The organism is Gaetbulibacter saemankumensis DSM 17032 (assembly GCF_000425645.1).
GTDB classification, from domain to species: domain Bacteria; phylum Bacteroidota; class Bacteroidia; order Flavobacteriales; family Flavobacteriaceae; genus Gaetbulibacter; species Gaetbulibacter saemankumensis.
Genome location: NZ_KE384430.1, coordinates 1038085 through 1268770, shown reverse-complemented (window position 1 = coordinate 1268770; position 230686 = coordinate 1038085). Strand labels below are relative to the sequence as shown.

Annotated in this window: 207 protein-coding genes, 1 tRNA gene and 1 other RNA gene (2 of these 209 running past the window's edge); 84 read left to right on the top strand and 125 right to left on the bottom strand. The window is 34.6% G+C overall.

All coding sequences use genetic code 11. The features are described 5' to 3' along the window. The 4 genes from H611_RS0112375 to typA form a co-directional block, all read right to left on the bottom strand. A protein-coding gene (locus H611_RS0112375; protein WP_027138675.1) for a sulfatase-like hydrolase/transferase crosses the window boundary here: on the bottom strand, nucleotides 1–1211 show its 5' portion. The gene continues 265 nt to the left of window position 1, outside the view; 1211 of the gene's 1476 nt are visible here — the first part of the coding sequence; the start codon lies at nucleotides 1209–1211; its stop codon lies off the left edge, out of view. A gap of 62 nt (nucleotides 1212–1273) precedes the next feature. Then, complete coding sequence (locus tag H611_RS0112370) at nucleotides 1274–2557, bottom strand: O-antigen translocase (protein WP_027138674.1); 1284 nt, start codon at nucleotides 2555–2557, stop codon at nucleotides 1274–1276. A 3-nt stretch (nucleotides 2558–2560) separates the two neighbouring features. Beyond that, nucleotides 2561–3862, bottom strand: coding sequence for an O-antigen translocase (locus H611_RS0112365; protein ID WP_027138673.1), 1302 nt, complete (start codon nucleotides 3860–3862; stop codon nucleotides 2561–2563). Nucleotides 3863–4259: 397 nt separating this feature from the next. Next, nucleotides 4260–6059, bottom strand: a complete 1800-nt coding sequence (typA, locus tag H611_RS0112360; RefSeq protein ID WP_027138672.1) for a translational GTPase TypA — start codon at nucleotides 6057–6059, stop codon at nucleotides 4260–4262. Nucleotides 6060–6242: 183 nt separating this feature from the next. On the opposite strand from typA, the gene H611_RS0112355 reads away from it, so the two are divergent. Beyond that, nucleotides 6243–6593, top strand: a complete 351-nt coding sequence (locus H611_RS0112355; protein WP_027138671.1) for a hypothetical protein — start codon at nucleotides 6243–6245, stop codon at nucleotides 6591–6593. Between the two features lie 38 nt (nucleotides 6594–6631). Beyond that, nucleotides 6632–7450: a 3-deoxy-8-phosphooctulonate synthase gene (kdsA, locus tag H611_RS0112350; RefSeq protein ID WP_027138670.1), complete on the top strand. Its 819-nt coding sequence runs from the start codon at nucleotides 6632–6634 to the stop codon at nucleotides 7448–7450. A gap of 163 nt (nucleotides 7451–7613) precedes the next feature. On the opposite strand, the gene H611_RS0112345 is transcribed toward kdsA, so the two are convergent. After that, nucleotides 7614–8822, bottom strand: coding sequence for an NAD(P)-dependent oxidoreductase (locus H611_RS0112345; RefSeq protein ID WP_027138669.1), 1209 nt, complete (start codon nucleotides 8820–8822; stop codon nucleotides 7614–7616). Between the two features lie 252 nt (nucleotides 8823–9074). Here H611_RS0112345 and ssrA point away from each other — a divergent pair. Then, nucleotides 9075–9467: a transfer-messenger RNA gene (ssrA, locus tag H611_RS14695) on the top strand. Nucleotides 9468–9556: 89 nt separating this feature from the next. Here ssrA and H611_RS0112340 read toward each other — a convergent pair. Next, complete coding sequence (locus H611_RS0112340; RefSeq protein WP_027138668.1) at nucleotides 9557–9934, bottom strand: hypothetical protein; 378 nt, start codon at nucleotides 9932–9934, stop codon at nucleotides 9557–9559. A 278-nt stretch (nucleotides 9935–10212) separates the two neighbouring features. Continuing rightward, nucleotides 10213–10602, bottom strand: a complete 390-nt coding sequence (locus H611_RS0112335; RefSeq protein WP_027138667.1) for a DUF7670 domain-containing protein — start codon at nucleotides 10600–10602, stop codon at nucleotides 10213–10215. A gap of 334 nt (nucleotides 10603–10936) precedes the next feature. Between H611_RS0112335 and H611_RS0112330 the strand changes: the two genes are divergently transcribed. From H611_RS0112330 to H611_RS0112295, 8 genes are all read left to right on the top strand, one after another. Next, nucleotides 10937–12823: a right-handed parallel beta-helix repeat-containing protein gene (locus H611_RS0112330; protein ID WP_027138666.1), complete on the top strand. Its 1887-nt coding sequence runs from the start codon at nucleotides 10937–10939 to the stop codon at nucleotides 12821–12823. A 33-nt stretch (nucleotides 12824–12856) separates the two neighbouring features. After that, a complete protein-coding gene (locus tag H611_RS0112325; protein WP_035483830.1) occupies nucleotides 12857–15973 on the top strand; it encodes a SusC/RagA family TonB-linked outer membrane protein in 3117 nt (1038 codons plus the stop codon). Nucleotides 15974–15984: 11 nt separating this feature from the next. Further along, on the top strand, nucleotides 15985–17628 hold the full coding sequence (locus tag H611_RS0112320; protein WP_027138664.1) for a RagB/SusD family nutrient uptake outer membrane protein: 1644 nt from the start codon (nucleotides 15985–15987) through the stop codon (nucleotides 17626–17628). A 90-nt stretch (nucleotides 17629–17718) separates the two neighbouring features. Beyond that, nucleotides 17719–19050, top strand: a complete 1332-nt coding sequence (locus H611_RS0112315) for a sulfatase (RefSeq protein WP_027138663.1) — start codon at nucleotides 17719–17721, stop codon at nucleotides 19048–19050. A 326-nt stretch (nucleotides 19051–19376) separates the two neighbouring features. Further along, entirely contained in the window at nucleotides 19377–21131 is a 1755-nt protein-coding gene (locus tag H611_RS0112310) for a hypothetical protein (protein ID WP_157515084.1), read from the top strand. Between the two features lie 64 nt (nucleotides 21132–21195). Then, entirely contained in the window at nucleotides 21196–22647 is a 1452-nt protein-coding gene (locus H611_RS0112305) for a sulfatase-like hydrolase/transferase (protein WP_027138661.1), read from the top strand. Between the two features lie 421 nt (nucleotides 22648–23068). Next, nucleotides 23069–24358, top strand: coding sequence for a sialate O-acetylesterase (locus H611_RS0112300; protein ID WP_169516000.1), 1290 nt, complete (start codon nucleotides 23069–23071; stop codon nucleotides 24356–24358). A gap of 238 nt (nucleotides 24359–24596) precedes the next feature. Continuing rightward, nucleotides 24597–26414, top strand: coding sequence for an alpha-1,3-galactosidase-related protein (locus tag H611_RS0112295; protein ID WP_035483827.1), 1818 nt, complete (start codon nucleotides 24597–24599; stop codon nucleotides 26412–26414). A gap of 15 nt (nucleotides 26415–26429) precedes the next feature. On the opposite strand, the gene H611_RS0112290 is transcribed toward H611_RS0112295, so the two are convergent. Continuing rightward, on the bottom strand, nucleotides 26430–30398 hold the full coding sequence (locus tag H611_RS0112290; protein ID WP_027138658.1) for a hybrid sensor histidine kinase/response regulator transcription factor: 3969 nt from the start codon (nucleotides 30396–30398) through the stop codon (nucleotides 26430–26432). 142 nt (nucleotides 30399–30540) lie between these two features. Beyond that, nucleotides 30541–32094 (bottom strand): sulfatase family protein, encoded by a 1554-nt coding sequence (locus H611_RS0112285; RefSeq protein ID WP_027138657.1) that lies wholly within the window; start codon nucleotides 32092–32094, stop codon nucleotides 30541–30543. Nucleotides 32095–32397: 303 nt separating this feature from the next. Between H611_RS0112285 and H611_RS0112280 the strand changes: the two genes are divergently transcribed. The 4 genes from H611_RS0112280 to H611_RS0112265 are packed head-to-tail and all read left to right on the top strand — an operon-like array spanning nucleotide 32398 to nucleotide 39775. After that, complete coding sequence (locus H611_RS0112280; RefSeq protein ID WP_027138656.1) at nucleotides 32398–33711, top strand: T9SS type A sorting domain-containing protein; 1314 nt, start codon at nucleotides 32398–32400, stop codon at nucleotides 33709–33711. A gap of 15 nt (nucleotides 33712–33726) precedes the next feature. Next, nucleotides 33727–36402 carry a LamG-like jellyroll fold domain-containing protein gene (locus tag H611_RS0112275; protein ID WP_027138655.1) on the top strand — a complete coding sequence of 892 codons (2676 nt, stop codon included), beginning with the start codon at nucleotides 33727–33729 and terminating at the stop codon, nucleotides 36400–36402. Then, on the top strand, nucleotides 36399–38159 hold the full coding sequence (locus H611_RS0112270) for a right-handed parallel beta-helix repeat-containing protein (RefSeq protein ID WP_027138654.1): 1761 nt from the start codon (nucleotides 36399–36401) through the stop codon (nucleotides 38157–38159). The genes H611_RS0112275 and H611_RS0112270 overlap by 4 nt, the downstream gene beginning before the upstream one ends. Nucleotides 38160–38191: 32 nt before the next feature. Then, the gene (locus tag H611_RS0112265; protein ID WP_027138653.1) at nucleotides 38192–39775 is read left to right on the top strand and encodes a sulfatase family protein; all 1584 of its coding nucleotides are present in this window, start codon (nucleotides 38192–38194) and stop codon (nucleotides 39773–39775) included. 276 nt (nucleotides 39776–40051) lie between these two features. Here the strand turns inward: H611_RS0112265 and H611_RS0112260 are convergent, their stop codons facing one another. The 7 genes from H611_RS0112260 to H611_RS0112230 form a co-directional block, all read right to left on the bottom strand. Beyond that, nucleotides 40052–40423, bottom strand: a complete 372-nt coding sequence (locus H611_RS0112260) for a hypothetical protein (RefSeq protein WP_027138652.1) — start codon at nucleotides 40421–40423, stop codon at nucleotides 40052–40054. Between the two features lie 105 nt (nucleotides 40424–40528). Continuing rightward, nucleotides 40529–48001, bottom strand: a complete 7473-nt coding sequence (locus tag H611_RS14315) for a S8 family serine peptidase (RefSeq protein WP_035483819.1) — start codon at nucleotides 47999–48001, stop codon at nucleotides 40529–40531. Between the two features lie 35 nt (nucleotides 48002–48036). Continuing rightward, a complete protein-coding gene (locus H611_RS0112250; protein WP_084158186.1) occupies nucleotides 48037–49515 on the bottom strand; it encodes an FISUMP domain-containing protein in 1479 nt (492 codons plus the stop codon). A gap of 11 nt (nucleotides 49516–49526) precedes the next feature. Then, the gene (locus H611_RS0112245; RefSeq protein ID WP_027138650.1) at nucleotides 49527–50942 is read right to left on the bottom strand and encodes a RagB/SusD family nutrient uptake outer membrane protein; all 1416 of its coding nucleotides are present in this window, start codon (nucleotides 50940–50942) and stop codon (nucleotides 49527–49529) included. A 19-nt stretch (nucleotides 50943–50961) separates the two neighbouring features. After that, complete coding sequence (locus tag H611_RS0112240) at nucleotides 50962–54000, bottom strand: SusC/RagA family TonB-linked outer membrane protein (protein WP_027138649.1); 3039 nt, start codon at nucleotides 53998–54000, stop codon at nucleotides 50962–50964. Nucleotides 54001–54194: 194 nt separating this feature from the next. After that, the gene (locus H611_RS0112235) at nucleotides 54195–55856 is read right to left on the bottom strand and encodes a coiled-coil domain-containing protein (RefSeq protein ID WP_027138648.1); all 1662 of its coding nucleotides are present in this window, start codon (nucleotides 55854–55856) and stop codon (nucleotides 54195–54197) included. Between the two features lie 427 nt (nucleotides 55857–56283). Next, the gene (locus tag H611_RS0112230; RefSeq protein WP_027138647.1) at nucleotides 56284–57429 is read right to left on the bottom strand and encodes a helix-turn-helix domain-containing protein; all 1146 of its coding nucleotides are present in this window, start codon (nucleotides 57427–57429) and stop codon (nucleotides 56284–56286) included. 705 nt (nucleotides 57430–58134) lie between these two features. On the opposite strand from H611_RS0112230, the gene H611_RS0112225 reads away from it, so the two are divergent. After that, the gene (locus H611_RS0112225) at nucleotides 58135–58602 is read left to right on the top strand and encodes a hypothetical protein (protein ID WP_027138646.1); all 468 of its coding nucleotides are present in this window, start codon (nucleotides 58135–58137) and stop codon (nucleotides 58600–58602) included. Between the two features lie 77 nt (nucleotides 58603–58679). On the opposite strand, the gene hemL is transcribed toward H611_RS0112225, so the two are convergent. The 3 genes from hemL to H611_RS0112210 are packed head-to-tail and all read right to left on the bottom strand — an operon-like array spanning nucleotide 58680 to nucleotide 61898. After that, nucleotides 58680–59966 (bottom strand): glutamate-1-semialdehyde 2,1-aminomutase, encoded by a 1287-nt coding sequence (gene hemL, locus H611_RS0112220; protein WP_027138645.1) that lies wholly within the window; start codon nucleotides 59964–59966, stop codon nucleotides 58680–58682. Nucleotides 59967–59989: 23 nt separating this feature from the next. Then, complete coding sequence (locus tag H611_RS14310) at nucleotides 59990–60988, bottom strand: glycoside hydrolase family 73 protein (protein WP_316928855.1); 999 nt, start codon at nucleotides 60986–60988, stop codon at nucleotides 59990–59992. Between the two features lie 4 nt (nucleotides 60989–60992). Further along, complete coding sequence (locus H611_RS0112210) at nucleotides 60993–61898, bottom strand: 1-aminocyclopropane-1-carboxylate deaminase/D-cysteine desulfhydrase (RefSeq protein ID WP_027138644.1); 906 nt, start codon at nucleotides 61896–61898, stop codon at nucleotides 60993–60995. A gap of 117 nt (nucleotides 61899–62015) precedes the next feature. Here H611_RS0112210 and H611_RS14825 point away from each other — a divergent pair, with 117 nt between their 5' ends. From H611_RS14825 to H611_RS0112195, 3 genes are all read left to right on the top strand, one after another. Then, complete coding sequence (locus H611_RS14825; RefSeq protein WP_169515999.1) at nucleotides 62016–62174, top strand: DUF5522 domain-containing protein; 159 nt, start codon at nucleotides 62016–62018, stop codon at nucleotides 62172–62174. 108 nt (nucleotides 62175–62282) lie between these two features. Further along, nucleotides 62283–62843 carry a DUF4136 domain-containing protein gene (locus H611_RS0112200; protein WP_027138643.1) on the top strand — a complete coding sequence of 187 codons (561 nt, stop codon included), beginning with the start codon at nucleotides 62283–62285 and terminating at the stop codon, nucleotides 62841–62843. A gap of 111 nt (nucleotides 62844–62954) precedes the next feature. Next, nucleotides 62955–64712, top strand: a complete 1758-nt coding sequence (locus H611_RS0112195) for an aromatic amino acid hydroxylase (RefSeq protein ID WP_027138642.1) — start codon at nucleotides 62955–62957, stop codon at nucleotides 64710–64712. Here H611_RS0112195 and H611_RS0112190 read toward each other — a convergent pair. The 3 genes from H611_RS0112190 to alaS all read right to left on the bottom strand — a co-directional run bounded on the left by H611_RS0112190 (nucleotide 64705) and on the right by alaS (nucleotide 69664). After that, on the bottom strand, nucleotides 64705–65457 hold the full coding sequence (locus H611_RS0112190) for an enoyl-CoA hydratase/isomerase family protein (protein WP_027138641.1): 753 nt from the start codon (nucleotides 65455–65457) through the stop codon (nucleotides 64705–64707). The genes H611_RS0112195 and H611_RS0112190 overlap by 8 nt on opposite strands. Before the next feature lie 599 nt (nucleotides 65458–66056). Beyond that, on the bottom strand, nucleotides 66057–67016 hold the full coding sequence (locus H611_RS0112185) for a GSCFA domain-containing protein (RefSeq protein WP_027138640.1): 960 nt from the start codon (nucleotides 67014–67016) through the stop codon (nucleotides 66057–66059). Nucleotides 67017–67051: 35 nt separating this feature from the next. Continuing rightward, on the bottom strand, nucleotides 67052–69664 hold the full coding sequence (alaS, locus tag H611_RS0112180) for an alanine--tRNA ligase (protein ID WP_027138639.1): 2613 nt from the start codon (nucleotides 69662–69664) through the stop codon (nucleotides 67052–67054). A 306-nt stretch (nucleotides 69665–69970) separates the two neighbouring features. Here alaS and H611_RS0112175 point away from each other — a divergent pair, with 306 nt between their 5' ends. The 5 genes from H611_RS0112175 to H611_RS0112155 all read left to right on the top strand — a co-directional run bounded on the left by H611_RS0112175 (nucleotide 69971) and on the right by H611_RS0112155 (nucleotide 73232). Next, nucleotides 69971–70942, top strand: coding sequence for a M23 family metallopeptidase (locus H611_RS0112175; protein WP_027138638.1), 972 nt, complete (start codon nucleotides 69971–69973; stop codon nucleotides 70940–70942). Next, nucleotides 70942–71271, top strand: coding sequence for a MerR family transcriptional regulator (locus tag H611_RS0112170; RefSeq protein WP_027138637.1), 330 nt, complete (start codon nucleotides 70942–70944; stop codon nucleotides 71269–71271). The genes H611_RS0112175 and H611_RS0112170 overlap by 1 nt, the downstream gene beginning before the upstream one ends. A gap of 94 nt (nucleotides 71272–71365) precedes the next feature. Beyond that, the gene (locus tag H611_RS0112165) at nucleotides 71366–71962 is read left to right on the top strand and encodes a LemA family protein (protein WP_027138636.1); all 597 of its coding nucleotides are present in this window, start codon (nucleotides 71366–71368) and stop codon (nucleotides 71960–71962) included. Nucleotides 71963–71968: 6 nt separating this feature from the next. Further along, nucleotides 71969–72412 (top strand): TPM domain-containing protein, encoded by a 444-nt coding sequence (locus tag H611_RS0112160; protein ID WP_027138635.1) that lies wholly within the window; start codon nucleotides 71969–71971, stop codon nucleotides 72410–72412. Between the two features lies 1 nt (nucleotide 72413). Further along, nucleotides 72414–73232, top strand: coding sequence for a TPM domain-containing protein (locus tag H611_RS0112155; RefSeq protein WP_035483814.1), 819 nt, complete (start codon nucleotides 72414–72416; stop codon nucleotides 73230–73232). A gap of 56 nt (nucleotides 73233–73288) precedes the next feature. On the opposite strand, the gene der is transcribed toward H611_RS0112155, so the two are convergent. Further along, nucleotides 73289–74593: a ribosome biogenesis GTPase Der gene (gene der / locus H611_RS0112150; protein ID WP_027138633.1), complete on the bottom strand. Its 1305-nt coding sequence runs from the start codon at nucleotides 74591–74593 to the stop codon at nucleotides 73289–73291. A gap of 169 nt (nucleotides 74594–74762) precedes the next feature. On the opposite strand from der, the gene H611_RS0112145 reads away from it, so the two are divergent. Continuing rightward, nucleotides 74763–75275, top strand: coding sequence for a hypothetical protein (locus H611_RS0112145; RefSeq protein ID WP_027138632.1), 513 nt, complete (start codon nucleotides 74763–74765; stop codon nucleotides 75273–75275). A 43-nt stretch (nucleotides 75276–75318) separates the two neighbouring features. Here the strand turns inward: H611_RS0112145 and era are convergent, their stop codons facing one another. Further along, the gene (era, locus tag H611_RS0112140) at nucleotides 75319–76203 is read right to left on the bottom strand and encodes a GTPase Era (protein WP_027138631.1); all 885 of its coding nucleotides are present in this window, start codon (nucleotides 76201–76203) and stop codon (nucleotides 75319–75321) included. A gap of 130 nt (nucleotides 76204–76333) precedes the next feature. Beyond that, a complete protein-coding gene (locus tag H611_RS0112135) occupies nucleotides 76334–77062 on the bottom strand; it encodes an FKBP-type peptidyl-prolyl cis-trans isomerase (RefSeq protein ID WP_027138630.1) in 729 nt (242 codons plus the stop codon). A 201-nt stretch (nucleotides 77063–77263) separates the two neighbouring features. On the opposite strand from H611_RS0112135, the gene H611_RS14305 reads away from it, so the two are divergent. Together H611_RS14305 and H611_RS0112120 are read left to right on the top strand one after the other, a co-directional pair. Beyond that, nucleotides 77264–78799 carry an aldehyde dehydrogenase (NADP(+)) gene (locus H611_RS14305; protein ID WP_035483810.1) on the top strand — a complete coding sequence of 512 codons (1536 nt, stop codon included), beginning with the start codon at nucleotides 77264–77266 and terminating at the stop codon, nucleotides 78797–78799. A 12-nt stretch (nucleotides 78800–78811) separates the two neighbouring features. Then, nucleotides 78812–79108: a hypothetical protein gene (locus tag H611_RS0112120; protein ID WP_157515083.1), complete on the top strand. Its 297-nt coding sequence runs from the start codon at nucleotides 78812–78814 to the stop codon at nucleotides 79106–79108. Between the two features lie 20 nt (nucleotides 79109–79128). Here the strand turns inward: H611_RS0112120 and H611_RS0112115 are convergent, their stop codons facing one another. The 4 genes from H611_RS0112115 to H611_RS0112100 all read right to left on the bottom strand — a co-directional run bounded on the left by H611_RS0112115 (nucleotide 79129) and on the right by H611_RS0112100 (nucleotide 84056). Beyond that, nucleotides 79129–80136 carry a DUF6588 family protein gene (locus H611_RS0112115; protein WP_157515082.1) on the bottom strand — a complete coding sequence of 336 codons (1008 nt, stop codon included), beginning with the start codon at nucleotides 80134–80136 and terminating at the stop codon, nucleotides 79129–79131. Between the two features lie 106 nt (nucleotides 80137–80242). Then, nucleotides 80243–81298: a hypothetical protein gene (locus H611_RS0112110; RefSeq protein WP_027138626.1), complete on the bottom strand. Its 1056-nt coding sequence runs from the start codon at nucleotides 81296–81298 to the stop codon at nucleotides 80243–80245. Next, on the bottom strand, nucleotides 81291–83237 hold the full coding sequence (locus H611_RS0112105; protein WP_027138625.1) for a hypothetical protein: 1947 nt from the start codon (nucleotides 83235–83237) through the stop codon (nucleotides 81291–81293). The genes H611_RS0112110 and H611_RS0112105 overlap by 8 nt, the downstream gene beginning before the upstream one ends. Before the next feature lie 183 nt (nucleotides 83238–83420). Then, nucleotides 83421–84056, bottom strand: coding sequence for a hypothetical protein (locus H611_RS0112100; protein WP_157515081.1), 636 nt, complete (start codon nucleotides 84054–84056; stop codon nucleotides 83421–83423). Between the two features lie 384 nt (nucleotides 84057–84440). Between H611_RS0112100 and H611_RS0112095 the strand changes: the two genes are divergently transcribed. From H611_RS0112095 to H611_RS14565, 3 genes are all read left to right on the top strand, one after another. Beyond that, nucleotides 84441–85253 carry a hypothetical protein gene (locus tag H611_RS0112095; RefSeq protein WP_157515080.1) on the top strand — a complete coding sequence of 271 codons (813 nt, stop codon included), beginning with the start codon at nucleotides 84441–84443 and terminating at the stop codon, nucleotides 85251–85253. A gap of 187 nt (nucleotides 85254–85440) precedes the next feature. After that, a complete protein-coding gene (locus tag H611_RS0112090; RefSeq protein ID WP_035483808.1) occupies nucleotides 85441–85899 on the top strand; it encodes a TspO/MBR family protein in 459 nt (152 codons plus the stop codon). A gap of 127 nt (nucleotides 85900–86026) precedes the next feature. Further along, nucleotides 86027–86716 carry a T9SS type A sorting domain-containing protein gene (locus H611_RS14565; RefSeq protein WP_051238800.1) on the top strand — a complete coding sequence of 230 codons (690 nt, stop codon included), beginning with the start codon at nucleotides 86027–86029 and terminating at the stop codon, nucleotides 86714–86716. A gap of 13 nt (nucleotides 86717–86729) precedes the next feature. On the opposite strand, the gene H611_RS0112075 is transcribed toward H611_RS14565, so the two are convergent. From H611_RS0112075 to H611_RS0112055, 5 genes are all read right to left on the bottom strand, one after another. Beyond that, entirely contained in the window at nucleotides 86730–87131 is a 402-nt protein-coding gene (locus tag H611_RS0112075; protein ID WP_027138621.1) for a heavy-metal-associated domain-containing protein, read from the bottom strand. Between the two features lie 11 nt (nucleotides 87132–87142). Next, nucleotides 87143–88831, bottom strand: coding sequence for an efflux RND transporter periplasmic adaptor subunit (locus H611_RS0112070; protein ID WP_027138620.1), 1689 nt, complete (start codon nucleotides 88829–88831; stop codon nucleotides 87143–87145). Nucleotides 88832–88867: 36 nt separating this feature from the next. Further along, entirely contained in the window at nucleotides 88868–90103 is a 1236-nt protein-coding gene (locus H611_RS0112065; RefSeq protein WP_027138619.1) for a TolC family protein, read from the bottom strand. Next, complete coding sequence (locus tag H611_RS0112060; protein ID WP_027138618.1) at nucleotides 90090–93815, bottom strand: efflux RND transporter permease subunit; 3726 nt, start codon at nucleotides 93813–93815, stop codon at nucleotides 90090–90092. Before H611_RS0112060 ends, H611_RS0112065 begins: the two co-directional genes overlap by 14 nt. A gap of 106 nt (nucleotides 93816–93921) precedes the next feature. Then, on the bottom strand, nucleotides 93922–94335 hold the full coding sequence (locus H611_RS0112055) for an HYC_CC_PP family protein (protein WP_027138617.1): 414 nt from the start codon (nucleotides 94333–94335) through the stop codon (nucleotides 93922–93924). Nucleotides 94336–94589: 254 nt separating this feature from the next. Here H611_RS0112055 and H611_RS0112050 point away from each other — a divergent pair, with 254 nt between their 5' ends. The 6 genes from H611_RS0112050 to H611_RS14280 all read left to right on the top strand — a co-directional run bounded on the left by H611_RS0112050 (nucleotide 94590) and on the right by H611_RS14280 (nucleotide 101017). After that, nucleotides 94590–95684, top strand: a complete 1095-nt coding sequence (locus tag H611_RS0112050; protein ID WP_027138616.1) for an FUSC family protein — start codon at nucleotides 94590–94592, stop codon at nucleotides 95682–95684. Nucleotides 95685–96058: 374 nt separating this feature from the next. Further along, the gene (locus tag H611_RS14560) at nucleotides 96059–96496 is read left to right on the top strand and encodes a potassium channel family protein (RefSeq protein ID WP_051238799.1); all 438 of its coding nucleotides are present in this window, start codon (nucleotides 96059–96061) and stop codon (nucleotides 96494–96496) included. Continuing rightward, entirely contained in the window at nucleotides 96493–97578 is a 1086-nt protein-coding gene (locus tag H611_RS14285) for an HlyD family secretion protein (RefSeq protein WP_051238798.1), read from the top strand. Before H611_RS14560 ends, H611_RS14285 begins: the two co-directional genes overlap by 4 nt. Then, a complete protein-coding gene (locus H611_RS0112035) occupies nucleotides 97568–98596 on the top strand; it encodes a DUF2955 domain-containing protein (RefSeq protein WP_027138615.1) in 1029 nt (342 codons plus the stop codon). The genes H611_RS14285 and H611_RS0112035 overlap by 11 nt, the downstream gene beginning before the upstream one ends. After that, a complete protein-coding gene (locus H611_RS0112030; RefSeq protein WP_027138614.1) occupies nucleotides 98589–99959 on the top strand; it encodes an efflux transporter outer membrane subunit in 1371 nt (456 codons plus the stop codon). Before H611_RS0112035 ends, H611_RS0112030 begins: the two co-directional genes overlap by 8 nt. 11 nt (nucleotides 99960–99970) lie before the next feature. Next, nucleotides 99971–101017, top strand: coding sequence for an AI-2E family transporter (locus H611_RS14280; protein WP_051238797.1), 1047 nt, complete (start codon nucleotides 99971–99973; stop codon nucleotides 101015–101017). A gap of 77 nt (nucleotides 101018–101094) precedes the next feature. Here the strand turns inward: H611_RS14280 and H611_RS14275 are convergent, their stop codons facing one another. From H611_RS14275 to H611_RS0111995, 6 genes are all read right to left on the bottom strand, one after another. Beyond that, nucleotides 101095–101418, bottom strand: a complete 324-nt coding sequence (locus tag H611_RS14275; protein ID WP_169515998.1) for an EF-hand domain-containing protein — start codon at nucleotides 101416–101418, stop codon at nucleotides 101095–101097. A 127-nt stretch (nucleotides 101419–101545) separates the two neighbouring features. Continuing rightward, the gene (gene gtfA / locus H611_RS0112015) at nucleotides 101546–103111 is read right to left on the bottom strand and encodes a sucrose phosphorylase (protein ID WP_035483804.1); all 1566 of its coding nucleotides are present in this window, start codon (nucleotides 103109–103111) and stop codon (nucleotides 101546–101548) included. A 14-nt stretch (nucleotides 103112–103125) separates the two neighbouring features. Next, nucleotides 103126–104064, bottom strand: a complete 939-nt coding sequence (locus H611_RS0112010; protein WP_027138612.1) for a carbohydrate kinase family protein — start codon at nucleotides 104062–104064, stop codon at nucleotides 103126–103128. Nucleotides 104065–104084: 20 nt separating this feature from the next. Continuing rightward, nucleotides 104085–105437: an MFS transporter gene (locus H611_RS0112005; protein ID WP_027138611.1), complete on the bottom strand. Its 1353-nt coding sequence runs from the start codon at nucleotides 105435–105437 to the stop codon at nucleotides 104085–104087. A gap of 4 nt (nucleotides 105438–105441) precedes the next feature. Continuing rightward, nucleotides 105442–105813 (bottom strand): glutaredoxin family protein, encoded by a 372-nt coding sequence (locus H611_RS14270; protein ID WP_035483800.1) that lies wholly within the window; start codon nucleotides 105811–105813, stop codon nucleotides 105442–105444. 86 nt (nucleotides 105814–105899) lie between these two features. Then, nucleotides 105900–108524 (bottom strand): TonB-dependent receptor, encoded by a 2625-nt coding sequence (locus H611_RS0111995; protein ID WP_027138610.1) that lies wholly within the window; start codon nucleotides 108522–108524, stop codon nucleotides 105900–105902. A gap of 168 nt (nucleotides 108525–108692) precedes the next feature. Between H611_RS0111995 and H611_RS0111990 the strand changes: the two genes are divergently transcribed. Next, nucleotides 108693–109724 carry a LacI family DNA-binding transcriptional regulator gene (locus tag H611_RS0111990; protein ID WP_027138609.1) on the top strand — a complete coding sequence of 344 codons (1032 nt, stop codon included), beginning with the start codon at nucleotides 108693–108695 and terminating at the stop codon, nucleotides 109722–109724. A 172-nt stretch (nucleotides 109725–109896) separates the two neighbouring features. On the opposite strand, the gene H611_RS0111985 is transcribed toward H611_RS0111990, so the two are convergent. The 4 genes from H611_RS0111985 to H611_RS0111970 all read right to left on the bottom strand — a co-directional run bounded on the left by H611_RS0111985 (nucleotide 109897) and on the right by H611_RS0111970 (nucleotide 113121). Further along, nucleotides 109897–109969, bottom strand: a tRNA-Met gene (locus H611_RS0111985). Nucleotides 109970–110030: 61 nt separating this feature from the next. Further along, the gene (locus tag H611_RS14690) at nucleotides 110031–110213 is read right to left on the bottom strand and encodes a CPXCG motif-containing cysteine-rich protein (protein ID WP_027138608.1); all 183 of its coding nucleotides are present in this window, start codon (nucleotides 110211–110213) and stop codon (nucleotides 110031–110033) included. Nucleotides 110214–110283: 70 nt separating this feature from the next. Beyond that, a complete protein-coding gene (locus H611_RS0111975) occupies nucleotides 110284–111114 on the bottom strand; it encodes a hypothetical protein (protein ID WP_027138607.1) in 831 nt (276 codons plus the stop codon). Nucleotides 111115–111210: 96 nt separating this feature from the next. Then, nucleotides 111211–113121, bottom strand: a complete 1911-nt coding sequence (locus H611_RS0111970) for an ABC-F family ATP-binding cassette domain-containing protein (RefSeq protein WP_027138606.1) — start codon at nucleotides 113119–113121, stop codon at nucleotides 111211–111213. Between the two features lie 131 nt (nucleotides 113122–113252). On the opposite strand from H611_RS0111970, the gene H611_RS0111965 reads away from it, so the two are divergent. Further along, complete coding sequence (locus H611_RS0111965) at nucleotides 113253–113636, top strand: DUF983 domain-containing protein (RefSeq protein ID WP_027138605.1); 384 nt, start codon at nucleotides 113253–113255, stop codon at nucleotides 113634–113636. Here H611_RS0111965 and H611_RS0111960 read toward each other — a convergent pair whose 3' ends face one another. The 9 genes from H611_RS0111960 to H611_RS0111915 form a co-directional block, all read right to left on the bottom strand. Beyond that, nucleotides 113637–114680: an NAD(P)/FAD-dependent oxidoreductase gene (locus tag H611_RS0111960; RefSeq protein ID WP_027138604.1), complete on the bottom strand. Its 1044-nt coding sequence runs from the start codon at nucleotides 114678–114680 to the stop codon at nucleotides 113637–113639. Between the two features lie 105 nt (nucleotides 114681–114785). Further along, nucleotides 114786–115676, bottom strand: a complete 891-nt coding sequence (gene porN / locus H611_RS0111955) for a type IX secretion system ring subunit PorN/GldN (protein ID WP_027138603.1) — start codon at nucleotides 115674–115676, stop codon at nucleotides 114786–114788. A 116-nt stretch (nucleotides 115677–115792) separates the two neighbouring features. After that, nucleotides 115793–117355 (bottom strand): type IX secretion system motor protein PorM/GldM, encoded by a 1563-nt coding sequence (gene porM / locus H611_RS0111950; protein ID WP_027138602.1) that lies wholly within the window; start codon nucleotides 117353–117355, stop codon nucleotides 115793–115795. Between the two features lie 47 nt (nucleotides 117356–117402). Continuing rightward, the gene (gene porL / locus H611_RS0111945) at nucleotides 117403–118044 is read right to left on the bottom strand and encodes a type IX secretion system motor protein PorL/GldL (protein ID WP_027138601.1); all 642 of its coding nucleotides are present in this window, start codon (nucleotides 118042–118044) and stop codon (nucleotides 117403–117405) included. 81 nt (nucleotides 118045–118125) lie between these two features. Next, nucleotides 118126–119490: a T9SS ring complex lipoprotein PorK/GldK gene (porK, locus tag H611_RS0111940; RefSeq protein WP_051238831.1), complete on the bottom strand. Its 1365-nt coding sequence runs from the start codon at nucleotides 119488–119490 to the stop codon at nucleotides 118126–118128. A gap of 160 nt (nucleotides 119491–119650) precedes the next feature. Beyond that, nucleotides 119651–120817, bottom strand: a complete 1167-nt coding sequence (locus H611_RS0111935; RefSeq protein WP_027138599.1) for a formimidoylglutamase — start codon at nucleotides 120815–120817, stop codon at nucleotides 119651–119653. A 168-nt stretch (nucleotides 120818–120985) separates the two neighbouring features. Further along, on the bottom strand, nucleotides 120986–123490 hold the full coding sequence (gene topA / locus H611_RS0111930; protein ID WP_027138598.1) for a type I DNA topoisomerase: 2505 nt from the start codon (nucleotides 123488–123490) through the stop codon (nucleotides 120986–120988). 139 nt (nucleotides 123491–123629) lie between these two features. Further along, entirely contained in the window at nucleotides 123630–123770 is a 141-nt protein-coding gene (locus H611_RS14770; protein ID WP_157515079.1) for a hypothetical protein, read from the bottom strand. A 123-nt stretch (nucleotides 123771–123893) separates the two neighbouring features. After that, nucleotides 123894–124664, bottom strand: coding sequence for a hypothetical protein (locus H611_RS0111915; protein ID WP_035483795.1), 771 nt, complete (start codon nucleotides 124662–124664; stop codon nucleotides 123894–123896). Between the two features lie 153 nt (nucleotides 124665–124817). Between H611_RS0111915 and miaB the strand changes: the two genes are divergently transcribed. The 7 genes from miaB (at nucleotide 124818) to groL (ending at nucleotide 131648) form a co-directional block, all read left to right on the top strand. After that, complete coding sequence (gene miaB / locus H611_RS0111910) at nucleotides 124818–126266, top strand: tRNA (N6-isopentenyl adenosine(37)-C2)-methylthiotransferase MiaB (RefSeq protein WP_027138596.1); 1449 nt, start codon at nucleotides 124818–124820, stop codon at nucleotides 126264–126266. Nucleotides 126267–126274: 8 nt separating this feature from the next. Continuing rightward, on the top strand, nucleotides 126275–127543 hold the full coding sequence (locus H611_RS0111905) for a sigma-54 interaction domain-containing protein (RefSeq protein WP_027138595.1): 1269 nt from the start codon (nucleotides 126275–126277) through the stop codon (nucleotides 127541–127543). A 49-nt stretch (nucleotides 127544–127592) separates the two neighbouring features. Continuing rightward, nucleotides 127593–128099 (top strand): LptE family protein, encoded by a 507-nt coding sequence (locus tag H611_RS0111900; protein ID WP_027138594.1) that lies wholly within the window; start codon nucleotides 127593–127595, stop codon nucleotides 128097–128099. A gap of 56 nt (nucleotides 128100–128155) precedes the next feature. After that, a complete protein-coding gene (locus H611_RS0111895; protein ID WP_027138593.1) occupies nucleotides 128156–129136 on the top strand; it encodes a hypothetical protein in 981 nt (326 codons plus the stop codon). After that, nucleotides 129136–129489 (top strand): preprotein translocase subunit SecG, encoded by a 354-nt coding sequence (gene secG / locus H611_RS0111890; protein WP_027138592.1) that lies wholly within the window; start codon nucleotides 129136–129138, stop codon nucleotides 129487–129489. Before H611_RS0111895 ends, secG begins: the two co-directional genes overlap by 1 nt. A gap of 148 nt (nucleotides 129490–129637) precedes the next feature. Beyond that, nucleotides 129638–129913 (top strand): co-chaperone GroES, encoded by a 276-nt coding sequence (locus tag H611_RS0111885; RefSeq protein ID WP_027138591.1) that lies wholly within the window; start codon nucleotides 129638–129640, stop codon nucleotides 129911–129913. Nucleotides 129914–130019: 106 nt separating this feature from the next. Further along, complete coding sequence (groL, locus tag H611_RS0111880; RefSeq protein WP_027138590.1) at nucleotides 130020–131648, top strand: chaperonin GroEL; 1629 nt, start codon at nucleotides 130020–130022, stop codon at nucleotides 131646–131648. Between the two features lie 141 nt (nucleotides 131649–131789). Here the strand turns inward: groL and H611_RS14265 are convergent, their stop codons facing one another. The 4 genes from H611_RS14265 to xrtF form a co-directional block, all read right to left on the bottom strand. Then, the gene (locus tag H611_RS14265) at nucleotides 131790–132677 is read right to left on the bottom strand and encodes a hypothetical protein (protein ID WP_035483793.1); all 888 of its coding nucleotides are present in this window, start codon (nucleotides 132675–132677) and stop codon (nucleotides 131790–131792) included. Between the two features lie 123 nt (nucleotides 132678–132800). After that, a complete protein-coding gene (locus H611_RS0111870) occupies nucleotides 132801–135290 on the bottom strand; it encodes a heavy metal translocating P-type ATPase (RefSeq protein WP_027138589.1) in 2490 nt (829 codons plus the stop codon). Nucleotides 135291–135382: 92 nt separating this feature from the next. Further along, a complete protein-coding gene (locus H611_RS0111865; RefSeq protein WP_027138588.1) occupies nucleotides 135383–135811 on the bottom strand; it encodes an exosortase F system-associated membrane protein in 429 nt (142 codons plus the stop codon). Beyond that, a complete protein-coding gene (xrtF, locus tag H611_RS0111860) occupies nucleotides 135804–136355 on the bottom strand; it encodes an exosortase family protein XrtF (RefSeq protein WP_051238795.1) in 552 nt (183 codons plus the stop codon). Before xrtF ends, H611_RS0111865 begins: the two co-directional genes overlap by 8 nt. Before the next feature lie 85 nt (nucleotides 136356–136440). Here xrtF and H611_RS0111855 point away from each other — a divergent pair, with 85 nt between their 5' ends. From H611_RS0111855 to rodA, 7 genes are all read left to right on the top strand, one after another. Continuing rightward, on the top strand, nucleotides 136441–136899 hold the full coding sequence (locus tag H611_RS0111855) for a GAF domain-containing protein (RefSeq protein WP_027138586.1): 459 nt from the start codon (nucleotides 136441–136443) through the stop codon (nucleotides 136897–136899). 130 nt (nucleotides 136900–137029) lie between these two features. After that, on the top strand, nucleotides 137030–138562 hold the full coding sequence (gene purH / locus H611_RS0111850; RefSeq protein WP_027138585.1) for a bifunctional phosphoribosylaminoimidazolecarboxamide formyltransferase/IMP cyclohydrolase: 1533 nt from the start codon (nucleotides 137030–137032) through the stop codon (nucleotides 138560–138562). Between the two features lie 76 nt (nucleotides 138563–138638). Continuing rightward, nucleotides 138639–139667: a rod shape-determining protein gene (locus tag H611_RS0111845; RefSeq protein WP_027138584.1), complete on the top strand. Its 1029-nt coding sequence runs from the start codon at nucleotides 138639–138641 to the stop codon at nucleotides 139665–139667. Between the two features lie 11 nt (nucleotides 139668–139678). After that, complete coding sequence (gene mreC, locus H611_RS0111840) at nucleotides 139679–140491, top strand: rod shape-determining protein MreC (RefSeq protein WP_027138583.1); 813 nt, start codon at nucleotides 139679–139681, stop codon at nucleotides 140489–140491. A gap of 48 nt (nucleotides 140492–140539) precedes the next feature. Then, nucleotides 140540–140998 (top strand): rod shape-determining protein MreD, encoded by a 459-nt coding sequence (locus H611_RS0111835; RefSeq protein ID WP_245574793.1) that lies wholly within the window; start codon nucleotides 140540–140542, stop codon nucleotides 140996–140998. Next, nucleotides 140995–142878, top strand: coding sequence for a penicillin-binding protein 2 (gene mrdA / locus H611_RS0111830; RefSeq protein ID WP_027138581.1), 1884 nt, complete (start codon nucleotides 140995–140997; stop codon nucleotides 142876–142878). The genes H611_RS0111835 and mrdA overlap by 4 nt, the downstream gene beginning before the upstream one ends. Beyond that, a complete protein-coding gene (gene rodA / locus H611_RS0111825) occupies nucleotides 142878–144155 on the top strand; it encodes a rod shape-determining protein RodA (RefSeq protein WP_027138580.1) in 1278 nt (425 codons plus the stop codon). Before mrdA ends, rodA begins: the two co-directional genes overlap by 1 nt. A gap of 69 nt (nucleotides 144156–144224) precedes the next feature. Here the strand turns inward: rodA and gldC are convergent, their stop codons facing one another. Further along, complete coding sequence (gene gldC / locus H611_RS0111820; protein WP_027138579.1) at nucleotides 144225–144560, bottom strand: gliding motility protein GldC; 336 nt, start codon at nucleotides 144558–144560, stop codon at nucleotides 144225–144227. After that, complete coding sequence (gldB, locus tag H611_RS0111815; protein WP_027138578.1) at nucleotides 144560–145519, bottom strand: gliding motility lipoprotein GldB; 960 nt, start codon at nucleotides 145517–145519, stop codon at nucleotides 144560–144562. The genes gldC and gldB overlap by 1 nt, the downstream gene beginning before the upstream one ends. Before the next feature lie 91 nt (nucleotides 145520–145610). On the opposite strand from gldB, the gene nadE reads away from it, so the two are divergent. Together nadE and H611_RS0111805 are read left to right on the top strand one after the other, a co-directional pair. Then, on the top strand, nucleotides 145611–146396 hold the full coding sequence (gene nadE, locus H611_RS0111810; RefSeq protein ID WP_027138577.1) for an NAD(+) synthase: 786 nt from the start codon (nucleotides 145611–145613) through the stop codon (nucleotides 146394–146396). A gap of 96 nt (nucleotides 146397–146492) precedes the next feature. Then, the gene (locus H611_RS0111805) at nucleotides 146493–147125 is read left to right on the top strand and encodes a response regulator transcription factor (RefSeq protein ID WP_027138576.1); all 633 of its coding nucleotides are present in this window, start codon (nucleotides 146493–146495) and stop codon (nucleotides 147123–147125) included. On the opposite strand, the gene dnaG is transcribed toward H611_RS0111805, so the two are convergent. Further along, the gene (dnaG, locus tag H611_RS0111800) at nucleotides 147120–149078 is read right to left on the bottom strand and encodes a DNA primase (protein ID WP_027138575.1); all 1959 of its coding nucleotides are present in this window, start codon (nucleotides 149076–149078) and stop codon (nucleotides 147120–147122) included. The two genes, H611_RS0111805 and dnaG, sit on opposite strands and share 6 nt — an antisense overlap. 201 nt (nucleotides 149079–149279) lie before the next feature. Here dnaG and H611_RS0111795 point away from each other — a divergent pair, with 201 nt between their 5' ends. Genes H611_RS0111795 through arsB form a run of 4 tightly spaced genes read left to right on the top strand, consistent with a single transcriptional unit; the run spans nucleotide 149280 to nucleotide 151838 of the window. Next, the gene (locus H611_RS0111795) at nucleotides 149280–149612 is read left to right on the top strand and encodes an ArsR/SmtB family transcription factor (RefSeq protein ID WP_027138574.1); all 333 of its coding nucleotides are present in this window, start codon (nucleotides 149280–149282) and stop codon (nucleotides 149610–149612) included. Between the two features lie 43 nt (nucleotides 149613–149655). Continuing rightward, nucleotides 149656–150123: a DUF6428 family protein gene (locus tag H611_RS0111790; RefSeq protein ID WP_027138573.1), complete on the top strand. Its 468-nt coding sequence runs from the start codon at nucleotides 149656–149658 to the stop codon at nucleotides 150121–150123. A 25-nt stretch (nucleotides 150124–150148) separates the two neighbouring features. Next, the gene (locus tag H611_RS0111785; RefSeq protein ID WP_035483974.1) at nucleotides 150149–150766 is read left to right on the top strand and encodes a low molecular weight phosphatase family protein; all 618 of its coding nucleotides are present in this window, start codon (nucleotides 150149–150151) and stop codon (nucleotides 150764–150766) included. 7 nt (nucleotides 150767–150773) lie between these two features. Continuing rightward, nucleotides 150774–151838 carry an ACR3 family arsenite efflux transporter gene (gene arsB, locus H611_RS0111780; protein ID WP_027138571.1) on the top strand — a complete coding sequence of 355 codons (1065 nt, stop codon included), beginning with the start codon at nucleotides 150774–150776 and terminating at the stop codon, nucleotides 151836–151838. Nucleotides 151839–151883: 45 nt separating this feature from the next. On the opposite strand, the gene H611_RS0111775 is transcribed toward arsB, so the two are convergent. From H611_RS0111775 to H611_RS0111725, 11 genes are all read right to left on the bottom strand, one after another. Beyond that, nucleotides 151884–152942, bottom strand: coding sequence for a hypothetical protein (locus tag H611_RS0111775; protein ID WP_027138570.1), 1059 nt, complete (start codon nucleotides 152940–152942; stop codon nucleotides 151884–151886). A gap of 66 nt (nucleotides 152943–153008) precedes the next feature. Then, the gene (locus H611_RS0111770; protein WP_027138569.1) at nucleotides 153009–153746 is read right to left on the bottom strand and encodes a hypothetical protein; all 738 of its coding nucleotides are present in this window, start codon (nucleotides 153744–153746) and stop codon (nucleotides 153009–153011) included. Beyond that, the gene (locus H611_RS0111765; RefSeq protein ID WP_027138568.1) at nucleotides 153733–154308 is read right to left on the bottom strand and encodes an RNA polymerase sigma factor; all 576 of its coding nucleotides are present in this window, start codon (nucleotides 154306–154308) and stop codon (nucleotides 153733–153735) included. Before H611_RS0111765 ends, H611_RS0111770 begins: the two co-directional genes overlap by 14 nt. Nucleotides 154309–154575: 267 nt before the next feature. Next, nucleotides 154576–155553 carry a polyprenyl synthetase family protein gene (locus H611_RS0111760; RefSeq protein WP_027138567.1) on the bottom strand — a complete coding sequence of 326 codons (978 nt, stop codon included), beginning with the start codon at nucleotides 155551–155553 and terminating at the stop codon, nucleotides 154576–154578. 111 nt (nucleotides 155554–155664) lie between these two features. Then, nucleotides 155665–156705, bottom strand: a complete 1041-nt coding sequence (rlmN, locus tag H611_RS0111755) for a 23S rRNA (adenine(2503)-C(2))-methyltransferase RlmN (protein ID WP_027138566.1) — start codon at nucleotides 156703–156705, stop codon at nucleotides 155665–155667. A gap of 185 nt (nucleotides 156706–156890) precedes the next feature. After that, on the bottom strand, nucleotides 156891–157940 hold the full coding sequence (gene queA, locus H611_RS0111750) for a tRNA preQ1(34) S-adenosylmethionine ribosyltransferase-isomerase QueA (protein WP_027138565.1): 1050 nt from the start codon (nucleotides 157938–157940) through the stop codon (nucleotides 156891–156893). 76 nt (nucleotides 157941–158016) lie between these two features. Next, nucleotides 158017–159240: a 3-phosphoshikimate 1-carboxyvinyltransferase gene (locus H611_RS0111745; RefSeq protein ID WP_027138564.1), complete on the bottom strand. Its 1224-nt coding sequence runs from the start codon at nucleotides 159238–159240 to the stop codon at nucleotides 158017–158019. Between the two features lie 35 nt (nucleotides 159241–159275). Next, nucleotides 159276–159602: a nucleotide pyrophosphohydrolase gene (locus H611_RS0111740; RefSeq protein ID WP_027138563.1), complete on the bottom strand. Its 327-nt coding sequence runs from the start codon at nucleotides 159600–159602 to the stop codon at nucleotides 159276–159278. Beyond that, nucleotides 159603–161612 (bottom strand): DUF3857 domain-containing protein, encoded by a 2010-nt coding sequence (locus H611_RS0111735; RefSeq protein WP_027138562.1) that lies wholly within the window; start codon nucleotides 161610–161612, stop codon nucleotides 159603–159605. Between the two features lie 52 nt (nucleotides 161613–161664). Continuing rightward, nucleotides 161665–163713 carry a transglutaminase domain-containing protein gene (locus tag H611_RS0111730; protein WP_157515078.1) on the bottom strand — a complete coding sequence of 683 codons (2049 nt, stop codon included), beginning with the start codon at nucleotides 163711–163713 and terminating at the stop codon, nucleotides 161665–161667. Next, entirely contained in the window at nucleotides 163710–165641 is a 1932-nt protein-coding gene (locus H611_RS0111725) for a DUF3857 domain-containing protein (protein WP_084158181.1), read from the bottom strand. Before H611_RS0111725 ends, H611_RS0111730 begins: the two co-directional genes overlap by 4 nt. A 466-nt stretch (nucleotides 165642–166107) precedes the next feature. On the opposite strand from H611_RS0111725, the gene H611_RS0111720 reads away from it, so the two are divergent. Beyond that, nucleotides 166108–166992: a carbohydrate kinase family protein gene (locus H611_RS0111720; protein WP_027138559.1), complete on the top strand. Its 885-nt coding sequence runs from the start codon at nucleotides 166108–166110 to the stop codon at nucleotides 166990–166992. 78 nt (nucleotides 166993–167070) lie between these two features. On the opposite strand, the gene H611_RS0111715 is transcribed toward H611_RS0111720, so the two are convergent. From H611_RS0111715 to H611_RS0111690, 5 genes are all read right to left on the bottom strand, one after another. Further along, complete coding sequence (locus H611_RS0111715) at nucleotides 167071–167340, bottom strand: hypothetical protein (RefSeq protein WP_027138558.1); 270 nt, start codon at nucleotides 167338–167340, stop codon at nucleotides 167071–167073. 180 nt (nucleotides 167341–167520) lie between these two features. Next, nucleotides 167521–167919, bottom strand: coding sequence for a rhodanese-like domain-containing protein (locus tag H611_RS0111705; RefSeq protein ID WP_027138557.1), 399 nt, complete (start codon nucleotides 167917–167919; stop codon nucleotides 167521–167523). A 14-nt stretch (nucleotides 167920–167933) separates the two neighbouring features. Beyond that, on the bottom strand, nucleotides 167934–168248 hold the full coding sequence (locus H611_RS0111700; protein WP_027138556.1) for a rhodanese-like domain-containing protein: 315 nt from the start codon (nucleotides 168246–168248) through the stop codon (nucleotides 167934–167936). Between the two features lie 107 nt (nucleotides 168249–168355). Further along, a complete protein-coding gene (locus tag H611_RS0111695) occupies nucleotides 168356–168976 on the bottom strand; it encodes a thioredoxin family protein (protein WP_027138555.1) in 621 nt (206 codons plus the stop codon). A gap of 5 nt (nucleotides 168977–168981) precedes the next feature. Further along, nucleotides 168982–169521 carry a TlpA family protein disulfide reductase gene (locus tag H611_RS0111690; RefSeq protein ID WP_027138554.1) on the bottom strand — a complete coding sequence of 180 codons (540 nt, stop codon included), beginning with the start codon at nucleotides 169519–169521 and terminating at the stop codon, nucleotides 168982–168984. A gap of 324 nt (nucleotides 169522–169845) precedes the next feature. On the opposite strand from H611_RS0111690, the gene H611_RS0111685 reads away from it, so the two are divergent. From H611_RS0111685 to H611_RS0111645, 9 genes are all read left to right on the top strand, one after another. After that, nucleotides 169846–171252 (top strand): anthranilate synthase component I family protein, encoded by a 1407-nt coding sequence (locus H611_RS0111685; protein WP_027138553.1) that lies wholly within the window; start codon nucleotides 169846–169848, stop codon nucleotides 171250–171252. A 2-nt stretch (nucleotides 171253–171254) separates the two neighbouring features. Further along, a complete protein-coding gene (locus H611_RS0111680) occupies nucleotides 171255–171821 on the top strand; it encodes an anthranilate synthase component II (protein ID WP_027138552.1) in 567 nt (188 codons plus the stop codon). A 3-nt stretch (nucleotides 171822–171824) separates the two neighbouring features. Further along, nucleotides 171825–172817, top strand: coding sequence for an anthranilate phosphoribosyltransferase (trpD, locus tag H611_RS0111675; protein WP_027138551.1), 993 nt, complete (start codon nucleotides 171825–171827; stop codon nucleotides 172815–172817). A gap of 7 nt (nucleotides 172818–172824) precedes the next feature. Continuing rightward, nucleotides 172825–173610 carry an indole-3-glycerol phosphate synthase TrpC gene (gene trpC / locus H611_RS0111670; protein ID WP_027138550.1) on the top strand — a complete coding sequence of 262 codons (786 nt, stop codon included), beginning with the start codon at nucleotides 172825–172827 and terminating at the stop codon, nucleotides 173608–173610. After that, complete coding sequence (locus H611_RS0111665; RefSeq protein WP_027138549.1) at nucleotides 173607–174254, top strand: phosphoribosylanthranilate isomerase; 648 nt, start codon at nucleotides 173607–173609, stop codon at nucleotides 174252–174254. Before trpC ends, H611_RS0111665 begins: the two co-directional genes overlap by 4 nt. Next, a complete protein-coding gene (trpB, locus tag H611_RS0111660) occupies nucleotides 174251–175432 on the top strand; it encodes a tryptophan synthase subunit beta (RefSeq protein WP_027138548.1) in 1182 nt (393 codons plus the stop codon). Before H611_RS0111665 ends, trpB begins: the two co-directional genes overlap by 4 nt. Before the next feature lie 58 nt (nucleotides 175433–175490). Next, the gene (gene trpA, locus H611_RS0111655) at nucleotides 175491–176252 is read left to right on the top strand and encodes a tryptophan synthase subunit alpha (protein ID WP_027138547.1); all 762 of its coding nucleotides are present in this window, start codon (nucleotides 175491–175493) and stop codon (nucleotides 176250–176252) included. A gap of 26 nt (nucleotides 176253–176278) precedes the next feature. Further along, the gene (locus H611_RS0111650; protein ID WP_027138546.1) at nucleotides 176279–177010 is read left to right on the top strand and encodes an SIMPL domain-containing protein; all 732 of its coding nucleotides are present in this window, start codon (nucleotides 176279–176281) and stop codon (nucleotides 177008–177010) included. 81 nt (nucleotides 177011–177091) lie between these two features. After that, nucleotides 177092–178612, top strand: a complete 1521-nt coding sequence (locus tag H611_RS0111645; RefSeq protein ID WP_027138545.1) for a carbon-nitrogen hydrolase family protein — start codon at nucleotides 177092–177094, stop codon at nucleotides 178610–178612. A 35-nt stretch (nucleotides 178613–178647) separates the two neighbouring features. Here the strand turns inward: H611_RS0111645 and H611_RS0111640 are convergent, their stop codons facing one another. Then, the gene (locus tag H611_RS0111640) at nucleotides 178648–179301 is read right to left on the bottom strand and encodes a uracil-DNA glycosylase family protein (protein WP_027138544.1); all 654 of its coding nucleotides are present in this window, start codon (nucleotides 179299–179301) and stop codon (nucleotides 178648–178650) included. A gap of 60 nt (nucleotides 179302–179361) precedes the next feature. On the opposite strand from H611_RS0111640, the gene H611_RS14685 reads away from it, so the two are divergent. Further along, nucleotides 179362–179496 (top strand): 30S ribosomal protein THX, encoded by a 135-nt coding sequence (locus tag H611_RS14685; RefSeq protein ID WP_084158180.1) that lies wholly within the window; start codon nucleotides 179362–179364, stop codon nucleotides 179494–179496. A gap of 4 nt (nucleotides 179497–179500) precedes the next feature. On the opposite strand, the gene H611_RS0111630 is transcribed toward H611_RS14685, so the two are convergent. The 5 genes from H611_RS0111630 to H611_RS0111610 form a co-directional block, all read right to left on the bottom strand. Next, on the bottom strand, nucleotides 179501–180229 hold the full coding sequence (locus H611_RS0111630; RefSeq protein WP_027138543.1) for a hypothetical protein: 729 nt from the start codon (nucleotides 180227–180229) through the stop codon (nucleotides 179501–179503). Between the two features lie 3 nt (nucleotides 180230–180232). Then, on the bottom strand, nucleotides 180233–180991 hold the full coding sequence (gene yaaA / locus H611_RS0111625) for a peroxide stress protein YaaA (protein WP_027138542.1): 759 nt from the start codon (nucleotides 180989–180991) through the stop codon (nucleotides 180233–180235). 99 nt (nucleotides 180992–181090) lie between these two features. After that, nucleotides 181091–181744 (bottom strand): VOC family protein, encoded by a 654-nt coding sequence (locus H611_RS0111620; RefSeq protein WP_027138541.1) that lies wholly within the window; start codon nucleotides 181742–181744, stop codon nucleotides 181091–181093. Nucleotides 181745–181841: 97 nt separating this feature from the next. Beyond that, nucleotides 181842–182882, bottom strand: coding sequence for an RluA family pseudouridine synthase (locus H611_RS0111615; protein WP_027138540.1), 1041 nt, complete (start codon nucleotides 182880–182882; stop codon nucleotides 181842–181844). Between the two features lie 50 nt (nucleotides 182883–182932). After that, nucleotides 182933–183487: a PASTA domain-containing protein gene (locus H611_RS0111610; RefSeq protein ID WP_027138539.1), complete on the bottom strand. Its 555-nt coding sequence runs from the start codon at nucleotides 183485–183487 to the stop codon at nucleotides 182933–182935. A gap of 138 nt (nucleotides 183488–183625) precedes the next feature. On the opposite strand from H611_RS0111610, the gene H611_RS0111605 reads away from it, so the two are divergent. Beyond that, nucleotides 183626–184600 (top strand): D-alanine--D-alanine ligase, encoded by a 975-nt coding sequence (locus tag H611_RS0111605; protein ID WP_027138538.1) that lies wholly within the window; start codon nucleotides 183626–183628, stop codon nucleotides 184598–184600. A gap of 53 nt (nucleotides 184601–184653) precedes the next feature. Beyond that, nucleotides 184654–185109 carry a pantetheine-phosphate adenylyltransferase gene (gene coaD / locus H611_RS0111600; RefSeq protein WP_027138537.1) on the top strand — a complete coding sequence of 152 codons (456 nt, stop codon included), beginning with the start codon at nucleotides 184654–184656 and terminating at the stop codon, nucleotides 185107–185109. A 10-nt stretch (nucleotides 185110–185119) separates the two neighbouring features. Here the strand turns inward: coaD and H611_RS0111595 are convergent, their stop codons facing one another. From H611_RS0111595 to H611_RS0111580, 3 genes are all read right to left on the bottom strand, one after another. Continuing rightward, a complete protein-coding gene (locus H611_RS0111595; RefSeq protein ID WP_027138536.1) occupies nucleotides 185120–186733 on the bottom strand; it encodes a SulP family inorganic anion transporter in 1614 nt (537 codons plus the stop codon). Nucleotides 186734–186814: 81 nt separating this feature from the next. Then, nucleotides 186815–187216 (bottom strand): hypothetical protein, encoded by a 402-nt coding sequence (locus H611_RS0111590; protein ID WP_027138535.1) that lies wholly within the window; start codon nucleotides 187214–187216, stop codon nucleotides 186815–186817. A 155-nt stretch (nucleotides 187217–187371) separates the two neighbouring features. Then, nucleotides 187372–187953 carry an NUDIX hydrolase gene (locus H611_RS0111580; RefSeq protein WP_027138534.1) on the bottom strand — a complete coding sequence of 194 codons (582 nt, stop codon included), beginning with the start codon at nucleotides 187951–187953 and terminating at the stop codon, nucleotides 187372–187374. Nucleotides 187954–188081: 128 nt separating this feature from the next. On the opposite strand from H611_RS0111580, the gene pyrE reads away from it, so the two are divergent. Together pyrE and H611_RS0111570 are read left to right on the top strand one after the other, a co-directional pair. Further along, a complete protein-coding gene (gene pyrE, locus H611_RS0111575; protein WP_027138533.1) occupies nucleotides 188082–188726 on the top strand; it encodes an orotate phosphoribosyltransferase in 645 nt (214 codons plus the stop codon). Nucleotides 188727–188750: 24 nt separating this feature from the next. Then, a complete protein-coding gene (locus tag H611_RS0111570; protein ID WP_027138532.1) occupies nucleotides 188751–189146 on the top strand; it encodes a hypothetical protein in 396 nt (131 codons plus the stop codon). Here H611_RS0111570 and H611_RS0111565 read toward each other — a convergent pair. Beyond that, nucleotides 189143–189874, bottom strand: coding sequence for a biotin--[acetyl-CoA-carboxylase] ligase (locus tag H611_RS0111565; RefSeq protein WP_027138531.1), 732 nt, complete (start codon nucleotides 189872–189874; stop codon nucleotides 189143–189145). The genes H611_RS0111570 and H611_RS0111565 overlap by 4 nt on opposite strands. Before the next feature lie 93 nt (nucleotides 189875–189967). Between H611_RS0111565 and rsfS the strand changes: the two genes are divergently transcribed. The 6 genes from rsfS (at nucleotide 189968) to H611_RS0111535 (ending at nucleotide 194754) form a co-directional block, all read left to right on the top strand. Then, entirely contained in the window at nucleotides 189968–190339 is a 372-nt protein-coding gene (rsfS, locus tag H611_RS0111560; protein ID WP_027138530.1) for a ribosome silencing factor, read from the top strand. Between the two features lie 7 nt (nucleotides 190340–190346). Continuing rightward, nucleotides 190347–192299, top strand: a complete 1953-nt coding sequence (ftsH, locus tag H611_RS0111555; protein ID WP_035483786.1) for an ATP-dependent zinc metalloprotease FtsH — start codon at nucleotides 190347–190349, stop codon at nucleotides 192297–192299. A 115-nt stretch (nucleotides 192300–192414) separates the two neighbouring features. Continuing rightward, nucleotides 192415–193023 carry an LUD domain-containing protein gene (locus H611_RS0111550; protein ID WP_027138528.1) on the top strand — a complete coding sequence of 203 codons (609 nt, stop codon included), beginning with the start codon at nucleotides 192415–192417 and terminating at the stop codon, nucleotides 193021–193023. Nucleotide 193024: 1 nt separating this feature from the next. Beyond that, nucleotides 193025–193846 carry a phosphatidate cytidylyltransferase gene (locus H611_RS0111545; protein ID WP_027138527.1) on the top strand — a complete coding sequence of 274 codons (822 nt, stop codon included), beginning with the start codon at nucleotides 193025–193027 and terminating at the stop codon, nucleotides 193844–193846. Next, nucleotides 193836–194489 carry a phosphatidylserine decarboxylase family protein gene (locus H611_RS0111540; protein WP_027138526.1) on the top strand — a complete coding sequence of 218 codons (654 nt, stop codon included), beginning with the start codon at nucleotides 193836–193838 and terminating at the stop codon, nucleotides 194487–194489. Before H611_RS0111545 ends, H611_RS0111540 begins: the two co-directional genes overlap by 11 nt. After that, nucleotides 194482–194754: an acyl-CoA-binding protein gene (locus H611_RS0111535; RefSeq protein WP_027138525.1), complete on the top strand. Its 273-nt coding sequence runs from the start codon at nucleotides 194482–194484 to the stop codon at nucleotides 194752–194754. Before H611_RS0111540 ends, H611_RS0111535 begins: the two co-directional genes overlap by 8 nt. A gap of 73 nt (nucleotides 194755–194827) precedes the next feature. Here H611_RS0111535 and argS read toward each other — a convergent pair whose 3' ends face one another. Continuing rightward, nucleotides 194828–196603: an arginine--tRNA ligase gene (argS, locus tag H611_RS0111530; protein WP_027138524.1), complete on the bottom strand. Its 1776-nt coding sequence runs from the start codon at nucleotides 196601–196603 to the stop codon at nucleotides 194828–194830. Between the two features lie 448 nt (nucleotides 196604–197051). Here argS and H611_RS0111525 point away from each other — a divergent pair, with 448 nt between their 5' ends. Beyond that, complete coding sequence (locus H611_RS0111525; protein ID WP_035483783.1) at nucleotides 197052–199130, top strand: tetratricopeptide repeat-containing sensor histidine kinase; 2079 nt, start codon at nucleotides 197052–197054, stop codon at nucleotides 199128–199130. A 9-nt stretch (nucleotides 199131–199139) separates the two neighbouring features. Here H611_RS0111525 and ctlX read toward each other — a convergent pair whose 3' ends face one another. From ctlX to rpsL, 37 genes are all read right to left on the bottom strand, one after another. Continuing rightward, a complete protein-coding gene (gene ctlX / locus H611_RS0111520) occupies nucleotides 199140–200075 on the bottom strand; it encodes a citrulline utilization hydrolase CtlX (protein WP_027138522.1) in 936 nt (311 codons plus the stop codon). A 57-nt stretch (nucleotides 200076–200132) separates the two neighbouring features. Beyond that, nucleotides 200133–201047, bottom strand: coding sequence for a dimethylarginine dimethylaminohydrolase family protein (locus H611_RS0111515; RefSeq protein WP_027138521.1), 915 nt, complete (start codon nucleotides 201045–201047; stop codon nucleotides 200133–200135). Nucleotides 201048–201119: 72 nt separating this feature from the next. Continuing rightward, nucleotides 201120–202406 (bottom strand): citrate synthase, encoded by a 1287-nt coding sequence (locus tag H611_RS0111510; protein WP_027138520.1) that lies wholly within the window; start codon nucleotides 202404–202406, stop codon nucleotides 201120–201122. Nucleotides 202407–202583: 177 nt separating this feature from the next. After that, nucleotides 202584–203873 carry a phosphopyruvate hydratase gene (eno, locus tag H611_RS0111505; protein WP_027138519.1) on the bottom strand — a complete coding sequence of 430 codons (1290 nt, stop codon included), beginning with the start codon at nucleotides 203871–203873 and terminating at the stop codon, nucleotides 202584–202586. Nucleotides 203874–204026: 153 nt separating this feature from the next. Continuing rightward, nucleotides 204027–205133 (bottom strand): glutamine-hydrolyzing carbamoyl-phosphate synthase small subunit, encoded by a 1107-nt coding sequence (carA, locus tag H611_RS0111495; protein ID WP_027138518.1) that lies wholly within the window; start codon nucleotides 205131–205133, stop codon nucleotides 204027–204029. Nucleotides 205134–205222: 89 nt separating this feature from the next. Next, nucleotides 205223–205696 (bottom strand): 50S ribosomal protein L17, encoded by a 474-nt coding sequence (gene rplQ, locus H611_RS0111490; RefSeq protein WP_027138517.1) that lies wholly within the window; start codon nucleotides 205694–205696, stop codon nucleotides 205223–205225. 61 nt (nucleotides 205697–205757) lie between these two features. Further along, entirely contained in the window at nucleotides 205758–206750 is a 993-nt protein-coding gene (locus H611_RS0111485) for a DNA-directed RNA polymerase subunit alpha (protein ID WP_027138516.1), read from the bottom strand. Between the two features lie 99 nt (nucleotides 206751–206849). After that, nucleotides 206850–207455, bottom strand: coding sequence for a 30S ribosomal protein S4 (gene rpsD, locus H611_RS0111480; protein WP_027138515.1), 606 nt, complete (start codon nucleotides 207453–207455; stop codon nucleotides 206850–206852). Nucleotides 207456–207629: 174 nt separating this feature from the next. Next, nucleotides 207630–208022 carry a 30S ribosomal protein S11 gene (gene rpsK, locus H611_RS0111475; RefSeq protein ID WP_027138514.1) on the bottom strand — a complete coding sequence of 131 codons (393 nt, stop codon included), beginning with the start codon at nucleotides 208020–208022 and terminating at the stop codon, nucleotides 207630–207632. 105 nt (nucleotides 208023–208127) lie between these two features. After that, a complete protein-coding gene (gene rpsM, locus H611_RS0111470) occupies nucleotides 208128–208502 on the bottom strand; it encodes a 30S ribosomal protein S13 (protein ID WP_027138513.1) in 375 nt (124 codons plus the stop codon). Nucleotides 208503–208504: 2 nt separating this feature from the next. Then, a complete protein-coding gene (gene ykgO / locus H611_RS14680) occupies nucleotides 208505–208621 on the bottom strand; it encodes a type B 50S ribosomal protein L36 (RefSeq protein WP_013305171.1) in 117 nt (38 codons plus the stop codon). Between the two features lie 10 nt (nucleotides 208622–208631). Then, nucleotides 208632–208847, bottom strand: coding sequence for a translation initiation factor IF-1 (gene infA / locus H611_RS0111465; RefSeq protein WP_007094967.1), 216 nt, complete (start codon nucleotides 208845–208847; stop codon nucleotides 208632–208634). A gap of 10 nt (nucleotides 208848–208857) precedes the next feature. Next, entirely contained in the window at nucleotides 208858–210204 is a 1347-nt protein-coding gene (secY, locus tag H611_RS0111460) for a preprotein translocase subunit SecY (protein WP_027138512.1), read from the bottom strand. Between the two features lie 15 nt (nucleotides 210205–210219). Further along, on the bottom strand, nucleotides 210220–210672 hold the full coding sequence (gene rplO, locus H611_RS0111455) for a 50S ribosomal protein L15 (protein ID WP_027138511.1): 453 nt from the start codon (nucleotides 210670–210672) through the stop codon (nucleotides 210220–210222). Between the two features lie 13 nt (nucleotides 210673–210685). Beyond that, nucleotides 210686–210868 (bottom strand): 50S ribosomal protein L30, encoded by a 183-nt coding sequence (gene rpmD, locus H611_RS0111450; RefSeq protein ID WP_027138510.1) that lies wholly within the window; start codon nucleotides 210866–210868, stop codon nucleotides 210686–210688. Between the two features lie 11 nt (nucleotides 210869–210879). Then, a complete protein-coding gene (rpsE, locus tag H611_RS0111445) occupies nucleotides 210880–211404 on the bottom strand; it encodes a 30S ribosomal protein S5 (RefSeq protein WP_027138509.1) in 525 nt (174 codons plus the stop codon). A 6-nt stretch (nucleotides 211405–211410) separates the two neighbouring features. Beyond that, nucleotides 211411–211767 (bottom strand): 50S ribosomal protein L18, encoded by a 357-nt coding sequence (gene rplR, locus H611_RS0111440; protein ID WP_027138508.1) that lies wholly within the window; start codon nucleotides 211765–211767, stop codon nucleotides 211411–211413. Between the two features lie 10 nt (nucleotides 211768–211777). After that, nucleotides 211778–212320 (bottom strand): 50S ribosomal protein L6, encoded by a 543-nt coding sequence (gene rplF / locus H611_RS0111435; RefSeq protein ID WP_027138507.1) that lies wholly within the window; start codon nucleotides 212318–212320, stop codon nucleotides 211778–211780. 11 nt (nucleotides 212321–212331) lie between these two features. Then, nucleotides 212332–212730, bottom strand: coding sequence for a 30S ribosomal protein S8 (rpsH, locus tag H611_RS0111430; protein WP_027138506.1), 399 nt, complete (start codon nucleotides 212728–212730; stop codon nucleotides 212332–212334). A 68-nt stretch (nucleotides 212731–212798) separates the two neighbouring features. Next, nucleotides 212799–213068, bottom strand: coding sequence for a 30S ribosomal protein S14 (gene rpsN / locus H611_RS0111425; protein ID WP_027138505.1), 270 nt, complete (start codon nucleotides 213066–213068; stop codon nucleotides 212799–212801). A gap of 3 nt (nucleotides 213069–213071) precedes the next feature. Next, entirely contained in the window at nucleotides 213072–213623 is a 552-nt protein-coding gene (gene rplE / locus H611_RS0111420) for a 50S ribosomal protein L5 (RefSeq protein ID WP_027138504.1), read from the bottom strand. Between the two features lie 2 nt (nucleotides 213624–213625). Next, nucleotides 213626–213937: a 50S ribosomal protein L24 gene (rplX, locus tag H611_RS0111415; protein WP_027138503.1), complete on the bottom strand. Its 312-nt coding sequence runs from the start codon at nucleotides 213935–213937 to the stop codon at nucleotides 213626–213628. A gap of 14 nt (nucleotides 213938–213951) precedes the next feature. Beyond that, the gene (rplN, locus tag H611_RS0111410) at nucleotides 213952–214320 is read right to left on the bottom strand and encodes a 50S ribosomal protein L14 (RefSeq protein WP_027138502.1); all 369 of its coding nucleotides are present in this window, start codon (nucleotides 214318–214320) and stop codon (nucleotides 213952–213954) included. A 2-nt stretch (nucleotides 214321–214322) separates the two neighbouring features. Further along, nucleotides 214323–214580 (bottom strand): 30S ribosomal protein S17, encoded by a 258-nt coding sequence (gene rpsQ / locus H611_RS0111405; protein ID WP_027138501.1) that lies wholly within the window; start codon nucleotides 214578–214580, stop codon nucleotides 214323–214325. 12 nt (nucleotides 214581–214592) lie between these two features. Next, nucleotides 214593–214784, bottom strand: coding sequence for a 50S ribosomal protein L29 (gene rpmC, locus H611_RS0111400; RefSeq protein ID WP_027138500.1), 192 nt, complete (start codon nucleotides 214782–214784; stop codon nucleotides 214593–214595). 13 nt (nucleotides 214785–214797) lie between these two features. Beyond that, a complete protein-coding gene (gene rplP, locus H611_RS0111395) occupies nucleotides 214798–215217 on the bottom strand; it encodes a 50S ribosomal protein L16 (protein WP_027138499.1) in 420 nt (139 codons plus the stop codon). Nucleotides 215218–215238: 21 nt separating this feature from the next. Then, nucleotides 215239–215958 carry a 30S ribosomal protein S3 gene (rpsC, locus tag H611_RS0111390; protein WP_027138498.1) on the bottom strand — a complete coding sequence of 240 codons (720 nt, stop codon included), beginning with the start codon at nucleotides 215956–215958 and terminating at the stop codon, nucleotides 215239–215241. Nucleotides 215959–215968: 10 nt separating this feature from the next. Continuing rightward, on the bottom strand, nucleotides 215969–216376 hold the full coding sequence (rplV, locus tag H611_RS0111385) for a 50S ribosomal protein L22 (protein ID WP_027138497.1): 408 nt from the start codon (nucleotides 216374–216376) through the stop codon (nucleotides 215969–215971). A gap of 6 nt (nucleotides 216377–216382) precedes the next feature. Beyond that, nucleotides 216383–216661, bottom strand: coding sequence for a 30S ribosomal protein S19 (gene rpsS / locus H611_RS0111380; protein ID WP_027138496.1), 279 nt, complete (start codon nucleotides 216659–216661; stop codon nucleotides 216383–216385). 3 nt (nucleotides 216662–216664) lie between these two features. Continuing rightward, nucleotides 216665–217489 carry a 50S ribosomal protein L2 gene (rplB, locus tag H611_RS0111375; RefSeq protein WP_027138495.1) on the bottom strand — a complete coding sequence of 275 codons (825 nt, stop codon included), beginning with the start codon at nucleotides 217487–217489 and terminating at the stop codon, nucleotides 216665–216667. 10 nt (nucleotides 217490–217499) lie between these two features. Continuing rightward, entirely contained in the window at nucleotides 217500–217790 is a 291-nt protein-coding gene (rplW, locus tag H611_RS0111370) for a 50S ribosomal protein L23 (RefSeq protein WP_027138494.1), read from the bottom strand. Nucleotides 217791–217795: 5 nt separating this feature from the next. Beyond that, nucleotides 217796–218425, bottom strand: coding sequence for a 50S ribosomal protein L4 (gene rplD, locus H611_RS0111365; RefSeq protein WP_027138493.1), 630 nt, complete (start codon nucleotides 218423–218425; stop codon nucleotides 217796–217798). Further along, a complete protein-coding gene (gene rplC / locus H611_RS0111360; protein WP_027138492.1) occupies nucleotides 218425–219042 on the bottom strand; it encodes a 50S ribosomal protein L3 in 618 nt (205 codons plus the stop codon). Before rplC ends, rplD begins: the two co-directional genes overlap by 1 nt. 126 nt (nucleotides 219043–219168) lie before the next feature. Continuing rightward, on the bottom strand, nucleotides 219169–219474 hold the full coding sequence (gene rpsJ, locus H611_RS0111355) for a 30S ribosomal protein S10 (RefSeq protein WP_027138491.1): 306 nt from the start codon (nucleotides 219472–219474) through the stop codon (nucleotides 219169–219171). Nucleotides 219475–219485: 11 nt separating this feature from the next. Next, nucleotides 219486–221612 (bottom strand): elongation factor G, encoded by a 2127-nt coding sequence (gene fusA, locus H611_RS0111350; RefSeq protein ID WP_027138490.1) that lies wholly within the window; start codon nucleotides 221610–221612, stop codon nucleotides 219486–219488. A 6-nt stretch (nucleotides 221613–221618) separates the two neighbouring features. Further along, the gene (gene rpsG, locus H611_RS0111345) at nucleotides 221619–222095 is read right to left on the bottom strand and encodes a 30S ribosomal protein S7 (protein ID WP_027138489.1); all 477 of its coding nucleotides are present in this window, start codon (nucleotides 222093–222095) and stop codon (nucleotides 221619–221621) included. Nucleotides 222096–222116: 21 nt separating this feature from the next. Continuing rightward, nucleotides 222117–222491 (bottom strand): 30S ribosomal protein S12, encoded by a 375-nt coding sequence (rpsL, locus tag H611_RS0111340; RefSeq protein ID WP_027138488.1) that lies wholly within the window; start codon nucleotides 222489–222491, stop codon nucleotides 222117–222119. Between the two features lie 181 nt (nucleotides 222492–222672). On the opposite strand from rpsL, the gene H611_RS0111335 reads away from it, so the two are divergent. From H611_RS0111335 to H611_RS0111320, 4 genes are all read left to right on the top strand, one after another. Next, nucleotides 222673–224364 carry a POTRA domain-containing protein gene (locus tag H611_RS0111335; protein ID WP_051238794.1) on the top strand — a complete coding sequence of 564 codons (1692 nt, stop codon included), beginning with the start codon at nucleotides 222673–222675 and terminating at the stop codon, nucleotides 224362–224364. A gap of 141 nt (nucleotides 224365–224505) precedes the next feature. After that, the gene (locus tag H611_RS0111330) at nucleotides 224506–227820 is read left to right on the top strand and encodes a SusC/RagA family TonB-linked outer membrane protein (RefSeq protein ID WP_027138486.1); all 3315 of its coding nucleotides are present in this window, start codon (nucleotides 224506–224508) and stop codon (nucleotides 227818–227820) included. Nucleotides 227821–227829: 9 nt separating this feature from the next. Next, the gene (locus tag H611_RS0111325; protein ID WP_027138485.1) at nucleotides 227830–229275 is read left to right on the top strand and encodes a SusD/RagB family nutrient-binding outer membrane lipoprotein; all 1446 of its coding nucleotides are present in this window, start codon (nucleotides 227830–227832) and stop codon (nucleotides 229273–229275) included. 103 nt (nucleotides 229276–229378) lie between these two features. Then, the gene (locus H611_RS0111320; protein ID WP_027138484.1) at nucleotides 229379–230203 is read left to right on the top strand and encodes a carboxylesterase family protein; all 825 of its coding nucleotides are present in this window, start codon (nucleotides 229379–229381) and stop codon (nucleotides 230201–230203) included. Here H611_RS0111320 and H611_RS14555 read toward each other — a convergent pair. After that, a protein-coding gene (locus H611_RS14555) for a T9SS type B sorting domain-containing protein (protein ID WP_051238793.1) crosses the window boundary here: on the bottom strand, nucleotides 230200–230686 show its final stretch. Its footprint extends 2264 nt past the window's final position; 487 of the gene's 2751 nt are visible here — the last part of the coding sequence; its start codon lies beyond the right edge, outside the window; it ends in the stop codon at nucleotides 230200–230202. The two genes, H611_RS0111320 and H611_RS14555, sit on opposite strands and share 4 nt — an antisense overlap.

The following is a 230686-nucleotide window of genomic DNA, read 5'->3' as shown; positions in this document are numbered from 1 at the left end:
AAATCCGTACCCTCGTGATAAACATTTTCGCCATGATCGGATAAATATAACAAGGTACTCTTTGTATTTGTATTTTCAAGTTCTTTAATTAATGTATAGACAATAAAATCGTTATATAGAACGGCATTATCATATTGGTTTGTTAATTTATCTTCCTTATTGGACTTTTCATCACTTAAGAACTTGGCAAATGATTTTGGATATCTTTTTGAATAATTAAAATGTGTGCCCAACAATTTAATAAAAATAACCTTCTTACCTGGTTCTTTTAAAATTTCACTGTAATCTGATAATACGACCTCATCTAAAATATTAGTATACACATCATCTTTATAGTTATAAAATTTATGGTCATAACAATATGATGCTATTTTATTTATTGCATTATCGTGATAACTAATTGGTCTTTGGTTAGCAAGCCAAAATGTTTTAAAGCCAGCATTATTAAAAACCTGTACCAAACTTGTAACCGTAGTTCTTGTATTAGTTTCATCTAAAGACGTAATCATTTTAGGTACTACTTTCAGTGTAAATACATCTGTTGAAATTACATTATCATAAACAAATAGTCGATCTTCAATACTATTTAATAACGGTGTGGTTTCTCTGGAATAACCATACAACTGCATATGTCGTCTTGTGGTCGATTCGCCCAAAACAAAAACCAAAACTTCGTTATTTGAGCTTACTTTTATATCTTCTTTGGATAGCTTAGAATTGAAATTGACGCTGTTTTGCAAATCAAAATATCCATAAACTCCTCGAACTGTATTATAATATGCGTTTTTTTCTATTAACCCCGTAAATTTCAATGCAGCAATAATTCCCAAAAAAATGAATATACCCAAGCCTTGTTTTACGAAATTTTTGTTTTCAAATTTTATTTTTTTGATTATTAAAAATGAAATCCCCATTAATATTAAAAACAAAATTATTTTGAAATTAATATATGAAGACACAAATTCACTAAGCTCACGTTGATTGGACTCTATTAACAAGAACATGTAAGATGATGTGAAGTTTGTAGAAATTGCTATGTACGATGTCGTCTCTAAAGCAATATAAAAAACATATAAAAAACACAAGGCATTTGTAAAAAAACGGCTTTTTAATATATTGCTGATCTGCAACAATACCAATGACATAAAAAACAAAAAATCTTCACAAAGATCACCTATTTCTACCACACTCCAATCAACAAAAAGTGCCAAGAACAAATACTTTAATAATAGCGGAAGAAGTAAAAATACAAGACTTTTATACAGCTGGGATTTCAATGCTTTAAATATTTTTTTTGGTTAGTAAAAACAAATGTACATACGGCTGCCAAATACAAAAACACACTGGTTAAATATGCATAAAAGATTCCGTTTAAGTTGTAGTTCGTTAAAAAATAGATGCTTAAAAAATAAAACGAACCATACAATACAGTATCTGTAACGAAATATGGTAAAACCATTTTTTTTGCATGAAACTGATACGCAAAAGAAAAAGCTATAATCTTTATAGAATCACCCAATAACTGCAAATAAAAATACTGACTTACTTCAAGAAATTCATCTGTTAAAAATACTTTAATAATTACAAATCTTAAAAAATATAGCGCTACAAACGAAACTATTATCAGAGGAATAAGTGATTTAAAATAACTTTTCATTAGACCATTATAACCTCGAATAGTTTTATTCTCTGCTAGTTTTGGCAATAAATACAAAGTAAACAGCGAAGAAAAAAACATCATATAAAACATTGATATTTTATTCAAAGCCTCCCAAAAGCCCGCTCGCTTGACGTCAATGGTATCAATTATAGCATTTCTTATTAACAAATAGCATAAACTAATTAAAATTGAAGAATACGTTGCCATTAAAAGATATGTAGAAATACTTTTGAAAAACTTAAACGAAATTTCATGTAGGTGTTTTAGTGCTTCAAAAAGCAATTTTCTAACATCTCTAAATACCAAGGCCGTGATAAAACTAAAAGCCGGAATTAACAAACTTGCCAACAATGCGCCTTTTAAATCATAAATGTATATGAATATAAAAGTCAAGAGAGCATTTATTATATGGGAAATGCTTACCAGAATGGCATACAATTTATATTTCTGCATACCATTAAAGACATATACCACCAAAAAACTAAAAGAAATTAACGGTGATAAAATCGCTAAATACTTAAAAACATATGCGAAATTCGAATCTTTAAGAATATAAACTGCCAAGTTTTCTGATAAGAAAAATAAAGGAATGGCAAAAAAAGAACAAATAATAAAGTTTAATGAAAATACATTTGTGACAATAGCATTTAACTTTTTTTTATCTTCCTTACTCTCTGCTATGTATTTAATCACACCGCTTTGAAATCCCGTTGATGTTATACCCAAAAAACCTTGCAATACATTTTTGAAGTTTCCTACTAAAGCATAACCAGATGGTCCTAAATAAATTGCTGTTACTTTTGAAACTATAAACGAAGAAATTACCTTAAACCCAATAACAATACCATTATAAGATATAGTTCTATAGAGTTCATTATTTAAAATTCTTTTTAACAACGCTTAATTTTTATCATTCTCTACCCCAAACAACGAACTTCCAAACATAAGCAAAATAATGCCATAGTACATCACATAACTAACAAAATGTGCCACTACAGCCCCAATTACACCATCAAATAAATTTATAAAATAAATACTTGTTGAATATAGGGTGATAAGTAAAAATGCTTCAGTTAAGATATAATGCCAAAACATTTTCTTTGCTAGAAACTGATAAGCAATTACTGTAGATAAGACTTTAACAAAATCACCAAGTAACTGCCAAATAAATAAATCTTCTACTGGCTTAAATTCTTCGGTAAAGATTATAGTCACAATGAGTCCACGTAAAAAGTAAATTGTCAACAACCCTATAACCAAAAATGGGATGATCGTTTTATAAAACCCAAAAACCTCTTTTCTAAACTCCTTAACATCCTCGATTTCCGAAAACCTTGGTAAAATATACAATGCCATAAGAGAAGTTACGAGCATTAAATAATATTTAGAAACACGCGTTATGGCCTCCCAAAAACCTGCATCTTTATAACCTATATTTTCAATGATATACATTCTTATAACAATTGCAATTAACGGCATTAAAACGGCTGTAAAAAGAGACATTAACGAATACAAGCTCATTTTATTAAATACCTCCAAACTTATACTACCTACTTTTATTAATGAAGCTAATGAGCGTCGGTTAAGAATACCAACAAGGGTTATTAAAAATATTAAAGATTCGGCAATAACTACCGATATTAATGCGCCGTTAATCTTACTTTGATAAATCAATATCAATGCTATAGACATGCTTAATATCTGTCCAATAATATTTATTATAATTAAAATTTTATACTTGGAGAATCCATTCATTATTGAAAAAATGAACATATTCAATGCATAAAAAGGCAACACAATAGCGAATACCTTAATTACAAATGCAAAATTATTATAAGTAGGAAATATTAAATCGTTTATTAATTCGGCATTAAAATAGCATAGTAGCGAAACCAATATAGTTGAAACAAAACCCGCATAAAATGCTGTTGAAATAACCTTACTTAAATTATCTACATCCTCCTTAAAATCTGAGATATATTTTACAAGTCCGTTATAGAGCCCTAAAATAGAAATACTTTGAAAGGCACTTACGAAATTTTTTAAATTTCCGATTAAAGCCAAACCTACAGGACCAATAAAAACGGCAATAGCTTTAGAAGTAAGTATACCTGCAATAATCCTCGTTACAACTGCCGCAGTTTGTAAGGAAGTAATTTTTACTAAAACGTGATTATTTATGTAATTTATTAATCTTTTCAAGCAAGATTGAAATTAACAGGTATTAGATTTGGTTGTTTGTTAGAAACTGAAAATGATAAAATCATTCTTATTTTTTAACGTTCAAAATCATATCGCAACCAAATATACGAAATCATTCCACGAATGATAATAATTTCAATTTTAAAAGATAACTTTTTAAAATCTACTACTTTTTAAGTAGGTAGTATAAATTCACGAAGAAAATCGCGCCATTTGTAATAATTATTGGCTTCGCAATGGGCTCTAGCATAAAGCCATAAAGCACGAATAGTAAACACCCTAGGGAGTTTACTATTCGTAATTTTGTAACAGACTTAAATGTAAAAGACAATAATAAAGTTGCCATGGCAGCATAACCTACCCATTCCACTAATAGAATCCCGAAATACTCCATTTTTTATATAGATTTATTACGTTTTCTTTCAACCTCCGTTAAAAATATTTTTCTAATACGTAAGTGGTTAGGTGTCACTTCAACATATTCATCTTTTTGAATATATTCTAAGGCTTCTTCTAAAGAGAATTTTATTGCCGGAACAATCTTAGCCTTATCATCGGCACCTGAAGAACGTACGTTACTTAATTTCTTAGTTTTTGTTACGTTTACCGTCATATCATCGCCACGAGAGTTTTCTCCAATTACCTGACCTTCGTAAATATCTTCACCCGGATCAATAAAGAACTTACCACGTTCCTGTAATTTATCGATAGAATAAGGAATGGCCTGCCCTTTTTCCATGGACACTAAACTTCCGTTCTGACGTTCAGGAATACCTCCTTTTAATGGTTGATATTCTTTAAATCTATGAGCCATAATCGCTTCACCTGCTGTAGCTGTTAACAGTTGATTTCTCAAACCGATAATACCACGGGAAGGGATAATGAATTCACAAACCATACGATCACCTTTAGCTTCCATGCTTAGCATTTCACCTTTACGCAGTGTTACCATTTCGATAGCTTTACCTGATACTTCTTCTGGTAAATCGATGGTCATCTCTTCAACTGGCTCACATTTTACGCCATCAATTTCTTTTATGATAACTTGAGGTTGACCAATTTGAAGTTCATAACCTTCTCGACGCATCGTTTCAATTAATACCGACAAGTGAAGTACACCACGACCAAAAACCATAAATTTATCGGCACTGTCTGTTTCTTCAACTCTTAATGCTAAATTCTTCTCTAATTCCTTGGTTAGGCGTTCTTTAATATGTCGTGATGTTACAAATTTACCATCTTTACCAAAAAATGGTGAATCGTTAATTGTAAACAACATACTCATGGTAGGCTCATCAATAGCAATGGTTTTTAATCCTTCCGGGTTTTCAAAATCGGCAACGGTATCCCCAATTTCAAAACCTTCTAAACCTACAATGGCACAAATATCTCCTGTCTGAACTTCTTCAACTTTTTTACGTCCTAAACCTTCAAAAGTGTGTAGTTCCTTAATTCTAGACTTAACTATAGAACCATCTCTTTTCACTAAAGAAATGTTCTGACCAACTTTTAAACTACCACGAGTTAAACGTCCAATCGCAATTCTTCCTGTAAATGATGAGAAATCTAAAGAGGTGATTAGCATTTGAGTGCTTCCTTCTTCAATTTTTGGCTCAGGAATATGCTCAATAACCATATCTAATAAAGGCTCAATATTTTCTGTTTGGTTTTTCCAATCATCACTCATCCAATTATTTTTCGCCGAACCATAAACTGTTGGAAAATCTAACTGCCATTCCTGCGCTCCCAATTCGAACATTAAATCGAATACTTTTTCATGCACTTCATCTGGTGTACAGTTTTCTTTATCAACTTTATTAATTACTACACAAGGTTTTAATCCCAAATCAATTGCTTTCTGAAGAACAAAGCGCGTTTGAGGCATGGGGCCTTCAAAAGCATCAACAAGTAAAAGCACACCATCGGCCATATTAAGAACACGCTCTACTTCACCACCAAAATCGGCGTGACCAGGAGTATCGATAATATTAATTTTAGTGTCTTTATATACCACAGAAACATTCTTAGAAGTAATAGTAATACCTCTTTCTCGTTCTAAATCGTTATTATCTAAAATTAAATCTCCAGTATTTTCATTTTCTCTGAATAACTGGCAGTGATACATAATTTTATCAACCAAGGTAGTTTTACCGTGATCTACGTGTGCAATAATTGCGATATTTTTAATTGTAGCCATAATTGTGCCTTATTTTAAGCGTGCAAATGTACGGCATATTTTCATATATAGTTAATTAATTGTTATAAATATTTCTTACTGAAAATTAATCTTTAATTTTGATAACGCATTGATTAACAATTAAAAAGACAACACTTTTTACTAACTTTTTCAATTATTGCTATTATAATACCCTCAAGTAAAATGAAACTATTAAACAAATATTCTAAATACATTCCTTATTTATATTTTATTGCAGCTACGGCTTATGTGTTCACAGCTGTTAACAAAACTCGAGGAATTACCGCTTACCCGATTTTATTATTTGGTATTCCTTTTTTATGGCAAATTATAAAACCTACTAAAAAACTTAACTTCACGCTGGGAATAACTTTTGTTTGTCTTTCGTCATACTTACTATTAGCCTATTTACTCGATTTATTTCGATTAGTTCCAATCACTTCTAACTCTACATTTGTTGGAGGACTTATTGTTATTATTAATTTATTAATGGCTTTATGGATTATAAGAAATAGTCTGAAACGAAGCTTTTAATATGTATATTTGCAGCTTGAAATTGAAATTTTAAGCGAATGAATCTTCAAGATATACCTAAAATAAAACATTCTAAATCTAATAATTTTTTCCTTTTATGTGGCCCATGTGCTATTGAAGGTGAAGATATGGCATTGCGAATTGCCGAAAAAGTAGTTACTATTACTAATAAGCTTGAAATCCCTTATGTATTTAAAGGAAGCTTTAAGAAAGCAAACCGCAGTCGTGTTGATAGCTTTACAGGCATTGGAGATGAAAAAGCATTAGAAATATTAAAAAAAGTTTCTGAGACATTTGATGTGCCAACGGTTACAGATATCCATGAAGTTTCCGATGCTGCTTTTACCGCACAATACGTAGATGTATTACAAATACCTGCTTTTTTAGTACGTCAAACCGATTTAGTAGTGGCCGCAGCCCAAACGGGTAAAGTAGTAAACCTGAAAAAAGGACAATTTATGAGTCCGGAAGCCATGAAACATGCCGTACAAAAGGTTAAGGATTCAGGTAACGAAAAGGCGTGGATAACCGACCGCGGTACCATGTTCGGTTATCAAGATATGATTGTTGATTTCAGAGGTATTCCAACCATGAGACAATATGCTCCAACGGTTTTAGACGTTACACACTCACTACAACAACCAAATCAAAGTCACGGTGTAACAGGAGGAAGACCCGATATGATAGAAACTATTGCCAGAGCTGGCGTAGTAAATAATGTAGATGGTTTATTTATTGAAACACATTTCGATCCTGCCAATGCTAAAAGTGATGGTGCTAACATGCTGCATTTAGACAACTTAGAAAAACTTCTTACCAATTTAGTTGCTATAAGAAAAACGGTGAATAGTCTATAAAATTCAATAGAATAAAAAATCACCAAATCGAAATTAAAAAGATAAGGTACAAATAAGATATAAAATCAAAAACTTAAACCACCCTAACATAGTCCTTTAGATGCTATGTTAGAGTGGTTTTTAATATAGAATAAAATTTACCTCTTATTAAACAACAACAAAATTAGTTAACACCATCAACATAATCTTGAAGATAAGCAAAACGACCTGTTAGCTTCCCGTTTTCTGTGATTTTGGCTCGTTCTAAAATACCATCTTTATCGTTATTAAAAAAAGCGGGGATAACATATTTTAAAAACATCTCGCCAAAGCCTTCACTCGCATCCTGAGGAAGTTCACATGGTAAATTATCGACTGCCATAACCGCAATAGCCCCTTCTGTTTTATAATCGACTTCGGATTCTGTTTCTGGATTATAACCATAAATAGGCTCGGCAATGGTTGAAGCTCGTAACGTAGTGGCTACCGGTCCATCGATATCACAACTGATGTCGGCTACAACCTTAATTTTAAAATCCGTTGATTTCACATCTTCTCTAGTGTAAAGGTAAGGTGCACCATCACCGTAAAAATGTCCTGCAATATAAAAATCGGTTACCTTAGCGAAACGCATAAAATTAGATTCATACTTCTCGGGATGATTAAAAAAGTCAAACACATCATCTATTTCCGTACCGTCTATTCGTTTATTATAATCTAATACATCTATCTTACAATACACGGGTTCTCTAAAGGATTCATCCAAATACTGGTGTACAGACACTTGTCTAATTTTCATCGCATCAAGCATTTCCTGAGCGCCATTTGAAACTTTACCACTGCCTGTTAAAAGTATTTTTATATTGGGTACAGATATTTTTTTTAGATGATTTATTAAAGCTACCTGATTTTTTAAATTACCTGCCTTGGGAAGTTCCCATGAGTTATTTTTTAATCCCCAAGCACGAAATCCATTATAAGTTCCAACAATACCCGCATATCGTCCAAACCCTATTAATCGAAATCCTTTATCATCAACAATGGTTTCATGGTCGTATAATTCAATATTTTTATCTAAAACAGCCTGAAGTAATTTTCTATTGTAAGGTTGTTTTTTAATAGTATGTGAAAAGAAAAAATATTTTTTATTTGGCACCAATGCCTCAACAGGCACTTCCTTTACTCCAATAAAAACATCTGCATCTAATACATCGTTAGTTACCTTAAATCCTAAACTGATATATTCCCCATCTGAAAACACCCTGATATCTGACGATTCTACCACAAAAGAGGCTTCAGGAAACTGATTGCTCGCCATTTTTAAACGTTCTGGCGAGAATACAACACGACGGTCTGGTGGATTTTTTCGTTCTTTTATAATGGCAAATTTCATAAAATTGACTTATTAAATACTGACAACAAATAACTTGGTATAAATTTTGAACTAATGTAATAGGAATTGCATGGTTATACAAACTTTTTATAACTTTGCTGCTCGCGTTAAGGATTACTCATTGATTTCTACTGTGCATATAAGAAATCATGAATATTTCATAATTGAGGCAATTGTTGAAGCTCCTTGCAAAGAGTGATTGCGAAAGCCTGGCCCGATAGGGTAACGCCATACTTTATTACATTAATCATTGGGGTCGACTGGTTTTGACAGCGAGATTAATTGAACGGTAAGCACGTCGTGTAATGATTTTGAAACACGTAAAAGGCTAAATCAAACTTTAAACGGCGAGAATAACTACGCTTTAGCTGCTTAATCTGAATTATAGTAAGATTGCCTAGGTACACAAGGTGTACAAGCTAAATGTCTCCAGAAAGCCTTGGTTAGTGGCGTTCTTTTTAGAGGCATCGTAAATATTAACTAAGATAGTGTAGCGCTTTGATGCACTTTCGAGATTTAAAAGCTAAGTTATAAGTAGGCTGTCTTTAACCAGCTTATAATCGAAAAAACAAGAAAAGAATAAACGTGTAGAAAGCCCTTTGGTTACTTGTTTGGACGAGAGTTCGATTCTCTCCGACTCCACTAAAAAACCCTGTAAACTATATGTTTTACAGGGTTTTTAATTTTATCTAGCCAACATATAGACAATAATTCTTAAAATCGACAAAGAATTATTAATCATCACAAGGCGAGTAAGGATGCCATTGAATTGCTTCTGATTTATTTGTGCCGTTCATGTACCCTTCAACATAAACATCTTCAGGATATTTTTTGACTTCAACCTTAAGACATTGTTCTGGATTTATTAAAGTATCATTATTTTCCCATGTTAATAGTAAAATTTTAAATTGAAGATATTCTATTCTAATAGTGTCTTTTGTTCCTGAACAATTTTCATCCTCAAATAAATAGACGTAGAATTTTTCACAGAATTTTGGTTCTTCTTGAACTGGAGTCGAATTGTTAGGCAAACCTATCCAATCACAACAAAAAAAACTTAAGCTTGTTATAATAAACAATAATTGCACTGATGTTTTATGTAAAATTTTCATAATCAAAAGTATTTAGCATTATAGTACAATTTACATCACGTCCTAAGCTTAAATATCCAAGAAAATGCAGGATATACTAATTAGGACAAGAAAATTAAAACCCCTTACTAAAATCTTCAGAATATTTATCCAAACGCTTCCCTGTTTTAAAACTCCTTAGTTTAGTAATTTTATTAGATTTAGGACAATAATAAACCTCAACAAAAAACCTATCTCTTTCATAACCCTATATAACTCCATTTTGATTTCTAGATTAAACCATAAAACATGATTTATATTTATTGATTGTCTATTGTTTTTTTTCGCTTAAAATGACTGATAATGAAAAGGACGCCAACTATAACAAAAGGAATTGTAATTGTTAGAATAATACCAAGACTCATAAAAATAGAATGGTTCATTCTATAATTATGCGAAAAAACAATAGGGCTTAAGCCTAAACCAATTATCATAAATAGTATACCGCCAATAAATTCCTTTTTCCAAGCCAAAATGAGTATGGCTAATAAAATAAAAGAAGGAATGAGATGCATTAAAAATCCACTTATTTGTGCCCAAAATGAAAGTTCAAGTGAAAATGCATCCAAAGCAAACAAGCTTATAAATAAAATGGCTATAATACAAATAATACGAGGCGTCCAATAAAATATTTTTACAGAATTTTTCATGATTATATGTTTTTAACCAATGAACTTAATTATATCACTACATATAAACAATGATAAATATCAGTTGCCCTACACATTGACTAATTAGAGCGTTTTATAGTTCTGTGGTGGTATTTCGTTAAACACTCTTGCCCTATTCACATTCCTTTTAACCTTCAATAATTAGACGGGAAAATTCTACCTGGGAAAATTAAAAAACTCCCATTATTGAACTTTGTAACACTTAGATGATATTTTGTAACATTTCACAATTTATGTTACGACTGCCTCACATTTAAGCCGAATTTTAATTTAAATTAGATGATAACAACTACTTAATTTAAGTTAACATCCAATGACTAAAAAAATATTTTTTCTCATCATCGTGTCAATCGCTTTTGCAAGTGCTATAATATTATTCGACTTAACATCTATTTTTAAAGATTCAGAAATCAACACCCCTACCTATTATGTTTTAGATGAGGCTCAAATTTCACAAATAAAAGACCTTACCCCCATAATTGCGCAAGCTCTAGAGGAATGCAAATCCAAGGGACATGCAGGCATTAAGTTTCCAAAAGGAACTTACCACTTTTATCCTACCTACGCTCCAGATTTTTATACAGCTATAACAAATAACGACAATGGCTTAAAAAGAACTCCTTTCCCTCTTTTTAACTTTAACAATTTTCATATTGATGGAGGTGGCTCAGATTTCATATTTCATGGTAAAATGTTGCCTTTTATAATTGAAGACAGTAATAACATAACCGTTTCAGATCTAAGTATAGATTGGGATATGCCATTTTTTACTCAAGGTACAATTCTCGAAAACAACCCTGTAAACAAGACTTTTGATGTTAAAATAGAAACTCCTTTTTTAGTAGAAGATAATCGTATTTATTTAACCTTAGAAAGAGAGAACTCTCCATATGAAGAAGAATTTGGTCATAGATATGCCAAACAGGAAAAATATCACCAGAGACTTGGGCAAAATATTATTTGGGATAGATCAACAAGAGCCCCAATTTACAAACATGGCTTATATAGTGGATTTGATAACAGTTTTTTCTTTCCGGCAAAAGCATTAAATGATAGCGTAGTACGCCTCACTTCTAAATATAAAATGGTACCTCCAATAGGATCGGTTTTCATTTCAAAAGGAGAATATCTTAACAATCGAGAATGTCCAGGTTTTAGAGTATTCAAATCAAAAGACCTGCTATTCAAGAATATTAATGTGCATCACTCAGGGGCTATGGGTCTAATAGCAGAAAGATCTAGTGACATTACTCTTGATAGCTTCAACGTTGTTTTAAGAGAAGACAGTAATCGTTTGATAACCACCATTGCCGATGCCACTCATTTTTGCAACTGTAAAGGTCTAATTACAATTAAGAATTGCACATTCGAAAATATGTTGGATGATGCCACCAATATACATGGAACATATGCAAGAGTAAAAAAAATTATAAATGATAACCAAATTGCTTATGAAACGTATCACCCTCATCAAAAAGATTATTTTTTTGGTGCCAAAGGAGACAGTATACGAATTGTAGATAAGAATTCCCTGCTTCCTAAATCCGAAATTTTAATCATAGAAGACGTAAAACGGATTAACGAAAAAGTTTCGGTTCTAAGTTTTAATAAATCTATTAGGGAAATTGCTGAAGAGTATGATGGTATTGACAACATTTCATGGCATGCTTCCGCAATAATTGAAAACAACACAGTTAGAAATAATAGAGCGAGAGGGTTCCTTATTTCAACCTCTAGAAAAGTTGAAGTTCGTAATAATTATATCTCATCCCAGATGGCAGCTATGCGAATGTCAGGTGATTTAAAATTATGGAATGAATCCGGCCCATGTGACAGTCTTATAATTGAAAACAACCAATTTGTAAATAATTTACATGGAGGAAATAAACAAGCTATCATACTAATAGATCCTGAACAACACTTAAATAAAAGTCAAGTTGAAGGTTATTATCATAAAGATATTATAATCAGCAACAATGATTTTTACACTTTTGATTCGCCTATTTTAAAAGCGGAATCAGTAGATGGTTTAATATTCAAATCAAATAGAGTAATTCAAACAGATGCCTACAGTCCCATCTTTCCTGATGAACCCAATATAAAAATTAACCATTGTAAAAACGTAACCCTTAAAGACAATACATATAAATTATTAACCGGAGAGTATTTAAATCTTTCAGTAGAAACTAATCTAAACTAAAATTAACTATCTAAACTAATTAAAACTTAAATTATGAGAATAAAACTATTATTATTTTTTATGCTTTTTGCGTTAACTGCAGCCAATGATGCCATAGCGCAAATGGAAGTAAGAGGTATTGTAAAAGATATTGAAACAGACACTCCTCTTTTAGGCGCAACAGTGCTGGTTAAAGGAACTTCCAATGGAACCATAACCGATATAAATGGATTATTTAAACTATCCGTAGAGAGTCAGGATGTTCTTTTAAGAATATCTTATACAGGTTATCAAACAGTGGAGGTTAAAGCTCAACCAAATTTACAAATCAATTTAAAAGTAGATATTGGGAGGCTAGACGAAGTTGTTATTATTGGGTATGGAACACAAAAGAGGAGTGATTTAACCGGCTCTCTAACTGGTGTAAAATCTGAAACTCTTATGGAATCACAAACTACAGATGTTTTTTCAGCAATGCAAGGCCGAATGGCTGGTGTACAGATTTCTTCAGATTCAGGGCAACCCGGCGGTGGAACTGACATAACCGTTAGAGGACAGACATCGATAAATGGTAGTTCATCCCCACTTTTTGTAATAGACGGTGTTCAAATTGATGTAAACTACGATGAGGTGGCAACTACCGGCTCTTCGCAGGCACGTATAAACCCCTTAACGGGTATCAATCCTGCAGATATAGAATCTATTGAAGTATTGAAAGATGCTTCTGCAACGGCTATATATGGTTCAAGAGGGGCAAACGGCGTGGTTATTATTACAACAAAAACAGGATCAGACGGGCGTACCAATGTAGATTACACCTATAACATAGGTATTTCAAATGCTATTAAAAGAATGCCTGTATTATCAGCACAGCGCTACTTATTATATCAGCAACAAATAGGTAACACCCAATTCCTAAATCAAGATACGGATAACGATGGGGTATTCGAAACCCCTAGAAATTTTGACGAATTAAATTCATACGATTGGCAGAAAGAGGGTTTAAGAACAGCTTTAACCCAACAACATCAGTTGTCTCTTAGAGGAGGAAATAAAAAAACAAATTTTTCCGCAGGATTGGGTTACCTAAGTCAGGAAGGTATTGTTGTAAACAATGATTATGATCAATTTAATATAAGATTAAGGCTTAATAGTGAGGTGAGTAAAAGGCTAAAACTTGGTTTTAATTCCAATATATCTAATTCCATTCTTAGTGGAATAGCTAATAATGGGGGACCAACCAGTTTTACTGGTGTCACTCAGCAATTGGTAATGGGAAATCCCTGGGAAATTAGAACATCGGATGTAGACTTAGCCGATGACGCTTATCTTAGTCCTCTAACATTAATTGAAGAATCAGACAAAGAAACCAACATATTAAGAGGAATAACCAATTTTAATCTAGATTTCAAAATCACAAATCATTTAAGATATACAGCCTTTATTGGAGCAAATATTAGCCATTCCAAAGTTAAGGAATTTTACAGCTCTGAAACTTCATGGGGGCGTCTTCAGAATGGCCGGGCTAGAGTAAAAGAAGTAAACACTTACTCATATAACCACTCTTCTCAGTTGCACTATAACAATTCTTTTAATAAGATCCATAAAATTGATGCTATGGGAGCTTTTGAGAATTTTCATTATAATTTCGAAGATTTTGAAAACGAAGTTATTGGTTTTGAAAATCAAACGACAGGTGTTAATAATATAAGTACGGGAACCTCCGTAAGTACTTATTCTACTCAAAGATGGAGCACCAACAGACTCTCGTTTCTTGCAAGAGTGAATTATACACTATTTGATAGATACATTATTACAGGAAGTGTAAGAGCAGATGGCTCTGATAAGTTTGGAGATGGAAAAAGATGGGGGTACTTTCCTTCTGCCGCAATTGGATGGAAAATATCTGATGAGGCATTTATGGAAGAAGTCAAACCAATTTCTAATTTAAAACTTAGATTAAGTTATGGAGCAACAGGTAATGAGCGTATACCACCATATACCTATCTTGCTCAATTAGACCCTGCTTTCTACGCTAGCAATAACAACCTAATATTTGGTCTTGCTCCCTCTCTACTACCCAATCCGGATTTAAAATGGGAGGTTACTAAGCAATTTAATGCAGGAATTGATGTAGGATTTTTAGAAGGGCGTTTAACCTTAAATGCAGATGTTTACCAAAAAATAACTACAGATCTTTTACTTAATGCTCCTATTCCATCTCAGAGTGGATTCAACTCACAATGGCAAAACATAGGGCGCATTGATAATAATGGCGTTGAGTTACAACTTACTTCATATAATATCAACCGAAATGATTTTTCATGGAGAACAGATTTTAATATCTCCTTCAATCGAAATGAGGTGAAATCTTTAGGAGATGCTGAATTTATCCCCGTAACTACATTTGGAGGGTGGCAAACTAATGTTGGTAGAGTCATCGTCGGTCAGCCAATAGGAACTATGTACGGGTATTCATTTGACGGGATTTATCAAATAGACGATTTTACATGGGATAACAATAGCGATCCTAACATTCCACATGAAGACAGAAATTATGTTTTAAAAGAAGAGTTACCAATTTACTCAGGAACAGCACTTCCTGGTAGAATGAAGTATGAAGATATTAATGGTGATGGTTTTGTTAATGATGATGACAGAAAAGTTATTGGTAATAGTAACCCTTTACATTTTGGAGGTATAAACAATACGTTCTCCTATAAAAATTGGGATCTTTCAGTGTTTTTCCAATGGTCCTATGGGAATGACCTTTATAACGCTTCTAAAGTTAGGATTAACGGGGTTAGCCCTTGGATGAATGTTACAAACGACTATTTCGATAATGCATGGACTCCTGAGAACCCAAGCAATAAATATCCAGCTTATAGTTCAATCGACCAACAAATTGCTTCTTCTTATTATGTAGAAGATGGCTCTTATCTTAGACTAAGAACTCTTTCTATTGGTTATAGCCTTCCTAGCGATATCATTAAAAAAATAGGGATTAATTCTCTAAAATTTAATCTTATTGGAAATAATTTAGGTACTTGGACTAAATATACCGGATGGGATCCTGAGGTCAACTTTAATAATCCATTGCTTTCTGGACTAGACCGAATAGCTTACCCAAGAGCCAGAAATTTCACCTTTAGTCTTAAAGCAACATTTTAAAAATTACAACTATGAAAAATTATATTAAAAATCTATTATTTTTTATACTGATTTTTGCAACGGTATCTTGTGATTATTCATTAGAACCAACGCCATATTCATTTACAGCACCTGAAAACTTTTATAAATCTGCTAAAGATGCGGAAATAGCACTAATAGGTGTTTACAATACGCTTACAGCAGGAAGTATACAGAATGCCGGTAATGCTTCCTCATTTAGAAGAGATCTATTTGAAATGTTAGTTGGAGGAACAGGTGAAGGCGTTGTTCCTGCACGATTCGCAAACAGAAGAGGTGCAAATTTTGGAACAGGAGCTTTCACTAGTCAAGACCCTGAAATCAATAATGCTTGGTTTTTTCTATACGCAGGTGTAGGCCGAGCTAATAGTCTTCTTGAAAACTTGCAAAATATACCAGATAACGATTTTCCCGGTACTCGAAAAGCACAAATAGAAGGAGAAGCTAAACTTTTAAGAGGCTTTTTTCATATGATGCTTTCCATGATGCACGGCGCCATCCCTATCTACACAAGAACGGATGAAGACCCTTTGAAAGGAAGACAACCTGTACAGGAAGTGTACTCGCAAATCATTTCCGATTATGAATTTGCTTACGAAAATCTTCTGGATAGAGGACCTTTAGCTACAAGTGTTAATAAATGGACAGCAGCTGGATTTTTAGTAAAGGTTCACACTTACTTAGCCAGTATGAAAACTAATGGGCTTAGTGATTTTGGTTATGCTCCTAATAGTTTTGATTGGGTTGATGCAAACGCCCATTATAGCAGTGCAGTAACAATATCTGAAGATATTGTAGATAATAGTGGGTATATACTAACTCCAAATTACGACCGTCTTTTCAGAGCATCAACCAAAACAGCTCAATACGAAGAGGTTATGTTGTCAGCTGAGGGATCATCAGATGCCTCCCAACAAGTTATTACAATTGTCGTTAATAACTTTATCCCTCAAGGAAATGCTAGAACAGTCGGGGGAGGCTCAGGTTGGACTCGTCCAACAGGAGAATTATACGACTTGTATAACGCTAATGATTTTAGATTCAGCCATAATGTATCAGGGAATTTAGGAGGAAATCCAAATGTTCTTGACGTTTTGGAAATTGACGGCATTAGATATTATCAACCCAGATCTCTACCAGGATCAGGTTCAGGGATGATGAGTGTAGGTAAATACCGTATGATAGACCCTTCTCAAAAAACTTTTGCCCCTTGGGCAACTGGTCTGTCTTTTCCTCTTTTAAGATTAGGAGATATTCTTTTACTTCAAGCCGAGGCTTTGTATTTTACTGGTGATGAGCCAGGGGCTAGAGCTGTCCTGACAAAATTACGAGAGCGTTCGGTAATCGCTCCGGCGACTGTGGATAATCTGAATACAGCATATTTTAATTCAGATTTTGTTACAGAATTAATGGAAGAAAGATCTAGAGAACTTTGTTTTGAGATTTGGCGCAGAATAGATCTGGCTCGTTTTAACATGTACGATGAGACAATAAATTCACTTGATCCGAATAATGGATTCTATAATTCAGATGTAACCTTATTAAAGCAAAATTGGAATTCGGAGATGGTATGGTTTCCAATTCCATTACAACAAATTGATTTAAATACAAATCTTGAGCAAAACCCAGGTTACTAAAAAATAATTATTTATTAATTAACAAAAAGGGCTATGTTGGATTTGTTTATCAAATCTCACCTAGCTCTTTTCGTTTTTTCACAAATTGAAATGAAGACGCATCTATTCGTTCCTATTATTATATTTAATTTCTTTCTGACACAACATCTTTCGGCACAGTCTAAACCTAATATTGTAATTCTATTCGTAGACGATTGGGGCTGGTCAGATGTCGGATACAGAAATAATCAATTTTACACGCCCAATATCGATCAATTAAAAAAAGATGGAATGGAATTTGTCAGAGCATATATCCCTACACCTACATGCAGTCCTAGTAGGGCCAGTTTACTAACAGGCAAAGAAGCTATTCGCTTAGAAATGCCCCGTCATATCGAACACAAAAACAAAGATGGCACTAATGATGAGAAATATAATTATTGGAAAAATGACCCTGCTAAAATGCCGTCTATAAATTGGCTTCCACTTAACGAAGTTACTTATGCCGAGCTATTGAAAGAACAAGGCTATTTCAATATGTTTATTGGTAAATGGCATTTAGGTCATGAACCTTACTACCCTATTTATCAAGGTTTCGACGATATGTTCGGAACAGGTAATTGGGGACATCCAAAAAATTATTATCCAGACTTCTTTAAGGATGAGCTCTTGGAAAATTATACGGATGAATATCTAACAGATGTATTAACTAACAAAGCCGTTGATTTTATTAATGAATATGATCGCCCAGCCCCCTTTATGATGTCCTTATGGTACTATAATGTGCACTCTCCGCATGTTGGCAGAAAAGATTTTATTAATAAGTTCCTAGAAAAAGGCTATAATGAAAAAGAAGCCATTTATGCCTCTATGGTCGCAAGTATGGATGAGTCGGTAGGATCTGTCAGAGCTGCTCTAAAGTCTAAAGGAATTGATAAAAACACTATAATATTACTTTTCTCCGATCAGGGAGGCTATTATAGCAACGCTCCCTTATCAGGCGGTAAAATTGGTGGTAATACTCTAGGGGAAGGAGGATCCAGAGTTCCATTTTTGGTGTACTATCCAGGTGTGACCACACCTGGATCAGAATCTAACACCCCTATTCAAACTATAGATGTATTCCCTACACTCGCTGAAATAGCCTCCAACAAAACATATAAGTCTCGCGAAATTCAGGGGAAAAGTCTCCTACCCGAAATGAGCGGTGAAAAACTTAAATCCAGAGATTTGTTTTTTTATCGAAGTTATGAAGACCAGTATGCAGCCATAATATTTGAAGATTGGAAACTTATTAAATATAGAAGCGGTAAATATAAATTGTTCAATGTGGTTGATGATATTTCTGAGAAAAAGAATCTGATTGGAAAAGGTTTTTCCATCGAAAAAAGATTGAAAAGAAAACTCAATAAATGGGAAAAGTGTGCCGTTCCGGTTTATTAATAATAAAAATGTTAATCTATAAATTACTGTAATTTAAAATGCATAGGATTATTAATTTATTCTCTCTGATTCTAACACTTTTGAGCCTAAATACTGCTGTAGCACAAAGAAGTTTGGAAGAAAAACAAGTATTTAAAGCTGGGTATCCCCACACCCTTTCATTTCGCAGTGATAAATGGCTGTTAACAGCACCGTACGACACCTGGGAAAAAAGACATCTTCATTATGATGGAATTACAAAAAAGTACCTACAAGAAGAAGTCGATATGCCCAAAAATGCTGCGGAAAGAGCCAATACATATGCACAGAAACACGCAAAAAAATTGATGCTCGTTCATTTAAATGGAGAAGGCAGATCGGTCAATGACGAGGCTACTTTCAAATTATATTTTCCAGGGCACTGGGTATATGAAAAAGGCAGTATCCCTATGCACAATATCAGCAAGAATCAAAATAAAATTATTTTGAATGACGCATCTCCTTTTTCTTTAAAAGCTTATACGGTACATGGGAAGGATATAGGTATTGACTTTAAGCCTCATGACATACTATTAGTGAAACTAGATGAAAATGGAAATCGAATCTGGGATCAATATGAATTTGCCTCAATTATAAACATTAATCATGAGACAAATCAAATTGAAATAAAGAGAGGACAATACGGAAGCGAACCCCGGGATTTTAGTCATAATAATACTTACATCGCCCCAATTGCCGGGGATATTTGGGCTGGAAATCTGATGTATTACTATAATTTATCCTCCTCTTGCCCCAAAGATAAAAATGGTCAATCTGCTGCGGATGTTTTTGTTGATGAAATGAAAGACTGGTTTGGAAAAGGCGGTGTATTGGAAAAAATAAACGGTATTGGGTTCGACGTAAATTATTTCGAAGTAAAACACAGCACATGGGATTGTGATAACGATGGTATAATCGATAATGGGTACAAAAAAGGAAAGAATATTTGGCGGGAAGGTGATATCCAATTTCTACAAAAAATACGCAATACTTTTGGTCCGGAATTTATTATTACCGCTGACGGCTGGAATGATAATATGCAAAAGGCCGTGGGTATTTTAAACGGTATGGAGACCGAAGGGCTCTGCAGATGGAATGACGGTTACAGACAAATTTCAAGAACAATTAATCAGCACACATACTGGAATCTGCACAATTCAACTAAATATAAATTTAGCTACATTACCTCAAAGCTTAGAAACCCAGAAGATCAAAAGATTGCCACCCAATTGAGACGAATGGGATTAGGCTTGAGCAGTTGTCTTGGAGTGAGCTACTCACCATCACCGAACTTGGTTATACCAGAAATACTTGGGGGCAGGCTGAACCAACCCAATTGGTTAGGCCAACCCTTAGGGCCCATGAAATATATATTGGATGGGCAAGAAGATATGTTAAAGGGAAAAGGATTAACAATGGACTATAAATTGGTTGAAAAGTTTGATTTAAAGGAAAAAGTGACCTTTACAGAAAACAAGCAATTAATCATTAAAGGATCTTCAGAGAACCAACGTGAAGCGATGACTATTCCCGGACCTGAACTTAAGGTTGCTTCGGGAGACCTTCTTATTTTGTTTGAAGCTAAGGATATAGACGGTCTGGCTGATATCGAAAACGGTAGTTTGGTTCCAAGAAAAATCAACATAAAAATAGAAGGGCTTCCCGAATATCCCATAGAGCCTATGAGAGGCCACCTATTATATAATAATCTTGCAGGATTTATGGGCGTTAATGGATACACTCCGCTGATGTTTTATTTTAGAAATGTTAGTGGTTCTGATCTCAAAATTATTTTAGAGGTAGAAGAACAAGGTGCATTTGCTATACGGAATTTACAGATCTTTAATTCGCCTTGCCTTATTTCAAGAGAATTTGAAAATGGACTTGTGGTTGTAAACCCATCATTTGAATCAATAAATATCGACCTCAATCAAGTTGTTTCAAAAGAGCTGAATTACAAAAAACTAGATACTTCTTTAGAAAACAAAAAAGACCTTAAAATTAAAGATAATACGTCCGTGAAAGTTTCTGCTTTAGACGCTCTGTTCCTATTGAAAACTTAACTATACTATTCTGATTTCACCAAACCAGTAAGACATGAATTTCAAATAAAAAAAACTCACATAGATGAAAAAGCACATAATCACAACCTTCAAATTATCTATTTTAATCTGCTTCCTATTCGGAATTATAAACAAGATAATTGCCCAAAATTCTAGAGAGAAACCTAATGTTGTAGTAATTATTACAGATGATCAAGGTTATGCTGATGTGGGATTTCAAAATTTACCAGCATCTACTCAGGTTCTAACTCCTAATCTGGATAGACTTGCAAAATCAGGTGTTATTTTCAAAAATGGTTATGTAGCTTTCTCTACCTGCAGTCCTTCCCGTGCCTCTTTACTTACGGGAAGAAGCTCAAGTAGATTTGGTGTTGAAGATAATGACAGATATATTGACTCAACAGAACTCATTATTCCAAGAGCTATTGCATCCGAAGGTTATATTTCCGGAGCTTTTGGCAAATGGCATATTGGCAGAGAACCTGGAACGACACCCCTTGATAGAGGATTTGATTATTACTATGGAGACTTGATAAAAAATAAGGACTATTTTATGAGGGTCGTACCTGATCCTCCTTGTTGGTTAAATGGAAAGAGATCTCCCGGAGAAAATGGGAGGTACATTACCGATGCATATACCGATGAGGCGATAACTTTTATTGAAAAAAATAAGAATGAAGCCTTCTTTGCTTATATTGCATATAATGCACCACACTCTCCTTTTTTAACAACTCGCCAGCTGGTAGAACGAGTTGTTTCTGAGCGTCCCGAATGGGCTCCCATTTATGAGAGAATGAAAAAAGAGACCAAAAAATGGAATGGTAATCGGTATAGTTTTGGTAAATTTTTAATAAAAGACCTTGATCCTGATATCTTGAGATTATGCTATATCTCTATGCTTCTTGCCGCAGATGATGGTGTTGGAAAAATTTTAGACACACTAGAAAAGAATAATTTAAGAGAGAACACACTTATTTTTTATTTAAGTGATAATGGTGCGGCACTAGCCAGACCGAACGACTTGGGTGGTGTTAACCTTCCTTTGAGAAATGGAAAAGGAAGTGTATATGATGGGGGGATACGCGTTCCATTTGTAATGAGTTGGCCTGGGGTACTAAAGCCCGCTATTAATAATGAGCTAATTGTTTCTTCTATGGATATTTTTAGCACCACGATTGCTCTGTCTGGAGCCCAGACTCCAGATGATAGAATAATAGATGGCGTTAATATAATCCCTTATTTAACAGGAAAAAAGAAAGGCCAGGCTCATTCATCCCTGTTCTTCAGAAGAGCCGACAGAAATTTTTGGTCGATACGACAAGGAAATTATAAATGGGTCTATAAAGATAAAAAGAATATGAAATCACCAAAGCCAAATAAGGGAGAACTTTATGATATTCAGAATGATATAAGTGAATCTAGGGATTTATCTCAAAAGTTAAATTCAAAAAGAGATGAGCTTTCAAAACTCTATAAACAACTCACTAAAGATTTACCTAAACCATTGCCTAAATAAATTGGTTCAACTGATAAACTTTAATAACACAGAGAATTTATTCATAAATAAAAACTTAAACGCCTATTATTAATTAGTAAACACCATTTTTATATTAATAGATAAAATTATTTAAATTAAAAAAAGCCCCTTTTTAGAGTTTCCTTTTATTACTCTATGACCTGTTTGTTTCATCCGTACATGAGTAGAGTATAAACTTAATGATCTAGTAGTATATTTATAGGAACCGAAATATAGAAAAACGCTGAAATACAAATAAAATACGTCAGATAAAGTAGTAATTATCTAATAGAAAAAATATGACTTAATCATGGGTAAAACATTAATATCATTAGTCTTGATATTGTATACAACAATATCGTTCTCACAATTGCAGCTTCCATCTTTTTTTGGGGACAACATGGTACTTCAACAAAATTCAATGTCTTCTATTTGGGGAAAAGACGTGCCCAACAGTAGGGTATTAATTACTTGTAGCTGGAACAAAAGTTTGGCTACCAATACAGATAAAGAAGGTAATTGGAATGTAAAAATAGCAACACCCCAAGCAGGTGGGCCATATACTCTCACTATAGAAGGAAGCCAAAAAATCGTATTAAAAAATGTTTTAATCGGCGAAGTATGGTTTTGTTCTGGGCAATCAAATATGGAGATGCCTTTAAGAGGCTATGCTAATCAACCAATTACTGGAAGTAAAGAAGCAATAGCAAATGCCAACAACAAAAACATACGACTATTTAATGTAGCGAGAAAGGCCAGCCTTACTCCATTAAATGATGTTTCCGGCAAATGGGTCGTTACACAACCACAAACAGTAAAAGATTTTAGTGCAGTTTCTTATTTTTTTGGAAAAACGCTAAATGACACATTAAATGTTCCTATTGGATTAATTTGCGCGGCGTGGGGAGCTTCTAAAATTGAAGCTTGGATGGATGAAGAAACTATCTTAAAATTTAAAAATATTAAAATTGAGAAAGAAATTCCAGTAGCAAAACCTCAACGTTCACCGTTTTTTATTTACAATGGTATGATACATCCCCTCCAAGGGTTCACAATTAGAGGTTTTATTTGGTATCAGGGAGAGGGAAACAGGCCAAATGCAAAAGAATATGCCAGCTTGTTCCCTGCTATGATTAATCAGTGGCGAACCCAATGGGGACAAGGTAGATTACCTTTCTACTTTGTTCAGATAGCCCCATTTGGAAAAGAATCGAAAATACCTGTCGGAGCACTGCTTAGAGAATCACAACTAAAAACCTTGCAAAAAGTGCCAAATACGGGAATGGCCGTTACCATGGACATAGGTGACTGTGAGATGATCCACCCACCCGACAAACGGACAGTGGGTGAAAGACTTGCATATTGGGCACTCGCCAAAGACTATAATATCGAAGGCATTAGCTATTCAGGACCTTTGTATAAAAAAATGACAAAGGCTAAAAATGGTAAAGTCATACTATACTTTGATTATAGCGAGAATGGCCTATCCAGTTTTGGTAATAGTTTAACTGGCTTTGAGGTAGCAGGGTTTGATAGAGTCTTTTATCCAGCAATAGCTGAAATAAACAATGATGGAACGGTTACAGTATTTTCAAAGCAAGTTAAACAACCTATAGCGGTTCGCTATGGATTTAAGAATTGCCCTGAGGGAACTTTATTTAACACTAACGGACTTCCTGCTTCTCCGTTCAGAACCGACAATTGGGAGTAATAAAGGCGCATTGAAGTCGTACTATAGACAATAAATAATTAAGTCAAATGAAAATATATTTAGTATAGGTTATATTACACTTACAAATATTGTAAATGTTACAAATATGAAGGAAATAGTTACATAGGTCCTATCTAATTAAAATTCTATGCTCGTAACTTTACATAATGATAAATTTTAACTTAAAAAGAAAACATAGTAATAAGTAAATAATACTTTAATTAAGATAAATTATAAGATGATTAAGTTCCCAGTAATTATAGCAATAATAACCATGTCAGTTAATTGGAGTATAGCCAAAACATCTGATCCAGTCATTATAAAACCAGTCGATGGAGATATGACTCCGCAAATACATCAAATACTAGATAACACTAAAACTGAAGACATTCACCTGATCTTTGAGAAAGGAGTTTACAGATTCATGCCTGATTATGCAGCAGGTAAGTTTCTGGAAATTACAAATCATGGAAATGGGTATAAGCGAATTATCTTTAATTTCAATAAATTTAGAACAGTCACTATAGAGGGTAACGGGGCAGAATTCATTTTTCATGGTCAAGCTATGCCTTTTCTTTTTGAAGGTTGCGAGCGTATTAATGTAAGTAACCTGGCAATTGATTGGGATATCCCGTTTACTTTTCTAGGTGAAGTTGTCGCCATCAATAAAGAAGAGGGCTGGCGAGATATTAAGCCATTTGAAGATGGTTTTTCCTGGCAGATTAAACAAGGACAACTCGAATTTCCAAACGTTGATGGTTTCAGCTATACCTATCCTGGAAGCACCTTAGCTTTTGATGCTTTAGAAAAAAGGCCTGTACATGGAGCTTGGGATATTCACAGTAAACCACGATGGGTGGAAAAATTACAAAATGGAAATTTAAGATTTCATGAACACCTTCGATATTACCCACCTATTGGTTCTTTACTGAGTTCAAAAGGAGACCGTGAGCATGACCGCTATGCCCCTGCATTCGATTTTAAAACCTCTTCAAATATAACTCTCGATGGCATTGTTATACATCATGCATTGGGTATGGGTTTTCTTTTCGAGCGCTCTGAAAACATAAAATTGACTGATTGTGGAATTTATCTCCGAGAAGGGACAAACCGCGTCATATCTACAACAGCGGATGCGACCCATTTTTGTAATTGTAAAGGATCTATTATAATAGAAAACTGTAGGTTCGAGAATATGCTAGATGATGGAACCAACGTTCATGGTACTTATGTCGAGGTCGACGAAGTACTTGACGAAAAGACCCTTAGGATTAAGTTAATGCATTTCGAGCAACGTGGATTTGAATTTGCAGCTCAGGGAGAGGAGGTTTGGTTTATTAAACAACCATCGCCTCAGCGCAGTGAAACAAGGGTTGTTAATAAAGTAAAATATATAAACGATACATTTATTGAAATTAGTTTTGAATCTGACCTTCCAGAAGGCCTTAATTCCGGTGATATTTTAGAAAACAAGACCTGGAATCCGGAATTTACTATGCGAGGTTGTACCATAAGAAATCATCGAGCCAGAAATGTGGTTCTAAAAACACCTTTAAAAACTGTAATTGAAAACAATCACTTTTCATCTATGATGTCATCCATCTTTTTTCGAGGCGAGACATTCTTCTGGTTTGAATCTGGGGCTGTAAATGATGTCATAATTAAAAATAACACTTTCGAATACTGTGCCTATAGTGGATCAGAACATTCTGTTCTAAATATCACACCCCGACTTAGCAAGACATTTGATTCCTCAGTCATATACGACCGCAATATTCATTTTGAAAATAATACCATCCAAACCTTCGGAAACAGGATTGTTAGCGCAGACAGAGTTGAAGGTCTGGTCATTAAAAACAATACAATCAAGAAAACTTTCAAAGCAGAAGAGCTTTATCCAAACACGCCACTTATAGATTTAACTAATTGCCAAAATACGGTAATTCAAGGCAATACTTATGAAGGTAATTGTGAAATAGCTATTAAAGCCGATGAACGAAGTAGTTCAACCTTAACAGTTGGACCCAATAAAGGATTTAATTATAAAAAACAATAGAGGGTTTAAGACTTATTACATAGAGCTACTATTTTCCTTTAATCTAGCTATGTATTCTGTTGCGGTAACTCCCATGAGTTTCTTAAAATTGTTATTAAAATTACTATAATTTGTAATTCCAACGGCATTCATAGCCTCCTGTACACGGTCACATCCGTTGTCAAACATGGATACAGCATATTTTATCTTTACCTGAGTTATAAAACTTTTTCCAGTTTCACCAACCAAAGTTTTTAACTTACGATGTAAATGCATTCTGCTAAGACCAACTTCTTCTGCCAGATTGCTAACTGTAAAGTTAGGGTTGTCAAGATTGCTCTCAACTACCTGATTTATATTTTTTATAAGTTTTTGATCGTAAGAAGTATAATAGGACTTTATATCTAAGTTAATATTCTGGTTCAAGAGATAGGTTTTGAATTTATTTCTAGTCTCAAGAATATTAACCACTTTTCTACGTAAAACTTCAGAATCAAATGGCTTAGTTATAAAATCCCAAGCCCCTGCTTCAAGCCCTTTTCTTTGATAAATAATTTCTGTTTTTGCGGTCAAAAATAATAAAGGTATATGAGAAGTGTCCCTATTTGATTTTAGTTTTTCGCACATATCAATTCCGTCCATAATCGGCATCATTATATCACTGATTATAATATCAGGAAGATTTTTATGAGCCATCTCTAAACCTTGTTCTCCATTGTTTGCTTCAATAATAGAATACTCGTTTTGAAGACTTATTTTCAGATAATTTCTAAGCTCGTGGTCATCTTCCACAATTAGAATAGTCTCTTCCTTATCAATCACCTCTTCATCAAAATTTTCTTGATATTGATCATTCAGAGAATCTTTATTCACACGAACAACTTTGTTATCAGAATAGAAACTCCTCGATATGGGTAATACAATCTTAAATTTGGTACCACCTAACTCACTATCTTCAACATATATATTGCCACCATGGGCTTTTATGAGGCTTTGTGCTAAATGCAATCCTATTCCAGACGAGGAGCGATCCTTTCCATGATAAAAACGTTCAAAAATGAGTTCCTTTTTCGCGTCAGGTACCCCTGGACCACTATCACTAACAGTTATGATGGCATACTCAATGCTATTTTCCTCTTCAACTTTAAGGGTAATATCTATAATGCCTCCTGTTGGCGTATATTTAAATGCATTCGACAAGATGTTGTAAAATCCTTTTTCCAATACGCTTCGATCAAAATAGCCTTCACATTTATCAAGATTTAATCTAAGATCTATTTCTTCATGTTGAACTTGCCATTGAAATGTTTTCGTGTATTCTATTATAGACTTTCTAAGATCCTTTTTAGTTACCTGAACAAGGTTTACACCTTCCGATATTTTTCCAAAATCAATTAATTGATTAACAAGGAAATTCATCCGCTGTATATTACGAGATACGATTTCAAGACACATTTGTTTTTGTTCCTTACTTAGCACTTGATTCATCAAATCATTAAATGGAGCTAAAATTAGTGATAGTGGTGTTTTAAATTCATGACCTACATCAACAAAAAATCTAAGTTGCTTTTCTCGAAGTTGTTTATCTTGACTGATCTTAATTTTATCTAACTCAATTTGATGATCTAATTTTTGCTTTTGAAACCAAAAGTAAATGAACCCCAAAATAACGAGACAAATGATGATTATATAAACTACATAAGCAAAAGTAGTCTTCCAAGGTGATGGTATAATTGATATTGGAAGTGCAATACTATTATTATTCCAGTTCCCTTCATTATCCTCGACCTGAACCTCCAAAACATAGCTACCTGGGTCAAGGTTAGAATAAGAAATTACAGGATTTGAAGAGGTATAAACCCAATAATCATGGTGTCCATCTAAGCGATACCGGAAGTTATTTCTTGCAATTTTTGAATAATTTGTCGCGCTAAGTTCTATAGACAAGTCATTCTGTTGGTGGTTTAACCTCAAATAATCTGTATCATTTATATTTTTCGTTAAGATTATTGATCCAGACGTTTCGACACCTGGATTCACCAATTTATTATTAATCTTAAAATTTGACAACAACAATTTAGGGTGATTAGGATCGACCGAGATTTCAAGTGGATTAACATAATTCACTCCATTAGTTGTGCCAAATAATATATAGTCTTCATAATATCCAGATGCTTCGGTCATACTTGAAGATAAAAGACCATCATCAGACGTATATATTTTTACATTATTGGTAGTAGGATTAAAATTAATCAAACCATGCGAATTGCTAAGCCAAAGATTTTGATCCGAATCTTCCGCAATGCTCATAATTTTTTTATCCCTTACCCCCTCTACTTCTATTTGTTGAAAAAATTCGGAATTCACTTTTCTCTTAAAGAGACCGACATCGGTTCCAATCCAAATCGTATTATCTTTTGAGCGATGAAAACACCAAATAGACGTATGGTCTATAATCTGCCCCTTGACATCTCTTAAAACCTCCCTATTATCTCTAACCAAACGACCATCAGCTTCTATATTCAGGACCTTTAACCCTTTTGAAATAGTACCAATTAGCAATTGATTAGAATGAGAATCAAAAAACATTCTAAATATATGATACTGACTAAAGTTTTCAAGTGAAGGAAAAATTTCCCATATCCAATTTACGGAATTACGTTCTTTTAAAAGTATTCCTTCTGTCGTACCTATAAAAAACCTCCCATTATTATCTTTTGTAATACATCTGATATTCCTAGGTTCATTTAAATTTTTAAAAACATGTTCTAGTGTATTGTCCTTCTTTAATACCTGAAGCCCTTTATCGGAACATATATATAAAACGTCATCAATTTTTATAATTTGATTTACAAAATTGATATCTAAACCATTTATTTCCTTTAGAAGATGATTTTTCAAATCATAATTAAATAGCCCCTCATTACTAATTCCAAGGATAAGATTTGATTCTTCTACAGCCATTGATCTAACATTGAGACTTCCTATATTTTGTAAATCAATAGAATTAAACCCTGAGTTACGAATATTAGTATAACAAAGTCCATGTCTGTTTCCTACCCACAAATTATTAAATCTGTCAAGGTATAATTTCAAAACGGTGTTACTCAACAAACTCCTTGGATTGGTTCTAGAACTTGTAATTTGTCTTACATAGTTCAATGAACTATCTAATTTTAACAAACCATGGTTATGAGTCCCAACCCAAATATTTCCTTCCCCATCTTTGGTCATGGAAATTATGGATGCTTCGGGAATTATATATCCATCAAATTTAACCACTCTATTAAAGTTCTCTATTGTAAATAGTCCTTTCCTACCCCCTGCAATAACTGTTTTACCGGAGTATATTACACTTGTAAATGTGAGACCTTCTGGAACAGGTAGTTTACTGAATTTATCATTTTTATATTGGAAAATCCCATTATTTCCAACGAATAAAATGTCTCCTTCTGGCAGTTGAACAGCATCCCTAAAATGATAATTTTTAACACTAGGCATATACTCAAATTCTGGTTCTTCACTATCAATTAATTTAAGTATTCCTGTAGATGTTATCGCATATAAGGCATCATCGCTTGCCTGAAGAAAATTAAATATACTTCCTCGATTATTATCTGGTGATTTAACTCTTATGAATTGATCTTTTAAAAGAGAATAATAGGATAAAAAACCAGATTCGGTTCCAATCCACAATCGTTTATTATGATCCTCAAAAAGTGCTGTGATACGATTATCGGGAATGCTTGATAAATTAGCCGTTTCCCTTCTAAAAGTTTCTATGTTTCTTCCATCATAACGATTTAAACCATCATAAGTTCCGACCCACATAAAACCATAACTATCTTGTAATATGGAGTTGACATCATTTTGTGTTAAACCATCCTCAACTGTTAAATTTTTAAAATAGAGTTCTTGTGAATATAATGAGTTGCAAATTATATTAACTATAATTAAAACATATAGACATACAACTAATTTTTCCAATTTTATATAGCTTATCATTAAGTCGGTTTTAAAATTCTAATTTAGAAGATAATTATTTTTAATAGATAATTCATTGCATTCTCACATAACTAACACATTTCTAAAACTGTACAGAACGAAATATTTTATCTATTTCGCTCATCGAAAAAATATTATTCACCTATTGAAATTTTACTTCTTTAACACCCCTATTATAATCTTTACCTCTTAATTTTTCAAAAAGCGCTTTCATCTCAAAAAGCTTTTCAGGATTAGATTGTGCTAGATTGTTATTTTGACCCGCATCATCTGAAATATTATATAATTGTTCGAATGGAAAATTTCCAACTTCAATACCTACTTCTTCTCTGTAATTTGTTCCTTCATAGGCAGGAATATATACCCAGTCTCCACTTCTCAATGCCGTTTTACCCGTGGCCTCTAAAATTAAATGATCTCTACCCTTTTCAGAATTACCCGTAAGAGCCGATAATAGATCCTTGCTATCCGTATCATTTACTTCTGTATTTAATAGACTTGCTAATGATGCAAGTAAATCTATTTGACAGATAACAGCATCCGAAACCATAGGTTCAATTCTACCTTCCCAATATGTTATAAACGGTACTCTGGTTCCAGCCTCAAAAATACTGTATTTACCACCTCTAAGACCTCCTGATGGATTATGATTTCCTAACTTCTCAACAGCATCATCAAAATAACCATCATTAAGCACTGGTCCATTATCACTTGAAAGTATTATTAGGGTATTCTCTAACAAACCTTCCTTCTTCAATGTCTTTACAAATTCACCTATACACCAATCTGCTTCTAAAATCACATCACCTCTTGGGCCCATACCAGATTTCCCAATAAATCTGGGGTGTGGTGTTCTAGGGACATGAGGCTGTTGCATTGCATAGTACAAGAAAAACGGTTTTTCTTTATGAGACTTCACATAAGCCTTAACTTTATCTAAAAAGTGATCTGCCATATCTACATCACTCCATTTTGCCGATTCTCCACCTTTCATATAACCTATTCGAGGTATCCCATTAACAATACTGTTATTATGTCCATGGTGCCATTTCATAGTTAACATCTCCGGATGAGTTATGGCTGTGGGTTCGTTTTTAAAATTTTCAAAATAATTAACTTCAATTGGATCATCGTTATCTAAACCAACAACATCACCATTTTGAATATAAACCGTTGGTACTCGGTCTTGAGTGGCAGCAAGAATGTAAGAATCATCAAAGCCAACTTCATTTGGACCTGGTGAAATATGCTCATTCCAGTTTATTACACCTGTTCCTAACCCCAGATGCCATTTTCCAATAATAGCAGTATCATAACCTTCTTTTTTAAATAATTTTGGTAATGTTATTTGTAGTGTATCAATTAATAAAGGAGCGGTTCCAGGTAAAATTTTTGCCTTTTTGTTTCGCCATGGATAAATACCAGTGAGCAAGGCATATCTACTTGGAGTACAAGTTGCGGACGATGCATAAGCGTTGGTAAACCTAATTCCTCCATTTGCTAACGCATCCATATTTGGTGTTTCCAATTCGGTTGCGTTATAACAACTTACATCGCCATAGCCAAGATCATCTAAATATATAACTATAACGTTTGGCTTTGAAGACGAAATCGTGACCTTCGTATTTTCCTTTTTCTGTATTGAGTTACAAGAAACTGTAATTAGTATAATTAAAAAAAACATGCTTATTCTCATCGCTATTAATTATTTGGTTCAAATTATTATAAACACCTCATATTTTGTATAAATACTTGTTAGAAATACACGTGGTATTTTTAAACTTACACATCTATCTAAACTATTAAATTTTAGATAATCAAAAAATGAATTTCATCAAAAATCAATCAAATGTTACATTCCGTCACTCCTTTGTTACATAGTAAACTATATAAGAATTAAATGAACTGTAAATTTGAGAAAGACTAGTGATGCAATCATTTCAACCAAAACACATCACTTATTTAATCATTTTAATTTACGAACTAAACCATTTAAACTATGAAAAATTTTTACTTATCATTTTTATTAACACTAAGCGTGCTTTTAGGTTTTGCACAAAATAACGACTTTACCAATAACGGAGGAGATGCTCTATGGTCTAACTCTGCAAATTGGTCTCTCGGGGAAGTCCCAAATACTACGAATACAGGTATAGTTCGCTTACCTTTAATAGTAGAGTCTCAAGTTGATTTAGATGTTACAATTAAAAAGATACAAACAACCTTTAATACTTCAGGAGGAGACGCTCCTGTTGCGGGCGCAAGCACATTAACTTTAGACCCAAATGCTAATGCCGTTTATGGTATAGAAAACGTTTCAGGTAATGATATTAGTATCGTATTTAAAGGCAATGTCACTATCAATAATTCTACTACAGCCGGTATAAGTAATACTTTAATGAGAAATGCAAATGGAAGCGGCAATTCCATCATTTTTGCAGATGGTTCTCTTTTAACGCTAAACACACCATTAGAGGCAAGAAATGGCTCTAATAATAACTTCAGTTTTAATGGATCTCTTGCTGGTACCAGCGCTCTCCGATTTAATGGCAATACCATTAGTACTTTTGGTGCCACTTCTGATAATACGGGTTATGAAGGAGATTTTGTTTGGGTTGGACAAAATGCCTCAGTCATTGTAAATTCAGCAGATAACAATGTATTCTTACCAAGTGGCAGAAAAATACAGATTAATGCTATTAATGGTTCCATTGAAGTAAATGGAGCAAATGTGTTTCAGGGTAATATCTCTATAAACGGCTCTAACACTTTTACATTCAATGTTGACAATAATCAGAACAACATGGGCTTTATTTCATTCAGTGGAGGCACTGCAAATGGAACTCTTAATTTAGATATAGATGGAAGTGTTGTAGAACTTGCATTTGCTGATACATCGGCAGCAGATTGGAACGCTGGAACATTAAATATTACAAATTTTACAGAAGGTATTATTAGATTTGGGACAGACAGTAATGGTCTTACCTCAACGCAGTTGTCACAGATTAATATAGTTGGCGGTACTGGACCAGTTGCACTTAATTCTAGTGGATATCTGGTTTATGAAAGTTCCTTATCTACTAATGATTTTGAACAGAAAGCGGATAAAAGAATTTCATATCCATCCGTAACAACCGAAAAACTTACATTCAGCAAACCTCAGGAAGATGTAAAAATTTTTGATATCAATGGTAAAATAATTCGCGAAAATGAATCCAAAAATCAAACACAAATCAAAATAAACACTCTATCCAAAGGAATTTACTTTATTGTTTTTGATAACCTAAAAGTAGAAAAGTTTATAAAGCAATAATATACAAGTTATTATATGAGGGTTTTTTTAGGTTTTATACTACTCTTGGTAATAAACTGGAATAGTTATTCTCAGTTTCAACCTGCTCCATCTTTCTTTAGAACGCCTAGAGAGGCTCCTCTAGTTGATTTGAAAACCACACAATCCATAATGGTATCAAATTATGGAGCGGTCGTAAATGATGGTAATGATGATACTCAAGGAATTACAGCGGCCATACAGGCTGCTGTGAACTTGGCAACAGAAGCAGCCCCTGTTAGGTTAATTTTTGAAAATGGCACATATGATTTAATGCCAACTAACGGGAGCCACTCGTTAAGTATGACAAATGCAAATGGCGTTTTATGGGACGGACAAGGTGCACAGTTTGTAGTACACAATCCAGTTGTAGGCTTCTTAAAGTTACTGCGTTGCTCAAACACGATTATTAAAGATTTATCTGTAGATTATTCAACACTTCCCTTTACTCAAGGAAAAATCACGAATGTAGATGCTGCAAATGGTTTTTTTGAATTTGTGGTTGATGATAATTTCCCTTTACCGGTAGAAAGTCATTTTACAAATGCTCCTCAAAGATGGGGCATGATTAAAAATTCCAAAGGAGGCATTAAAGAAGGTACCCGTAATTTAATTCCGCATAACAGATATTTTGAATTGGTAGGCACCAGAACATACAAATATGCCAATCAGAGCAGTAGTACTTTAAGTAAAGTAGAGGTTGGTGATTATTTTGTACACATTGCCAGGTATAACGGCTCAACGATTATTCTAAATGACGGAGGTAAAAATCTCACCTATTTAAATGTTACAGGTTATGCAAGTCCTGCAGGAAGTTTTAATGCAAGAAACAGTCAAGAGTGGAGTGTAATAAATTGTAACATTAAGCTTAAAGAAGGCAGAGTAAATTCAAGCAATGCGGATGCCATACATGTAAGTGGAGGTAAAATAGGTCCTTGGGTTGAAAATAGCCTTTTTGAAGGTTTTTCAGATGATTGTATGAACCTTAAATATCATAAAAGGCAAATTAAAGAAGTGCATTCACCTACTCAAATTACCGTTCAATTTCTCACGGAAGTAAACGATAATCTCGAGTTTTATAATCCTAGGGATGGTGTTTTTTTAGGTAGTGCAACCGTAACTAATGTTCAAAACTTAGGGGGCAATCTATTCAAAATCACCTTGTCATCACCAATTAACATTACTAATATAGATGCTAGCGACCATCAGTTAACAGATAAGGCTTATATCGAAACCAAATCGAATGAATCCTTTATTTTTAGAAATAACATTGTAAGAAACTCAAGACGATACGGTATTTTAATTCAAAGTAAATATGCGCTAATTGAAAATAATCTATTTCAAAATTTAAGTGGTTCCGGTATTAGAATAGAAAATGGTGTTGATTGGGGGGAAGGCTTTAGGGCAGACAATATCCAAATTAAAAACAACAGATTTGAAAATTGTGGCTATGATACAGATTTTATTTCGAGTAATAACTCTGCTGCTATAGCTGTAGATTTTGCTAAATTGGGCACTCCCTGCAGTATAAGTGATACTTGGTGTGGTACAGAAACTACAGATTGGCAAGCACACAGCAATATTACCATATCTAATAATACTATAACATACAATAAAAGAGGTCTCTATCTTAAAAATATAAATGGTTTATCTGTTATTAACAACTTTATTTGTCATAGAGACGAGGATATTACTTTGGAGAATAATGAAAATCCCGTTCCACAAACAATTTTAAATTGTAGCAATGTCAATATTGAAGATTATACATACCCCTTACCAGAGGCTAACATCCATTTTTTGCTGAACGAAGCGCCTTCAGTGCCAGATTTAACAAATTCGGGTTCTGATACAAGTGTAGGTATGGACATTATTAATGAGGGAGGAGAAATCACTCAGGGATTTATTGATGATGAAATAGAATATGCCTTTAAAATTAATACGGAGAATAACGGTAAATTACGCCTCAAGAATATCAGTGATGGTTCTCCTTTTCCCGGACCAGTTAAGGGTGCTCCCAGAACATATTCCTTTTGGATTAAACCAGAACAATTAATATTTCAAACCTTACTCTTCAGCGGTGGTCCCGCGGAAGGAGAAGTTTTTTCTATTCAAATGCAATCAAATGGTGTTATAAGAGTAACCGATAACAATCAAAATATTGTTAGGATGGAAGATATGCCAATGGATATAGGTCAATGGAATCATGTTGTAATTTCAGTTCCAGAAAATAATTCAATCTTTAGTATCCAACTTTATAAAAATGGAGTTCCTTCCATAGAAACTTATTCAGGTGTAGATGCAAATATTAACACCGGAAGCAACATAGTTGATTTCTTCCCTAGATATAAGGGTTTAGCAAGCGATATTAGATACTTCGATTACAAATTATGTAGTGATGAAGTAGAAAAAGTTTTCAATGATAGACGCATACCTCTGTCCAACAACATCATAAATAAAACAAATTCAGAGCTTATTATTTATCCAACTTTTGTTATAAATAATATAACTTTCAGCAAACCTGTAACTTCAATAAAAGTTTTCAATCTTCTTGGAAAAACTTTGATATCAAAGGATCATGTATATCTAACAGAACTTAATTTATCAACATTAAGTCCCGGCATATATTTAATACAATTGAACAATAAAAAAATTACAAAAATCTATAAAAAATGAAAAAGCATTATTTAATATTAATGGCATTCCTACATATAGGCTTCTTTATTTACTCCCAGGAACAATTTACCTTGCCTGACTATTTCAGAACAAACAGAAATCTACCTCTCATTGACATACCCACAGTAATGACCGTAGAGTTATCAAACTTTGGGGCTATCCCAAATGACGGTAAAGATGACGCTATTGCAATAGCAAAAGCCTTAAATTTTTGTAAAAAAGTATCCAAAAATGGAAGCGGAGTTAAATTACTATTTGCACCAGGAACTTATGACCTGTTCCCAAATGAAAATGACTCACATTTAATTGAACTTAACAATGCAAATAATATTTTAATTGATGGAAATAATGCCGAAATAGTCGTTCATGATCCTCTGAAAGGATTTTTTTCCGTTTTTAGAAGTAAAAACATCATCATAAAGGATTTGTTTATTGATTATGATCCACTACCCTTTACTCAAGGAAAAATTGTTGAAATTGATTTAAAAAACAGAACCTTCGATATAAAAATTGATGAAGGATTTCCCCAACTAAATAATGAGATGTTTCAAAAAGCATCCAGAGTATGGGGAATGCTCATGGACCCTGAAATCCCAGGAAAATTAAAAGACGGTGCACCCAACCTTTATGCAACAAAAGATTTTGAGGTATTATCTCCAGGAGTTTTTCGTGTTAAAATAAATTCTATCAACCTTCTAAAGTTTATGGAAATTGGTGATTTATATGTGCATTTGGCAAGAACCAATGGAAGATCCCTTTTTAGATCAAACAGTAGCAAGAACATAACGTATTTAAATATTACTAGCTATGCCAGTCCGGCAGGCAGCTATGCAGCTTTCAATATGGAAGAATGGAACATCATTGGGTGCGCTGTAAAACTTAAAGAAGGTAGAATACATAGTGCAAATGCAGATTGCGTACATGCAAATGGAGGTGCTTTTGGGCCTTGGATAGAAAACTCGCTTTTTGAGGGGTATAGTGATGACGCCATTAATTTAAAATCTACCAAAAGACAAATTTTAAAACAAAATTCACCGACCGAATTAATTGTGAAATACAATTTAATAAAAGGTGATATTATTAGGATTTATAACCCTAGAGAAGGAAAGTATCTGGGTACATTTGAAATTATTAACAGGAAACCGCTTGAAAATAATAAGGTGTTAGTCACTTTAAATAAACCTTTAGAAGAGACTTTATATGTAGGCGATACTAAAAGGCATGATATCGCCTATGTAGATACGCAATCTAACGAATCTTTTGTTGTTAGAAATAATACCTTTAGAAATGCCAGACGTTATGGTATATTACTGCAAAGTTCTTATGGGATAATCGAACGTAATATATTTAAAAATCTTAGCCAGTGTGCTATTTCCATGAATAATGGTGTGGATTGGGGAGAAGGGTTTGTATCCCATAATATAAAAATCGATAGAAATATCTTTGATAATTGCGGCTATGACGACACCTATTTTAAAGATTATAATGCAGCCGCTATACGCTTAAGAGTTACTAAATTAAAAAATCCAGAGGCTAAAGGGAAATGGTGTGGTGTAGCCACTGCTGAATGGCAAGGATTAGAAAATATTTCAATCACCAATAATACATTCTTGTATAATAAAAGAGCCTTATCAATTGAGTGTTCCGTTGATACATTCATAAAAGGAAATCAATTCATAAAAAATGTAAAGGATCTTTCTGATGAAAATGAAATTCTTTTAAAAAACAACAATACGAACTTAGTTTTCGACAACTAAACTAATGGTAAGAATTAAATAATTTTTAATTTATGAAAAAAACAAAATATTACTTACCCCTTATTTATTCATTCTTGGCTAGCAGTATTATATTTAATTGCCAGTCAAAAGATACCATTTCAAAAAAAAAGCCAAATATTCTATTTTGCATTGCCGATGACGCTACTTGGAAGCATATGAGCGCCTATGGAACAGATTGGATAAAAACACCTGCTTTCGATAGAATAGCAGATCAAGGTTTATTATTTAATAATGCCTATACACCAAATGCAAAATGTGGTCCTTCCAGATCCATCATTTTAACGGGTAGAAACACGTGGCAACTTGAAGAAGCCGCTAATCACCTAGCTTATTTCCCAACGAAATTTAAAACATATCCTGAAGCCTTATCTGAAAAAGGTTATCACGTAGGCTATACAGGTAAGGGTTGGGCACCCGGCACATCTTTAAATGAAGATGGAAGTAAAAGAGAACTCATTGTAAAGGCCTATAATAAAATGAAAACGGAGCCTCCAACTAAGGGGATATCTCATGTCGATTACGCCCAAAACTTTAAAAGTTTCTTAGATAAAAAAAAATCAGATCAACCCTTTTGCTTTTGGTATGGAGGACATGAACCCCACAGAAAATATGAATATGGCTCCGGAGTACGTATAGGAAATAAAAAATTATCTGAACTAGATTCTGTTTTCCCTTATTGGCCTCAAAGCGATATTGTTAAAAATGACGTTTTAGATTATGCTTTTGAATTAGAATACTTTGACAAACAATTAGAGGAAATGCTTAAAATTCTACAAGAGAGAAACGAATTAGAGAATACGCTTATAATTGTTACTTCTGATAACGGCATGCCCTTCCCCAGAGTAAAAGGCCTTAGCTACGAACATTCCAATCATTTACCTCTGGCTGTAATGTGGAAAAAGGGTATAAAAAACCCGGGAAGAAAAATAAACGATTATGTAAGTTTTATAGATTTTGCAGCCACATTCTTAGATTTAACGGGATATGACACTAACGATTTAGGCATGCAACCCATTCAGGGAAAAAGTTTAAAACCATTTTTCGATTCAAATGAAGAAGATTTAATAGAAGACGACAAAGACTATGTTTTACTCGGACAAGAACGACATGATGTTGGAAGACCTAACGACGTTGGCTACCCTATTAGAGGTATTGTAAAGAACGGATTTCTATACTTATTGAATTATAAACCTGAGCGATGGCCAGCAGGAAATCCTGAAACAGGATATACAAACACGGACGGAAGCCCAACAAAAACAGAAATACTTGAACTTAGACGAAACAATTTAGAAACAAAATATTGGAATTTAAATTTTGGAAAACACCCTAAAGAAGAGTTGTACAACCTCCGTACGGATGAAAATTGTTTAGATAATCTAGCTGAAAACAAAGAATTTCAACCAATAAAAGAAAACTTAAAGAGCATCTTAGAATCAGATTTAAAAACCCAAAAAGATCCAAGGATTATTGGAAATGACTCCATATTTGACAATTATCCTCCTGATAGAAATAAACACTTCTATGAACGCTATATGAAAGGAGAAAACGTCAAAGCCGGGTGGATCAACAAATCCGATTTCGAAGCAAAAGAATGATATATTAATATATAAATAAAATTTTTCCCATACAGCCATTAACGCCTAATTATAGGTTTTACATTAAAGTTAATTCTTCGGACTCCAATTAAAAGCATCATAAACACCTCGTTTATGGTGCTTTTTTATAATCTTTTTTTCCTCTTAATACAAAAGCAAAAGCCTTGCAAACAATTGTTCACAAGGCCTTCTAATTAATTGACTAATATGTAATAATTATTATTACCGAAAATTGAAATTCAAGGGAATAATTAACTGGTAAAATTTATCAGCTTATTATTCTGCTTTTTGGGCATTGTCTTTTAACAATTGCTCTATTAAAGACAACCAATCTTCCGAATAATTTAAACGGAACACATTTTCACCCCTTTTACCTGCAATAGTAAGCTTATCTTTCACTGCAAAAATGTGCTTGTTTGATTTTACAAGCTCAATTTCATCTAAACCTAAAACAATATCTTCTCTGGATTTTGCAGAAAACACAATACGTTTATTGGTTATGGCTAAGGTACCATTAACTCGATCGTGACCGACGCAATGTTTCGCATCTGCACTAATAATTTCATACTCCTCAGCATGTAACCCATCTGATGAAACCATATCCTGATTAACCATATTCCTTACTATTTTTAAATTATCCCAATACATATAAACTCAGTTAAAAGATGTGGTGTTAATCATTTTTCGTAATTAATCCCTTAACCTATAAACCAGCCAGAGCGGAAATCCAGCTCCGGCTAATTTCTTTTACTATTATTTCACAATTATTTTAAAACTTTTGTACGCTTTATCTTCTGCGTTTAGCACACAGATGTAAAATCCTGGTGCCAGTTTATTCAAGGACAGCACCTCAACATGCTCCCCTGCCGACATATTCGACTTGCTTGTAGCATATTGTAACTGACCATTAGAATTAAACATTTGAATACTTACATCTGCTGATTCATTTAACTTATAATAAAGTCTAGCTGTTCCATTTACCACCGGATTTGGTGTAAATATTGCCGGTAAATCTGATGCGTCCAAATCGCCATTATTAAACATCCCATCAGGTACACCTGAAGCGGTCTCAGAATCATCTATGACATTTATATATACTAAGTGAATTACAAAACCGTCTTCTTTACCATCGTCTGCTGCAAAAACTAATTGCCCGGTTCCTACTCTAATTGGGCTTAAGGTTACAAATTGATTTCCAAATGCCATATCTACAACCTCAGGGTTATAATTCCCTGCCAAAAACTGAAACTCATCACCATCCGGATCTGAAAACATTTCATTAGGATCGATTGTTATAGCACTATTCTTATCGGCCAGATTTAAAGTAATGACCTCAAAATCTGTATTAAAGATAGGTGCACGGTTTTTCTCTACAACGTTAACAGAAATCGTATCGCTAGTTACATTACCAACAGCGTCTTTAAATGCTAATGGTATCTTGTAGTAACCTCCACTTTCATAACCTGTTTCTATAGAAACCTGAGCTGTGTTATCTCCTGTTTGTATTAACTCATATTCGATGCCTTTAATACTATCATCAATAGAGATTGTGGTAGCATCACCTTCAACATCTTCGAATAAATAATTAAACACCTTAGATTCTGTCTCAATAATACTTAAAGTATCTTTATAAATATTCGGGTAGAAATTTAATTCTGGCGCGCCATTTACATTTAATATTATCGACACTTCCTCTCTCGGATTATTAATATCGTTCGAGCTTGCTATAATTTTACCTATATGTCGACCCTTACCTGCAATGGCTGGGTCGATGTTAGCATTAATAGCTATAGATTCTCCCCCTAATAATTCACCTTCATACTTATCTAAGGTTAACCATTGGTTTTTACCCGATGCCGTTAATGGTCTCATTTTCCAAATTACACGTTGACTCTGGGTATAATTAGCCCACCAATAATAATTATCATTACCTTGATATACCGCCGAGAAACTATGTTGTAATAAAGATTCATCTTCAGAATTATCAAATCCCATATATTTATTTGAAACCGGATGCGTCATGATGATATAAAAAACTTCGCCTTCTGGTATAAAAAATGGTTTTTCTAAAGGAAAGTAAATCCATTGCTGATCAACTTTTTCGTTTATAACAAATTGTTGCTCATAAAGTTTCTCCCCATCCTGAGGTAAATCGCCCCCTTTATAAACCATCACATTTACAATTTCTTCCAACTTATCTAAATAAGTATATGCTCTAATATGAGTTAAACTAAAGCCTCCGGCTGGAGCGGTAAAACGGTTAGCAAATGCCAGATTTGCTCCTACGGCAAACGGCGTAAACACACCATCACCCACCTCTTTTGTTTCTATGGCTAATGAGTCTATTGTTACGCGTTTCTGAAAATCGTATGCTCCCTCTATTTCTGAAACGTAAGGTTCTATAGGTGTTGGAGATACCTCAGGCATCGTCGCAGGTATTAAATTATATACCAACTTTGATTCCCCCTTATTTTCAACATTAAACCCGTATACTTCTTTTTGAATATTCGGAAGTGTATACTCTTGGTCTTCAGCACCCCAACTAAACACAGGCGAATCTACTATGGTTGCTTCTAAAATAGTCTCATTTACTCCTGCATTACTAGTATAAATTATTTTACCAGCCTGATTTTGGTTTGCTAAAACTGCCACTTCTGCAGTTAAATCAACCGTTTCCCATGGTTTTATAAGCAAACTATTAAGTAAAACCCCTGAACTACTTCTTATAATTTTATTACCCGCATCATCATATAAATTGAATCCATCTAAGCCTTCAGAAGCTATTTGCGTTACTTCTAAAACATTATAGCCTCTGTTTGTTATTTGAACGATATTCTGAAGTGTGAGACTGGGTCTAAAAATAACATCATTCCTTCTTATAGTATCGGTAACAGCCATTTTAGGTGAACCTGTCACGTTTATTTCAACTGGAATATTTAAGATTTTTTGATTATTACTATTAGATACCATACTGATGGTATCCTGGTAAGTACCTGGATAATAAATATCTTCAGCTGAAACAGTTAAATTTAAAGCTTCCTGTTGCTGCGTATTAACACTTCTTACCTGTGGCGGTGCAATAATATACGATGTATTATCTTTTATGTTAGCCCACATCATAATTTGTGATCTGGCTTCATCCAGAAATTCAGTTCCGTCGGGACTTTTTATACCATACTCTATTATCCCTCCATAAGTTTCAATATCCTTGTAATGAAATTTAATATACCCGTCTGAATTTATTTCTACCTGAAATGTTAAGTTACCAGGGTTTGCACTGGCGTTTTGTGCTGCTAAATCATACCATTGCACGATAAGTTTATCATCTTCTAATCGATAATTTAAACCATCCCCTGTTTCCTGAAGAATTAAATCGGACCATAACGGAGCTATAATACCATTAAAATCATCGCCTGTAACAAAGCTAGTCACTAAAGGTTGATTTTTTGGCTCTTTTACAGATATATAACCATTGGCAGAAATCCAAATCGTGTTATAATATGCTCCATAAAAAGGAAACTCAAAAGGTAGGTCTATAGAGGTGTACTTGTTAGGCTCCAACTCTAATCGCCCTTCATTAAAACCAATCTCATCCCATTTATGAAACACTTTTAAAGAATCGCTTAATTTCCAGGTATAACCATAGTCTTCAGTTGCTTTACGACTATTCTCTCCAATAGCCTTACCTGTAGTTTCATCAGCTACCGATGTAAAGGTGCTATTTCTAAACACATATTCCAACCCTACTGAATTACTGGTATTGGTAATATAGAATGGTAGCGTCGTTTTTTCTCCCCCTACTAAGTTAACAGAAATAGGAAGTGGCAAATCATGCGTGTATTGTGCATCTTCAATTCCTTCAGCTCTTAAAACAGCTTGTTGAATGGAACCATCTTCGAAACCAACGGTTATAGTCCCAACTAATTCGCTAGAATTTACAGGAGTAAACGTTACAGGTAACATCACATTTGCTGCCCCATTCAAACGCATTGGAAATAACGATGTATCTACCGTAAATTGCGACAAATTAGTAGACAGCGACGTAATGTTAATGGCTGCACCCCCTGTATTTTCAACCTTTAAATATTTGGTTTTAGTTTCTCCTATAAATACGGGTTCTTTAAAATGTAATGAATCATTAACTTTTGCTTCTGGAGTTCCTAAAACATTAATAACTACTGGAATTTTATTAAACTTCGCTGCCGTATTATTATATACTACGATAGTATCGTTATACGTTCCTGCTGTTACCCCATACGCTTTAGGCTCGATATTTAAATTTACAACCTCGGTATTACCACTTAAAATGGTGCCCTCCAATTTATTTGCTTCGCCAATCATGGAAACAGATCGATCTGGTGTAAACCTAACAACAAGTCCATTTGTTAATGCAAGTGTATCACCATAATCTCTAAACACCAGCTTATCTTCCGTTAATATACCTTGTAAAAAAATGGTATAATCTTTATCTGGTGTTACATCATCAACATCTTTATAGCGATATTCTATTGCTCCATCTTTAAATAGTACCACTTGATATTCTACCGTATCACCGTAATGCGCATAACCTTTAGAACCTCTTCGCATTATATTACACTCTAATGATAAAACCGTTCTATCACCAAAAGCATGATAAAGCATTCGCGTTACATTTAAAGGTTCTCCCTGAATAAGTAACGGCACCATTGCTCTGTAACCAAACAATCGCATAACCCCTACTAACTCAACATTTATGGTTCCCATGAATTGATTAAAGAACGGGAATTTCATTCCTAAAGGAATGCTATTTCCCAAATCTTCTTTAAACATAACCGTACCAAAATCTGAAATATCATCCCATAAATTTGCCTCCGGTCCATCAATATCTAATGAAGAACTCATCATATAATTGAACTTCTGGTCCATTAATCCTGAATTCTTATTAGCTATACTATAATGATTGAGGTCATAATCTAAAGCTGCCCCGGTACCACTATTTGTAATAGATAAAGATACTTGTCTTTTAGATCCATAATTAACATCGATATTTGAAGATGACAAACTTAGTCCTACGCTTGGTCCCTGCTCACTAATTACACGTATTGAAAATGGTAAATCTCCAATATTTGTGTTCAGGGTTACTTTATCATTAATGACTCCCTCTATACTTGGGGTATATTTAAAAGGTACTTTAGCTACATCTGATGGTTTTACAACTAAGGTATCGGTATACACCTCAGTATTTCCAGCACCTAGAACCGTATATCCGTATACTTTAAAATCATCTAAACCCGTGTTTTCTACTTCTAACTCCAGGTCGTTTTCTACATTTGTAAAAGCCTCATATTCATGCAAGGCTGTATTATCTACAACAGCTACCTGTCCTTCTACTTTAAGCTTTAATTCAATATTCACAACTGGTTTATGAATATCATTGGTTAAAATACCAATAGACGCCAGATGGTTTCCATTTATTAAATTATTTGCATCAACCGTGATATTAACATTCTGCTCTGAAGTTTCCTGAATTTCACCATTATTAGGATCTAGAAACACAAAAGAACCATTTTCACCTGTACTAAATACTCTTAGCATTGGAATAGCAGGCCTGAATAATAAATCTCTAGCCTGTATATAGGTTCTACCATTATCTCTCGACACAATAAATCGTTCGTTATACTCACCGCCTCCAAATTGCATAAGCTGCGGATTAAGCATTTCTTTAGGGAAATTAAACACCACCCAAAACGATTCGTTATCTTGAAATTTCTGAGGTTTATAAATGGGTATTCTGTAATACTTTAATTCATTAGCTACATCAGGATAGTATTCTTGCTGATAAACAGTTTCTGCTTTAGACATATCATCTCTTGACCCTTTTCTAATTTCTATAGTAATAGGAAACTCATTAGTTTCAGGAAATAAAGCCACCTCAAGATGCGTTAAATTGAATGAAAAATCGTAAGGAATATCAAATCGTGTTCCCATGATTAGGCCTGCATTGGTATTACCTGTACCAGCCAAGAATGCCGGAGGTGTACCATTCTCATAAGATAAACCTGCAACGTATTCCGGGGTATCATTCTTCCAGTGCTCAAACGAGGATAATGATGCCTGAGCTAATTCACTATCGGTTAGATATTTGATAGACTCAAAAGGTTCTCCCAAATCTTCATTTAAAACTTCGGATGCGCTTTCAGATTTATAAATAATCGTTTTTGTTGATGTACTGGCAGTTTCTATTGGTCTGTAATAAGTTTCATTAGAAATTAAACTTTCCCAATAAATAATACCTTGAGAAATATTTGAAAAAGTAACCGGTACGTTTGCTAACGGGTTATCATTAACATTAATGGTTAAATCTATACTCCTGGTCGACTCCATAAAATGAGGCTCACTAGAGGTTCTCGCCGCCAGAATATTGGATATTTCTGAAATATTTTCAAACTGGTCTAACGATTTAACGGCAAACCAATAATCGGTTTCTTTAATTAAACCTCCAATGTTTATATTGAATGTTTGTCCAGCTTCGACATTGTTCTCTACCAAGAAGAGCCCTTGATTTTCAAAGTTAGTGGCCGTTATTGGTTCTTCCCCAATTGCCAAATAATAATAACTCGGGCTAAATCCATCTTCATCGTCAGGAACAGTCCATGCTAATCTTATTTCATTATGAAAACTTTCAGCTGCTCTTAAATCGGTAATGGCATTTGGTGGAATTCTATTATCATCAACTAATGCTTTTGATGCATTTAAAATACCTTTTCCATACTTACTGTTGTGGATAAATATAAATGGAGTCGTTGAATTTAGTATAATTCTGCGTAAATCTTCGGGGGTAATTTCATTTCCTTGACTTATATTTTTAGCCAGAATTAAGGCCGCTACTCCAGAAACATGCGGACATGCCATTGAAGTTCCTTCCATAAACCCATACTGATTGTTAGTCATAGTACTTAACACACCTCCTTCTGTACCAAAATTGGTCATATCACCTCCAGGCGCGCAAATATCTACCCAATCTGCAAAATTGGTATAAGGAGCTGGCAAACCAGTTGGTCCGGTACTACTTACAGCTACTACTTCATCAAAAGCCCCTGGGTAACGATTTGCATCTAAGGCGTCATTTCCTGATGCAAAGAACAAAATACCGCCTTTCATAGGACTTCCTGCATACTGACCAGCTTCGGCTATAAAATAACGAATCGCATCAAGCACTTCCGGTTCGTAATAATCCGGACGATTGTATCCCCAAGAGTTTTGGGAAATTACGGCACCATTGTCTGCGCCATAAACTATGGCTTCTGCAAAATTAAGTCCACCATTTGTGCGGCTGTCAAATACTTGTGCAGACATTAACTTAACACCATTACCCGTACCGTCACCTCCGGCAACACCGGCAACCCCAATACCATTATTACCAACAGCACCAACGGTTCCTGCAACATGAGTTCCATGATCACCCGGTGAAATAGCTCCCGACACATTAAAGTTATATCCGTAAATATCATCAACATAACCATTCTGGTCATCATCAACCCCTTCTTCTCCATTTAATTCGGCTTCATTAACCCACATGTTATCCTTAAGATCTTCATGATTAAAATCCACACCTTCATCAACTACGGCTACAATAATATCAGAGTTCCCTGAGGTCGTATTCCAGGCATCAAACAAATTAATATCTGAACTAAATTCTCCAAACCGATCATTACTTTCATAATGCCATTGCTCTGACAATCTCGGGTCGTCAGTTTCCAGAACAAGCATCGCTTCGGAAATATCCTTACTTGAACCTGGTTTAAAAACAACCGGTTGCTTATCGCCATCGATTCTGGTTTTCTTATAAATAGGCTTGATAATATCAATATCGGCTACGCGCTCATATTGCTTCATAACCTCTTTTGCCGACTTATTAGAATCGAACTCTACCTCATACCATAAATGAAGCCCATATTTTCTATGTTTAGCTTCAAATTTTGGTGAAAAAGGAAACACACGTTTTATTTCTTTTATGCCAATTTGATTACTAACTCTATCGACATTTTGCAAACCAACTTCTTTTGATGGCGCCTTAGTTGTAGCAAGCTTAAGTCCTTTAGCTTTACTTAAAGCTTCCTGCTTAAATTTCAACCTGATTTTACCCTTTAAGATATCGTCTTCAGGTTGCCCACCATTCTGAGCATTCAATACACTAAAGTGCAGAATACCTATAAATAGCAGTATAAATATTTTAATCTTTTTCATGTTCTCAATTTTTTATTATCTCTCAAATTGAAATATTAATCTTGAATGTCTCTAACATATCTTACAGGTAAGGCATAGTAACTCGCAAATAAAATGGCTGAATCTATGGATTCCCCATTTTTAGTAAGCGATAAAGCAACACTTGTATCGTTATAATCTACATAAGTATCCGTCCAGTACAAACCTGTTATATCTTGCCCTCTAAACACATTTCGAAAAGCCGGATCGGAAGAACTTGAGAACTCCAAATACCCTGGATAACCTAAATCTAGTCCAGTAGGGCCTCCCTCTTCTAATTTATCTTTAGCATATAATGTTCCTCCTTGAGACACAATTAAATCGCCTACTTCTGTTGCTGTTGGTAATCGCCAACCTTCCGGAGCATAATCTTTAGCAGCAAAAATAGAATAAACACGACCGTACTTTTTTCGGTCTTCTTTAGTTTCTAAAGGATAACCATCTTCAATAATTGCTCGAAAAGCATGCCCGTAATACCAAGAACCATTACCTGGATCGGCGGCATAATTAAAGTTTTCGGCCATCCATTCCAGCCCGTTTACTTCGGCATAACGATACGTTTGATTATCGCGTGTATCTTTAAACATACCCCATTTACCACGGAATCTAATATCGACACTATCAACAGACGTGTATGTATCTAGCATGACTTTCCATTTTAGAGTGTAAAGTGAATCGGCCACGCCTTTAATTAAAGAATTCGGATTACCAGCATTATAAACTGTGGCTACTTCAGCATTTTTAACCACTTCCCATTCTGCAGTTGCTCCTGCAGGCAGATAGGCTTCTAAAGTAAAATACTTATCTGTAACCCCTTTTTCATTCTTAATATCTAATTGGTCTGGTCCGGCATAAGCATTAAGAACATCGGTTACAAAATCTACTTCTTTAAAAACCGCTTTAGAACCGTAACTTAAAGTCCAACGTATTTTATATTCCGACTTTTCCTTGCCAATAAATTCGGCTTTGAAGTTCTCGGCATTTTCTATTCTACCATCACCACTTATAACTTCCCATTTACCGCTGGCTCCAAATTTTGGCGCTTCGGCCTTTAAATAAGCCGACACGTTATTTTTTAATGTATCCGCATCTGCTTTAGGTGTAATAATCACTGGATTCAGAGGTTTAAAAGACACCGTAATACTTGATGCCTTATAATTATCTCCGTCGCTAATTTCCCAACCTAAAGTATAAGTCTCTCCAGGTTCACCATAAAACAAAGTTTTTGGATCATGAATATCTTCAAAACGGCCATTCTCGCCAATATATATGCGCCAGGTACCAACTAAAGGTGGTTTAACTGGTATGGCATTTAATTGTATTACATAGCCTTCATTCTCGATATCAACAAAACTTGGCCCGCCATTAGGGTTTAATTGCAGTGGATCCTCATCCGGGGCACAGGTATATGCAAGCATAGCTATTAGCAGTAGCATACTGCAACTACTAATAAGATGCTTTAATTTTATTATATCTAGTCTTTTCTTTTTCAGCATATTTTTCTTTTTTAATACCCTACATTTTGATCCGAATTTTCAAGCATATCATTAGCATCAATTTCAGATTGAGGAATCGGGAAGGTCATTTTATAATAATCAGCATCTTGTGGGCCAAAAGACAATTTAACCCAATGATCTCCATCTCTGTGAAATGGCAATTGTCTTCTTTTAATATCCTGCCATCTAAATCCTTCTCCAAACAATTCCTTTCTTCTTTCCAATAAAACCTGATCTATTAATTCCTGACCCGTAGCTGTACTTTTTATAACTCCTGGGTTAGAGCGTCTTTGTATTTTATATAAAGCATCCTGCGCTTGTGTGTAATTTTCTAATTCTGCTTCACATTCAGCTTCAATCAATAACATTTCTGATGCACGGATGCAGATTCGTTCTGCATTTCCTACTGAGTTATTGTGTCCAAATTTTACAATTAAAAATCTATCTGGATCTATATCATCAATTTTCAGGAAGAACCCTTTTCTGTAATCGGCCGTACTGAATTCCGCAACAAAATCCTTATTAGCACGCATGGAACTATACCCGCCAACCGGCCAGTAAAATGAAGGTAATGTTAAGTAGGTATTATTATCCTCTTGAGTATACGCTATAGTATAGATCGTTTCTGAATTTCTGGTACTAAATCCGGAGTACATTTCGTTAACATCCATTAAAGTTAAGCCCTCATATGCCAATTTCGCATGATCTCTGGCTAAAGCCCATTCCCCTTTATCCAGATATAACCTTGCCAATAAAGCATTTGCAGCACGACGATCAAAAAAGCCTTTATCATCATTTTCTTTTAACTGATTTGCCGCCGCTGTAAGATCTCCTTCAATGTAATCGTAAACATCCGATAAGCGCTCTCTCTTAAATCCTGTATAAATATCTTCCTCATCACCCGTAGGTAACAATATAGAAGGCGTTTGTGGATCCTTTGCATAGGCCGAACTGTACATTTGTGCTAATTTCAGCATGGTGTAGGCACGTAAAACTCTTGCCTGTCCAACTAAATCATTAATTTCGTCGGACGTTGCATCTGGGATATATACCGAGTTATTTATTATTTTATTAGTATCATAAATTAATTTATATCCATTCCACCAAGGATTGTTTATATACACATAATTTGGTAATAAATTCATTTGATAAACTTCAATCCACCAATTCCAGTTATTTACAGAGTTTACCATAACATCTTCCCCCATTATGTCTGCCATAATAGGATTGTATAGTCCTCCAAAACTAAAACTACTTAATTGATCGTAGGTTCCAATTAATGCGGCTTTGGCCGTAACATAAGACTCAAACACTTCATCTTCTGAAATAGCGTCTGTAGGCTCCTCCTCTAAAAAATCATGACCACATCCTGTGAAGATCAATAAGAGAAAAGCTGCTTTTATTAAGGTTATAACTTTTGTTTTCATTGCAAATATTTTCATTTTTCTATAGCTCTAATTTTAATCCCATAGTAACTGTTTTAACTCCAGGGATATAATTGTTGGTTGTACCATTAATGGCAACTTCAGGATCGAAACCTTTAAAACTTGTAAAAGTTAAAATGTTCTCTGCGGAAACAAAGGCCTTTAAACTATTCAACTTCATAGTTTTACATAACTTTTGTGGAAACTGATACGAAAAATTAATATTCTTAAGTCTCACGAATGAAGCATCTTCAATAAATCTGGAAGACATTTGGTTAGACTGATCTTGATTATTAATCACATATCTCGGAACATCTGTATATCTATTGTTAGGTGTCCATGCCTTTGCTGCATCTAAGGCTAAATTTGATCCCGTCTGAACACCATCATGCATATTAGCCGCATAATCATTGTTATATACATTACCTCCTAAACTATAGTAGAAATAAAAATTAAGGGCAAAATTCTTATAGCTTAAATCGTAATTAAGACCACCGAATACCTTTGGCAACGAAGTACCCAAACGCTTTCTTTCTGCGTCGGTATAATTACTTGTTACTTGTTTACCTGATCCTAATGGATCTTCGAAAGCACTGGCAGGTAATGTATTTTCTTCTCTATCATCAGAATCTGCATTTACAAACCACATAGGTTCACCATTGTTTGGATTTACTCCAGCCCATTCACGCATATAAAACTGATAAATACTACTACCTTCTTCCAAAAGTTTAGTTCCGGAAACAATTTGATCGGTAGTTAAATTTAAGATCTTGTTCGTATTGGTAGAAATGTTTAAACCTATCGAGCTATAAAAATTATCATTGTTAATTAAATTATATTTAAATGATGCTTCGATACCAGAGTTTTCCATTTCTGCTAAATTGGTTAGAATAGATCCAATCCCTGTTCCCGCAGACAGTGGTCTGGAGAACAGCAGCCCATCAGAATTACGGCTATAAAACTCGAAGGTGGCATCAAATTTCGAGAACAATCTAAGCTCTAAACCTAAGTTATAACTTTGTATTTTTTCCCAGCTTAAATCGGCATTTTCTAACTGTATTGGTGTTATACCCGGGTAGCCACCATAATTAGCACCACTACCATATAAAGGTAAAGAAGCATAGTTCCCAATACTATTGTTACCCGAAGTACCATAACTTGCTCTTAATTTTGCATTGTTTAACCAGGATAACTCAGGCATCCAACGTTCTTTTGAAATATTCCAACCAGCACCAAAAGAGTAAAACAATCCATATTTATTATTTGCTCCAAAACGAGAACTTCCATCTACACGAGCACTTGATGATAAATATAAACGGTTATCATAATCGTACTTAACTTGGGTTAAATAAGACACCATAGTCCAAGAAGATGTGAGACTACCTGGTTGCTCCGGCTTAGACCCCCATACCAAATCTGGTTTTCCAGGAATTGAAAATTCCGTTACTCCAGCCGATAACACAGAATAATCGGCTCCTAATGCTTCCTGACCAGCTAACACTTCTAAATATGACAAATCTCCTTTACGGGAATAGGTTAAAATATTAGAAATATTCCAAGCTAAATTATCGGATCTGGATGCTGAACTACGTCCGTTAACTCCAGCCCCATTACCGTGATCGGGATTATAATAGTTTAAACCATCGTCTAAGCTATTATCGATACCACCTGAGGTTCTAAATTTAAAAGATGGCGAAATATCAACATCTAAATAGGCGTTTACAACAGCCCTTTTTGTTTTATATATGTATTTATCTAATGCAGCCAGACCAACTGGATTAAAATCGAAAATCGCAGTGTTTCCCCATTCGTAATTTCCGGCCCCATCATAAACAGGAGAAGCGGCATTAATAACTTCGGCTGAACGCACAGGGTTTGCACCACCAGTACCTGCTGGCGGTGCATTTGTTTTTGAATATGATAAATGAGAATTAATCCCTGCGTTTAAGAAATCATTTATTTTATGTGAAACATTAATTTTGTTTGTAACACGCGAAAAATCTGAACCTATCGTGGTTCCTGAGTCGTTAAAGTAACCTAACGACATAAATACTTTTGTAAGGTCTGAACCTCCTGACACATTTAAATTGTAAGTTTGGATGATGCCATTTTTATAAATTTCATCTCTCCAATTTGTATTTGTAAGCACCTGAGTGCCTGGTATTAATTTACCATTATTATCTAGTGGGTTATCTACTCCAAAAGGATTGTATCCCACTATAGCTTTTACCTGATTCTGTGCATAAACCTGTGCCTCGTTTACGGTTTCACCTCTCAATAAAGCTTCATTGTATAGCCCCATCCATGAATGCTCATAAAATTGGGTTGAATTCATAAGGTCATAACCTTTAGAAATTCGCTCTGACACACCTAATTGTCCACTTAAACTAATTTTGGTCGTGCCTGTTTTTCCTTGTTTCGTAGTAATAAGGATAACTCCGTTCGCCGCACGCGAACCATAGAGTGAAGATGCGGCCGCATCTTTTAAGACTGTAACACTATCGATATCATTAGGGTTGATATCTGAAATTGACCCTGACATAGGGATACCATCCAAAACAAATAATGGCGCACTACCCGCACTTAAAGAACCAATACCTCGAATTCTTATGGTCGATCCTGCTCCCGGTTGTCCCGAAGCGCTTGACACCATAAGACCAGGTGTAGTACCTTGAAGCGCCTTTTCCATAGAACTGACTGGTCGATCTTCGATAATATCGCTATCAATAACAGCTGCTGCTCCAGTGTACGCTTCTTTTGTGGTTGTACCATACGCAACCACCATAACCGATTCTAATGCCTCAACATTTTCTCGTAATACAACATCTACAACGCTTCTGCTATTTACCGCTACAGTAAGTGTTTGCATGCCTACATAAGAAAAGACCAGCTTTGCCTCTCCATTTGGGATAGACATTTCATAATAACCGTCAAAATCTGTAATAGATCCTTGGCTTGTACCTTCTACAACAATTGTAACCCCAGGCAAGGGCAATCCATTTTCATCATTCACATGGCCTTCTACCTTAACTGATTGGGCGTAGGTATAATTTACTCCCATTAGGCAGAATATAATTAGGCAGCCTATTAGTCTTTTCATTCTTTAAAGGATGGTTTTAAGTAATTTAATTTTTCTTTTTTCTTTGCAAGAAGCTCGTTTAACGAGCTTATTTTTTTTATTAATAATTTCCAGCACCCCAAAAAGGGGTGCATAGAAATTATAGCTATTAATCTAAAGTATTAGGGGGAAATTAATTATACTCCACAAGGAGCTAAAAGCTGGTCGATTGCAGTATCTCTGTCTTGATCAGCCCAGTTATATTTAAATACAGCCAACCTAGTATTATTCCAATTGTCAAAATCTCCATTTTTAATTTTAGCAAAAATTGGTGCCATAGAACACATACCCACAGTAGTATCTGTCGGCATATATACCGTTAAGTATGTTTGGTAGTTCTTGAAATTATTTAAGGCTCCAAAAGCATCAAAACTTGTTATTTCACCGATATTTAAAGTTAAAGTAGAAAGATCGGTTAACATATCAAAACCTTCTAATTTAGATGTATCTCCTCCTGGCTCAAACTCTCCTGTTTCTTCATTAAATTGGCCAGCAGTTTTAGCTACATTAATATTAACATTAAGGACTTCCTTTAAAGACTCAAAACCATTAAACCAGAAGGTATTTGCAAAAATATTAATACTTGCATGTGAGAAATCACCCCATTGCGATGCTGGATTTGCCGTATCTACCAAGGCATTAAATATACTTACATTATCTAGGTTTCCGTTAGATGAAAAATCAATATTTGTACCTCTTACTTCGGTTACATTATTGAAAGCCTCACAAGTTTTTAAGCTCGTATTATTAGAAATACTTACATTGCCTCCAATGTACGTTAAAGCGTTAAATGCAGGCATTGCAACTAATCCACCTCCATTATAATCAGTATTAGAGCCTAAGCTTAATTTACCTTCAATTCTAGTAAGGTTTAAAACATCAATACTTGATAAAAGTGAATTATTTTCTAAAACTAAGTCTCCATCAATTGATGTCGCTCCTATGGTAATTTTCGCAATTTTAGAATTTAAACAATTTAAGTTTCCACCTACATTTCCTACCGTTAAATTTTCAACTTCAGAAATATAATTAACATAGAAATCTCCTTCCACATTAGCTCCAGACAACTCTAAAGTAGCCAACTTACCTACACCTGAATAATCTGGGTTCTCTTCCCAATAGCCATCAATCATAACCTCTCCAACTTGGTCTAATTTCGCAACAGAAAGCGCAGCTAATTCTGTATTCATTTCAGTCATAAGAGCTCCAGAAACTAAAACAAGCTCATCTGCCATAAAACTAGTAAGACCAGAATTATTCATAATTTCTACATCTCCACCAACAGATGTTAGCACTGCTAAATTAACAGAAGCGTTAGCACCACTAACTCCAGAAATTAATAAATCCTCTCCAACACTTTGTAAAGCATCCATGGTAATTGCAGTACCTCCGGCAATCTCAAGATTTTTACCAATTAACTTCACATCTTTAAGTGCTGTTACATGAGCATCACCCGCTACTACAACTTTACCAGTAATAATAGTAGCCCCTTGAGCTGCTAAAGCAGCGTAATCTGCCTCTGTAATCACATTACCGTAATACACGGCATTCGCATTATTTTCAACTTCTTGCTCAATTAAGGCAAGATCTGCAGCTAATTCTGCATTTAAGCTCGCCATATCTGCTTCTAATTTTGCTATAGCAGCTAACAAAGCCTGTTGTTGAGCAGATTCAAGTTCCTGAACTTGCTCATTTAAATCGTTAATCTGATTTTGTAAATCATCAATGTCTCCCTTAACACAACTGTTAAGTGACAATATTCCTGCTAAGACAAAACAGGACATGGTTTTAATTCTCATAATTTTAAAATTTAGTTAATTAATATTTAAGGTTTTGTTAAAATTTGTGTTCCGACGTGGCATAATTAATTATTAAGTTAAAAATGAAAGCACCATTAGGTGTTTATTAGTACCATTGCATGTATTGAAACGAATTACCTAATGATACCATTCGCTTAAAAAACTACAAACCAATAACTTACACAGAGCTATTTTAAAGACCTTTAAAATTAAAATTTAGAGATAAACCATAGCCCATTCTTAAAGTTTCACATGCTAATTATAGCATAAAAAAGACAAAAACTAGAGTCTAGTAAGAAAAGTAAACACGTAAAAAAAATGTTAAAATCACAATTACTGTTAACAGTACTAAAACTGTTTTCAGTTAAATTATTTTCCTTAGGATGTTAAATAATTGAAGTAATTTATAAGAATATGAGTCTTCCAATTAGTGAGAAGATTCATCTAATGCCTTAATATAATCTGAAGGTGTTAAATCGGTATATTTTTTAAATATGCGATTAAAAGTAGTTTTGGAATTGAATCCTGCTTTTTCGGCAAGATAACTTAGGGTATGATCGCGATGAAATCCATCGCGCATTAAAATCTTAGCCTCCTCGAGCCGGTATTCATTCATAACCTCATAAAAGGTTTTATTAAAATTTTTATTGAACACTTCAGAGATTCTTTTATATGTAATTCCTGTTGACTCCACCAGGTCCTGCATTTTTAAATCATTCTTGAGATATGGCTTGTCACGCTCTATAAATTCAGACAACACCTTAAAATCCTGATTATTTTGATCTGTGATACTTTTAGCTCCATAAGATTTACTAACACGTATTAAATTAAGGATATCTTCGTCCTCCGAAAACAACTCCGGTCTTCTTATAGTAAAAACTCCTAAAACAATAGTAAATAAGGTTAGACCAGCATAAAAAACTTTGAATAGGTCGATGAATATCTCGATGCCTGCAATATCTAAAATCGCTCCTGTAGTACCAAACAACCAAAGAAGCACATTAATAAACACAAAAGTGCGCAACCACTCCAGCGTGGACAATTGAAATTTAGACAAGTGTTTCTTTCTAAAATACTGAAAACGGTGAATGGTTCTTAAACAAAAGATACTATAAAATATGCCTTGAAAAATTATAACAATATTAAAAATAGATTGAGAAACTAAATACCAGTGCGGAAATCCTGCTTCAACCATTCTAAGTTTTGCCTCGGCAGATTGTAAAAAAAATGGCGTAAATACTAACAGATATAAAACAGCTGGTATAAAATGTAAAATCTGTCTTCCTGGTTGTTTAATATCTCTGTACAAATAATTCCTTAAATACAAATACATTAAAGGAAAGAACATAAGGGTAAACACATCAAAAACGGCATATAGATGAATATTACGCCTATAAAAACCTGTTGAATGAAGAATAAAAACAAATACGGTGACAGACCATGAAAACACCAATGCTCCTAAAATTCTATTCGGGAAAAAATTTCCTGGATACAAAATTAGATACATAGATAACAGAAAGGATAACACCCCTCCCATAAGTAATATTAATTCGAAATAACTTTCTATTACCATTCAGAAATTTTCGATTAGCATCAGAGTGCTTTTAAGAATACATAACTATAATTCTTATATTAAGTAGTCAATTTCCTAGCAAACAGCTCTTCTTTTTGCTTTAAAAATAGTGTTTATTTTTTAATTTAATAATTATTATTCCATGTTATTAGTTTGGAATCAGCAAATAGCATTTATTTAAGTTAAAACAAAAAAAACCCAGTAATTACTAATTACTGGGTTTTAACAAACTAACCAACTAAACTTAATTTATTAACCAACTAATAATTTCAATTTTAAAAAATTAACTTTTTTATTCTTGAATACTACTTGTTTCAAATAAACTACGTAGCAAAGGTCAGTAATTATTCCAATGTATTAAAACAATTTAGAAATGTTTAACACACAAAATTTAAAAATTACATCTTCTTTAAGAATTAAAATGCATAATTGTTAAAATTATTAAGGAATCAGAGGTGTTTTTTGATATATTTTCAATAAAACACAATTAACTAACATTATAATTAATAAAATTTTCAATTACTAATTATTGCGAATTTTTGAGTTAATCAAATATATCTATTCATCTTTCTACCAGATATTCTCATCTGTTATGCAACTTCTTAACATAACAACTTTCATCTCTTAGTTAGTTAAAACTATCTGAAAATTAAACCTTTTAAAATTTTAATAGTCCAATAAGAAAACAATTTTAAAACTTGAGATATGAAACAATTATTAATCATAGCATTCGCTTTTCTATCAATACAAAGCTTTGCTCAGCAGCCCAACAACCCAGGCCCCAAAAAAGGTCAGAAGATGCAAAAAATGATGGATTTAACTCCTGAAGAAGCAGCCAATTTACAAACTAAAAAAATGGCTCTGCATTTAGATTTAACAGAAGCTCAACAAAAGGAGATTTACGATTTAAATTTAGAGAATGCTAAAAACCGTAAAGCCAGAATGGAAGCTTTAAAAGCCAAAAGAGAAGATGGCGATATGCAAAAACCTACTAAAGAAGAGCGTTACAATATGATGAACGCGCGTTTAGACCGTCAAATTGCTTTGAAAGAAAAGATGAAGACCATTTTAAACGAAGCACAATTCAATAAATGGGAAAAAGCGCAAGCGCGAATGGCTGAAAATGGTAAAAAACGCATGAACGATAGAATGCGAAAAAATAGAAACAGATAGGTTAGTTTGTTTTTTTTAATTAATTAGTTAGTTAGATGAAAAAGCGCATTTCAATGAAAGAAATGCGCTTTTTATTTTTAAAGTGCTTTAGACACCTTATTAACTGCTTCAATAGTAAAGTCTAAATCTTCATAAGATAATGCATCAGTTATAAACCAGGTTTCAAAGGCACTAGGTGCTATATAAACACCCTCGTTAAGTAATCCATGGAAAAATGCTTTAAAGCTATCATTATTACCCATTGCTGCGGTGTCAAAATCAACTACCGGAGATTTATCGAAATGCACAGAGATCATAGAACCAACCCTATTAATAGTATGGGTGACATTATTTGCCTTAAGCACTTTTTCTATACCTTCATGCAAATAGGCAGTTTTGGCTTCTAAACGATTAAAAATTTCAACATCACTGTTTAGTTCGGTTAACATAGCGAGTCCTGCAGCCATAGCCAAAGGGTTCCCACTTAAGGTTCCTGCCTGATATACTGGCCCCAATGGCGCTAAATGATTCATAATTTCATTGCTTGCAGCAAAAGCACCAACAGGCAATCCGCCACCAATAACTTTTCCAAAACACACAATATCTGCCTTTATATTAAAAAGCTCCTGAGCGCCACCTTTGGCTAACCTAAAGCCAGTCATTACCTCATCGAAAATCAACAATATATTATGGGTATCACATAATGCTCTTAACTTTTGTAAAAAGTTATTCCGAGGAGGCACACAGCCCATATTACCGGCAACAGGCTCTATAATAATACAAGCTATTTCTCCTTTATTGGCTTCAACCAAGGCCCTTACGTTTTCAATATCATTGTATTTTGCCAACAAAGTATCTTTAGCTGTTCCTTGAGTTACTCCAGGGCTATTAGGCGCACCGAAAGTAACAGCACCACTACCAGCCTGAATTAAAAACGAATCACTATGACCGTGATAACAACCAGCAAATTTTATTATTTTATCTTTTCCTGTATAACCACGAGCCAAACGCACCGCACTCATACAAGCTTCAGTACCCGAATTAACAAATCGTATTTTATCGATATTTGGTACCATAGAAATAGCCAAGGCCGCTATTTTAGTTTCAATTTCAGTTGGCATCCCAAACGAAGTTCCCTTTTGAGCCTTTTCAACAACCGCATCAACAACGGGTTTGTGGGCATGCCCTAAAATCATCGGCCCCCAGGAATTAATGTAATCTACCAATCTATTTCCATCCTCATCAAACAAATAAGCTCCTTTAGCTTCTTTCACAAAAATAGGAGTTCCACCAACCGCTTTAAAAGCTCTTACCGGTGAATTTACACCTCCAGGAATAACTTGCTCTGCCTCTGCAAATAAGGCACTACTTCGTTTATAAATCATAATAAATTCTTATTCTTTTTGTTTTATTTTATTCGTAATTCTTGACCAATACTCAACTCATTACCTACTAATTTATTTAGCGATTTTAAGGCCTCAACTGTAGTATTGTGTTTTTTAGAAATAGAATAAAGGGTATCTCCTCTTTCTACATAATATGTTTGTACCGTTACCACTTGCTGCACAGCTTCTTCAATAACTCCATTTATTTTTAATTCCTGACCGATACTCAGTGAAGTTCCCGATAGACTATTTAATTTTTTAATATCATCAACAGTAACACCATATTTTTTTGACAAGGAATACATGGTATCTCCTTTCTCAACAATATGTATTGAGGCTACTTGCGTATTCGAGGGGATAGGCTCTATAATATCCTGAAGATCCTCTTCCTTTCTTTTTCGTTTTGTACCAAGCACCTCATCATCGAATTTATACAATTCATAACGCTCGATAAGCGCTATTAGCTTTGTTGGGTACTTTCTATCGGTTGCATACCCCGCAGCCTTTAAACCCTTGGCCCAACCTTTGTAATCGTCTGGTTTCAAATCGAACAATCCGGAATAACGGCGTCTTTCACTTAAAAACAAAGAATGATCCCTATAAGAATATTTGGCATCTACATATTTTCTAAAGCATTCCTGGTCTCTATCATCATCATGATAAATACGAGCACCGGTCCAGTCGTGACATTTAATTCCGAAATGATTATTTGCTTCTATCGACAACCTACCTTTACCGGAACCTGATTCTAAAATCCCCTGAGCCATGGTAATACTTGCCGGGATTTTATAAAGCCTCATTTCATTTTTGGCGACTTCCTTATAAGTATCAATGTACTGTTCAACCGCACTTGCATAAGTTTTAACAACTGGAGTTTCAGCGGTTTTCTCAATCTTAGGTTCCTCTGTTTTTATAACCACACGTTCAGTAGTTCTTGTTGGTCTTTTAACTGTAACCGCCTTTCTAGATTTACAATTATAAAGCGATAAAGCTACAAATAAGACAACCCATAATTTCCTCATATCACTATTCTATTATTGGTAGATTTTTTATTTTCAATTTGGCATTCATACCTTCTACACCTTGCAAACCACCTGTATGAATGGCTAGTATTTTTGAACCTTTTTCAAAATAACCCTTATTAATTAAATCGAAAATACCATATAGCATTTTCCCAGTATAAACAGGATCTAAAGGTATATGGTTAACTTTTTTAAACTCATTAATAAACGTCACTAATTCGGCATTTATTTTCGCATAACCACCAAAATGATAATCCGTATTAAGTTCCCAATTAGTTTTACTTACAAAGTTATTAATATCTTTTTGTAAAAAGTTGCCTTTTAAAGCTGGAAATCCAATAACCTTCTGATTAGGTCCTGAACTATTAATAATCCCCGATATAGTTCCTCCGGTTCCGACAGCACAACACAAATAGTGAAAATCCCTGTCGGTTTCAGTTATAATTTCTTCACACCCTTTAACTGCCAAACCATTGGTTCCTCCTTCAGGCACCAAATAAAAATCACCAAATTCCTTCTTTAGTTGATCTATAACATGTTTCTCCACTTTCTCGCGATACATTTCACGACTTACAAACATAAACTTCATACCGTGTTGCGATGCAAACTGCAATGTTGCATTACTATGTGGTTGCAGTTCTTCACCCCTAATAACACCAATCGTCTTAAAGTCTAAAAGTGCTCCTGCCGCCGCAACCGCCGCAATATGATTTGAAAATGCTCCACCAAAAGTTAACAAAGTCTTAGAACCTTGTTTTTTAGCCTCCTGCAGATTATATTTTAACTTTCTATATTTATTTCCAGAAACAAATTCATGTATAGCATCTTCCCTTTTCAATTCCAGTTGAACACCATATGATTCGGGAACATATATTTGTTGATTTATGCTATTTTCAATATTAAAAATCATGGTTGCGAAGATACCTTAAATTTGTCTAAAAAGCATATGGGATTAACATCCAAATAGCCTCCCACAACGTAATTCATAGTGGATTTTTGTGAGTATTACGCTATCTTTGTATAATATATGAAAAAGATTATTCCAGTTGAAGAAGGTGATTATTATTTAACACCCGAAGGTTACCGCTGTTTTACAGAACAGTATCATTTAAAAAGAGGTTATTGCTGTCAAAGTGGTTGCAGACATTGTCCATTTGGTTACAATAAAAAGACAAATAGTATGTAATACCCTCTTAAGTAAAACGACCAATATTGGTACGATTATTGCTGATGTTATGACACACAATCATCTAAATACTAGATGGTTATTTAACCCAATAAATATTACTTTGCTATGAGAAATATACTAAAAACAACTTCGCTATTAATCATAATGCTTGTGGTTTCTTCATGCAATTCTGTGCGTGTTGCTGCTGATTTTGATAGAAATGTAAATTTTAGAGAATACAAAACTTTCGCTTTCTTTAAAACAGGCATAGACAAGGCAGAAATCAGCGATCTGGATAAGCGCCGTATATTGCGCGCCATCGAAGCCGAATTAATTGCTAAAGGTTATACTAAATCTGAAAATCCAGATATTCTGGTAAGCATATTTACTAAATCTAATCAGCGTGTAGACGTTTACAACAACTACTGGGGTTACGGTGGTTGGGGCTGGGGTGGCTTCTACGGACCACGCTGGGGCTGGGGCTGGGACTACTATGGTCAACCTAATGTATCAACCTCAACAGAAGGCGTATTATACATAGATTTGCTTGATGCCGATAAAAAAGAGTTAGTTTGGCAAGGTATGGGTACAGGGTACTTAACTCAAAATGTTGATAAAAAAATTGAACGCATCAATGAGTTTGTCTCCGAAATAATGGCCAAATATCCACCGCTAATGGAAAAATAAAATACTTTTAAAAAGCAACTGATAGAGTTGCTTTTTTTATTTTAACATATCTCTCACATTCTTTCATAGCATTATTCTTAATTTTAGTGACACCCAAACTAAACTAATAATATGCTAAATTCTATTGAAACAAATCCGGTATTAAACAAGTTACCAAAACACTTGTTACAATTTATAAAACCTCAAAATTACGAGGACTATTCTGCCATTAATCAGGCTGTTTGGCGTTATGTAATGCGCAAAAATGTCGACTTTCTAAGTAAAGTGGCCCATAAATCTTATTTAGATGGTCTAAGGCAAACAGGTATTTCTATTGAAAGCATTCCTAACATGTACGGCATGAATAGAATTCTTAAAGATATTGGCTGGGCAGCTGTTGCTGTTGATGGATTCATCCCTCCAAATGCCTTCATGGAATTTCAAGCTTATAATGTCCTGGTTATTGCGAGTGACATCAGACAATTGGAGCACATCGAATACACACCTGCCCCCGATATTATTCACGAAGGTGCCGGACATGCTCCCATCATCGCGAATCCGGAGTACGCCGAATACCTACGTCGCTTTGGAGAAATTGGTTGTAAAGCTATTTCATCAGCTAAAGATTATGAACTCTACGAAGCTGTAAGACATTTATCAATAATAAAAGAAGCTCCCAACACTAGTGCAGATGCTATTAATTTGGCTGAAAAAAAAGTTGAAGAATTACAGCAAAACATGGGAGAACCCAGTGAAATGGCACTAATTAGAAACCTCCACTGGTGGACCGTTGAATATGGTTTAATAGGCACCTTAGAAAACCCTAAAATATACGGTGCCGGCCTTTTATCTTCCATAGGTGAAAGCGCCTGGTGCATGACCAACGAAGTAAAAAAACACCCTTATACCATTGAAGCGGCTTATCAGGAATTTGATATCACTAAACCTCAGCCACAGCTATTTGTTACACCTGATTTTGCCCATTTAAGTTTGGTGCTAGAAGAGTTTGCTAACACTATGGGGTTAAGAAAAGGCGGGTTAACAGGTATTAATAAACTTATAAAATCGAAAGCATTAGGTACTATCGAATTAAGTACGGGTCTACAAATTTCTGGCGTATTCAATCAAGTTATTTCTTTTGATAACCATCCTATTTACTTCCAAACTAAGGGTAAAACAGCCTTATCATATCGGGAAAAAGAATTGGTAGGACACGGAATCCTAAATCATAATAATGGTTACGGCTCTCCAATAGGCAAACTAAAAGGTATTAATATTGCCATTGAAGATATGAGTCCGCGCGACTTGAGCGCTTACAATATCTATGAAGAATATATTACCACTTTGGAGTTTGAAGGAGGCATTTCAGTTTCAGGAGAAATTATTACCGGAAAACGCAACTTAAAAGGCAAAATTATCTTAATCAGCTTTAAAAATTGCACCGTAAAACATCAGGATCAAATTTTATTTACGCCTGACATGGGCATATACCATATGGCTGTAGGTAAAAGCATCGTATCTGCATTTTCTGGGCCTGCCGATTTAAATAGTTTTGATCTTATTACACGCGTTCCTACATTTGAAACCATTCACAATAAAAAATCTGAGAAGGAATTAAAATTAGAATTACTTTATCAACAAGTTCGTGACTATAGGGAAAATAAAAATCGCACCATTTCTCGCTCTAAAGTTTTAGACGAACTTATAGAGAATTATCCTTTAGATTGGTTATTATCTGTTGAACTATACGAGTTAGCTATTATAGGACATGAAGCCTTATTAGCTAAACGCATTTTGAATCATTTGGAAACGGTAAAACAAAACAAACCTGAAGTGGGTAAATTAATCGATGATGGGCTAGCGATTATTAATAAAAAAGTATCTATTTAAATCGTTTTAAAGCAGCTTTGGTAAAATCGCTTAACACTAATTTCCCACTTACTTTTGCACGCTCTTTAAGTAACGTTCCCCAATGATTAGTACCTTCCCAAAACACGCTTTTCATGTGCTCTAAAGCTTCGGGGTTATAGCTGCTTAATTTTTCAGCTAAAGTTGTTACTGCCAAATCTAGGGCTTCTATGTCATCGAATACTTCGGCATACAAGCCTTTAGATTTCGCCCATTCAGCGGAATAAAATTCGGTGGCATTAAGCGTCATTTGCGACATTGCAGTCATACCTATTTTTCTGGTAACAGCGGGCTCAATAACGAAAGGACCAATACCTATGCTTAATTCACTCAATTTTATGGATGCATATTGTGTGGCCAAACAATAATCACTAGCTGAAGCAAGACCAACTCCACCTCCAACGGCCTTTCCCTGTATACGACCAATTATCAGTTTAGGACAAACACGCATCGCATTTATAACACCCGCAAATCCCGAAAAAAACTGTTCTCCGTCTTGAACACTGTTAATAGCTATCAACTCATTAAAACTCGCTCCAGCACAAAACGTCCTATCACCCGCACTTTTTAGAACAATAACAGCAATAGCATCGCTTCTTCCTGCTAAAGTAATAGTTTCCTCCAACTCGAGTAATACATCGCTCGGCATAGCATTATGATTGGGATGATAAAATTCAATATACCCCACTCTATTATTTATGCTTAACGATACATCCGGTTTTTTCATGCCTTAATAAATTCTGTTTCTTTTTAGGAGTTGAATATACATAAAAAAACATTAGTTTACCTCCGACAATTGAAGCCTAACTAATGTCATTTGATTAATAGCTGTATAAAAAATATAGTATAGGTTTTTTAAATATATTATTGAAAGATTAGCGTTTCATTAATTTTAAAAACTATCTCATAACAAGTAATTACAAAAAACATTAGTTTTCTTCGACATATGAAGCCTAACTAATGTTAAACTAACTAACTTTAAGCTGTTACAAATATAATATCAATACTTCTGAATAAAATTATTTAAACGTTAAGAAAATATATTGAAATTATTAACTCGATTAATTCACCTCGTGTTATCTTAAAAATAAGCATAAAAAAACACCAACCTTTAATTTAAAAAATTAACGATTGGTGTTTCTATATGAACTGATTAATAGCATACTAATTTAACTCATAAAACCGTTTATCGAGTAAATATTCGACAAACTGTTATTATATAAGATTAAACGCAATAAGAAATTACACAGTTGAATCATTATAAGTTTCGCACATAATTTAGACCAAAAAAACATCAACTAATCAATTGTATATCAAAACTTATGATTAAAATTTTATACATGGAAATTGAGCTTGAACCTGCTTAATTTTACTCTCAGTTTTCAATAAAAACTTCTTATGAGCCAAGGAATCAGGATTAAATGGCTTATGTTGTAATGCTTTTTGAATGTCTGCTACGGCTTCCATGGTTTTTAAAGTTTCCGTACTGCACCAAGAAGCAGTAAATCGCTCCCAAATATAATTTACAGCCAAAGAATTAGGGTGTACCATATCATCCGCATAAAAACGATAATCCCTTAGTTCGTCCATCATAATTTCATAAGAAGGAAAATATACTTCAGACCTGTTATCTGTATCACGTTTAATAAACTTATGAACGGCGGTAATTAAATGCGATTTACTCAATGTATTTTCTACAAACCCATCTTTTAAATGACGAACTGGTGATACCGTAAAAATGAGTGTTGCTTCTGAATTTATAGCTCTAATAGCTTCAGATAAACTATTTAAAGAGGTAATAATAGCTTCAACAGGCAGCAATTCCTTTTTAAACTGCTTTTGCGGGACTTTATGACAATTAGCTACTAATGTATTCGAATTTAAAAAACGATACACCCAGGCAGTCCCTAAGGTAATAACTATATGTGAAGCGGATTGAATCCCCTCTCGTGTTAACTCTAACTGACGGTTTAAACTGGTTAGCAGTTCGCTTTGATTGGTAGCACTTAATTTTGAATGTGCATCAAAACAATGCCAACGTTCATTATGATAAAACACGTCTGATTCTGTAAACATTTCCTTTTTCTCAGCTCGAACCAATAAACGCTCAATAGCTGTAGGCTGAAATAGTACCCCAAATGGATTCTTTAAATTTTGAAATTTATAATATTCTAATTTCTTACCTATATTTTCAACAAAACAAGATCCCAGTAACAATACCTGAGCTTGATAATCTAAAAGATTCTCAGATTGCTTTGCGATTGGTATTTTTGTTTGTAAGTGCATTAAATAAAATTCCCGCTTACGCGGGAATATCAAATTTACTGAATATATTTTTTAGCTTCATCAAGTGCTTGCTGAATACCATCAGGATTCTTTCCTCCTGCAGTTGCAAAAAACGGCTGTCCGCCGCCACCGCCTTGAATATACTTACCTAACTCTCTAACTACCTGTCCGGCATTTAAACCTTTACTAGCTACTAATTCTTTAGAAATATAACAAGACAACATAGCTTTGCCATTTTGTTCCGTTCCAAATAATAAAAATAAATTATCCATTTGGCTACCTAAATCGAACGCAACATCTTTTAATCCACCAGCATCCAGATCTAATTGTTTCGCTAAAAATTGAACACCATTTAATTCGGTTAATTCACTTTTTAGTTCAACGATAGCATTTTTAGCTTTATCTTTTAACAAAGCTTCTATTTCCTTTTTTAAACTATTATTCTCTTCCTGAAGGGTCTTTAACGCCTTAACAGGCTCTTTAGCATTGTTTAATAAAGCTTTCATTTCTGAAAACACGCGACTATTTTCGAAATAAAACTCTTTGGCAGCTTCATTTGTAATAGCTTCTATACGACGAATACCAGCAGCAACAGCTCCTTCAGAAACTATTTTAAAATGCCAAATATCAGCCGTGTTTTCAACGTGTGTTCCTCCACATAATTCTATAGATTGCCCAAAACGAATAGCCCGCACGGTATCACCATATTTCTCACCAAACAAACTCATAGCGCCTTCTGCAATAGCCTCTTCTTTGGGAATATTTCGCTTTTCAACCAAAGGAAGTTTTTCTGCTATTCTCGCATTTACAAAATTTTCAACATCACTAATTTCCTCTGGAGTAAGCTTTGAGAAATGCGAAAAATCAAAACGTAAAGCTTTCGATTGTACAGCACTACCCTTTTGCTCTACGTGCGCACCTAAAATTTCACGTAACGCCTGATGTAATAAGTGAGTTGCCGAGTGATTGCTTTCTGTTCTGCGACGTTCGTGTTCGTTTACAACAGCCTTAAAACTTTCGTTTAAATGTTTTGGTAGATTTTTAGCAAAATGAATAATAACGTTATTTTCTTTCTTAGTATCTAAAATGTATACAATATCGCCATGTACATCCTCTAGATATCCCCTATCACCTACCTGACCACCACCTTCCGGATAAAATGGCGTTAAATTGAAAACTAACTGATACATTTCTCCGGCTTTTTTTGAAACAACTTTTCTGTATCGGGTTAATTTTATGTTTGCTTCCAACCTATCGTAACCAATAAATTCTTCCTCGGCATCTTCCTGAAGAATGGTCCAATCGTCGGTACTCATTTCGCTAGCTGCTCGTGAACGGTTCTTTTGCTTCTGAAGCTCTTCATTAAAACCTTTCTCATCTAATTTCAATCCTTTTTCTGAAAGAATCAAAGCTGTTAAATCGATTGGGAATCCGTAAGTATCGTATAATTCAAAAGCCTTTTCTCCTGAAACGGTATCACCTTTAGTACTGCTAACTATACCATTTAAAAGGACCAACCCTTGTTCTAACGTTCTTAAAAAAGACTGTTCTTCTTCCTTAATCACATTTTTAACTAAAGCTTTTTGAGATTTTATTTCTGGAAATGCATCTCCCATTTTGGCACTTAACACTTCAACTAGTTTATAAATAAACGGTTCTTTTTTATCTAAAAAAGTAAATCCGTAACGCACCGCTCGACGTAAAATTCTACGAATTACATAACCCGCACCATTATTACTTGGCAATTGCCCATCGGCAATAGCAAAGGCTACGGCACGCACGTGATCTGAAATAACACGAATGGCTACATCTACTGTTTCATCTTTACCATATTCTGTATTGGTAATGGTTTCAATTTCACGAATAATCGGGGTAAAAACGTCGGTATCGTAATTAGATTGAACACCTTGCAAGACCATACATAAACGTTCAAAGCCCATACCTGTATCGATATGCTTATCTGGAAGACTTTCCAGACTTCCGTTAGCTTTACGATTGTATTGCATAAATACAAGATTCCAGATTTCAACAACCTGAGGATGATCTTGATTCACTAAATCTTTACCAGAAATTTTGGCCTTTTCTTCGGCAGAACGAATATCAACGTGAATTTCACTACATGGTCCGCAGGGTCCCTGATCGCCCATTTCCCAGAAGTTATCCTTTTTATTCCCCATTAATATTCTATCCTCAGGAACAATGGCTTTCCATAAATCGTAAGCTTCCTGATCCATTGGCAAATTATCCTTTTCATCCCCTTCAAAAACGGTAACATATAAAATATCTTCATCGATACCGAATACCTCTGTTAATAATTCCCAAGCCCAGGCAATAGCTTCTTTTTTAAAGTAATCGCCAAAACTCCAGTTCCCCAACATTTCAAATAAAGTATGGTGATACGTATCATAACCTACTTCTTCTAAATCGTTGTGCTTACCGGAAACACGTAAACACTTTTGAGAATCTGTTAATCGAGTGTTTTTTGGCACGGCATTCCCCAGAAAATACTCTTTAAACGGGGCCATTCCCGAATTTACAAACATAAGGGTCGGATCGTCCTTTAACACCATAGGTGCCGATGGAACAATACTGTGCTTTTTATCTTCAAAAAAACTTAAAAACTTCGATCGAATATCTTGTGATTTCATGTGTTATGCTATTCGCTTTTTTTTCACCTGTAGCACTTTAAAAACTAATTAATTACCTCAAAAATCAATTTAAATACAGGTCTTTTCTCGTTTATTTATTCTGGTTACAGTCTGCTTAAATTATTTTTATACCAAAACAATTTTTATCTTTACTTTCTCAAAATTCAAACTTAAAAAACATTATATTACTTTTACTATTATCTGTAAAAAACTGTGATAATATTTTAGTTGTTTAGACGTTTGTTATTGAAATTGATATAAATTGCTTTTTAAATAATAAAGTGCAAAAATAGTATAAATTAAGGAATGAGTAAGGTAAAATATTACTACGATTCAGAATCGCTTTCGTATAAGAAAATAGAACGTAAAAAAAGAACCACGTTCAAGTATGCCTCAATCTTTATTTTAGGATCTGCCTTATTTGGATTTTTATTTGTTTTTATAGCAAGCCAGTATATCGAATCTCCTAAAGAACGTGAGTTAAAGCGTGAATTACAAAACGCACAATTACAATACGAATTACTAAACAAAAAAATGGCGGAAGCTGAAGCTGTCTTGGCAGATGTAGCCGATCGCGACAATAATATCTACCGGGTATATTTTGAAGCCAATCCTATACCCGAAGAACAACGTAAAGCAGGCTTTGGTGGTATTAACCGATACAAAGATCTGGAAGGTTTTGACAATTCTAAACTCATTATTGAAACCAGTAAACGCCTCGACGTACTACAAAAACAAATTGTTGTTCAATCCAAGTCTTTAGATGAAATTGCTCAACTGGCTGAAGAAAAAGAAAAACTATTAGCGGCTATCCCTGCCATTCAACCTGTTAAAAATGAAGATTTAACGAGAATGGCATCTGGTTACGGTATGCGTTCGGACCCATTTACAAAGGTTCGAAAAATGCATTGGGGTATGGATTTTTCAGCACCTCGTGGCACACCTATTTACGCTTCTGGCGATGGTGTTGTTAAACGCGCTGATTCCAGGGCGACTGGTTATGGCAAACATATCAGGATCGATCACGGCTACGGTTATGTTAGCCTGTATGCCCATTTATACAAGTACAACGTAAGACGTAATCAAAAAGTAAAACGTGGTGATTTAATAGGATTTGTTGGAAGCACCGGACGCTCCCAAGGCCCTCATTTACATTACGAAATTTTTAAAGATGGCCAACGTATAAACCCTATTAATTTCTACTACGGAAGTTTAACAGCCGAAGAATTTAACAAACTATTGGAGCATGCTTCTATAGAAAACCAATCTTTAGATTAATGCATATAGATTTACCCGAAAAACGCTATTACAGTATTGGCGAAGTAGCCAAAGCATTTCATGTAAACACCTCATTAATTCGTTTTTGGGAAAAAGAATTTGATGCACTTAAACCAAAGAAAAATGCTAAGGGTAATAGAAAATTTACACCTGAAGATATTAATAACCTTAAACTTATTTATCACTTAGTAAAAGAACGTGGTTTTACCTTAGAGGGAGCAAAAATCCACTTAAAAGAGGACAAAAAAGACACCTTATCAAACTATGAAATAGTAAGTAAGTTAGAAGATATTAAAGTCCAACTCATAAAAATAAAAAACCATCTTTAATTGAGTAAGTTATATAAATCTTTAGCAAAGTCGTAACGTCTTCAATTAATATGCGTCTAACTCGTGAAACTAAAATTTTAAAAATATAAGTATTATGAAAAAATGGCTTCCTTGGATTATTGTTGCTGTTATTGTTTTTGGACTTTACTCTTGGGGTAAAGGATTTAACAATACAGCTGTTGCTCTCAACGAAAATATTGGAGAAGCTTGGGGTAATGTACAAACCTCTTACCAGCGCAGAAACGATCTTATTGGTAACCTTGTAAACACGGTTAAAGGCGCTGCCGATTTTGAGCGCAAAACACTTACCGATGTTATTGAAGCCCGTGCAAAAGCCACTTCTATTAGCATTGACCCTAACAATATTACACCAGAGCAATTAGCTCAGTATAATCAGGTGCAAGGCGGATTAAGTGGTGCCTTAAAAAGTTTATTAGTTACTGTAGAGCGTTATCCTGACTTAAAAGCCAATCAGAATTTTTTAAAATTACAAGATGAGCTAACCAGTACAGAGAACACCATTCAAACTGCGAGAACACGTTATAATGAAGCTATAAAACCTTATAACGTTCACATTAAAACTTTCCCGAATTCACTATTAGCTAGCCTATTAAATTTTGACCAAAAGCCTTATTTCGATGCTGAAGTTGGTGCCGAAAAACCAGTTGATGTAGAATTCGATTTTAACTAAAATAACATGTCTAAAGTAGAAGATTTCCTTACTAAGGAAGAAGAACAGGAAATCATTGCAGCCATCCGTACAGCCGAAAGCAATACATCGGGTGAAATCCGCGTACACATTGAAAAGTCAGCTAAAACAGATGCATTCAATCGTGCCCTTGAAGTGTTTCACCTCCTGAAAATGGACAATACCAAAGAACAAAACGGGGTATTAATTTATGTTGCTGTCGAGGACCACAAGTTCGTTATCTATGGCGATCAAGGCATAAATAATGTGGTGCCCAAAGATTTCTGGAACAACACCAAAGACATCATGCAAACGCATTTTAAAGCTGGCAATTTTAAACAAGGACTTATTGATGGTATATTAAATGCCGGAAAAGAACTGGAAGCTCACTTTCCTTGGAATCACGATGATGTAAACGAGCTTTCAGACGACATTTCAAAAGGAGATATATAATATGATATTTCAACACAAAAGAAAAACATTAAGTACTTTTAAAGTTACTATTCTAACTTTAATTATAAGTGTTTTTGCTTTTAATTCGGTTTACGCTCAATTCGATATTCCACAAAAACCTAAAAAACAGACCTCGGTTTACGACTATGTGAATCTGTTAACCAGTTCAGAACGGAGAAGTCTGGAAGAAAAGCTTATTAAATACTCCGATACAACAACCACACAAATCGTCGTGGCTATTATTAGCACTACGAAAGGTGAAAACATTGGCTTACTGGCACCTAGATGGGGACATGCCTGGGGTATTGGACAAGCCAGAGAAGATAACGGCGTATTTATTTTGCTGGCTCGTGACGACCGCCAAATTTGGATTGCTCCTGGTTATGGTGTTGAAGATCGCCTTACCGCTGGTATTAATGGCGAACTTATACGAAACATCATCATTCCGGAATTTAAAAAAGGTGACTATTATCAAGGCCTCAATAAAGGTACCGATGCTATTTTTGATGTACTAACAGGTGCTTACAAAGGCACTCGAAAAGCCAATAAAAAAGAGGATTCTCCAAACTTCATTTTTATAATAATTATAATCATTTTCATCATCCTAGCCCTGTCTAAAAACAAACGTGGACGTGGAGGAAATAATGGTAAAGGCGGAAACAGACATGGCGGTTTCGATATCTGGGATGCCATCATTCTAAGCAATATGGGACGCGGAAGCTATGGAGGTAGTTCTGGTGGCGGCTTCGGTGGCGGTGGTTTCGGTGGTGGCTTTGGCGGCGGCGGATTCTCGGGCGGCGGTGCTGGAGGTAGTTGGTAACAACAAAAAGCCCTGAATATTTAATAAATATTCAGGGCTTTTTGTTTGCACCGTTTTTACTTCTTGCGCATATACACACTTACAGGCACTCCTGTAAAATCGAAATATTCACGTAATTTATTCTCTAAAAAACGTTTATACGGGTCTTTAACATACTGTGGTAAGTTACAGAAAAAAGCAAACTGTGGCTGTGGTGTAGGCAACTGCATCACATATTTAATTTTAACAAACTTACCCTTATAAGCTGGCGGCGGATAATTTTCAATTAAAGGTAAAAACACCTCGTTCAACTGACTGGTTTTTATTTTTTTGGTACGGTTTTTATAAACTTCAACAGCCGTTTCAATAGCCTTATAAATACGTTGTTTTGACAAGGCAGAAATAAATACTATAGGTACATCTGTAAATGGTTCGATTTGCTTTCTAATGGCTTTTTCGTATTCTTTTACAGATTTATGATCTTTTTCTACTAAATCCCATTTATTTACAAGAATAACAATACCCTTACGATTACGCTCCGCTAACCAAAATATATTCTGAACCTGTCCGTCGAACCCTCTGGTAGCATCAAATACCACTAAACACACATCGGCATGTTCAATTGCACGTACACTACGCATCACAGAATAGAATTCTAAATCCTCCTTTACTTTCGATTTACGTCTTATTCCAGCGGTATCTACTAAGTTAAACTCAAAACCAAATCGGTTGTATTTTGTATCGATGGCATCTCGGGTGGTGCCAGCTACATCGGTTACAATATATCTATCTTCTCCAATTAAAGCATTAATAAACGATGATTTTCCAGCGTTAGGACGCCCGACAACAGCAAATCGCGGTAATTCGTCTTCAATAACTTCTTCCTTCTCTGGTAAAGCTTCAACAACCGCATCTAATAAATCCCCGGTTCCACTACCATTAATTCCTGCCACGGTAAAATACTCCCCTAGGCCTAAAGAATAAAATTCTACAGCATCTTCGGCACGCTTAGCATTGTCTACTTTATTAACAACCAGAAATACAGGCTTGGTAACTTTTCTAAGTAAGTTAGCCACATCTTCATCCATACCGGTAACTCCTGTCTCCACATCCACCATAAAGATAATAGCATCAGCTTCATCAATCGCTAATTCCACCTGTTTATCAATCTCTGCTTCAAATACATCATCACTACCTAAAACATATCCTCCGGTATCGATTAATGAAAATTCCTTTCCATTCCAATCGGTCTTACCGTAATGTCTGTCTCGGGTAACTCCACTTACAGCATCAACAATGGCTTCCCTACGTTGAATTAAACGATTAAAAAAAGTTGATTTTCCAACATTTGGACGACCTACTATGGCTACGATATTACTCATTTTGTAAATTATATAAACAGCCAGTGGCTGATAAATTCAGTTTATTACTTCTTAAATATTTTGCAAAAATAGGAAATATCCCCTTGCTAAAGTTCTTTTTTACAAAAGATTAAAATTGTTTCAATTTTAATTAAATATTCTTATTTTAAATGTTGAAAACAAAGTGAATATGACAAGCACCAATGATATTATTTTAAGGCCTCGTTTTAAAATTAAAATGCAGGAGAATAATGAAACGCTTCTTCAGGCTTTTCAAGCTTTAAAAAACGCGCAATCTGATTTTATCTTAAGTCGGATTGACGATCATGTCTTTATTCGATTCCCCAAACACAAACAACATTTCTGGTCGCCTCAATTACATTTGGAAATTAATGAGGCAGAGGATAACAGTTCTATAGTCCACGGCTTGTTTGGCCCCAACCCTACGGTTTGGACACTATTTATGTTTTCTCACTTTATTGTGATTCTAATTTTTGTTGCCTTTGGCATATGGGCTTACAGTAACTGGACATTAGACACCTCTTATTCGGCACAACTCACCGTTATGTTACTTATGGTTATTGTTTGGGTATTCCTATATATTGCTGGTAGCATTGGGAAAGCAACCAGCAAAGATGAAATGCAGGAATTACATCAATTTATGACAACAGTACTAAGACCTTTTAAACCAAAATGGCCTTAACACTTAAAGTGCTAAAGCCATTTTGAATATTTTTTAATTGAATCTACTTTTGATTGTACCCGAAACGTCTTAATTGATTTTGATTACTGCGCCAGTTTTTATTAACCTTCACATAGGTTTCTAAATGAATTTGCTTTCCGAAAAAGGCTTCCAGATCTTTACGCGCTTCTACACCTACACGCTTCAATGCACTCCCCTTGTGTCCAATAATAATTCCTTTTTGTGTTTCACGTTCCACCATGATTACGGCACGAACACGAATTATATTATCTTCTTCATGAAACTCCTCAGTTTCTATTTCAACAGCATAAGGAATTTCCTTTTTATAATGCAATAGGATTTTTTCACGAATGGTTTCGTTTATAAAGAAACGCTCTGGCTTATCTGTTAACTGATCTTTTGGGTAAAATGCCGGAGATTCTGGTAGTAGTTCAATGATACGGTCGAAAACTTCCTTCACATTAAATCCTTCTAAAGCCGACACAGGAAATATTTCGGCATTAGGCACTTTTTCTGCCCACAGCTGCACCTGTGCTTCTAACTGCTCCTGATTGGATTTATCAATTTTATTTAGCAGAAGTAATACTGGAATTTTAGAACCCGTAATTTTATTAAAAAAGGCTTCATCTTTTAATTCCTGCTCACCTATTTCAACCATATAAAGCAAGACATCGGCATCTTCAAAAGCCGATTTCACGAAATCCATCATAGACTCTTGCAGCTCGTAAGCTGGTTTTATAATCCCTGGTGTATCCGATAACACCACCTGAAAATCATCACCATTTACAATTCCTAAAATTCTATGTCTTGTAGTTTGTGCTTTCGATGTAATAATAGAAAGTTTTTCACCAACAAAGGCATTCATTAAAGTTGATTTACCAACATTTGGATTTCCAATAATATTTACAAAACCGGCTTTATGGCTCATAGTGCTACAATTAAATTCGCTGCAAATTTACAACCTTGATTTATTTATTGTGCTATTTACAACTTATATAAACGAAAAAAGCAGGAAATTAATTCCTGCTTTCAACTATAATTTTAAGAAACTAATATAATTAGTTCATTACTTCAATAAGTTCTACTTCAAAAACTAATGGAGCAAATGGCTCAATTTTTCCTCCTGGACGTGGTGTAGCACCGTAAGCTAATTCTTGAGGAATAAAGAATTTATATTTAGCACCTTGAGACATTAACTGTAACCCTTCAGTCCATCCTTTAATTACCTGACCAACACCAAAGGTTGCAGGCTCCCCTCTATCAACAGAACTATCAAATACAGTACCATCTATTAAAGTACCATGGTAATGTACTTTTACTCTTGATGTAGCCTTTGGCTTTTCACCGTCACCCTCGTTTAAAACAATGTATTGAAGACCACTTTCAGTAACCTGAACACCTTCTTTACCTTTATTTTCTGCTAAGAAATTTTCACCTTCAATTTTTTTCTCACCAAATTCTTCTAAAGCTTTTTTCTCAGCTTCTTCTTGTTGTTTCTTTCTAGCGTCTGCTTGTTTCTTTTGAAAATAAGAACTTAAAATACCTTGTACTTGTTCCGCTTCTAATAGTACATCGGTAGAATCAACCGCATTTACAAACCCTTGGATAAATAAGTCTTTGTCTATTTCAGCAACATTCGTATTAACATTTCTCGCAACATCCATTCCTATTGCATAACTCACTGAATCAATTTCAGTATTTAAAGATTTTTTAGTAACACCCCCATTATTACATGAAGCCATTACTAAACCAACAGTTACAACACTTAATGATTTAATTATTTTCATTTTTATTTATTTAGTTTTTAAAATTTAAGATGCTAAAGTAATAAAATTAAAGTCAGATGAAAACAATGTGAGGAATGATTTTTTAATATCCGTGAATTCTTCTGATTCCTTTTTGCTAATTTTACACAAATTAGCGGTTTTATAAAGAACATCGGCTTTTTTATCTATACTCTCACCATAAGGGCATAACATATTTTCAAGATGAATATTATAGGCAAAAATCATATAGGGCATCGATTAAGTAGTAAAAGCAATGAAACCCTTAAAATTATCAATCCGGAAACGAATACCGAGAATTCTAACATTTTCTATGAAGCCACTTTAGAAGAAGTTAGTGAAGCGGCTAACTTAGCACATTCAGCATTTATAACTTTCCGAAACATATCAGGCCCACAACGTGCTCGATTTCTTAATAAGATTGCCGATAATATTTTAAAACTTGACAATAAATTAATAGAAAGCTATAAGGAAGAATCAGGATTAACTGAAGCTCGTGCAATTAACGAACGCGCTCGTACCATTTTTCAGCTTCGATCTTTTGCCGAACTTATTCACAACAACAATTGGCGAGAATCCATTATAGAAGAGGCAGAACCTAAAAGAATACCTAATCCTAAACCGGATTTAAGGAAAACCCAGATTCCGTTAGGTCCGGTTGTTGTTTTTGGCTCCAGTAATTTCCCTTTAGCCTATTCAACAGCTGGGGGTGATACCGCAAGTGCTCTGGCTTCAGGTTGCCCCGTTATTGTTAAAGCTCATGAAATGCATTTAAAAACATCCTCTTTGGTAGCCCAAGCCATAATAGAGGCCGCTCAGGAAACAGGCATGCCTGATGGCGTTTTTTCGCATATCATCGGGCGAGGAAAAACCGTTGGTACTGCACTCGTAAAACATCCTAGAGTTAAAGCGGTTGGTTTTACCGGAAGTATTAGTGGCGGCCGTGCTTTGTTCGATTTAGCCGCACAACGTCCTGAACCTATTCCTGTTTTTGCTGAAATGGGCAGCATCAACCCTGTCGTAATTACTGGTAAAGCATTAAAAAAACGCTATAAAAAAATAGCCGAAATGTATGCAAATTCAATCACTCAAGGCACGGGTCAGTTTTGCACTAACCCCGGGCTTATTTTAACCATGGAAAGTGACAACACCAGTGATTTTATTCGGGAATTAGCAAAACAAGTTAGTAAGATTCCTTCGCAATGCATGTTGCACCCTAACATAAAAGCCCGTTATGAACAGTTAACTCAGGACATAAAAACAGCAAATGATTTACAAATTGTAACAGATATAAAAAACGCAAACAAGCCTAATTATGCTGATGCACTTATTGCTACGGTTTCAGGTAAAACGTTTTTAAACCATTCTAAATTACATCAGGAAATATTTGGTCCGTTTTCTTTAGTGGTTAGAGTTGCAAACAATAATGAATTATTGGCCATCATAGAGGATTTAGAAGGCCAGCTAACTGGAACTATTATGGCTGAACAGGAAGAATACCCAGATTTACCTCCCCTAATTGATGCCTTACAAAACCGTGTGGGTCGACTTATCTTTAATGGGGTCCCTACAGGAGTAGAAGTTTGTGCAGCCATGCAACATGGCGGACCTTATCCCGCTTCATCGGATTCAAGATTCACAGCCGTTGGCGTGCATTCTATTAAACGCTGGGTGCGCCCTGTAAGTTATCAATCGTTTCCTAAGGAATTGCTTCCCGAAAATTTAAAACAACATGAATAAAAAATAATAATTATGAAAAAAAGCATCACATCAATTTTATGCATAAGCTTATTAAGTATGAGTTTGCAATCCTGCAAAACCGCAAAATGCCCGAATACTACTGGTACTTTAAAAGATCTAACCGGTCTTGATGGCTGTGGTTGGGTTATAGAACTGGAAGATCAGAGCAAATTAGAACCTACCAATCTTAACGATTTTAATATCGCATTAGAAGAAGGCAAAACGGTTCATTTTAAATACTCAGAAAACAAAGAAATGGGAAGCATTTGTATGGTGGGCAAATCGGTTACTCTAGAATGCATAGAATAACAAGGTGATGGGAGCCTATTTTATTTATTTCTTAGTTTATAGTTAATACCTAATGCAAGATTATTATATCCCTGGAATGTATAATCTAAATTAATACTAAAACTACTTATATTAACATTTGCTCCCACACTTAATTTCACTCCGGAAATTTTCGTTTCCATACTGAAGGGATCGTGGAATTCTAGCGTTTTATTATCTAATTCAATAATATAATTACCATTCAAATCATATTGTGAGCGGCCAATTACATAGCCAAGCCCGCCATAAACATTATAAATTGGATTTTTAGAAGAAGCTATCATTTCAAATAACATGGTATTTAAATAGCCCTTAGCACTTTGGGAATCACCTTTCACAAAACCATCAGCCTGAAAATTATATTTCGCATCCAATCGTGTATATGCCATCATAGCAGATATTGCCAATGGCCATTCATTTATTCGGTTTATGCTTTTTGTAAATTCATGCTTTAATCCAACACCTACAGCACCCACCGAGCCTTCATCAATTTTTACCTTTGGAAAATACCGGAATGTAATTTCAAAGCTTGCTGGCAAACCTAAACCCAACTGTAAAAAAGGACTTGGTAATAAATCCATTTTAAATAAACCAATACCAGTTGGTGCATCAAACTCATAGGTTTCACCATCTACGGTAGCTGCAAACCTCACATTAGATGAAGTACTCCCCAGAATAGTTGGAATACGAACAATATTACTATTACTACCTACAACGTCTAAATTTTCTATTTTGGAAAGATCTAATTCTTTATACTGCTTCTCACTGGGAACAAAAGAACCTACCGTAACCAAAGACAGCTCCATATTCCATTTTTTCTTAACTCGAGCCGAATTATACCAACCACCTGAAAGAGCATACATTAATCCTTCATTTAAGGGTTCTGTATAAGCCGAAGCCAGCTCTTCAGCTCGGTCCACTCCTAAAATTAAATATTCTTTAAAATCAATATTTTGAGCAAAACTTTGTCCGAACAACAGCAAAACGATTATAAGGGATGGTAATTTCACAGAGTCAATAATTTAATTCGTTAAAACCCATAAGATTTACTATTAAAAATACGACAATCTTTTTTAAATTACATGAGAAATCCAACTAAAAAATTAATATCAGGCACTACAAAGTTAATCCACTTAAAATGTTTTTTCCTTTAAATCCAAAACGGTACCCCAAACCAATTACTAGTTGTTTTCTGCTACCTAAAAACGAATAGATACCCGTTATGGTATAACGATGGTTTATTTGATAATTAAAGCCCGTACTTAAACTCACCGGATTATTTAAGAATTTATTAAATCTGTAATGAAGTAAGATAGGATCATCGCTTGATAACCATCTTGAAGCGCCACTGTAAAAAGGTTCTAAAACCTCTTGTTCTCTATCTGACAGCCCATCATACCACCCATTTAATTGCTCTAATGCTCTTTCCTTCTTTTCTGGAGTAATACCCAAATTTTTATCGAAGTTTAAGGCGCCTTCTCCCGGGCGCGATAAACCGAGATATTGGGCCCCAACCAAAAGAGCCAATCTCATTTCCGGCTTGTTTGGAAAACGGATTAAATGTCCTATTCGGCCCCCTACAACAATGGAACGACTGGGCTTATCTAAACTACTGCTATAAGTCCAGGCCATAGTAAAATCACCCGATACTATTAAAGGCCCTACACCTCCAGCGACCACCGTACCCCAACCAACTGTGGTACTAGTCTTAGGTCTTGTATTAAAGGTCATTTCAAAAGGAAGACCTAAACTAACTTCCTGCCCGCTATATATCTCACCAACTATACCATATACATTCCAGAATGGTAAAAGCCATACATCATAGCGAAGCGTTGCCGCTATTACATCGGCTTTAAGGCTTCTAAATCTGGCAAAATTATCGATAGGTGTTAAATCACCTTCATCAAATCCTACAAAAGCATCACTTAAACCTAAATATAATTGAGACGAGGTAATATTTAAACCAAGTCCGTTTGGATAGGGTAAGTCGAACCCCATTTTTCTAAGTTTATCTCCCATGATAGGAAAACGCCATTCGTAGGGTGTACGCTTTAAACTATCTCTGTAGTGCTCTAATTTATCTCCAAGACTTATACTTGTATACTGGCCATAAGAGGCAAAAGTTGTAATTAAAAATACAATTACAATGTATATTGTTTTTTGTTTAATCATGTCTTAATACAATTGTTGCGCTTTTAAAATTATTAGCTATTTGAACATTATCCCAGGAAGCCTTATAAATAAGAATAGATATTATAGTCGCTACACGTTCTTCTGTAATGGTATCTTCAAAAATACCACTGGCTACGATGGCATCAATTAAATTTTGAACCACTTGCTCGACGTCTGTCTGTTGTATAGATTCAAGAATAGGCAATAAAATAGCCGCGATATTTTCTTCGGTAATGGTATCTTTAATGATATCTAAAGCTAAAATTTGTTTTGCTATAAAATTAGCCACTGCTTCTGCATTTAAATTGGCAAAGGCATCAAGTATCGGAAATAAAATAGTTTTTAAATTTTCCGGGGTTACATTCTGTTCTACAAAACTGTTTAAAGCCTTAGCAATGATAAAAGTTGTTAGTTCCGGATTAATATTGTCTAATATTGGACTAAGTAAATCTCGCAAATAAGTAATGATAACAGGAGATATTTCAGGCTCTAAACTAAGCAACCAACGGGTTATCGTGGTTCCTGCCAACTCTGAATCTATAGACTGCAGGTAATTAATACCAGAAGTAAATACACTGCTTATATTTTCTTTATTTAAGAACTGCGACAACAACAAATTAGCCACATCATTCGCGGCATTCTCAGGACCGCCTGCCAAACCTATAAGAGGTTTCGCTGCAATAAAAGCCGCCTTAATAGTACTTTGCATACTATCGTAGTCTGGCGCTAAATTAACATCTTCGAATTTTTCATTAATTAAGTCTACCAAATCCTTAATAGCATTGGTTGCCTCTGTTGCCAGTGCCCCCATTTCAAAAATAGAAGTTTCATCTATTCTTTCTGTAAATGGCAGTATGATATTGGATATATTTTCCTGATTCACCCAAATATCCTGAACATAATAAGCTAAAGTATCGGATATCACACCCACTTGTTGCTCATCCAGTTCGGTAAATCTCTCCCATGCCGCTGTTAAAACTGGCTGTACGGTATCTTCATCGAAGACCTCAAAAAACAAATTAACTACAAGTGTTGCAATAGTTTCAGCAATCTGTTCTGAATTGGTTGGTATTTGTTCAACGTATGGCAAGAGTAGATTATAAATCCCTTCTTCAGAAATCCGTTCATTAACAAAATTAGCTATTTCATTAGCAATCTCCTCTGAGACCTGGTCCGGATCAATATTGGTAATTTTCTCTAATTCAACTTTTAAAAGTTCCGTAAGTTTCCCTTCCCAGTCAACCTGCTGTAAAGCATTTAATATTTCTTTTGCCAGCAACCTGGCCGCCTCATCGGGATCGAACTCATTAATAAACTCTAGCTTACCCGAAATGGCATCAACAATAACATCATTAATTAACTTCTGTAAACTCTCATTATTAAAAAGTAATTTCGCAATGGCATTACCTATTTTTGTTGGTGTTCTATTCGCTACATTATCTACAAGTTTTTGATTTATTTTTTCAATTAATCGTGAGGCACTACCTTCATTCACCGTAAAGTTCATTTCTTGCCTATTTGTATCGTATATGTAGTCATAAATCAAGGCTTCTTCAGCATTAATACGAATATTTTTTTGGTTCACGACAAAATAGGTAGGTTCATCATCACCAAAAAGATCTATCTGCCCCCCTGTGGTAATAATTTTTCTATCTTTCGTAAAATTTACGGTGTAAGTTTGCATATCACTAGCATCTAACACCATATCATCCAAATCGTATTTCCCCTCTCGAATTAAGGCATCGGAACTATCAAACAATAATGGCGGTGGAATATCTTCATCCTTAACATCAATTAAGAATTGAACCAATTGCCAATCATACTTTTGCAAGGTTGCATTGGTCTTATCGACAGCTTCAATTATAGGATCTAATGGTTCTTCACAACCATAAATAAACAGTATAAAACAAGAAAAAATTACAGGTAGTTTTATTTTCATAGTTAGTTAATTAATCTGGAACAACTTAAAGTTTATTGCGTTCCCAACAATAAACCATGCACCTAATAGGTTAATAATTATTTAATAAATCTAATAAATTTCAATTCAATACGTTATGTTAAAATGTTAAAATTTTTAACATAATTAACATTCCTATTTATTATGATTGGTACTGAAAACGCATTAAGGCTCAACACTATCCTCTAACAACTTATTAACCAGCTCTTTGGCGTAAATCTTTGAGACCTGAGATAAATTAGAGGGATCTTTTATAACAAAATGTCCTACCCACTGTAAATTATCTTCCTTATCTACCTGAATATCATACAAACAACTTTCTAAAGAAAATTCGACTCCGGACTCTATCGTATCTGGAGCCCAGGTTGTCATTGGATAAACACCTATATAACGTCCGAACCTACCATAGCGCACCGGGTAATATTGCATATAAGCCCCTCCTGACACCACATCCTGATACTGATCTTTACTTAAAAAGTTATTGATTATAATTCCTGTAAATCCCTTACTCGCGAGATCGTCTACCATAGCTTCTACTTGCTCTTCAGACAACTCCTTAGACAAGCGCTCCGTTTTTATAGTTTTATAAGAAGCCTCTGCTTTAATATTAGATTCTAATAACTTATTTACTACGGCATCCTCCAGACTCACACGTGCCGTCATATTAGCAAAGCGTGAAATCACCAAAATCTTATCGTACTTATTTTTTTGGCTACTTATATTTTTGGAATCGGTTAAATATAAAGAGCCACAACTTGTCAATAGTAATAGCCCGAAAAAAATAAACAGATATTTTTTCATTTCGTAAGATATTTTGGGTTAACACACTAGAATTGTGTAGCCTAATATACATAATTTAAAATAAATTAGTAACAACACTATTTAAATTTCATAATCTCTTAATAAGTCACTAGAATTCTTTTTTTAAGGAGAAATTTCATAGATATAATCATCAATCTCATAAAAAATAAAAGCATCTTATTGTCTAATGTTTAACATTTTAATATCTTTAACTACAACTGAATCAATAATTTCTCGGAATTATAACATTTAAAACTAAGGCCATTACGCCATGCTATGCATGGTCAATTTAAATAGACTAAATAACACTTTCCATATAAAAGCTAATACAACACACTAACTTATAATAAACTTATGAAAGCAGCTCGACACCAACCGAACCACATGTCATTCTTCCTTGTTTTTGTATTTTCTTGCCTTTTTACTTTAGCACAAAATGAAAACAATATGGTTCAAGACAGTATTATACACCTTGATGATTCCAATAAAATTACCTGGGATATGTCTTTCACCATTAAAACCATGAATGTATTTAGAGGCGTAGTCCCATCACGTACACCTGTTTACGCTACACAGGCAGGAGTTAAATTAGGCGACTTTATAATTGGAGCCTATGGCGGCTCTTCTTTTAACAATGGTTACGTAGAAACCGATTTAATACTAGGCTACTACCAGCCTAAATTCAATATAAGAGCCGATTGGTATTACAACTTTACACAAGGTATTACTAACAGACCTACTCCAGACGGTTTTTTCGATTTTAAACCCAGCTCGACACGCGGCATGTTAGATGTTATGTTAAATGTAAAACTTACTAAACATTTGGAATTTGGTTCATCAACCCTTGTGTATGGGCGCGACCGAGGCGTACTTCAGGAAGATGCTGAAAATAACATTCCACTTCGTCGCGGTGAACAACGTTACTCCCAGTTCTTTAGCTTACAATATGCCTGGGAATTTCCAAATGCCAAAGTATATTTTCATGCCGGATATTCGTTTAGTTGGCAAGATCCATCGGGAGCATCCTTTTACAACAAAAAGCCTGGATTTAATGACATAGGGGTTTCATTTTACAAAAACATCATAAGCTCTGAAACCATTACTATTCCTTTCAAGGCTGCCCTCGTATTTAACACGCTTAGCAATGATGTATATCTTACAGGCACCCTAATGCTATTACAATTATCTAAATTATAACCTAAAGCGCTATAATTATTTGAATTTTGCTCCATGAGGCTTCAATTGTCCCTTGTGGAGCAATTTTTTATTTATAAAGATAAAAACGGCAGTTAATTCGGGGGGATATATTTAACTTTTACTGACAGATTAATGCAATCTTGAAACAGAACTTCATATATTAGCATTATCAAGTAACATTATTCTCATGGTTTACAGACTCATTTTATTCCTTATTTTAAATTTTGGAGCATTAGCTATAGGTAGTTTATTTACCAGTGAAGGTGTAGGGTCTAACTGGTATGCTAATTTAAATAAAGCGCCATGGACACCACCCGGCTGGGTTTTTGGTGCCGCCTGGACAGGAATCATGATTTGTTTTAGCATTTACATGGCCTATTTATGGCCTGTTACACAGCACAAAACAACACTCATTATGTTATATGCCTTGCAGTGGGTTTTAAATGTGAGTTGGAACCCAACATTTTTTTATTTTCATCAAGTATTAGGAGGTCTTGCTATAATAACCGGTCTTACGGTTCTTGTTTGGCTGTTATTTTTTAAATATCTGCCCTTTCTTAAACTGAAAAGCTTTTTACTGTTACCATATGGCATCTGGCTTTTAATTGCCACTTCTTTGAATGCCTATATTCTTTTAAGAAACTAAGTATTTATTATATTTCAAAATTATTACATGTGAGCTATCCGCTTCTTAACTCTGTTTCGTATATAAGTTATAATGCGTAAACGTATTTATATCATAAAATAATTTATTACACCCAAATACTTTTATATTGAAAAAACATTTACTCTCAATTTGCATCCTTCTTTGTATCGGCTTATATTCTCAGGCACAAACACTTAGGTATTTTGAATTTAATACCAGCTGTGGGTATAACGAAACCAGAGATAATAGCTTTATTGCGGCCACTTCCAATACGGATTTAATTAATAGCGTGCTCGCTGAAATAGCCAAACCTATTGAGGAACGTAAATTTATAAACGGCCCTATTGATTTTGGTAATGGCGGACATAACAAAAGTGGCTCCTACTGGTTTAACTGGCACTTTATTCCTGACCAATGGGAACTGGCTGATTCTACAACCGAAGTATGTGATGGTTGCCCTTATACCGATGTGGAACTCAACACGAATTACTGGGTAAATACGGTAAAATACTTTTGTCCGTGGTCAGGCAAACCTATACAGGAGGTTTCCGAGCCTTTAAATGTTAATCAATCTAATGGACTTAATAACTTAACATTCTATCCGAATCCAGCTAAAAAGAACATCTACTTTAAATGGAATACTCAAGACGCTTTTAAGGTAGAGTTATTTGATGTAAGCGGCAAAGCTTTAAAAACGTATAACCTTACCAAACAACAACCGACCATTAACATAACTTCTTTACCACAAGGTATTTATTTTATGAAAATCACAAAACAACATCAGACTGTGGTAAAAAAGTTAATCATTATGCATTAGTACCTTTTCGAAATTATTTGGTAACAGCCATTTCCATGCTATGGTCGTATTGGCAGCATCCTGGCAAATTTTCATAAGCCGTTTCGCTTCCACTAAATTTATCCGTATCATAACCTGAAGCTGCAATGGCTTCGTGTACGGTCTTCATATTAGTTTTCGAAGCATCAAAGGCCACAGCTATTTGTTTTTTATCAACATCCCAAACAGCCTTTTCAACACCATCCACAGCATTCGCCGCCGTTTCAATAGTTTTTTTACACATGCCACAGTTACCTCGTACCCCAAAGGTTACCTGAGTTAATTCTGAAGACACCGCTACTTCAGCTGTAGCCTCATTCGATTGTTTTGCTTCATTTTTACAACTTGTTAATCCCATAGCCATTACAATGGCTACACTTAAAAATACTTGTTTCATGATTTTAATTTTTATTTTATCGTTTGTATTACTTCTCCACATTTTAACATGGCGTCTCCAAAATAGGGGTTTCTTATTTCTTGTTCTGCACTTAACCAGGAGGCTCCTTTGTTATTATTAGCCATTGGACATTTCTGCACATATAATGGCTTATTTAAATGATGCATATGTTGAGTAATCAGAATCATATGCTCATTTAAACTAACAAAGTGCTCCCGCTGCAGAGCTAAATCCTCAGCCTCTGCAATCTGCTTTATTTGTTCTATACTCGCATCGACATAAGGTTTCGCATCAGCCACCTCAACTTGAGTGATTGCTTGTAACGTCTTAAGCAATTCATCTGCCGTTTTTGAAATAGTTACTGCATCACTAGCTACAAAAGCATCTTTAAGCACCAAATAAGCCTCCAAGGCTTCTGAAAACTCCTTTTGAAACACTTTGGAAACGCTAATTTTAGGGGTTTCCGATATTGGCTCGTTGCCCGTGTTCATCATTGACTTTTTCCCCTGAAGCTGCGCAGCCGCATCTACCGTAAAAGTACCATTAGTAACAATTTCATCCCCTACAGACACTCCGTCAAGAACTTCGAAAGCATCACCAATACGACTTCCTAGTATAATACGCTTCATTTCAAATACTGGTTCATCTGGTTTCACTTTTAAATACACAACCGACTCTTCTCCAGTCCATAACACACTAGACGCAGGTATGACTATTAGCTCGTTAGCTTCCTTAGTCGCCTTTTTTATCGAAGTGCTTACAAACATCCCTGGTTTCAATAAGCCTTTTGTATTATTTAAAACCACTCTTAAGTTTACAGTACGGGTTTTATTGTTTAATACGGGATCGATAAAATCAATACGGCCTTCAAAAACTTTATCTCCAAACGCTTTAGTATACACCTGAACTAATTGTCCGGTTTTAAGCTGGTCTATCTGATTTTCGTAGACATCAAAATTTGCCCATACCGACTGTAAATTCGCAATCTTAAACAGCGGCTGTCCCTGTTTAATATAATCGCCTTGATTCACTAATTTTTCTGTTACCGTTCCGGATATGGTCGCGTAAATAGACAAAGCCGACTCCACTTCCCCAGAAGATTCAATCTTATCGATCTGAGCCTCCGATAATTTCCAGAGTTTCAGTTTATTTCTAACAGCCTGATAAAGGGCCGGCTGCGATACCTTCAAAGTCGCAGCTGTTAATAATTCCTGCTGAGCCGCATATAATTCAGGAGAATAGATTTTGGCCACCAATTGTCCTTTTTGAACCTTTTCGCCAACATAATTTACGGTCAATTGCTCGATACGTCCCGAAACATAACTCACCTCGGTTTGATTTGTCGATTCATTTTCAACGATACGCCCCGAAAGCATCATCTTACCAGAAGTTCCTATGGGCTCTCCAACCATGGTTGTTTGAATATTCGCTAAGGCCATGGCATTTTTACTAAGCTTAAACTGTTCTGGTAATAATCCATCACTGCCTTCTTCGGCAGGAATTAATTCCATACCACATATAGGGCAATCTCCAGGTTCGGTCTGACGTACACTAGGATGCATAGAACAGGTGTAATAGCTAACCGCATCCTGAGTTGCTTCATTTTCGCTATGATTTTCAGAGGTGTGCGATGAGTCGAACAACAAGCCCAGTAACACACCCAAGATTAATATGCCGATATAAATACTATATTTTTTCATAATTCTATTTTTGAAAGATTGTACTCCCTTAATTCTTTACGAGGTTAAATAATTAATAATACTCGATTGTATGTAATAGTTTTTAACAGCTTCTACCTGATCCATTTCGAATTGCAGTTGCAACTCCTGAATATCCAGCACATCTCCAAAATTAAGGGTGCCCGATTCGTAATTTTTCATAAGTATGGTTTCGGCATCTTTTGCCTGCATTAAATTTTCAGCCTGAGTTCTGTATTGTATTTGCGCCGAAGTTTTTTCGGTAATGGCTTTATCCAATAACGTCTGCAAGCGATTATGCCTTGTTTCCTTCTCATAATTAATTGCTTCCTGCTGTAAGGCATTTTGCTTACTTTTTGAATTATAAGATTTATTAAAAATAGGAATAGATAAGGATAGCATAGGCATAAAGATATCTTTCCCATTATCTATAAAATCCATGCCCGGGCGCTTTTCTACATTTACAAAGTCAACTCCAAAACCAATCATCGGGCTGCGCTCTTTTTGATTAAGTAACTCGGATTGCTCCACCGATTCGTACAACTTATCGTATCGGGTTAACTCAGGATGCACACTTAAGTTTTCCGTAGAAATTTCTAATGCTTCCAAAGGCATATCTAAAGTCGTCTCTAAGCTAATACCTATAGATTTATCGCGGTTTAAAAGTGCATTCATTTCACTTTGTTCCGCCAGAAACTGCTGCTCTAAAACTTCTTGTAATTGCACTAAATTATTTTGACGCATTTGTAAACGCAACACATCAACTGCCGAGGCTTTCCCGGTTTCAACCGCATTAAGTGCCAGCGTTTCATAAATTTCCAGAAGTTCTATATTCGATCTTAAAACTTGCTGTTTAGACCTAAGAGTCTGTAAACGGTAGTATGACTGGGCAACACTGGCAATTAGCTTCCGTTTGGCAATTACTATATCAACATACTTAGCATCGGCTATGGCACCCACATAGTTTTCCCTTGCGGTAATGCTTCCAAACCATGGCAGCATTTGCTTTGCAGACACTTTAAAGCGTTGTGCACCTGTTCGGGTTTCTGGCTCACTCACAAAGTACCCCAACCCAAATTCTGTATTTGGAATACTTTGCACCTCGTTTGTTTTCTCTGATGCCTGTTGATACTGAGCCTCAAACTTCTTTATTTCTAGATTGTTAGCTACAGCTTCATTCATAAAAAACTCCAGCTCCTGGGCCTGGGCTAGCGATACTATCGTACTAAATAGCAGCACCATCACTATTTTAGTTGTAATTCTAAACTGTTTCATCTGCTCTTTTATTAAGTTGAATTTCGGCTTTCCAGCTGTATAATACAGGAACAACAAACAAGGTTATTAATGCGATAAGCATACCTCCAAAGCTTGGAATCGCCATAGGAATCATGATATCACTCCCTCGACCTGTAGAAGTTAGTACTGGCAATAAAGCCAGTATAGTGGTAGCCGTTGTCATTAAACATGGACGTATACGCTTCTCTCCCGCTTCGATAATAGAAGCCCGAATTGCCTTAGTAGAAGTAGGTGTATTACGTTTAAAAGTCTGTGTTAAATAGGTTGCCATGACTACACCATCATCAGTAGCAATACCAAATAGGGCAATAAAACCGACCCATACCGCAACGCTTAAGTTGATAGGATGCATCTGAAATAAATCTCTTAAATTTTCACCAAAAAAGGAGATATTTAAAAACCAGTCCTGACCATACAACCAAATCATGATAAAACCTCCCGCGAAAGCGACTGCTATTCCGGTAAACACCATTAAGGAAGTACCCACCGATCGGAATTGAAAATACAAAATCAGGAAAATGATAAGTAATGCTAAAGGTACTACCAGCGACAACGTTTTTTCTGCACGTATCTGATTCTCATAATTACCCGTAAACTGGTAACTTATACCCTTTGGCAACTCCAAGTCTCCAGCATCAACATGCTTTTGAATGAGCGCCTGCGCATTTTCTACCACATTCACTTCAGCATAACCATCCAGTTTATCAAACAGCACATAGCCTACCAAGAAGGTATCTTCACTTTTTATTACCTGAGGTCCCTGTTCATATCGAATATCTGCCAATTCGCTTAAGGGTACCGGACTACCATTTTCTACAGGTATGTAAATCTGACTTAAATCGGTAGGATTTTCTCGTAAAGCTCTCGGATAGCGCACACGCACACCGAAACGCTCACGTCCTTCCACAGTTTGCGTGATAGGCATACCGCCAATAGCCACCTGTAATATATCCTGAACCTTTTTAACACTAATGCCATAGCGTGCCATGTGTTCACGGTTTATATCGATTAACATATAGGGTTTCCCTACAATTCTATCGGTAAAAACAGCCTCTTTTTTAACACCTTCCGCATTTTTTAGAATAGACTCCAGTTTCATACCAAAGGCTTCAATCTGTTTTAAATGCTGTCCTTTAATCTTAATTCCCATAGGTGCACGCATCCCGGTTTGTAACATTACTAAACGGGTTTCTATGGGTTGTAGCTTGGGCGCCGATGTTACCCCCGGCAATTTTGTTGCTTCAACTATAGCGTTCCAGATATCATCCGGTGATTTAATTTCAGGACGCCAATTGCGGTAAAACTCCCCATCATTGTCTGGAATTAACTCCTTCTCAATATCTATACTTTCCCAGGCTTCAAAAGGTTTAGCCGCCAGACTTCTGCCATTACGCAATACATATTCACCGGCATCATTCACCTTAAAGCGCTGACGCACCCCTTCTTCATTTAACTGGTATTCTGGCTTATAAAGAATCACATTTTCATACATTGATAAAGGCGCAGGATCCAGTGCCGATTCCACACGTCCCGCTTTACCAACCACTGTTTTTATTTCAGGAATGCTGGCAACAGCCATATCCAGTTGCTGTAAAACTCTTTTGTTTTCTTCTACGCCGGCGTGAGGCATAGACGTTGGCATGAGTAAAAAGGAACCTTCATTTAGTGCTGGCATAAACTCCTTCCCTGTTTGTTTCATAATAACAAAACCAGCTATTAACAAGCCTGTTGGCAATACTAAAAAGAGTAACTTATTAGCCAGACACCAGGCTAATATGCGAGTATAATACTTGCGGAATATGGTGAATACACTCAGCAGACCAAAACAAACAACAGCTACAAATAACAGATTTAAAAACAAACTTTTACCAACACCAAGCGGACGCCAGTATTCCGTTAATAGACTAACTATAGCTATAACCGACATACCAACATTAACCAGGTTGTATTGCTTATCGCTAAGTCGGTTTTGCTGCTTTAAAATAGCTGCTATTCCGAAGCCTACCAGTAAAAGTCCCAGATAGTATCCTAAAACCATACCCAGCAACCCTAGTACGATAAAAAGTATATTCAAACTTGTAATCCATTTCCCTTTAAGCGATTTTCTTTTAAATACAAAGGCTGCAAAAGGGGGAATAATAAACAAGGCCACGATAATGGATGCCGTTAAGGCAAAGGTTTTAGTAAAGGCCAGAGGACGAAATAATTTACCCTCGGCACCAATCATAGTGAATACAGGTATAAAACTAATAATAGTGGTCATGACCGCCGTAACAATTGCGCCTGACACCTCGGCTGTAGCATTATAGACTACGGTATTAATCGGGAGTTTTGCTTCTGAAGCGCTATCATTGTTATCATCAAGATGCCTGATGATGTTTTCCGATAGGATCACCCCCACATCGACCATGGTACCAATTGCAATAGCAATACCCGAGAGAGCCACAATGTTGGCATCGACGCCAAAGAGTTTCATGGCTATAAACACCATTAAAACAGCGACTGGCAATAAACCTGAAATAAGAATTGCCGAACGCAGATTGTACATCATCACAACTACAACGAGAATGGTAATTAATATTTCTAAAGTAAGCGCTTCGTTTAAGGTTCCTAGTGTTTCCTGAATAAGTTCAGTACGGTCGTAAAAGGGCACAATAGTAAGCTGCGATTTACGGCCGTCGCTTAAAACTTTAGAAGGTAGGCCCGTACTTAACTCTGTAATTTTATCTTTTACATTATTAATAACCTCCATGGGGTTAGCTCCAAAACGAGACACAACCACACCTCCCACAACTTCGGCACCTTCCTTATCGAGCAACCCACGTCTGGGAGCAGGCCCTAAAGAAACGGTCGCTATATCTTTGATGCGGATGGCTGTAAAGTTTTCGGAAGTAACAACGGCATTCTCGATATCGGCGATAGACTTCACATAACCCAGACCTCGCACCAGGTATTCTACCTGATTAATTTCTATGGTCTGCGCTCCAATTTCCTTGTTACTTTCCTTAACAGCTTTTACAACCTGCTGCAAAGAAATATTATACTGGCGCAACAGTTCGGGATTCACATCCACCTGATATTCCTGAACAAAACCACCTATTGAAGCCACTTCACTCACTCCTTTAGCCGATGCCAGTCCGTATTTCACATAATAATCCTGAATACTTCTTAACTCTTGCAAATCCCAACCACCGGTAACGTTACCTGCTTCATCGCGACCTTCCAAGGTGTACCAGTATATTTGCCCAAGCCCTGTAGCATCGGGCCCTAATGTAGGTTGTACATTCTCAGGTAAGAGTCCACTGGGTAGAGCGTTTAGTTTTTCTAGAATACGACTTCGGCTCCAGTAAAATTCGACACCTTCTTCAAAGATGACATAAATACTGGATACCCCAAACATAGAAGAACTACGAATGGTTTTAACACCAGGAATTCCCAATAAAGAAGTAGTTAACGGATAGGTAATCTGATCTTCAACATCCTGTGGCGACTGCCCATCCCATTTAGTAAATACAATCTGTTGGTTTTCGCCAATATCAGGAATGGCATCAACAGCTACAGGGTGATTTGGCAACCCTGGCAACTTCCAGTTAAAAGGTGCATTTATAGTACCCCAGCCTACAAAAAGCAGGAGACACAACACTGCAACAAGTTTGTTTTCTATTAGAAATTTAATGCTTTTATTGAGCATGATAATTTGATTTTAAACAATAAACAATAGATATGCATAACATATCGTATACGAAACATTATCCTAAAGCTCTGGCTATAGAATAAGAAGGTTAATGTTTAAAAAATCAAATTAAATAGGTTTCGTCAATCTTGTATATATCCTTGACGACCGTTGGCGGTGAGTAATATTGATAAGCATCTAGCTCATTATCAGGAGCCTCAAAAAGCCCCATATACGCATAAACAAATGAGGTTACAAACCATTGTTGCACCAGCATCAATTGATCTGGGACAGATTGTAATTCTTCCTGACCATCAACCAGCAACTGCTTATCTGTGCAACAGTTCTTTTTAGTAACCACACAGGTTTCCGAAGGAATATCCGGCATATCCATGCCACAGGTTTCGGCCTTTTGAAATATAGCTGTATCCACCAAAGTATCCCCACAATAATGCATATCTACCACAAAAGACATGGTAGAAAACAGCACTATAAAAGCCATAAGGCAGGCCCATATTTTATGGAATACTTGTTTCATAATTATCTCAAATGTACGAAATTCTGAAAACTTTAATGATTTTTAACAGAGATTTCACACTTAAGCCTTAAACCGCACCCCTCCTGACAAAAACACGCAAGATATTGTTTACCAACTAATTAAAACCAACACAACAAGATCCAAACACCATATTCAAGCGTAGATGGCTTTATAATTATAACAACGAAAGTGGTATCTTTGCAGATTAAAATTCCACAGAATACTATGGCTTACGGCCATATTAGAAAACAACTATGAATTTATTAAAAAAGATCCTTAAGGAACTTCGTTTACTTATAGAAATAAATGAGTCTAGCAGAACCTGGCATGCGCCGTTACTAACTGCTGTATGCGTTGGGGTGCCACTTTTATCTGGCTGGCATTACAACCAGTTAACCTATGGGTTAATGGCCTGTCTGGGTGGATTGGTGATTTTATACCTACCATTTAGTGGAGCCGTAACCAACCGTATAAGTACTATATTAATTTGCTCCTTCGGATTTTTAATATCGTTTACTATTGGACAGTTTTTTAGTTTTAGTAAAACAGCCGCAGTTATAAGTCTCGGATTGTTTTCCATAGTAGTTCATTGGATTATTTTGTACTACAAAGCGAATGCCCCGGGAAGTTTGTTTTTTATATTAATAGCAGCCTTATCTGTTTGCCAGCCTCATAATTTAACCTCGGTACCTTTCAAGGTAGGTTTAATTGCTTTAGGTACTATGTTTAGTGCTTTCATCGCTTTAACCTACACTCTCATGATTTCGGCCAGAGTATTAAGAAACAAGGAAAATATAGTGGTCCCGCTATTAAGTAAAAATCAACTGGCAGATTTCTGGGAAGCTATTATTCTTGGTGGTTTTATGGCTATAACCCTGGCTATTGGGTTTATTATGGAAATACAATACCCTTACTGGATCACTATTTCCTGTGCGGCAGTGATGCAGGGTGCAAGCCTTTATAACATCTGGCAACGTACGTTTCAAAGAATCTTTGGAACGTTTATAGGCTTAGGGCTATGCTGGTTATTTTTAAGCTTTGTTGAAACCCACTTAATGATTTGCCTGTTTATTATTGCATTAATTATGATTGTTGAAATGTTAATTGTTAGAAATTATGCTTTGGCGGTCATTTTTATTACGCCTCTTGCCATATTATTATCAGAAGCTTCAACACCTGAAATGGGCAACCCAACCGAACTCATTTCCCTGCGTTTTTACGAAATTGTGATAGGGAGTTTTCTGGGAGCTATAGGAGGCTGGGTCCTTCATAAAGAAAAAATACGCTATGCCACCATTAAGGGATTGAGAAAAATAAATGTTGGCTTAAAAAAACAGGTGACACCTTAGAAATTACTTAAACACATTCATTGTCGCTCTAAGTTTCATCCAAAACCAACCAATTATAAGCGATGGTATAAAACAGCCATGTGCAGGCTAAAGTAATGCCCTTTTTTTTACCTGGTTTGTTTTATCACCAGTCTCTACTATTTTTATCAAATTCTATATCTATATATTTAAAAACAAACAGATACATAGATCTATTAATAATGCTTTTTCAAATCGAGAAGCCCTCACTTCATTAATTTTCTGATTCAAAAATCTCTAATTAATTTAAAACCTTGACTTTAAATTACTAAATTAGTTGTACCAAACCTAACAAGGTATTAGCTCCTGATATAAAAAACTAACGTAATGAACCAACTCATTTACAGTACTAAATTATGATCATAAAAATAATACTTGTAGGATCGATTATTATCGCGATTAATTTAGTAATACAAGCTTTTGGCAACATTTTATGGCTTCGAAAAATTGCAGCCACACTAAAAGGAGAAAACGATATTACGAATAAAAGAATTTTAAAAGATTTACTATTCTCCTTTCTTCTTTTCACCACGATACACACGTTACATGCGCTAATCTGGGCCTCTTTTTATTATTACATTCCGCAGACATCTACTGAATTTTCAAGTTTTTCTGAATCGGTATATTTCTCAATGGTAACCTTTACAACTCTGGGATATGGGGATATCACACTAACGTCTCATTGGCGATTATTATCCGGCATAGAAGCTATTAACGGCATTTTACTCATAGGGTGGTCTACCGCCATGATGTATTCATTAATCGAGAATATTTATAAAAAAATTAAAAAATGACGAAATCGAAAAAGAAAAGAATACCTTCTGTAAAGAAATGGAGTTTCATAACCCTCCTCGTTACATTTATATTTTTCATCTGGTATGTCGCTTCCGATCGAATTACACCCAACACGGATCAGGCTCGGGTAAAAGGACTTATACTTCCTGTAGCACCCATGGTAAATGGTTATGTAACGAAGGTGAATGTGGGCTTGCATTCTGAAGTAAAACAAGGAGACACCTTATTTGTAATAAATCAAACGCCTTATAAAATAGCTGTTGACATTGCCGAAAGCGATCTTGAAAAAGTTTTACAATCTATAAGTGCCGGAGAATCATCTATAAAAGCCGCTACAGCCAGATTAAGCAAAGCAAAAGTAAGTTTAGACCGTGCGACGAAAAACTGGAAACGCACACAACGGGTTATAGCACAAAATAAGGGCGCCCTCTCTGAGCGCGACAAAGATTTTTCTGAAGCGTCTTATTTAGGAGCCATTGAGCAAGTCGCGTCTGCAAAAGCCGGATTGGATAAGGAACTGGCAGCTCTAGGCCCAACAGACGGTAACAACCCCAATATAAAATCGGTATTAAGCAGATTGGAAAAAGCGCAATGGGAATTAGCTAATACTGTAATTATGGCCCCATCGGATGGTATTATTGAAAGTTTTAATGTTGAAGTGGGCTATTTCGCCGGTGCCGGTAAATCTATGGTCACTTTAGTTTCTAACAATACCATGTGGATTCAGGCTAATTTAAAGGAAAACAATATCTCCAATATAAGCCTGGGTGATGAAGCCGACCTGATTTTTGATATCGCACCGGGCAAAGTATACAAAGGCAAAGTAAGCAGTATTGCTTACGGGGTGAGCACAGATAAAACAAACGTTGGAGATTTACCAACAGTGTCTGGTGTTCAGGGATGGTTAAGAGACCCGCAACGGTTTCCTGTAATTCTTGAAATAGAAGATACCGAAATCATGCACAAACTGCGACAAGGCAGCCAGGTAGAAGTTGTGGTTTATACCGGTAATAACTGGTTATTGAATTTTTTAGCGAGTGTTCGTATTCATATAATGTCCATACTATCCTATGTTCGATAAGGCAAAACTATTTTACAGAGACACCGAAGCTAACATACCCATACTGCGTTGTGTTTTCGGCGTAACTTTTGCTTTAATTGTGGCTACCTCTCTGGGATATTTAGTTCCGCACGTGACCGCCATATTTACACTTATGTTTTTACAGCCTAATAAGAAACCCTTAGGCCTAAAGACTGAAATTATCCTTGTATTCGGACTCTTTATTTTGGGGTATTTTGGAGTTATTATAGGAAAGAATTTAATTGACTACCCTGTGGTGGTACTTCTGGTTTTAGGATTAATTATTTTTTGGTCCTTTCGGATGGTGCAAATCCCTCAAATGATACGCTTGCTTTTTTTAATACTTGCCGTTCTCATTCCCTTTGTAAGTTTAAAAGCCAGTGCCTTAGGAAGTGTTGTATTATTAGCCCTCCTTTTTAATTTAATTATAGCCTATATAACCACTCGAATAGCATTTTTCATATTCCCTCTAACACCTCAGGAAGATATCACCATTAATAAAGCCACATCGAATGTCTTCGACAAAATAAACTTAGACAAGATGGCTTTAAACGGCCTGTTCGTGGTATTCCCCTTTGTATTTGTATGTTATTTATTAAACGCCACGGTGGCTATTTTAACTTTGGTTTATGTTATGCTTTTAAGTTTCGATCCTTTTATTCATGAATCGAAAAAAGCCATCGTTTTTGTTATTGCAAACATCTTAGGAGGATTGGCCGGTATTTTAGTGTATAATATTTTAGTCATTGCCCCCAGTTACGTCTTGTATATACTTTTAACCATAAATGTTGCCTTTTATTTTGTTATCCATTTGTATTCTAACGATAAAAAGGCGCCTATATACAAAAGTGGCTTTAATGCCTTTTTTGTTATTATGGGCACCATTTCCACATCTACCAGCGAGGCGGGCAATACGGTTTGGGGGCGTTTAATACAGGTTAGTATTGCCATAATTTATGTGGTGCTCGTATCGCTTATTGTTAACACCTTTAATAATCCAAAACTATCGAATGATTAAAAAACACCTCATATATAGTTTCATTTTCACTGTTTTTTTAGGGCTCTCTTCTTGCCACATCAATAAGACCTATGTTGCTCCTCAAATAGATGACGTTTCAAAATATAGAAATGCCAGTTCCACGGATACTTTAATCTTTGCCAACAGCTCCTGGTGGCGCATCTTTAACGATACGACCCTGGTTGCATTAATAGAGGAAGGACTTAACAACAATTACCCATTAAAAAACACCGTAAGTTTAATAAAACAATCACAGCTGCAGTTAGAAATAGCGCAGGCTCAATTATACCCGAGTATTAATTACGGTATAACCGGCGATATTACTAAAACTTCCATCGCTTCCAATACCACACAAAATGCCCTTGCTGCCGCCAATGTGTCTTATACTCTGGATGTATGGGGAAGAATTAAAAATCAAAACGAAGCCGCTTTGCAAGCTTATCTGGCAACAGAAATGGCCAGCAATGAGGTGCAGGCTACCTTGGTTACTCAAATAGCCTCTATCTATTTCACTTTGCGGGATGTAGATAATAAAATTATAGTTGCTGAAAACATGATTAGTTCATTAACCGAATTTAAGGATGTTATAGAAGCCCGCTACGATGGTGGTTTTGTTTCTAAAGTCGATTTAAATCAGGTGATCATTAACCAACAGGAAGCCGAAGTGACCTTACAGGCTTTATTTCGTTCCAGAGCTCAACTGGAACATGCCCTAAGTATCCTTTTAGGGGCTACGCCAAAATCAATACCACGAGGATTAGCTTTACAGGAACAGGTATTTTCATCAGATTTTCCGGCAGGGGTTCCTGTTGAATTATTAAGACGACGCCCATCCATTTTAATTGCAGAACGAAAACTAAAAGCACAACTTGCTGTTATTGGTGCTACCGAAGCTCTTAATTACCCTAATTTTACCATATCGCTCGATCTGGGAGCACAACTTACCAAACCCAGCTTATTGTTTAGTACGTTAACAGGTAATTTATTAGGCCCCATTTTTAATAATAACCGCATCAAAAATACTATTCAACTTGAAGAAGAAATATACAATCAGCTGGTAAACGAATACAAACAATCCTACCTTCTGGCCTTTCAGGAAGTTGAAGATGCCTTAATAGCTATAGACACCTACCATCAGGAATATCAAATAAGACAAACCCAATTACAGCTGTCTCAGGAAGCATTAAATTTATCCTGGGTACGATATAATGAAGGGGTGACTTCTTTTTTAGAGTTTATTAACCTGCAAACCTCTCTGTTTAATGCCCAGTTAAATGCTTCCGAAAGCTATAAGCTATACTTACAATCTATCGTTAAATTATACCTGGCATTAGGCGGTGGATGGACTCAGACTAACATGTAAAACATATAAAAATGACAAGTAAAACCACTACAACATTATTTATTAGAATTTTAATTTTGGCCTTACTCATTTTATGGGCTGCGCTCTTAGTGAAACCCTTTTTAGGCGTTCTCGCATGGGCGGTTATTTTAGCCGTAGCCATTTACCCCCTACATCAAAAAATAGTCGCTCTGGTTGGTGAGAAGCGAAAAAAATTAGCATCTACAATCCTGACCATAGTTGCGGTGGCTTTGATTGCCATACCAACCTATTCTTTGTTTAGTTCGGTTATAGATAGCACCTCTAAAACCATACAGCAAATAAAAGACGACACTCTGGTTATTGTGCCACCCACAGAAAAAGTTAAGGATTGGCCTATGGGTGATAAAATATACAAGCAATGGAAAAATGCTTCTGAAGATTTAGAATCCTACGCGTCCAATCATAAAGATTTTATCCTGGATAAAGGAGAAGGTATTATTAGTAGCTTTTTAGGTATTATGGGAACACTGGTTCTGTTAATTGTATCATTAATCATTGCGGTGGTCTTTATGCATAGCGCCGACGGACAATATAAAAGCGTTATTAAATTATCGGAAAAACTGGTAGGCAAAGATGGCGAGGATCTCGTCATTATGTCACGTAATACCATTAGAAGTGTGGTAAAAGGCATTTTATTAGTGGCAATTATTCAAAGCTTACTAAGTTTTATAGGATTTAAACTATTTGGTTTGCCTGCAGCAGGGCTTTTTAGTTTACTTATTTTATTTGCCGCCATTGTACAGTTGCCTGTTACATTAGCCATTATTCCACCCATTATAGTTATGTATTCCGTATCAGATAACGGAACAGCTAACCTTATATTTACCATATATATAATAGCGGTTTCTCTGGTAGATAACTTTCTCAAACCGGTGTTACTATCTAAAGGTCTGGAAACACCAACCGTTATTATATTTTTAGGCGCTATAGGAGGCGTTATGCTTCATGGCATAATAGGGTTATTTGTGGGAACGGTAGTACTTGCCCTTATGTACAGACTATATGTGTATTGGGTAAATACATCGGAAGACGCTTAAAACGGTTAAGCTTACTTTAAAAAATGATATAAAAAAAAGACTCAAAGTTATTTGAGTCTTTTTTTATAGTTTAATTATTAATCTTCACTTTCATTTTCAGCTTCTTTACGCTTTTTCATTTTTTGCGCTTGCTCTTTGCGTTTTTCCATAGCTTTCTGATATTCCTCTAAGGTAAGCGTTCCATCTGCATTGGCATCCATTCTTTTAAACATCTTTTCCAGACGTTCTACAGGCACTTCATTTTTTCTCTTCTTGCTTTTAAATTCTTCAAGAGTCACCATGCCATCCTCATCGGCATCAAGACTGGCAAACATTTTTTCTGGTGTACGTTTGTTGCCGGAATTTTGCTGTGCAGCGCTTAATTGAACACCAGCGAATAGTACCACAGCGCAAAGACTCATTTTAATTGTTTTAAATGTCATTTGTTTTAGTTATTAAGTTGATATTGAATTATTTTAAAAGCTAAGACTCTTTTTTTGAGTAATGGTTTAATGCCAATATTCCAATTATTTTACAATACTTTAAAAGTTAATTAAAATTAATAATCTTATTTACCCCTTGTTCAGTATAATCTATGATGAATTGAAAAGATTTGAGACTTGCCTTTAAATGGGCCCTTTCATTTTTATTTTCCCATAAAATATCAATCTGCTTTGAATCGCTTTCATTTACCTTAATACTGCCGGAAAACGCCATTGAGGTATTTCTTAATTTGAGTAGCTTTAGTTGATTTAATACAACTTCTTTTTTCAATCCTGATTCGATATCTTCCATTGATAGGGCTGTTCTATTAATTTCTTTATGACCACCATCACCTGCTCTATTAACAGCTTCATAATCATTTTTACCAACGAACAAATCTAAATACCAAACTTGTGGAATACCTGGCATAAACATTTGAATAGCTCGGGCTAACAATAATTTCTTGTCATTCTCACCCAAAGCACTATAAAAGGTAGCATTTACTTGATAATATGAAATCTTTTTACCTTCAGCATTGTATAAATTTTTTATTCGTCCACCACGTTCTAAAATAACATTCATTATGTTTTCAATCTCATTATCATCCAACAACCCCTTATAAAATACACCGTCTATTTCTTTTCCTTTTAAATCTAGAACTGGAATTCCATCATGGCAGCCTAACATATTTACTGTTTTATAACCTTTATTAATAATTTCATTAACCCATACCATTAAGGCTTGATTATCTCCTGTTTCAAGTGTATGAATCATTAATCCTGGCAGAAAAAAATCGTAAATTTGGTACCCTTCTTTAGCTACCTCATTATGAAGATTAAGTCCATACTCCGCATGTATTTCTGGTAACAGCTGTAAACTATTTTTATCTGCAATGTTTTTAATCTTTTCTAAGTAGTTCCATGTCCCTGGCTTATTAAAAAAGTTAGATTCTCCTACTTCTTTATGCAAATATGCGAAAGCATCCAATCTTAATATCTTACATCCATAACCTTTTAACTTAGCTAAGGTTTCTTCATAAAACTCCCATACTAGTTCAGATTTTGCATTTACATCCATTTGCCCTAAAAAGCTATTATCGTTATTTACTTTCTGATAAAATGTATTCCAATAAGGTCTTTTGGTTCCGTCGGGGAATGACACCTTTAAAATTGGTAATCCCGATTTTCTCATAAACAATTTATCGAGTAACTCTGTTTTAGGAATAATAATACCTTCATCATTTAGTTCCCCTTGCCCATGCCAAAAGGCATTCCAATCAATAAAAAAATCCTTATACTTTGAACAGTCTCCATTTTTAAGCAAATCTTTAAACTGAGGTGACGCAACTGACAAATGATTTAGAACAATATCGAATTTTAATTGAATATTTAATCGCGCTAATTCTTCCAAATCAGATTTTGATACTAATTCAGTATTTATATTATAATCTATTATTGAAAATCCTCGATCTAAATCACTATTAAAAAAAGTTGGAAGCACATAGAATAAAGAAAAAACATCTCTAAACTCAGGTCTTTTTAACATGGAAATAAGATCACTTAAATTATTTCCAATGCTATCAGGGTAAGCATTAAGCATTACACCATTTAATGTTTTATTATTAGCCAACATTATATTAGTTTTTTTTAAAGTAATTTTGAAAGTATATTAATATTATCTGGTAGCCTACCTACATTCTGTAGTTTTAATGCAGCCAGCTGCAATGCTACTTCTAAACATTTTTCAATAGATTTCTCCTTTACATAAGCAAATAAAAACCCCGACCAAAATGCATCTCCCGCTCCAGTAGAATCAATTACCTGTTCTACCTTTACCGCAGGAAGATTAATAGTTTTCATGTTTTTTTGAGACAATTTAACTCCCTGACTACCAAGTGTCAAACAAACCACATCTACTCCTATTTCGTGAAAAAAGTTAAAAATATCTTCATGCTTCATTTCCTTTTCAAAAAATCGAAACATATCATCCTCACTTACCTTAACTAGTGGATTAAAACCACAATAATTTTTTATTACTTGCAGTGCTTCCTCTCGGCTACTCCAGAGCTTTTCTGAGTAATTCACATCAATGCTGAGAGTACACCCTAAAGCACTCGCTTCCTTAGCTTTATTAATGATAGTTGTTTGTGCAGGTTTTTTACTTAATGCAAAACAAGTTGTATGAAATACCTTGGTATTCAAAAGTAATTTTTTGGAAATTTGACGTTCCAATATATACTTATCTGCCTCTCTAAAAGGTATAAAATCAGGTGTTCCTTCTGATCTTGACACAAAAATAACACTAGTTGTTTCTTTGTCACGTTTTTGAATATAATTAGTATCTACTCCAACCTCTGACAACCTTTTTAAAATATATTCACCAAAACCATCTTTACCAATAGTTGCTACCAGCACCGAATTCAGACCTAAACGCGCCATATTCATGGCGACATTTGTAGGAGAACCTCCCAAATATCTATGATAATCTCTTGTTTCATCAATAAGCACACCTTTTTGATGACCTATAAAATCCACAAGTACTTCGCCTACACAAAGTATATCTATATGTCTACTATTTTTTTCCAAACCTATATTACTTAATTAATTTAATGACCTATGCTTGACACAACTACTTCTATATCCTCTCCATCTGCCGATTTAGGTTCTTTCAATCGTAAAGCCAGAATTCCAGCTATAACAAAAAACACACCTCCCAATATTATAGCATTTACTGCGCTATTGCTTAATAAATTTTTAACTATCGGTCCAAAAGTTAATGTTTGGATTCCCATTGGAATTACAATCATCATGTTTAAAATCCCCATATACACGCCTCTTCTTTCTTGAGGCACCACTTTAGAAACCATGGAATAAGGTATACCCATCATAGCCGCCCAACCTATCCCGAATAAAACCATAGGTAAAACCGCAATGAAAGGGTCTTGAATGTATGGAATACTTAGCATGGCCATACCGGTAAAAAAAAGACTCAATACATATACCTTTTTATTTCCAAATTTCACTGCTAATGGCACTAAAACTAAAGCAAAAACAATAGTAGAAACATTATAAGTTGTATTCATTTTGGCTGCCTGACTTAGCGCCATGGATTTATTGAACCCCATTGTTTCTTCAAACAAGGGAGCTATAAATTGCCAATAAACAAATAAGGCATACCATTGAAATAAATATACTCCAGAAAGTTTCCACATTAAATTTGGCATGTCCTTTATTGCCTCAATAATTTCTAAGAAAGGCATTTTAATACGGTTCATTAATGACATAGCATTATGCCTTTTAATATCTTTCAACTCTTCTTCTGAAGGAGGAATTTCGGGAGTTTTTAATACCGACCAAAGTATTGTTGATACAGACAATACAGCACCAATAAAAAATGAATAATACAGCCATTTAGGAATACGATCTGCTGCTTCAGTCACTGTTTCTACTCCACCAAACCAATCTTGAAACAGAAAAATTGATGCATTAGCCAAAACAATACCTGCTCCTACAAATAAGCTTTGCATTTGGTAACCAAAACTCAACTGGCTATTGGGTAATTTATCTCCTACAAAGGCTCGATAAGGCTCCATAGCCATATTATTACCCACATCTAAAATCCATAATAAACCTACTGCAAACCATAGAGCCGGACTAAAAGGAAACAAAAACAAACATATACTACCTAATAGTGCTCCTATTAAGAAGAAGGGTTTACGTCTACCCCAACGTGGCGACCAAGTTTTATCTGAAATTGCTCCTATTATAGGCTGAATAATTAATCCTGTTACAGGGCCTGCTAAATTTAATAAAGGCAACTGGTCATGTTCCGCGCCTAAAAAGGAAAATATAGGATTAACTGCCGTTTGTTGCAACCCAAAACTATATTGGATTCCAAGAAATCCTACATTCATGTTGAAAATTTGCCAAAAAGATAATTTCACCTTAGATAATTTCATGATTCTATTTTTTTGAAATTAATATATTTAAGAAGCCTTGAAAATTATCGACATCATTCATTATTAAAATTCCATTTATTTCAACTATGGGCAATGATATATTATCTAAGGATATTCCTGATTTTTGAAGCTTTAATATCATTTCTTTTTGTTTGTCCATATTTACATCTACATCATAATACACAAAAGCCTTCTTATTTTCTTTTAAAAATGATTTTGTGTCAAGACAATAATGACATGTATCACTCCCATAGACAATCATTATTTTAATTTCTTTTTGACTAATTGGCAACTCACTCTGAGGCTGCTTTATTTGGGAAAAACAAACATTAGTTATGATAAAGACAAATACCATCATTACTATAAAATTTTTCATGTTTTAATATTTTAAAAAAGGGCTGAAACTTTTAGTTGAAATCAGCCCTTTAAAACTAACCTCAAATTAAACTGCTAACTAAATTCTTAAAATTTGTACTGTAATGATACTGTTGTTGAACGACCACTAATAGACCTCGCTCTAACAAGTCGATCACTTCCAAAGGCACCATCGCCATTACCTTCAACTTCTGTAATACCCACTGTATCAAAAATATTGTTCAAACTCAATGCTAAAGAAAGACCTTCAGTTAAACCAACTCTACCAATAAAATTAAAATATGCGTATGCGGGCATTACTAAGTCATTATCATCTTGTGCATATGATTTAGAGGTTCCTAAAACACTCAATGCTAAGCCATGCTGACGGCTTTCGCCAAAATTAAATGAAGGTGATAAATTATATACTAGATCAGCTTGTCTTCTCGGCGTATTTCCTTTATTATCACCACCATCAATTTCAGCTTTAGTCCAGGTAAAAGAACCATTAAAAGCAATATGTTCTCCAAAAACCAAGGCAGTTTCTGCTTCTAACCCTAATGCTTTAAAAGGATTACCTACCTCTCTATTTAATTCATTACTTAACCCTTCATCGGTATTACTCATAAAACCTGTTAAATTCAACACACCGATATTAAATCTTTTTTTGTATCCAACTTCAAGTTGAGAAACTTCATCATATTGCACATCTGCCTTACCGTCTAAACCATAGTTATTTCTATCTGGGGCTCTTCCTGAAGCTCCAGAACTATAACGCGCAAAAACAGCAGATACATCATTAAGTTTATAATTTAGACCCGCAGAATAGGATACAAAATTGTATTTATCATTTACAATTTGACCTGCATTTCCTGTTATAATTGGAACGCTTTCTTCTATACCTTCTATAATTCCATTACCATCATAATCAAAACTACCCTGACTAGTTGGACCTGCTTGAATATTTCCGTTTACACGAACATTTTCAAAACGCACACTACCATCAAAATTTAACTTCTCAGTAATATCTGCATCTAACCCAACATATGGAGCATTTACATTATGTACTGTATTATATTTGCGTTGACAACAATTTCCCCATACAGGTGTTCCGTATGAATATTGACCGTTTCTTGAGAATCCATCAAAATCTGCTAACCGGGCTTCTCCACCACCTTTAACTTCAGATAAAAATGAACTCCACTGCCACCCTATTTTAGTATTTTGGGTAGCCGTAAATAGTCCAGCAGTAAAACCTACATTATCAGTAATTTTTTTACTCACTTTAATATCACCAAAAAAGTTACTTAAATCTTCTATAGAAACATCGAACATGTGAATTATTTGTGCCAACCCATTAGAAGGTGTAAAAGACTCTCTATTGCCGTCTGTATATACCAAAGCCCCTGCAGCATTTGAAGCATTTCTCGCTGTTGTTTCAATTTCAGAAATGGTTCCAACCGCTGCAGTAAAAGGAGCTACCCATTCTCCACTATTATTTGAATACCTCCCTTTACCAAATATCTTCCAGTCTTTAGGTAAACTAAACGAAAACTCAGCTCCAATGGACTTAGACTTAGGGTTATTACCATTTCTCACATCGTTAACATGTCTTTCCCCTGTGAATGGCGATGTACCAGCACTTTGTTGTAAATAAGCAGATTGCACAGCATCACTAGTAATATCAAAACCAGGCAAGTTAGCAAAAGTAGGGTTCGAATTATCTCCTTTCAATAACATAGGCATTGGTAAATACATAACAGATCTATCATTTAAAAATTTTCCATAAACACGCACATATCCGGCGTTAAATCTTTTTGTAAGATTAGCTTTAAACTGGCCTCCTTTGTTACCTTGATACCCTATTTCTCTCGGTCCTTCTCCTGTTCTCATAAATCCCCCAATATGATAGGACAAACCATTACCTAATGGCGTTCCATAATCAAAATCCAATCGACTTGTTTGATAATCCAAACCAAAGGTTGTACCTACAGAACCCCCTTCATTGGAACCAGTTTTACTGATCATATTAATAATACCTGCTGGACCATTAGATGTTTGTGTAGATGCAGAACCTCCTCTAATAGCTTCAACTCTTCCGATATTTGAATCTATTCTTAAAAAATTATCAGCATTCCCAAAAGATGTATCTCCAAATAAATTTAATGGCAAACCATCTTCTTGAATTTGAAAATATCTAGATCCCCCTGAAGAAATAGGAACACCACGCACATTAAAGTTTGCATTTCCTTCTCCACCTGAAGACTCTGCACGAATACCCGGGATATTTCTAAAAAGCTCCCCTGAACTTCGTGGTGCTGCTTGTTCAATAAGTTCCACATCCATGGTAGAAACAGATACACTGGATTCAATTTTAGACTTCGGGTTTACCACACCTGTTACTACCACTTGATCCAAAGATTGTGCATCTTCATGCATAGTAATATCAATTGTTAAATTGGTTCCCTGAACAACTACACTCTGCGAGAATCTTGCATATCCCAAAAATGTAGCTATTAAAGTATAAGTTCCTTTGTCTACACTATCAATAGCATAGTTTCCATCAAAATCTGTAACAGCTCCTTTAGTAGTTCCGTCAAGAATAACATTAACACCAGGTAAAGGTATTCCTGCCTCATCTTTTACATTTCCTGAAATTGATTGTGCCATTATAGTATTAACAGATAAGAGCAACAAAATCATTAAAATGCTGTTTGATTTAATAAATTTCATCTTGTTTTAAATTTAGTTGTTTAATAAAAATTCATCAATAATTTTCTCAAATCTATATTTACTAGCACAAAATATTAAACATTTATTAATCGAAAACGTTTTCGATTTAAACGAAAACGTTTTCGATTAATATTTTTGTACATTTAAAATAGCATTTAAACTTTTAACATGAAACCTGTAACCCTAAAACAAATAGCTGAGGAGTTAAATATTTCTGTAACAACCGTTTCAAAAGCTTTAAAAGATTATCCCGATGTTAGTAAAAAAACAAAAGGATTAGTCAAAGAACTCGCCAAAACACTTAATTATAAACCTAATACCTTTGCTGTTAATTTAAGAACAAAAGAATCAAAAACTATTGGATTGATTATTCCCGTAATTGTTCATCATTTCTTTTCTAACGTAATTAAAGGTATCGTTTCTCAAGCCGAAAAAAAAGGATATCTAGTAATTATCTTACAATCTAATGAATCTTATGAGCTTGAAAAAAAGCAAATCGATTTACTATTAAGTCAGCGAGTTGACGGAATATTAATTTCACTTGCCAATGGCACCGCTAATTTTAATCACATCAATAACGTAATCGCACAAGAAAAACCGTTAGTGATGTTCGATAAAATTGCTAAAATTGTCAAATGTTCTAAAGTTATTATCGATGATAGAAAAGCTGCTTATACCGCAACTCTGCATTTAATAAACATTGGATGTAAACGCATAGCCCATTTTAGAGGAGCACTTTTACCACAAAACTCAATTGATCGCTTTTTAGGATATAAAAAAGCTCTTTTGGATAATGGACTACCATATGACCCTTCATTAGTCTATATATGTGAATGTGGAGAAAGGAGTTTTGAAGAAGGCAAAAAGAATGCGAAGCAATTACTAATTGATCATAATGACGTAGATGGTATCTTTATAAATACAGATTTAGTGGCTATTGGAGCTATGACTGAATTTAATTCACAGGGCGTTAAAATTCCTGATGACATTAATATTGTTGGCTTTAGCAATTGGTTTATGTCTTCAGTTATATCACCAAGTCTAACCACAATTAATCAACCAGGTTATAAAATGGGAAAAGCAGCATTTAAGCAATTATACAAAGAAATCAAGGCTACCAAAAACAAAAAAATAATTACCCCTAAAACTATAACTTTAGAAACCGAATTAATCAAAAGAGATTCTACTAAAGACAATTAACTGAATCTAGCAATCACCTTTGCATTGTAGATTTTTAGGAGCTGAATAAAGTTTCTTGGATTTCAAATTGTGTTCACTTTCGTGTTCAAATCTAATAATTTTGTTCAAATTAGACATAAAAAAAACGGTTTAGTGTGAACTAAACCGTCAGTTTTACAGTATTTCTACTTAGTAGCGGGAACAGGACTCGAACCTGTGACCTTCGGGTTATGAGCCCGACGAGCTACCTACTGCTCTATCCCGCGATATTTCGAGTGCAAATATACAACCCTTTTTAGATTCTACAAGTAAAATAACAATAAAATTTTACTGACCTATTCTATCTACTTGAAAATCTATCAATTCTGCATTAAAAAAATTTAAAGTTACCTCGATAGGATTACAACACACCTCGCAATCCTCAATATATTTCTGATTAGAAATACTATTATCTAATAACATCGAGATCTTTTCCCAGCAATATGGACATATAAAACTATACTCTATCACATTCTTAAAATACAAAAAAAGGATAACAATTAATATTGCTATCCTTTTGGTCTTAATATGTTTTTATAACTTACTCTTTTTCTATATCCATTTCAGCAGTAGCATTCATATTTTGTAATTCTAAATGCATAATACCTGGTGGATTATTACCTGAAACAGTAACATATTCCTCGTTTAAATTGTTATCACTAACCATCATGGTATTTAAATTTCTTAAATTCATGAATTCCATTGGTAAATCTCCTGTTAATTGATTCGTAGATAAAATCAACTCTTCCAAATTGGTTAATTGAGCAATCTCTACAGGAATCTCTCCTCTTAATTTATTATCCATTAGACTTAATTTCTCTAATTTAGATAAAGCATAAATTTGATGTGGTATATGACCTGTTAAAAAATTACTTCCCAATAAAAGTTCCTTAAGGTTGGTTAGTTCCATTAATGCTAAAGGAATCTCTCCAGTAAATTTATTACTATATAATTTTAAAGACTCTAATGCTGTTAAACTTCCTAGCTCCGATGGTATTGATCCTTCTAACCTGTTCATAAATAATTCTAAAGATTTCAATTCCTTTAGATTAGCGATTGAAGTAGGCAGGGTACCAGAAATTTTATTGAACCCTAAATTCATTTTTTTAAGATTAACAAGTAGACCTATCTCTTCTGGTAAAGCACCTTCAAGATTATTAAACTGCAAATTAATTTCAACCACTTTATCATTATCAACAACAACTCCATGCCAAGTATTAACCGGCATTTTTAAATCCCAAGTAGAATTCCAGTTAGCGCCGTTAGTGGCATTATAAAGAGCCACAAGGGCTTCTTTCTCCGTAAGGGATACCTCTGCAAACGAATACGCTGTTACAAAAAAGCAGATTACTATAAGTTTTAAAGTCTTCATGTCGAATAAATTTGGGATTAATTCTAAATCAAATGTAAGCTAGAAATAGACAAAAAACCATTTTATTCGACGAAATGCGTATTTTTTTAACAAACACTAATCGACGAACTGCTCAATTTCAATCTGAATTTCTTCCCAATTCTCCATGTAATTCTGTAATTCTGACTTTAATTTTTGATAATTATCAAAGAAATCGGGTTGAGATGTAACAGCTTCATAATTATGTTCAAGCTCATCATCAATAGCTTTTATATCTCTTTCAAGCTGACTGATTTTAGCCTCAACATTGCTCAATTTATTATTTAAAGATTTCAGTTTTTTTTGATCTTCGTAAGACTGATGTTTCTTTTCCTTGGGTAATTCTTTAAGAACGGTACGTTTTTCGACTTCTCTTAAGTTTTCAACATTACGCTGCTCTAAGTAAAAGTCTATATCACCTAAATATTCTTTTAGTTTGTGATCTTTAAACTCGTAAACCTTATTAGTTACGCCTTGTAAAAAATCACGATCGTGCGATACTAATATTAAAGTACCTTCAAATCTATTTAGGGCCTCTTTCAAAACATTTTTAGATTTAATATCTAAGTGATTCGTAGGCTCATCCATTATTAACACATTAAATGGCTGAAGCATTAATTTTGCCAAAGCTAAACGGTTACGCTCTCCACCGGACAAAACGCGCACATATTTATCAACCTCTTCTCCTCTAAATAAAAATGATCCTAGAATATCTCTTACTTTACTACGATTGGTTTCATTAGCAGCGTCAATCATCGTATCAAGAATGGTTTTATTTCCATCCAAATACTCGGCTTGATTTTGAGCGAAGTAACCTATTTGTACATTATGCCCAAGCTTTAATTCTCCATTACATTCAATATCACCAACAATGATTTTGGCTAACGTTGATTTTCCCTGACCATTCTGACCAACAAAAGCCGTTTTACTATCGCGTTCTATTAACAAATCCACACCTCGTAAAACTTCATTATCTCCGTAGCTTTTAGAAACATTATATGCTTCAACAACGACTTTCCCTGGTGTTACAGATACAGGAAAATTAAGAGTCATTACGCTGTTATCATCCTCATCAACCTCTATACGATCCATACGGTCCAGCTTTTTAATAAGCGATTGCGCCATGGTGGCTTTTGAGGCTTTAGCACGGAATTTTTCGATTAACTTTTCGGTCTGCTCTATTTGTTTTTGCTGATTTTTTTGAGAAGCTAGCTGCTGAGTTCTTAACTCTTCACGTAGCACTAAATATTTTGAGTAAGGCTTAGGGTAATCATAAATTCTTCCAAGTGAAATTTCTATGGTTCTGTTAGTAACATGATCTAAAAACATTTTATCATGCGACACAATAGCCACAGCCCCGGAATAATTATTTAAGAATCCTTCTAACCAAATAATAGATTCAATATCCAAATGGTTGGTGGGCTCATCGAGAAGTAAAATATCATTATTCTGTAATAATAACTTAGCTAATTCTATACGCATACGCCATCCCCCTGAAAACGTATCGGTAAGCTTATTAAAATCTTCTCTTTTAAAACCTAATCCTTGAAGAATCTTTTCTGTATCACCTTGGTAATTGTAACCTCCTAATATTTCATATTGATGCTGCAAATCATTTATATCGACCATCAACTGATGATAACTATCACTTTCATAATCGGTACGTTCTGCCATTTGCGCATTTACCTCTTCCATTTTAGCTTCCAAACTTTTTATTTCAGTGAATGCTTCATAAGCTTCCTCTAACACGGTTCTCCCTAAAATAAAATCGATATCCTGCTTTAAGAAACCAATCTTCAATTCTTTATCTGAAGCAATCTGCCCTGAATTCGGCTCCAATTCGCCAGATAATATTTTCAGCATGGTTGATTTTCCGGCACCATTCTTTCCAATAAGACCAACCCGATCTCCATTAACCAATTTAAAGGTTATATCTTCAAATAAATATTCCCCTTGAAATGAAATGGATAAATTATGAATGTTCATCATAGATATGCAACTATTATTACAATATAATTATACTAAAACCCTATTTTTGCTCTGTAAATGGTTATTACAAAACCAATGCTTCACAGCGTATTAATAGCATTTTACAAGAACGCAAAAGTACATTAAATAATATGTTTAAAAAAGGGTCTAAATTATATAGCATTTTTACCGGTTCATGTCCAAAATGTCATGAAGAGTCCATGTATAAAAACAAAAACCCATACATTCTATCTGAAGTTTTAGATATGAACGACACCTGCAGCCATTGTGGCACCAAATATAAAATAGAACCGTCGTTTTTTTATGGAGCTATGTATGTTAGTTATGCCGTAGGTATTGCGTTTGCTGTAGCAGCTTTTGTCATCGCATTTTTCTTTTTCAAAGCAAATATTCATGTCGTATTTGCCTCGATAGTTATTACATTAATTGTATTTCTACCTATAATTATAAGATGGTCCAGAAATATCTGGATTAATTTCTTTATTCACTACGATAAAACCATTGCAAAAAAATAATTAATTGAAACGTTCGATATCAATTTCCTTATCCAGAGGTTTATTATGTTCTATATGATTAAATAATTGACTTGCTACATAAGGTCCTATCATAACACCTCGTGTTCCCAGACCATTTAATAAATAAACATTTTTATAATCAGTATGGCTTCCAACTAAAGGTCTTCTATCTTTAACTGTTGGTCGAATACCAGCCACTTGGTTTACTACTTCGAAGGGGCAGGAAATTAATTTAACCAACTTTTCCAAAAGGTTTTCCCGTCCTGCAACAGAAACCTCATTTGTTAAGTCTTTCCATTCGTAAGTTGCTCCTACAATGTATAAATCACTCCCTAGAGGTATTAAGAATACCCCAGCTTTTAAAACAAAATCAATTTTTAATTCAGGAGCATGGATTATAAGCAATTCTCCTTTTGCTGGTTGCAAAGGCAAATCTTTAAAATAAGGATTTTGTTTTATTCCAAATCCTTCAGAAAACACTATTTGTTTAGCCGTTATATTTTCATAATTAACCCCTTCTGAAGCTATACCCAAGGCATTATAATTAAATCCAGCTTCTATAAAAGAGTTTTGTTCTATTAAATACTTTTTATAGGTATCGATAAGTGTTTTAACATCAATACGTCCTGTATCATATACTTCACCTAGCCCATAATTGGCATTAATATACTTATTATCATTTTTATGAATCTTTGTTGAAAGATATTTTGAGAGGACAGGTTTATCAGAGGCAGTAAACCAATCATTTTGTTCTTCCAACGATGCAAATTTTCTATAAACTGGTAACTTATAATCTAATTTTACACCAAATTCAGATTCAAGATTTGAATACAGGGTTAAAGCTAATTCAAGCTGTTCTTCACACTTCCAAACAGCGGTAAAGCGCTTTAATACGACCGGATTGTAAAGTCCGCCAGCAACAACAGAAGACTGTTGTGAATTATCATCAAAAACAACAAACGATTTATCATTAGCTCTTAATTGCTCACAAAAACTAATGCCAGCAAGCCCTAAACCTACAACTATATAATCGACTTCCATCATACTGCGAAGATAAAAAATTGCATGCTTAACATTCTTTAGATTTAGTTAAAATAAAAAGCCCGCTATTTCTAGCGAGCTTTAATTATTTTAATGGAAATTATAGAATTAGTATGTCCACATATCTAATTCGAAATCTCGTATTTTGTCTTTAATTCTTTCAGACTCTAATAACTGCATTAATGCATTTTGAGAAACATAATCTTTAATCTGACGATCTTCTTGTACGTTTTCTTCTTTATAGATCACAGCACTAAAACGTCTAGAATTTAGCACATGATCGAAAGAGAAAGGCATGGAACTATTCTTATTATTAAACGATTTAGCTTCGTGTAATACCTCTCTAGCGTCCGGGAAGAACACCCAGAATAACTCTACTAAATCAGGATTTTCAGAATCGATAAAGTTAACATCTGGTGCTACTGGAGCAATTCCTAATAACCTGTATTTCATCTCTGCCTGACGCTTATCGAAATACCACAACCCTTTAATACGGTATTCCATAATATCGGCTGCCGTAATATCTCTTCTATCAATATATTCAGCTGATAACTCTTCTCCAGCATTTAACTGCTCAATACCAAGTTCGGTCGTATCAACTTTCACTAAAGAGGCTTGAATATCTTGTAATGTACGTTTTGTTTTGAAATAAGAGTCATCGTAAATATTTTCAATTCTTCCTTCTTTAATACTTTTCATAAGGACATCGTATAAACAACGTCTGTCTACACCTATATTATTTGTATCGATAGGATAGTATAAAGGAAAATTAGCACGTTCATCTAAATCTATTTTTTCCCATACCATTTTAGAAAAAAGAATATCTCTATCATCTACATAACCATATTCTAACGGTTTATCATTATCGATAGCCCTTTGCGCTGCAGTTCTTACACCAATTTCTTCAGGACTTTTAGCGTTAAGAATATTAGCTTGAGCAAATAGACCTGACACTGTAAAAACAGTTGTTACGGTTAATAAAAAACTTCTTAAATTCATGTGCTTCTATTTTTTTGTTTCTCAAATGTAGCTTACAACTTTCCTTTTTTAAAGAAAGGAAAGTTATAGGCCTATTTTATTTATTCTTTTGAAGTAAAATAACTTCTAGGAATAATTTAGTTTGTTAGCTCAATGATGATTGGTGATACTTTCTTAAGTATAACACTTACACCACTAGCTTTTGCTTCAATATCAAAGATTTGAACATCTGTACCACGCTTCGCTTTTCGTAAAGCTTGCTTAGCTCGGCTGTCTAACTTGTTACCATTAACATCGATAGTTGGTTGTCCCGGAACTTTAAATTTAAATCCAGTAACACGTAAAGGTAATTCGAAATCAAAATCATCAAATTTAGCCCCTACTGTAGAGATTTCAAGTGAGTTACGTTGCATTTTAATAGCTCCATCTTCCCCTCTAATAGTTCCTGTAGGTTTAGGTAAATCCTTAATTCTGAAAGTTGCATTATCACTAACACCTTTACCATCAGGCAAAGTCCCTGTAACATTAATAGTTACTTCTCTACCTTTAATCATAGTAGCATCCATAACATAGTTACTTCCTCCAACTCTTGATAACCCTTGAGCTCTTGCCGACACCTTATTATCTGGAATACCAGCAAATGAAATGGTCATTGGGTTTTTAACACCACGATAAACAACGTTCATTTTGTCTGCCGAAATAGTTGCCGAGTTTGGCTTAGGTACTGTAGCAAATGACGAATTAACAGGAACCTCAATTTCTTCTCCCTCCTGAGCAAAAATTAATTTACCTTCTATTTTATGCTCACCAGGCTTACCTGTATTCACATTTAACTTTACTTTACCATCCTCAATAGAGTATTGGTTCTCGGTAAGTTTAACACCATCTAATGTTAACTCCACTCTATTTGGCTTTGTAGTAGCATCCTTACGTCCTAATACAATTTGACCATCGAACTTCTCGCCATTAAAATAAGCTGATTTCGTTGTTTCTAATAACGTTGTATAATTTGTCATAGAAACTTCAGAAGTAAGCTCTCCAGCCAACATTTTCGATAATATTTCAGATTCAGTAGTTCTAATATCGGCTTGAAGTTGTGTCATTTTAGTAAGCGATGCCACTAAAGGAAAACCTTTAAAATGATAATCTAACCAGTCAACTTTAATACCATCTCTATTAGTAACAGGATCTGTATTAAATTTGTCTTTAACATCTTTCACTACCGATTCCATACCTTTTTCTCCTTCCAGAATCTTTACAACACCATCTCTAAAGTTTGATATTTTATTTAAAAATTCTTCGCCTTCAGGTTTTAGTTTTCCTCCTTTAAAGAAATTTTCGTCTAGATAATCTCCTTTATCCATGATTTCATAATCGGTAGGATCATCTACAGTTTCGACCATTCTACTTTTAAGGTCAACAATAAAACCATCAAGTTCTTTACCAAGGACATCTATTTGATCTGCTTTCGCTTTAAGATCGGCATATTTGTCTGGTGCTTCGTCTGCTTTTTGAATTAAATTCGCCATAACACTTCTATTTCTAGAAGAGGTAGCCTCATTCGATTCAGTAAGTTTCTCATTCATTAATCCGAAGGCCGAAAGCACTTCTTTAGACATATTTAATGCTAGCATTGCTATGAATATTAAATACATCAGATTAATCATTTTCTGTCTTGGGGATAAATTTCCAGCTGCCATGTTTAATTAGGTTTTGGTTAATTAAATTATTAATTGGGAAACCCTAATTAATTTTTGTTCATAGCAGACAACATACCACCATACACACCATTTAATGAAGATAAATTAGATGCTAAAGACTGCATTTGCTCTTTTAATTTAGCCGCATTTTCAATAGACTCTTCATTTATAGTTGCTTGTTTATTTATACTTTCTAATTGAATTTTATATAAACTATTTAACGATTCCATTTGTGCTGCTGCTAAAGACAATTCTTCACCATATTTTTTAGTAGCTTCGATAGAATCAACAGTAGATGACATATTTTTAGCTGCACCCTCAAAATTCTTAATGCTATCGCCTAAGCTAGCCATTAATTCTCCGTCAATTTTAGCTTCTTTTAATAATTCATCTAATTTTTTAGATAAAGCTCCTTGAGCTCCAGCATCTTCTTGAGATTTTCTTGAGGCTTCTCCTCCTGCTAATTCAGGATACACCAAAGACCAATCTAATTCATTATCTACTGGCTCGAATGCCGAAATTGCGAAGATTATTGCTTCTGTTACAAGTCCTAATGTTAACATAAAGTTACCATTGATAAATCCAAACTCCATATGAGTAATTTTGAATAATGCTCCGATGATTACGATTGCAGCTCCTAATCCGTAAGCCATATTCATAAACCTTTTACTTGCTTTTGATTGTGCCATAATTTTTGATTTTTAAATTAAGTAAGAATACTTAAGTAGGTTAATTAATAGTTTATTTAAATTTGATTTGACTAATATTTGTTATTTGTTTCTAGCGTTTTTAGTTACTTGTGTCCCCATGTAATCCTGAACTGTTCTAAAACCAATATAACTTCTTGCAGAATCTGCATATTCGTAATCTCTGGAACTTACCTGTAAATAGTAAGCCACATCCTTCCAAGACCCACCACGAACAACTTTACGTTGATTTGAATCGTCATTTAAGTTTGGATTAATTGTTGACGTGTACTCATAAGATGAAGGATCATAAGAAGCATTTACCCATTCTGAAACGTTACCTGCCATATTATATAGATTATAATCATTTGGCTCATAAGATTTCGCTTCTACGGTATATAAAGCCTGGTCTGAAGCATAATCCCCTCTTACGGGCTTAAAGTTTGCCATAAAACATCCTCTGTCACTTTTGGTATAAGGTCCACCCCAAGGGTAAGTAGCAGCTTGTAATCCTCCACGAGCAGCATATTCCCACTCGGCTTCAGAAGGCAGTCTAAATCTGTTCACAAAGGCTGCTCCTTTGGCTTTTTGATGTGTGTTTTTATTAATAGTTCTCCACTCACAAAATGCTTTAGCCTGATCCCAGGTTACTCCAACTACAGGGTAATCGCTGTAAGCATCATGCCAGAAATAATCATTGTGCATAGGTTCATTATAAGAATACGCGAAATCACGAATCCATACTGTAGTATCAGGATAAACTTCAATTTCTTCCTTTAGAATTACATCCTCACGGTCTACATTTCTATTTCTAGCCGCTTCCTTGATGTCCATATGGGTATATTGAAATTTAAATTTCTTAACATCCCACGTACGTTGACCATTATATGAAGCTTCCATAGGTAAATACATGGTATCCATAACCTCAGCATAGAACTCATCAGGATAATCAGCCGTATCGAAAACAAGATCAACATCTTTATTAAGTTTTCGACCTTCATAACCTGTTGGCCCTAAACCTGTATAGTTTTCGAACATGTATTTTTCGTAAACGGTCATATTAGCTGTATCTGCATCTTTAAATGCATATTCACCAATACCTCCATCTTCTGGAAGTTTACCAACTTCATCAGCAAGAATGGCTAGACGTGTTCTAATAATAGAATCACGAACCCAATTAACAAATTGGCGATATTCACTATTTGTTATCTCAGTTGCATCCATATAGAATGCTCTTACTGTAACTGTTTTTGCAGGAGCATCTTGTACACCAGCTAGATCGTCATCGGCTTTACCCATTATAAATGCGCCCCCTGGAATTAATTCCATTCCATAAGGCTTTTCAGGATGCCATTTCTTTCCTTTAACACCTACTAGTTCGCCCTTATCGTTAGAACCGCAACTGACTAGAAATGTTATTACTGTGGTTAATAATATAAACTTCTTCATATCCATAGAAAACTCGAGGTTAATAATTTAGCTCAATTAAGAGAGCGTAAACATATTTATATATTTTTTAAAAAACAACTTTTTTCTGTAATATTTTACATTTCATCGTGAAAATTTGGCGTTTTACCGATGAAATGAGTGCTTTCAACTATTTAATTGGCTAAACACAATTCTTTTGAAATGCTTTATACCAGCGTTCCGGCACTTTATTTTCACAGGCATCTTTATAATCTTGATGCATGCAAGGTAATAACGTATGTCTTTTCAATTTATTATCGACATCGGACAAAAATGGGATTTCAATCCACCATCTACCTGTTTTATTACTCTTATAGAACGTAAGTTCCTCATTTTCAATTAATGTGATGAATTTCTGATAATTCCTGTCATCTGAAAAATCATCATCTTTCACTCGGTAGTTAACCCCTTCAACAAAATACCAAAGCATCTGCGCCACAAGCATCGAAGTCATCTCATCATCCTGAGAAGGCTTATATTCATATATACCAAATGACGACACCTTATTACTAATACCCGCATACCTTGCAATGGCGCAAATTTCCTTCCCATCTAAACCGTTAGGTGAAAATTTCTGATTAGAACTCACCTCTGCACTTCGCACTGCATTTAAATCAATAGTTACAATATCCGCATCTCGCATCGTTGGCTCTACTAATGCTATATCATTTGAAATTTCACCCAACCTATACGACTCGAAATACAAACCTTCCATTAAATCCTTTTCTTCTTGTGAATTAAAATAAGTTTGATACCCAATGGCCGCATAATTAAACAGATTATAGGGCTGATCCAGAATAATTTTCCCAACGAAACTATCATTCTTAATAGGTTTGGTTGAATCCCCCAGATCAAACTTACTATCAACATTTACTATATTCACCATAGGCTTAATAGAATCGTAAGCTCTATAATTAGCATAGGTTAAATCTTGAGTTCCACCAATGATAACGGGAATAATATTCTTATTAACAAGAATACTTACAATGGTTTTTAATGCAAAATAGGTGTCTTCTACACTTTCTCCTTTATTTATATCACCTAAATCCGCAATGGTAGTATTCCAGGTACCAGGATATAAACTATAAAAAGCTTTTCTAATTTCATTTAGCTGAAATTCTTCACCTATATAATTAACGTCGTTTCTATTTTCCAAAACACCAAAAACAGCAATCTCGACATTTTCTAAATCAGGAATACCATTCTTGGTAGAATGTATTCTTATTTTTCTTCCAAGAGCCTGCATCGATAGTAACTCATTATGAGCCAAAACCAAATCTGACACAGGAGACAGAAAATTAAAATTCATGTGATAATAAAATAACTAACTAGTTGATTAATTATGCTAACATACAAATATCACTAGAAATAATGACTTTTTTCGTGCAGTTAAAGCAAAAAATAATCTGCCTGAAATTAAAATACATCAATTTCAGGCAGACTAAATTATATAGTATGTAATAGACAATTCGCTAAACTACTTCTTCTTAGCAGTCTTTTTCTTCGTAGTTGTCTTTTTCTTGGTTACTTTTTTCTTAGGTGCATTGGCCTCTATGATAGCTTTTGCTTCATCCAATGTCATACCAGACACATCTACAGTTTTAGCTAATTCCACTTTCACCTTTCCTTTAATAACATTGTGACGTCCCCATCGTGCTTTTTCAACGCGAATACCTTCATCCTCCCAATTATGAACTACCTTATCTATTTCCTTTTGAATTTTAGTTTCAATGAGCTCAACAATATCTTCACCTGATAAATTGTCCCAATCGTACTTTTTATTCACGTTAATAAACATATTATTCCACTTGATAAAAGGTCCGAAGCGCCCTTTACCTTTTTGCACCGGAAGATCTTTATACATATATATAGGTGCATCAGCTTTTTGTTTTTCCTTTATAAGCTCAATAGCCTCTACCAACTCAACACTTAAAGGATCAACACCCTTTGGAAGCGATACAAAAGCATCACCAAACTTCACATAAGGACCAAAACGCCCATTATTAACTTCAACAGATTGTCCTTCGTAATTACCTAAATTTTTCGGAAGCTTGAATAAATCCATTGCCTCTTCATAAGTAATAGTATTTAATTGCTGATCTGGACTTAAACTTGCAAACTGAGGTTTATCTTCGTCATCGGGAGCCCCCAACTGCACTAAAGGACCAAATTTACCTAATCGCACACTTACCTGTTTACCCGTCGCAGGGTCAACTCCAAGTATACGCTCTCCAGACTCTCTTTCGGCATTTTCTTGAACATCTTCAACCTGGGGATGAAAATTTTTATAAAATTCTTTCATCATATTAGACCAATCGACCTTACCTTCAGCAATATTATCAAAATCTTCCTCTACCTTAGCGGTAAAATTGTAATCTAATATCTGTTCGAAATGATTCACTAAGAAATCGGTTACTATCATTCCTATATCGGTCGGCACTAACTTCCCTTTATCTGAACCTACTTTTTCTGTAAGCTTTTTATCTTTTACAGCCCCTCCTTTTAATGTAAGCTGAGTGTATTGACGCTCTGCACCTTCAATAGTTCCCTTTTCAACATAATTTCTGTTTTGAATTGTTGAAATTGTTGGCGCGTAAGTTGAAGGACGACCAATACCTAATTCCTCTAATTTCTTAACCAAAGAAGCCTCTGTATATCGTGCTGGCGGTCTTGTATAACGCTCGGTTGCTGTGATATAATTATTTAACAATGATTCATTAGTTTTCATTGCTGGCAGCATACCATCCTGTTCTACATCTTCATCATCAGTACCTTCTAAATATACTTTTAAAAAGCCATCAAAAGTAATAACCTCTCCATTAGCTGTAAAAGTTTCATTATGAGTTGAAGCACTAATCTTCACATTGGTACGCTCTAACTCCGCCTCACTCATTTGTGAAGCAATGGCTCGTTTCCAAATTAAATCATATAATCTTGCCTGATCCCTATCTATATCAACAGAATGAGTAGCAAAACTTGTAGGACGGATTGCCTCATGCGCCTCCTGAGCCCCTTTTGATTTTCCTTGGTAATTTCTTGGTTTACTATATTTAGCTCCGTAAGAACTTTCTATTTCAGCTTTAGCTCCTTGACGCGCTTCTTCCGACAGATTCACACTATCAGTTCTCATATAAGTAATTAAACCTGCTTCGTATAAACGTTGCGCCAAAGTCATAGTCTTACTTACTGAAAAATATAACTTTCTTGCAGCTTCCTGTTGTAAAGTTGACGTTGTAAATGGTGCCGCAGGTGATTTTTTCGCTGGTTTTTTTTCTAAATCAGAAACCTTAAAACTAGCCGTTGCATTTTTTTCTAAGAACGCTTGCGCTTCCTCTTTAGACGAAAAGTTTTTTGGTAATTTCGCCTTAAACGATTGCCCGTCTTCATTAGAGAACTCAGCATCTATTCTATAAGAAGCCTCAGCATTAAAATTCTGAATATCGCGCTCGCGCTCTACAATTAAGCGTACAGATACCGACTGTACACGTCCAGCTGACAACCCGCCTTTTACTTTTCTCCAAAGCACTGGGGATAATTCGTACCCAACAATTCTATCTAAAACGCGACGTGCCTGCTGTGCATCAACCAAATCATAATCAATCCCTCGTGGATTCTCTATAGCCTTTTGAATTGCCGATTTAGTAATTTCATGAAAAACAATACGTTTTGTTTTTTCTTTTTCTAATTTTAAAGTTTCCGCCAGATGCCATGCGATGGCCTCTCCCTCGCGGTCCTCATCACTTGCCAGCCATACAACATCTACTTTCTTCGCTAAATCTTTCAGCTTTTTTACAACTGCCTTTTTATCTTTAGAAACTTCATATTTGGGTTTAAAATCACCATCTACATTGACACCCAATTCCTTAGAAGGAAGGTCTGATATGTGCCCAAAACTAGATTCTACCTTAAAATCTTTACCTAAAAATTTCTCGATAGTTTTCGCTTTAGCAGGTGACTCTACTATTACTAAATTCTTCGCCATACTTCATGTTTTGTGCTACAAATGTATATGAAAAAAAGTTTATCCTCCTAATTTCATTAACCAACTCTTTATTATTTAAACAATAAAACCTGCTAATTTCAAGAAAAAAGCAGGTCTTTTTTACAAAATACTTTACAAATTATTCTAAAACCTCATTTACAGTTTCAGCATTATGTTCGTCGTTAAAACCAATACTTTCTTTATAGATTAAATATTGCGGTAAATACGTCACGATGTAAAAAGGAATCATCATGGCTATGGTAAGCAATAAATTTACCAAACCTTACACCCAAACTTTTTTAAACAACTCAATAGAATTACTTAATATATTTCCAAAATCTAATTTTGGGGCTTGTTCTATTTTCATTAATATTGAATTGAAAACACTCATTTATTCATAAAATTATTCCTCAATACTAATATTATCATCAGTGACTTGAAAATCTTCCAAATCAGTTTTTTCAATACTATTTCTATAAATTAAATATGGTGGTAAATAAGCTATCGATATAGTAAACAAAACACCGATACCACAACCTATAATTCCTAACATCCCTAAAAGAGCCGCGACAAATAAAGTGCCGAAAGTTAATAACCATTTTTTATTACCTAAAGCAAAACTAGCCTTAACAATTTCAGTTTCAGATAATTCAGGATGCTTTGCTAGTATTACAGCAAAATATGATAAGGGAACAAAAACATATATATAAGGAAGTCCGCATAACAGTTGTGCTATAGTAGCAATACCTGTATATATGATACCTAACATAAACACTTTGGTAAAATATTCCTTTTTGAAAAAATAAAAATAATCGTCTTGATGTTCACTTTCAGCCAGCACATTATCACATATCCTATAGAACGCTCCAACAAACGCCAGAGTAGCAGTACTAACTAAAATAGTTTGAGGAATACTATACAACGCATTAACATAGTAAAACTTAATAAAAGCTTCCAATTCAAACCCTTCAAAATAAATATTAGGGTCCAACGACAAGCCAATAGCGCTAAACAAAAGTCCCAAGCAAAGTGCTATTATGACAACAAAGGACACCACAAAAAGACCTTTCATCCAGATTTTTTTAAAAACTTCAATCGATTCGTTTATAATATCACCAAAATCTAAATCTCTGGCAGTTGCTATTTTATCTTTTAATTCCTCTAATGTATTCATCAAATAATATAGGTTGGTAAGTTTTCCAAAGTAAATATTTTCCTAAGCATTTAACAAAAATTATTATAATTTTAAATATGACACTTTGTCACAAACCATAAATATATTGTATCTTTGCATGTTTATTGAGAGACACGTGTGATCAAGAAAGTTATGGAGAAAATTATAGACGAAAATAAACAAGGAGAAACATTAGTGCTTAACCAGAAGGACGGTAATACCCGTAAACTTTTTATTGAAAGCTACGGCTGCCAAATGAATTTTAGTGATAGTGAAATTGTCGCCTCTATTCTTACCGAGCAAGGATATAACACAACACAAAGTCTAGAAGAGGCAGACCTCGTTCTTGTTAATACCTGTTCTATTCGTGATAAAGCAGAGCAAACCGTTCGTAAACGTTTAGAAAAATACAACGCCGTAAAAAAATCACACAACCCAGGTATGAAAGTTGGAGTACTAGGATGCATGGCCGAGCGTTTAAAAACAAAATTTTTAGAAGAGGAAAAAATTGTCGATCTGGTTGTAGGACCTGATGCCTATAAAGATTTACCTAATTTATTAGCCGAAGTTGATGAAGGTCGAGATGCCATAAACGTTATTCTTTCTAAAGAAGAAACCTATGGAGACATCGCCCCTGTACGTTTAAACACCAACGGTGTTACGGCTTTTGTATCAATAACCCGCGGGTGCGACAATATGTGTACGTTTTGCGTGGTGCCATTTACTCGCGGACGCGAACGTAGTAGAGACACACAAAGTATTATAGAAGAAATTACCGATTTATGGAACAGAGGTTTTAAAGAGGTTACCCTTCTAGGACAAAATGTGGATAGCTACCTTTGGTATGGTGGCGGGCTTAAAAAGGATTTCGAAAAAGCCAGTGATATTCAAAAAGCAACAGCGGTAAATTTTGCTCAACTGTTAGATATGTGTGCAACCGCATTTCCTAAAATGCGTTTCCGTTTCTCTACATCTAACCCTCAGGATATGACCTTAGATGTTATTGAATCTATGGCGAAACACAGAAATATTTGTAAATACATTCACCTTCCGGTACAAAGTGGTAGTAACAACATCCTTAAAGCTATGAACCGCCAACACACTCGTGAAGAGTATTTCGAATTAATAGACAACATCAAAAAAATTATTCCAGACTGTGCCATTTCTCAAGATATGATCTCTGGTTTCCCGACAGAAACGGAACAAGACCATCAAGATACACTTAGTTTAATGAAATATGTAAAATACGACTTCGGTTTCATGTTTGCGTATTCTGAGAGACCAGGCACTTTAGCAGAAAGAAAAATGGAAGACGACATTCCTGAAGAAACTAAAAAACGTCGTTTACAAGAAATTATCGAATTACAACAAGAACACAGTTTCTACCGTACCAAAGAACATTTAGGCAAAATTGAAGAGGTTCTTATCGAAAAACCTTCAAAGCGTTCTAACGAGCATTGGTCTGGGCGTAACAGTCAAAATACAGTGGTAGTTTTCCCTAAAGGCGATTATAAGCCTGGTGATTTTGTTAATGTAAAAATCACCGACTGCACCAGCACCACATTAATCGGTGAAGCCGTGGGGTATTCTGAAAACAACTAAACTCATTTATGGAATCTGTTCAAGCTATAAAACAACGTTTTGGTATTATTGGAAATACGCCTGCCCTTAATCGAGCTATTGAAAAGGCCATCCGTGTATCTCCTACCGATATTTCCGTATTAGTCACTGGAGAAAGTGGTGTAGGTAAAGAAAGTATTCCAAAAATCATACACCAACTTTCACACCGAAAACACAATAAATACATTGCTGTTAACTGTGGCGCCATTCCTGAAGGCACCATAGATAGTGAGCTTTTTGGTCATGAAAAAGGAGCCTTTACCGGAGCGACCCAAACTAGAGAAGGCTATTTTGAAGTTGCCGATGGCGGTACCATTTTTTTAGATGAAGTTGGAGAACTTCCTCTTACCACGCAGGTCCGATTACTTCGTGTGTTAGAAAACGGCGAATTCTTAAAAGTAGGTTCTAGTAAAGTTCAAAAAACCAACGTACGTATAGTAGCCGCTACAAACGTAAATATGTTTGAAGCTATTGAAAAAGAAAAGTTTCGCGAAGATTTATATTACCGCTTAAGCACTGTTGAAATTCACTTACCACCACTACGTGAGCGTGAAGAAGACATCCATTTACTATTTAGAAAGTTTGCGAGTGACTTTGCCTTAAAATATAAGATGCCAACCATCAAATTAACCGATGTGGCGGTTCAAGTACTTTTAAAGCACCGTTGGAGTGGAAATATTAGACAATTGCGAAATATTGCCGAACAATTATCTGTTTTAGAACAAGACCGCACTATTTCGGCTGAGACCCTACAGAGTTATTTACCGGCTTCAGGATCTAATTTACCAGCAGTTATTAAAACATCAAAATCTGAAAGCGATTTCAGCAGTGAACGTGAAATTCTATATAAAGTCCTTTTCGATATGAAAAGCGACCTAAACGATTTAAAGAAGCTTACCATGGAACTTATGAAACATGGTAACACTAAAGATGTTGAGAAAAACAATGAAAGTCTGATTCAAAAAATTTACGGCAACCAAGATGAAAGCGATGCCGAATTTGAAGAGGCCGTTGAAAACAGTGAAATGCTATCCATCCCAGAACACTCAACTCCTACAGAACCCGTAGAAACCGTTTCAGATAAATATCATTTCGCTGAAGAAATTGAAGAAGAAGAAACCCTATCACTCCAGGATAAGGAATTAGAATTAATTAAAAAATCTCTTGAGCGTCACAACGGAAAGCGTAAATTAGCAGCTGCCGAATTAGGTATTAGCGAGCGTACCCTTTATCGTAAAATTAAACAATACGACTTATAAGCATCCAATATTATTAAAGCAATTAATTGTAAGGCAGATTTAAAATTACATGAAACACATAAAATACATCCTCTTAATCTTAGTTAGCATAACAGCATTTAGCTGCGGCATTTATTCTTTTACGGGTGCTTCAATTCCAGCCGACACTAAAACCTATCAGGTAAATCGTTTCGAAAACAATGCCCTTTTAGTAGAACCAGGTTTAGAACGTGATTTTAAAATTGCTTTAGAAGATTTGATTCAGAATCAAACGAATTTGAATTTAGTTCCAAATAACGCCGATCTGGTTTATGAAGGGGAAATCACAGAGTATCGTATTTCCCCAACAACAGCCACTTCACAAAATACAGCAGCCCAAAACAGACTCACTATGAGCGTAAAAGTGCGCTTTTTTAACAGAAAAAAAGAAGAAGATGATTTAGAACAAACGTTCTCATTCTTTTACGATTTTCCCGGAAACGCACAGTTAATTGGCGGACAAAAAGCAACAGCTCACGAAGAATTATTTGAGCGTATAACACAAGATATATTCAATGCCACACTAGCCAAGTGGTAATATTAACTTTTATCGGAATTAATTATTTCAAAAAGTTATTAAATTTAGCTTAATCAATGAACCAAGAAGATTTTACATATATTCTGCAACAACCGCAAGCTCTAACGCATCAACAAACAGATGCTATAAAATCTATCATTGATGAGTTCCCGTATTTTCAGTCAGCACGAGCTATTTACCTTAAAGGCTTAAAAGACCAAAGCAGTTTTAAATATAATCAGGAATTAAAAACTACTGCAGCTTACACAACAGATAGAAGCATACTATTCGATTTTATTACTTCGGACGTTTTTTACCAGAATGAAATATCACAATCCATTCGCCATAATGTGGGACATTTAAGCGACATTGAGGTTGATGTTGAAGATATTTCTGTAAATAAAAAAGTTAGCATTGATGACTATTTAAACAGACAGATTGAAGAAACAACAGGTGTTTTAGATCCTGCTTTATTTGAACCTAAAACAGTTGAAACAAAAGAAATCAATAAGGTTTTAGATAATACTGAAACCAAAAACACCGCAACTGAAGAGGCAAAATCACAATCGTCCCCAGAAGCTGTATTAAACCTTGGTAAGCCACTTGAATTTGACAAACAAGAAACGCATTCATTTAACGAGTGGTTAAAGTTAACACGATTTAAACCTATAGATCGTGAAACAAAAATTGAAACACCTGCAACCAAACCCATAAAACCAACCAAAATAACAGAAGAAAAAACAACATCAAAGTCAATACAAGATTTGGAACGCACCAAAAAATTTGAATTAATAGAACAGTTTATTACTAAAAACCCAAAAATAAAACCTTCAAAAACTTCGCATTCCAAAGTTAACTTAGCTAAGGCTCAAAACATACAGCCCGAAGAGCTTATGACCGAGACGCTTGCGCGTATTTATGTCGAGCAAAAAAACTTCAAAAAGGCAATTCAATCATATAAAATTTTAAGTTTGAAATATCCAGAAAAAAGTAGTTTCTTTGCAAACCAAATTAAAGCTGTAGAAGAATTACAAGAACAATATAATACCAAAAAATAATGAGTACGTTTACAATATTTTTAGCATTAATCGTGGTAGTAGCCTTTTTACTTATTGTAGTAATTATGGTTCAAAACCCTAAAGGTGGCGGATTGTCATCTTCATTTGGTGGTGGTGGCACCCAACAACTAGGTGGTGTAAAAAAGACAACCGACTTTTTAGATAAAAGCACCTGGACTTTAGCAACTTTATTGTTAGTATTAATTTTACTTTCTAATGTTGCTATTAACAGAGGTGGTGAAGCAGCAGAGTCTAAAGCTTTAGATCCTAATACGCCTTCAGCTCAACCATTACCACAAGTGCCTGCTAATACTACTAATGATGCTGCAACTGTTAACGACACAGCTCAGTAATCTATAATGACATATACCAAAAAAATGCCAACTGATACAGTTGGCATTTTTTGTTGCTGCAAGTTTGTCAGTTTAGTAGGCTTGGCATACTTTTCGAATATTGAATGGGCAATAATAATAATTTTTACAAACTTAAAATATAGTACAAATGGCATTGAACATTAAACCATTAGCAGACCGCGTTCTTATCGAACCAGCTGCAGCTGAAACAAAAACAGCTTCAGGAATTATTATTCCAGACAACGCTAAGGAAAAACCTCAAAAAGGTACTGTAGTAGCTGCCGGTCCTGGTACAAAAGATGAACCTATTACAGTTAAAGTTGGTGATACTGTTTTGTATGGTAAATATGCTGGAACAGATCTAAAACTAGAAGGTACCGATTACCTGATTATGCGCGAAAGTGACATCCTTGCTATCATCTAAATAGCAAATCGCTATTTGCTTTAAGCAATAGCCAACCTAAAATTTATTATTCAAATTTTATTAACTCAAGAGTTTTAAACTCAAAATAAAATTAAAAATTAACACAATGGCAAAAGAAATAAAATTCGATATTGAATCTCGCGACGGCTTAAAACGTGGTGTAGACGCATTAGCAAATGCAGTAAAAGTAACTTTAGGACCTAAAGGTCGTAATGTAATTATTAGCAAAAGTTTTGGAGCTCCTCATGTAACAAAAGATGGAGTTTCTGTAGCAAAAGAAATTGAACTAGAAGATGCACACGAAAATATGGGTGCACAAATGGTAAAAGAAGTAGCTTCTAAAACTAATGATTTAGCTGGTGATGGTACTACTACTGCTACCGTACTAGCTCAAGCCATCGTAAAAGAAGGTTTAAAAAATGTAGCTTCAGGTGCAAATCCTATGGATTTAAAACGAGGTATCGATAAAGCTGTTGAAGCAATTACTAAAGATCTTGAAGCGCAATCACAGGAAGTAGGTAACTCTTCAGAAAAAATCAAACAAGTTGCTGCTATTTCTGCAAATAACGACGATACTATTGGTGAGTTAATTTCAAAAGCTTTCGAAAAAGTAGGTAAAGAAGGTGTTATTACTGTTGAAGAAGCTAAAGGATTAGATACTTATGTTGAAGTTGTTGAAGGTATGCAATTCGATAGAGGCTACTTATCTCCTTACTTTGTAACCAATTCGGATAAAATGATTGCCGATTTAGAAAATCCGTACATTTTATTATTCGATAAAAAAATCTCAAACCTACAGGAAATCCTTCCTATTCTAGAGCCTGTAGCACAGTCTGGTCGTCCTTTATTAATTATCGCTGAAGATGTTGACGGACAAGCCTTAGCTACCTTAGTGGTAAACAAACTAAGAGGTGGATTAAAAATTGCAGCTGTTAAAGCTCCAGGTTTTGGTGACAGACGTAAGGCTATGCTTGAGGATATCGCTATCTTAACTGGTGGTACTGTAATTTCTGAAGAAAGAGGATTTACTTTAGAAAACGCCGATTTATCAATGTTGGGTACGGCTGAAACCGTAACTGTGGATAAAGACAATACAACTATTGTTAACGGTTCTGGCGATGCTGAAGCTATTAAAGCGCGCGTAAATCAAATTAAAGCGCAAATTGAAACAACAACTTCAGATTACGATAAAGAAAAACTTCAAGAGCGATTAGCTAAATTAGCTGGTGGTGTTGCTGTACTTTATGTAGGTGCTGCAAGTGAAGTAGAAATGAAAGAAAAGAAAGATCGTGTTGATGATGCTTTACATGCTACAAGAGCTGCAGTAGAAGAAGGTATTGTTGCTGGTGGAGGGGTTGCCTTAGTAAGAGCTAAAGCTGTTCTAGCAAGCCTTGAAACTGCTAACCTAGATGAGACTACTGGTGTGCAAATAGTAAACAAAGCGATTGAATCGCCTTTAAGAACGATTGTTGAAAACGCAGGTGGTGAAGGCTCTGTAGTTATTAATAAAGTATTAGAAGGTGAAAAAGATTTCGGTTACGATGCAAAATCTGAGAAATATGTAGATATGCTTAAAGCAGGAATTATCGATCCTAAGAAAGTAACTCGAATTGCATTAGAAAATGCCGCTTCTGTTGCTGGTATGATCTTAACAACCGAGTGTGCTTTAATCGATATTAAAGAAGATGCTCCAGCTATGCCTCCAATGGGTGGTGGTATGCCAGGCATGATGTAGTAACTAATTACTGCTGACAAGCAACTCACTCGAACCAATACATTTGAGTGAAATATAAAACACAAAAAAACGCTTCAAAAAATTTTGAAGCGTTTTTTATTTACAAACTAACAAAATAAAACTACTAATTAATTTCGGGTACTATGGCTTTAAATCTTCTTTTAAATTATTAAACACAAATTCATGCTCTTGCTCTATGGCAATCTTTTCAAAAGTTCTCCAATAAAATCGAGGTTTTAAACTGGATGCATAGGTTGTAATACGAGTCATTTTACAACCATAATCCCTAATCATTTCGAATGTATATACTGCTTCTTTAAACTCTAACCATCTATTTCCTGTAAGTTGATAGTCTATAACATCCATCTTAAGCAGCTTACCCGGGTCCAATTCTGTAATTCGAGTTACAATTTTACCTCTTTTAAAATATATCACTCTTAAACCTCCAACACGTTCGTCCTCCAAAACACATTTTTGAGGTACTGGCAAATCTAATTTCATTAAAAACGGCTTTTTTGCTGCTAAGGTATCTACAGCTTTAATATGATTATACACATCAAGAGTACTATAAGGTAAAATTATTTCAGACTTCACTTGATTTATAGCCACATCATCTTTATTTAATTCTGTTTCCAAAACACCAATCACCCAAAATAGAAGGAATGGTAAGACTGTACTTTTAACAATATGCTGATTAGATGGATTTTTTAGAAAAAATACTTTTATTATGTGCTTTACAGCTAAACCAAAGGCTATAGCAATCACTATTAAAGGCAAACCCATTAATACGCAGACCATTCCATCTAAGCGCCCAGCAATTAAGAGTCCAAAAAAAACGACAATTGCTATAGAATGCCCCCATAAGCTCGCCTTTTTAAATGTTCCCGTCCCAGATACATACCCAATGATAAATGGTAAAAACACAAAAAAAGATACTCCGAATCCTATCTGTCCAAAATGCAGTAACAGAAACCCTAGCGACAAATAAATGACACTTATAACAATGGATAATACAAATTCATCTTTCATTTACCACGTAGTATTCCTATAAATATAATAGTTTTTTCCTACAAAGTAAAGTTTATTCGATAAGATGGAACTTTCTTGTTTTACAACCTAGCACACCACTCAACAACACTTTGGTTTACTTAACTATACAGAAGCATTTCGTAATCGCAAAGCATTGGCTATAACCGACACCGAACTAAAACTCATCGCGGCGGCGGCTATCATAGGCGATAATAGTACTCCGAAAAAAGGAAATAAAACTCCGGCTGCAACAGGTACACCTATACTATTATACAATAATGCAAAGAAGAGATTTTGCTTGATATTCGTCATGACTTTCCTACTTAAATTATAAGCTTTAATGACACCTTGTAAATCCCCTTTTACAAGGGTTATTTGTGCGCTTTCTATAGCCACATCGGTCCCTGTACCCATGGCAATACCTACATCACTTTTAGCTAAAGCTGGCGCATCATTTATACCATCACCAGCCATAACGACTACCTTTCCTTGTTTTTGATATTTTTCTACTTCTAAAAGCTTATCTTCAGGCAACACGCCTGCTTTATAATGTTGAATTCCTAAAGTTTCTACAACAGCTTTTGCTGTATTCTGATTATCACCTGTAAGCATAACAACCTCGATACCTTGCGACTTTAAATCGGCAATTACCTGCTTACTGGAGGGTTTAATTCTATCTGTTATAGTAACAAAAGCCACAAATTGATTTTCAATAGCGACTAAAGAAACTGTTTTTCCTTTAAATTGCTCTTCTATGATGATGGTTTGTAATGCTTCTGGCATGTCTACAAGAAATTCCTTCATAAGTTTTTCATTTCCAAAATGCACCAACTTGTTATCTACTCGACCGCTTACACCTTTTCCTGTATGCGACATGAATTCTTCAACTGAACCCCCTTCTATACCTTGTTGATTACCATAAGCTACAATAGCATGAGCTAACGGATGTTCACTAACTTTACTCAACGACGTAATTAAAGATAAAACCATCTCATGACTATATATGTCTTGAACAGTTTGTAATTTTTCTACAGAGGGCTTTCCTTCGGTAATGGTTCCCGTTTTATCGATTATTAAAACATTCATTTTATTTAAACGCTCCAAGGCTTCGGCATTTTTTATTAACACCCCAGACTTGGCTCCTTTTCCAACTCCAACCATAACCGACATAGGCGTAGCCAAACCTAAAGCACATGGACAAGCAATAATTAATACGGCAATAGCATTAACCAACGCATAAACATTAGATGGCTCTGGACCAAACAACTTCCAAACGACAAAAGTTATTAACGATATACCCACAACGATAGGTACAAAATATCCTGAGATTTTATCAGCTAGTTTTTGAATGGGCGCCTTACTCCTACTTGCTTTATTAACCATAGTAATAATTTGTGCCAATAAGGTTTCACTTCCAACCTTTGTAGCTCGCATCAAAAAAGTTTGGTTACCATTTACGGTTCCGGCAAATACCCGATCTTCTAATCCCTTTGATACAGGTAATGGTTCACCGGTAATCATGGATTCATCAATACTACTTTCTCCATCAACAATAATACCATCTACTGGAATTTTATCACCAGGTTTAATCCGAATAATATCATCAATATTAATCTTTTCAATAGGAATATCTTCTTCTTCGCCATTTACTACTCTAATAGCCATATTTGGTGTAAGTTTAAGCAATTCCTTTACAGCTATATTTGTTTTACTATGGGCTTTTGCTTCTAGAACTTGCCCTAATAAAACCAAAGTTAAAATCACGGTTGAAGCTTCAAAATAAACATGTACCACACCCGAATCTGACTTAAATTGCACTGGTAAAAATTCTGGAAAACAAATACCAAACACACTAAACAACCATGCCACACCCGCACCTATCCCTATAAGCGTAAACATATTTAAATGCCATGTCACTATAGACTTATAAGCACGCTGGAAAAACATCCAAGTTGTGTAAAAAACCACAGGAATTGATAAAACAAACTGCACCCAATTCCAATACGAGCGTTCTAAAATTTGATATAGCGGATTATTAGGAATCATCTCGGACATCGAGATAATAAAAATGGGAAGTGTGAAAATAATCGATAACCATAACTTTTTTAAAAGCTTCTGATACGTTTTTTGTTCTGCTGAAACTTCAGGTTTTTTAGGCTCCAACGCCATACCACAAATCGAGCAATCCCCAGGACTTGAACTCTCAATTTCGGGATGCATAGGGCAGGTGTAAATAGTAGTCGATGCCGAAACTAACTGCATCTCTTCAACCAAATCCATACCACAAACAGGACAATCGCCAGGTTCATTATAAGTTTTGTCACCTTCACAATGCATGGGACAATAAAACACCCCAGTCCCTGTTCCTTTTTTCTTCGAAGATTGATTCGCTTGCACCTCTAGTTTACTCCCTGGTAATACAATACCATAATAATCACCGAGCCCCATTTGTAAAGTATCCAAAGGAATATGATGCTGCATTTCGATAACAGCTTCTGCATTTTCCAAATCTACATGTGCTTCTACTACACCTTCGATATCATTTAAAGCTTTCTCTACATGTGTCTTGCAACCATTACAAGTCATTCCTGCAATTTTATAGTGATGTTTCATCATAATTTTATTAAATAAAGCAATTGAATTGCAACCTTATCAAAGTTAAAAAAACGATTATAATAAAACTTAAATTAAATAGTCTAAAAAACCTAAGATTTAATTCGGTGATAATAAAAAGCAGGAAGTAAAAGTAGCAGTATAATAGGCTGAATTAAAAATCGGCGGACGTTAAAAAACAAATAATAATCTTCCTTTCTTGGATTAATAACAAAATATAAATATATAGATATCAACACTAAAAATGCAGCAGTAAATATTACAAACGAAAATTTAACAATACTGTAATCTCGAAACACAACATATAAAATCGCTAAAGAAACACTACTATTTAAAACGTACCGAATAGTTGTAAAAAGCGTTAATTTAAAAACCGCTCTTCTTGGGTTGTCTATATATAAATAATCGTTTTGAAAAAAACTAAGATATGGATCATAAAACAAAACCTCTTCGTACATTCTTATACAAATGAGTACCCCAAAGAGAACAACTAAGGCCATAAATTTTAAAGTTTTACTCATTAGCCTTTTTTAAGTTAGCAAAGCGATTTACCCAAAAAACCCACAGCAAGAACATGAACCCATAAATGATTAAAGGAAATACAACCCCATGCAATATTTTATCATACTCAGGATAATGATAAGAAGCCATCACTAACAATACAATTCTTAAAATATTAATGGCATAAATTAAAACACTTCCCGAAAGCATATAAAACAATGTCGTTTTTAAATTAGAAGCAAACGCTACGATAAAAGATAAAAATAAAATTATAACACTTAGTGCGTTACACCCCTCAACAATACGCGCTAAATACACACCATTAATAATTAATTTTAATGATGGCTCATCGGGATGCGGTAATAATTGAACCTGATAACCAAAAGAATTCAATAAGGCTTCACATTGCAAACCCACCAAACGAGTTATATAATCAGGGTAATACAAACTACCATCAGACAATTGCAAGTAAAACTTATACCCTACAGACCCCACAACATAAACCAACAGAAAGGTTAGAATAAAACGAATTACAACTTTATATTTTATAAAAAGTGCCCTCAAATTTAGATGGTCATTTGTTAAATTATCTCAAATCCGATTTCGAAATTACGGCTTTTTAAATACTTTTACTAAAACAATTAATGCTATGATTTTAGAAACTCTAAAACCCCAAATAGAAACAATAGTAGAAAATTCGCAAAAAACCATCAACGAACGCTTGCTAAATATTTGTGAACTTCTGGAAGAAAACATTAGTTATTACAACTGGGTTGGTTTTTATTTTAGAAATGGAGACAAAGAAGAGCTAAAACTTGGTCCTTATGTTGGAGCTCCAACCGACCATACTATTATTCCTTTTGGAAAAGGCATATGCGGGCAAGTAGCTGTTAGTAACCAGAATTTTATAGTGCCCGATGTATCCGCTCAGGATAATTACATCGCCTGTAGTATTACTGTTAAAGCCGAAATTGTTATACCTATTTTTGTAAACGGTAAAAATATTGGACAAATAGATATCGACTCGAATACTCCAGACCCATTTACCAAAGCAGATGAAGATTTTCTTGAATATGTTTGTGAGCAGGTAGCTTCAATTTTAACTTAATATAATAGTTTTTAAAACACCTGTTAATAAATCCCGATTTTCGTTAAAAAAACGCCTCGTTTTTTAATATTTCTAATCTCATTTTTTAGTTAAAATAACTACTTTTGCAACTTATAACTACTTAAGAAAAATGAGCAACGAAAAAACAGTAAAATCAGCATTAATTTCAGTTTTCAGCAAAGACGGATTAGAACCAATTGTTAAAAAACTAAATGAACAAGGTGTAACTATTTATTCAACCGGGGGAACCGAAAAATTCATTAAGGACTTAGGAATCGATGTAGTACCGGTAGAAGATGTAACTTCTTACCCTTCTATCCTAGGCGGTCGAGTAAAAACATTACACCCAAAAGTTTTTGGTGGTATTTTAAACAGACAAAACAACGCAAGTGATGTTAAAGAACTAGAGGCGTTTGAAATTCCTCAAATCGATGTGGTTATTGTTGATTTATATCCATTTGAAAAAACTGTGGCTTCGGGAGCTAGCGAACAAGATATTATTGAAAAAATCGACATAGGTGGTATTTCACTTATTCGTGCAGCAGCTAAAAACTTTGCCGATGTTACTTGTGTAGCATCTGTAAACGATTATGCCGAATTTTTAGAAATCATTTCTAAAGACAACGGAAGCATTTCTTTAGAAGACAGAAAACGTTTTGCTACTAAAGCATTTAATGTATCGTCTCATTATGACACCGCCATTTTTAATTACTTCAATAAAAATGAAGATGAAGTTGTATTAAAAATAAGCGAAACCAATGGTAAAGTATTACGTTACGGTGAAAACCCACATCAGCGTGGTTTTTTCTTCGGAAACTTCGACGAAATGTTTACCAAACTTAACGGAAAAGAATTAAGTTACAATAACCTTTTAGATGTTGACGCTGCCGTTAACCTAATTAACGAATTCAAAAACGACGCCCCGACATTTGCGATTTTAAAACACAATAACTCTTGTGGTTTTGCGCAACGCGAAACTATTCACCAAGCTTATGTAGATGCTTTGGCAGGAGATCCAGTATCTGCTTTTGGTGGAATTTTAATTGCTAATACTGAAATTGATACAGCTACAGCTCAAGAAATTAGTAGTCTATTCTGTGAAGTTATTATCGCGCCATCGTACACCGATGAAGCTTTAGAAATTTTAAAAGGTAAAAAGAACCGTATCATATTAGTTCTTAATGATGTTGAATTACCTCAAACGAATGTTAGAACTTGTTTAAATGGTATTTTAGTTCAAGACAGAAACAATGTAACAGATACCATTGAAGGCCTAACTTATGTTACCAACACCAAGCCTTCACAAAGTGAATTAGAAGATTTAATTTTCGCTTCAAAAATTTGTAAGCACACAAAATCAAATACCATCGTGTTAGTTAAAAACAAACAATTATTTGCTAGTGGTACGGGACAAACCAGTCGTGTAGATGCTTTAGAACAAGCAATCCATAAAGCAAAATCATTTGAATTTGACTTAAACGGAGCTGTAATGGCTAGTGATGCTTTCTTCCCGTTCCCTGATTGTGTTGAAATTGCTAAGAATGCTGGTATTACTTCAGTTATTCAACCAGGTGGATCGATAAAAGACCAATTGAGTATTGATTATTGTAATGAAAATAACGTGTCGATGGTATTTACCGGAACCCGTCATTTTAAACACTAATTAAGTAGATAATATTTATTAACTTTTATTACATTTACGCAATACGTAAATTAACCTCTAAACTCACAATCTGCACATGGGCTTTTTTGACTTCTTAACCGAAGAAATTGCAATAGATTTAGGTACTGCTAATACATTAATTATTCATAACGATAAAGTGGTCGTCGATGCGCCTTCTATAGTAGCACGCGATCGTGTTTCTGGAAAAATAATTGCTGTAGGACAGGAAGCCAGTTTAATGCAAGGTAAAACTCATGAAAACATTAAAACCATCCGGCCCTTAAAAGATGGGGTTATTGCAGATTTTGATGCTTCAGAGCAAATGATGAGTATGTTTATTAAAAACATACCAGCTCTTAAAAAGAAGTTCTTTACTCCGGCCCTTCGATTAGTAATTTGTATTCCTTCTGGGATTACAGAAGTAGAGATGCGTGCGGTTAAAGAAAGTGCAGAGCGCGTAAATGGTAAAGAAGTTTATTTAATACACGAACCAATGGCTGCGGCCATTGGTATCGGTGTTGATATTATGCAACCTAAAGGAAATATGGTTGTAGACATAGGTGGTGGTACTACCGAAATTGCAGTCATTGCTCTAGGTGGTATTGTGTGTGATAAATCGGTAAAAATTGCGGGGGATGTTTTTACCAATGATATTGTTTATTACATGCGTACACAACACAACTTATATGTTGGTGAACGCACAGCCGAAAAAATAAAAATTCAAATTGGAGCGGCTACCGAAGATTTAGAATTACCTCCTGAAGACATGAGTGTTCAAGGACGTGATTTATTAACAGGTAAACCAAAACAGGTTTCCATTTCTTTCAGAGAAATTGCTAAAGCATTAGATAAATCCATTCTACGCATTGAAGATGCTGTTATGGAAACCCTATCGCAAACCCCTCCTGAATTAGCTGCTGACATTTATAATACTGGTATCTATTTAGCAGGTGGAGGCTCTATGTTACGAGGCTTAGACAAGCGTTTATCTCAAAAAACCGACTTACCTGTTTATATCGCAGAAGACCCACTACGCGCTGTAGTTCGCGGCACGGGCATAACCCTTAAAAATTTGCATAAATACAAAAGTGTATTGATTAAATAGGATAATAACGCATGCAACAGATTATTAATTTTATAATAAGAAACAAAACTTTTTTGTTCTTCTTGTTGCTGTTTTCTATTTCAATCTTATTTACAATTCAATCGCATTCGTATCACAAAAGTAAATTTATTAATTCTGCCAATTTCTTAACAGGCGGTGTTTATAACTCACTAAATAGCATCAGTGAATATTTCAATTTAAAATACCAAAACGATTTATTAGTTGAAGAAAATAACCGATTAAAGTCGCTTCTATACAATTCCGAAAGTCAAATAGATTCAGTTTTTACCGATAGTATTAAAAATGTACTTTACAAATTTACCGCTGCCAATATTATTAGAAATACTTATACGAGTACCGACAACATTCTCCTTATAAATAAGGGTGAAAAAGATAGTATTCAACAAGATTTTGGAGTTATCACCAATTTAGGTATTGTTGGAATCATTGATCATACTAGCAAAAATTATGCTACAACCATTTCAGTTTTAAACACAACCAGTAAAATTAGTGCACAGTTAAAAAAATCGAATCACTTCGGCACCCTAACTTGGAATGGTAAAGATCCTGCCCTAGCACAACTCATAGATATTCCAAAAATTGCCCCGGTAATTAAAGGAGACACCATCGTTACATCAGGACGATCCTCTATATTTCCCGAAGGTATTCCAGTTGGAACTGTCGATAATTTCAAGCTAGATTTAGCAGAAAACTATTATGAGATTGATGTAAAGTTATTTAATGACATGACGAATTTAGAACATGTATACATCATTGAAAATGTTGATGCTAAAGAAATTAATAATTTAATAAACGAAAACTAAATGAATAGTGCCTTCTATACAAATAGTCTTCGGTTTATCATATTGGTAATGGTTCAGGTACTAATATGTAATCATATTAATTTTCTTGGGTATATCAACCCATACCCATACATATTATTCATTGCTTTATACCCGATTAAGAACAACAGAATGACGCTTATGTTTTTAAGTTTCTTAATTGGCTTAACTATAGATTTATTTCAAGACTCTGGAGGCATTCATGCTGCGGCCAGCGTGTTTATTGCTTATGCCCGACCACTCGCCTTAAAAAATGCCTTTGGAACGCTCTACGAATATCAAACCATTAAGTTTGAAAATGTAGATTATAGTTCAAAAATAATGTACATCACTCTATTAACCATAGCCCATCATGTCATATTATTTTCTTTAGAAATATTTAGCGCAACGAAAATAATTTTAATCCTCCAAAAAGCGTTATTCTCTAGTATATTTACTATTTTATTGTGTATCATCTCACTTATAATTTTTGGTAAAAAAACTAAATGAGGCAATTTTTACTATACATTTCTATCATTTTAGTTGGGCTTTTATTTATTTCAAGACTCTTCTATTTGCAGGTTTACACTTCAAGCGAACAAAGTTTGTTTGAAGATAATGCTATTAGAAAAGTTTACGATTACCCTAAACGAGGATTTGTTTACGACCGCAATGGTAAATTATTAGTTGCGAATCAACCATCCTACGATGTCATGGTCATTCCTAGAGAAGTAAAACCTTTAGACACGGTAGAATTCTGTAATCTCCTTAAAATTAACAAGGAAAAATTTAAAGAAATATATCAAAGGGCTTACCGCTATTCTCCACGCTTACCCTCCGTTTTTATAGCACAACTTTCAAAAGAAGATTATGCCGTACTTCAGGAAAAGATGCGAAAATTTGAAGGATTCTATATCCAAAAGCGTTCGCTAAGACATTATCAAACAACTATTGGAGCCAACGTTTTAGGAGATATTGGAGAAGTTAACCATGCCATTATTAGAAAAGATCCCTATTATAAAATGGGAGACCTTATTGGCAAAGATGGTGTTGAAGCTTCTTATGAAGATGTCTTACGCGGGGTAAAAGGTATTAAATTTATTCAAAAGGACAGGTTCAATAGAAATATAGGCCCATATAAAGATGGTATTTACGATACTTTACCACAACCAGGAAAAGATATAACCATTACCATTGATGCCGACTTACAAGCTTACGGAGAACGCTTAATGCAAAACAAACGCGGAGGCATTATAGCCATAGAACCAAGCAGCGGAGAAATATTAGCTATGATTTCGGCTCCTACATATAACCCGAATCAATTGGTTGGTCGTGAGCGCTCTAAAAATTTCAGTAAACTTTATACCGATACCATTGCAAAGCCACTATTTAATCGTAGTTTATTAGCGCAATACCCTCCGGGTTCACCTTTTAAAGTTTTAAATGCTCTCATTGGTTTACAGGAGCGCGTGGTAACACCTCAAGAACGATTTAGCTGTAGAATGGGTTATTATTTGGGTAGCCGACGATTAACTGGTTGCCACCACCATACAAGTCCGCTTGATATGACCAATGGTATTGCGCAATCTTGTAACGCCTATTTTGCAAATGTTTACCGCAGAATTATTGAAAAATATGATTCCCCAAAAAAAGGCATGGATGTATGGAGTGACCATGTAAAAAGTTTTGGGTTAGGAAATTATTTAGGCTACGACTTAAAAGTTGGTAGCAAAGGACGTGTTCCTGATGGCGATTTTTACGATCGTTGGTATGGTAAAGGTCGATGGGTTTCCACCTATAATATATCTAATGCTATTGGACAAGGGGAAGTTGAAGCCACCCCTATTCAGTTAGCTAATATGGTTGCGGCCATCGGAAATAGAGGCTACTTTTACACACCACACATTATCAAATCTATTGAAAATGATACCGTAGATAGTAAATATACGACTCCAAAATTTACGAGTATCGATAAAGAAAATTTTGAACCTATTATACAGGGAATGTACGATGTTTATAATAAAGGGACTGCTTCCTTCATTCGCGTGCCCGGGATAGAAATATGTGGAAAAACAGGGACAGCTGAAAATTTTGTAAAAATTGACGGTGTAAAAACGCAACTAACTGACCATTCCATATTTGTTGCATTTGCACCAAAAGACAATCCTAAAATAGCCTTGGCTGTATTTGTAGAAAACGGCTATTGGGGTAGTCGTTTTGCGGGAAAAATTGCAAGTTTAATAATTGAAAAATACATTAAAGGTGAAATTACCAGAACCGATCTAGAAGATTGGATATTAAAACACAGTTTGGAACATGAATACGCTAAACCGTATTCTGGTAAACCTTTTAAAATTAATGGAGAAACCACCTTACAAGTTATAGAATAATGCCAAGAGAAACTCACAAATATTTTAAATTCGATTGGATCACCATCATCCTCTTTTTAATGCTAGTAGGTTTTGGTTGGCTTAACATTGTATCTGCCTCTCACACTGAATACACCATTGATTATTTCGATTTCTCACAATCATATGGAAAACAACTTATATTTATTTTTTTAACATTCGGACTTATCGTGCTACTGCTAGCCATTGATGCTAAATTCTACGAACGATTTTCTAGTATAATCTATATCATATCCATGTTATCCTTGGTTGGGTTATTTGTATTTGGCAAAAATGTAAACGGGGCTACCTCTTGGTATGGTATTGGAGGCATGACTATTCAACCCAGTGAATTTGCAAAAACAGCAACAGCTCTAGCCGTCGCAAAATATGTAAGTGACTTGAACACCAACATAAAAACCTTTAAAGATCAAATAAAAACCTTTATTATAATAGGCACTCCCGCTGTTTTGGTGTTATTACAAAACGACACGGGCAGCACTATCGTTTACGGAGCTTTTTTCTTTGTGCTTTACCGCGAGGGCTTACCTAAAATTTATTTAAATATTGCTGTAGCGCTGATTTTAATTTCAGTATTATCTTTAAAATTTGGTGGAATCATTACGTCTATTATAGGCGCTAGCTTAATTTTCGGATATTATTTTTTAAACCGAAGAAAAACATCCTTCGTATTAACCATCTTAGCTTTTATTGCAACAGTCGCTATTTCTTTTTCGATTAAATTCTTTTATAATTCGGTATTACAACCACATCAAAAAGATCGCATTAGTTTGTGGCTTAGATTAGAAAAAGACCCTGAAAAATTACAGCGGATGAAACAAACTTTCGCTTATAATTTAAACGAGTCCGAAAAAGCTATCAGTTCTGGTGGACTCACTGGCAGAGGGTACTTAGAAGGCACAAGAACTACAGGTAAATTTGTACCGGAACAACACACCGATTATATATTTAGCACAGTCGGGGAAGAATGGGGATTCATTGGAAGTTCAATGGTCGTTATTCTTTTTGTTCTATTACTATTGAGAATTTTACATTTAGCCGAACTTCAAAAATCACAATTTAGTCGTATATATGGTTATAGTGTGGCATCTATAATATTTATTCACTTCTTTATTAACATAGGAATGGTTATGGGCCTGATTCCAACCATTGGTATCCCTTTGCCTCTTTTTAGTTACGGAGGTTCCGGTCTTTGGGCATTTACTATTTTACTTTTTATATTTATCAAACTTGATTCAAACAGAATTAACGAATGGTAAACATGTATATCATATATATAAAAAAAGCGTATTCATTTAAAAATACGCTTTTTTTATGCCTTCAATAAATTATTTTTTAAGTTCCAGTTTCTCTGCAAAATAATCGCAGAAATCTTTCATAGTGGCAGTCATTTTTTCATCTTGTGTCGCTTTGTTAAAAGTATTACTCATTGCAACTAAGGTTTGATGAAAAAACACTTTCATTTCATCGACAGGCATGTCTTTAGTCCACAAATCGATACGTAAGGTTTCCTGAGCTTCAGAATCCCAAACAGATAGTAGCATCGCTTTTGCTTCGGCATTTGTTATACCGCCATCTTCTGCGGTCCATGATAATTTTTCTGGAATTTTATTTTCATCCAGTTCTACATTTAATTCTATTTTGGAAGTATGATTTTTCGACATTATTTACGAGGTTTAAACTTTGAATTATTAAATATTTCTTCAGGATTGGTTTTCAGCATATCCTTTAATGACACTTGATTATGCTCCATATAGGCTCTTACAATTTGCCAACCCATATATTGCCCCAATCGGCCTGGAGATTCAGAATCGATACCCTCTAAGTAAAATTTAGAAAAAGGCGCATCTATTATAAATCGACTTTCCAACTCTTTATTAGTCCTATAAAGCATTTCCCGTTCTATAAAATAACGCCAGATATAACTTTCATTAAGTTCGGCCCACTCTAATTGCGATTTAGTATAGCCCATGCGCTCAGCCTCTGACTTAAAAGGAATAACGAGATCCTTAAAATACAATTGCTTCCCAAAATAAATCATGGCGTCAAGAAAAGTCTTATTCTTTTGATAAATATAGCGTTCGGCATAAACGCCTGCCAAATCAACCACTACCTGCTTCTTTTCAAAATTAGCTTTTAAATAGGCTGGGATACTTTGGTAAAATTCATGCTCACTACCCAAATAATTATCTAAAGCTACAACTGCAATCGTATCTGTAACAATTACCCGATTTCGATAATCAACATCACTAGTAGTTGTAATAACTCGGGGGACATGAAATTCCGGGAAATAATATTTTAAATGATTAAATAAAGATTCTATTTCCACTTCGGTATCACTAAAATCTCCAAATGTTTTATAAACTTCTTTAAACAATTTTCTTTGAAGACTATCTGATGCCTTATCTAACCAGAACGAATCTTCATATGCATTTGAAAACATAAACGGATAATCTTGTTTCAACGCCCTTAGATTTTCTGCAGTTACTTTAGAAAACAACACATCAAAACGTTCTATTTGTGCATCTGTATTAATCTTGGCTATTTCAATTTCTAAATCCGATGTCTTTCTACACGAAACTGCTAGTAAAATTATTAATAGTGAAGTTAATAAGTGTTTCATAGAAAAGTTAAAGACTATATATTTTTATTAATTGATGCTTTCGTTTATTTTTGTTTGCAAAGGTACTATTCTTAGAATTAAATTATTTAATATGCAAACAGAAAAAGTTGTAGACTATATTGTAAATTGGTTAAAAGACTACGCTACAAACGCTGGCATGAAGGGATTTGTTATTGGCGTTTCAGGAGGTATTGATTCTGCTGTAACATCAACTCTTTGCGCCAAAACTGGTTTACCCCTTTTATGTTTAGAAATGCCTATTCACCAGGCTCCTTCACAGGTTAGCCGCGCCTTAAATCATATTAAATGGATGCAGTCTAGATTTGATAATGTTAGTATGACACAGGTGAACCTTACACCAGTCTTTGACAGTTTAGTAGCGAGCTTACCTCCCGTTGAAAATGAGGAGGAGCGTTTCATGTCACTTGCCAACACCAGAGCAAGACTAAGAATGACTTCACTTTACTATTTTGCTGCACTAGATAAGCTATTAGTAGCAGGAACAGGAAATAAAGTTGAAGATTTTGGTGTTGGATTCTACACGAAATACGGTGATGGGGGTGTAGATTTAAGTCCGATAGCCGATTTATTAAAAACAGAAGTATATACCATAGCAGAATATTTAGGAATTAACCAAGATATTATTGACGCCGCCCCAACAGATGGTCTTTGGGGTGACGACAGAACCGATGAAGATCAAATCGGTGCATCCTACCCGGAATTGGAATGGGCTATGGCCATGGATGAGCAAGGTAAAACGATAAGCGATTTTAAAGGAAGACAAAAAACAGTATTTGAAATCTATAAAAAGTTCAACACAGCGAACAAACATAAGATGATTCCTATACCTATTTGCGAAATACCAAACAATTTGTAATAAAAATTGTAAATTATTTAAAAAAGCATTACTTTTACTGCAAGCTTATTCTCTCAATTATAATATTCTCTCTAACTTATAATAAGCTTTGACATTATGATAAAATTATTAATAGCAGACAACCACCCTATTACCAGGAAAGGGCTTGAGGTTCTATTTTCAGCATCTTCGAACATTGATATCGTTGCTAGTGTTGACAATGGTGAGGCCATTATAGAATACATCAAAAATAATCCTGTAGACGTTATTTTAACTGAGGCTGATTTGCCTAAACTTAACGGACTAACTCTCCTACGTTATTTAAAAAACGATTATCCAGACATTAAAACCATTATTTTTAGCGGGCAACCTGAAGAGGTTTACGCCATTAACGCTATAAAAGCGGGTGCTTCAGGGTATTTACACAAATCTGAAAATGTAATTACCATTAACGAAGCGATAATTAAGGTCAGTGAAGGCGGTATTTATTTAAGTAACGAGTTAACTCAACAGTTGGCATTCGGTACCAGAGGCAGTAAATCTGGATCGTTTTACAAAAAATTATCCACCCGTGAATCTGAAGTTTTAAAACTTTTAACCATTGGTAAAAAGAATAAAGAAATTTCACAAGAGCTTGATATTAATGAAAAAACGGTTAGTACATACAAAGCCCGCTTAATGCGTAAACTTAAAGTAACTAACTTAGTTGATTTAGTAAACCAAGCAAAACTAAACGAATCGCTTTTATAATACACGATTTAATTTTCGAGAGAGTAACATTTTTAAATCGGAATAATCTCGAACTTCTTCAAGAGCTTGACGATTAACATCATTTTTGTTAGCCAAGGTTTCTTGCTGAACTTCTTTAACCTTCTGATCAATTAAAAAGCAACGCAGACTTAATATCGTTTCACTTACAAACTGAGCGATATTGTCTGCTTTTTGTTTTGGAAATATTTCCATACGCTCCCAATTTGATAAAGCATAACGCTCATCTTCCATTAATATGGTTGTAATTTCGTTAGCCATATCTGGATCGACCATATTCACAAAGTTATTGAGCTTAAAATTTGGATTTTGATTTAAGGATTCAATAATTTTATAATACATGATCTTAAAGTGAGCGTTGGTAAATTCCATCTCATCCTCCTGTAAGTCTAGAAATACCTTCTCAAAGACTTTAGCTTGCTGAATAACTGGTTCTAAAATGAGCTCACCAGCTTCATCTTCCTTAAGAACTAAATCTTCGAAATCTTCGGTTTTATTGCCATATAGTAATAAAATTTCAATAATTTTTCGCTCTAAAACGTATTGAACATCTATCTTTTTTACGGGTGCCTTGGATTTTATTACTTCAAAAGCCTTTGAGCTGTTTTGTATTTGTTTTGAGGTCTCCTTATTATCTTTATTACTTATTTGAGCAAGTGTGGTAAACAACACCTCTTCACTAATATCCATAATTCGGGAACATTCCTGAATATAGATTTCTTTCTTTATCTGATCTGGAATTTTAGAAATACTATTAACAATATCTCTGGCTGTTTCAGCTTTTTTAATGGGGTCATTTTTCGATTCCTCAAATAATACCGATGCTTTAAACTGAATAAAATCTTTGGCATTTTCTTCAAGGTACAGGGTAAGTTCTTCAAGGGTATTTTCTTTAGCAAAACTATCTGGATCTTCACCTTCGGGAAAAGTACAAACCTTCACATTCATACCTTGCTCCAAAATTAAATCTATACCTCGTAATGATGCACGCATTCCGGCAGCATCACCGTCAAATAATACCGTTATATTTTTTGTGAGTCTATTAATTAACCGTATTTGTTCAGAAGTCAGTGCTGTTCCAGAAGATGACACAACATTCCTTATCCCGGTTTGATGAAACTGAATCACATCAGTATAACCTTCAACCAAATAACAATTGTCTTCTTTAGCAATACTTTGCTTGGCATCGTAAATTCCATAGAGGACATTACTCTTATGGTAAATATCACTCTCCGGCGAATTTAAATATTTAGCCGCCTTTTTATCGTTTATTAAAATGCGGCCACCGAATCCCAAAACACGACCACTCATACTCTTAATAGGAAACATGACGCGTCCCTTAAAACGATCGAATCGTTTCTCTCCTTTCACAATGGTAAGCCCCGTTTTTTCTAGAAAATCAATATTATACCCTTGCTTCAATGCCTCATCAGTAAAGGCCTGCCATTCATCTAAAGAGTATCCTAAATCAAATTTTTTAATGGTATCTTCAGTAAAGCCACGCTCCTTGAAATAGCTTAACCCAATAGACTTTCCCTGATCGGTTTTATGTAGTATTTTTTGAAAATAAGAACTAGCAAATTCACTTACCAAATATAAACTTTCGCGTTCGCTAGCCTTTTCTTTCTGTTCATTACTCTGCTCGGTTTCTTCAATTTCAATATTGTATTTCTTAGCAAGATATTTAATAGCTTCCGGATATGTAAAATGCTCATGTTCCATTAGAAAGGCAACAACATTTCCACCTTTTCCACTACTAAAATCTTTCCAGATCTGTTTTACGGGAGATACCATAAAACTTGGAGAACGCTCATCACTAAAAGGACTTAATCCTTTAAAGTTACTGCCAGATTTTTTTAATTGTACAAAATCGCCAATAACCTCCTCTACTCGCGCGGTTTCAAAAACTAAATCTATGGATGCTGCTGAAATCAAAAAACTCTAATTATTTATGTTGAAAGTTAACCATTATTAATTGCATTGAGAATGTAAAAATACTATAACTCCTTTAATTTAGTACATCCTTAATATAAAAACTCAAACATTAAATAAATTACCTGCTAGAATAAATTTTAACATTTTACACTTTTTTATCGTTTTCTTTAATCGTAATATTGCAATATAACAATTAATAAGATGGGAATAGCTAAAACAGAAATATTTACTGAAGCCCAAAATGAAATTGCACTTTTCGCAAAAGCCTTTGGTCATCCAGCTAGGGTGGCTATACTTCAGCATCTATTTAAAATTAACACATGCGTATGTGGTGATTTAGTAAGTGAAATTGGCCTGGCACAACCTACTATTTCACAGCACTTAAAAGAACTTAAACAACTAGGACTCATTAAAGGTAATGTTGAAGGCACTAGTGTTTGTTACTGTATTAATCCAGATGTATGGTCTAAAATGAAACAAATTATGACCGAATTTTTAGACCAGGACCTCTGTGATAATGGCAGTTGTTGTTAAAAAAATTTAAACCTATTAATCGTAATAAAACAATAAATTAAATATGAGACTTTCAGAAATAAAATCAATTTTAAAAAATTTAGAGGAAATTGCCTTTAAATTGCCTAATGGCGAATTAGTACCAGAACATTTTCATGTAACAGAAGTAGGTAAAATCACCAAACATTTCATAGATTGTGGTGGTACCGTTAGAAATGAAGAAATGGTAAATTTTCAGCTTTGGAATGCAAACGATTATAACCATAGATTACATCCGGAAAAATTAATTCATATCATCGAGTTATCGGAAAAAACACTTAACATTGGTGATTTAAACATTGAAGTTGAATATCAAGGTGATACTATTGGAAAATTTGGGTTAGATTTCGACGGAACTATTTTTTTACTTACCACTAAGTTTACTGATTGTTTAGCAAAAGACAACTGTGGTGTTCCAGCCGAAAAACCAAAAGTAAAATTATCAGAATTACAAACAAGCGACTGTTGCACGCCAGGCAGTGGTTGTTGCTAAATTAATAAATCACGAAAATATCACTATGGCAATATTTAAAACAATAGAGAATTTAATCTCTACCTTAAACGTTGATAGCCTTTCAAATGAACGAAAATCTGTTTTACAACCTCTCATAAATTACATACAAAACAAAATAGATAATACAGAAACGGTTCGGTTAAATTTTATATGCACTCATAATTCTAGAAGAAGTCACTTATCACAAGTTTGGGCTCAAACCATGGCAGCACATTTTGGCATTAATAACACTTTTTGTTATTCTGGAGGAACCGAGGCAACAGCACTATTTCCAATGGCTGCTAAAACCTTAGAACAAAGTGGATTTAACATTAACACTATTGCTGAAGGGAAGAATCCAATATACAGTATAAAGTATGACGAAAATAGTCATCCTATTATAGGTTTTTCAAAAACTTACGATGATATCTTTAACCCAAAATCTAATTTTGCAGCTATATTAACCTGCTCTCAAGCAGATAAGGGCTGTCCCTATATTAGTGGTGCAGAACAACGTATATCAATCACTTTTGAAGATCCTAAAGCATTTGATAATACACCACAGCAAGCCGAAAAATATGCCGAACGTAGCTTACAAATAGCAACAGAATTATTCTATGTCTTTTCTAAAATCTCAAAATAAATAACCCATGAAGAAACTTAGTTTTTTAGATAATTATTTGACGCTATGGATTTTTATAGCTATGGCTGTAGGCGTAGGTCTTGGCTATCTTATTCCTTCCTTTCCCGCAATTATAAATTCTTTTAATAAGGGCTCTACAAATATTCCCATAGCCATTGGATTAATTTTAATGATGTATCCCCCTCTAGCCAAAGTAAATTATGCCTTGCTACCAAAAGTATTTACCAACGTTAAAATACTTTCGACTTCATTAATTTTAAATTGGATTATAGGCCCCGTATTAATGTTCATCCTAGCCATTACATTTCTTCGAGATTATCCTGAGTATATGGTTGGCTTAATTTTAATTGGATTGGCACGATGTATCGCAATGGTTTTAGTTTGGAATGATCTTGCGGAAGGCAGTAGCGAATATGGTGCTGGCTTAGTTGCCCTAAACAGTATTTTTCAGGTGTTTGCTTATAGTTTCTATGCTTGGATCTTTATCACCATTCTACCTCCCTATTTTGGTTTTGAAGGTGCTATTGTAGATATTTCTATAGCAACTATTGCAGAAAGTGTTGCCATTTATTTAGGTATTCCTTTCTTATTAGGAATCTTAAGTCGATTAATTTTAGTTAAGTTAAAGGGTAAAGACTGGTATATGAAAACCTTCATACCAACAATTTCGCCTTTAACTTTAATAGCCCTGTTATTCACCATTATAGTAATGTTTTCTTTAAAAGGCGAATTAATCGTCCAAATTCCAATGGATGTCCTTATCATAGCAATTCCATTACTCATATATTTTGGCATCATGTTTATTATTGGTTTCTTTTTTACCAAAGCTATGGGTGCCGATTATGACAAGACAGCTTCTGTAGCGTTTACTGCTGCTGGTAATAATTTTGAATTAGCCATTGCTGTAGCTATAGCAGTTTTCGGTTTGAACTCTGGTCAGGCTTTTGCGGGAGTTATAGGACCCTTGGTAGAGGTTCCCGCTCTTATACTTTTAGTACGCGTGTCATTTTGGCTGAGAAAGAAATATTATCCCAAGCCCAAGTCCAAGTCCAAGTCCATAAAAATAAATTAAATAAAAAGGCTCCATGATTAGGAGCCTTTTTATTTTTAGGCAATATTAATTCACATCGAATCTAACACCTAAAGAAATATTGTTTTGTTTCATCAATTGATTTCTGAAAATGGGTGATAAATCATATTTCACATAAAGCGCTACTTCATCAAAAGCAATATAACCACTAACACCATAAACAAGGTTACTGATATTAAAACCGCGCTTTTGCTTTTCTTTAACTCGCTCGCCATCTAATCTATATTTTAATTTCTGACGCGTACCCACATTAAACCCACCATAACCACCAATACCTATTTTAAACTGATTATCGGTTGAATAGCGGAAATAATTATCATATTCTCTTTTCTTCGATGGACCGAATTCAATATGTACGGGAAAAACTAAATTAGAAATTGACAACTTAGATTTTTTTAAATTAACCGGATATTCTTCTAAATAAGTTAAGTTATTGTCTTGCACAAAGTATCTATTGTTATCCGGCTTTAATCCGTTAATTTGAAGTGAGGCTCCATACTTAATTCTTAAAAAATTAGAATTTGGAAGGACCCTTGTTTTCCATGCCCAGCCAATTTCAAAAAAACGTGATCCCCCAAATTTATAAGGGGAATCATCAAACTTTTCACCTTCAACAATAGCATTATTAAAACCAAAAGCTAGTACAAAATCACTTTTAGTGCGTTTATCGTATTTCTTTTTCTTATCTCTTCTAATAGTATAATCGTTATTATTAATAACTACCCCATAAGCAATTTCGGTATCCGATTTTCTTATTCCATAATCGTTTCGTTCAAATAACGCGATCTTATTATCTACTATTCCCAACCTATTTTCAATATTTAAAGCGGTAATTTTAGCTGCCTCTTTTTTTAATTGCTGAGCTTCAAAAGCCGTTATTTCCTCATTTTCCAATCGTTTATTTATAGCTTCAATTTCTTCTTTTAAATATTGCTTTTCTTCTTCCTTAATTTTTTCTTTTAACTTATTAAGCATCTCAATATTCCTAGCGTTTTTCATAGCCGGAATACTATCTTGTGCCACAACTAATTGAAAGCAGAAAAACAAGATAATAAGACATAGGTAATTAGATATAATGTTTTGCATAACTGTTCGTTTTTTGATTTGATTTTGATTGATGATGATTATATTAATGTTTAACCGATGGCCCAACTAATCATTGCGTTGAGCAACCGCCGTTTTTATAGTACCATAACTTTCTTTAATAGCTTTAAAGACTTTTGTTCTAAAAGATTCGTCTAATTCCAGTTCAACTTCATGTAATAATAAATCAGCATCGACTATTGCGCTGGAGCTTTTGGTTATACGTTGTAACCTAATTTCATTCTGCGCTTCAAGTAATAAGGCATCGACAATAGAATCTGTAACCTCCTGATTATTCATTTTTAAATCATGAACCTGTGCTAAAACCTCCTGTACTTTCACTTCCTCGAAAGCAGCAATCTCATTTTTCTTTTCATTGGGAATGGTTTCAACTTTTTTATTTGAAGCTATGCTTTCGGGATGCACAAACTCTTCCAAAGGCGTTTCCACTACTTCAACTTTAGATAAAACCTCGTTCGACAATCCTTCCGAAGGCTCTGGGATACTAACTATTTCAGTAGCATCAAGCGCTTCTTCATGATTCATAATATTCGTTTCAATTTCTAAAGGTGTATCTACAATTACCGGTACGTCTTTTTTATTTTGAAACATCAAATTTCCTAAAAACAACAGACCTGTTAAACTGGCTGCGATACCTGCAAACGTTAAAACTAGTTTTCTTCTGGTGCCAGAAGATCTTCCATGATCTAAACGTTCTTCTAGTTTCAACCAGGCATCCTTCGATGGTTTTAACTTTCTAGACTTCAGGTTGTTCCTTATTTTTTCTTCTACATTATTTGATACCATAACTTGTGCTATTCATTTTTTTTAATTTTCCTTGCAGCAACTTGCGCGCTTTAAATAACTGCGACTTTGAAGTGTTTTCTGAAATGTTTAACTCCTCTGCTATTTCATGGTGTTTATAGCCCTGAATGGCATACATAATAAAAACAATTCTATACCCATTAGGTAATTCGTCTATTAATTTCTGTATCTCAGCAACTTCTATATTAGTAGTCATATTTACAGAAAGTCCTACGTCTAATGTCTCATCTTCAACTGAAAATTCTACTTGCTTTTGTTTTCTTAAATAAGAAATAGACTCTCTTACCATAATGCGTCGAACCCACCCTTCAAAACTCCCTTCGTTTCTAAAACTTTTTAAATTAGTAAACACCTTGAAAAATCCATTTAACATGACCTCTTCGGCATGTTGTATGTCCTTTATATAAAACCTGCAAATGCTTAACATTGTAGGCGCATGCATATCGAACAACTTACGTTGTGCTTCACGATTTTGCTTCGTAGCACGAAGTATAAGTTCAGATTCACTTTTATGGAGTTTAATAACCTTCAAAAATGATTTCATTTTGTCTTCTATTTATTAAGACGCTAATTCTTTAAATATGGTTGCCTAGAGGCTAAAAAATATATAATGTTGAACTCTAAAATAATTTATAATCTATTGCATTATATTTACACAATTCAGAAAATGGTAGAGTTTTTACTTTATCAAAAGAATAACTGTAGGGCATTATAAAAATTAGCTAAAGTAGCGACTGAAGATACTCTAATAACGAATCTTATTTCAATAAAATACAATCGTCTAAAAACTACTTAAAAAATAATAAGAAACTTATTTTTTACGTTCTATAACGTAATTCACCATAAGTTTTAAAGAATCCTTGTATTTTGATTCTGGGTAAGCTTGTAATATTTGAAGAGCTTCATCCTGAAACTCCGTCATTTTGGTTATAGCATAATCTAGGCCCCCGCTATCTTTAACAAAAGCGATAACTTCTTTTACTCGCTTTTTATCTTTATTGTGATTTTTAATAGAATTTATTAACCACTTTTTATCTTGTTTATCGGCCTGATTTAATGCATAAATTAAAGGCAAAGTCATTTTTTGCTCTTTAATATCAATACCCGTTGGTTTACCGATTTGATCTTCTGTGTAATCGAATAAATCGTCTTTAATCTGAAAAGCCATCCCTATAAGTTCTCCAAACATACGCATCGACTCCACATGCTGCGAGTCTGGTTTAACCGATGCTGCTCCCAAACTACAACAAGCTGCTATGAGCGTAGCTGTTTTTTGTCGGATAATTTCATAGTATACATCTTCTGTGATATCCAGCTTACGAGCCTTCTCAATTTGAAGTAACTCCCCCTCACTCATTTCTCGAACGGCAATCGAAATAATTTTTAGTAAATCGAAATCACCATTATCGATACTTAACAACAAACCTTTAGATAACAAATAATCACCAATTAAAACGGCTATCTTATTTTTCCAAAGGGCATTTACAGAGAAAAAACCACGACGTAAATTACTATCATCTACAACATCATCATGCACTAATGTTGCTGTATGAATAAGTTCTATTACGGAAGCCCCACGATAAGTGCGTTCATTAATTTCTCCATTAGAAACCATCTTAGATACCAGAAAAACAAACATGGGACGCATTTGCTTTCCTTTTCGATTTACAATGTAAGTGGTTATTCTATTTAGTAAAGCCACTTTACTAGACATTGACAAAAGAAACTTTTGTTCGAAAAGTTCCATTTCGAAGGCGATGGGCTGTTTTATTTGCTCTACTATTTTCAAACGAATTGCTAAGAAAATTCAAATATAAGTTTTACGTGCTTATATTTTAGGTAAAATTAATATTTATATGACTAACAGAAAAAGAGATACTCCTTTTACTAAAAGTTACAACTAACTTTTATTAGCCAATTGCCCGCAGGCAGCATCAATATCTTTACCACGACTACGACGCACATTAACTACAATTCTATTTTTTTCCAGAGTAGCAATGTAATTTTCTAAGGCCTCATTAGAGGCTTGTTGAAATTCGCCATCATCGATTGGGTTGTACTCGATGATATTTACCTTACTTGGCACATATTTACAGAATTTCACCAGGGCATCAATATCCTTTTGTGTATCGTTAATACCTCCCCAAACCACATATTCATAACTAATTTTACGTTTGGTTTTAGCATACCAGTATTCTAAAGCTTCACGTAAATCGTTTAAAGGAAAAGTCTCATTAAATGGCATTATGGTAGTCCTTACTTCATCAATCGCAGAATGCAATGATACGGCCAGATTAAATTTAACATCATCGTCTGCCATTTTTTTAATTATCTTTGGAACACCAGATGTTGAAACAGTAATGCGCTTAGGAGACATTCCTAAACCTTCCTCCGAGGTTATTTTATCGATAGCCTTAATAACATTATTATAGTTCATGAGCGGCTCACCCATTCCCATAAACACAATATTACTTAAAGGTCTATCAAAATACAAACGACTTTCATTATCAATAGCCACCACTTGGTCATAGATTTCATCAGGATTTAAATTACGCATCCGCTTGAGTCTTGCAGTAGCACAAAAGCGGCAATCTAAACTACAACCTACCTGACTCGACACACAGGCAGTAGTCCTGGTAGCTGTGGGAATTAAAACCGACTCTACTATTAATCCATCGTGAAGTCTTACAGCATTTTTAACCGTACCGTCGGCACTACGTTGCATCGTATCAACTTTAATATGGTTAATAACAAAGTTATCTTCCAGCATTTGACGAGTTTCTTTAGAGATATTGGTCATATCATCGAAGGTATGCGCAGCCTTTTGCCAAAGCCACTCATACACCTGATTACCTCGAAAAGCCTTATCTCCTTGCTTTACAAAGAAGTCTCTTAATTGCGTTTTAGTTAACGCGCGAATATCTTTTTTTTTTGTTGCCATAGATGATGCAAAAGTAATTAAAGTTTCTTAGTTAATCCGCATTAAGAATTGCTTGGGTGTCCTTTTTAGATTAGCCAATTTCATATCATAAAATAGCCTATTTATGACCTACTCTCAAGCACAAACAAAGGCTTCAATTTAAAAAACGCCAAAAAAAAAGCCTTGAATAAACAAGGCTTTTAGTTTTATAAGATTAGCATGGCATCCCCATAACTATAGAATTTGTATTTTTCTTTTACAGCCTCATCATAAGCCCGTTTTATAAAATCGTGACCTGCAAAGGCAGATACCATCATTAACAAAGTCGATTTTGGTGTATGGAAATTGGTAATCATACAATTTGCAATACTAAAATCGTATGGAGGGAAAATAAATTTATTAGTCCAACCATCTATTTGATTTAGCTCGCCATTTGAAGACACAGAGCTTTCGATAGCACGCATAACAGTAGTACCTACTGCACATACGCGTTTCTTTTCTCGAATTCCTTTATTTACCGTTTCTACAGCTTTCTCATCGATAGTAAGTTCTTCACTATCCATTTTATGCTTAGATAAATCTTCTACTTCTACAGGATTGAAAGTTCCTAAGCCTACATGTAAAGTTACCTCAGCAAAATTCACTCCCTTTATTTCAAGACGCTTTAATACATGCTTAGAAAAGTGTAGTCCGGCAGTTGGAGCTGCTACAGCTCCTTCGCTTTTTGCATAAATAGTTTGGTAACGCTCTTCGTCTTCTGGTTCTACTTCTCTTTTAATATATTTAGGAAGAGGCGTTTCACCTAGGTCGTTCAATTTTTTTCTAAACTCAGTATAAGAACCATCATAAAGGAATCGTAAAGTACGTCCTCTTGAAGTTGTATTATCTATTACCTCAGCTACTAAAGTGTCATCATCGCCAAAGTATAATTTATTACCTATTCTAATTTTACGAGCTGGATCTACTAATACATCCCACAGGCGTTGCTCTTCATTTAATTCTCTAAGTAAAAACACCTCTATTCTAGCACCTGTTTTTTCCTTATTACCATATAATCTGGCTGGAAATACTTTTGTATTGTTTAGAATTAAAACATCATCTTCGTCAAAATAGTCAACAATATCCTTGAACATTTTGTGCTCAATAGTTTGATTTTTTCTATCTAAAACCATTAAACGCGCCTCATCTCTGTTTTCTGCTGGATATTCCGCTAATAATTCATCTGGTAAATTAAAACCAAAGTGTGATAATTTCATGTGTCTGTGTTTATTTTTTAAGCAAGGTGCAAATATACAATCTGCGAATAGGCCTTGTCAAGTAAATAGATGATTTTTATTTAGTTAATTTAAAACCAATAGCCTCTAGATCGTCCCAAAATGTTGGATACGATTTAGAAACCACCATAGCATCTTCAATAACTATTGAAGTTTTAAGTGCCAAAGGTGCAAATGCCATAGCCATTCTATGGTCGTTATAAGTAGCAATAGCAACATCTGGCTTTATGCTTGTTGAAGCTTTCAAGTGTAAGGACTTATCAGTAATAGTAACCTCCCCGCCCAATTTTTCAATCTCGGTCTTTAAAGCCACTAACCTGTCTGTTTCTTTAATTTTTAAGGTATGAAGTCCAGACAAATCGCATGGTATTCCTAAGGCAAAACAGGTAACAGCAATAGTTTGTGCTATATCTGGGGCATTCTTTAAATCCAACACTAAAGGCCGTAATGCTTTTGCCTCCTTCTTAAGTGTTAAGCTATTATTTGAAAATATTGCAGTTACACCAAAATGTTTGTAAATATCAACTAATACACTGTCTCCCTGCAAACTATTTTCTTTATATGAAGACAAGGCAATTTCAGTTCCAACATCAGCCATCGCTACTATGGAAAAATAATAGGATGCAGAAGACCAATCAGATTCAACCACTAAAGTTGTAGGTTCTAAGTTGCCAGATGCTGGATTCACTTTTATAGTTTGCCCAACAAAAGAGGTTTCTACACCAATTTCATTTAACAAACTAAGTGTCATATTTATATAAGGCACCGAAGTTATCTCTCCTTCTAAGGTTAACTCTAAACCATTTTCAAGTCGGGATGCTATTAAAAGTAAAGACGAAATATATTGACTACTTACATTTGCATTTAATGACACTTGATACTTAGTTAATTTCTTACCCTTAATTTTAATTGGTGGATACCCACTATTTTCAACGTAATCAATATCTGCTCCCAACGCCTGAAGTGCTTCAACTAAAATTTTAATCGGACGCTCTTTCATTCGTTTAGAACCGGTAAGGGTTACTTCACGACCTTCTTGTATCGCAAAAAATGCCGTTAAAAATCGCATCGCTGTTCCAGCATGATGAATATCTACAACATCCGACTTAGAGCTCAAGGCTTTAGTCATTAAATTACTATCGTCAGAATTAGAAATATTCTCAAGATTAAATTGTGGATACAATGCCTGTAAAAGTAATAAGCGGTTCGATTCACTTTTAGACCCTGTAATCTGAATAGCAGATTGTTTTGCTATTTCAGATTTGTGAAGTTTGATATGCATAATAGTTAGTTCGCTTTTTTAAAGTGGCTGCTAATTTACTTTAATTTTTCGTTATTATGATGCCTATCATGGTCGCGTTTACCTTTCTTATCCATTCTTTTATCGAAAGCCTCTTGTAAATCAACACCCGTTTGATTTGCAAGGCACAATACAACAAATAATACATCGGCTAATTCTTCACCTAAATCTTTATTTTTGTCGCTTTCTTTCTCACTTTGTTCTCCATAACGACGTGCAATAATACGGGCCACTTCACCAACTTCTTCTGTAAGCTGTGCCATATTAGTAAGCTCGTTAAAATAGCGAACACCATGATTTTTTATCCACTCGTCAACTTCCTTTTGTGCGTTTTGAATATTCATTTATACTTTAGTTAAAACAATTTGTTCATTCTCTTTATCAACAATTCTCTTAAAATATTCCTTTAAAGTTTTATAATATAAAGGAGAAACTATAGCCTGATTTAATTCTATATTCAACATTAACTGAATGGATTGCCCACTTGTCGTTAAAACATATTTAAAATCACCTAAATTATCTGGAAGGGCCAAAGATACATTTTCTGGCACAGATTCCACAACATAACCTTCTGGTATATTAATTATTACTCTGTATTTTTGCGCGGATGGATACCCGAAATCTATAGGGAATTCTCTGTTTTCCGATTTAAATGGATTTTCATTGGTTTTTAAAAATAGTAAAGGTGAAAAATACATTTTCTCTCCAACAATATCAGCTTGTTCCTCTTTAATAAACTTATAAGATTCTAAAATTGGCTTCGCTAATTCCGTCGCATTAGAAACTTTAAAATCTGATATTTCAAATCCCACATATTTATTTTCTAATTTGTCTAAAAAATCATCTTTATTCGCCTTCAGGTATTTTTCTCTATATAACAAAGCATCATGATTTGTTTTTGAACTTCTTAATGCGCCTTCTACCTTACCTGTTTCTGCCATATTAGCCATCACTGTTATACTATGTATCGAATTATTTTTAGGATATAAATCTATAAGTTTAGAAAGTCCATCCTTTTTAATTATTCTACCTTGCCAGTTAAGGGTACGATATGGCAAAATATTAGGTGAACTATATTCGCTGGTTCCATCTAACAAAACATAGCCTTCAGATAGTTTAACACTTGAAATCACGTAATTATAACCTTCTCTGGTAGGAAACAAAGGCACTCCATTATTACGGGTACTTACTAAAACGGGATACGCATCTAAACCAGCATATCGCAACATAGCCGTTAACATTAAATTAATTTCTGCACTATTCCCTACCTGATCCTTATAAGCACTTTTTACGCCTTCTGAGGCATATTTACTATAATATCCATTCCACTTTACACGAGATTTCAAATACGCATATATTAAACTCAACCTCTTTTCAGGTTCTTGAGCTGTAGCGATTAATGCATCTATGTCGTCTTCAAAATAATTTGTCTTATTTAACTCAGTACCAAAATTGGGACTATCGTAAATAGTTTTCACGACATCTTCCCAAGTAGTCGTTATATATTTAATTGGAGAGTCTGGAAACTTCATAAACGACAATTCATATTTTACGGCTGAACGATAATTATCTAAATTATTCACATATGGTTCATCTTTTAAGGCCGGAACATTTTCTAAATGATACGTCGATACCGTTTTAGTAAATTCAACATCTGAATATTCGAAATTTGTTTTTGAAATATTATATCCGGTTCTAGTTTTGTTTGTAAAAGTAATTTTGTCACTTACTGATTCTACTTCTGGAGATACCATTAAAAACCCTTTAGTACTAACCTTAAAAGTATAATATTCAGGAACTTCAAATTTTGATAGTAATTTCTTTACCGGAATATCATGTTGAAACACAAATTCATCAACATTTTGAGAAAAAGGAGAAACGATTCGGTACTCGTATTCTATAACAGAACCTTCTTTAACATTTGGCATAGTAAATTTGGTTTCGTTATAATATTCGCTACGTTCTGTTTCAAATATTCCGTCTTTTTTTAATTTAGTTTCTTCAATCTTACCATCGGTTCCCAGATTGTATGTATAAGCTTTCAAGCCTGTTAATTTCTCTTCATCTTTACTTGATCTATATAAGTAGACAGATTTTGTAGCATAGTCGTATCCTTTCTGATTGTATATTTTAATGCGTTCGTGGACTTCGGTAATTAACTGAAAACCGCTCTCTTTATTGTAGTAGTAATAACTCCGTCTCTTCTTATATAAGTATGCCGCATTCGCTGAAGAATCTATTGAACAATATACTTCTTGCAATTCTGATTTTGATACATCCCGGAAATCATAATCTTGGGCTAATACTAACTGACTCATAGTTAATACAACTATGGATAAAATAAGGTTTTTCATGTAAATTTTAAAGATTTGATGGTTAATATGTTCGTAAATGGTTTAAGACTCTTTATTCGATTTTTTTAACTAAAACGATTTGTTCTAGCTGCTTTTCAAACATGTTCCTATAAAAAGATTTAATCCTAGAAAAATATTCCTTTGCTACTACACTCCTGTTGATTGAAATAATGGAAGAAAACACAATGGAATTTTTAGATGATGAGATGTCATATTTATAAAATCCCAAACCATCTGGTAATTCTTCGATTACTGGCTCCGGCAAAATTTTCACCCTGTATCTTTCAGGAATTTCAATATTAACATGATATTTTGAGATAAAGGGTGTCCCAAAATCAATAGGAAAACTGCGACTATCTTCTTTAAAATACTTTTCAAAAGAGGTTAAGAAAAATAATGGAGACACAAACATTTTATCCTGAGAAATGCCTACACAACTATCCCGTTTAAACATAAAAGTTTCTGATACTGGCTTATTGTATTCAACCTTATTTAATAATTTATAATCCGTAATTTCAATCCCTCCAAAATCTGAAGCCAGTAATCTTAAATATTCTTTTTCGCCAACACCTTTATTATTGTTTCTAAAATCTAGGGCAAATTGATTACTTCTCATATTTCGGTATACGCCCTGAATATTTCCAACTTCATCAATCTTCACTTTCATTATTGTATTATTAACAGCATGTTTCTCTGGATACAAATAAATTTTCTCGATGGAGCCATCTTCTTTTAAACTAAAACCTAACCAATTCTTCGCATGAAGTGGTAATACATTAGGAGCTGCATATTTCTCAGAAGCATCTAATAAAACATCTTCAGTTGGCAAATTAACCTTCGTTATAACATAATTAAAAGCGTTATAATTAGGACATAACGGAAATCCATTGTCTCGGGTAGTAACCAATACTGGGTTGGCCTCAAATCCGGAATAGCGCAACATAGCAGAAAGCATTAAATTGATATCGGCAACATTACCTTTACCTTCTAAATACACATCATTTAAATCTTTTGATGTGTAAACTCCATATTTGCCATTGCATGCTACCTTTGATTTTACAAATTCATAGATATGCTCCATTCTGGTTTTTATATTTTCCTCCAAAGCCTTTATACTATCAATATCCGATTTGAAGTAATCTGTTTTCTCTAATTCTCCCAAAAACTCAGGACTGTTATATATCCTTTTTACAACTTCTTCCCAGCTAGGAGTTTCCCCTAAAACCAGCAACAGTGAGGGATTGAAATTTTTTAAATTATTAACATAATCAACTTTTTCTAAGGCTGGTATATTAATATATTTAAAATCCCTACCTTTTACTTGAAAGTTCTGAATTGTATTTCTTGGATTATCCATACTTAATCTAAATTGAGGAGATGCGTCACTAAACCAAGTTACATTTGACCAATATTCCTTCTCCTGTAAACTCATATCCACCCACCCTCTCGTGGGGTCTATAAAATTAACATTAGATGCTGTAGGTTTATAGCTTAGTTTCTTTACATCTCCGATAGGCATTACTTCTTGCTTAACAAAATTAGAAGGCATAAACACTGCGCTAAACTCTTTTATTGGAATTTCATATTGTAAATCAAACTCTCGAGCATTAAATGAAGAAGGCATCTTGACAGCATATTGGAGATCTAATACACTCCCCTCCTCTAAATTAGGAATCTTTAACATAAACTCGATATAAGTTCTTGTCTCATTAATAATTTCTAAATCAGATAAATTAAATTCCTCTATTTTTATTTCATTATCAATTAAACTATAAGCTTTGGCTTTAAATTCTAGGAATTCATCATTACCAGCTTTACTCTTAAATAATTTGATTTTCTTGTGAGCATATTTAAAACCTTGCTGGTTGTAAAATTTAATTCTATCAAAATATGAAGCTACTAACCAAGATTTTTCATCTTCTGGATTTAAAAAATAGGTTTCTATTCCTTTATATAAGAAAGCAGCGGTAGATGAGCTATCTTCTAAATAATATTGCTCCTTTAGCTGTCCCTTTCTCACTTTCCCAAACTCATATTCCTGAGCTATTACAAACTGACAAACAAACAGCAATACTAAAACTACGATACTCTTTTTCATCATAATTGATTTTTTATTAGAGCTACTTTTATATGGTCTAGTTTAGAAACTTCCTTAAGGAAATTTCTAAATGCCGTATAGTCTTCTCTTGGGAATTTACCATCTCTCAAAACAAACTCTCGAGTATAAATAAGTGTGTTTTTATCTTTTTCTGTAACCTCATAATGATAAGATCCAAACTTGTTTTGAATTTCCTTCTTACCAGGCAAGACTTCTACTCTGTAATTGGATGGTAAGGTAATTTCGACTCGATCCACATCTTTAAACCCTCGTACAATTTGCACTGGTAATTTTCGGTTTCGGTAACGATCTGGAATATCATCACTCCTATTAAAAACGTTCAAAGACAGCAGCATACGATCACCAACAATTTTTGGATAATTCGTAGCTTTAAAATCTATTTCTTCTAAAAACTCAACGGCTTGCTTATCATTATTAAACTTCATATTACTAATGAAGATATTATTCACATAGCCCCACCTGTCTTTATAATAAGAGTCTAAATCGCGACTGGTTTCTAATTCCAATCGATACTTTTGATCGTATTGTAATCCTTGAGAAATTATTTCCACATGAGCCTCTATTACCCCCTCGTTTGACACAGAATAATTCCCATTAACATGTTGAACATTCTCTTCCGTCTCATATTTTTTGGTGTGTTTAATCTCCCCGCCTTCCGGCTTAATAACCAACACGTCGCGATTGTCTGTAAAATCCCCAATAAAACCAAAAGGCAAATCCTGACTGGTACATTCCAACCAAATATCATCGGCCTCTTCTTGTGGAATATTTAAAATAACATGGTTTGTTTGTCCTCCAAATGAAACAAAATCTTTATCTACACTTATTTGATTTTTACTTGAAGCATAAAGACGTGTATAATAAGATTTCACCCCTACATAATCTAATAATGCTTTCGTATAATTACTTAAACCTTTACAGTCGCCATACTTTACATTATCTACATCCAATGCCGCTATAGGCTGCATCCCTCCAATTCCCACTTGCACACTGATATACCGCGTGTTGTTTTGCACAAATTCATAAACAATTTCCGCTCGCTTTATTGGATCATCGATGCCGCTCACTAGTTTATCAATTTCCCTTTTTGTTTCTTGAGAAATTGCAGTTCGACCAACTAACAAATTATCATGAAACCACTTTCCCATCCCAGCCCAATCGTCAACCTGAGCAAATACACCTTCATAATTAAATTGATTAACTGCCAACATAGCTCTTGGCATAAAAGATTGGAAAGGCGGACTGTAATCTTCTGGTTTTATAGCTTCAAGATTTTTAATCTGATATTCTATTCCACCAATTGTTTCAGTTTTTTCTAAATTTAAATTTTCGAAATTATTCTCTTTTGTTCGAATGGAAACATGTTCAGGAAAACCAACACTATAAACACTTTTCTCAACAGCTACAAAAAAACCATCGATAGGAACAAATGATGGAATGAATGCTGTATTTTCGGTACTAACCTCGCAAGTAAACTCGACAGTATAAGGATAATTTATGGGTGTAAAATCCAGATACATCACTCTGGAATCAGAATAAAGCGTACCGCCATCAACAGCACTTACATCCTTAAAATCGTTCTTTTTAAACTTATTTAATTCATTACCATATGCATCAAAAATTACAGCTTGTAGTTTCTTTACTTTTCTGTCGTTATCATAATAAACCAATGCATTTACGTCATCATTACCTTCTTTATTTAAGACCGTAATTATGCGCTTATGTTTTATATTCATGTCCTTCGACGATTCTAAAACAATACCGACATCATCTAACCTAACTACGGCATTAGCATTGGAAGTTAAATGAGCTGGAATAGTTAAGGATGTATATAATTCTTCTTGAGAAGAAACTAAAATAGTAGAAAATAGTAGAAAAAAATTAAGGTATTTTTTTAAATGCATCATCATTAGCAGAAGGTTAGTTACTCGAATAATTGTTAGCTTCTAAGAATTAAATAACTGAGAGAAAAACCTTTAGCACGAAATACCGGTTTAATTAAAATTCTTACAAACTCAAATATATAAAAATTGGTCGAAAATTCATATAATTTGAATGTAATAAGATATTAAATCTACTTTTATTTAGAAGGCAATTAAAATAACTTAAATGAGCAATATATTCTAAGAAAAGTACTTGCCCAATTTCTTAAATTTAAATAAAAAAGCACTACCATATGGTGATCTCCCCTTTTTATTAATAACATCTCTATTTATATAATGTAGACGACCTTTATTAATGGATGAAATCTTACAGAGGCTCACTTTTACTTTTCACTCTAATTTTGAATACTCTCCAAATTGTTTGCTTTTTTAAGTTAATTTATTTTTCTTCAAGGAAACTATAGAAATAAAGCTTTTAAAATTTAAAAATAGTATGGCGAAAATTACATGTTACGGAGAAGTTTTATGGGATGTATTTCCCACGCATAGAAAAATAGGTGGAGCTCCTTTAAATGTGGCTAGTCGATTGCGGTCTTTTAATCATGAGGTTTCTATGATTAGTGCTATAGGTAATGATGAAGCGGGTGAAAAGATTTTAAAATATTTAAAAGAACGACAAGTTGATACGCAATGTATTCAAACATTAAATGACTGTCAAACCAGTGAGGTTAAGGTTATGCTTAATGAAAAAGGTTCTGCTTCTTACGATATTATATATCCGAGAGCCTGGGACAAAATACAACTCACTGAGCAAGCCAAAGAAACGGTTACTAAGGCTGATGCTTTTGTTTTTGGAAGCCTTATTGCAAGGGATGGCACCTCTAAAAACACGTTGTTTAATCTGCTTGAAATCGCAACCTATAAAATTTTCGACCTCAATTTACGACCGCCATTTTATACCGAGAACTTATTAATTCACCTGATGAACAAAGCCGACTTTATTAAGTTTAACGATGACGAATTATATGAGGTAAGTGCTTTTATGGGATCTAAATACCACTCTTTAGAACAAAACATCATGTTTATTGCAAAAGAAACTAACACGAAGCATATTTGTGTCACAAAAGGTCCGCACGGTGCCGTACTATTGTATAACGACCAATTGTATTATAACAGTGGCTATTTTATAAAAGTGATCGACACAGTTGGTGCCGGCGATTCCTTTTTAGGCTCTTTAATAAGTCAGCTACTAAATAAAAACGACCCGCAAACGGCAATTGATTTTGCCTGTGCGGTTGGTGCCTTGGTAGCTCAAAGTGAGGGTGCTAATCCAAGCTTACCAATAGAACAAATAAATGAATTTATAAACCCATATTAAATTTCACGTTTATATATAAAGACAAAAAGTCCTCACGAAGAATTTCATGAAGACTTTTTATTTATAATATAATGCATTTTAGCCTGCCTTTTGTTTCGCTTTCATTTTTTCAAGAAGTATCTTTTCACGTTGAATTTCTTCCTTACGCTTATTGAACTTCTCAACACGCTCATCAATCTCACGTTGTCTTTCGGCTCGCAACCTAAGTCTTTCGGCTTCTTTTTCTAGTTCAAGCTGCTTTTCTTTTCTGGCTTGCAATTTTTCCTTTAAAACCGAAAAATAGGCATAGCCATACATACTTAAAAACAACAAGGCTATTATGCCTAAAATAAGGTATCCGTTTTCCATAACTTTAAATAAATTATAAGTTGTAACTAAATTATAGTCAAATCTTTATGATTTATTTAAAGATACAAAAAAACTAATGATGTTAAAAAATAAAAAAGTTGAAGTACCTAAAAAAAAGATTAAACCATTATCAAAAACCAATCATCCTATTTTTTTGATTTTCAAAGACCTTTAAGTTTTTTAGTCCGAAATCTTATGTCCTTGTTCTATCCAACCTAAATAACCACCTTCAAGGTTATATATTTTATCAAAACCAGCGGCTTTAAATTGCTCTGTACTACTACGACTTCTTCTACCCGATTTACAATAGATAAAAACTGGTTTTTCAACATCTAATTTCTTAATATCTTCTGAAAATGACTTCGAGTAAAAATCAATATTAATAGCATGCATTAAATGCCCAGCCTGATATTCTTCAGGTGTCCTAACATCTATAATTTGCGCCTTATCGGTTTTTAAAAGTAACTTCTGCATTTTTTCAGGAGATACATTCACATAGTTTTCCTGCGCCTTACCCTGCCTGCATCCTAAAATCGTTAAACTGATAAAAAAACTAATAAGTATAAGGACGCGTTTCATGATAATTGTTATTACTATTTCTGTACTATTTCACCTTCCCATTCGAGAATTCCACCTTCTAAATTATAAGCGTTTTCAAAACCTAATTGTTCCATAATAGCACAAGCCTTAGCACTTCTATTACCTGAACGACAATACACATAATAATTTTTAGACTTATCAAGTTCTTCTAATTCGTAAATAAAACCTTGACCTTTAAAAATATCTATTTGAATAGCATTAGGAATAATCCCTTCGGCAACTTCACCATCGGTTCTTACATCTAATACTACAGCATTATCATCATTTGCTAATTGCGATGCCCATTCTTCTTGTGTTAATTCTTCCATTCTAATATAATTTGATGCACAAAATTAGCACATATTAAATTTATAGACGAAAAAAAAATAAAGTATTGCTCTTTAGATTTTTATTTCAATCAAGTAGCTCCAAAGACCTACACCTTTATAGAACAGCCAATAGCTTTGGTCTCCTTTTCCTTTATATCCTTTCCTTTTAATAAGGCATCAACAGCTTCTTCTACATATTTGGTCTTAACAGCTGCCGCATCTTTATAATTATCATCAATAGTACCAATATATTTCACTACATTTCCTTTTTCCGTTTTCTGAAGCACAAATATATGTGGTGTTCTAGTGGCTCCATATTTGGGAAAAACGGTTTGCTCTGCGTCTATCAAATAGGGGAAAGTAAACCCTTTTGTATTTGCACGCTCTTTCATAGCTTCCATTCTATCACCAGGTTGCACCTCAACATTATTTGGCATAATGGCAATTACGGGATATCCATTAGGGGCATATTTTTTATCTAAAGCAATAATTCGGTCTTCATACATTACGGCATACGGACAAGTATTACAGGTAAATGTGACAATAAATCCTTTGGCCTCCTTATAATCTGATAAAGACACCATATTTCCATCAATATTCTCCAGTTTAAAATCATCGGCAATATCACCAATCTTGTAACCATCTCCTAGCGTAGATTTAGTTATCGTAAATGCACTTACAAATAATATAAAACAAAATGCAGCTATTATTTTAATAGTTGTTTTCATAGTTATTAATTTAAAAATTGCTCAACTTCTCCTTTTAATGTATCAAAATCAAAAGATTGTTCATAAAACTTACGGTTCCCTTTTTTATAAATAATGGTGGCGGGAATAGATCCTGACCAGGTGGTATCCACTTTTGGAATCCAAGTATTCATATCGACATCATCTAATGCTACTACTTTCGATTTTAATTGATGTTCCCTTATAAAGGGCTTTAATTTGGTATCGTATAAATGTGGAAAATCCAGACTTACCAACAGTACCTCCAATTCATCTTTAGAATATTCTTCTCTTAACTTTTCAAAATAAGGTAATTCTTTAACACAAGGCGCACACCAAGTAGCCCAAAAATTTACTACATATACTTTGTTATCTGTATTATTTAAAAATTTTTCTAGTCCATTAAAATCGTAAATTTCCAAATCAGGCATTTTTTCATCAACATGTTTAACCAACCTATTTTCAGAAACATTTTCTAACTTAACTTCAGTTTTATTCTTACAACTTACTATTAGACTAAGTAGCAGCAACATTAGTTTAATTCTCATAAATGATTTTTTTTTTAAAAATCCATTATCAATTATGCAATAGACATTTAAATTTAATTAATAGTTTACATAATTAATACGGTTTAACATTCTTTTATGCAAAAATAATTTAGTTGTATTGTATAATATTATTATCATTTCTATATTTGAATCAAATAAACAAACAAATGAAACATTTTTTAAATAATACTTGGTGGTGGTGCTTTACAAACTTTCGTTCGTGAAGTAGACCCTAGTATATTTAAAAATTAAAATATCGAAAAGGCTTGTCATTCACGACAGGCCTTTTTTATAACCAAAAATCACTGAACAAACTCAGCTTAAATGACTAAATTTAATTTATACACGCATTACAAAAGAATTCTGGCAGACATCATTACTCCAGTTGGGGTTTACTATAAAATTCGAGACAAATACCCGAATAGCATCTTGTTAGAAAGTGGTGATTATCATAAAAATCATAAAAACTATTCTTATATATGTTTCAATCCCATCGCTTCAATAAAAATTGAAAACGACATTATTACCGAAACTTTTCCCGATGGCAGTTCAACCAGTTTGACTATTACTGACGACATTAACGTGGCCGAAGAAATTCACAATTTCACCAAGCGCTTTAACACCAATTCAGATCAGGATTTTAAATTCATAAATAATGGTATTTTTGGTTACACAGCCTACGATGCTGTAAAATATTTTGAAGATATCGATATCAGTAAAAAAGCAAATTCACTTGAGATTCCTGAAGTGTATTATGCCGTTTATCAAAATATCATTGCCATTAATCACTTTAAAAACGAGGCTTATATTTTTGCACATTGTTATGAAGGGGCAGAAAACAATATTCATGAAGTAGACAGCCTTATTAATGTTAAACAGTATGCTACCTACAACTTTAAAACCAACGGTGAAATTACTTCTAATTTAACCGATGATGAGTTTAAAGAACATGTGGAATTAGCAAAAAAACATTGTGCACGTGGCGATGTATTTCAATTAGTGCTATCAAAACGTTTTTCTCAGGAATTTAAAGGAGATGATTTTAACGTATACCGTGCCTTACGAAGCATTAATCCATCTCCTTATTTATTCTATTTCGATTACGGAAGTTTTAAAATCTTCGGAAGCTCGCCGGAAGCACAACTTATTGTATCTGATGGCACGGCAGAAATTCATCCAATAGCTGGAACCTTCAGACGAACTGGTGACGACGCCCAGGATGACGCTTTAGCCGAAAAACTTAAAAACGACGATAAAGAAAATGCTGAACATGTCATGTTAGTAGACTTAGCTCGTAACGATTTAAGTAGACATGGTAATATGGTTCACGTAGAAACATATCGTGAGGTTCAGTTCTTTTCACACGTTATTCACTTAGTAAGCAAAGTTACAGGACGTAAACATGAAAAAACCTCAACCATGCAAGTGGTAGCAGACACTTTTCCCGCAGGAACTTTAAGTGGCGCACCTAAACATCGTGCCATGCAACTTATAGAACAATACGAAAAAACCAGTCGCGCCTATTATGGTGGTGCCATTGGTTTTATGGATTTTGATGGTAATTTTAATCACGCCATAATGATTCGTACTTTTTTAAGCAAAGATTACAAATTAAACTGGCAAGCAGGTGCCGGTATGGTTTCTAAATCTAACGCCGAAAGTGAATTACAGGAAGTTTACAATAAATTAGGGGCTTTAACAAAAGCCATAACTCTAGCTGAAGACATTTAACGATGACAAAAATATTAGTAATAGATAACTACGATAGTTTTACCTATAATCTGGTACACTACTTAGAAGATTTAAATTGTGAGGTTACCGTTTACAGAAACGATAAACTTACCTTAGATGATGTAAAACCTTTTGATAAAATTGTGTTATCGCCAGGACCAGGAATCCCAGATGAAGCAGGTTTATTAAAAGCCATTATAAAAGAATATGCGCCTACTAAAAGTATTTTAGGGGTATGCTTAGGCCAACAAGCTATTGGCGAAGTTTTTGGAGGCACCTTAATTAATCTGGATGAAGTTTACCACGGCGTTGCGACCAATGTGACCATTTCTGTAGATGACGAACCTATTTTTAAAGGGTTGGACAAGAATATTGAAGTTGGGCGATATCACTCCTGGGTAGTCCATGCTAACTTACCTGAAAGTTTGGAAGCCACCTCTTTTGATTCTAACGGTCAAGTCATGTCGTTACGCCATAAAATTTACGATGTAAAAGGCGTACAATACCACCCGGAATCTGTACTAACACCACAAGGAAAGAAAATACTAGAAAACTGGATAAACTCTTAAGCCATGAAAGATGTTTTAAACCGACTTATAAATCATGAAACTTTAAGCTCCGAAGAAGCCAAAACGATATTAAAAAACATATCGAATGGCAAGTATATTCCGAGCCAGATTACTTGTTTCCTCTCCATATTTATGATGCGGAACATTACTATTGAAGAGTTAAGAGGATTTAGAGATGCCCTTTTAGATTTATGCATAGCCGTAGATATTAAAGAGTATAACCCTATTGACTTATGCGGAACCGGAGGCGATGGAAAAGATACTTTTAATATTTCTACTTTAGCATCATTTATTACAGCTGGTGCTGGCGTTCATGTTGCTAAACATGGGAATTACGGTGTATCATCTTCTTGTGGTTCTTCAAATGTTATGGAGTATTTAGGAATTAAGTTTTCTAACGACATCGATTTCCTAAAACAGAGTTTAGAGAATGCTGGGATATGTGTGTTACACGCGCCTTTATTTCATCCGGCAATGAAGAATGTCGGACCTATTCGTCGTGAATTAGGTGTAAAAACATTTTTTAATATGCTTGGGCCAATGGTAAATCCTGCTTTCCCTCAAAATCAAATGGTGGGTGTTTTTAATTTGGAATTACAACGCATGTACGGTTATTTATACCAAGATACCGATAAAAACTACAGTATTGTGCATTCTTTAGATGGTTATGATGAAATTTCACTAACTGGAAAAACAAAAATTGTAGCTAACAATGCAGAAACCTTATTCTCGCCCGAACAACTAGATATCCCTCAAATTACGCAAGAAGCAATCTTTGGAGGTAGTAGCGTTGAGGAATCGGCCAATATATTCTTGAAAGTTATTAACGGCCATGGAACCGAAGCCCAAACTAATGTTGTTTGTGCCAATGCAGGTCTAGCCATTGCAACCACAAAGCAAATAGATCACAAAACAGGATTTGAATTAGCCAAAGAATCTCTTTTCTCTGGTAAAGCAAAAGCAAGTTTACAATCTTTAATTAAATTAAGTAGCTAACTTCAACATGAATATATTAGACAAAATAACTTTAGATAAAAGAAATGAAGTAGCACTTCGTAAAAGCCTGATTCCTATTCATCAATTAGAAGAATCTGTATTGTTTGAACGTGAAACTATTTCATTAGCATCAAAACTAAGAAACAGTAATACAGGAATTATAGCAGAACATAAACGACGTTCGCCCTCAAAATCCATTATTAATAACTCCCTGAATGTTCAGGATGTTGCAAGAGGCTATGAAAATGCTGGGGTTTGTGGTATGTCTGTTCTAACCGATGGTAAATATTTTGGAGGTTCCTTAGACGATTTATTAACGGCACGTGCCAGTTGCAACTTACCATTATTACGTAAAGAATTTATCATAGATGAATACCAACTGTTAGAAGCCCGTGCATACGGTGCCGATGTTATTCTTTTAATTGCTGCTATTTTAACAAAAGAGGAAATCAAACATTTTTCCGAATTTGCAAAAGGTCTGGATTTAAATGTTTTACTTGAAGTACATAACGAAGAAGAACTTCATAAATCGATTATGCCTAGTATTGATATGCTAGGCGTAAATAATAGAAACTTAAAAACCTTCGAAGTAAGCTTGGAAACAAGTAAATCATTAAGCAGCTTAATCCCCGATGATTTTGTAAAAGTTTCTGAAAGCGGTATTAGTAATGTAGAAGCCATTAAAGAACTTCAACCTTACGGATATCAAGGATTTCTTATTGGGGAAAACTTTATGAAAACAGAAGATGCCGGTGCCAGTGCTGCTAAATTTATAAAAGATTTAGAAGGATGAAACTAAAAATTTGCGGGATGAAATATCCAGACAATATAAAGGAGATGGCCACATTGCAACCCGATTACATTGGCTTTATATTTTATGAACAATCTGCCAGACTTTTTAACAATACGATGCCTCCTATTAATGAGCATATAAAAAAAGTGGGCGTTTTTGTTGATGCCGATTTAAATCAAGTAATAGAAAAAGTAATTACCTATAATTTGAAAGCCCTGCAATTGCATGGAAATGAATCACCTGAATTTTGTACAAATCTCAAAAAACACTTGATAAATAATAACAAACCGGATGTTGAAATCATAAAAGTATTCAGCCTAAAAGATGAATTTAATTTCGAAGTTTTAAAACCTTATGAAAATGTCTGTGATTATTACTTGTTCGATACCAAAGGCAAACTCCCTGGGGGTAACGGTTACACATTCGATTGGAATATTCTAAATGAATACCCATCTTCCAAGCTATTTTTTTTAAGTGGAGGCATCGGTCTCGACGAAGTTGAAGCCATTAAACAATTCAAAAAAAGTGAAGCTTCAAAATACTGTTTTGCTTTAGATGTGAACAGTAAATTTGAAATAAAACCCGGATTAAAAAACATACAAAAACTAACTACGTTTAAAAATAAACTCAGTCATATATTATGAATTACAATGTAAATGAAAAAGGATATTATGGAGAATTTGGAGGCGCTTTCATCCCTGAAATGCTCTATCCAAATGTAGAGGAGTTACGACAAAAGTATCTAAAGGTTATGGCCGAACCTGACTTTAAAAAAGAATTCGACCAGCTATTAAAAGATTATGTAGGACGCCCGTCCCCGCTTTATTTTGCCAAACGTCTTTCAGAAAAATACAACACTAAAATTTACCTAAAGCGTGAAGATCTAAACCATACTGGTGCCCATAAAATAAATAATACTATTGGGCAGATTTTAATGGCTAAGCGACTTGGCAAAACCAGGATTATTGCCGAAACTGGAGCTGGTCAACACGGTGTTGCGACAGCCACGGTTTGTGCTCTTATGGGATTAGAATGTATTGTGTATATGGGCGAAATAGATATTGCCCGACAAGCACCAAATGTTGCCCGTATGAAAATGCTAGGAGCTACGGTTATGCCAGCAAAATCAGGAAGTCGCACCTTGAAAGATGCTACAAACGAGGCCATCCGTGACTGGATTAACAACCCTGTAGACACCCATTACATTATTGGTTCTGCTATTGGCCCGCATCCTTACCCAGATATGGTAACGCGTTTTCAATCGGTCATTTCAGAAGAAATTAAATGGCAACTAAAGGAACAAGAAGGACGTGAAAATCCAGATTATGTAGTGGCATGTATTGGTGGCGGAAGTAATGCAGCAGGCACCTATTATCATTTCCTTCATGAAGAAAACGTAAACATTATTGCTGTGGAAGCTGCTGGATTAGGTGTTGATACCGGTGAGAGTGCCGCAACATCTGTATTAGGAAAAGAAGGCATTATTCACGGCTGTAAAACCTTGCTTATGCAGACCAATGATGGGCAAATTACCGAGCCTTATTCTATTTCGGCCGGATTAGATTATCCTGGCGTAGGTCCTATGCATGCCCATTTATGTAAAACAGGACGTGCCGAATTTATGGCTATGACCGATGATGAGGCCATGAAAGCGGGATTAGAATTATGTAAATTAGAAGGTATTATTCCAGCTATAGAAAGTTCGCATGCCTTAGCTATTTTCGAACAAAAAAAATTCAATCCTGATGATGTAGTCGTGGTAAGTTTATCTGGACGTGGCGATAAAGATTTACAAAACTATATCGATTATTTTAAACTGTAAATCATCATTAAATTAACTCAAAATTGGTACTTAAAAGCACAGGAAATATTTTCATCTAATGAATAGAATAAATCAAAAATTACAAGAAAATAAAAAGTTATTATCTATATACTTTACAGCTGGTTATCCCAGTCTGAATGACACTGTAAGCATTATTCAAAATCTAGAAGCTAGCGGTGTAGATATGATTGAAATTGGATTACCTTTTAGCGATCCATTAGCCGATGGCCCTACTATTCAGGCTAGTTCCACGCAGGCATTAAAAAATGGCATGACCACCGAAATCTTATTCAATCAATTAAGCGATATAAGAAAATCGGTTAGCATCCCTCTAATTATCATGGGATATTTCAACCCTGTGTTACAATATGGCGTAGAAGCCTTCTGTAAAAAATGTGAGGAAATTGGCATCGATGGGCTTATCATCCCAGATTTACCAGTAGATGTTTACCACGAAAAATATCAAGGTATTTTTGAAAAACACGGTCTCATAAATGTTTTCCTTATTACACCTCAAACCAGTATTGAGCGTATCAATTTTATAGATTCTGTCTCTAAAGGCTTCATCTATATGGTTAGCAGCGCGAGTGTTACAGGCAGCCAGTCCGGATTTGGAGACGACCAAAAACATTATTTCAAACGTATATTTGATATGGGCTTAAAAAATCCTCAAATTGTAGGATTCGGAATTAACAACAGCACCACATTTAATCAGGCAACAGAATTTTCAAAAGGAGCCATTATAGGTAGTGCGTTTATTAAATTTTTAAATGATAACCCAGTAGATAACATCCAGCAATTTGTAAAATCTATAAGATAATATCCGGTAAACTAATCCTATTTACTATGAAAAAAAACATAAATGCCGTAGTATTCGCCATTGCTATAGTTATAGCATCTATTATTCTAGGAAATGCCGTTGTTAATAGAAATAAAAAAGCTGGGAATATTTCGGTTACAGGATTAGGACAAACCAATTTTACTTCAGATTTAATTGTTTGGGAAGCCAGGTTTTCTCAGATTAACAAAGATTTAAAGCAAGCTTATACCGATTTAAAAAAGGATAAAGAAACCATTTCGGAATATTTCAGATCTAAAGGATTACATGATAGTGTTATTGTCTTTAACGCAGTTTCAACCAATAAAACCACAAAACCAAATTACTCGGATGACGGGAAATATATAGGTGAAGAGTTTACAGGTTATACGCTTAATCAAACCCTACAGATAAACTCTAAAGAGGTTGAAAAAGTTGAAAAAATTTCACGGGAAGTTACCGAGCTTCTGAATAAAGGAATTCAACTATACTCAATGACTCCCCGTTATTATTACACTAAACTTGAAGATTTAAAAATTGAAATGATTTCACGCGCTACAGAAAACGCACGTGTTCGAGCTGTAAGTATAGCCAAAAATTCTGGTGCACAATTAGGTGAACTCTCAACAGCCAATATGGGAATATTTCAAATTACGGGTCAAAATTCTAACGAAGACTATTCATGGGGAGGCGTTTATAATACCTCATCGAAGGAAAAAACGGCTTCTATTACTATGAAACTCATTTACGCCCTTGATTAAAAATTCAACAAAAAATTATATCATTTAATTATATTCCTTACTTTCATATCATAGCAATTAACCCATAATTCTATATTATTTATGAAAGACATTGAAAATGTAGAGCTTACTTTTTTAAGCTTAGATGACTATGACGAATTAAAAGAAGCTATGATTGCTTCTTACGCTTCAATGCCTGATGCCTACTGGCGGGAACACCATATAAAAAAACTCATAGAAGAGTTCCCTGAGGGACAAGTTGTTATTAAAGTGAATAATCAAATTGCTGGTTGTGCCCTTTCTATTATAGTAGATTATGATAAATACGATGATTTCCATACCTACAAAGAAATAACTGGCAATTACACATTTAGTACACATACAAATGAAGGCGATGTTATTTATGGCATCGAAGTATTTATAAAACCTGAGTTTCGTGGTTTACGGTTAGGGCGTCGCTTATACGATTATCGAAAAGAACTTTGTGAACGCCTTAATTTAAAAGGACTAGCCTTTGGGGGACGTATTCCCAATTATAAAAAATATGCCGACACGCTTTCTCCAAAAGCCTATATTGAGAAAGTTAAAAGCAAAGAAATTAACGATCCGGTATTAAACTTTCAAATATCGAATGACTTTCATCCCACCAGAATTCTTAAAAACTATTTAGAGGGCGATGCCGACTCTAAAGATTATGCAGTACTATTAGAATGGGATAATATTTACTACGAAAAGAAAAATAAGAAACCTACCACCATAAAAAAAATTGTTCGACTGGGATTAATTCAGTGGCAAATGCGACTTTATAAAGACATGGATGAACTTATGCAACAAGCGGAATTTTTCGTTGATGCTGTTTCAGGATATCGCAGTGATTTTGCCCTCTTTCCAGAATTTTTCAATGCGCCACTTATGGCTGAAAACAATGACATGTCGACACCGGATGCTATCCGAGAATTGGCAAAACATACGGAGGAAATTGTGCGCCGTTTTTCAAAATTAGCCATCTCCTACAACATTAACATTATTACTGGGAGCATGCCGGAAATGGTTAATGACAAGCTCTATAACGTAGGATATTTATGCCGTCGTGATGGCACTATGGAACGCTACGAAAAATTACATGTTACGCCCGATGAAGCAAAAGTTTGGGGGATGGTTGGAGGTCATAAACTGCAGGCCTTCGATACGGATTGCGGTAAAATTGGAATTTTGATTTGTTACGATTCGGAGTTTCCCGAGTTAAGTCGTTTATTAGCCGATGAAGGTATGGACATCTTATTTATTCCGTTTTTAACCGACACACAAAACGGATTTTCACGTGTACGCCATTGCGCGCAAGCCCGTGCCATAGAAAATGAATGCTACGTCGCTATAGCAGGTAGTGTTGGCAATTTACCAAAAGTTCAGAATATGGATATTCAATTTGCACAATCGATGGTGTTTACTCCTTGTGATTTTGCTTTCCCAACCAATGGCGTAAAAGCAGAAGCCACACAAAATACCGAAATGATTTTAATAGCCGATGTTGATATCGACCTGCTACGTGAGCTTAATCAATTTGGAAGCGTAAAAAACCTAAAAGACCGACGTAAAGATATTTTTGAATTAAGAAAAAGATAAATACCGTAAGCCTACTCATAATACCTATGTCAACCCTAAAAATACTCGCGATACTGCATTACCCGAAAATCGAAGGTATTGAAATCGGGATTATTATTTTTTAATTGCTGATATAAAGGCATACTGCCTATTGCACGGTTGGCAGACCCTGAAGCAGATGTTAACGACACAGTGTTTATTTTTCTACCTTCAAGATAAAACCGATGAATTCGTGGCACTTCAGAAGAAACTACTTCCAATGACATATTATAATCTCTACAATGCTTTCTAAAAAGGTACTCAGGTCCATTTTTGCTATTCCCACCAGTAAACAATATGGTATTCACTTTTGGATACCGCTTCAAATAACCAATTAAATCTCTTAATTTGATATGCTTCATACCCAAATCGGAGGCATCAATTTTGTCGCGCTCACACGATTCAACAATATCGCATACTCCTATTTTACGATCTGTTAAAAATTGCTTCCGTTGTTGCACTGCCTCTTCCGTGTTATCATATCTCAAATTCAAATTATAAATTTCATCAATGTACAACCATAAGGAATTATAATAACTTCCATAGCAGAAATCGACATCCTTTTCAAGCAAGCTCCCTAAAGAAAACCGTGGTGGAGGCAAAGTTCCAACAATTAATTTAGTCGTGTTCTCCTGAATAAAAGGTGGATATGGATGCTTGTGTTTAAACAATTTTTACTTGGATTTTTACACTGAATTTTGTATACTATTTTAAATTAAAATACATAAAAAATGGGAAAAGGCGATAAAAAAACGAAACGAGGAAAAATTTACCGAGGAACCTTTGGAGTAAGAAGACCTCGTATTAAAAAGAAACCTTCCGTTGAAACTAAAATTAGTATTGATAAAAAGGTGGAAGTAAAATAATAGACTAGTCTTTTATTTCGGATAATATCTTTTTTGCATCCTGAACGGTCTCCCAATAGAGTCTTCTGTTGGTGTCTGTCATATTTTGAGATTCTAAAATAATCTCTTCCAATATATCTATGGCATCTTCAGTTTTGTTATGAGTTATCAAAAATTTAGCTAAAACGAGACGCTCATCATAAAAAGAATATCGAACATCTATATTTCTTAAGTTGCTTTCAGCGGCTTTAAAATCTCCTAATTTTTCTTGAGCCAGTCCCAATATAAATTGGGCTCTTGATTTTTTAAAATCATGTTCGTTTTTAATTTTATCGGTATAATCAATAACCTCTTGATACTTCTCGGTATAATAGTAAGCTTCTACTAACATCGTTATTACATAAAATCCATTCTGAGCCTTATCTTCTAGGGCCTTTAAATAATGATTAATAGCCTGATCGTATTGTTTTATATCAAGATAGGCATCGGCTAAGTCTACCCTATTTTGATAAGTATCAGAAAAATCAAGGCGTTTTTGAAGATCCTTGATTTTCTTTGCCGGGTTTACAATAGATACAATTTCTTCTTGAATTCTATTAACATTAGGTCTATTGTATATCTGAGTAATTAAATAAATTGCAGAACCAAGCACTGGTAAAAACAGAATTAATAAAATCCAATAGTAAGGTCTTCTGTATTTAAGCACATGATAAATGCAATAGGCCTGCAATGCTATAATCAAGAAATAATGCATAATTTATCTTATAAATACTAATTCTGATTCAGTTGACATAGGTTCACTATAACTGTAACCTTCATAATTAAATCCTTTTACCTCATCGATGGTTTCTGCTTTATTATCAATGATATATCGAGCCATATAACCACGAGCTAATTTAGCGTAGGTCATAATCATTTTGTATTCGCCATTTTTAAAATCTTTAAAGGTACAAGTCACTATCTTAGCTTTTAAGGCCTTCTTATCGATAGCTTTAAAGTACTCGTTACTCGCCAGATTTAAAAACACTTCTCCATCTTCTATCTCATTGTTTAGCGCCTCTGTAATGTGCTTTTTCCAAAATTCGTATAAATTTTTATTGGTTCCTACAGGCATTCTCGTTCCCATTTCTAGTCGGTATGGCTGCATCAAGTCCAATGGTTTTAAAATACCATATAATCCTGAAAGAATTCGAACTGAACTTTGAAGATAGTCTATAGCATCCTGTGGAATCGTGTAGGCATCCAACCCCCTATATACATCGCCGCTAAAAGAATAAATTGCTGGCCGTGCATTTTCCGTGGTAAAAGGTAATTCCCAATTTTGATTACGTTCGTAATTTAACTGGCCTAATGCATCAGAAATACTCATTAATTTCGACAAACTCTTCGCCGATTTCTGTTTTAATATTTTATTAAGTCGTTCTGATTGATTTAAAAATTGCGGTTCTGTATGTTGAGTTGTTGGTAATTCCGATTCAAAATCTAACGACTTTGCAGGTGATAATACTAATTTCATCTATTTTTTTCTTTTATTTTTTTTGCTTGCCGCAATTCGCGAGCTGTAATAATTTAATATCTAAAGTTACGGAATCTTAAGCTTAATGCTTATTATTTACTAAGTGAATTCCTTAATTTCTCCATTAATATAACTGAAGTTATAATCTCCCTTTATTATGAAGTCTGAAATATAAACATCTTCATATGTGGGGTGCCATTTCTTCAAATCTTTATTAATTATAATAAACAAACCTTCATCATTACCCACAGCACAAAACCGTTCCAAATTACCATCGAAAACAGGTATTACCCTAATACTATTTATAGTTTCATAAACATTTTTCACATCGGAAGTAGCTATAGCCATTTCATTTAGTGAAATGATAGATTTAGATGAAAAGGCGCCATCGCTTGTTATTCCTAAATTTTCTCTGGCTATAAATTCTAAAATATTATTATCGCTGTCATAAAAATATATAGCCTTAGCATTCCAGGATTCAAAATTCGAAATAAATTGTTCTCCATAGGGTAATATTTCAACACGCTTTTTAAGCCACTCCAATGCTTCGATAAGTTTATTAGTAGGAATATTAAATGCGATATGAGAAGGTTTCGTCTCAGATTTATACTGAAAAGATAAGATACTTTTTCCCGTATTGAATGAAATAAAGGTTTCTGAATTAAACACCAATTCAAAGTCTAAAACATCCTGATAAAACTGTTTCTGCCTTAGAATATCTGAAGTAAATAATATTATCTCCTTTATTTTCATACTTCAAAATTAAGCCTAAAATTAAAGAAATCTCAATACAATTTACAGATAATACTTATGTAATTATAAATGGATTTTATAATTAAGTAGCCCACTCCTACTCCATTTCTTGATGCCTGGCATAGTTACGCCACTTTTCGATACACAATTGCATATCTTCAGGAATTTCAGTGTCGAATCGCATAAATTCGCCCGTAGTAGGGTGCTCAAAACCTAATGTCTTTGCATGCAATGCCTGACGTGGCAATATCTTAAAACAGTTTTCAACAAACTGTTTATATTTTGTAAACGTGGTACCTTTTAAAATCTTTTCCCCACCATAACGCTCGTCATTAAATAAGGTATGCCCGATATGCTTCATATGTACACGGATTTGATGGGTACGTCCGGTTTCTAACTTACAGGAAACTAATGTTACATAGCCTAGTCGCTCGATAACTTTATAATGAGTCACCGCCGGTTTTCCTTTATCGGACTCATCACCTAAAAAAACGGTATTCTGCAAACGGTTTTTAGGATGCCTACCTATATTCCCTTCTACGGTACCTTCCTCTTCCTCAATATTACCCCAAGCTATTGCAACATATTCACGTTCGCTTGTCTTTTGGGCGAACTGAAGCGACAAATGATTCATCGCATGTTCCGTTTTAGCTACCACTAACAAACCACTAGTATCTTTATCTATTCTATGCACTAAGCCTGGTCGATTGCTTGAATTATTGGGTAAATTTTCAAACCTATAAATCAATGCGTTTATTAAAGTCCCCGAATAATTACCATGCCCAGGGTGCACCACCATACCAGCAGGTTTATTTACTACCAAAAGTTGGTCATCCTCATAAACAACATCAATATCAATATCTTCTCCTACCAATAATTCTTCATAAGGGGGATGTTCGAAAAGAACGCGGATTTTATCGAATGGCTTTACCTTATAATTAGACTTTACAGGTTCATCATTAACATAAATACCACCATTTTTAGCAGCCGCCTGAATTTTGGTTCTGGTCGCATTTTCAACAAAATTCATTAAATACTTATCAATTCGTAACGGCTTTTGTCCCTTCTCTACGGTAAAAGAATGGTGCTCGTGTAAATCGTTATCATCATCAGGGAGTTCAGGTGTGTAATCGTCCATTATGTAGTATTTACTGTAAATTATATTACAGAAGTCAATTTTGTTTTATTTTAAGGCCTGTTTCCGTTACCAAGTACTAAATCAATAGTAGATGTTTTGGGTAGCATATCCCCGGGATTAATAGCTTTTCCTTTGTATTCCAATTTTAACACAAGGTCTTTTGCTATATTATCAACATAAGTAATTTTTCCAACTTGAAATCCAAGAGCTTCCAATGATGGCTTGGCTTGTCTAAACGTACGCTCCGTTAAATCCGGCACTAAAATCTTTCGGTAACCTGAAGGATTTAAGGTAATGTAAATTTTTCTATTTTCCTTAACCTGAGAACCTGCTGTCGGCTCCTGATCGATTACAGAAAATTTAGGGTAATCAGGATTATAATTAGCTGAATCCTGAATTTGCATAACCAATTTATTATCGTTTAATGCCATCCTTGCAACATCTATAGATTTTCCTTTTAAATCGGGAACTGTTTCAAATTTGCCATGATTTGTTGTTACATTTAACCATTTTAATATGATAAAACATAAAACCACTGCAGCCACAATAGCTAATAGGATTTGCTTAAAAAACACTTTACTTGTAAGGAATTTAAATAGGCTCATGTAAAAACTTTCAATTAGGCAAATATATAAAAACAGAACTGTTTTTTCTTTTGCAATATATATGATATTTTAGCTCTTCTTATAATACATACGATTTATTACTGTTTTTAGATGCATCGCTTAATTGTACATTTCTAAATGAAAAAAAATATAGCCATTATCATGGGAGGGTATTCTAGTGAATATCAAATCTCTTTAAAAAGTGGAAATGTTGTTTATGACACTTTAGACACTTCGAAATACGTTCCGTACCGCATTCATATTTTTAAAGAAAAATGGGTATATGTTGATGCCGAAAACCAAGAATTCCCTATCGATAAGAACGATTTCTCAGTTATCATTGATAATTCTAAAATTACCTTCGATTGTGTTTTTAATGCCATTCATGGCTCACCAGGTGAAGATGGATACATCCAAGCTTATTTAAAGCTTTTAAATATTCCGCATACCAGCTGTGATATGTATCAGGCAAGCATAACGTTTAATAAACGTGATTGTTTAAGTATCTTAAAACCTTATGGTATAAAAATGGCAGAATCCTTTTATGTTAATAAAGGTGATGCTATTGATGAAGCCGCCATAATCAACAAGGTAGGATTACCTTGTTTCGTAAAAGCCAATAAGGCCGGTAGTAGTTTTGGGGTTACCAAAGCTTATAAAAAGACTGATTTACAAACAGCAATTGACATCGCTTTTAAAGAAGACGACGAAATTATTATCGAATCATATCTCGAAGGCACCGAAGTTTCTGTTGGTGTTATAAATTTTAAAGGAGAAATAACAGTGCTTCCCATTACAGAAATTGTTAGTGAAAATGATTTTTTCGATTATGAAGCTAAGTATTTAGGAAAATCAAAAGAAATAACCCCGGCCCGTTTAACCCAGGAACAAGAAGCAAAAGTAACGACTGTTGCGAAACAATTATACAGTGCTCTTAAAATAAAGGGATTTAGTCGGAGTGAATATATTTTCAAAGATGGTGAACCTCATTTATTAGAAGTAAATACCATTCCTGGATTAACCCGAGAAAGTATTTTACCGCAACAAGCAGCGGCAGCGGGTATTGCGCTTTCCGACTTATTTGATAATGCCATTGAGCAAGCACTGAAATAATTTAGTCTTATATTTGATATAAGCTAACCAAGATTTACAAAAAAGATTATTACATGAGACGCGCACTATTTCCTGGTTCATTCGACCCAATTACGTTAGGGCATTTTGATATTATAAAACGTGGGATCACCTTATTTGATGAAGTTATTGTTGCCATCGGTATCAATGCAGACAAAAAATACATGTTTTCACTGGAAGAGCGCAAAGCCTTTATTGAAAAGGCCTTTGAGGGAGAATCAAAAGTTAAAGTCGTTACTTATGAGGGGTTAACCGTCGATTTTTGTCAAAAAATTGGTGCGAATTTTATTCTCCGAGGATTAAGAAATCCGGCCGATTTCGAATTTGAAAAAGCCATAGCACATGCCAACAGACATATGTCTACCATAGAAACGGTCTTTTTACTAACCTCTTCGAAAACATCATTTATCGCATCATCTATTGTACGAGACATTATTCGAAATAATGGTAACTATAAAAAATTTGTGCCCGATAGTGTCAGGATAAAGTAAGAATCAGTAATTAAAAGCTATACTCCGATAAAGGTTTTGGAAATTTTTCAGGATCTTCAGCTAAATGATATCTTGGATCATCAACAGCCTCAACTATAACCTCTCTAAATTTCGGATTAGCCTTATAAAGCAATACTTTGCAGTCTTCACTTAAGTGCTTTAATTTAATAGTCTTACCCGCTTCTTCATATTTATTTACAAGATTCAAGATAGCTTCTAAGGCAGAATGATCACTAACCCGTGATTCTACAAAATCGATTTCAACCTTATCTGGATCATTTTTAACATCAAACTTTTCATTAAAAGCTATAATCGAACCGAAAAACAATGGCCCCCATATTTCATACACTTTGGTTCCATCTTCCCGCATACGCTTACGTGCACGAATACGTTTCGCATTTTCCCAGGAAAACACCAAGGCACTTATTATAACGCCTGCAATTACCGCAATAGCCAAATCGAATATCACCGTTAATGTTGAAACAGCTACTAAAACAATAACATCACTAACTGGAATTTTATTTAGTATCCTGAAACTACTCCAAGCAAAAGTTCCTATTACTACCATAAACATGACCCCTACCAATGCTGCAATAGGCACCTTTTCTATGAATCCAGAAGCAAAAAGAATAAAAACAAGTAATAATACTGAAGCTACAATTCCTGATAATCGTGTTCTTCCACCAGATTTAATATTAATTAAGGATTGACCAATCATAGCACAACCACCCATTCCACCAAAAAATCCGGTGACAATATTAGCTCCTCCCTGAGCCATACATTCACGATTAGCATTACCACGAGTTTCAGTTAATTCGTCTACTAAATTTAACGTCATCAAAGACTCAATTAGACCAATAGCCGCTAGTATTAATGCATAAGGCCCAATAAATTTAAGCGTTTGTAAATTAAAAGGAACTTTTGAGAAAATGTCAAATTGAAACTGAGGCAAGCCTCCTTTTAAACCTTCTCCTCCTCCATCTCTAATAAAACTACCAACTGTTGCTACATCTAAGTCACCGAAAATTACAATAGCGGAAACTACAAGAATTCCAACTAAAGCTTCAGGTAGTTTTTTAGTTAGTTTTGGTAGAAAATACATAATAGCCATGGTTAACCCTACTAAAGCCAACATGGTATACAATTGCGTTCCGGAAAACCAGTCACCATCAGCATCTTTAAACATATTTAATTGTGAAAGGAAAATAACAATAGCCAATCCGTTTACAAATCCCATCATCACAGGATGCGGTATTAACCTAACAAATTTACCCAGCTTGAAGACACCAGCTAAAACTTGAATAATCCCCATTAAAATTACAGTTGCAAAAAGATAATACAATCCGAGATTATCCCCTAAAGCACCCATGGCGTTACCCTCCGCAACCAAACTAACCATCACAACAGCTAATGCCCCAGTCGCTCCACTTATCATTCCTGGACGACCACCAAACATCGAGGTTATAAACCCTATCATAAATGCAGCATACAGTCCAACCAGCGGATCTACGCCTGCAACAAATGCAAACGCTACTGCTTCAGGCACTAAGGCAAGTGCTACAGTTATTCCACTTAATATATCATTCTTTGCGTTCGCAGCACGCTTTCTAATGAATTCTGTCATGTTGATTAATTTAAGAGGGTAAATTTAAACTTATTATAGTAGCCCCACAAAATACACAACATAATTTACTAGGGATATTAACTATAACGATTGAAATTCTAAACTTACATGATTAGATAAAAAAAGGTCTAACCAAGTAACTGCGGCTTCACGATTATGAAACATTTTAATATTCCAAGCACTAGCTTCATTAAGTTTAATAAGTGTTTCTGTTGACATTAATCCACCCTGACTATTAATCACTATAGCCATGGCTTTAATTTCTGGAAGACTTGCAATACTGGTCTGTGCTTCGAAAGTATAACTATAGGAATATTTTTTATTGACTAACAGACAGAAAGGCGCTTCTAGATTACTTAACAGAAAGTCATGGTATTCATCAACCATTACACCATCCATAATAATACCTTCATCAACAATAACTTCGGCTAAACTATTAGAAAGAATATTAATTTCACCAAACGACAATCTATACCTATTCATTTAAATTCTTTAAAAATTGAGTTTTACTGTGAGAGAAATGAAAAATTATAGATAACCAATCGTTATCTATAGGTATAGCAAAATACATTTCGTATGTGGCAAACATAACAAATTGTTTATGTATGAAACAATAGGTTCTTAACTTTTTTCTACGCCTAAATTAAAGCTCTAATATTGGCGTACGAATTTTCAAGCGCACTTTGTATACGACCACTATCCAACCATTCCACTTTCGTTATACCTTCTTCCTCCTGTGCATAAAGATTCCCATTAAAACTTGTCTTCATTTCAAACCAATAAGTTATTTTTATTTTATAACGACCATTACGTTTAAAAATATGATAAGTAGTTTCTAAAGGTTTTACAATTTCTAATCCAGCAACTCCTGTTTCCTCAGTAACTTCTCTAATTGCTGTGGTTTCAATTGTTTCTCGCCCCTCTATTTTTCCCTTAGGCAAATCCCATTTATCATTCCTATAAATGAATAAAATTTCTTTATTTTCATTAAAAACTTTACCTCCCCCTGCAATAACATTCGGTAACTTTTTTAAGAATTTCTTTAAAAGTTTATCAGGATTTTTATGAATTAATCGTACCGATTCCAGATTAGAATTATTTAGTTCCTTTATAACCTTTCTAATATTAACAGTTTCAAGTAAATAATTCTTAAAACTAGTCTCTTGTTCAACTTTAGTGGTTAGTATTATAGGTTTATCTCCAACAAAGACTTTAAACATACTCTAGATTCGTATTAACTTTTGGTAAAAATATCATTTTTAACCACATTCTCTAAATTGTGAAAAAAAATATTTTATTCACAAGCAACTGTTACTGAAAACATAAAATTATGATTATTTTTGCCGTTATGATATTTAATAAACATACCGCCAGAAAAACGGCTGAAGTTTTATTACAAGTTAACGCTATAAAACTTAGCCCAAAAGAGCCTTTTACATGGGCATCCGGATGGAAATCGCCAATTTACTGCGATAACCGTATAATATTATCATTTCCGCCGATTCGTAACTACATTCGCGAGACGATGGCTAAACAAATTGAAAGACTTTATGGTAAACCCGATGCTATTGCTGGAGTTGCCACAGGGGCTATTGGAATCGGAATGCTTGTAGCCGAGTATCTAGGACTTCCCTTTATTTATGTGCGTCCAGATGCTAAAGGTCATGGAAGACAAAACCAAATTGAAGGCTTTATTGAAAGTGGTCAGAACGTGGTAGTTGTAGAAGACCTAATAAGTACAGGAAAAAGCAGCCTTAATGCTGTTAAAGCATTAAAAGATGCCGGTATTAAAGTAAAAGGTATGATTGCTATTTTCACTTATGGTTTTGATGTCGCTACCGAAAACTTCGAAAAAGAAGAGATCGCATTAAACACCTTAAGCAACTACGAAAGCTTACTAGAACAGGCTTTAGAAACCAATTACATTTCTGAAAAAGAATTAAAAACCTTATCGGAATGGAATGTGAATCCAAGTGGATGGCAAGCCGTTTAAATTAATGCATCTAATAATTTAACAATGAATTTAGAATCCCCAAAAGTTACCGTGGGTAAGTCGCCTGAAGATATCTTCAGTTTTTTAAGCCAAGTAAAAAACTTTGAAGCCTTAATGCCCGAAAACATTAGTAAGTTTCAGTTAATAGATGAAGATACCTTTTTATTTGCGTTAGCTGGCATGCCAGAAATCACCTTAAAGAAAAAGGAAGTTATCGCCCCAAATAAAATCGTTCTAGGTGCCGCTGGTGGAAAAATAGATTTCTCATTAGTTGGTAATATTACAGATAATGGAGACAATTCCAGTGAAGTTCAACTTGAATTTAGCGGAGATTTCAACCCTATGATGGCGATGATGATTAAAGGGCCGATTAAAAAATTTATCGAAACTTTAGTTACCAGTATTCCAAAGGCTATCTAATACAAAAGTGTTATCGATTTTAAATCGAATTCTTTTAATAACTCGTCTTCTAATAACACCTGAAGACACCCACTTTCTGAAACATTCTGGATAATACCAGCAAACATAAAACCTTCTGCATCTTTAAATGTTGAAGGTTTATTTTTTCTGAATAAGTACGACTCATAAGCTTCTTTTAACTCTAAGAATTTTCCTCCAGAAAGCAATCCAACATAATACTTTAAATTACTGATAATTGATTGAGCTATTTCATCAATATCATAAGACTTACCTGAAATCAACTTTAAAGACGAGGCTTTTGGTAAATTTTCAAAATCTGTCTGGTTTACATTTAAACCAATTCCAATAATAGATTTTGTTATTCTGCCATGTTTATAAACATTTTCAATTAAAATACCACAAATCTTTTTGTTGCCTGCCAAAATGTCGTTTGGCCATTTTATATTTAATTTAGGTATAGTAAGAGACTCCAAAGTCTTAATTATGGATAAAGAGGTGACAATACTAATATAAAAAGGATACTCTATTTCAGCACTTGCAAAGTCTTTATATATACTAAACGTAAGGTTTTTCGAAGATTCGGCACGCCAGACAGCTCCCATTTGTCCCTTACCGTGAGTTTGATTATTGGTAATCACCGCAGTAAAATCTTCAAGTCTCGTTTCGGCACAAAGTTTTCTTAAATAACTATTTGTAGAATCGATGGCATTAAGTTTGATTATACTCATTTAGCAGTTATTATGTATCGGAGAAATCTTATCAAAATTTTAAAGGGTAAAGAACTAAAAAAATAATAACTTTGCAAAAATTAAACAAATTTAATGGGGAAAAAAGATATAAGCGCAGACCAATTAATATCCGTTATTATTGCTGGTATAGAAGATGTTAAAGGACAAGAAATCAGTATCCTGGATTTAAGAGAAATTGAAAACACGGTTTGCGACTACTTCATAATTTGTGAAGGTACTTCAAACACACAAGTTAACGCAATCGTTAATTCTGTTCAAAAAAAGGTAAGCAAAGAACTTAAAGACCACCCTTGGCATGTAGAAGGTGAAGATAATGCCGAATGGGTATTAATAGATTATGTTAATGTTGTAGTACATGTATTCCAAAAGCAAATAAGACAATATTACGATATTGAAAGCCTTTGGGGAGATGCAAAAACAACACTAATAGAAACGAGTTACTAAATAAAGAATGGCAAACAAAAAGAAAAATATCAAAGACAACAAACCAAAGTTCAGTCCGTACTGGATTTACGGTATACTCATAGCTTTATTTTTAGGGTTTCAGTTATTTGGTAACGGTGGATATCAAGAAGAAAACATAACAACTCCTTCTGATTTTTTTAAATTTTTAGAAGAGGGTGATGTTGCTAAAATCGATATCATTAAAAATACTCGTGTAGCAAAAGTTTATTTAACCGATGAAGCCGAAGCGAAAGATATTCATAAGAAATCTAAGCCTACCACTTTACTACCTACGGCGACAGACTTACCAAATTATAAGTTTGAGTTTGGTGATCTTCAAAATTTTGAAAATAAACTTAACGAAATAAAAGACACATTAGATACTCAACCGATTGTTAGTTACAAAACTGAAACGAACGATTGGACCAATCTGCTAATGGGAATTTTACCTTTTATTTTACTTATTGCAGTTTGGATTTTTATCATGAGACGGATGTCTGGTGGTGCTGGCGGTGGTGCTGGCGGCCAAATTTTCAACATTGGAAAATCGAAAGCCAAATTATTCGACCAAAACACCGAGGTTAAAACAACTTTTAAAGATGTTGCAGGCTTAGAAGGTGCCAAAGAAGAAGTTCAGGAAATTGTAGATTTCTTAAAGTTCCCAGAAAAATATACCACTCTAGGAGGAAAAATCCCGAAAGGGGCTTTGCTTGTAGGACCTCCAGGAACTGGTAAAACCTTATTAGCAAGAGCTGTTGCAGGCGAAGCCAAAGTACCGTTCTTTTCATTATCAGGATCTGATTTTGTAGAAATGTTTGTTGGTGTAGGTGCCTCCCGTGTACGTGACCTATTTAAACAGGCAAAAGAAAAATCACCATCTATTATTTTTATTGACGAGATAGATGCTATTGGTCGTGCCAGAGGTAAAAATGCTATGTCAGGAAGTAATGATGAGCGTGAAAATACCTTAAACCAATTATTAACAGAAATGGATGGTTTTGGTACAAATGCTAACGTGATCGTATTAGCCGCAACCAACAGAGCAGATATTTTAGATAAAGCGCTAATGCGTGCTGGTCGTTTTGATAGGCAAATTTTTGTTGATCTTCCAGACATTAGAGAGCGAAAAGAAATTTTTGAAGTGCACTTACGCCCGCTTAAAAAATCTAAAGATTTAGATCTTGATTTCTTATCCAAACAAACTCCGGGATTCTCGGGAGCCGATATTGCCAATGTTTGTAATGAAGCCGCTTTAATAGCGGCAAGAAATGGTAAAAAATCTGTAGACAAACAAGATTTCCTTGATGCAGTAGATCGAATTATTGGTGGTCTGGAAAAGAAAAATAAAATTATCACGCCAAGCGAGAAAAAAGCAGTTGCTTACCACGAAGCAGGTCATGCCACTGTTAGCTGGATGTTAGAGCACGCCGCACCATTAGTAAAGGTTACTATTGTACCACGTGGTCGCTCTTTGGGAGCTGCATGGTATTTACCAGAAGAACGTTTAATTGTTAGACCCGAACAAATGCTGGATGAAATGTGTGCTGCACTAGGTGGACGCGCTGCCGAGAAAGTTATTTTCAACAAAATATCTACTGGAGCGTTGAGTGATTTAGAAAAAGTGACCAAACAAGCCAGAGCCATGGTAACAATTTATGGATTAAGCGACAAAATTGGTAACTTAACTTATTACGATTCGTCTGGACAGAATGAATATGGTTTCACAAAACCATACAGTGAACAAACGGCAGAATTAATTGACAAAGAAATTTCTAACATTATAGAAACACAATATCAAAGAGCTATAAAATTACTGGAAGAAAACAAAGATAAGCTAACTGAGCTTGCTGAAGTACTTCTGGAAAAAGAGGTTATTTTTAAAGATAATCTTGAAAAAATATTTGGTGAACGCAACTTTAATTCTGAAGACACACAAACACCGGAAACCTCAGAAAAATAACTGAGACTTAATTTTTTCTAAGCTTTGAGTAAAAATCTTAAATTAACGATAGCGTTAATTTAAGATTTTTTATATTTGATAAATTCTATAAACTGTGATAATAGCAATATTTTAGATGAGTCTTTTTAGAAAACTATTTGGTTCTAAAACGGATTCTTCAAAGGAAGAACTAAAGTCCGAAGACAGAGGCAAATACATGCCGGAAATAAAATTACCAATAGATGAGCGGTTTACAATAAACTTCAAAGCTAATGGTGGCAAGTTTTTATATTGCGAAAATTTGAATGAAATTTTTCAGAATCTCGAAAACATTCTAGAAGAAAATTCATGGGAAGACAAAAAAGTACTGCTCATTGATAAACAATTAGAGCATAAATTCAAAAATTCAAATTTACAAACTACCAAATTATTAAGTGAGGCTACATTTTTTCTCACAACCTGTGAAAATTTAATAGCTAATGACGGTTCCTTATTAATCTCATCGAATCAAATATTTGAAAAAAAGCTACCAGAATTACCTATTAATTTTATTGTATTTGCCACAACAAGCCAACTTGTAGAAAACATTGGAGAAGGCTTACGACTTATAAAAGCTAAAAACAAACAAAAAATCCCAACCAATATCACAACTATTAAACATTTCAAGTCTAGTGACGAAAAAGACTTTTTAAGTTACGGAAGCAGTGCCAAAAACCTATATTTACTCCTTCTAGAAGATTTATAGAATGAAAGAAACACTTGTTAGATCACTTTCCGGGATACTATATGTCTCTATGCTAATTTTATCCTTAAATTATCATGTGCCATTAATCATCTTGTTTTTTGTTTTTGGACTATTAAGTTTGAGAGAACTTAAGAAGCTGATTCAATTTAACACACTTATTCCCTATATTATTTTTACTCTTTTATATGGGGGCGTTGCCTTTTGGCAATTAAATTACCCTAGCAATAAAGGCATTCAGGAGGCTATTCAAATACTAATGGTTATTAGCATATTTGTAAATTTGTTTCTTATTAAAGATTTATTTTCAAGAAAAAGTATTCCGTTATTTAGTTCGAAACGTTTCTTACTAACGACATTTTATTTATCGTCTGCCTTTATTTTTATGATATTAATTGCAGACTATTACGACCAATTTAATGCTAACATATTATTGGGTACTTTTATCTTAGTTTGGTGTAACGATTCGTTTGCCTATCTAGTTGGGAAAAACTTTGGTAAGCAAAAGCTATTTGAAAAGATATCCCCCAAAAAAACCGTTGAAGGATTTTTAGGCGGCTTATTTTTTTCATGCGTAGCTAGTTATTTTATTGCTACCTTTACCGAAACTTTAAACTTTACAAACTGGCTTATTTTAAGCATCATTGTGAGTGTATTTGGTACTTTAGGAGATCTTGTTGAATCTAAATTTAAAAGAGAAGCCAATGTAAAAGATAGTGGTGTAATTATGCCTGGTCACGGCGGGTTGCTTGACCGATTAGATAGTATTATTTTTGCCGCCCCTTTCATTTATTTATTTTTAAGATTTTTAAAATATGTTTCATAAAGAAGGTTATAAAATTATATTTATAACATTTATTTTGGTTATTACAGGTTCACTAGCTGTGGATTATTTTGTTACCACCCCTTGGTTACGAATAAGTTTACTATTAATCTTAATAGTATTTTTAGTGCTTATACTTCAATTTTTCAGAAACCCTAAGCGTCATACTCAAGCAAATGCTAACCATGTCGTTTCGCCCGTTGATGGTAAAGTCGTTGTTATTGAAGAGGTTTTTGAAAAAGAGTTCTTTAAAGAAAAACGTCTTCAAGTTAGTGTATTCATGTCCCCAATAAATGTACATGTTACACGTTATCCTATTGGAGGAAAGGTTATTTTCAGCAAATATCATCCTGGTAAATATTTGGTAGCCTGGCACCCCAAAGCAAGTGAAGAAAACGAACGTACAACTGTGGTTGTAGAAAATAACACCTATGGTAAAGTTCTTTACAGGCAAATAGCAGGAGCTTTAGCAAAACGCATAGTGAACTATGCGAAAGTTGATGACACAGTCGTTCAAGGTTCTGATTCCGGATTTATTAAATTTGGATCACGAGTAGATTTATTTTTACCACTGGATACTAATATAAAAGTGGAATTAAACCAAAAGGTTAAAGGTGGAGAAAGTATTATTGCAAGTAATGAGTAGTAAAGAAGATAAATTAGAAAAGGAATTTCGAGATGCGGTAGATCGTGTAAATGCCTACACAGACCCATTTCCTGCTGATATTCTTTTAAAATTATACGCTTATTACAAAAAGGCAACTAACGATTATAGCAGGCCAAAAAGTAAAAAAGCCATAATAAATGCATTTAAAACAAATGCGCTTTTTCAGGCTAAAGGGATCTCGGAAGACGAAGCCAAGCGTGCTTATATAGATTTAGTAAACAATTATTTTCTATACGGAAAATAATTTCATATAATTAACTCAACTAAAAAGCCGTTTAAAAAATTTAAACGGCTTTTTAATATCTGTTTTTTTATAACTACATTCTTTCAGGCACATGAATTCCTAGTACACTAAATGCATTTTTTATAGTGGTTGCCACCTTTTTAGATAACTGAACACGAAACACCTTCTCATCTTGATTATCGGCTCCTAGGATGGATACATTCTGATAAAATGAATTAAATTCTTTTACAAGATCGTATGTATAATTGGCTATTAAGGCCGGACTGTGTTGCGACGCAGCATTCTGAATAACTTCTGGGAACAATTCCAGTTGTTTTAATAACGTTTTCTCTTTTTCATGCAATGTCACTTCCTTATTCAATGACAAATCAAAATCGGCTTTTCTTATTATCGATTGAATTCTCGCATAAGTATATTGAATAAATGGCCCCGTATTTCCTTGGAAATCGATAGATTCTTTAGGATCAAACAAAATACGTTTCTTAGGGTCTACTTTTAAAATAAAGTACTTAAGCGCTCCTAACCCTATAGTTTTATAAAGTTCTTGCTTTTCTTCTTCACTGTAACCATCAAGCTTTCCTAATTCTTCTGAAATCTCACCAGCTGTGGCAGCCATTTCATTAATTAAATCATCGGCATCAACAACAGTTCCTTCTCTACTCTTCATTTTACCACTTGGCAAATCGACCATACCATAGCTTAGGTGATATAAATTATCAGCCCATTCAAAACCTAATTTCTTTAAAATTAAGAACAATACTTGAAAGTGATAATCCTGCTCGTTACCTACCGTATAGACCATGCCCCCAACATCTGGAAAATCTTTTATCCTTTGAATAGCTGTGCCAATATCCTGAGTCATGTATACGGCTGTTCCATCGGCACGTTGCACAATTTTCTTATCTAAACCTTCTTCAGTTAAATCACACCAAACAGAACCATCTTCTTCTTTAACAAAAACACCAGATTTTAATCCTTCGGCTACAAATTCTTTTCCTAATAAATAGGTATTACTTTCATAATACAGCGTATCGAAATCTACCCCTAGATTCTTATAGGTTTCGTCGAATCCTTCATAAACCCAACCATTCATAGTTTTCCAAAGCTCAACTACCTCCGAATCACCAGCCTCCCATTTAAGTAACATATCCTGAGCGGCTAATAATATGGGAGCTGATTTTTTAGCTTCTTCTTCCGATTTACCTTCAGCTATCAGACTTTCAATTTCCTTCTTATACTCTTGATCAAACTTTACATAGTAATTTCCAACCAATTTATCTCCTTTTAGTCCGGTAGATTCAGGAGTTTCTCCTTCTCCAAAACGCTGCCAGGCAATCATACTTTTACAAATGTGAATACCACGATCGTTAATAATCTGTGTTTTGTAAACTTTCTTTCCTGATGCCTTTAAAATTTCAGCTACCGAATACCCTAAAAGGTTATTTCGAATGTGCCCTAAATGTAATGGTTTATTAGTATTAGGTGAGGAATACTCCACCATAATAGCTTTATCTTCCAAATTAGGCTTTACAAACCCATAATCAGTAATATCTTTAATCGAATTGAAAAAATTCAAATAATACCCATCACTAATTTCAACATTTAAAAAGCCCTTAACTACATTAAAAGCTTTTACTTCATTAACATGTTCAACAAGGTAATGGCCTATTTGTTCTCCAATCTGAACCGGATTTCCCTTAACATAACGTAACATAGGAAAAATAACCACAGTAATATCCCCTGCAAACTCTTTACGTGTTGCCTGAAACTCTAAGGTCTCTATACTCACATTATACGAATCTAAAACAGCTTGTTTTACTTTATTTGTTAAGGTTTCTTGAAGGCTCATGTATACATGTTTTTTAGGTTGGCAAAGATAAAATTTTTATCAGATGTTAACACATTATTTAACCTTTATAACATATATGCGCTGCAAACAATAATTACAAAATACCAAGCTGAACCCTTCAAGTTAGAAAGATGCTATTTGTATCATTTTGAATAGTCTACATTTTATTTATAAAAGGGTATTTTTCTAATAAATTTTACCGTTCGTCTATTCGTCGATGTTTTTTAAAATACCACTCATCCTTTCATCTAATTTATTGGTATTAAATCGCAAATATTAGATTTTAATAAGGCTTTTTCCAACTTTTGTTTAGTAAAGCTATTAGTTTAAACTTTTCACTAAGTTTATAGACAACAAAATATTACAACTCTTGATAAGGCAATCTTTATTTTCCCTCAAATAAAATGCTTAGATATTGCTTTATGCACATAAGTAATATAAATGTTATATGAGGAGAATAACTACTTTTATTTTATATTTCGGAGTTCTAATCTCAGGGTTTTCGCAAACCAAAGAGTTAGACAGTCTATCTATAGCACTTGCTTTTGAAGATAATGACTCCTTGAAAGTAGAAACCTCTTTAAAACTTATAGAGTCACTTTTCCAATATAAAGAATACAACCGCGCCCTTAAATATGTTATTGAAAGTGAAAAACTGTCTCACACCTTAAATTATAAAAAGGCCATTACCGATGTGAGTTACTATAAAGCTTTAATCTATGCAAAAAAAGGCGATTATATTAATGCCATAAGTGGATATAATAAATCGAAACAACTATTTGCTGCACTTCATGACACCTTGGGTATTGCTAAGGTTAATAATAGTATTGGTTTAATAGAAATTGAACGTGGAAATTATGCTAAAGGTTTAAAATACTCATTAGCAGCCATACAAGAATTAGAACGCTTAAGTTTAAAAGACGAATTAAGTACTGCTTATTGCAACATATCAAAGGCCTATATGAGTTTAAAAGCTTATGACGAGGCTATAGAATACAATTTAAAATCCCTTAAAATTCAAGAGCAATTAAATGATGTAAAAGGTATTGCCAAAACCAGTAGCCAGTTAGCTTCTTTATATTCTATAAAAAAGGAAAATCGCAAAGCCATTGACTATTACAAAAAAGTCTTAGACATATCAGAAATAGATGGAGACTCGCTTCGCGGCCAAATTTATCCAAAAATTGGTCGAGAATATTTAAAATTCAATGCCTACGATAGAGCCTCGGAATATCTGTTACAAGGTCTCAACATTAATAGAAAACTAAATAATAAAACAGGTTTATTACTTGCTCTAAATGGTCTTGGAGATTTAAACTACCATCAAAACCGTCTAATCCTTGCTGAAAAGCAACTTTATGAAGCCAGCCTTATTGCTAAAACAACAGACAATAAAGAAGAGCTATTATATTATTACGAACTCATGAAAGCCTTAGATTCTACGAAACGTCGATTTGACCGTGCTTTCATTTGGCAGCGTGAATATTACAAATTAAAGGAAACTATTGAAGATAGCTTAAAACCGGCAACTCCTAAGGTTACTACTATGGATTTGGATGTTAATTCATTACTGGATAACGATAATATTTCAACTTCTCAGTCTGACGAATCAATAATTTCTAGTGACACTGTTTCTTTATCAGACACCGATGATTCCTATAAAAAATACAAACTTATTTTTTACGGTCTTTTAGCCGCATTAGCAGTCGTTTCAACTTTTTTAATATTAATATACGTTAAGCGTAATAACAGCATTAAATATACACAGGAACTCGAAGAAAAAAATCTAAAAATTGAGATGCAAAACGAAGCCTTTTTAGAACAGACACAGCATCTTGAAAATGTAAATAATGTAAAAGATAAACTATTCTCTATTATATCTCACGATTTAAAAGATTCTCTATCTTCTATTAATGGTTTTATAGATTTACTACGTGATGGGTCTTTATCACGACAGGAATTCGAGAATCTCATTCCTGAGTTAAGCGAAAATGCAAACAATGCTTCTTTACTACTTTTCAACCTATTAAACTGGTCTAAATCTCAAATGCAATCCTTAGAGCCAAAACCAACCTTATTTGATATTCAGGAGGTTTTTGCCGACAAGGTAAAGCTCATTGAACAACGTATGGAAACAAAGGGCATTGAACTAGTGGACCATTCACTACGTGATTTTGCTTATGCCGATCGTAGTATGTTTGAAATAGTTGTACAAAATTTATTAGCCAATGCACTTAAATTCTGTAAAAATGGAGACACCATTACCATTTCTAACCATATTAGTAATGGGAACTGCATTGTAAGCGTAGCAGATACGGGCATAGGAATTTCTGAGGAAAATCTTGGTAAAATTTTTAAAGGCAACTCATTTACTACCAGAGGCACCAATAATGAAAAAGGCACAGGTCTCGGACTTTCGATTTGTAAAGAATTAGTTGAACTTAATAATGGTAAAATCTGGGTAGAAAGTACCGTAAATGTAGGTAGTACCTTTTACGTACAGTTACCTAAATCACGCCCCGAATAAAATAAAAAACTAAGCTTTCGGCAAGAACACTTCCGCCATCATACAACGCGCACTACCACCGCCACAGGCTTCAATAGTATCTAATGAACTTGATATTATTTTAGTATGCTTCTCTAAAGCGGAAATTTGATTTTCCGTTAGAGATTTATAAGCTGAGGCACTCATCACCAAATAAGGCTGGTTGTTAGCACCTCTAACCTGAAGCATATTACCTGCAAAATTATTTACCTGTTCTTCCGTGATATCAATAATTTCCTTACCATTTTCCTTCAGGTGCTTAATGACATTTTTACGTTCCTTCTTATCGTCGATACTTGCCAAACAAATCACAGCAAAAGTTTCACCAATACACATCATAACATTGGTATGATAAATTGCCTTACGTTCATTATTTACTGTTTGGTTAGCCTTAAATATCACAGGGAAAAATTCAAAATCTTCACAGAATTCAATAAATAATTCTTCATCGGCTCGAGGCGACAATGCACAATAGGCTTTTCGGTTTGCTCGATCTAAAATTATACTACCTGTACCTTCAAGAAATATTTCCTCTTCTTCGGCATCGGTATAATCAACTACCTGCTCAATGATATAACCTGCTTCTTCAACCGACTCCAAAATCGCTTCGCGTCTTTCTAAACGGCGATTTTCCGCAAACATGGGATATAACCCTATATTCCCATTTTCATGAAACGACACCCAGTTATTCGGAAATATGGAGTCTGGCGTATCGAATTCATCCGTATCACTAACTACGATAACATTTACGCCAATACCTCTTAGCCTTTCTACATAAGCATCAAATTCCTGCTGTGCTTTCGCATTCACGGTTTCTGGCAAAAGATTATCCAACACTTTTTGATAATAATTGTTCACGGCAGTTTGCTCATTCATCCTGAAGTTAATAGGACGAATCATTAAAATAGTATCGGTAATTTGTCGCATAGTATTAAACATGTTTAGTTACTTTCTTATAAGATAACAGCACCCCTATAAAGGTACTTATTCCCTAATTAATGGCATGGTTGAACAACGTAATAAACCTTCCTGTTTGGCTATTTCAGCATAAGGCACTTCTTCTACGGTAAATCCTTGACTTCTTAACCAATCATTTAATCGTGTGAAATTCTTTTCTGAAATAATAATATCTTCTGATATTGAGAACACATTACTATTCATAGCATACATTTCATCTTTGGTAATTTCAAAAACATTCTCCTTTCCGAAGAAATCTATTAGCCATTGATATTCACGCTCTATAAGAAATCCGTTTTTATGAATAATTGCCTTACCCTTACCTAATGGCTGAAAACAGCAGTCCAGATGTAATGCATTTTCTTTGGGATCGGTGTTCGATTTTCTTAATTCGAAAGACTTTACCGTCTTTTCCGGAAACAATTCCTGAAGTGCGATTACGGCATCCATATTTGTTCGAGCTGTAATATATTCCGGATAGTCATCACCAGAATAAGTACCTACAAAAATATAATCATTCCACGGCATAACATCACCGCCTTCTACATGACACTCTTCAGGCAATACAACACGATTCTCTTCAGCTACTTGTTCCCATATGTAGTCTATAGCATGCACTTCTGCCTCTCTATTAGGAAGTATATTGGCGCGTATCATCTTGTCTTCAATTACAAAGGCAATATCTCGTGAAAAAATCTGATTGCAATCTTTCAACACTTTTGGCCTGTATACCTTCACATCATATTTCTCGAAAACAGCTGCTACAGCTTCCATTTCACGAATCATATCCTCTTCTTTAGGATAAGTTCCAGCCTTTATATGTTCGATACTTTTAGGATCATAACATTCATCAATACTAGGCACGGGGCCATTACTTTCAGCAGTTCCTAAAACAACTGCTTTAAGTCTTGAAGTTTCGTCTTGTATATTCAGTTTTAGCATTCCGCAAATATAGAAAAAGCTTCATAAGGATATCTTATGAAGCTTTGTCTTTTTAAATATTTTAAGAAAATATTATCTTTCTTCTATTGGCACAAATTTTCTTTCTGTTGCCCCTATATACACCTGTCTTGGTCTTCCAATAGGCTCTTTACGTAAACGCATCTCGCGCCATTGTGAAATCCAACCTGGTAAACGACCCAGTGCGAACATTACAGTAAACATGTCGGTTGGAATTCCCATAGCACGGTAAATGATTCCAGAGTAAAAATCGACATTTGGATATAATTTTCTATCAACAAAATAAGCATCTTCTAGAGCTTCTTTTTCAAGTCCTTTTGCAATATCTAAAATAGGATCTACCACTCCTAAATCACCTAACACTTCGTCGGCTGCTTTTTTTATGATTCTGGCACGAGGATCAAAGTTTTTATATACACGGTGACCAAAGCCCATTAAGCGGAATGGATCTTCTTTATCTTTTGCCTTGGCCATATACTTTTTAGTATCTCCACCGTCAAGTTTTATTGCTTCTAACATTTCTAATACAGCTTGGTTAGCTCCACCGTGGAGTGGTCCCCAAAGCGCAGAAATCCCGGCAGAAAGCGATGCAAATAATCCAGCATGCGAAGACCCAACTATTCTTACCGTTGACGTAGAACAATTTTGTTCATGATCGGCATGAAGAATTAATAATTTATCTAAGGCATTAACCAAAATTTCATTTTGCTTATACTCACTATTTGGCTTTTTAAACATCATTTTCAGAATGTTTTCAACATAGCCTAGAGAGTTATCTCCGTAATCTAATGGCAGCCCTTCTTTCTTGCGGAATGTCCAAGCTACTAATACAGGGAACTTCCCTAATATCTTAACTACGGACCTATACATATCCTCTTCAGAATCAACATTTACAGAAGACGGATTAAATGCTGTTAATGCACTTGTTAAAGAAGAAATCACCCCCATTGGGTGTGCAGACTTAGGGAAAGCATCCAAGATTTTCTTTACATCTTCATCTACAACCGCTTGTGCCTTGATATCCTCATGAAATTTATCATTCTGTTCTTTAGTCGGTAACTCTCCAAAAATTAAAAGGTAAGCTACTTCTAAAAAATCTGCCTTCTCTGCTAACTCTTCTATGGTGTAGCCACGATATCTTAAGATTCCTTTTTCGCCATCTAAGAAAGTAATACCACTTTCACAAGAACCTGTGTTTTTAAAACCTGGATCTATTGTTATTACTCCATTTGTTGCACTTCTTAATTTTGTGATATCTATAGCAACTTCATTTTCTGTTCCTTCTACCAACGGAAATTCATGTTTTTTCCCGTCTATTTCAATGCTAGCAGTGTTCGCCATAAGTTATTTATGATTATTTAATTTATAAATTGGTTTGCTAATTTACGAAATTACCATGTAGATTAAAAGGGATAAAAGTAAAGATACTTGCAATTAACAAATTTTAATATTTGAACAAAAAAAAGCGATTATTAAAGTAATAACCGCTTTTTTAAATATAAAATTATATAATAAATTTTATTTCACCTTAAATGCCTTTTCCTGAGGAAAGTAAGCCACTTCTCCAAGCTCCTCTTCAATACGAAGTAATTGGTTATACTTAGCCATACGATCACTACGTGAAGCAGATCCCGTTTTTATTTGACCCGTATTTAATGCTACGGCTAAATCTGCAATGGTATTATCTTCTGTTTCGCCAGAACGATGAGACATAACAGAAGTATAACCTGCGTTATGCGCCATATTAACGGCTGCAATAGTTTCTGTTAAAGTACCAATTTGATTTACTTTAATCAGGATTGAATTAGCAATACCATTTTCAATACCTCTAGATAAGCGCTCAACATTAGTTACGAATAAATCGTCTCCTACTAATTGAACTTTATCACCAACTAATTCTGTTAAGTATTTCCAACCTTCCCAGTCGTTTTCATCCATACCATCCTCAATAGAAATGATAGGGTATTTAGACACTAATTCAGCCAGGTAATCAGCTTGTTCTTTACTGGTTCTAACAACACCTGTTTCTCCTTCGAATTTAGCATAGTTATATTTTCCATCTTCATAGAATTCGGCAGAAGCACAGTCTAATGCAATCTTAACTTCCTCACCAAATTTATAACCGGCATTTTCTACAGCTTTTGCAATCGTTTCAATAGCGTCTTCTGTCCCATCTAATGTTGGAGCAAATCCACCCTCATCTCCTACAGCCGTACTTAAATTTCTATCGTGTAATACTTTCTTAAGATTGTGAAAAATCTCAGTACCCATTTGCATAGCATGTGTAAAGTCCTTTGCTTTTACAGGCATAATCATGAACTCCTGAAATGCAATCGGAGCATCACTGTGTGAACCACCATTAATGATGTTCATCATTGGTAATGGCAAAGTATTTGCAGACACACCTCCAACATAACGATATAATGGTAAGTTTAATTCACCCGCTGCTGCTTTAGCAACCGCAAGAGAAACTCCTAAAATAGCGTTAGCTCCTAATTTCGATTTGTTTGGAGTACCATCTAAATCGATCATAATTTGATCAATTAGGTTTTGTTCAAAAACCGAAACACCTAATAATTCTTGGGCAATAATTGAATTTACGTTCTCAACAGCTTTTAAAACTCCTTTTCCCATATAAGTATCACCACCATCTCTTAATTCTACAGCTTCATGCTCCCCCGTTGAAGCACCTGAAGGCACCGCGGCTCTACCTAATACATCATTTTCTGTTACAACATCAACTTCTACTGTTGGGTTCCCTCTAGAGTCTAAAATCTGTCTAGCGTGGATATTAATTATTACACTCATAATACTTTAATTTTAAATCTTTTATTCTTCCAAATTTACGGTAAATTCTTTTGTTTTTAATTAAGTTTTTCAAGAATTTACCTAAATATAATCTATAACGTTTTAGTAAAAGAAAAGCCTCAAATAACATGTTGTTTTTTGAGGCTTCGTAAACTATTTATTTTTAATATTTTCGATAAATTGATCGAATAGATAATCGGAATCATGGGGTCCAGGGCTGGCTTCCGGATGGTATTGAACCGAAAAACAATTTTTATCTTTCATTTTAATCCCTGCCACCGTATTATCATTTAAATGCACATGCGTAATTTCTAAATCCGGATGTGCTTCTGCTTCCTCTCTATTAACGGCGAAACCATGGTTCTGTGAAGTAATTTCTCCTTTACCTGTTTTCAGGTTTTTAACAGGATGATTAATGCCGCGGTGTCCATTATACATTTTATAAGTAGAAACACCATTTGCTAATGCAATAACCTGATGCCCTAAACAGATACCAAATAAAGGTAAATTTCTTTTGATAATTTCTTTAGCAACAGCTTGTGCTTCCACTAGGGGCTCAGGATCGCCAGGTCCATTAGACAAGAAATAACCATCAGGATTAAAGGCTTCTAAATCTTCAAATTTGGAATTATAAGGAAATACCTTAATATACGCGTCTCGCTTTGCTAGATTACGAAGTATGTTCTTTTTAATACCGATATCTAAAGCTGCAATTTTGTAAGTCGCATTTTCATCACCTACATAATATGGCTCTTTAGTTGACACCTTAGAAGCTAATTCTAAACCTTCCATTTTCGGAACTTCAGCTAATTGCTTTTTAAGCCCTTCAATATTATCAACCTCTGTAGAAATTACGGCATTCATGGCGCCATGGTCACGAATATAACTTACTAAAGCTCGTGTATCTACATCTGAAATTGCTAACAGATTATTTTTATCTAAAAAGTCTTCTAATGAGCTATCGGCAATATCTCTAGAATATTCATAGCTAAAGTTTTTAACTATAAGCCCAGCAATTTTAATAGAATCAGATTCTACTTCTTCACTGTTAGTTCCGTAATTACCAATATGAGCATTAGTAGCCACCATTAACTGCCCGTAGTAAGACGGATCTGTAAATATTTCCTGATACCCAGTCATTCCGGTATTAAAACATACCTCTCCAAATGCTGTTCCTTGTTTGTTTCCAACTGCTTTCCCATGGAAAATGGTGCCGTCAGCTAGAAGAATAATTGCTTTTTGTCGTTTTTGATATTTCATGTATTCACTAAAAAAGTTTTGCAAAATTGCACAAAAAAAAGGATAAACTAAAATAGTTTATCCTTTATATTTAAAATGCTTACTAACATTTATTCCTCTTCGTTTGAAGCTTGAGTTTCTGTAGCCGGAGCTGCTGCAGGATTAGCGCCACCTCTTCTACTTCTACGTGTTGATTTTTTAGCCGGTTTACCAGCATTGTAAAGTTCATTGTAATCAACAAGCTCGATCATTGCCATATCAGCGTTATCACCTAAACGATTACCAAGTTTAATAATTCTTGTATAACCACCTGGTCTATCTGCTACTTTTTTAGCAACATCTCTAAATAATTCTGTTACCGCATCTTTTTGTCTTAAACGCGACATAACAATACGTCTGTTATGTGTTGTATCCTCTTTAGATTTAGTAATCATTGGCTCTACAAATTGCTTTAACGCTTTTGCTTTTGCCACAGTTGTATTAATACGCTTGTGTTCTATTAAAGAACAAGCCATATTAGCCAACATTGCTTTTCTGTGAGCAGTTTGTCTGCCTAAGTGATTTACTTTTTTTCCGTGTCTCATGACATTTTGTTTTAATCATCATCTTGCTTCAACCCACTATTGAGGAGCAAAATATGACGTATTAATCTTTATCTAATTTATATTTGCTTAAATCCATTCCGAAATTTAAACCTTTAACATTTACAAGCTCTTCAAGCTCTGTTAAAGACTTCTTACCGAAGTTACGGAATTTCATTAAATCATTCTTATTGAAAGATACTAAGTCTCCTAAAGTATCTACTTCAGCTGCTTTTAAACAGTTAAGCGCACGTACCGATAAATCCATATCGATAAGCTTAGTTTTTAATAACTGTCTCATATGTAAAGATTCTTCATCATATGTTTCAGTTTGTGCAATTTCATCAGCTTCTAAAGTGATACGCTCGTCAGAGAATAACATGAAGTGATGAATTAAAGTTTTAGCAGCTTCTGTTAAAGCGTCTTGTGGTGTAATTGATCCATCGGTGATGATTTCAAAAACTAACTTTTCGTAATCAGTTTTTTGCTCTACACGATAGTTTTCAATACTATACTTAACATTCTTTATAGGCGTGTAAATTGAATCTGTAAAGATAGTACCTATTGGAGCAGCAGCTTTTTTATTCTCTTCTGCAGGCACATATCCTCTACCTTTTTCAATTGTAATCTCCATATTGAAGTTTACTTTTGGATCTAAGTTACAGATTACTAATTCCGTATTTAATACTTGGAATCCTGAGATAAACTTTTGGAAATCGCCGGCAGTAATTTGCTCTTGACCAGAAATTGAAATTGATACAGATTCGTTATCGATATCTTCAATTTGTCTTTTAAAACAAACTTGCTTTAAGTTTAAAATAATTTCAGTAACATCTTCCACAACTCCAGCAATTGCTGAGAACTCATGGTCAACTCCTTCAATTCTTACAGATGTAATAGCGAAACCTTCTAAAGAAGATAATAATACTCTTCTTAGGGCGTTACCTACTGTTAATCCGTAACCAGGTTCTAAAGGACGAAACTCGAATTTCCCTTCAAAATCTGTTGAATCAATCATGATTACTTTGTCGGGCTTTTGAAAATTAAATACTGCCATATTGTTTTTCTTCGTTTTAATTGTTATTTAGTTGCGCGGTTTATAAGTTTGAAGAAGTACGAATAAACCCTTTGGCTAAATACCAATGTTGTTAATTTATTATTTAGAATATAATTCGACGATGAATTGCTCGTTGATGTTTTCTGGAATTTGAATTCTAGCAGGAACAGAAACGTAAGTTCCTTGTTTAGTATCGTCATTCCAAGTAATCCATTCGTATACATTACTTGAGTTAGCTAATGAGTTAGCGATAACTTCTAAAGATTTTGATTTTTCTCTTACAGCAACAACATCACCTGCTTTTAATTGGTAAGAAGGAATGTTTACCAACTCTCCGTTCACTGTAATATGTCTGTGCGAAACTAACTGTCTAGCACCGCTTCTAGAAGGAGCTATCCCCATTCTATAAACTACGTTATCTAATCTAGACTCACAAAGTTGTAATAGTACTTCACCAGTAATACCTTGTGCTGCTCTCGCTTTTTTAAACAAACCTCTAAATTGTCTTTCTAAAATACCGTAAGTATATTTAGCTTTTTGCTTCTCCATTAATTGGATTGCATATTCAGATTTTTTTCCACGACGTCTGTTATTACCGTGTTGCCCAGGAGGGTAATTTCTTTTTTCGAAAGACTTATCGTCTCCAAAGATCGCTTCACCGAATTTACGAGCGATTTTAGTTTTAGGACCAGTATATCTTGCCATTTTAATTGTTGTTTTAAGAGTGATTATGAATTAAGGTCTTAATCTTATCCTTCGATAATCGTTAATCTCTTGTTGATACTTGTTTATTTTTTTCAGTTTGCAAATTTACATATAAAAAAATTAATACCAACTGTATATGAAGCTGATATTAATTTTTTTTATTTTGAATGTAAATTATACTCTTCTACGCTTAGGAGGTCTACAACCATTATGTGGTAGTGGAGTAACATCGATAATTTCTGTTACCTCGATACCAGCATTGTGGATAGATCTGATAGCAGATTCTCTACCATTACCAGGACCTTTAACGTATACTTTTACTTTTTTCAATCCAGCTTCTTGAGCTACAGCAGCAGCATCTTCGGCAGCTAATTGAGCAGCGTAAGGCGTATTTTTCTTAGATCCTCGGAATCCCATTTTACCAGCAGAAGACCAAGAAATAACATCGCCTTTTTTGTTGGTTAATGAAATAATGATATTGTTAAAAGAAGCAGTAACGTGAGCCTCTCCTACAGAGTCAACAATTACTTTACGCTTTTTTGTACTTTTTGTATTTGATTTTGCCATAATTTCTAGTGTTCAGTTTTAGTTGATAGTCGCTAGAATCCTAAACCGTGAAATTTCAAACAGATTCCTTCCAACGCCTAAAGACTAAATACTAAATTTTAATTATTACTTAGTTGCTTTCTTTTTGTTAGCAACAGTCTTTCTTCTACCTTTTCTAGTTCTAGAGTTGTTCTTAGTGCGTTGTCCTCTTAATGGAAGACCAGCTCTGTGACGAATACCTCTGTTACATCCAATATCCATTAAACGTTTAATGTTTAATTGAGTTTCAGAACGTAATTCACCTTCGATAGTAAAAGATCCTACAGCTTCACGAATACCACTAATTTGGTCGTCGTTCCAATCTTGAACTTTAATACTTTCGTCAACACCAGCTTGTGCTAATATTTCTTTTGCTCTACTTCTACCTATTCCATAGATATAAGTTAAAGAGATAACTCCTCTTTTGTTTTTTGGTATGTCTACACCTGCAATTCTTGCCATAATTACCCTTGTCTTTGTTTAAATCTAGGATTCTTTTTGTTTATCACGTAAAGTCTACCTTTTCTACGCACGATTTTACAATCGGCACTTCTTTTTTTAACGGATGCTCTAACTTTCATCGTATTCGTATTAGTATCTATAAGTTATTCGAGCCTTTGTCAAATCGTACGGGCTCATTTCTAATTTTACTTTATCTCCAGGTAATAACTTAATATAATGCATACGCATCTTACCAGAGATATGTGCAGTCACAATATGACCATTTTCTAATTCAACACGGAACATAGCATTCGATAATGCTTCAATGATTGTCCCATCTTGTTCTATTGCTGCCTGTTTTGCCATAGTATAATAATTAAGCTACTGCTTTTCTATTTTTACCAGTTTTCATCAAGCCATCATAGTGTCTATTTAACAAGTAAGAGTTTACTTGTTGCATAGTATCTATAGCTACCCCAACTAATATTATTAATGAAGTACCCCCGAAAAACAATGCCCATCCTTGTTGTACACCCATAAGCTTAACTATAAATGCTGGGAACACAGCAATAAGCGCTAAAAAGATAGAACCTGGTAAGGTTATTTGAGACATTATTTTATCTAGATATTCAGAAGTTTCAGAACCTGGGCGAATGCCAGGAATAAAACCACCACTACGTTTTAAATCGTCTGCCATTTTATTAGTAGGTACTGTAATTGCCGTATAAAAATATGTAAACACAATAATTAACAGGGCAAATACTAAGTTGTACCAGAAACCAAATATATCGGCAAAGTTTGTTTGCATCCAAGCTCCGGCAGATGTCTCTTTTAAGAAAGATGATCCACCAATTAAACTAGGAACAAACATAATAGCCTGTGCAAATATTATTGGCATTACTCCTGAAGCATTAAGCTTTAAAGGAATATATTGTCTAGAACCAGCTGCTGCACTTTTTTCGTAACCACCAGAAGCAGTACGTCTAGCATACTGAACAGCAATCTTACGAACACCCATTACTAACATAATCGATGCTAAGATGATAGCGAACCATAATACGATTTCGAAAAGAATTAACATCACATTGTTTCCTTCTAATCTAGTTGCCGCATTTTGTAAAAATGATGCTGGAAGACGAGCAATGATACCCACCATAATTAATAGTGAAATACCATTACCAATACCTTTATCGGTAATTTTTTCCCCTAACCACATAGCGAATATACACCCCGTGATTAAGATTGTAACAGATGAAAAATAGAACAAGAATCCTGTTCCTAATAAAAACGCGCTTGTAGGAATTCCTAATGCAGGTAAACTAGCCAAATACCCTGGTGCTTGCAATAAACATATTGCAATAGTTAACCATCTTGTAATTTGATTAATTTTCTTTTGCCCACTAGCACCTTCCTTTTGTAGTTTTTGCAAATAAGGAATAGCAATTCCCATTAATTGCACTACAATAGAAGCAGAAATGTAAGGCATGATACCCAGAGCAAATACCGATGCGTTAGCAAAGGCACCTCCTGTGAAGGCATTTAGTAATCCTAATAAACCTCCGTCTGTACTATCGGCTAAACCACTTAATTGAGAGGCATCAATACCAGGTAATACAACTTGAGCACCAAAACGATAAACTAACAACAGTCCCAAGGTTACTGAGATTCTGTTTCTTAGTTCTTCTATTTTCCAAACATTCTTTAACGATTCTATAAACTTCATACTTATAATAAGGTCTTATAATGTTACAGCTTCTCCACCAGCAGCTTCGATAGCAGCTTTTGCTGAAGCAGTAAATTTATGTGCAGATACTTTTAATTTCGCTTTTAATTCACCACGTCCTAAGATTTTTACTAGGTCGTTTTTACCAACTAATCCGTTGGCTAATAGTGTATCAAAATCAACTGTATCAGCTACTTTTTTGTTTTCTACTAATTGCTGTAAAACATCTAAGTTTACACCTTGATATTCTACACGATTAATATTAGTAAAACCAAACTTAGGAACACGTCTTTGAATTGGCATTTGACCACCTTCAAATCCTATTTTCTTAGAGTAACCAGAACGCGACTTGGCTCCTTTGTGACCACGAGTTGCAGTACCACCTTTACCAGATCCTTGACCACGTCCTACTCTTTTTCCTTGATTTTTTACTGAACCTTCTGCAGGTTTTAAATTACTTAAATCCATTTTCAGTTTTATATTATTTTGCTTCTTCAACAGAAACTAAATGTGAAACTTTAGCAACCATACCAAGAATACTTGGAGTGGCGTCGTGCTCTACAACTTGACCAATCTTACTAAGACCTAAAGATTCTAAGATTCTTTTTTGTCTTAATGTACGATTGATTGCGCTTTTAACTTTTTTTACTTTAATCTTTGCCATCTCTGTCTATATTAAGCGTTAAAAACTTTCTCAAGTGAAATACCTCTATCTCTAGCGATTGCATTTGCATCTCTTAACTGTAATAAAGCATCAAACGTTGCTTTTACTACATTATGAGGGTTTGATGATCCTTGAGATTTTGATAATACATCATGCACACCAACTGCCTCTAATACTGTTCTCACAGCACCACCGGCAATTACTCCTGTACCAGGAGCTGCTGGTATGATGTTTACTCTAGCTCCACCATATTTCCCTTTTTGCTCATGTGGTAAAGTTCCTTTTCTAATAGGAATTCTAACAAGGTTTTTCTTAGCGTCTTCTACAGCTTTTGCGATTGCACTAGCTACGTCTTTAGACTTTCCTAACCCTTGTCCTACAACACCGGCTTCATCACCAACTACTACGATTGCTGAAAAACCAAATGCTCTACCACCTTTGGTTACTTTAGTAACTCTTTGTACACCAACTAAACGATCTTTAAGATCTAATCCACCTGGTTTTACTAACTCTGCGCTTTTGTATTTACGATACATAATTTCTTAGAATTTAAGTCCTGCTTCTCTAGCTCCTTCAGCCAATGATTTTACTCTACCATGGTATAAGTAACCACCTCTATCGAAAGTGATAGTTTCTATACCTGCAGCCTTAGCTTTTTCAGCAATTGATTTACCTACTAAATTAGCCGCTTCTACTTTAGTTACCTTTGCAGAATCAATATCTTTATCTCTTGAAGATGCAGCACTGATAGTCTTACCAGTTACGTCATCTACAATCTGAGCATAAATTTCTTTATTACTTCTAAAAACAGTTAAACGAGGTCTTGCTTCTGTACCAGAAACTACTTTACGTATTCTGTTTTTAATTCTTAATCTTCTTTGTTCTTTTGTCAATGCCATAACTTAATTATTAAGCTGATTTACCTGCTTTTCTTCTTAATATTTCACCAACAAACTTGATTCCTTTTCCTTTGTAAGGTTCTGGTTTTCTGAAACCACGGATTTTCGCAGCTACTTGACCTACAAGTTGTTTGTCGTGAGATGTTAATTTAATTATTGGATTTTTACCTTTTTCAGAGATTGTTTCAACTTTAACTTCTGGAGCTAAATCCATAACAATACCGTGAGAAAAACCTAATGCCAGTTCCAATTTGTTACCTTGGTTACTAGCTCTATATCCTACACCAACTAATTCTAACTGTTTGGTCCATCCTTCAGACACACCTTTGATCATATTATTTATTAATGATCTGTATAGACCATGTTTTGCTTTTTGATCTTTAGAATCAGAAGAACGTGTTACTAAAACATTTGAATCTTCAACTTTAATATCTACAGTATCGAAATTTTGAGTTAATTCTCCTAATTTCCCTTTTACCGTAATTACGCCGTCTTTTACATCAACTGTAACTCCATTTGGAATTACTACTGGGTTATTACCTATTCTTGACATATCTTATATTTTTAGTAAACGTAACACAATACTTCTCCACCAACATTCTCTCTTTTGGCTTGTTTACCTGTCATTACTCCGTGAGAAGTAGAAACGATGGCAACACCAAGACCATTAAGAACTCTCGGTAAATCTTTAGAACTTGCGTACTTACGTAAACCTGGTTTACTTATTCTTTCAATCTTTTTAATTACAGGCTCTTTTGTTTCTTTGTTGTACTTAAGAGCTATTTTAATAGTTCCTTGTACTGAAGAATCGTCGAACTTGTAACTTAAAATATATCCTTGTTCGAATAATATTTTAGTGATGTCTTTCTTTAAATTAGAAGCAGGGATTTCTACCACTCTGTGGTTAGCACGCACTGCGTTTCTAATTCTTGTCAAAAAATCCGCTATTGGATCTGTGTACATAATGAATTGATTTTGTGATTTTGGTTTTCGGGTTGGGCCGAACCTTAAATCTGATTATAAAAATAATATTACCAACTTGCTTTTGTTACTCCAGGAATAAGACCTTGATTGGCCATTTCTCTAAAAGTTACACGAGAAATTCCAAAAGTTCTCATGTATCCTCTAGGTCTTCCTGTTAATTTACATCTATTATGTTGACGAACTGGAGATGCATTTTTTGGTAACTTTTGTAACGCTTCATAATCGCCAGCTTCTTTTAAAGCTTTACGTTTAGCGGCGTACTTTGCTACTGTTTTTGCTCTTTTTACCTCGCGGGCTTTCATTGATTCTTTAGCCATAACTTAGTTCTTTTTAAAAGGTAATCCTAATTCGGTTAATAATGATTTTGCTTCTTTATCTGTATCAGCAGAAGTTACAAATGTAATATCCATACCTGAGATTTTATTAACTTTATCAATATTTATCTCTGGAAAAATAATTTGTTCAGTAATACCTAAGTTGTAATTACCTCTTCCGTCGAATCCAGTCGCTTTAATTCCGTTAAAATCTCTTACACGTGGTAAGGCCGAAGTAACCAAACGATCTAAAAATTCATACATTCTTTCTCCACGTAAAGTAACTTTTGCTCCAATTGGCATGCCTTTACGTAATTTAAAAGATGCAACGTCTTTCTTAGAAATTGTTGCTATAGCTTTTTGTCCAGATATAGTAGTTAATTCTTCTACAGCGTAGTCAATTAACTTTTTGTCTGCAACTGCAGCTCCCACACCTTTAGATATTACTATCTTTTCCAGTTTAGGAACTTGCATTACATTATTATATCCAAATTCGTCTGTAAGAGCTGCAATTACTCTGCTTTTATACTCTTCTTTAAGTCTAGGTGAATATGCCATAACTATATTACTTCATTAGATTTTGTTGAAAATCTTACTTTCTTATCACCCTCTACTTTATATCCTACTCTTGTTGTTTCTCCTTTAGAAGTTAACAATGATAAGTTAGATATATGAATAGGAGCTTCTTTTTCTACGATTCCTCCTTGTGGGTTTTGTGCACTTGGCTTCGTGTGTTTCTTAACCAAGTTAATACCCTCAACAATCGCTTTGTTCTTGTCTATTAATACCTTTTGTACTTTACCTTCAGATCCTTTGTGATCGCCAGCAATTACTTTTACGGTATCTCCAGTTTTTATTTTAAGCTTTGTCATCTTACGTTAATGTATTAAAGCACCTCTGGTGCTAATGATACAATCTTCATGAATTGTTTATCACGAAGTTCTCTAGCAACAGGACCAAATACACGTGTACCTCTCATTTCCCCAGCAGGGTTTAAAAGTACACAAGCATTATCATCGAATCTAATATAAGATCCATCTGGTCTTCTTACTTCCTTTACAGTACGAACTACAACTGCAGTAGAAACAGCACCTTTTTTAATGTTTCCATTAGGTGTTGCGTCTTTTACAGAAACAACTATTTTGTCTCCTACAGATGCATATCTTCTTTTAGTACCACCTAGAACACGTATTGTTAATACTTCTTTTGCTCCAGTGTTGTCTGCTACCTTTAATCTTGATTCTTGCTGTACCATAATTATTTAGCTCTTTCTATGATTTCAACTAATCTCCAACATTTAGATTTACTTAAAGGTCTTGTCTCCATGATCTTTACAGTATCTCCAACGTTACAATCGTTTGTTTCGTCGTGTGCAACATATTTTTTTGTTTTTAACACGAACTTACCATACATAGGGTGTTTTACTTTTTTAACCTCAGAAACTACAATAGATTTCTGCATTTTGTTACTTGTAACAACTCCTATACGTTCTTTTCTTAAATTTCTTGTTTCCATCTTTTAGCAGAATTATTGTAATTCTCTTTTAGTTAATTCGGTCGCAATTCTTGCTACGGCACGTCTTATTGTACGTAATTGAATTGGATTCTCTAAAGGAGATATTGCATGAGCTAATTTTAGGTCAGAATAACTCTTTTTTGTTTCACCAAGTTTCTCTTGTAACTCGGCTACTGATAATTCTTTAATTTCTGATTGTTTCATAATATCAAATAAATTATGCTTCGTAATCGCGAGCAATGATAAACTTAGTTTTTACTGGTAGCTTTTGTGCTGCTAAACGTAATGCTTCTTTAGCTACGTCTAATGGCACACCACCTAGTTCGAAAAGCACTCTTCCTGGTTTTACAACCGCTACCCAATACTCAACGGCACCTTTACCTTTACCCATACGTACTTCAAGAGGTTTCTTAGTGATAGGCTTGTCTGGAAATATTTTAATCCAAAGTTGACCTTCTCTTTTCATGTAACGAGTCGCGGCAATACGAGCTGCTTCAATTTGACGAGCAGTTATAAACTGAGAGTCTAATGCTTTTATTCCAAAAGTTCCGTTTGAAAGTTGGTGTCCTCTTTGAGACAGACCTTTCATACGTCCTTTTTGTTGCTTACGAAATTTTGTTCTTTTAGGCTGTAACATTTTTCTTTACTTTATAAAAAATTACTTTCTACGACGAGGTGCTTTTGTACCACGTCCTGCTCCACCTTTTCCACCTTGCTTCTTAGATAATCCTACAAGTGGAGAAAGCTCTCTTTTACCATATACTTCACCTTTCATGATCCATACTTTAACACCTAATCTACCGTAAGTAGTGTGTGCTTCAACTAAAGCATAGTCAATATCGGCTCTAAAAGTTGATAAAGGAATACGTCCTTCTTTGTAGTGTTCTGAACGTGCCATTTCCGCTCCGTTTAAACGACCACTAATCTGGATTTTAATTCCTTCAGCGTTCATACGCATGGTAGCAGCTATAGCCATTTTTATTGCACGTCTGTAAGAAATACGATTTTCAATTTGACGAGCAATACTAGATGCTACTAAAAACGCATCAAGTTCAGGTCTTTTAATTTCAAAGATGTTAATCTGAACTTCTTTTCCAGTAATTTTCTTAAGCTCTTCTTTTAACTTGTCTACCTCTTGACCGCCTTTACCAATAATGATACCTGGACGAGCCGTAGTGATAGTAACGGTTACAAGTTTTAAAGTTCTTTCGATGATTACTCTACTTACACTAGCTTTAGATAAACGTACGTGTACGTATTTTCTAATTTTATCGTCTTCGGCAAGCTTATCTCCATAATCATTACCTCCGTACCAGTTAGACTCCCATCCTCTGATAATACCTAAGCGATTTCCGATTGGATTTGTTTTTTGTCCCATACTATCTATCTTAGCTTTGTGTGTTATTGTTAGCTCCAACAACGATTGTTACGTGGTTAGAACGTTTTCTAATTCTGTGTGCACGACCTTGAGGTGCTGGACGCAACCTTTTTAACATTGATCCGCCATCAACTCTAATCTCCTTTACAAATAATTCAGCATCTTCTAAGCTTGCTTCTTCGTTTTTAGCTTGCCAGTTTGCAATTGCAGACAATAACAATTTCTCTAAACGGTTAGAAGCTTCTTTTTGGCTAAATTTTAAGATATTAAGTGCTTTTTCTACTTTTTCACCTCTTACTAAATCGGCTACTAAACGCATTTTTCTTGGTGATGTAGGACAATTATTAAGTTTAGCAAAAGCAACTTGCTTCTTTCCTTCCTTAATAGCGTCTGCCATTTGTTTTTTACGACTTCCCATAGCTTACTACTTTTTACCTTTGTTTTTAGCACCTGCATGTCCACGGAATGAACGTGTTGGTGAAAATTCTCCTAATTTATGACCTACCATGTTTTCAGTAACGTATACTGGTACGAATTGACGGCCATTGTGAACTGCGATTGTTTGCCCAACAAAATCTGGAGTAATCATACTAGCTCTAGACCAAGTTTTGATTACAGTTTTCTTGCCAGCTTCAACGTTAGCAGCTACTTTTCTTTCTAATTTATAATGAACGTAAGGTCCTTTTTTTAATGATCTTGCCATGTCTTATTTCTTTCTACGTTCTACAATATACTTATTCGTTGGATTCTTTAAAGAACGTGTTCTATATCCTTTAGCAGGAACGCCATTTCTAGAACGTGGGTGTCCACCTGAAGCACGTCCTTCACCACCACCCATTGGGTGATCTACTGGGTTCATAACTACTGGTCTAGTACGTGGTCTTCTTCCTAACCATCTTGATCTACCTGCTTTACCAGATACTAACAATTGGTGGTCCGAATTAGATACTACCCCAACAGTTGCTAAACAATTAGCTAAAATTAATCTTGTTTCTCCTGAAGGTAATTTGATTGTTGCAAACTTACCATCTCTAGCCATTAACTGAGCAAAAGCACCAGCACTACGAGCCATAACAGCTCCTTGACCTGGACGTAACTCAACACAAGAAATAATTGTTCCTAATGGAATTTGACTTAAAGGCATTGCATTACCAATTTCTGGAGCTACATTGTCTCCTGAAACTACAGTTTGACCTACTTGTAAACCATTTTGAGCAATGATATATCTTTTTTCGCCATCTTGATAATTCAATAACGCGATAAAAGCGGTTCTGTTTGGATCGTACTCGATAGATTTAACTTCGGCTGGAATTCCAGCTTTGTCACGTTTAAAATCGATAATACGATACTTTCTTTTATGACCACCACCGATATAACGCATGGTCATTTTTCCTTGACTGTTTCTACCACCAGACCTTTTATTCGGAGCTAATAAACTTTTCTCCGGCTTATCAGTAGTAATGGCGTCAAATCCATTAACTACTCTAAAACGCTGTCCTGGTGTGATTGGTTTTAATTTTCTTACTGACATTGTTGTCTAATTACATGTTACTGTATAAATCAATCATTTCACCTTCCGCCAGTTGTACAATTGCTTTTTTAACAGCATTTGTTTTACCATGTTGAATCCCGGTTTTTGTATAACGCGTTCTTCTTTCTGGACGGACATTTATAGTACGAACTTTTTCAACAGAAACACCATAAGCAGCTTCCACCGCTTTTTTAATTTCTACCTTGTTCGCCTTTGTATTCACTGCGAATGTATAGCAATTTCTTAACTCGCTATCTGCTGTCGCTTTCTCTGTGATTATAGGTTTAATTAAGATACTCATTGTTTCTATTTACTTAAATTTGACTCAATTCCTTCTAAGGCACCTTCTAAAAGCACTACTTGATTTGCATTTAAAATCTTGTAAGTACTTAATTCTGAAGAAGTTACAACTTCAGAACCTTGTAAATTGCGCGATGACAAATATACGTTATTATTTGACCCACCCAACACAAATAGAGATTTTTTATCCTCTAATTTTAAGGCTTTTAGCACAGCCGTGAAGTTCTTAGTTTTAGGAGTTTCAAAGTTGAAATCTTCTAATACTACGATATTCTGCTCACCTGCTTTAATACTTAATGCAGATTTACGCGCTAAACGCTTTAAATTTTTATTTAATTTGAAGCTATAATTTCTTGGTCTTGGACCGAACATACGACCACCACCTTTAAAAACTCCAGATTTAATACTACCTGCTCTGGCAGTACCTGTTCCTTTTTGCTTTTTAATCTTACGCGTACTTCCAGAGATCTCTCCTCTTTCTTTAGATTTATGAGTTCCTTGTCTTTGGTTTGCTAAGTATTGCTTAACATCCAAATATACTGCATGATTATTAGGCTCGATAGCAAATACTTCTTGAGAAAGGTTTGCCTTTCTACCAGTATCTTTTCCGTTTATATCTAAAACTGCTACTTCCATTACTTTCTAATAATTACATAAGCGTTTTTGTGTCCAGGTACACAACCTTTAACCACAAGTAGGTTCTTTTCAGCTACTACTTTTAAAACTCTTAAATTTTGAACTTTTACTGTTTCACCGCCCATTCTTCCGGCCATTTTCATTCCTTTAAAAACTCTTGCAGGATATGAAGCAGCTCCAATAGAACCAGGTGCTCTTAAACGGTTATGTTGTCCGTGAGTAGCTTGACCTACACCACCAAAACCATGACGTTTTACAACACCTTGAAAACCTTTTCCTTTAGATGTACCAGCAACATCAACAAACTCTCCTTCATTGAAGTGTTCTACAGTGATAGCATCTCCTAATTTGTACTCCGCATCAAAACCTTTAAACTCAACGATTTTGCGTTTTACAGAAGTCCCTGCTTTCTTAGCGTGACCTTGGTCAGCTTTAGTAGCGCTTTTTTCTGTCGCGTCATCGAAACCTAATTGCACAGCTTCATAACCGTCAACCTCAGTGGTTCTGACTTGGGTAACGATACATGGTCCAGCTTCGATTACTGTACATGGAATGTTTTTTCCATTTTCATCGAAAATGCTGGTCATACCGATCTTTTTTCCAATTAACCCAGACATATTTATTATTTATTAATTATTACTATTTGTTATTAAAATTTTCAAGGCTGAAAAATACCTTCAGCCTTGAATTGTATTTTTTCCGTTTTTCCCTAACCCGTCGTTAAGGACATGTAAATGTTCTACTTAAACTTTAATCTCCACTTCAACACCACTTGGTAATTCAAGTTTCATTAAAGCGTCGATTGTTTTAGAAGACGAAGAGTAAATATCTAATAATCTCTTGTAAGAGCTTAATTGAAATTGTTCTCTAGACTTCTTGTTTACGTGTGGAGAACGTAATACTGTGAAAATCTTTTTATTGGTTGGTAACGGAATTGGTCCTGTTACTACCGCTCCAGTATTTTTTACTGTTTTTACAATCTTATCAGCAGACTTGTCTACTAAGTTGTGATCGTAAGATTTTAATTTTATTCTAATTTTTTGACTCATTTTCTTAGATTTTAAGCTTCTACGCCTTTAGCTGCTTTAATTACTTCTTCAGAAATGTTAGAAGGCGTTTCAGCGTAATGTGAGAATTCCATTGTTGAAGTTGCTCTACCTGATGATAAGGTACGTAACGATGTTACATAACCAAACATTTCAGATAACGGCACTAGTGCTTTAACAACTTTAGAACCAGCTCTGTCGCTCATGTCGTTTACTTGACCACGACGACGGTTAAGGTCACCTACAATATCTCCCATGTTTTCCTCAGGAGTTAACACTTCTAATTTCATGATAGGCTCCATGATTACCGCCTTTGCAGCTTTTGCAGCAGCTTTAAATCCAAGTTTTGCAGCCAATTCGAATGATAATTGATCTGAATCCACATCGTGGTAAGAACCGTCTGTTAAAGTAACTTTCATAGCATCAACCTCGTATCCTGCTAAAGGACCGTTAACCATTGCCATTTTAAATCCTTTTTCTACTGAAGGGATAAATTCTTTAGGAACGTTACCACCTTTAATTTCAGAAACAAACTCAAGACCTTGTTTACCTTCTTCAGCTGGCTCAAGAGTAAATACAATATCCGCGAATTTACCACGTCCACCAGATTGTTTCTTATAAACTTCTCTGTGTTCTGCACGTTGTGTAATAGCTTCTTTGTACTCAACCTGTGGCTGACCTTGGTTTACTTCTACCTTAAACTCACGCTTAAGACGGTCAACAATAATATCTAAGTGAAGCTCACCCATTCCAGAAATAATAGTCTGTCCTGAAGCTTCGTCTGTTCTTGCTGTAAACGTTGGATCTTCTTCAGCTAATTTAGCTAAAGCCATACCTAACTTATCAACATCTGCTTTAGTCTTAGGCTCTACCGCGATACCGATTACTGGATCTGGGAAGTCCATAGATTCTAAAACGATAGGATTTTTTTCATCAGACATAGTATCACCAGTCTTGATATCTTTAAATCCTACTGCCGCACCTATATCTCCTGCCTCGATATACTCGATAGCATTTTGTTTATTAGAGTGCATTTGGTAGATACGAGAGATACGCTCCTTTTTACCTGAACGATTGTTCAAGATATAAGATCCAGCATCTAAACGACCTGAATAAGCACGGAAGAATGCTAAACGCCCTACGAAAGGATCGGTAGCAATTTTAAATGCTAATGCAGAGAAAGGCGCATTTGCATCCGGCTTTCTTATTTCTTCTGCACCTGTATCAGGATTTGTACCTATGATATTATCTCTATCTAATGGAGAAGGTAAATAACGACATACGGCATCTAATAAGAACTGTACCCCTTTATTTTTGAAAGAAGAACCACAAATCATTGGAATAATAGCCATATCCATTACAGCAGCTCTAAGTGCAGCGTGCACTTCTTCTTCTGTAATAGAATCTTCATCTTCCATGAATTTTTCTAATAAATTCTCATCGTACGTTGCAACCTCTTCAATTAAAAGTGCGCGGTACTTACGAGCTTCTTCTTTCATATCTTCTGGAATGTCGATTACATCAAAAGTTGCCCCTTGAGTTTCGTCATGCCATACGATAGCTCTGTTTTTTACTAAGTCAACGATACCTTTAAAATCTGCCTCATCACCAATGTTTAAAACGATTGGCACTGCATTAGACTTCAACATATCTTTAACCTGCTGACATACTGCTAAGAAATTAGCTCCTTGACGGTCCATTTTGTTAACAAACCCAATACGTGGAACTTTATAGTTATCTGCTAGTCTCCAGTTCGTTTCTGATTGAGGCTCAACACCATCAACAGCACTAAATAAGAATACTAAACCATCCAATACACGTAAAGAACGATTTACCTCTACAGTAAAGTCAACGTGACCCGGAGTATCGATAATATTAAAGTGATATCCTTTTGTTTCAGGTGTTGGTTGAGCATTCTCTAACGGGAATTGCCATGTACAAGTTGTAGCAGCAGATGTGATAGTAATACCACGCTCTTGCTCTTGCTCCATCCAGTCCATAGTTGCTGCACCATCATGTACTTCACCAATTTTGTGAGATACACCTGTGTAATAAAGGATACGCTCTGTAGTTGTAGTTTTTCCTGCATCAATATGAGCAGCAATACCAATATTTCTTGTATATTTTAAATCTCTTGCCATTTCTTATTAAAATCTAAAGTGAGAGAATGCTTTATTTGCTTCCGCCATTTTATGCGTATCAACTCTTTTCTTAACAGCTGCTCCTTCTTCTTTAGCTGCCGCTAAAATTTCAGATGCTAAACGCTGTGCCATAGATTTTTCGTTTCTTTTACGTGCATAGCTAATAAGCCATTTCATTGCAGTAGAAACTTTACGATCTGGACGAATTTGCATTGGAATTTGGAATGTAGCACCACCAACACGACGACTACGTACTTCTACGTGAGGCATTACGTTTGATAAAGCATCTTTCCAAGTTTCTAAAGCTGTTTTCTCTTCGTCAGTTTTTTTCGATTCTACAATATCAATTGCATCGTAGAATACTTTAAAAGCGACAGACTTCTTTCCATCCCACATCATCATGTTAACGAAACGAGTTACTAACTGATCGTTAAAACGCGGATCTGGTAAAAGCGGTCTCTTTTTTGCTGCTCTTTTTCTCATGTCTTCTTCTTAAAGTTTTAATTACTTTTTAGGGCGTTTTGCACCATACTTAGATCTACGTTGCGTTCTACCTTGCACACCTGCTGTGTCTAAGGCCCCACGCACGATATGATATCTAACACCTGGCAAATCTTTTACCCTTCCACCTCTAACCAATACTATCGAGTGCTCTTGTAGGTTGTGACCTTCACCTGGGATGTATGCGTTTACTTCATTACCATTTGTTAATCTTACCCTTGCAACTTTACGCATTGCCGAGTTAGGTTTCTTAGGTGTAGTAGTGTAAACACGCGTACAAACCCCACGTCTTTGTGGACACGAATCTAAAGCAGCCGATTTACTCTTCTTGGTTATTTTGGCTCTTCCTGTTCGTACTAATTGTGAAATTGTTGGCATATATAATATATATAAATTTAATAATCCTCTTTTAAGAGGGCTGCAAAGGTAGAAATTAAAATGTAATATTCAAATCCTAAATCATTAATTTTCAACCGAATTTAAAATATTTTTTACGCATGATATTATAAGTGTATGTTTTCCGTTAGATTTACATCTTAATAAAAGCAAAATTTATATTGTGCAAAGAGCCACTTTATTATACCTTATTATATACATATTTTTTTCGTGGTCACTTGCGAGCCAAAACTTAAGTTTAAATATTAAGGGGGATAACAAAATAGAAACACGCACTTTAGATTCTATTGGCTACCTTTCGAAGCATCCTAATTATCAATCTATAAGTAATGAATTGGATAGTCTTCAAAACAGACTTTACCGTATTGGTTATATTGAAAACCAGATTAATGCTTCTCAAAAAGTAAACGATTCGACTTACGAAATACAGCTTCAACTTAAAACCCTATATAAAAGCATTAAAATTTATTATGACAATACAATCCTAGAACCCAACATTCTTAAATTAGTTTCTTCCCATGTTACAAACAGCTACTTCACCTTAAACCTCGATCGAATTGAAACAACACTTCAGTTAATTAACACAAAAATATCAGAGCGCGGACAACCTTTTAACAAGATCTCTTTATTCAATATAAGGACAGAGCCAAATCAACTTTTATCAGCACAGTTAAAAATTGAACAACAACCAAAACAAAGACAGATTGATAAGATTGAAATTCTAGGCTATAAAAAATTCCCAAAGAGCTACATCAAGCATTATCTAAAATTAAAACCCAATCAGAACTTTAATCTTACAGAATTAAAAAAGAAAACGGCCAATTTAAAAAATTTAAGATTTGCTAATGAGGTAAAACCTCCGGAAGTATTATTCTCAAAAGACTCTACTTCTATTTACCTATATATAGAAAAAAAACAGAGCAACACCTTTGATGGCTTCCTGGGTTTTGGAACTAACGAAACTACCAATACGATTGATTTTGATGGATACTTAAACCTCAAGCTAACCAACAATTTAAATTTTGGAGAAGATTTCAAACTATTTTATAAAAGCGACGAAAACGATCAAAAAACATTCGAAACAAAACTAACCTTGCCCTACCTGTTCAAATCGCCTATAGGCCTAGATTTAATGTTAGGCATATTTAGAAGAGACTCATCTTTTACTACCACACAGCAAGCCGCAAAAACAAATTACCAAATCAATACACAACATCAAATACACGCTGGTATTCTAGCTACCGAATCGAACAATTTATTAAAAAACAACAACACCTATATTAAAGATTACAAAACAAGCTTTTTAAATTTCGGATATGAATTTATTCAACTAAACTCCTTTAGTTTACTTTTCCCTTTAAAAAGCGAAATCATCTTTGATGGCAATATTGGAAAGAGAACACAAGCTGCAAACAAAGTAAACCAGACATTATTCAACTTAACTGCCTCAAATATTTTCAATTTAAACGCTAAAAATAGTGTTTACCTGAAATTTGCGAGTTCCCTTTTAAATTCTGAAAATTATCTGGAAAATGAACTCATGCGCTTTGGAGGGATTAATTCCATTCGTGGTTTCGAAGAAAACAGTCTTTTAGCTTCATTTTTCAGTGTATTAAACACCGAATATCGTTATCAATTAAGCAACTTAATTTACATCCATTCTGTAATCGATCTGGCATATTTCGAAAATAAAATCACCGAAATCAAAAATAAATTATTTGGATTCGGCTTTGGTTTTGGCATCTACACTAAGGCCGGTCTTTTCAGATTAACCTACGCAAGTGGCAAGGATGAAAATACCGCTTTTAAGCTATCAAACTCTAAAGTTCACCTAAGCCTTACATCTACATTTTAAAATTAAAATACAATAACAATTTTATTTATGTTTTGAAAATTGCCAATCCAAAACCCATAAATCTCTGATTTTAACATAAATAAATAGTTTTATTAACATTTTATTAAGAATTTAGCATCGACTAATTCAAATAAATTTAAAATGAAAACAAAGTTTAGTGGAATTCTAACGCTATTCCTAGCGTTAGTTGTGCACCTATGTTATGCACAAGAAAAAACAGTTTCGGGAACAATATCAGACAAATCTGGATTGCCCCTTCCTGGAGTAAACATCATTGTTAAAAACACAACGAATGGAACACAATCTGATTTCGATGGTAATTATTCCATCTCAACCAGTGTTGGCGACATTTTGGTTTTTAGCTATGTTGGGTTGAAAACTCAAGAAATTACAGTAGGTAGTTCCAACACTATTAATGTGGTAATGGAAGAAGATGCCGCTCTTTTAGACGAAGTGGTAGTTACAGCACTTGGTATTTCCAGAGATAAAAAATCTTTAGGATACTCAACACAAGAAGTTGGAGGTGAAGAATTAACTACGGTTCAAAGTAGTAACTTTACCAATAACCTTTCGGGTAAGGCTTCTGGTATTAAAATTGCCAGAACTACAAACATGGGCGGATCTACTAACGTTTTAATTAGAGGTAATACGTCTTTAACCGGAAACAACCAGGCACTTTTTGTAATTGATGGGGTTCCAATTAACAACATCAATACAAATACCAGAGGTCAAGAACAAGCAAGTGGAGGTAACTATGATTACGGTAACACCGCTGCTGATATCAACCCTGATGATATTGAATCTGTAAACATCTTAAAAGGTGCAGCTGCTTCAGCATTATACGGATCTAGAGCTGCTAATGGTGTAATCATGATTACAACCAAAAAAGGTAAAAAATCAAAAGGCTACGGAGTTTCTATAAGTTCTGGAGTAACTTTTGGTTCTGTAGACAAATCGACATTTCCTAAATACCAGCAAAAATACGGTGCTGGTTACGGACCATACTACGACGGTCCAGGGAACCAATGGTATGTTGAAGATATAAACGGAGACGGTACAGGAGATTTAGTAGCAGGTCTGGGTGAAGACGCCTCTTACGGTCCGGCATTCGATCCAAATTTATTGGTATACCAATGGGACGCTTTTGATCCTGCAAACCCCAATTATTTAAAACAAACACCTTGGGTAGCATCTGGAGACAATGGCCCTATTTCATTCTTTGAAACTCCAGTAACTTTAACCAACTCGGTATCTTTAGATAAAGGTAGCGACGATGGAACTTTTAGATTAAATTATACAAACTTCGATCAAACAGGTTTACTTCCTAATAGCTCTATTGTAAAAAACAACTTCTCTATGAGTGGAAGCTACGCGTTTAACGACAAGTTACATGCTACAGGGTTTGCTAATTACATAAAAACTAATGGTAGAGGTAGAAACTCAACTGGTTATGGAGATAACATTATGAGTAATTTCAGACAATGGTGGCAAACGAACGTAAATGTGCAACAACAAAAAGACATTTACTTTGCGACCAGAAGAAATGTTACCTGGAACCCTACATACGTAGATGACTTAACTCCAATTTACTGGGACAACCCATATTGGACCCGCTACGAGAATTACCAAACAGATGAAAGAAATAGATTTATTGGTAATGTATCTTTAACCTACGATCTATTAGATTGGCTTACCGTAACAGGTCGAGTAGCTACCGATACTTATAACGAACTTCAAGAAGAAAGACGTCAAGTAGGTAGTGTGCCTTCAGATTTTGGTATCGGTACTGGTTTAGATGGTAGTATCAACAGAAATACTGTAGACTCTGGATATCTTAGAAGAGACATCTTTGCTGCAGAAACAAACTACGATTTATTTATTAACGTAGATAAAGACATTACAGACGATTTTAACATTAAAGGTATTCTTGGTGTTAATATTAACCGTACAGAATTTAGCAGACTAACATCATCTACACAAGGTGGAATTAGTGTACCTGGCTTATACACATTAAAAAACAGTAGAGACCCTTTAGCACTTCCTGTGGAAACAGTTTGGAAAAACGGTGTTGATGGTACATATGCCAGTGTTTCGTTTGGTTTTATGGACACTTACTTCTTAGATGCTACTGTTCGTAGAGATCATGTGTCTACCCTACCTGAAGATAATAGTGTTTTTTACTATCCTGGTGTTTCAGGAAGTTTTATCTTCAGTAAATTAGTTGATGCTGACTGGTTATCCTTTGGTAAATTTAGTGCAAACTACGCCGAAGTAGGTAATGGAGCAAGAGGCCGTAACAGACTTCAGGATTTTTATGATGTTAATACACCTTTCAACTCAGCAAGCACTTCTGTTGGAGACACTAAAAACAATCCGGATTTAAAACCGGAAAGAACTAAAAGTTACGAGTTTGGTTTAGAAATGAATTTCTTGAAAAATCGAGTAGGATTTGATCTTACTTATTACAACTCGAAATCTGTTGACCAAATTGTAGGTGTGCGCGTTTCTGAAGCTTCTGGTTATTTATATAAAACAATAAATGCCGGTGAAATCGAAAATAAAGGGGTTGAACTATCACTTAACGGTAAACCTGTAATGACTGAAGATTTCACTTGGAACATTAATGTTAACTGGACAAGAAACCGAAACAAAGTATTAGCCTTACCAGAAGGACTTAAAACATTACAATTAGGTAGTTTCCAAGGTGGTGTTACCATAAATGCCGAAGTAGGAAAGCCTTATGGTGTAATTTATGGTACAGACTACACGTATCTGGATCCAGATAACCCTTCTCCTGAAACTCGTTTAATCGACCCAGATTCTGGAGAGTACTTAAAGACTTCTACATCTGACAATGTAATTGGTGACTCGAACCCGGAATGGTTAATGGGTATCAGTAACCGCTTTACTTATAAAAACTTTACTTTAGGATTTTTAATTGACATTCAAAGTGGAGGTAACATTTGGTCACTTGACCAATACTACGGTTTAGCTACAGGTTTATATGAAGAAACAGCGTTTACTAATGACTTAGGAAACCCTGTTAGAAACCCTATTACTGGAACTCCTGGGAATTATGGATCAGACAGTGGTGGTTTCATAAACCAAGGAGTTAATCCAGATGGCTCTGTTAACCAGACCAGAATTAATGCTAACAGATATGGTGCGTTTGGTTACAGAAGAGGTTTACCAGACAAAGCATTCTCTTATGATGCCGGTTTTGTTAAATTAAGAGAATTAACTCTTTCTTATGCATTCCCAGACAGCATGTTAAAAGACACATTCCTTACTGCCGCAAGCGTTGGTTTTGTAGGTTCCAACATTTGGATTATTGACAAAGATTTACCACACGCCGATCCTGAATCGGGTCTTGGTGCCGGTAACTTACAAGGTTACTCTACAGGTTCTTTACCATCTACCAGAGACTTTGGTTTTAATGTTAAATTACAATTTTAAAAATTTACTATGAAAAAAATAATATTAATAGCGACTGCGATTATGTTCGCATCGTGCTCAAGCAATTTAGAAGACTTGAATAAAAACACTAAGGATCCAGATTCTGTTTCTGGAGAGTCTTTATTTACAGGTGCTCAAAAAGCATTAGTAGATCAAATAGCTACCTTAGAAGTTAATGAAAATAACTGTAAATTATGGTCGCAGTTTCTTCAAGAAACCACCTATACAGACGAGAGTAACTACGACCAGGTAACTAGAACAGTACCTGAGAATCTTTGGAGTGCTATGTATAAAGACGTTTTAAAAGATTTCGATGAAGCAGCTAAAGTAATTTCTGAAACCACTTATGTTAGCCCCGAAGATGAAAATACTACCAATAAGCTTATGATAACAGAAATCATGACTGTATATGCCTTTGCTCATTTAGTAGAAACTTTTGGAGACGTACCATATACTGAGGCACTAAACATCGATATTTTAACTCCAAAATACGATGATGCCATGACTGTTTACAAGGACCTGATTTCAAGACTAGGGACTGCTCTGAATGGATTAGACACAAGCAAAGGAAGCTTTATTACTGGAGATAATATTTATGATGGTGATGTAGCCAGTTGGAAGAAATTTGGTTACTCACTCATGTTAAGAATGGGACTATTATTAGCAGATGCCGATAATGCCTACGCAAAAACAACCGTAGAAGCTGCTATAGCAGGAGGCATCATTACTAGTAGTGATGAGAATGCCAATATGAAATACTTATCAGCAGCTCCCAACACACATCCTGTACACAAAGAAGTAGTACTTAGTGGACGTAATGACTTCGTTGGAGGTAAAACTCTAATCGACATCTTGAACGACTTAGACGACCCGAGAAGACCTTTATGGTTTAACACTGTTGATGGTAATTATGTAGGAGGTGAAATAGGTACGCCTTCCGCTTATGCCAGTCATTCTTCAATGTCTGCTCAAGTGGTTGAAGCTACAGCATACGGAGTAATCATGTCTTACTCCGAGGTAGAGTTCCTTTTAGCAGAAGCTGCTGAACGTGGGTACACTACAGGTGATACAGCTTTAAACCATTATAATAATGGTGTTACTGCTTCCATATTAGAATGGCATGGTACCGCGGCAGACGCTGCTACTTATCTGGCTCAACCTGAAGTTGACTACCTATTAGCTAAAGCTGCTAGCACTGCTACTACGCCTTGGAAAGAGGTTATTGGCACGCAACGTTGGATTTCATTATTTAATCGCGGTGTAGAGGCCTGGGTTTCTATAAGAATTATGGACTATCCGGAAATGGCAGAACCAACAGAAGCAGTTTCAGGATTCCCCAACAGATATACCTATCCGATAGTAGAACAAACTATTAACGGTGCAAATTATCAAGCAGCTTCAACGGCTATTGGCGGTGACGAGGCTGAAACTCAATTATTCTATGATAAGTTCTAAACTTACTATTATAGTTTTATAACATAAAAGCTGCTCTAGTCTGAGCAGCTTTTTTTATAATTCTTAGCCATTTTTTAGTAACTTAGGATAATAATATTTCAACATGAAAAATTCGTTTTTATTAATTTGCGTTTTTAGTATATTTAGTATAATTAGTTTCAGTTGTAATAGAGATATTTTCGATGATACTAATATATCAACAGAACCTCCGAAACCTAGGACCGCAGACCATGTTAGAAACGATTTTAAAAACTTAGAAATCACTCCTGGAACCAATGATTTCACCATAGAAACCACTACGAAAGGGGTTTTCTGGAATTTTCGTATCATCGCTCCTGAAAACGCTTCCATAACCAACAAAAAACCACTTATATTTAATTTACATGGTGGCGCAAGAAATATAGCACCCGAAGCGCATAAAAGCACCGCCTGCTTAATTGAACCCGCAACAAACAATACTTTAGACGCTTTTATTATAAGCCCCAATAGTAATGGCTCCCTATGGTTCGACCAACCAAACCAAATTCAAATTCTGGCATTATATGATTTAGCTACTTCTAATTTACCTATAGACACTTCAAAGGTAGCTATCACAGGGTATAGTGACGGAGGTAACGGGAGTTGGTTTTATGCACAGTTTCATTCTAATTTATTTTCTGCCGCCATACCCATGGCCACTTCCTATAATACAGCTAATAGCGATGGAACGATTGATAAAATAAAAATCCCTTTATATGTTGTACATGGTGAAAACGATCAATTATTCCCTTTAGCTAACACCCAGAATTTTGTAAACGCATCTATTAATTCGGGAAGCAACATAACCTTTGTTGTGGCAAATAACTTAGATCATTATTCGGTTTGCGATTATCTACCCTACTTAAAAGATGGCATAGATTGGCTAATTAATGATGTTTGGCAATATTAAAGTTTTAGCGTAAAATGTCCTTTATAAACTTCTCCATCAGGCATTTTTAAAAAATACCAATAATCATCAGGTCTCAACCGTCTTCCTCTATAATAACCATCGAAACCTGCACTTTGTAATGGATTAAAAGTCTTTAACAACTTACCATACCTATTATAAATCTGAATAATTAATCGATCTGAATCGGCATAATCACTTGTATTTAACCCATAAACTGTCCATAAATCATTTTTGCCATCATTATTAGGCGTAAAGTACTTGGGGAAACCAAAAATGTAGAAACTCTTAGATATAGTCTCGCAACTATTCACATCTTTAATATATAGAACATGCTGTCCTTCAGATAAATTCAAAAATACATTCCCTTGCTGATAAGCCCCTCCTGGAAAATCAACAGTATACATATAAGTTTCATCTGTCGATTCCATATCAACTCTTACGCTATGACCATCAATTATAAAGTTCTTAATTTTAGGATATATA

What these genes read in the sequence shown, in the direction of transcription:
- typA (WP_027138672.1), bottom strand. Translation starts at nt 6,059, where the DNA reads ATGGCTACAATTAAAAATATCGCAATTATTGCACACGTAGATCACGGT.
- H611_RS0112355 (WP_027138671.1), top strand. Translation starts at nt 6,243, where the DNA reads ATGAAACTATTAAACAAATATTCTAAATACATTCCTTATTTATATTTT.
- kdsA (WP_027138670.1), top strand. Translation starts at nt 6,632, where the DNA reads ATGAATCTTCAAGATATACCTAAAATAAAACATTCTAAATCTAATAAT.
- H611_RS0112345 (WP_027138669.1), bottom strand. Translation starts at nt 8,822, where the DNA reads ATGAAATTTGCCATTATAAAAGAACGAAAAAATCCACCAGACCGTCGT.
- H611_RS0112340 (WP_027138668.1), bottom strand. Translation starts at nt 9,934, where the DNA reads ATGAAAATTTTACATAAAACATCAGTGCAATTATTGTTTATTATAACA.
- H611_RS0112335 (WP_027138667.1), bottom strand. Translation starts at nt 10,602, where the DNA reads ATGAAAAATTCTGTAAAAATATTTTATTGGACGCCTCGTATTATTTGT.
- H611_RS0112330 (WP_027138666.1), top strand. Translation starts at nt 10,937, where the DNA reads ATGACTAAAAAAATATTTTTTCTCATCATCGTGTCAATCGCTTTTGCA.
- H611_RS0112325 (WP_035483830.1), top strand. Translation starts at nt 12,857, where the DNA reads ATGAGAATAAAACTATTATTATTTTTTATGCTTTTTGCGTTAACTGCA.
- H611_RS0112320 (WP_027138664.1), top strand. Translation starts at nt 15,985, where the DNA reads ATGAAAAATTATATTAAAAATCTATTATTTTTTATACTGATTTTTGCA.
- H611_RS0112315 (WP_027138663.1), top strand. Translation starts at nt 17,719, where the DNA reads ATGAAGACGCATCTATTCGTTCCTATTATTATATTTAATTTCTTTCTG.
- H611_RS0112310 (WP_157515084.1), top strand. Translation starts at nt 19,377, where the DNA reads ATGCTCGTTCATTTAAATGGAGAAGGCAGATCGGTCAATGACGAGGCT.
- H611_RS0112305 (WP_027138661.1), top strand. Translation starts at nt 21,196, where the DNA reads ATGAAAAAGCACATAATCACAACCTTCAAATTATCTATTTTAATCTGC.
- H611_RS0112300 (WP_169516000.1), top strand. Translation starts at nt 23,069, where the DNA reads ATGTCTTCTATTTGGGGAAAAGACGTGCCCAACAGTAGGGTATTAATT.
- H611_RS0112295 (WP_035483827.1), top strand. Translation starts at nt 24,597, where the DNA reads ATGATTAAGTTCCCAGTAATTATAGCAATAATAACCATGTCAGTTAAT.
- H611_RS0112290 (WP_027138658.1), bottom strand. Translation starts at nt 30,398, where the DNA reads ATGATAAGCTATATAAAATTGGAAAAATTAGTTGTATGTCTATATGTT.
- H611_RS0112285 (WP_027138657.1), bottom strand. Translation starts at nt 32,094, where the DNA reads ATGAGAATAAGCATGTTTTTTTTAATTATACTAATTACAGTTTCTTGT.
- H611_RS0112280 (WP_027138656.1), top strand. Translation starts at nt 32,398, where the DNA reads ATGAAAAATTTTTACTTATCATTTTTATTAACACTAAGCGTGCTTTTA.
- H611_RS0112275 (WP_027138655.1), top strand. Translation starts at nt 33,727, where the DNA reads ATGAGGGTTTTTTTAGGTTTTATACTACTCTTGGTAATAAACTGGAAT.
- H611_RS0112270 (WP_027138654.1), top strand. Translation starts at nt 36,399, where the DNA reads ATGAAAAAGCATTATTTAATATTAATGGCATTCCTACATATAGGCTTC.
- H611_RS0112265 (WP_027138653.1), top strand. Translation starts at nt 38,192, where the DNA reads ATGAAAAAAACAAAATATTACTTACCCCTTATTTATTCATTCTTGGCT.
- H611_RS0112260 (WP_027138652.1), bottom strand. Translation starts at nt 40,423, where the DNA reads ATGTATTGGGATAATTTAAAAATAGTAAGGAATATGGTTAATCAGGAT.
- H611_RS14315 (WP_035483819.1), bottom strand. Translation starts at nt 48,001, where the DNA reads ATGAAAAAGATTAAAATATTTATACTGCTATTTATAGGTATTCTGCAC.
- H611_RS0112250 (WP_084158186.1), bottom strand. Translation starts at nt 49,515, where the DNA reads ATGCTGAAAAAGAAAAGACTAGATATAATAAAATTAAAGCATCTTATT.
- H611_RS0112245 (WP_027138650.1), bottom strand. Translation starts at nt 50,942, where the DNA reads ATGAAAACAAAAGTTATAACCTTAATAAAAGCAGCTTTTCTCTTATTG.
- H611_RS0112240 (WP_027138649.1), bottom strand. Translation starts at nt 54,000, where the DNA reads ATGGGAGTAAATTATACCTACGCCCAATCAGTTAAGGTAGAAGGCCAT.
- H611_RS0112235 (WP_027138648.1), bottom strand. Translation starts at nt 55,856, where the DNA reads ATGAGAATTAAAACCATGTCCTGTTTTGTCTTAGCAGGAATATTGTCA.
- H611_RS0112230 (WP_027138647.1), bottom strand. Translation starts at nt 57,429, where the DNA reads ATGGTAATAGAAAGTTATTTCGAATTAATATTACTTATGGGAGGGGTG.
- H611_RS0112225 (WP_027138646.1), top strand. Translation starts at nt 58,135, where the DNA reads ATGAAACAATTATTAATCATAGCATTCGCTTTTCTATCAATACAAAGC.
- hemL (WP_027138645.1), bottom strand. Translation starts at nt 59,966, where the DNA reads ATGATTTATAAACGAAGTAGTGCCTTATTTGCAGAGGCAGAGCAAGTT.
- H611_RS14310 (WP_316928855.1), bottom strand. Translation starts at nt 60,988, where the DNA reads ATGAGGAAATTATGGGTTGTCTTATTTGTAGCTTTATCGCTTTATAAT.
- H611_RS0112210 (WP_027138644.1), bottom strand. Translation starts at nt 61,898, where the DNA reads ATGATTTTTAATATTGAAAATAGCATAAATCAACAAATATATGTTCCC.
- H611_RS14825 (WP_169515999.1), top strand. Translation starts at nt 62,016, where the DNA reads ATGAAAAAGATTATTCCAGTTGAAGAAGGTGATTATTATTTAACACCC.
- H611_RS0112200 (WP_027138643.1), top strand. Translation starts at nt 62,283, where the DNA reads ATGAGAAATATACTAAAAACAACTTCGCTATTAATCATAATGCTTGTG.
- H611_RS0112195 (WP_027138642.1), top strand. Translation starts at nt 62,955, where the DNA reads ATGCTAAATTCTATTGAAACAAATCCGGTATTAAACAAGTTACCAAAA.
- H611_RS0112190 (WP_027138641.1), bottom strand. Translation starts at nt 65,457, where the DNA reads ATGAAAAAACCGGATGTATCGTTAAGCATAAATAATAGAGTGGGGTAT.
- H611_RS0112185 (WP_027138640.1), bottom strand. Translation starts at nt 67,016, where the DNA reads ATGCACTTACAAACAAAAATACCAATCGCAAAGCAATCTGAGAATCTT.
- alaS (WP_027138639.1), bottom strand. Translation starts at nt 69,664, where the DNA reads ATGAAATCACAAGATATTCGATCGAAGTTTTTAAGTTTTTTTGAAGAT.
- H611_RS0112175 (WP_027138638.1), top strand. Translation starts at nt 69,971, where the DNA reads ATGAGTAAGGTAAAATATTACTACGATTCAGAATCGCTTTCGTATAAG.
- H611_RS0112170 (WP_027138637.1), top strand. Translation starts at nt 70,942, where the DNA reads ATGCATATAGATTTACCCGAAAAACGCTATTACAGTATTGGCGAAGTA.
- H611_RS0112165 (WP_027138636.1), top strand. Translation starts at nt 71,366, where the DNA reads ATGAAAAAATGGCTTCCTTGGATTATTGTTGCTGTTATTGTTTTTGGA.
- H611_RS0112160 (WP_027138635.1), top strand. Translation starts at nt 71,969, where the DNA reads ATGTCTAAAGTAGAAGATTTCCTTACTAAGGAAGAAGAACAGGAAATC.
- H611_RS0112155 (WP_035483814.1), top strand. Translation starts at nt 72,414, where the DNA reads ATGATATTTCAACACAAAAGAAAAACATTAAGTACTTTTAAAGTTACT.
- der (WP_027138633.1), bottom strand. Translation starts at nt 74,593, where the DNA reads ATGAGTAATATCGTAGCCATAGTAGGTCGTCCAAATGTTGGAAAATCA.
- H611_RS0112145 (WP_027138632.1), top strand. Translation starts at nt 74,763, where the DNA reads ATGACAAGCACCAATGATATTATTTTAAGGCCTCGTTTTAAAATTAAA.
- era (WP_027138631.1), bottom strand. Translation starts at nt 76,203, where the DNA reads ATGAGCCATAAAGCCGGTTTTGTAAATATTATTGGAAATCCAAATGTT.
- H611_RS0112135 (WP_027138630.1), bottom strand. Translation starts at nt 77,062, where the DNA reads ATGAAAATAATTAAATCATTAAGTGTTGTAACTGTTGGTTTAGTAATG.
- H611_RS14305 (WP_035483810.1), top strand. Translation starts at nt 77,264, where the DNA reads ATGAATATTATAGGCAAAAATCATATAGGGCATCGATTAAGTAGTAAA.
- H611_RS0112120 (WP_157515083.1), top strand. Translation starts at nt 78,812, where the DNA reads ATGAAAAAAAGCATCACATCAATTTTATGCATAAGCTTATTAAGTATG.
- H611_RS0112110 (WP_027138626.1), bottom strand. Translation starts at nt 81,298, where the DNA reads ATGATTAAACAAAAAACAATATACATTGTAATTGTATTTTTAATTACA.
- H611_RS0112105 (WP_027138625.1), bottom strand. Translation starts at nt 83,237, where the DNA reads ATGAAAATAAAACTACCTGTAATTTTTTCTTGTTTTATACTGTTTATT.
- H611_RS0112100 (WP_157515081.1), bottom strand. Translation starts at nt 84,056, where the DNA reads ATGAAAAAATATCTGTTTATTTTTTTCGGGCTATTACTATTGACAAGT.
- H611_RS0112095 (WP_157515080.1), top strand. Translation starts at nt 84,441, where the DNA reads ATGTCATTCTTCCTTGTTTTTGTATTTTCTTGCCTTTTTACTTTAGCA.
- H611_RS0112090 (WP_035483808.1), top strand. Translation starts at nt 85,441, where the DNA reads ATGGTTTACAGACTCATTTTATTCCTTATTTTAAATTTTGGAGCATTA.
- H611_RS0112075 (WP_027138621.1), bottom strand. Translation starts at nt 87,131, where the DNA reads ATGAAACAAGTATTTTTAAGTGTAGCCATTGTAATGGCTATGGGATTA.
- H611_RS0112070 (WP_027138620.1), bottom strand. Translation starts at nt 88,831, where the DNA reads ATGAAAAAATATAGTATTTATATCGGCATATTAATCTTGGGTGTGTTA.
- H611_RS0112065 (WP_027138619.1), bottom strand. Translation starts at nt 90,103, where the DNA reads ATGAAACAGTTTAGAATTACAACTAAAATAGTGATGGTGCTGCTATTT.
- H611_RS0112060 (WP_027138618.1), bottom strand. Translation starts at nt 93,815, where the DNA reads ATGCTCAATAAAAGCATTAAATTTCTAATAGAAAACAAACTTGTTGCA.
- H611_RS0112055 (WP_027138617.1), bottom strand. Translation starts at nt 94,335, where the DNA reads ATGAAACAAGTATTCCATAAAATATGGGCCTGCCTTATGGCTTTTATA.
- H611_RS0112050 (WP_027138616.1), top strand. Translation starts at nt 94,590, where the DNA reads ATGAATTTATTAAAAAAGATCCTTAAGGAACTTCGTTTACTTATAGAA.
- H611_RS14560 (WP_051238799.1), top strand. Translation starts at nt 96,059, where the DNA reads ATGATCATAAAAATAATACTTGTAGGATCGATTATTATCGCGATTAAT.
- H611_RS14285 (WP_051238798.1), top strand. Translation starts at nt 96,493, where the DNA reads ATGACGAAATCGAAAAAGAAAAGAATACCTTCTGTAAAGAAATGGAGT.
- H611_RS0112035 (WP_027138615.1), top strand. Translation starts at nt 97,568, where the DNA reads ATGTTCGATAAGGCAAAACTATTTTACAGAGACACCGAAGCTAACATA.
- H611_RS0112030 (WP_027138614.1), top strand. Translation starts at nt 98,589, where the DNA reads ATGATTAAAAAACACCTCATATATAGTTTCATTTTCACTGTTTTTTTA.
- H611_RS14280 (WP_051238797.1), top strand. Translation starts at nt 99,971, where the DNA reads ATGACAAGTAAAACCACTACAACATTATTTATTAGAATTTTAATTTTG.
- H611_RS14275 (WP_169515998.1), bottom strand. Translation starts at nt 101,418, where the DNA reads ATGAGTCTTTGCGCTGTGGTACTATTCGCTGGTGTTCAATTAAGCGCT.
- gtfA (WP_035483804.1), bottom strand. Translation starts at nt 103,111, where the DNA reads ATGTTGGCTAATAATAAAACATTAAATGGTGTAATGCTTAATGCTTAC.
- H611_RS0112005 (WP_027138611.1), bottom strand. Translation starts at nt 105,437, where the DNA reads ATGAAATTATCTAAGGTGAAATTATCTTTTTGGCAAATTTTCAACATG.
- H611_RS14270 (WP_035483800.1), bottom strand. Translation starts at nt 105,813, where the DNA reads ATGAAAAATTTTATAGTAATGATGGTATTTGTCTTTATCATAACTAAT.
- H611_RS0111995 (WP_027138610.1), bottom strand. Translation starts at nt 108,524, where the DNA reads ATGAAATTTATTAAATCAAACAGCATTTTAATGATTTTGTTGCTCTTA.
- H611_RS0111990 (WP_027138609.1), top strand. Translation starts at nt 108,693, where the DNA reads ATGAAACCTGTAACCCTAAAACAAATAGCTGAGGAGTTAAATATTTCT.
- H611_RS0111975 (WP_027138607.1), bottom strand. Translation starts at nt 111,114, where the DNA reads ATGAAGACTTTAAAACTTATAGTAATCTGCTTTTTTGTAACAGCGTAT.
- H611_RS0111970 (WP_027138606.1), bottom strand. Translation starts at nt 113,121, where the DNA reads ATGATGAACATTCATAATTTATCCATTTCATTTCAAGGGGAATATTTA.
- H611_RS0111965 (WP_027138605.1), top strand. Translation starts at nt 113,253, where the DNA reads ATGTTTAAAAAAGGGTCTAAATTATATAGCATTTTTACCGGTTCATGT.
- H611_RS0111960 (WP_027138604.1), bottom strand. Translation starts at nt 114,680, where the DNA reads ATGATGGAAGTCGATTATATAGTTGTAGGTTTAGGGCTTGCTGGCATT.
- porN (WP_027138603.1), bottom strand. Translation starts at nt 115,676, where the DNA reads ATGAATTTAAGAAGTTTTTTATTAACCGTAACAACTGTTTTTACAGTG.
- porM (WP_027138602.1), bottom strand. Translation starts at nt 117,355, where the DNA reads ATGGCAGCTGGAAATTTATCCCCAAGACAGAAAATGATTAATCTGATG.
- porL (WP_027138601.1), bottom strand. Translation starts at nt 118,044, where the DNA reads ATGGCACAATCAAAAGCAAGTAAAAGGTTTATGAATATGGCTTACGGA.
- porK (WP_051238831.1), bottom strand. Translation starts at nt 119,490, where the DNA reads ATGAAGAAGTTTATATTATTAACCACAGTAATAACATTTCTAGTCAGT.
- H611_RS0111935 (WP_027138599.1), bottom strand. Translation starts at nt 120,817, where the DNA reads ATGAATTTTAATTTTCTGTCTCCTGTGTCAGATTTGGTTTTGGCTCAT.
- topA (WP_027138598.1), bottom strand. Translation starts at nt 123,490, where the DNA reads ATGGCGAAGAATTTAGTAATAGTAGAGTCACCTGCTAAAGCGAAAACT.
- H611_RS0111915 (WP_035483795.1), bottom strand. Translation starts at nt 124,664, where the DNA reads ATGAATACATTAGAGGAATTAAAAGATAAAATAGCAACTGCCAGAGAT.
- miaB (WP_027138596.1), top strand. Translation starts at nt 124,818, where the DNA reads ATGGAGAAAATTATAGACGAAAATAAACAAGGAGAAACATTAGTGCTT.
- H611_RS0111905 (WP_027138595.1), top strand. Translation starts at nt 126,275, where the DNA reads ATGGAATCTGTTCAAGCTATAAAACAACGTTTTGGTATTATTGGAAAT.
- H611_RS0111900 (WP_027138594.1), top strand. Translation starts at nt 127,593, where the DNA reads ATGAAACACATAAAATACATCCTCTTAATCTTAGTTAGCATAACAGCA.
- H611_RS0111895 (WP_027138593.1), top strand. Translation starts at nt 128,156, where the DNA reads ATGAACCAAGAAGATTTTACATATATTCTGCAACAACCGCAAGCTCTA.
- secG (WP_027138592.1), top strand. Translation starts at nt 129,136, where the DNA reads ATGAGTACGTTTACAATATTTTTAGCATTAATCGTGGTAGTAGCCTTT.
- H611_RS0111885 (WP_027138591.1), top strand. Translation starts at nt 129,638, where the DNA reads ATGGCATTGAACATTAAACCATTAGCAGACCGCGTTCTTATCGAACCA.
- groL (WP_027138590.1), top strand. Translation starts at nt 130,020, where the DNA reads ATGGCAAAAGAAATAAAATTCGATATTGAATCTCGCGACGGCTTAAAA.
- H611_RS14265 (WP_035483793.1), bottom strand. Translation starts at nt 132,677, where the DNA reads ATGAAAGATGAATTTGTATTATCCATTGTTATAAGTGTCATTTATTTG.
- H611_RS0111870 (WP_027138589.1), bottom strand. Translation starts at nt 135,290, where the DNA reads ATGAAACATCACTATAAAATTGCAGGAATGACTTGTAATGGTTGCAAG.
- H611_RS0111865 (WP_027138588.1), bottom strand. Translation starts at nt 135,811, where the DNA reads ATGAGTAAAACTTTAAAATTTATGGCCTTAGTTGTTCTCTTTGGGGTA.
- H611_RS0111855 (WP_027138586.1), top strand. Translation starts at nt 136,441, where the DNA reads ATGATTTTAGAAACTCTAAAACCCCAAATAGAAACAATAGTAGAAAAT.
- purH (WP_027138585.1), top strand. Translation starts at nt 137,030, where the DNA reads ATGAGCAACGAAAAAACAGTAAAATCAGCATTAATTTCAGTTTTCAGC.
- H611_RS0111845 (WP_027138584.1), top strand. Translation starts at nt 138,639, where the DNA reads ATGGGCTTTTTTGACTTCTTAACCGAAGAAATTGCAATAGATTTAGGT.
- mreC (WP_027138583.1), top strand. Translation starts at nt 139,679, where the DNA reads ATGCAACAGATTATTAATTTTATAATAAGAAACAAAACTTTTTTGTTC.
- H611_RS0111835 (WP_245574793.1), top strand. Translation starts at nt 140,540, where the DNA reads ATGGTTCAGGTACTAATATGTAATCATATTAATTTTCTTGGGTATATC.
- mrdA (WP_027138581.1), top strand. Translation starts at nt 140,995, where the DNA reads ATGAGGCAATTTTTACTATACATTTCTATCATTTTAGTTGGGCTTTTA.
- rodA (WP_027138580.1), top strand. Translation starts at nt 142,878, where the DNA reads ATGCCAAGAGAAACTCACAAATATTTTAAATTCGATTGGATCACCATC.
- gldC (WP_027138579.1), bottom strand. Translation starts at nt 144,560, where the DNA reads ATGTCGAAAAATCATACTTCCAAAATAGAATTAAATGTAGAACTGGAT.
- gldB (WP_027138578.1), bottom strand. Translation starts at nt 145,519, where the DNA reads ATGAAACACTTATTAACTTCACTATTAATAATTTTACTAGCAGTTTCG.
- nadE (WP_027138577.1), top strand. Translation starts at nt 145,611, where the DNA reads ATGCAAACAGAAAAAGTTGTAGACTATATTGTAAATTGGTTAAAAGAC.
- H611_RS0111805 (WP_027138576.1), top strand. Translation starts at nt 146,493, where the DNA reads ATGATAAAATTATTAATAGCAGACAACCACCCTATTACCAGGAAAGGG.
- H611_RS0111795 (WP_027138574.1), top strand. Translation starts at nt 149,280, where the DNA reads ATGGGAATAGCTAAAACAGAAATATTTACTGAAGCCCAAAATGAAATT.
- H611_RS0111790 (WP_027138573.1), top strand. Translation starts at nt 149,656, where the DNA reads ATGAGACTTTCAGAAATAAAATCAATTTTAAAAAATTTAGAGGAAATT.
- H611_RS0111785 (WP_035483974.1), top strand. Translation starts at nt 150,149, where the DNA reads ATGGCAATATTTAAAACAATAGAGAATTTAATCTCTACCTTAAACGTT.
- arsB (WP_027138571.1), top strand. Translation starts at nt 150,774, where the DNA reads ATGAAGAAACTTAGTTTTTTAGATAATTATTTGACGCTATGGATTTTT.
- H611_RS0111775 (WP_027138570.1), bottom strand. Translation starts at nt 152,942, where the DNA reads ATGCAAAACATTATATCTAATTACCTATGTCTTATTATCTTGTTTTTC.
- H611_RS0111770 (WP_027138569.1), bottom strand. Translation starts at nt 153,746, where the DNA reads ATGGTATCAAATAATGTAGAAGAAAAAATAAGGAACAACCTGAAGTCT.
- H611_RS0111765 (WP_027138568.1), bottom strand. Translation starts at nt 154,308, where the DNA reads ATGAAATCATTTTTGAAGGTTATTAAACTCCATAAAAGTGAATCTGAA.
- rlmN (WP_027138566.1), bottom strand. Translation starts at nt 156,705, where the DNA reads ATGGCAACAAAAAAAAAAGATATTCGCGCGTTAACTAAAACGCAATTA.
- queA (WP_027138565.1), bottom strand. Translation starts at nt 157,940, where the DNA reads ATGAAATTATCACACTTTGGTTTTAATTTACCAGATGAATTATTAGCG.
- H611_RS0111745 (WP_027138564.1), bottom strand. Translation starts at nt 159,240, where the DNA reads ATGCATATCAAACTTCACAAATCTGAAATAGCAAAACAATCTGCTATT.
- H611_RS0111740 (WP_027138563.1), bottom strand. Translation starts at nt 159,602, where the DNA reads ATGAATATTCAAAACGCACAAAAGGAAGTTGACGAGTGGATAAAAAAT.
- H611_RS0111735 (WP_027138562.1), bottom strand. Translation starts at nt 161,612, where the DNA reads ATGAAAAACCTTATTTTATCCATAGTTGTATTAACTATGAGTCAGTTA.
- H611_RS0111730 (WP_157515078.1), bottom strand. Translation starts at nt 163,713, where the DNA reads ATGATGAAAAAGAGTATCGTAGTTTTAGTATTGCTGTTTGTTTGTCAG.
- H611_RS0111725 (WP_084158181.1), bottom strand. Translation starts at nt 165,641, where the DNA reads ATGATGATGCATTTAAAAAAATACCTTAATTTTTTTCTACTATTTTCT.
- H611_RS0111720 (WP_027138559.1), top strand. Translation starts at nt 166,108, where the DNA reads ATGGCGAAAATTACATGTTACGGAGAAGTTTTATGGGATGTATTTCCC.
- H611_RS0111715 (WP_027138558.1), bottom strand. Translation starts at nt 167,340, where the DNA reads ATGGAAAACGGATACCTTATTTTAGGCATAATAGCCTTGTTGTTTTTA.
- H611_RS0111705 (WP_027138557.1), bottom strand. Translation starts at nt 167,919, where the DNA reads ATGAAACGCGTCCTTATACTTATTAGTTTTTTTATCAGTTTAACGATT.
- H611_RS0111700 (WP_027138556.1), bottom strand. Translation starts at nt 168,248, where the DNA reads ATGGAAGAATTAACACAAGAAGAATGGGCATCGCAATTAGCAAATGAT.
- H611_RS0111695 (WP_027138555.1), bottom strand. Translation starts at nt 168,976, where the DNA reads ATGAAAACAACTATTAAAATAATAGCTGCATTTTGTTTTATATTATTT.
- H611_RS0111690 (WP_027138554.1), bottom strand. Translation starts at nt 169,521, where the DNA reads ATGAGAATTAAACTAATGTTGCTGCTACTTAGTCTAATAGTAAGTTGT.
- H611_RS0111685 (WP_027138553.1), top strand. Translation starts at nt 169,846, where the DNA reads ATGACTAAATTTAATTTATACACGCATTACAAAAGAATTCTGGCAGAC.
- H611_RS0111680 (WP_027138552.1), top strand. Translation starts at nt 171,255, where the DNA reads ATGACAAAAATATTAGTAATAGATAACTACGATAGTTTTACCTATAAT.
- trpD (WP_027138551.1), top strand. Translation starts at nt 171,825, where the DNA reads ATGAAAGATGTTTTAAACCGACTTATAAATCATGAAACTTTAAGCTCC.
- trpC (WP_027138550.1), top strand. Translation starts at nt 172,825, where the DNA reads ATGAATATATTAGACAAAATAACTTTAGATAAAAGAAATGAAGTAGCA.
- H611_RS0111665 (WP_027138549.1), top strand. Translation starts at nt 173,607, where the DNA reads ATGAAACTAAAAATTTGCGGGATGAAATATCCAGACAATATAAAGGAG.
- trpB (WP_027138548.1), top strand. Translation starts at nt 174,251, where the DNA reads ATGAATTACAATGTAAATGAAAAAGGATATTATGGAGAATTTGGAGGC.
- trpA (WP_027138547.1), top strand. Translation starts at nt 175,491, where the DNA reads ATGAATAGAATAAATCAAAAATTACAAGAAAATAAAAAGTTATTATCT.
- H611_RS0111650 (WP_027138546.1), top strand. Translation starts at nt 176,279, where the DNA reads ATGAAAAAAAACATAAATGCCGTAGTATTCGCCATTGCTATAGTTATA.
- H611_RS0111645 (WP_027138545.1), top strand. Translation starts at nt 177,092, where the DNA reads ATGAAAGACATTGAAAATGTAGAGCTTACTTTTTTAAGCTTAGATGAC.
- H611_RS14685 (WP_084158180.1), top strand. Translation starts at nt 179,362, where the DNA reads ATGGGAAAAGGCGATAAAAAAACGAAACGAGGAAAAATTTACCGAGGA.
- H611_RS0111630 (WP_027138543.1), bottom strand. Translation starts at nt 180,229, where the DNA reads ATGCATTATTTCTTGATTATAGCATTGCAGGCCTATTGCATTTATCAT.
- yaaA (WP_027138542.1), bottom strand. Translation starts at nt 180,991, where the DNA reads ATGAAATTAGTATTATCACCTGCAAAGTCGTTAGATTTTGAATCGGAA.
- H611_RS0111620 (WP_027138541.1), bottom strand. Translation starts at nt 181,744, where the DNA reads ATGAAAATAAAGGAGATAATATTATTTACTTCAGATATTCTAAGGCAG.
- H611_RS0111615 (WP_027138540.1), bottom strand. Translation starts at nt 182,882, where the DNA reads ATGGACGATTACACACCTGAACTCCCTGATGATGATAACGATTTACAC.
- H611_RS0111610 (WP_027138539.1), bottom strand. Translation starts at nt 183,487, where the DNA reads ATGAGCCTATTTAAATTCCTTACAAGTAAAGTGTTTTTTAAGCAAATC.
- H611_RS0111605 (WP_027138538.1), top strand. Translation starts at nt 183,626, where the DNA reads ATGAAAAAAAATATAGCCATTATCATGGGAGGGTATTCTAGTGAATAT.
- coaD (WP_027138537.1), top strand. Translation starts at nt 184,654, where the DNA reads ATGAGACGCGCACTATTTCCTGGTTCATTCGACCCAATTACGTTAGGG.
- H611_RS0111595 (WP_027138536.1), bottom strand. Translation starts at nt 186,733, where the DNA reads ATGACAGAATTCATTAGAAAGCGTGCTGCGAACGCAAAGAATGATATA.
- H611_RS0111590 (WP_027138535.1), bottom strand. Translation starts at nt 187,216, where the DNA reads ATGAATAGGTATAGATTGTCGTTTGGTGAAATTAATATTCTTTCTAAT.
- H611_RS0111580 (WP_027138534.1), bottom strand. Translation starts at nt 187,953, where the DNA reads ATGTTTAAAGTCTTTGTTGGAGATAAACCTATAATACTAACCACTAAA.
- pyrE (WP_027138533.1), top strand. Translation starts at nt 188,082, where the DNA reads ATGATATTTAATAAACATACCGCCAGAAAAACGGCTGAAGTTTTATTA.
- H611_RS0111570 (WP_027138532.1), top strand. Translation starts at nt 188,751, where the DNA reads ATGAATTTAGAATCCCCAAAAGTTACCGTGGGTAAGTCGCCTGAAGAT.
- H611_RS0111565 (WP_027138531.1), bottom strand. Translation starts at nt 189,874, where the DNA reads ATGAGTATAATCAAACTTAATGCCATCGATTCTACAAATAGTTATTTA.
- rsfS (WP_027138530.1), top strand. Translation starts at nt 189,968, where the DNA reads ATGGGGAAAAAAGATATAAGCGCAGACCAATTAATATCCGTTATTATT.
- ftsH (WP_035483786.1), top strand. Translation starts at nt 190,347, where the DNA reads ATGGCAAACAAAAAGAAAAATATCAAAGACAACAAACCAAAGTTCAGT.
- H611_RS0111550 (WP_027138528.1), top strand. Translation starts at nt 192,415, where the DNA reads ATGAGTCTTTTTAGAAAACTATTTGGTTCTAAAACGGATTCTTCAAAG.
- H611_RS0111545 (WP_027138527.1), top strand. Translation starts at nt 193,025, where the DNA reads ATGAAAGAAACACTTGTTAGATCACTTTCCGGGATACTATATGTCTCT.
- H611_RS0111540 (WP_027138526.1), top strand. Translation starts at nt 193,836, where the DNA reads ATGTTTCATAAAGAAGGTTATAAAATTATATTTATAACATTTATTTTG.
- H611_RS0111535 (WP_027138525.1), top strand. Translation starts at nt 194,482, where the DNA reads ATGAGTAGTAAAGAAGATAAATTAGAAAAGGAATTTCGAGATGCGGTA.
- argS (WP_027138524.1), bottom strand. Translation starts at nt 196,603, where the DNA reads ATGAGCCTTCAAGAAACCTTAACAAATAAAGTAAAACAAGCTGTTTTA.
- H611_RS0111525 (WP_035483783.1), top strand. Translation starts at nt 197,052, where the DNA reads ATGAGGAGAATAACTACTTTTATTTTATATTTCGGAGTTCTAATCTCA.
- ctlX (WP_027138522.1), bottom strand. Translation starts at nt 200,075, where the DNA reads ATGCGACAAATTACCGATACTATTTTAATGATTCGTCCTATTAACTTC.
- H611_RS0111515 (WP_027138521.1), bottom strand. Translation starts at nt 201,047, where the DNA reads ATGCTAAAACTGAATATACAAGACGAAACTTCAAGACTTAAAGCAGTT.
- H611_RS0111510 (WP_027138520.1), bottom strand. Translation starts at nt 202,406, where the DNA reads ATGGCGAACACTGCTAGCATTGAAATAGACGGGAAAAAACATGAATTT.
- eno (WP_027138519.1), bottom strand. Translation starts at nt 203,873, where the DNA reads ATGAGTGTAATAATTAATATCCACGCTAGACAGATTTTAGACTCTAGA.
- carA (WP_027138518.1), bottom strand. Translation starts at nt 205,133, where the DNA reads ATGAAATATCAAAAACGACAAAAAGCAATTATTCTTCTAGCTGACGGC.
- rplQ (WP_027138517.1), bottom strand. Translation starts at nt 205,696, where the DNA reads ATGAGACACGGAAAAAAAGTAAATCACTTAGGCAGACAAACTGCTCAC.
- H611_RS0111485 (WP_027138516.1), bottom strand. Translation starts at nt 206,750, where the DNA reads ATGGCAGTATTTAATTTTCAAAAGCCCGACAAAGTAATCATGATTGAT.
- rpsD (WP_027138515.1), bottom strand. Translation starts at nt 207,455, where the DNA reads ATGGCAAGATATACTGGTCCTAAAACTAAAATCGCTCGTAAATTCGGT.
- rpsK (WP_027138514.1), bottom strand. Translation starts at nt 208,022, where the DNA reads ATGGCAAAATCAAATACAAAAAGTACAAAAAAGCGTAAAGTAATTGTT.
- rpsM (WP_027138513.1), bottom strand. Translation starts at nt 208,502, where the DNA reads ATGGCAAGAATTGCAGGTGTAGACATACCAAAAAACAAAAGAGGAGTT.
- ykgO (WP_013305171.1), bottom strand. Translation starts at nt 208,621, where the DNA reads ATGAAAGTTAGAGCATCCGTTAAAAAAAGAAGTGCCGATTGTAAAATC.
- infA (WP_007094967.1), bottom strand. Translation starts at nt 208,847, where the DNA reads ATGGCAAAACAGGCAGCAATAGAACAAGATGGGACAATCATTGAAGCA.
- secY (WP_027138512.1), bottom strand. Translation starts at nt 210,204, where the DNA reads ATGAAGTTTATAGAATCGTTAAAGAATGTTTGGAAAATAGAAGAACTA.
- rplO (WP_027138511.1), bottom strand. Translation starts at nt 210,672, where the DNA reads ATGGATTTAAGTAATTTAAAACCTGCAGAAGGTTCAGTAAAAAATCAA.
- rpmD (WP_027138510.1), bottom strand. Translation starts at nt 210,868, where the DNA reads ATGGCAAAGATTAAAGTAAAAAAAGTTAAAAGCGCAATCAATCGTACA.
- rpsE (WP_027138509.1), bottom strand. Translation starts at nt 211,404, where the DNA reads ATGTATCGTAAATACAAAAGCGCAGAGTTAGTAAAACCAGGTGGATTA.
- rplR (WP_027138508.1), bottom strand. Translation starts at nt 211,767, where the DNA reads ATGGCATTGACAAAAGAACAAAGAAGATTAAGAATTAAAAACAGAATA.
- rplF (WP_027138507.1), bottom strand. Translation starts at nt 212,320, where the DNA reads ATGTCAAGAATAGGTAATAACCCAGTAGTAATTCCAAATGGAGTTACA.
- rpsH (WP_027138506.1), bottom strand. Translation starts at nt 212,730, where the DNA reads ATGTACACAGATCCAATAGCGGATTTTTTGACAAGAATTAGAAACGCA.
- rpsN (WP_027138505.1), bottom strand. Translation starts at nt 213,068, where the DNA reads ATGGCTAAAGAATCAATGAAAGCCCGCGAGGTAAAAAGAGCAAAAACA.
- rplE (WP_027138504.1), bottom strand. Translation starts at nt 213,623, where the DNA reads ATGGCATATTCACCTAGACTTAAAGAAGAGTATAAAAGCAGAGTAATT.
- rplX (WP_027138503.1), bottom strand. Translation starts at nt 213,937, where the DNA reads ATGACAAAGCTTAAAATAAAAACTGGAGATACCGTAAAAGTAATTGCT.
- rplN (WP_027138502.1), bottom strand. Translation starts at nt 214,320, where the DNA reads ATGGTACAGCAAGAATCAAGATTAAAGGTAGCAGACAACACTGGAGCA.
- rpsQ (WP_027138501.1), bottom strand. Translation starts at nt 214,580, where the DNA reads ATGGAAACAAGAAATTTAAGAAAAGAACGTATAGGAGTTGTTACAAGT.
- rpmC (WP_027138500.1), bottom strand. Translation starts at nt 214,784, where the DNA reads ATGAAACAATCAGAAATTAAAGAATTATCAGTAGCCGAGTTACAAGAG.
- rplP (WP_027138499.1), bottom strand. Translation starts at nt 215,217, where the DNA reads ATGTTACAGCCTAAAAGAACAAAATTTCGTAAGCAACAAAAAGGACGT.
- rpsC (WP_027138498.1), bottom strand. Translation starts at nt 215,958, where the DNA reads ATGGGACAAAAAACAAATCCAATCGGAAATCGCTTAGGTATTATCAGA.
- rplV (WP_027138497.1), bottom strand. Translation starts at nt 216,376, where the DNA reads ATGGGAAGTCGTAAAAAACAAATGGCAGACGCTATTAAGGAAGGAAAG.
- rpsS (WP_027138496.1), bottom strand. Translation starts at nt 216,661, where the DNA reads ATGGCAAGATCATTAAAAAAAGGACCTTACGTTCATTATAAATTAGAA.
- rplB (WP_027138495.1), bottom strand. Translation starts at nt 217,489, where the DNA reads ATGTCAGTAAGAAAATTAAAACCAATCACACCAGGACAGCGTTTTAGA.
- rplW (WP_027138494.1), bottom strand. Translation starts at nt 217,790, where the DNA reads ATGAGTATCTTAATTAAACCTATAATCACAGAGAAAGCGACAGCAGAT.
- rplD (WP_027138493.1), bottom strand. Translation starts at nt 218,425, where the DNA reads ATGGAAGTAGCAGTTTTAGATATAAACGGAAAAGATACTGGTAGAAAG.
- rplC (WP_027138492.1), bottom strand. Translation starts at nt 219,042, where the DNA reads ATGTCTGGGTTAATTGGAAAAAAGATCGGTATGACCAGCATTTTCGAT.
- rpsJ (WP_027138491.1), bottom strand. Translation starts at nt 219,474, where the DNA reads ATGAGTCAAAAAATTAGAATAAAATTAAAATCTTACGATCACAACTTA.
- fusA (WP_027138490.1), bottom strand. Translation starts at nt 221,612, where the DNA reads ATGGCAAGAGATTTAAAATATACAAGAAATATTGGTATTGCTGCTCAT.
- rpsG (WP_027138489.1), bottom strand. Translation starts at nt 222,095, where the DNA reads ATGAGAAAAAGAGCAGCAAAAAAGAGACCGCTTTTACCAGATCCGCGT.
- rpsL (WP_027138488.1), bottom strand. Translation starts at nt 222,491, where the DNA reads ATGCCAACAATTTCACAATTAGTACGAACAGGAAGAGCCAAAATAACC.
- H611_RS0111330 (WP_027138486.1), top strand. Translation starts at nt 224,506, where the DNA reads ATGAAAACAAAGTTTAGTGGAATTCTAACGCTATTCCTAGCGTTAGTT.
- H611_RS0111325 (WP_027138485.1), top strand. Translation starts at nt 227,830, where the DNA reads ATGAAAAAAATAATATTAATAGCGACTGCGATTATGTTCGCATCGTGC.
- H611_RS0111320 (WP_027138484.1), top strand. Translation starts at nt 229,379, where the DNA reads ATGAAAAATTCGTTTTTATTAATTTGCGTTTTTAGTATATTTAGTATA.